The following is a 230,686-nucleotide window of genomic DNA, read 5'->3' as shown; positions in this document are numbered from 1 at the left end:
CCTTTGGGAAAACGATTGGGAATGGTGGTACTCCAGATGATGAGGAACTGGTTATTTTCATCATCATAGAAGAGTTCTGGCGCCCAGACATTTACAGCTGTGGGTTCATGTTCCATCACGGGAATATATCGTTCGTCTGACCAGTGGATCAGGTCTTTGGAGCTTGCATAACCAAAGCCTTTATCACCTTTCCAGGCACTCGTCCATACAAGGTGAAATGTGCCATCAGGGCCTTGCTGAATACTGGGGTCCCGCATGATTTTTCCACCTGTTGTGGGTGTAAGGAATGAGCCGGGAATGTCCGTCCAGTTATAGCCATTGTGGCTATATAACAAATGAAGGCCATCCTGGCCGGGCTCCCGGAAAGATGTGAAGAGGTACACATCCTTCCCGGAGCGGCAGGCCATACAGAAAATAAGTAGTAATGATATAGGTCGCATAACAAGTGGAATCAGATGTAATTTTCAGCTGGAAGCATTGAATTCTTTAAGACCTGTCTAAGATCAATACCCAGTCATTCCCTTCTTCTTCCTTGCCCGGTGGGTCAAAGACTTTCACGCCTTTGTTTGGAAATGTGCCTATCCGGGAGGTATACCCGGTGCGTGGATCATACCACGATGCTTTGATATAACCCGCTTCTATCTTTCCTAACTGTACAGGAATACTGCGACCAGTAGCAGTATAATAGAAGGCATATGTCTTTCCTCTTGTAGCCAGAATGCGCTGATGCTGCGTACCTGTATCCTTTGCCAGCAATGACTGATCAGGTACACGATCAAAGTAGGAACGGGAGAGCAATAATTGTTTCAGGTATTTCATCTGACCTGCTCCCGGTGCATTGAGTGCATCTGTATACACTTCTCTTACACCATATACGCCTTTCTCTTTTGCTTTGTGAAACTGCATCACTGAATTATGTCCATAGGTAAACCCGGCACCACCGGCAAATACTGACCAGTAGGCGTAACGACGCACATCCTTATCTGACCAGTAAGGGTCTTTTGGATCATGCAAACCCTGTGGAATACTTTCGTAAGATGGTTCTCCATCCAATACTGGTTTTACAGGTGTCAGTTTATAATCTGCCTGTACATACCTGAAATTATCTTCGCCGTATTTTCTTTTTGTCGTATCCTGGTTATAGCGCTGGTGGCCAGACTGAAACATATTGAAATTCAGCCAGGCTGCATGGTGGAACCAGTCGGAAGATTGGGCACGGCCTCTCGGATGAAAGGTCATCAGATGTACGGAGTCTTCTTTGTGCAGGGTATTGCCAATAGCATTCCATACCGCAGAAGAGTCACTTCCTTTGATATCGCCACCATTCAGCCAGATAATGTTCTTTTTATCATGAAAACGGGTAGCGAGGAAGTGCGCATAATTAGCAGCAGCGGCTGGCGACACCTTGCCTTCTTTGACAGCCCCTCCCCATACCGGCACCAATGCCATGTAGAGTCCTTTGGCCGCAGCTTTATCAACGACAGTTGCTACGAAATCGAAGTACTTTTTCTGAGGTGCAGCAATATTGCTTTTCAACAATGCGGAATCTCCTTTTTGATTCACGGCGGCCAGCTTTGGCAACAGCATTACCTGGATCACATTGAATCCTTTCTGCTGGCGATCGGCCAGATAATGATCTACCTCCGATTCATTCAGGTTGGTAAACAATAACCAACCGGTATCTCCTAACCAGAAGAAAGGCTGCCCATCAGCTGTCTGAAAAAAGTGCCCGTCCTTTGAGATCTTCAGTGGCAGGGTTTTACTTTGCCCGTAAGTGAAGAACGGGAGTAATAATAAGTATAACAGTGTATTCCATTTCATGCTTAAACTATTTGCGGCTTATCCATAACACAGCGGGAGACTGTTGTGGGTTATGAAATTTAAAGCTACTGATCTTTTTGTTACTGATCAGGTGTCCATCCTTTGCATCTATCCAGCGGGCAGTGCCCTTTACGCCTGCATCTACTGTTATTTCTGTAGTTGTATTACAGTAAATGATGTATTCGTTTGCCGTATTCTTCAGTGCCATTACACAGGGCATATCTACAGGTTGCATGTCGGCAGCGGCTATTAAGAACCCGGGCACCTCTATTACAGGAATGTCCGCCAGGGATCCTCCTGCCATCAATACCGCCCACCCAAAACGATCGTAACTGTCTGCTGAGTAGATGACTGCTTTCTCAGGATATTTCTCCCTGTATTCACGCACTGCTTTGTACACCATTTCTTCACTGGTCTTTTTAGGTTTTAGCAGCCGTGCGTGCTGCCGGGGCGCCAGGTTCTGACCTCCCTGTGGAGCATATGCTTTACTATCCTGCTGATAATACCAGTAGCGAATGTCAATCAGGTCAATGACATGTGAATAAACTGGATTTTGCAGAATAGAATCCTGTACATCCTTTGTTGTGCTGAGACCTATGATACAGGAGGATGCATGATCCTTTTTATACGCATCAATGGTATTGACCCAGAATTGCACAAAGTGCAAAGGCCCGGTGAACTCTGCACCTATCAGTTGTATCACATTGCTGTAGCTACGCAGGCTTTCCATACACTGCCGAATATATGCCTGATGCAAAGCACGACGCACCGGATGAGTCGTATCATAAAACTGCGCTGCCATGAAGATGCGCTTGCCACCTGCATATGGTGGTGGTTCCGGAAAACCTGTATTATTCACATTATTCGCAGGGCGCCATGGAAAATCTGCATAGTGCGCACCTGCTTCGATAATATTGTGCTGGAAGTAATTTTCGTGAATCAATACCTTGCCTTTGGATGCAAACTGTTGTAAACGGGTCCAGTACCAGGTATTGTATTTCGTGATATCATATTTGCTGAGTCCATCCCATGCTGTGCCTTCACCACTGCGTGCAAAAGGCTGTTCATAGAATGGAGGCCATACATCGCCATCTATGCGCAATACCCGTTCATGATCATCTCTTCTTCTCTCATACCAGAGACCGTAGTTGTGATCAAAGGCGATGATGTTCTTTTGTTGCATCCAGTTGACTACGCTATCCAGGTCATCTGTAAAACCAGTGCCGGTGCGGCCGGGTACAAAACGGGTGAGTGCAGGTACGGCTTCTTTTGCATCTTCAGGACGGATACCACCCCGCCACCAGGGTTCTTCATGACGGCCACCGGTGAGGAGCTGGTTATTTTTTAGTATTCTTCCATTTTGAATGTGGATAACATCCGCATTGGCACGCACTAATCCATTTTTTTTGACAGGCGCTATCCTGATTCCTTTTGTATTGACTTCGATCATTTTTTGTTGTGTGATCCATTCCTGCAATGTCAAGGCCGGCTCCTTTGACTGGGCAATCAATTCCGCCGCCTGCTGAGGTGACGGACTACTTGAAGCCTCCGATGTAGCAGGCATCAACCTCGCTCTATCCGATACATCCTTCCCCAACCGGTCTGCCAGCTGTGCATAATACAAACTACGTGGATTGATGTATTCATTGGAACTATTCCAATACCCATCTCCCTGAAACTGTGCCCAGGCACCAAATGACCAGTTCATGGCCCCCGGTGGCGCAGGACAAATGATCTTTGCAGCCGCACATTGCCAGAGCATACTATTCGCCGCTGACCAGCCAGCACCCTGCCCATCCTGCCCTCTATCCGGAAACCCCAATGCCTGCCCTGTCACCTGCACATTATCCAGCAATACGCCGGAGGCCCAGCTATCTAATGTACCGCTATAACTAAACGGCATCCAGGATTCACATTGTACAAATGCATTAGGCCCACCTGCACAGTAGCCTACCCCGAAATCATGATAGCCATATTGTGCATAGATGCGCTGAAAAAGCGTTTGCTGACCGGCAGTAAAAAAGGTATTCCTGCGCTGCCCCCCAATTTCACTCACAGGGGCTAATGAGATACAATCTTCTACCGTAATACGACCCGCAGTTTCCCATATGGCCACTGCTGAACCGGCAAAATGTTCAAATGAGACCTGCCTGACCCAGCTATCTGTCGCATTTCCGAAGGTAATACCCATCCAGCGATGATCTTCATCTTTGGGCCGCATTTCATCAACAGCAGATATACAACGGAGGTTTTCCACACCCACATGTGTTATCTGCCCCGGCCATTGGTAAGCCCTAATGGTAGCAATACCGTAGGTTGTATCCAGTGCCGTAGTCAAAGGTGCATCCAGTGTGACCTGATTGCCATGAACAGCCAGTACTTTTCGATCCCAGTGAATCACGCGCTCGTTTGGCTTCCAGCCCAAGGCCGTGATGCCGCCGCCAAAATGTTCCGTACCTAATTGTGCGATCCATGCTTTTGTACAGGGACGGCTGATTTCCACCCTATCTCCCGCTTTGAAAACAGATTGCGCCACATTGATCGTAGTTGCATTTACAGGTAGATAGGCATCGGTGATATTTACTGTTGTATTGTAGTGCTTATTATTCACACCCGCTATGCGAATGAGTGGTGCCCGGTCTGTACCTGCTCCAAGCAAAATGGTTTCAGGCCCACTGCCTCTCAGTACTACATTTCCAGTATTGATGCGCAAAGAGCCAAACACCTGATAAGTACCTTTTTCAAGTAACACCGCACCACCACCAGCAGCCGCTACCTGATCGATCGCTGCCTGTATATCACCACCTACAGGTACCACTATACGTGCAGACACATCCGGGATCGTACTATCCCCACCCATATATCCACAATAGGAATAGTCAGGTATACGATTGCCTAAGGCGTCTGATGTATACACCAGACGCCCTTCTTTACTCACCGATACCGATGGTTGAATTTTTTGCTGTGCCGTTGTTGTAAGTGGCATACAACATACCAGCAACCATAAGATCTTATTTTTCATTCCTACGTTTCTTCCAGTCTGCTTCCGCTTTTTTCATATCAATACCGGATGCTGATAAATAGTTATTGATCCTACCTTTGTACTTACCGAACACCGCATGTTTTTGTTCAGATGTACCTGCATCCATCGCATGTTCACGGGCTTCTATCAGCCATGTCATGATCTGTTGCTGTTGCGCAGGTGTCAGGTTAGGCAGCATATCCAGGTAAGCATTGTAAGTGACAGGTAGTATGCTGTAAGTCATGCCATCCTTTACTTTTGTGACCTGTTCAGTCGTTAATACGGAAGACAGCCTGGACAGGTAGTGCTGGTGTAGCTCACGCATGAGCACTGTATCTTTTTTTCCTTCGTTATCTTTAATATCTACATATTGCTGCGCAATAATAGATTGTACCTGATCATTCTTTGAATCGTCATCAATACCCAGTGTGGATACAATCTTTGCAACACGCTCATTGATGATCATGGTATAAGGTTTCTTATCACCTTTTATATCATTCAGGAAATCTTCTATATTGGTATAACCATCACCATTCTTATCTTTCACCGCGTCGCTGGCATCTTTTGGATTCAGCCCATGTTTAGTTTCCCACTCATCAGGCATACCATCACCGTCTGAATCTTTGTAAGGTTTGCCTTTGTATTCAGGATAACCACCTACCTGTGCAATGTCATAAATAATACCCTGCTTGTAAGAATCCGGGGGCAGTCTGCGCTTAATATATTCACTACCAATTTTAGACTCGGTATTGTCTTTGTAAATGATCTTACCGGTACGCACCTGTTCTACCACTCTTTTATCCACAGGATCACGCACTGGCAGCGTAGCGCCTGCATTATCCAATACATACTGATAAGCATCCTTCGCAGAAAGGATCGTCATCTTTGGCATCGGGGCGGGATGATCTACTTTCATATCTGCCGTGTATTGCCCCGTATTTGGCAGGTCTTCTACCTGTACACCACCATCCCAGTTGTTTTTGGTAATATTATCATAGCCTTCCATGATATTGCCGGTTACGTATGATCTGCCAAACTGCTGGTATTTCAGTTTGCTACGGCCGGATTCCGGCTTAATAATACGATGCCCTACATTCTCATCTCTTGGCGTAACAGGACCCGGTTTGAAATAGTTATTGATGATATTGAACTGTGAACGATAATCGCCACCATCAACAGTACGATGTTTCCAGTTGAATACTACGTTATTCACAAAATTGAATACGCTGAACCAACCCACTGAAGGATTACGTCCTGCATTACAAGCCCAGAGGTTGCGGATGAAAGCACAGTTTTCACCACCCAGTGTACTACCAAAAGCATGATTGTAAGTATCCAGTGCTTCGGAGGAAATACAGTTCTGAATGGTGATGTTGATGGTAGGTAATTTTTCTTCCTGATAACCTTCTCCAGGGTTGTACATATGCCGGTACAGGGAGATGTTTTCATCCAGGCCCCAGCTGGCAGAGCAATGGTCAATGATAATGTTGCCTACAGGATTTCCACCCAATGCATCATCCCGACGGCCTACGGCTGTTTCGCCTCTGCGAAAGCGCATGTAGCGGATCACTACATCATGGGTGTCGATCCAGAAGCTTTCGCCTGCTACACAAACGCCATCACCGGGGGCTGTCTGGCCGGCAATGGTGATATAGGGCGCCCGTAGGATAATGGGAGTCTTCAAATGGATGATACCAGCTACGTTGAATACCACGGTACGTGCGCCCCCCTGTTCACAGGCATCACGCAGTGTACCGGGTCCTTCGTCGGCCAGACTTGTTACTACATATACTTTACCTCCACGACCGCCAAAGGTGTATGCACCACCGCCCTCAGCTCCGGGAAAAGCGGGGATGCTTGCCTGTGGCAGGTCAGTAGGCCGGGAAGCAAATGGAATATATGGTTTGCCATTGCGCGCTTCCTGGGTCACAATGGGTAATGCTTTCTGCCACATGTCGTCTGCATGTTTCTTTGCACCATCAAGCATGGAATCACTGACCTGCTGTACAGCTTTTGGTATGGTTGGATATTGAGCAAATGCATGATGCCCGAAACAAATTGCTGCCAGTATGAAATACTTTTTCATCGGTTATTTAATTTCAGATTATTCGTAAGGATTAAAGGTGCCGCTGTTCCATCCTTGTGTCTGTTCCAGCGATGGGTTCCGTTGTATATTTGATGTAGGTATACCGTAAAAATAATAATTCGAAGGATAATTTATAGGCTGCTGTGTATCCAGGTTACCCACTGTTGCTGTGAAATAAGTGGTATAGTCAGTACCATTGATATCCAGCTTATCGCGCAGCATAATGCCTTCGCTGTCTGTTTTTTCAAGGATCGCTACGGTGTAAGGTGCTTTTACGGCAATCGTGAGTATCTTTCTTGTAGTGCCATTTAATTTGTCGAATAGTTTATTGCGGCGCATATCATCATATCGTTTCCCTTCGAAGGCCAATTCTATATGGCGCTCATTCAGGATCACCGTGCGCAGTTCATCTTGTGACAAACCTGTCTGCAAACCATACATATTATCTGACCCGGGATTGATACCCGCTCTTTTGCGAAGCGCAATCAGCATATCGTAGGCTTCCTGTGTACGGCCGGTGGCATTGGCGCATTCCGCAAGGTTCAGCATCACTTCGCCCAGTCTCAATTCTATCCAGTCCGTTTTGCCCAGTTTCGTATTATCCTTTATGGTAGCGGTATTGCAATTCTTGCGGCAATAGAAACCAGTTACACAAGGTTTACTTTTATCATCAGTCATTCCTGTGTAGTTCCATTGTCTGCGGTTGGTTTTATTACTCAGTGGCCAGGTACAGCCATTGTATGCGATGGTGGCATCAAAGCGGGGATCGCGGTTTTTCCAGAAATATACAGCGTCATAACCGGATGTTGCATCGTCGATAGACTTGCCATCTTTGGTAGGATATGCTTTTACCATGTCCCAGGTAGGCTGGTAAGCACCACCGCCCCCATTGGACTCTGAGTAAGGACGGGCTGCATCGTCAAATGTACTGGCTTTGTTGGCTCCATCAAATGAACGCAGCATGATCACTTCTTTGTTGCCAGTGCCTTCATCCAGCCAGATGTTTGCATAACTGGAATATAAAGTATAGCCATCTATGAGCAAGGTATCATACGCATGTCTGTTTGCCTGATAAGCACGCTCCCAACGGGTCTGATCACTGTTTGGATTGAACTGCGGACTGGCCCAGTACATAAGCATACGGCCTTTGATACCTAATGCTGCTCCTCTGGTAATCCGGCCTCTGTCAGCACTACCCCAGCTGGCAGGACATTTTACTGCCATATCAAAATCTCTTGCGATGGAGTCTATACACTCAGAAGTTCTATTTCTCTTTACATACAGATCTTCTGTGATCCAGTCCTGTGGATGGTTCAGATAAGGTATCCCACCATAGAGTTTCACCAGCTGAAAGTAAATCCAGCCACGGAGAAAGTATGCCTGTGACTTGATTTTGGTTCTGGTATCTATATCCAGGCTCCCCTTATCTATTTCAGTAAGCAGGATATTGATTTTGCGGATATATGCCCATGCATTGTTAGACGCATTACCACCGTAAAAGTCAGTGATATTGTCTACTGACAGCGTACCATACCACAGCTTGGAATCACCACCATTATAGTCGTCTGCCAGATCGTGAATAGCTGTAGGTAGAGTAGCGGATCCTTGCAGGTTTGGCCATGTAGGCATAGCAATGTCATAGAGCCTGTTCAGGTACAGCGTAGCTGTAGATTCATTATTCCAGGCCGTTTCATCAATACCTGAGAGGTCGGTTTTGTCCAGTATCTTGGAACAGGAGCAAAGCCCCAGCAGCAGGAAGATGTATATATAGATGATCTTACTTTGCATAGTTGTTAATTTTACAAACTCAGGTTCAGGCCAAATGTGTAAGTACGCAATGCCGGGTAGTCAATCGCCAGGTTGGTAGCCGGATCTTTGTAAGGCTGATGATTGATGAGCCCCCACAGGTTAGTACCCGTTACAAACATGCGCAATTCAGGAATTTTCCATTTTGCTGACAGTTCTTTTGGCAGACTGTAAGACAGCTGTGCATTGTTCACACGCATAGCAGTAGCGCTACGTACCCAGAAGTCAGATACTTCGCTGATGAGTGGTGAGTTCATGAGAGGATACTTTGCATTTGTATTGGTGGGTGACCATGAGTCTTTCCAGATACCGAGTGCGCGGGCATTTTCTGTGGGTGGTGTTCTCGCCGTCTTATCATATGCTTCGTAGCCACCTACCTGCAGACTGATGTTAAAACTCAGCTTCAGGTCTCTCCAACCGGCACCGAGATTAAAGCCTACTCCAAATATGCTGCTGCTTCTGGGAGCAATACGGGTTTTATCGTTTGCATCTATTTTCCCATCACCGTTGATGTCTTCGTAGTTCATATACCCTGCAATGAGCGGGTTCCCATCAATGGTCCATCCGGGATGTGCAGCCAGGAAGTTTTCTGCATCCTTGGTCGTACGTACAATTCCAGTTGACTTATATCCTTCCATCCCATTATCAGTTCTGCGGCCAATTGGGTTCTTCCATGCAGTATCGCCGGCACCATAGTATTTGCGGATAACTTTATTGTCGCTCCACCCGAAGTTCATGGAAGCAAAGTATCTGAAATCTTTATTGATGGTACCATTATAGCCGATGGAAGCTTCAGCACCCCATGATTTCAGTCTGCCATAGTTCTGGTCTGCAATGGCAGTACCAAAGGTAGTCGGCACTGTGCTAGTAGGCTGTTGCAACATATCGTAGTTGTAACGGTGCCACAGGTCTATTGCAAAGTTGAATTTAGAGTTGAAGAAGGTACCATCAAAGCCCAGGTTTTTGTAGAGGGCTTTTTCCCAGGTAATGTGTTCATTGGGCACATCGTTGTTACTTAAACCACTGGTGTAAGTGCTACCGAAGAGCATACCGGTCGTCTGGGTGTATCTTTCCTTGTACTGATAGTTCTTCACGGCATCGTTACCGGTCAACCCCACCTGGAAGCGGATCTTAAGGTCATCGATAAATTTCACGCTGCGATGGAACCATTTTTCCTGAGAAATTCTCCAACCAAGAGCTACTGACGGGAAGTAGCCCCAGCGGGAGTCTTTAGGGAAGTTAGGAGAAGCATCTGTACGGAAAGTAGCTTCCAGCAGGTATTTTTCAGAGAAGCCATAGTTCAGACGCCCCAGGTAACTCACACGGCCTGTTTCACCTGCGGATCCACCGTTGTCATACAAGGATTTGTCCTGGCTAAAGGCAAACAATTCATCGATACCAGGGATCACCACCGTTTCACGACGGGTATTGAAAGCGTCACTCTGTGATTCCGCCTGTTCAGCTACGAGTAGCAGGTTGATGTCGTGCTTACCAAAAGTGCGGGCGTAGGTGATCATTTCATCCAGCTGATAGTTGCTGGAACCACCGTAATTCTCCAGCATCACATTACCATTCTTGATAAATGTAGTCGGGTTGGTAGTGGTAGTTTGATTGGTAAAGATCACGTTCTGTGTGGTTACATGCACACCTTCCCTGATAAAATTGTAGAGGTAGTAAGGAACATAGTATTCCTTGCCGAAATCAGTACGGGAATTGCGACCATATTGTACGCGGAAAGACAATCCCTCGATGGCCGGCAGTTTATAATCCAGGGCAGCGTTGATAGTCTGGCCCTGTGATTTAGTTTTGGCATAACTACCCGATTTCACCAGTTCTGAAGGGCTCCAGCCGGGCACTGAGGAATAAACAGGTTTACCATCGATATACATAGGCACCCATCCGGGTGTGAGCAGCAGTGCACTCACGGTAGCATTCATCTGGTCTGACTGCTCGGTAAGACCTGATTGAACGGTTTTAGGTGTGGGCCTGTTCACGATGGAGTTATCTGTAGCAAAGGATACAGTAGCAGTCAGGTTATCGACGATCCTGGCATTGATACCCAGGCGCACGCCAAATTTGTTGCTATACAGGTCACCTACATTTCCATCTTCTTTATAGTAGTTAGCACCGGTGAAGAAAGTCACTCTTTCGCTACCACCGCTTACATTGATGGTATGGCGGGTAAGATGTGATTTTTTCCAGACATCATCGATCCAGTTGTAGTTATGGGATCTGAGATAAGTCAGTTCATCGTCGGTATAATATTTTGCAGTGTTGGCATCTTTGAGGCTGGTATACTTGTTATTGAGCATGGTTGCCTGATCAAAGCCGGAGAGCATTTCAGGGATGTAAGTCGCATTGGACAAGCCATAGGAACCAGCATAGCTGATACGTGGTTTGCCGGGTTTACCCATCCTCGTTTTCACCAGTACCACACCGTTTGCTCCTCTTGCGCCATAGATAGAGGCCGCAGCATCTTTGAGGAAGGAAATACTTTCTACCATGGTTGCATCCAGGTTGTCAAAGTCGGCCTTCGTCATCTGGAAACCGTCTATTACATAAAGCGGATCTGTAGAAGCGCCGGTAGCGGCCCAGGTGACAGGGTTACGGATGGTGAGGTTAGTAGTGGAACCGGGGCGGCCGGACGACTGGCTGATAGATACACCGGGCACCCTGTTTTGCAGGGCTGTAGCCAGGTTGGCTACTGGCAGATCTTCTACTTCGGCAGTATTTACTACTGCCACTGAGCCCAGTACGTTCGCACGCTTTTGCGTACCATAACCAATGATGACGGTTTCATTCAGGGACTTCACGTCTTTTTCGAGAAAAGCATCGATCGATTCCTGTTTGTTGACAGCGATTTCCTGGAGAACATACCCGATGAGGGAAATAATGATGGTAGAGTTTTCGTGGACCTTCAAAGTGTAAGATCCGTCGGGAGCAGTAGTGGTTCCTTTATTGCCTACTTTTACGCGAACCGTTACTCCCGGAAGTCCGGATCTTTCATCCGCGTCATAGATCTTCCCTTTTAAGATAATTTCTTTTGCCGGCATAGCAGGTGTGGTTGGCTGCTGTGCCAGGGCCGTGGAACATAGAAATAGCAATCCTGTTATCCTTATCAGGATACATGGTAGATTTTTAAACATTGCCCGTATTATTTAAGGCATATACAATGAGGGATAGTCAGCGCATGGAGGTATGCCTATAGCAGGCATGCGGCCCACAATTTCAATGGGTGAGTCCTAGTTTTTATCCCTGTGTGAGAACTTTAATCCAGTAAAGGTTTCGCGATACTACGATTTTGTAATAGCATTCAACAATGAGAACCTTACCCTTAGGTGGTGATATTCATACTTTTTCATACCTGATGGAATTTTATACAATTTTCAAATTGGATAGCAGGGCGCGGTCTGCTATTGGTTTATGGGCCAGTCTACAGTAAAAAAACGCCGCTCATAATCATGGAAATTACACAAACTGCAGTTGTCGTCTTCGGTGTCTTACTGACACTAATAGGTGCCAAGCTACACAAAGTTTTAAGCAAAAGAATAGATCGGGGAAATTTTATTTACGCAATCGTTGCCGGAAATGATTAGTGGAGAAATAGCTTCTCTCAGAAGCACAAAGAGGGTGTCGCATAAATAAATGAACTCCTGAGAATTGCATAAAATGGAATCCGGCACCATCAGGTATCCAAATTAAAAGAGGGTGTATCTAATTTTTATAATACACCCTCTTTGTTGCAGGCGAGACAGCCTTGATCAGGCTTATCGTCACTCTTTGAAGGCACGGGCTATGGAAGTTGTAGTAGGATTGGGAGATGAATACCCGTAGGCACACAGGGCTCCGTTTCCTTTACAACCTGTTGGCGGATTATCTTTATCGAAAGTCGCTCCCAGATATTCATACGTGTATGGGTCATACCAATAGACGAGAGACCGGAAAGATTTAGCAGCCTGTGTGGCACTAATGGTTACAATGGTTAATACTGCCGCTAGTGCAGTAAGACGGATGTGTTTCATTGCTTTGGTTTCTTAGTTAACGATGTTAAAGTTTGGCGTATGTGATTTAATTAGTTGTTGCGCTTCAGATACATTTGTTGTGCTGTTAGTATTAATGCTGATTTAATATTCGATATGTATTATGCACCAGGTAAATGCCGGCAATGCACAGTAATAAACATGCGGCATCAAACCACACATGTGCATTCCAGCTCATACTGCTGATGATTCCCCCGCAGGTACAGGGTAAGTTTGCACCACGACTCAGCAGGATGCCCAGGTAAACCAGGAATCCGGCAAAGAGGATGGCGCTTGCAATGAAAGCCGTCATGCGAAATGCAGTGATCAGTAACATTGCTGCGAGCAATACTTCTCCTATTGGCAGTGCCCAGGATACTACACCAGACCAGGCTGCGAGCAGCGACCAGGGTGAAATACTCAGCTGGTGCCTGAAAGTGGCATGCTCAATTAGTTTGGTTAATCCGGTGTACAAAAACAATATGACGAGTAATGACGCAATGATTTCAATAAGCAGCTTCTTCATTTTTCATAACATTTCATGAGTATACGGTGGACATACTTTTCTTGGGCATACCTTCTCTGGTTTCATTAAAGTAAATGACTTCTATGGCATCGTCACAGGCAATACCTTTTCAGGTATCGATAAAGACACGATTCAATACCCTTCCGGGTATCGACACAGGCACAATTTAATCAGTACATAATATTTACCTGTTCTACATGTAGAACAGCAAAGAAAAAAAGAAACAATACCAGGGGAATTAAATTGGCTATTGAGACTCTTTGGCTAATGATTAACTAAATGCTGATTTTAGATTCTGTTGTAGTCATATTACATTCTACCGGGTATTTTGAGTTCTTATGTTAAGCAGCAGGCCTACGGTTCAGATTCTCATAAAGTGGGGGCAACTAACTGTTTAACATAACATAGTAAAAGTAGGTAATTATTTGGATTTATCGATAATTTTTCTATGTAAAATAACAGTCATTTTGCGCTTGTCATTTTGGTTATGATTAAGCTGCAAATTGCAATGGATTGCGAAAAATATAATTACTAGTGGACCACCATTACATTTGTATAAAAACTATAATCTTTTGACTTTGTAAACAACATGTACATACCTGCAGGGAAATTGCTCACATCAATAGTTACAGTCAATCCATCCAGTGCCATTTCTTTTTCAAATACGGTAACTCCGTTGTAACTCATTAATGTAATCACCGCTTTTTCATTCACTGCCGGCAAATATTTTACTGTGAGATTGCTGCTTGCCGGATTGGGATAGATCTTATCAAACATACCTGTGGATACAGCAGTTCTGGTGAGTACTACTGATGCCGTATTGGGGTTTCCTGCCTGGTCTGTGGCCGTACTATCAGGAATTTGAACTGACAACTTACCATCATGTATCGGAGTTACAATTGCTGTAATGAGGTTATTACGTACACGATCAAAGTCAGACAATGTAGCATTGACAGCTATGATCTTACTCACATCAAAAGTGCTGATCGCCTCACTGAAACTTATACTTACACTAAAAGGCGCAGATACCGGATTAGCTGCTGTTGATAATAAACCGGATGTAGGCCGGGTCATATCAAAATATACCTTGCTATTGTCCGTCGTCTCGGTCACGACGTTCAATGTATCGCCGGCATCGTTGATGTAAGAAATATTGAATAATATCTCCCCTTCTGTATCTGTATCCGTCATTGTCCATGAAACGGTATATTGCAGATATGACACGGCAGTAGGCGATACCTTGTGCCCCGCAATGGTGACATGGGGCGAAGCAAGGTCACTGCTGGCAATGAAAGATAGGGTCACTACATCCCCCAGTTTTGCAAAGGATGTATTCTCATTGTTAGACACTATATTGACGTTGGTTACTTCTCCCGAGGCACTTGTTTTAGCAAAGCCTTGTGCGTTAGCATTAGCAAATACAAAGGAAAGTATACAGCATGATATAATGAGCCCCTGAGCTATGGTTTTTCGTATTAAAAAGCGGTCCATTAGGATAGGGATATCCGGTTTTTCTTTTAGTAGGTTAAAATTATAAATAATTATTTAAAGAAAATAATAATATGTCGATAATAAAAATAGTAAAACGTGATACAGGTAAGGGTTAGGGAGTGAAAAAAGTTTCTTAATATCTGGCTTTCAATTGATAACAATAAAATGAGGGCTAAAAGCTTTTTTCATAGAATATTGATGAATCTATGCGCTGGAAAGCCTAAATAACCCTGATTTACCAATGATTGTCTATTAATAAATAAATTCATGTTTCAACAGCCCTCCGACTATCCATCTTAATTGGATATTATTATTGTATAATTGGTACTTTTGCGCACATGACGAACAAGGTTATTTTACTGGTGGATGATGATAGGGATGATCAGGAACTATTTGGTGAAGCGATGTCTATCGTAGATAGCGCCGTTGTTTGTCACTTTGCATCAGATGGTGAGGAGGGACTGAAATTACTAAAAGATAATTCAAACGATGTGCAACTGATCTTCCTCGACCTGAACATGCCAAAGATGAATGGCAAACAGTTCCTGGAAATTATCAAGCGAAATGAACAACTGGAAAAAATACCTGTCGTGATATTTACTACCTCCCTGAGAGAAAAAGACGGTATTGAAACTGCTGCCCTGGGGGCTGCCCATTTTATGACCAAACCTTCCAGCTTCGGAGAACTCGTAAAGCAATTGGAAGGCGTATTGGAAAAGGCCCTCGGATAATCTCCACTTACCTGTAAGTAACTAAAATTTTCCGGGTAATTAACCTGCTTAAGTTTGCCTCACTAAACATAAGCAATAATGAAAGTATTGAATTCCATCCTTTGGATCCTCCAGATCTTAGTGAGTGCACTGTTTATTTATTCCGGCTGCATGAAATTATTTATGCCTATTGACCATCAGGCGGCTATGTACCCATGGACTGGACAGGTAGCGCCAGGTTTTGTGCGTTTTATGGGTGTCATCGACCTGCTGGGTGGTATTGGATTACTCATCCCCTTGCTGGCTATGTATGCCGCCAGTGGAATTGTATTGCTCATGGTGTGTGCCTCCGTTTTCCACATTGCCCGTGGCGAAGCCAGTGTGATCGGGTTCAATATTGCAGTTGCGATCATTGCTGCTTTCATTGCATGGGGAAGGAAGAGACTGGCATAAAGCCAATCTCTTCAGATCTTTGCTGCAACTGTAATGTGAAATGTAATTTCATAAATACCATCTGTCAGGAACTTGATAGAATGCGTAAGACGAAGCGTCTTGTTGATATCTGTCGCCTTTGGCAATATGCGGTAATAGGACAAACAGGACCCATCTGTCCAGGCCGTTCCCCCTACTGTCAGCGATGTGAACAAAGGCATGCCTATACCCAGTTTCGGAAATTCCATTTCCATCGTAGAGTCTGTCGTCACCACTGGATAATATGGATCCCAGTCATGGAATGTAGGATAAGTCAGCGCCAGTCGCTGCATATCTGTCGATGGATTGAACGGTTTCCCATTCTTATCCAGCCACTTTATAATCACCTTACTCACATCTGATGGTGTATACTTTATATCTACCGGATAGGTATCGTTTTCCTGTACAGTGGTTCGGTCTGCATCATTATCCGGAGGAGTGGTCTGTACACGACGATACACTACAGTATAAGTAGAACTCAATGGCGTTACAATAATGTCACAGGCATTCTTCAGCGTCTTCTCCCCTTTTATGTTGGATACATTGACATCTATGGTATACCGGCCTGTATCCAAATATAAAGAGGCCCTGGTGAACTGTAAGCGACCACCGATCGGGTTGATGCTGAACGGCGCCACCGTGCTATCCTGCATCTTGGCATTGAGCATAGTCAGCGTAGAATCTGACTGTGTCACAGCGTCTTTGAAAATCGTGATCGTTTGCGGACGAAGAAACATACTGTCTGCGCTTTCGCCAGTATACGCATTTCTGACTGACAGCAGCTTTACATGTATGGGATTGGTCGATCCATCTGCTACAAGTGTAGAAGAGGTGGTAGTCGTGCCCTGTTGTACTGTAAACGGATTCTCCAGGTAGTATACACTGTCACTCAGAAAGCCTTTCTCTATCTTTTCACAACTCAGCAATACGACTGATAATAATAGGATGCGTGTTATTTTCATCTTACTGAATATTATTGATGGTTGCATTATTTACCAGTACATGCAGTGTAGTACCTGTCGATGTCTTGATGCCTGTTGTCTGGCAGCTGATAGCCAGATCTGTCGGATCATCTTCCGGCGCGTTGGTTGAGCCATCCAGTACACCATTTATTTTCACATATTGCAGGTAGTAATAAGAATAGGTGGCACTGCTATTAGTCAGATATACCGTATAGGTACCCAGCAGCTTCTTCACACCACAGGGAGCAATTTCGCCCGCCCAGTTTTGTTCCTGTTGCACATTGGCCGTCGTATTGTACAAACTGATACTGTCTGTAAACAGGTATTGGGTAATGATCTTAGCGGTGGTATTGTTATACAGGTCCTCCAGGCTGGCATAGCCTTCTTTGTTCATGAGCAGGTTGATGGAGTAATCAGTAAAGGCGAAGAATGTACCTGCTTTATTCACAGAATCCCTGAGACCAAAGTGATCGATGAGTAAAATAGTGGTATCGAAATAATGAGCAGAATGCTGTGCCAGATACTCGTATGTGGATAACCCGGTGTTTGCATTGTGTACACCGCCATCTGTAAGGTAGCTATCTTTCTTGCAGGCGCTGGCCAACAATATGCAGATACAACAGGTGATATATAATGATTTCATGTGTTGCTGTTTTTGTGGTTATTGAATTTTTCCCTGCCAGTAAGGTGTTTGTGTCAACTTATTGTTCAGCAGGAACAGGGATGGTTCCAGCGGCCAGTAATACTTACCCTGCGCAAATTCTGTGGCATTGATGTAAGAGAATTTGATATGTCCTGTATTTCTGGCTAACCTTACAAAGTCATAAAAGCGGGCCCCTTCCAGGAACAGTTCACGTCCCCGTTCAGCTACGATAGAGTCCTGCAATGCAGCACCAGTGATGCTACCATAGGCAGGTATACCTGCTCTTGTTCTGATCTCGTTCACCTGTGCGAGCGCCCCTGCTTCGTCAGGTGCGACTTTGGCCGCCAACGCTTCTGCTTTGAGGAGTTTAATATCTGCCAGGCGGAAGATGAGGAGATTATTTTTAGCGATGGAATAAGATGTGTTATTATTGACATATGCTACCTGTGCATATTTGATACAACTGTAGAAATCTGCGGAGCCACTCGAAACAATGGTAAAAGCCTGCTTATACCGGGTGTCACCTTCATCATAATACAATCCTGCTATTGTCGCATTGTTAAACTGCCATTGTGGTAGTGTGATCCCTTGCAAATAAGGTGCACAGACAGTGTAACCTGTAATACTGGATGATGTCAGCAAAGATTCTGAAGTACTGTTATTGGAGATTTCAAAGATACTTTCGTCTGACTGCCCTTTGTATAAATTCATGTAAGAAGCCGCAGACAATAAAGAATAAGTACCTGAAGCAATGAGGCTATCGCAGGCAGCATTACATTTATCATAATCACCTTTCCAGGCATAGAGATGTGCTAACAGTGCGAATACGGCACCTTTGTCTCCACGCACCACTCTATCTGTACTGGAAGCATCTTTCCAATCCAGGTATTGTCTGGCCAGATCCAGATCTGCTATACATTGTGTTAATACTTCGGCCTGTGGTGTTCTGGCCAATTGTGGCGCCGCAGAATTATCGGCATAGAAAGTCGTATCCAATGGTATATCGCCCCATACACGCGCCATATAAAAGTAGGTGAATGCCCTTGTGAAATAAGCTTCTCCCAGGTATTTGTTACGACTGCTACCTGTAAATGCAGACTCCGGCATTGTCCTGATAAAGTGCAGACAACGGTTGCTCTGGGCTATAGCAGAATAAAAATTAGTATACACCCGTAACTTCAGGCGTACATCGTATGTATTGGCTACAGGCACACTCACGCCCCAGTTCACTTTGGCAGCATTCATATAAGCACTGCCATCGCCGCCATATACAAAATCAGGCGTGAATTCATCTGTAGGCAGATCGCCATATACATAAAATTGTATAGAAGCATTAAAAGCTGTGCGCAATAAGGAATAGCAGGCAGCGACGGAGGCATTTGCATCGGCCTCTGACTTCCAGGTAGTTTGGTCCGTAGCTATACTCAGTGGATCCTTGTCCAGGAATTTATTACAGGCGCTACACAGGATCAGGGCGGTTAAGATATATGTAAGTTTCATGTATTGGCTGTTTAAAGTTCAACACGTACACCCAAGGTAAATTTGAGCGCTGATGGATAAGCGATATTAGATGAGCCGGTGGTCGGATCTACCAGCTCAGGATCTGGTATGGTGGCAGCTTTCTTGAAGGTCACCAGGTTTTCACCCATACCATATACACTCAATCCTCTGACTTTAATATGCTTAATGATTGATTGGGGTAAGGTATAACTCAGCGTAGCCTGCTTTATTTTCAGGAAACTACCATCTTCCACGAAGTAAGAACTGGCAATATTATACCGGTCGTTATTCACATTGGTTACTAGTGTAGGATATTTTGTCTGATCACCTTCATGCATCCAGAACTGATTCAATAGCGATGTTAATGCTGCCGGTCCGGCATTACTGCCCCAGGAATATTGATACAGTTTACTACCATTCAATGCATCGGAGAGATAACCATTGAAGATCTTTCTGCCAGTGAGGAAGGAACAGAAAATATTTAAACTAAGACCTTTGTATGTAAATGTATTCCCAAATCCACCGGTTATCTTCGGCATCGGATTTCCTGCTATGACCTTATCATCATAATCGATGTTGTAGTCCCCATTCATGTCGATATAGCGGGGATCGCCGCCATGCAGGGTCGTACCCATATAAGTGAGTTTCCTGCCCGTAATCGGATCGGTAGGCACACTGGCATCGTTGGCGAAGGAACCGTCTATCTTATATACTTTGTAATTGAACAAAGGTTCTCCCACTGTGAATGTTTGCTGGAACCAGGTTTCGCCGAACATGAAATCACGGTTGTTGTTAGGCAGCTTTGTTACATAGTTTTTATTGAAGGAAATATTAAAACTGGTACTCCACTGGAAGGCTGACCTGGGAGAAAGATTATTCGTGTTAATGCCTATTTCCAATCCTTCATTGCGCACATCCACAAAGTTGCCGGAATAGTACTGATAACCTGTAGTGGCCTGTGCCGGGATGTTGTAGAAATATTTATCTTTCGCATCCTTGCGGTACCAGTCCATGGTCAGATTGATCCTGTTATTTAAGAGCGTGATATCTATACCCAGATCAGGCTGAATATATTTTTCCCATCTTACGCTGGTACTGGCACTTACTCCATTGTTCAGGTAATTGCCGGTATTTCCATAAGGTGATATGACCGTAGTACCATTGTAGGTAGAAGGAATGCCGCCTACTGTAGTATAAGCTCCATAGTTGTACAATACACCGGTTGTACCACCTACGTAAGAAGCATTGGTAGATAGTGCCTGGTACTTGGCATAAAAGCTACCCGGATCATTTCCCGTAATACCCCAGCTGGCTCTGAATTTGAGAAAACTCACCACTTTTTTAACAGGCTCAAAGAATGGTTCATCCGATGCGATCCAGCCTGCTGATACAGATGGGAAAGTACCCCAGCGATACTGCGGACTATAAATAGAACTGGCATCACGACGAACCGTACCAGAAATGATGTAACGATTCTTATAATCATAAGACAAACGGCCGTAGTAAGACACAGTTGTCTTTTCCTGGTTCGTAGTCGACACATAGAGGCTGGTACCTGCCGGCACCGTCTGTAGGGTAGTAATACCTGTTACATTTATACCAGCAGCCGATGCATAGCTGTAATAATTTTTGAAATCATATGCGGAAGCCCCTGCTACTACATTGAAATGATGGTCCCTGACATGCAGATCGTAATCCAGGTAATTTTCAAATGACCACGAAGGATTATTACTGTAAATGGAATAAGCAGTATTCTGTAATCCATTCAGCGTAGCAGGTGAAAAATAATCCCATTTATCCATAAAGTTATTCGCAGCATATGTGCTATGCAGTACCAGGTTGCGCACAATCGTATCCGTCAGACCAATGGATCCATTGAAACTAAAGATCCGGTTATCATCATACGGATTAACCTGTCCTGTATACAATGCATATTGTTCATCTGTAAGGTGAGCAAAAGAGGTAGGCAGGTTCCACGAGCTAAATAGCTGGCCAGCCTGTCCGCCAGTGCCATGCTTACGGCGTTCAGAGCTCAGAAGGATGTTTGCAGTGATCCCTAAATTCTTCAGGGGATTGGTGGATATATTGAAAGAAGGGGCCATCCTGTCTATTGAAAAACCTTTGAGCATGCCCTGTTCATTATAATGGTTCAGGGACAGGCGATAATTGGAAGAGCCTAAATAGCCGGCTACTGAAACATCTTCGCTATTCACAATTGCATTATCACGGATCAGTAATCCCTGCCAGTCTACATCATTATTGAAAGCCACATTCAGGCTATCTGTCAATTGAACGGGAATTGTATTCTGTTGTGTGAGCAGATAACTCAGGTTATCATTGAGCAACTGCATTTTCAATCGTCTCTCTGCGGCGCCGGTCGTTACTTCTCTAAATGAAGGGCGGGTAGTCATGCCCACATAACCGCCTATATTCACCTGTGGCTTACCCATCTTAGCGCGTTTCGTTTTCACGATAATAACGCCATTTCCCCCACGGGCGCCATAGATAGCAGAAGCAGAAGCATCTTTCAAAACGTCGATAGATTCGATGTCGTTGGGATTGATCATGCTCAGTGGGTTGGTACCTGAGTAAGAACTACCAATGGTGTTGACATCGAAGATCACACCATCTATTACATACAGCGGTCCGGTGTTGCCCCCATTCGCATTGCCGTAATCCACATTAGTGGCGCCACGTATCACGATGGCAGGTCGTTGCCCTATCTCACCTGTACTTGATAAGACGCTTACACCCGCTAGTCTGCCCTGCAGCATCTGGTCAAAACTGGCTTCAGGAATATCCTGAATTTCCTTCCCGGAAATGGAGGATACGGCAGCCGTAACGTTTCGTCTTTTCACGCTCTGGTAGCCGATGATTACCACATCATTCATTGACTGGCTTTCGCGTTTCAGTACAATGCTGAGGTCACCTTTTCCTACTTTTACTTCTTCTTTTTTGTACCCTACAAATGTAACCAGCAGGGTATTTGAATTACCTTTCAGGGTGAGCTGAAAGTGGCCATCAACATTTGTTTGCGCACCGTTTGCCGGCAGGCCTTTTTCCTGTACACTGGCTCCAATCAGTGGTGTGCCGGTATCATCTTTTATTACCCCCTTTACTAAGACAGGGTTTTGTGCATTGGACAACAGGCATAAATAGCCTAGCAGCCACAATAGTAGTGGCGCAGATTTAATGAGTCCCCTCATGGCGATTAAATTTTGGTCTTTGATAAATGGCAGTACTTCTCCTGTCCGTCAGTTACACGGAAAACACATTTATTATTTCATATGATTTTTATTGGGTTGCTTGCTACATTGTCGTCAGGAAATAAAAATATTATAAAGAGGATTATAAGGATTCAATGATAATGACTGATGATAGCCATATTTTACCCGTGCCGCTCAATTCACTTCCAGTGCATCTTTTGATGGCAATGTGGGGAAGGGTTGATGAGGCTCTGTCTGATACCAGTATACAACCGAAGATATATCAGACTGCTGTTTTAAATACCGGCCACCACTCCGCCAACCCAGATCCTGTATTGTGACACGCAGATCTTTATCAAATCTGACAGGATCTGCTATATGCCAGCGATACATCCCAAATCGCTGACGGGTATGATAATCACCGTCCGGACGGATCACCTGGTGCAGGCCACTATAAGGTGTGCAGAAAGGTACGTATTTACCATTCCTGTCAAAGTTGTAAGAACCACAGAAATAATCTTCTGTACCTGTGCCACAGATAGTCGGGAATTGTTTGTCGCCATCCATGAAAAACTTGATTTCACCTTCTCCCCACCAACCATTGTTATTCACACCAATCGCGAAGAAAGTACCTACATATTGCCCCTTACCCTGTATATTATCTACCAGTACATAATCTCCGGTAGTATCAGGATTTGCACGGCGAAATTGTGCATGGAAATACCCTTCATCTGATGGAACATCTCTCAGTTCATAATCTACCTGATAATACAGTGTCATTTGCTCTGTATTGATATTTTCCATGGTGATGCGGCATTTCTTTCTGAACGGCATCTGCCAGTAACTATTGAAAGCACTGCCAGGATTTACACAGATGGGCAATGAAGTTAATGGTGCATACTCATTCCAGGCCATACCAAAGAAATCGCCTACCGGGCATTCAACGGAAGGCGATTTTTCATCGTCCCAGTAAATGCGCAGAATACTGTAGCGCCATACACCCGTTGGTGTCATCCAGATATGTTGTATAGCACCGGAACCACTGATTTCTGCCAGTGTAAATGTCTGACCGGGTTTGATGATGATGAAGGGATTTACTTTCCAGCCCTGACCCAGATCGCGGGCAGCATCAGATGCATTGGCTGTGTTAGGGGGTGCATTTTTGGAGGGCGATGCCATACCTCCTTTACCTTTCTCGCCTGTCAGGTTTTCAGGACTGATACTACGTGTTTTGGCATTGGAAAGGCGGTATAGATTGTCAAGACCTTGTGAAGAGACCTGTAGGCTAAAAACTACTACTAAGAGCAATAATAACGGGAACTTTCTCATACATAAATATTTGTATGAGAAAGTTACTGTTTTTATTGACGGATGTCAAGCTGTGCGATTTGTATACGTAAGCTGTCTAATTCGTCTTCTTCCTCATCTTCTTCCAGGCGGCCACCTTGTAAAAAGGTCAGCTTCGTACTACCGGCCTCTCCTTTTGGATAGAAGGACAACTGGCCATAGCTTGATACAAGATAAGCAGTGGTGTTATTCTCCGCCAGTGGTACAAGAATACCATACACAAGATTGGTGAACATACCGGAAGCCCATTCGTTGGTACCGGAGAGTATCACATATTGCTGACCATTGATGGTGCAGGTCTCCATTGGTGATCCACCCCAGCTGAAATATCCGCAATCATTTACAGTGCTGCCACTTTCGTCGATGATGCGGGTGATCTGCTTTTTATTGACCATAATGGTGCTGCTACCACCTTCAAACTCTTCTTTGAATTCGAACTTGTAGGTAATATCATACCCCGGAATGTGGAAAACTGAAACACGGGTGGTCGTACTATCACCGGTGATGTCTTCATCTTTGTGTGTGAAAGGAATGCCGGGTGTATTGTAAGGATACTTAGCCCTGATAAAGGCATCCGTTTGTTTGGTAGCGATCACTGTATCGAACAGTACCTTTACCCCTTCCTGTACTTTTTCCCCTTCGAATACGGCTGGCGAAGTCGCTGAGCCGGATGTAGTTGTGCTGGTTGCTGTGGCTGTGTCTTCTCGTTGTGATGTCTTGTTTTCCTGATGACATCCTGCTATTGCAAGGGCCATTAGGATGCTGATTCTTCTCATAGATTTTATTATAATAGGGATTTATACAGGTCGTAATTTTCCCGGTCGAAACATACAAAGATTACCTTTTCGATTGTACTATTTTTTGCGGAAAATTCTCTTACTGTAGTGATAGCTATTTGTGCTGCTTTATCTTTTGGAAAGTGGTAAATACCTGTGCTGATATTAGGAAACGCGATGGTTTTCACATCGTGTGCCACAGCCTGTTCCAAACTATTGCGATAAGCATTGGCCAGTAATTCTTCTTCTTTCGGTTTGCCATTCCATACAGGCCCTACTGTGTGGATAACATATTTGGCTGGCAGATTTCCGGCTGTGGTCGTCACCGCCTGTCCGGTAGCACATTTGCCCTGGCGGGCAATGATCTTCCGGCAGTCTTCGAGTATGGCAGTGCCGCCGGCGCGATGAATAGCGCCGTCTACACCTCCACCTCCCATAAGGGAAGTATTGGCGGCATTTACGATTGCATCTGCTTCAATTTTAGTGATATCTCCCTGAATGAGTTCGAGTTTCATTGGGTCAAAAATAGGACGAAAAAAGCTTCTGCCAAAGACAGAAGCTTTTTTTAATTTCTCAGGGCCGTTTTATCAGCCGCCATTCTGCCTGTTGCCAGAGAGAACTACCATTTGTCGCAGTTACATACAGGCGGTAGAACTTGTATGCATCCTGGTTGGAGAAGGAGTATTTCACCGTCAGGAACCGGGAGCCAAAGTTCTGATTTACCCGCTTATCTACTACCACCCAGTCTGTACCATTGTTGGAACCTTCTATCGTCCAGTCTTTAGGATCACGATCAGGAGCATCGTTCGCTGAAGTCATGGTGTAAGCACCAGTGGTCTGTGGTGTATCAAATTCCAGCATCGCCCATACAGTAGAGAAACTACCTAACAGGAACTTTGTATTGATATTATTATCGATCAATTTTGGAGAATTCTCATTGGCATTGCCATTATCGTACTGTGTTGTGTATTTGATATTTTGATTGGTAATATCAGTTTCTATCAGTTTGGAAGGATCCAGTTCTAACACAATGACACTTTTGGAAGAGTCCAGCAGGTGACGGGTAGGATCACTGAGTTGAATCGCCAATACAGGTTTGTTGTTAACATTATTGGTGATGGAAGCTGTCTTCACTGTGAGATTGAATTTTGCCACATTGGTATTGGCTGGAAAATTCACCGTGGCTGGCAATGTATAATCTGTTCCTGATGCCAACAGCACAGATCCAGGCAACGTACCATTATCAATAAGCGCCTGTGCCGTATCGGGTGCAGCAGAGAGGTTGATGGAGAATGCGCCACCAGCTGTACCACCCAGCGTAACACTAACTGGCAATGTCACTTCTGTATTACCCAGTGTATGATCTGTACCATCTGGTTCTAATAATACTGATCCTGCTTTGGTGAAATAAAGATAGTGGATCTCCGATGCAGCAATCACCTTATCCGTATGAATGAGAATGATCGCCATTTGCCCTGATGCATCCAGCGTATTCCCCTTGGTAGCGTCAGACAAACGAACTGCCAGTGCCAGATCATGACCATAATACCGTTCTATCGCCTGCATACTTACCTTTACCGGAACACTGAATGTATCCAGTCCAAAGCGGATTTCAGCAGAACGTGGCAGTGTGTAATAAGATTCATCCAGTAATACAGCATCACCCAGTTGCTGGTGATTAATCAGGGTATTGACAGTATCGTTATCCACACCAATATTCACCGTAAAGATCTTTGGTGCGGCAGCAGAAAATACGAGCTTAACCGGAATGGTAATATCATCTGTCGCCTTGGTATAGTTATCCGATCCCGGTATATTCACAATCCCATTCTCACTGCTGATAGCGACATTGACAGGGCTTAACTGCTCATCCTTAAACCGGTCATTTTTTTTACAGGCAAACAAAATTAACAGTAGAAATATATAATGGCGCATAGCAGCAGGTTTATTTGTTAATATCTACATAAGAAGTGACCCATACTTTTCCATCCAGGTCCCATTTGGTATCAGCAGCTATCTGCAACCAGTTCAGTATCTGACGTACAGGATCTACCGGCTGGGGCACCAGCTGGGCAAGGTTATTGGCACTACTTGGGCACATCAGGTCACTGAAGTCATCCCACTGATAACTACCTTTGATCTGGAAGTCATGCGCCCATTCACTCTGATCCCTGAACACATTGCCATACCCATCTTTGCATGACCAGTAACCCACAAGGTAATCGTGGTAAGGATGTGAGGAAGGCAATTCTGCCGCACATACATATTCACTGATGATATTGTCAGGAATCGCCGCTTTCCAGAACTTCACCTCTGTGATATAAGCGTCCAGCCAGCGGTTATTCACAATATTGCCAGGCATATAGCCTAATGTAAGCGGTGCATCTGTATCGAAATTGCCATAGCTGGTAATGTCTGCTTCTGTGCTGAAGTTACCATCTGTTAGCAGGCGGAGGTACCGCTTATTATCCCTGTTTACAAACACAGCGGCAATGTCATGCCATTTACCATCACTGATATTGCTGGCTGTCGCCATATTAAATCCTGCACCGTTTTGACCAAAGTGTACACCCCAGGCATTTACTTCCAGCGAAATGTTCCACCCGGTATTGTTCCACCAGTCCAGCGACATATTGTTACCTATGACGGAAGGATAGGTGTAAGAATAATCACCTGCGGACGTCTTGTTCTTTTTGATTTTTAATTCTATCGTCGCTTCTGCATCTTTGCCTAAGTTATAATCTTCCTTTCCGCTGTCAACAATGGCATATACTGCACTGGCTGCAGTATTTCCATACAGACGCACCGCCTTGCCGGTATAACGGTTACCGGTATATGGGCGGTCTAAAAAACTTGGCGCATAGCGGGGAGAGTAATAGATCGTGAAGGTATTCACCTTTGTATTGCTCAGGATGGTACCATCATCATTTGAAGGATCGATGGTGTAATTCCCGCCATTACCGGCAGTAATGATCACTAGCCAGTCTTCGGAAGCATACGTCTTACGCTGCCTGAGAACCGTGATGATCTTTCCGATATTTTCATCTGCCTGTAAGATAGCCGCTTTATATTCGGGTACACTCACATCATATCCATACTGGCGTCCGGCCAGCTCCACCTGCGAGAACTGACCAAATATCATACTGGCAGTATCGATCGTTAACTCCTGCAGGATAGCCTGGGTAGCAGCTGCATCATCATCCGCAAAGGTTTGATTGACGTCAGTATCTGTGATTAAATATTGACCAAGACTATCTGAGGAGCTGTATGCTGCAATACGGAACTTAGGCTCCCTATCTTTGATATATTTGAAAAATACAGGGTATGCCTGCAGGTGGTTGTTGCTGAAATCCTCTTTTATCACACCATGCTTTTCTTTGTGTACCCCGGTGAGCAGATCTGCCCAACCGGTACTGCGCAAGGCAATGGTATCACTGATGCTGTTCCAGGAGTAGATGGCGTGCTCTGACAATGCCAGCAGGTTGGGGGCACCGGCATCTCTCACAGATTCTCCCCGCGCACCGTCGATGGTGAGGAACAATATTTTGGGGGTGCGTGCTATAACCCCGGTACTGTCATTATAATCTTTCTTATCCAGCATACGGTCGTAGCCTTTATTGCAGGCGATGAAGCCGACCAGTAGCAGGAGGAGGTATATTCTGTGCTGCATAATTGATCTTTACTTAAAGAGTAACCTTACTACATTGGTGATCTGTACCCTGTTGAACGTACTGAAAAGCCCTGTGATGAGGGTCTGCGTCTGACCGGAAGAATTGGTAGTTTCAAATACTCTGGTCAGACTGCCACTAAAATCAGCCGTATTGTTATAGCCTGCCGCAAGCGAGCCATCAGGGTTTAATACCATGAATCCACTACGATGAACATTGCCATACTTATTGAAATAACCACTCACTACAATCAATCCATTGTTCAGTTGCTGCGCCTGCCTGTAACTCACATCAGTTCCCATAGGCAACGGCGTCAGTTGCGGATCGACCGTACCATCTGTTTTCAGCATGACCAATCCATGATGATCAACTCCGTCAAATTTGCGGAACGCACCCGCCAGTACAAATCGTTGGGTAGTGGCATTGTAGCGGATACTGGCGATGGTATTGTCTGCACCGGCACCACCAAATCCCTGATCAAGACTGCCATCGGTATTGATACGGGCAATGTAGGGAGCATCCATACCATTGTAACGGGTAAAGCGCCCTACAATAATCAGTTTACCATCGTCCTGCATGAATGCATCGGCAATAGGTCCGTTTGGACCATTATTACTTTTGTGCAGGGCTGTATTGTAGTTGAAGGAAGAGTCAAGCGACCCATCCGGGAAAAAGCGTATCAGGTTCCTGACAGGAACACTGTCTACCACCAGCGAATCCCGCTCATGCAAATAGTCGGATATTCCATACACGTATTGCTCATAATAACTGAATGATCCAATTGCAGTGATCTTATTTTCATGTACAAACACCCTGGAGATATTGCCATCTGTTCCACCATTGAATGCAGGCACTGTATCTTTCCCTTCAAATGTATTTACGACTGTAGAATCTATTGAACCATTCGCATTCAATACCGTAATGTTGTGCATTTCTGCCAGGTGTATATCGTACGATGCAAAGCTGCCACCCACTACCAGCTTGCCACTGGGCAGTGCTGCGATCGTGCTGAGTGAACCATCGGACCCTCTGCCTGATTGCAGCGAGCGATCTATTTCACCATCTTTGGAGATAAGTACTATACGACCTATAGGTTTTACCACACCTTTGTGTTCATAATCCAGGAAGTCGCCAATAAGGAGTATGCGGCCGTCTGAAAAACGGTATAGATCATTCACCCAGCTGCTGCTACCTACTACCCCTTTCCACGTATTATCAATATCAAGGTTGCCCTTTACTTTGAATACCGGTCCGATAAAGACCTGATCCCCAATCGATACACTGGTCACCCCTGTACTACCAGTAGCAGGCACTTTCACCTGGATGCCGGTAGTATCTACAGCGACTATTTCACCTGCTTCGCCATTGAAGTTGAAATGAATACTATCCTTGTGTGGCAGCAATCCTTTGCCTTTGAAAGTAATAACGGTGCCAACCGTTGCTTCTGAAGGAGCAGGTGCATCTGTACTGAGTGTCACTCCCAGTGGCGCACGTCCGCCCGCATAGGGATCCGGGTAGACTTTATCCTTTTTACTACAGGCACTAAGTGCTATGCTGACAGCCAGTATATAAGCGGGTATTTTCATATCGTGTGCTATTTTTTATCATCCACCGGTTTGCATTACTGATATCATATCGTACAGGAAAGCCTCGATATCAAAACCGAAATAATTGTGATCTTTATCCAGCGTATGTACCACTCCATTGTCTGTGAGAATATTGGAGGAAGAAACCATCGCTGTGTTCCAGTTATCATATGGGTAAGTCAGATCCGGTATGTAGGAAATGGTGAGCTGCCGGTAGCCTACGTACTTCACCCCATTATCATCTGTATAAATCGCACCTATATTCATCGTGGTATTGTTCCAGGATAAATAATCCTGACCGGGGTAAATAGATTTAAGACTGAAGTCAATCTGTGGATAATCCTTTAATTGATTTGCACCATGGAACATATATCGCTGCAGATATTTTTGCCACACGACCTGTGGTACATCTGAAAGCGTCTTGATCGTATCATATCCGTACATATAGAGGTTGTCGTTCATCAACTCTACGAGGTTCATTATACTACGGTCAGTGGGTGCAAAGAAGGTGAGTGTATCTTTTGTAAATACATCTTCCATACCTGACAGCCGCACTATCTGCGCCAGTGAATCAAAGAAAAAAGGAACAGCATCCAGGTATGCCAGGGCATTGCCATTGAAATGCGGATCCTGTGTACCGGAGTCACGGTAGTATTCATCCTTTTTACAGGCGAATAAACTCATCAATATCAGGGTAGAAAATAAAATCATTCGCAGCATAAGACATATTTTATCTTAACCAGTAATTATTTAATTGCATGTAAGGGTTGTTATCCAGCGAAGCTGTGGATACAGGCCAGGTCCATCCGCCATTGTCAACCTGGGATTGTGTCAGGGCGTAATAACACCAGTTTGTATTCGTCACTCTGCCTGTTCTTACCAGATCGAAGTAATAGTGTCCTTCCATCATCAGTTCCTTGGCCCTTTCTGTGAAGATGGCTTCCTTCAGGGCGGTACCGCCGGCTCCCTGATAGAGCGTAGTTTTCGCTCTATCCCTGATCAGGTTCATCATGCGAATCGCTTCTGCATCTTCCCCCATCTCTGCCAGCGCTTCTGCCCTGAGCAGGATCGCACCTGCATAGCGGAGTACAATGAGGTTGTTATCCACATTCACATCGTCATTTCCCTGCTCGTACACACTGTTGTATTTCAGGAACAGGAAGGTGCCGTCGTTGGCAAACATCTGGGAGTCAAACCACATTTCTATGCGGGCATCCGGAACACCTGTGGGATATAACCGACGCAGGTATTCGGCCCTGAAATAGCAAAAGCTGTATTGGTGATTGGCTGCCGGGCGCTTATATGGATAGTGCACCACCAGCTCTGAGAGGTCATTCCATTTCTCTGTTAAGGTTTCCCCATAGTTGCTGCTGATCACGATATCAAACAGGCTTTCTTTACTACGACCTTTGAAGATGGTGAAGGACTGATCTATGGGCAACAATTCATACGCCGCACTCTGGATCAGGTCATTTCCCAGATCGGCCGTGGATTTATAGTATTGTTGTGCATTGGCTTTATCAAACCCTGCATTCCACATATTCATTTCCATGATAAGACCAATGGCGGCACCCTTGCTGGCACGTGCACCACGGTTGGCAGGGTCTGTAAATGTCCATGGCAGGTTATCCATTACACCACTCAGGTCAGCAATGCAATTCTTCATTACGGTGACCATTTTTTCTCTGGGTAGCGGTGCTTCATGATACGCATCAGTATAGTATGCGACATCGCCCCACAGGCGTACCATGGTCCAGTAAGTGAGGCAACGCATAAAGCTGGCTTCTGCCTGGTATTCCAGTTTCTGTTCATTAGAGAGGTCCGGTATACTACGGCGACCTATTTCGTACTGAAGGATATTACAGGCTTGTATCACCTTGTAAAACGGTTTCCAGTCCGACAGGTTTGCCAGGTCAAATATGTTCCAGAAATCCTTGCCTGAAGGGGTATAGATTAATGGAATCAAATCATTTTTTGCGGCATATTCGACAAAGCTGCGATCATTGCCATCGTTCTTCTGTGGTGAATACCCCAGCATACCGCCCCTCACCTCTCCTGCTACTGCATACAAAGGACAGGAGCCGACTACATCTCTGAAGAGGCCATAGATATCCCACATATTATCTTCTACATCGCTGGCACTCTGAAAAAAAGCATTGCCAGACAGTTTGTCCAGTGCCTTTACATCCAGGAACTTCTTACAGCTTCCCTGTGTAATCAATAGTAAACAAGCGATGAGATATATCCTGCGATACATAATCGTTCTCATTTTAGTGTGTTAGAATTCTATATTCACCCCGAAATTGTAACTGCGTGGCACGGGATAACCACTGGACTGATCACGCCCCAGCGCGGATACGTTTTCCGGGTTCGGACCGCTATAGGGCGAAAACGTGATCAGGTTATTGCAGGAGAGATATGTCCTCACTGAATTCACGCCATAGCGGTTGGTAAACTTCCTGTTGAGTAAATAAGCCAGTGTGATGGTGTTTATTTTCCAGTAAGAGCCATCCTCCTCTATCAATGTCTGATCATACCTGTACGGCTTTATGGAAGAATAACGGGTATAATCGAATGGGTTCGGGTACTTTGCATTTGTATGATCCGGTTTCCAGTAATCCACATCGCTCACATCTACTACCGCCTTTGCACTGTAAGGATCGCCCAGGTACTGCATTCTTTCTGCAAATGCGTTGTTGAGAATTTTACGGATCAGTGTATAAGATGTGCTGAGGTTCAGTGACCAGCTCTTATAGTTCACATAAGATTGCAGACCACCAGTAATGAGCGGTTGTGAATTGCCCGCAGCTACATAGTCGTTATTATCCAGTATATAGTTATGATCTACGTCTTTAAAAATAGGATCCCCCGCTTTGAAGTACGTACCATCTGCTGTGCGGTAACGTTGTCCTGTAGCGGGATCTACCGGCACGTCATTATCTGTGGCATATACTCCCTCTGTTTTGAACAGGTAGTTTGTGAGACTATTTCTACCCACACGGAATAAGGTATGCTGACTGTTGGTATAATCGTATTCTATGAGTTGTCTGGCGCCATTGGGTAAATGGGTCAGGATGTCTTTATTGAGAGCTGCATTCACAGACACGGTCCATTGTACCTTGCTGGTACGCGGTAGAGGACGGAAGGTCAGGGTCAGCTCATAACCGTAGTCAATGAGTGAAGTTTCGTTCGTGGTGATCTGATCAAAGCCGGTGATGTTAGATAGGTTCTTTGTTCTTAACAGGTTCTTCACCGTTTTGTAATAAGCGTCAAAGATCACTTCTAACCGGCTCTCAAAGAACCCCGCTTCAAAACCAAAGTTGTATTGCGTGGTTGCCGTGGGTTGTAAGGTTGTATTCGGCAGGAGTGAATAGTTAATACCCAGTCGCTGATTGGCATTGTACGTACCACGGGGATCGAATGTACCATAGATAGAAAAGATATCGCCGGATGGTACAATGTTCTGTCCCCAGCTACCTCTCAGTGAACCGTAGGTGAGCCATTTCTTTTCACTGAGGAAACCTTCTTTGTTAAAGTTCCACCTCACACCCACTGCCGGATTTTTAGAATAAGGATCTTCAAAACCGCTGCTGGATGTACCATCCATACGGTAGCTTAGATCCATCACATACTTCTGCTTGTAGTTGTAAGAGAAAGTACCTGCAAAGCTGGCAATGTGCTGCTTGCTGTAGTTGTCCAGCAAACCTCCACCCAGTGACGCATAGCCGTCATACCCCAATGGCCCCTGGTACTGATCGTTGGGTGTTTTCTCCTGCTGTATCACCTGCGCCTGAAACCCTTTGCTGTAGATTTCATTGAAAGCAGAGATGAAGAAGTTGTGGTTATTTTTGATAGTGGTGAAGTAAGACAACGTATTCCTGTTGTACAAAGTAAACTTGCGGTCATCGTATGCATACACCTGTGAAAAGTCACCATGGGCAGCGGCTGGCGTGAACCTGTCTTCTGTATTACTGGCGTAATCATAGCTCACACTTGAACCCAGGCTCAGGCCTTTTAACAACTGGTAACTGGCATCTATACTTGCTCTCACATTGGCAGTCTTGTTATCATTCTTCGTATCTAATGATGACAATACGCCGGAAGTACTTTGATAAAATGAAGGACCAGGCAGCAAAGAAGAGGCAGATGCATTGGCAGCTACGCCACTTTGTGTAAGGCCATTACCATCACCTTTGTTCCTTTTACCAACCTGTGTGGTTAAGCTGGTGAATACCCTGAACTTTGGATTAGGCTGGTACAGCATATTCGTATTCACAGAGTACCGGTCAAAGCCCGTATTGCGGATCACACCATTCTCGTGGTAATATCCCAGATCCACCTTGTAGTTGAATTTAGGATCTCCGCCACTGATGTTGATATTGTGTGTCTGGTTGTAAGTAGCAGCATAAAAAACATCCTGCCAGTTAGTAGAATTGTTATAATAAGGATTGAGACTATCTGCCAGGAAGTGGGTAGTGGTGATGTTGTAGATATCATTGATATTGCCACTATTGTATATCTGCTGCAGGCGTAATTCCCGCTCTGCGGCGCCACCAATCGTCTTGCGCAACTGTGGCGGTGTATTCACAAAGAAATTACCTGTATAGCGCACTAATGGTATAGGCGAACTACCTCTGCGGGTAGTAAGCAGAATCACACCATATGCACCACGGGAGCCATACAGCGCTGTGGCCTGTGCATCTTTCAGGATCTCCATACTTTCAATATCTTCAGGAGGAATCAAAGACATGGGACTTACACCGGGACCTGCTGACTGGTACCCATATTCAAAGTTTGCATCTGCATCAATTGGCACCCCATCGATCACATACAAAGGAGAAGTAGGCGATAGAAAGGCATCATTCCCACTACCTGTCACTGTGATATTAGACAGGCCTCTGATCTGGATCATACCACGGCCACCTGGTGCACCGGTATTATTCTGGATATTCAAACCAGCTACACGGCCCTGTAACAATTGTTCTACATTCGAAACCGGTACATCCTGCAATTCCTTTCCACTCACGATCACAGCAGAACCGGTGGTGATCTCACGCGTCTTTTTCTGGTAACCGATGATCACCGTTTCATTCAGTTTATTCTCAGTAACCACCAGGCGGATCACCAGTTCTTTCTTATCCTTCAGGGTAATGCGATAATCGGAATAACCAATATAGCGGAACACCAGTGGGGAATTAGGCAACACACTGGCAGAGAAACGCCCATTGGCATCGGTGATACCTACTGCTTTGAGCGGTGCACCCGCCATGATACTTACCCCCACCAAAGGCTCATTGGTAACTGCATCCCTGACCTGCCCCGAAATGGGAACCTTGTCCTGCGCCTGTAGGAAAGCAACGGTCAGCAGACAAAAAAGCAACAGTATAGTTTGTTTCATAATTTTCTTTGTTTATTCGTCCCTGAACCGGGGGTTGTTCCTGAAATAGAAGATAATTTCCCAATCTCCTTCCTGATAGATATTGAAGGAAAGATCCATGCTGCCTGTCTCCCTTAAATTGCCAAAGCCCACTCTTGTAAAACTGAATTTCACATATGCCTGCGAACCGTCTCCATTGGTAAAACGGGTCTTGTACCGCATCAATGGAATGGGATAAGCTACCTGATAGGTCACACCTGTCGTGGTGCGCTGTATATCAAATCCGTGCATCAGGCTATCCCAGGGTGTGAGGTTGAATTGAGCCGGATCTATAGGCAGGGAATCCTTGTCCATAAACTTAAAGGTGACGCTGTGACCATTGCCTGCTTTGTGAAACAATACACGTACACTATCTGATTTCAGGTCCAGGTTATTATCATCGTTGGTGATGTTGCTGATGCCCGGGTGATTGTATTGCAATACGAATATGGAAGAATCATTCGTGTTGGGATAGGTAGCCTTTTGTAAACCAGTGACAGGGTCGTATTCATACGGTGAATATGGCTGTTCACTTAAGGGCATCAGGCTCATATCCTTATACACATTTTTACCACCGGAGTTCGTCGCTTCCACATCAAAGAGGTAACCTGAATCAGGTTGCGCCCGCAACCCGGTCGCTGACCACAATACAAAATCACCGGATTCAGGTCTGATTTCCCATACAGTATGTTTTTCTATTGTACGCTTGGCATTGATCTCATCCAGCGAGGTCTCATAGCCTGTATAGGCTTGCTTCCATACCAGCGCATCTACCGTCTGATCCAGGTCGGTAACTGCCTCCCCGGTTTTCTTTATGCGTACGTTCAGTATTTTAAACTGGATAGGCGTACTGGAATTGTCAGTATTGAAGATCTGGGAATACAACGTGGTCCTGCCCATTATAGGTGCAAATACGGTCTGATTGTACACAGCCCTGGCACTCAGATAATCCAGGTCATCTGGTGCCCATTTGCGGCAGGAAATGAATAATAACAATATTAATATCAGTCGTTTCATGTGCATTAGTTCAAGGGTCTGAAAGTGACGGACTTTACATCGTAACCACCGGTTTCTTCATAAAAACGCATCACGTGGACGCCTTTGGTGAGATAGATGGTAGCAGTGGCATTCTGCCGCTTGTGATAATCAGTAGTATTGGGTACAGCTACGGAACCAGTGACGTTCACCCCATCGAATTCTATATGGAATTTACCGCCGTCGTTAGGACTACCCATTAACGTAGATGCCACGTAGTAGCCGGTTTGCTTTACATCTACCGTATAGTTCATCCATTCCCCTGTATCTGTCCAGCCTACCTGGTAACCACCACCTTCATTTCTGGAATAGTCGATATCCACACTTTCATTGGGTCTGTATTTACCACCTGAGTTTTCGGTAGTCACATCGTGGTAACCTACGCCCTCGCCTCCCGGATCATAGTCTTCCAGCGTAATCACACCGGGTATGGGGAGAGGACGGCCTTCGGGTATGAGTTTTATAAATCGTAAGTCGTAGATTGCAAAGTCAAAATAGAGGCGCAACAGGTGCTTACCGGCTTTCAGCTGCACACCGCTGGCATATATATCAGTATAAGTGCTATAGCCACCGGTAGATTTTGTTGTCATGGCACTACCTGTTACTGTCACCCCATCAAGCAGCAGGTGCAGTTTCCCATTGTCGGCAGAAGTACCATAACGCAGCATCATTTGATAACTACCGGTTTCTGTCACGTCTACACTGTAATCCATCCATTCATCTGTTTCTGTCCAGCCTATTTTGAAACCGCCTTCAGCAGAAGCGATGTCGACGTTTTCTGCAGGGCGGTACTGGCCTCCTTGATTGTTAATAGAGAAATCGAGGTAAGCGACTTTGTTACCCCCACGATTAAATTGCTCTAAGCCAATGACACCAGGAATAAAGAAGGGATAGTCATTCCAGGAGGTAGAGGTAGTCGGGTTCATACGACCAATGAATTCGTCGAAGCCGAACTGGTGATCTTTTTCAAGTATGTTCACAAAACCATTGTTGGTCACAATGTCAATAGCCACCGTTGTTGCATTAGACCAGCGATCTGTATAGATCACACCTTTGGTATCGCTGTAGGTAATAATGCCGGGGCCACCGTTCACATGCCCTTCCGCATCTGTACGACTAAATTTCCCATGCATAGGATAACCATAACGGATGGCAGGCAGATCCAGCCCATCCTGTAGCTGCATTCTACCTGCTGAAACAGTATCCCTAGCTATGTAGCGGCAGACCAGTGTATCCAGTTGTTCCAGGGGTAGTGTACTGATGTACATAGGGCCACGTCCCTGAATGGTACGCAGGGTATTCATGTTTTCGATAGACTGCTTAAAGCTGGCATCAGATGGTGCGAATACCGTGTAGCTACCTGACTTGAGACTATCTGTTAATCCAACGCGGTCTACTGCCAGCAGGAATGAATCGTATTGCTGCTGACTATACAGAAAGTCGTAGGTATTACCATCATATTTCTTCAGCTCGTTAGTATAGTCATAATATCCTTTATCCTTTTTACAGGCAGCGAAGGCGAGCAGCAGAAAAAACAAGGTGTATTTACTCATTGCCAGTAAGGATTTTGTGTGATCAATGGGTTTTGTGTGATGACTTCATCCGCTACCGGCCAGTAAATACCACCATTGTTGATGAGAGTCATAAACGATGGATCGTTTTGTTTGATTTTGTTGTAACGAATCAGGTCAAACCAGCGCCACCCCTCTCCCATCAGTTCTTTGCGTCTTTCTCTGAAAATAGCGTCGATCAGGTCGCCTTCGGTGGAAGCATCGTAACGTTTTATTTTTCGCAGATCGCGAATAGTGTTCAACAGGTCAATTGCCTTTTGTTGCTGACCGATCACGGCCTGCGATTCTGCCTGTAGCAACGTGATATTTTCAAGACGGGTAATGATGATGGTGCTGGAAAATATCCTGAATGAAGGATCAGATGTATTGCCATCCTGTATCACCTTCACTTTATTGAAGATGGGTACCTGGGTATTGAAGCTGGTAAAGTAACGCTCAGAGGTAGGTATACCTGTCAGGGTATCCAGACTGAAACGCTCGTCCAGTGGTTTATCAAATACAGAGAGGATAGTATCCTTGGGTACATAGATATCAGGTAATGCTTTGTCTACAACAGGTTTGGCGAGGGTAAGTTCTTCCAGGTGACCGGAGAAAGTCGCATCCACATGGCCCCAATCAAAGTTGAAACCCAGGATGTGGTTGTCCTGTTTCCAGTGGAAGAAACCGGTGCCTCTTACCAGTTCGTCAGTGCCTACATAATAACTGCCGCCTTTGGAATAGTTGTCCAGTATAAACTGACCGTACACAGTGGCATCCACATATTTTCCCTGGTAGGCGGCTACGTGTGCGAGAATAGCGTAGGCCGTGAGTTTGCGGGCCAGCACACCTGCCCAGCGGGTGCTGGTTTCATTGTAGTATTGACCCAGCTGCTGCGGATCGTCTACGCTGTATTTATAAGGCAGATCGGGAGCGGCTTCCAGCAATTCTTTTTCTACAAAAGCCAGTACAGTTGCTTTGTCATCTCTTGCTTTATTCCCGAATTCCCCATCGTGGGAGGAGGTAATTAAAGGCACATCGCCCCAGACAGATACGAGGAAGAAATAGGTATACGCCCGCATAAAGCGCATCTGAGCAATATCCACTTTCATATTCTGATCGGAATACTTAGGGTCGCGTTCCTTTACTTCTCCTACGTGTTCCATGAAAATATTGGCGGCATTGATCACGGCATAAAACCGGCGCCAGTTAGACAATGTCTGCAATAACGGATAAGAAGCCCGGAGATTGCCTTTGACAATTGCTTTCAGGTCCTGACGCTGTACAGATTGAAAGTCGCCCATGCGTAGTTCTCCATACATCCACCAGGCATCGTTATCTGCCATGGCGGCGCGTAGTAAACCATACACACCAATAAGGGCCGTACGGGTATCTTCGTGTGAATTCCAGAAGTTTTCTTCCGAAACAGCATGCGTGGAATCTATATCCAGTAGTTTCTTACAACTGGTACTGCAGAACAGGAGCAACAGTATAAATAGTCGTTTCATTACAAATCCATTTTTATGCCGATGGTGTAGGTTTTAGAGAAAGGCAGCGAGTAGCCGGTATCAAAGCCGCTGTAGTCTACGAGTTCAGGATCACCACCTGTGTAAGGGGTAAGGGTAAACAGGTTGCTGGCAGTGGCGTATACCGCCAGGTTATGAACCGGGCTCTTTTTTTTCCACCACTTAGCGGTCGTAATATCGTAGGTGAGCGACAGCGTACGTAGTTTCAGGAAAGCGCCGTTTTCAAGAAAGAGGTCCTGGTCGGTGCGATAAGGATCTACTGTACTCCATGGATTATAACGTGGGTATTTATCATAGTCACCGGCTTTGGTCCAGAAGGTGATTTCCTTTACAGCACTCATGTCTATCTTCCCCTCTCTGTTTACGAAGTCAAAGTGGTTGGCCATTTCTGCGTTCATCACTTTTCTGAAAGCGGTGAAGTAAAAGTTGACACCCAGGGTAAGCCCTTTCCACCTGATATCGTTTGTGAAACCACCGGAAATGACCGGGAGTATATGTCCTTTCAGCACCTTGTCTTTATCGTCGATCACGCCGTCTTCATTCTGATCTTTCCATTTAGGATCACCTGCCTGCAGAGGAATGCCTTTATAGTTCAATGTCTTGCCCGTAGAGTGATTGATAGGAATATCGGTATCGCGGTTGTAGATCCCGTTATTTTCCAATACCCAGAACTGGTCGATGCTACTACCTACTTTCAGCATGCGGGTACCATCTGCTACTACGAGTTGCTGCAAGCCCCCTGGCAATGCCATGAGTGTATTGCGGTTGTAATTCAGGTTGATGCCTGGTTCCCAGCTGATGTGGTTTGTAGCGATGATGGCATTGGCGCTCAGGTCTACGCCCATATTGCGGACTTTCATCCCATTCTTAAACTGGTAGGCATAGCCATATTCAGCAGAGAAAGGCACTTCCAGCAGCATGTTGTGATCCGTTTTGTGATACACATCGACAGCGAGGTTGATCCTGTCATGTAATAAAGTTGTGTTCCAGCCAATGTCCAGTTGGTCGGTAAATGGCCATCGGATACCATAGCCGATATAACCTGAAGAATAGGCACGGCTGATGCCCGGAAACCCGTTGTATGAAAAGCGAACAGGGTTATTGCTAAATGAAAGGTCGGAGGTATACTGTGGCCCTTCACCAAAGCGGTCATCCGGCATCAACCGGCCTACCCTTCCCCAGCTGGCGTGAAGCCTGGATGTGGTACTCAGTTGCCATCCGGCGGTAAAGGTGGGTGAATAGAACCACCAGTTGTCCGGTTGCGCACTGGAAGAGCCATCGGCTCTCATCATGAGGGAAAAGTCAAAAAGGTTATCGTATTGATAAGCCATGCGGCCATAGAATGACAGCAGGCGATGTTTTTCTTTGTCCAGAAAAGTGAATATCAGTGCGTGGTTGAATGACTTGGGCGACAGGTAATTGTCTTTTGTATTATCAGAATACAGGAGGTTTACCCTGATCAGGTCATTGGGCCCTTTGTAGGCGTATGAGTAGTTATAGCGGTTGAAGTCTGCCTGAAAGTTTTCGCCTGCTTCGATTTTCACACCGTGTTTACCCCACTTGTGTTGAAACTGAATGGTGTTATTCACAAACACACGTTGATTATACCCGAAGTAGTTAGAGAGATAATTTACTGTTTCCAGCAGGGTGCTGGGGTAGAATACATCGCGCAGCCCTTCATTGTAATCAAATCCTGAGAGAGAGGTAAACTGCCAGTTGTCAGCGATTTTTAAATTTATGGAGAAGTAGCCATTCACTTCATTCGTCTTATTATCATCGAACGATTTGTCCCATTCTTTCAGGTATTGTGCGTAGAATGTTTTATTGGGAGGTAGCGGATTACTCAGGTCCGGCAGGTATTGCATTTCGGCAAAGCGGTCGCGGAGCCAGCGGTTGCGTTTTCTTTCCAGCCGGGTGGCGCTGAGCATAGCACTGACCGTAAAGTTTTTCAGCGGCACCATGTTGATCTTAAACATGGCATTGTAGCGGTCTGACTTTGTCGCATCGGCAGCATTGGCGGAACGCTGGTTGCCGGCTGCAAAGAGGAAATTCGCCCTGTCAGTGCCGCTGGAAAGGCTGGCATTGATGCCATAGACAGGTGTATTTTTGAAATAGAGATCTGTCCAGTTACCTGGCCCGTAATAGGCATTATTAGTCGAATCCCGGAGGTATAATGGATAGTTCTGGCCTTCTTCCTCAGTTGCATATTTATCGTAAAATACCTGCCTGAAATCGTTTTCAAATTTAGCATTGGTGGTATAGAGGTGTGGACGCTGTACCATCCCAAACCAGGTGTTGAAACTTATTTTTCTTTTACCGATTACAGGCTTTTTTGTATTTATCAGAATAACCCCGCCGTTCGCGGCTCTTGGGCCGTAAATGGCCGCCTGTCCAAAGTCTTTAAGCACTTCAATGCTCTCTATATTATTCGGATCAATGGCTGCAAATACATTGCTGGCCGGGCCTAAATGATTGTACTGAAACTCCTGTATATCGAAAGTAAAAGGATGATCAGCGATCAATGGAATACCATCTAAAAAGATGGTAGGCTGTGCTTCATAATTATTGCGTGCACTGATATAAGGAACCGCAGTACCGCGCAATACAATGCTGCTCATGGATGCCGGTTCGGCAGATGGTTCCTGGATATAAACACCGGCAGCATTGCCTTTGAGCAATTGTTGCAGGCTATTATAAGGGTAGAGAACTTCCCTTTCTATGCGCATACTATCGGCGCTGAGAGGCAGGGAATCCTTTCGGAATGACTGTGAGTGTACGTTATGGCCATACAATACCAGGCACGTGATGATGATCCGTACAGTTAGATGCATATGAGAATATGTTTAAAGAAGATGTAATCGATTACACCTGGCGCTAAATGTTATACGTGGAGTATAATAGGGTGAACAACACGAACCTGACCCGTGAATACAAAAACGTGGAAAAGATTGTAAAACGATTTAGCGTTTTTAGTTTAAATACATTTTTTTAAAGGTTATTTAGGTTTGCTGAAATGGACTTATGATTCGGCTACAGTTTAAATGTTTTAGATTAAGGTTGAAATACAAACGCTCATAGTACTTAACGGGAACACTGAATAACAGCTCAAATATAGTTAGCTGTATGATAAAAAATATACCATTTTTCTACCTGTTCAGACATTCCCAAAATCGTTTTTGGTGGCTACTAAAGGTTCATATCTATTTGATATTCAGTATCAAATTAGGTTTTACACCTATACAATTCAGACAATGCTATGTGAAAGAAGGCTGCATTATTATTGCCTTAGGAAAATCTAACTTATTTTGTCTCCGACATCAACCTTGATCACGTTAATGATGCTGTAGAGACGAATCATCTACCCTCTTATAATCACGTTGAGCAACCGTTAAAATGCCCTGAACATTTAAAAAACACCTTGAATTATGGCTAAAGCTGATATGCTTGGCAGGCTTGTTAGTACACTTACCAAAGCGGAAAAAAGGTATTTCCGTTTATATTCATCCATGCAACAGGGGAACAAAGACTATGTCAATCTATTTGACCTGCTGGACAGACATTCTTTTTCCGGGCCTGCTGCAGCAAAAGTTGCCTTTCAGCAACAATATACTGGTAGTAGTTATGACGTATCAGGAAAGTACTTGTATAAGGTATTACTGGATTGTCTGCTTCACATGCGGCTACAGAGAGAACCACTGATAGCTGGTTTGCTGAAAGCAGAGATACTGGTAGAACGATCCTTATATGAAGATGCATTGAAGCAGTTACAAAAAACGACAGAACAGGCAGACAGGAAAGCACAATGGATATTATCACTATGGAGCCGGCAACAGGAAATGCAATTGCTGCAGTTATTGAATTTCCCTGAGATCAATGAAATTGAACTGAAAGAAAAACAGGCAGAGATTTCTACTACCATCAAACAGTTGGACAACTACCAGGAACAACAGGCGCTCTATGAACAACTACGTTATCAATGGCTCTACAGCGGACCAGCACGCACGCCTGCAGAAAGACAGGTATTAGATGAAATGGCTGCGCGGGAAGCGCTGGTGAATACAGATCAGAAATTACATCTGCTATTTCAGGCAAATTATTTTTTGATGGCGGGAGAGTTTACGACTGCGTTGCAATACTTTTATGAATCGGCGCCTTTGTATGAGGCACCGGGAGAACAGCTGATGGTGATAGAAGGAATTTTGTATAGTCTGCGGGCGGCAAGAAGATATAAAGAATTGTCACTGTTTTTGGATAAGGTATTACGATTCAAAGCTACTTCCGGTTATTTCAGTGTGATGGTTGTACGGTTGTTATTTATCTATTCACCAGCTATACACATTGATAGTGGAGAGTTTAACCACGCACTCACTTTACAACAGGAACTACTACCTTCCTTACATCTGCAATTACTCACCCTTGTACAACGTGCAGAAATTTATTTATCACGTGCACTGGTATATCTTGGTAATGGAGACATCAACAATGCGCACAATGTACTGGACCAGGTATTACAACAAAGCAGTTTGTACAGCACACTTCCCCTCTACCGCACTTTCCGGCTGGTACATCTGCTCATTCAATATGAACTGGGCAACTATGAATACATCAGGTACGAAACACGTGCCTTCAGGCGGTATCTGCGACCGGATAATAAACATGCGTTTTTGTTAGAACGGACGATGATCAAATTTCTCAGTGCAGGAGAGTTATCTCCTGTGATGGTACATAGAATTACATTATGGAAAAAGCTGCAGACAGTGTTTCAGCAGATCAGGCAGGATCCTTATGAAAAACACCAGCTACAGCTTTTTGATTTTTCGGCATGGACAGAATCGAGGATCCTGAGAAAGCCATTAAAGGAGATATTGAAAGAGAAATTTGAACGGGAGGCCGGCGGTTAACGCCAATGGCCTCTCACGCCCCCGGGCCGCAACTATTTAGCAGTAGAAAATGATAATCTGTTTCATAGTTTCAGTTTTACAGTTTTTTCATTATCTTTAGTTCAACCCCTTTTAACCACTCAGAATTTTAGTTTTCCTCAATATGCTCCATACCTGATAAACTATTCTAACAACATGACCACTATTGCGAAAAACTTGAACGCTTACGGTGCTTCCTCACCCTTCTTACAGTATGTATTCAAAAACAGTATTAACAGAAAATACATACTTGTAGCTTTTATTGCCGGGCTCATACAGCTCACCCTCTTTAAAATACTATATCCCTACCCGGATTTTATTTCAGATTCCTATAGTTATATAGATACGAATCTGTACAACATGAATGTGAATCTGTGGCCGATAGGATATTCTAAATTTATCGCTTTTATTCACCTGTTCTCATCATCGCATGTATTTCTCGTATATGTACAGTATATCATACTAATCGTTACATTTCTATACTTCTTCTTCTCAATACTGTATCTATATGGGTTACCCCGTCGATATGCACTCATATTGTATATCTTTTTGTTCTTCAACCCAATGTTTCTTGTACTGGCGAATTGCGTACTGAGCGATGCTATTTTTTGTTCCATCAGCCTTATCCTGTTTACACAGTACTTATGGATGTATTACAAGCCTACCCTCTCCAATATCGTTTTTCAGGCATTATTGATTGGGGCTGCATTTGTGATCCGATATACTGCGATATATTATCCTATAGTCAGTGTATTTGCGATTTTACTCGGAGGGTATAAATGGCCCATAAAACTGATAGGGATGGTATTGCCGTGGTTGTTGATTTTTCCATTCATCTGGTATACACAACAGGAGACAAAAAAGCTGACAGGTACAGCGGAGTTCTCCGTATTTGGAGGATGGCAGATCGCCAACAATGCATTGTACATGTACGGCAGCATTGACGTAGATAGTACCAAACTGCCTCCCGGTACGCTGGAACTGGATAGGGAAGCCCGGGCTTTCTGGAAAAAGACACCCCCTACTGCCGAAGATCTGGCAGAATTGCCCGGTACATTTTTCATCAAAGTACCTACCGCTATTTTAAAACCTTATTTAAGCAAACATGGCTGGGCTAACCTACCCGGCGCCCCGGGTGGATTCCAGGCATGGGGATCAGTTTCACCGATATATAATGCATATGGGAAATGGCTGATAAAACATTATCCGCTTGAATTTGCACGTCACTACATGTGGCTCAATGTGAAGAACTATTTCATTCCTCACCTTGAAAAATTTGGCTCTTATAATATTGGAATGCGTGAAGTATGGGATCCTGCCAAAATATGGTTTAATATGAAGAGTAACCAGATTACGCTGATCCCATCTATTCAATTCCAGGGGTATATCTTCTTCATTTTCCCGCTCTTCTTTATGGCATTAAATATCTTCTTTGCTGGCTGTGTTATCTTCTTTTTGACTAACAAAAAACTCAGACAGGCGAATAAACCCGTATTTATTGCCTTGCTGGCAGCACTAGCCTTCCTGATCATCAATTTTGGGTTCAGTGTATTTGCCACACCAGTAGTATTGCGCTATCAGATCGTACCCATGATCGTGTTGCTCACATTTGCACTGATACTAACAGAAAAGCAATTTGAACCACAGGATTAAAAATCATACGTCCCTGCTGCTACCTCCACACTTTCCTTACCGGGAATCATGATTGTGGCCCGGGTGCCGGCAGGGATTTCCACATGCATGGTGAATTTGCCATTGGTTATTTTCCAGTTGGAAACGATCCTTCCATAAGGACAGGTATAACCTGCATTTACCCATTCCAGACCTCCGCCAGGCTGAGGATGAATTGTGATCTTTTCATATCCCGGACTCGCGGCATCAATGCCTGCCACTACCCTGTATAACCACTCTCCAACCGCGCCGTATGAATAGTGATTGAAGGAGGTCGCCTGTATGGTACTATCCGGTTTGATGGCATTCCATTTTTCCCAGATAGTAGTGGCTCCCATCTTCAAAGGATACAACCAGGAAGGATAAGTCTCCTGATTCAATACCTTGTAAGCAATCGCTGTATAGCCATTTTCACTCAGGGCATGCAACAGGTAAGGTGTACCCAGAAAGCCGGTGGCTAAGTGATCATTGTTGTTCCTGACGAGTGTAGCCAGTCTATCTGCAGCATTCTTTTTCATACAATCGGGCAGCATGTCAAACTGCAATGCCAGGATGTAGGCCGTTTGCGTATTTGTAATGGCTACGCCTTCGGGAGAGATGTAGTGCTTTAAAAAAGCAGATTTGATATTTTGTAGTAAAGGAGAATACTTTTCCACATCTGCTGTTTTACCTAAAACTTTAGCAGTATTGATCAATAACTGGGTAGAATTGGCCCAGTAACACTGATCAATATAAGGTAACGAGGTAGAATCACCGGGAGCCAGCCAGTCACCATACCCATTCGCCGTCCAGAGACCGTCTTTGCTCACGCTGTTAATATAATCAACCCAGGCCTTCATACTGGTGTATTGCCTGTTTAAAACAGCTGTATCTCCATATACCCAATACAATGTCCAGGGAATGATAGCAGCTGCATCGGCCCAACCAGCAGCACCGGCACGGGGATCTTTACGAAGCTTTTCATACACATCCGGAATTATACTGGGAACAGCTCCATTCACCGCCTGATCGGCCTCCAAATCCTGCAACCATTTACTAAAAAAAGCATCGACATGAAAGAGATAACTGGCGGTTCTGCAAAAAACCTGTGCATCGCCAGTCCAGCCCAGGCGCTCACTACGCTGTGGGCAATCGGTAGGAATGTCCAGAGAGTTCCCTTTAAAACTCCAGGTAATATTGTGACATAACTGGTTCAGCATAGGGTTAGAACAGGAAAAGGTACCAGCTGGTGCAAGGTCTGAATATAATGCAACTGCCGTAAAATCGTTTGCATTCACCTTACAGCCTTCTACCTTTACATATCGGAACCCATGCCAGGTAAAGTGAGGCTGAAAGGTGCCCTTCCCTTTTCCAGGCAGAATATAGGTATCAGTTGCTTTGGCTTCTCTCAAATTACCAGTATAGAAATTTCCCTCTTTATCCAGCATTTCTGCATGATATAATCGAATCGTATCACCACCTTTACCTTCAAGTTGACAGCGAACCCAACCAGCCATATTTTGTCCAAAATCTAAGACCTGTTCTCCTTTAGGTGTAGTCCATACTTTAATGGGGTGAAAATTCTCCTTTTCTCTTACCGGAGGAGTATTGTCTGCTACCAATATATCTTTCCGGAAGTCAGCAATTGCCACAGGTCCTGGCTGACGCAGCTGAATACGGGCATCATACAATTCACCATCATATAAACTGGAATAACGAATAGGGCCCGTGGTGCACTGCCAGCTACTGTCTGACAAAACAGACCGATGGCTGCCATCATTATAGGTAAGATCCAGCTGAAAAAGCAGACCTGCATCATTGCCATAAATATCATGTGCCAGATTACCTCCAAAAACACCTCTATACCAGCCTTCACCTATGGTCACAGCGATCGCATTACGTCCTTTTTTCAAAAGCGCCTTCACATCGTATTGCTGGTATTGTAATCTTCTGTTATAACTGGTAAAACCTGGGGTGAAGTAAGCATCCCCGACTCTCTGTGTATTGATATTTGCCTCATACAGGCCATGTGCAGTTATGTACAAGGTTGCGGAGCGCAATCCTTTCTGTACATCGATCGTTTTGGTATATACCGGGCAGGGCCGGAGCAATGTATCTTCCTTAAAACCAGGGACAATCCATTTTGCAGATTGAAAAATGGATTGTCCCGATACAGCCGTTGCGGTCAGCAAAAACAGGCAGAATAAAAGTTTCTTGATCATATTGGGGATAATCGTCGACTTTGGGGGTCGGGTACTCTTTAAAAACCCGAATTTAACGAAAATGTTAATAAGCCGCCGGCGCCGGTTGGTTCCTCCTCAAATCTATCACCGTCTTATTCAAATATGGAATCCACGCTATCAACAATATCACCCCAATGATCATTATACTGATCAGATAATAATAATCCATCGAAAACCTGATCTGCGCCTGTATATCTGCAGAACGATACAACATCCCTGTTGCAGCTTTCGTGGCCCTGTCCGCAGGCAATCCCTTCGCCATTAAACCTGCTCTATACACACCCAATTTGGCATTCACCAAAGGATCCAATGTAGTCAACTTATCCAGAAAACGGTTATAATGCCTGCTCTTATCATACAACTGGAAATAATTGACCAGCGCAATACTGCTACAAAAACCAGCAAAACGGAAAAATACCCCCGTAGCCGAAGCCGTACTACCCAGATGCGCCGGTACTGAAGAAATACAAAAGATAATCAACGGCGCCATCAGCATACCCGCCCCCATCCCCTGCGTGATCAATGGCACAATGAAAGTCTCCGTATCCGCCATCGTGGCAAACAGGAAATTCATCCACAAATGAAACACCAGCAATAAACTAAACCCAATCAACCAGATCCATCTCATCTTCACATTCGTGGTAATCATACGTGAACTCACTAATACGCCCAATACAATCCCCGCTACATTCGCCATCAGGATATAAGACAGATGTGTTGGATCCATACCCAATACCCCCGTAAAGTAGTTATTCGTAATATTCAATGCCCCTCTACAGATGTACAACACGAAGATCAACACCATCCCCACCACATAGTTCCTGTTCTTAAACACATCCAGACTAAGGTAGGGCCGTTTCAAATATTTCTGCCTGATCACATGCAACACACCCAATACCACTACACCAATAGCCGCCAGCAATATCCTGCTATCACTAAACCAGTAATACTGCTGCCCATACAATAGTACATATCCTAATAAACTCAGTCCCGTAGTATATATCACAAAACTCGCCCAATCCAGCTGATACAGCGGGAACCGCTTATTCAACCGCACCGGGTTCATCATCACAAACAACAACAAGGTGCCAGGTATATAAGTAAAGATCATCCACTTGTACAGTACATTGTAATCAAACGCATCTAATAACGGCGCTGTAACCAGTGCACTGACTGCTGTAATACACAACAGGTTCATGTAAAAAAGTGAATACCCGATCTCTCTTTGGCGGTTGCTCCGCAGCCGGCTAAAGATTAATGTAATACATACAGATGATGAAATACAGTTCGCCATGCCCTGTATAAAACGCAGACTCAGTAAGATATAAAGGTTATGCGTTTTATAACATCCATAAGAAGTAAGGATCTGTATCACCGCTCCCATCAACAGGTACTCTTTCGTTGCAATGTATTGAAAGAATCGCCTTTCCAGTGCAAAGAACCCTGCCAGTGAAGCATAGAACAATACCATGGAATACTGCACATCCGGCGGCTCTATGCCATAATAACCCGCAGAACCGGGGCCACTGGATACAGAGATACCGAACATCAGCAGGTTGGGTAACAGGTTCAGAAATATCACAAACCTGATAAACCATTCCGAAGCCGTAGCCCAGGGTTTGAATATCGTCAGTTTTTTTGTCATTGTGCTTTTGCAATCTTCACAGTTGCATTCATACCTGCGCGAAGTAATAAATCAGCATCTGCTTTGTCAGTCAATTTGATGCGTACTGGTATACGTTGTACGATCTTCACAAAGTTACCCGTTGAGTTATCCGGAGGTAACAATGAAAATCTGGAACCAGTAGCAGGAGATAAAGATGCTACCTGGCCATTAAATATCTTTCCGGGGTAAGCATCTATCTCAATTTTTGCCTCCTGTCCTATGTGCATGTGGCGCACCTGTGTTTCCTTGAAGTTGGCCACTATCCATTTACCGGCAGTCTGGTTCACGATGAATGCCAGTGTTTGCCCGGCCTGTACCAGCTGGCCTTCTTCGATGGTACGGCGGCCCATTTTGCCATCATATGGGGCTTTAATGACGGTGTAGGATATATCCAGTGTATTTCTGCCCAACATGGCTTCTCTGCGCTCTATTTCGGCCAGCAACGCCTGCTTCTGTGCTTTGATATCACCTACTTTCGATTCAGACGCTGCATAGTTGTTCAGCGCTGCCTGGTAATCAGCTTTCGCTACATCCAGTGCAGTCTGTACATTCTCCAATTGTTGTTTGGTCGCTGATTCCACATCGTACAGTTTCTGATATCGGTCCATTTCCTGCTGTTGCTTCCACAATTTTGCCTTCGCTGCCGCAATTTGAGCCTGTGTTACCGTTGCTGTTTTCGCTGTTGTAGAGATACTTGATTCCATTACCTGGATCTGTGCCTTTGCATTCAGCAGTGCAGCATTCGCTTCCTGCTGCTGTAATTTATATTCACTGTCGTCAATCAGGAGCAGGGTATCCCCTTTCTTCACATCCTGGTTTTCTTCGTAGTTAATCTTTGTTACATATCCCACTACCCGGTTTGTGATAGGGTTAATGTATTCTTCCACCTGGGCATCATTCGTCTCTTCGAATTTATATAAGGTCATGAGCGTGATGATGCCCCATATCGCCAATCCCACTAATATTAAACCGGCTACCCATCCGGTGATAGTGGTTATCACCTTATCGGTCTTTGCATAATTTGCCATAATAATTATAGATTGCCTATTACTTTTTGTAATTGATAGTATTGTACGCGTGCTGCGATCTTTGCTGAAACGAGGTCAAAACGGGTCTGGAGCATTTGTGTGTTTGCATCCAGCAGGTCGGTCACGAGGGATAACTGGTTAAAATAAGTGTTGTTTACAATCCGTGCGTTCTCTGTTGCCTGTTTGATATTGGTCTCTGCCACATCTATTCTCGTCAGTGCCTCCTTATAACGGAGGTAAGCTTCCTTTACCTGTTGTCTGATTACATCTCCGGTTTCTTCGTGCGCTACTTCTTCTCTTTTTAATTCAAGAACAGCGGCCTTTTCTTTGTGCTTGTTATGATAGAAGGAGGAAATAGGAAAGCTTGCTTTTACACCATACATTCCTAATCCATAAGCCGCATCTGCGTAAGGGTAGAACATGATCTGCGGATACGAAAAATTGTATTCTGCAAACAGTCCTACCTTTGGCGAGACGTTTGCCTTTACACGCTTCAACGATAGCTTTTTCAGTTCTGATTCTCCTGCTGAAATCTTCAGTTGGAAAGCATGTGTACCTGCTATATTCAGGTATTCTTCATAAGACCCCGGTATTGCATTGCCATCAGTAAGCATACTATCTGCATCTATCCGCTCATTTTCATCATCTCCAATCAGGATAGCCAACCGCTGACGGGCAATTGCAATATCATTATCTATCTGCACCATCCCCATCTGTTGCCGGGATAATCTCAATTGTGCTCTCAGCACATCGCTCTTTAGTACAACACCATTCTTCTGTAGTTCCTGGATGTGGGCCAACTGTTTCTGCTGGTCTTCTATATCCTTTGCTATTAATTCTTTGAACCGGCAGCTGCGCACCAGATCCAGGTAACATACCGCTGCGCTGAACTTTACTTCAGACAGCGTCAGATTCTCTTGTTCTTTCGTTATAGCATGTTCCGTTTGTCCTTTCTGAATTTCAAGGTTGGTCTTATTTCCATTATATATATTGAAATAAGCATCCCCCCCAACCTTGTAGTAGTTGTGTAACACTGGATATTGCGTAGGTGTATGAAAAAATCCATCTTCATACATAGGCATATTTGTTACCCTTGCATAAGCGCCACTCACATCCATCTCCGGCAGCCTTTCTGCCTTTGCATCTTTCAGAGATTCTTCACTGGTTTGTACACGGATATGCGCCATCTGAACCTTTTTGTTGTGCTGTGCGGCTTTATCCCATACTTGTTCAAGTGTTAAATGAATTGGGGCTGTAGTATCGGAAGGTTTTTGTGCTACTGCACACATCGAAAAAATTAAAACAGGCAGTAATGCACATACCCTTTTGGTATTCGGTTGCATAATCATTATTCTGCATGCAAAGTTAGGATTATGGGGAATGAGCCATTTTATCTAAATTGCCAATTATTTATCCAAACGCGCCACATGTTCCTCGAAGAGTATTTAGCCGATATTGATACTATTCCCGATTCTGTATTTGTCATGATTGATAAGGTTGAGCGTAAATGGCCGATGCATGCTCATCATAAAGGACAGCTCACCTACGTGGAAGGCGGCATCGCCTATTGTAACCTGCCGGACAGATCATTTGTCATACCCGCCCGCCATTATATATGGATACCCAAACACCAGGAACACTATATCCAGGTCCGGCACTCCAGGTTCACGGCTACCCGTAACATCTATTTTTATAATTCAGATGACCAGCAATCCCCTTTTTATAATAAAATGGGCATTTATCCTGTAAATGAGCTGTTGTTGCAGATGATCAATTATACCACCCGCTGGAAAGGACATATCCGACCTGGCGACCCAGGCTTCCGGTTTCTGGCATCGCTGAAGGATATATTGCCGGAAGTAAGTACGACTACCCTGCCTGTGGCCCTGCCTACTACTACACATGAACGACTGGCCCCCATACTTCAATTTATCAGCCGCCATTTTGATCAGGAGATCACCCTCGAGTCTCTCAGTAATGAATTTGATATCAGCCCCCGGACCCTTTCCCGTTTATTTACGAACATACTCGATATGTCCTTTGTTCAATACCTGAAAATGCTCCGGGTTGTGAAAGGGATAGAGATGATCTTGCAGACAAACCAGACCCTGAGCGAGATCGCATATCAAACAGGATATAGTAATATCGCCGCCTTCAGCAAGGTATTCTACCAGATTACCAACAAAAGACCCAGTACCTTTCAACAGGAAGTGATGTCCGTATAAATTTCCGATTACATCTCAGAAAATCGCCAATTTGGCGTAATGTCTCAAATCGAAGCACCCCTCTCCTTACTTTTGTTTAACAATTTTGTTAAACATGGCGTCCAAAGATAAAAAAACAGAGCAGCACATCATTGATACTGCTATGCATGTCTTCTTCACAGAAGGCCGTCTGCACGCCACTACACAGGATATTGCCGATACAGCGAGGGTAAACCGGACCCTGATACATTATTATTTCAAGTCACGTGACCAGCTGTTTGACACCGTATTTGAAAGAGCCAGACTGGAATCCATCAGGGAAACCCAGTCTGTACTATGTACTGCACTGCCCTTCCGGAATAAGATAGAGCAATTCGTAGAGATATTACTGCTACGCCTGCAGACCTATCCTTTCCTGGAAATATCCATGACTGCCTCTATCCAGGAAGGTATTTATCTGAAAGATAAACCGGAAGTGTTCATGCAGCAGTTCATTACCGAAGTACAACAGGAAATGGATAAAGGCACCATTCAGCGCTCCAACCCGGTACATTTTATTATGAATCTCTTTTCGCTTGTCGTCTATCCATTTATTGTAAAACCCCTTAATCAGCATTTGTTTGGACTGAATGAACAGGAATATGAAAATATTGTTAAAGAAAGGAAGACTGTGATACTGAACACACTCTTTAACAACTAATCCGCAAGCTATATACCCCTGTGATCAGCTGAACTTTTTTTTGTCATGTACAAAATTATATATTTATATGTCGAAGATGTATTTACCGGTCGCCGGCGCAGCACTTCTACTGCTGTCCTGTGGCAATAATAAAAAAGGGACTCCGAACCCGGCCGACGCGGCAAAGGACTATGCTGTCATTTCGTTAGCCCCTATCAAGGCCACGATACACTATGACTTTCCTGCTACCATCCAGGGGCAACAGGTCATAGAAATCCGCCCCAAAGTAGATGGGTATGTGAAAGAGATCTATGTCAATGAAGGCGCCAATGTGAAGAAAGGCCAACTGTTGTTTACTATTAGCAACCCTGAGTATGAACAAGCAGTTATAACTGCAAGAGCTTCCATCAAAAGCGCTGTTGCAGATGTGAATGCAGCACAGATGGATGTAAATAAAGTACGTCCGCTGGTAGAGAAAGATATCGTGAGTAAGTACCAACTGGAATCTGCACAGTATACACTGCAATCCAAACAGGCCTCACTGGCACAGGCACAGGCCACATTGGCCAACGCTGAAACCAATGTGGGCTACACCATTATCAAAGCGCCTGCTGATGGTGTAATCGGTACCATCCCTTACAAGATCGGCGCCCTGGTAAGCAGCACCAGCACCGAAGCACTGACTACCCTTTCTAATATAAGTAATGTATACGCCTACTTTTCCCTGAACGAAAAGCAACTGCTTGATTTCTCCGAGATGGTCCCGGGTAATACGCTGGAAGAAAAAGTGAAACAGCTGCCTGCAGTAACACTGGTACTGGCCAATGGTAGTGAATATTCACTGAAAGGTAAAGTAGAAACAGCCAGTGGCCTCATTGCTACTACTACCGGTACCGTTCAGTTCAAAGCTACTTTCCCCAATCCATTGGGCATCATTAAAAGCGGTGCCAGTGCCATTCTAAGGATCCCAAGGTCTGAAGACTCTGCACTTGTGATTCCACAAGGCGCTACTTACGAACTGCAGGACAAACGCTTTACTTACATCGTGACCAAAGATAATTATGCAATAAGTAAGCCCATCACCACAACCGCCAATGACAACGGGCAGTTCTTCATTGTAAAAAGTGGCCTGAAAGCCGGTGACCAAATAGTGATCGAAGGCGCCAGCAACCTGCGCGACAGCACGCTGATCAAACCCCGCATAGTAAATGCCGACAGCCTCTACCAGAAGATTGACTAGCCTATTATTAAAAAAGGAATTATGCTAAAGACATTTATAGAACGTCCTGTACTCAGTACCGTGATCTCGGTGATCATTGTCATATTGGGTATCCTGGGACTCGTATCGCTTCCGATAGCGCAATACCCGGATATCGCTCCTCCTACAGTACAGGTGTCCGCCAGTTATACGGGAGCTAATGCCGACGTGGTATTGAATAGTGTGATCGTGCCGCTGGAAGAACAGATCAATGGTGTGGAAGGGATGACTTACATGACCTCCACTGCTACCAACGATGGTAGCGCCACCATCAACGTATATTTTAAAGTGGGAAGGGACGCCGACCAGGCAGCTGTAGACGTGCAAAACCGCGTATCTACCGCTTCCAGCCTCCTGCCAGCTGAAGTAACACAGGCAGGCGTAACAGTGAAAAAGCAACAGAGTAGTAATCTGCTCATCTCCGCTTTTTATAGCGAGAACCCTGCTTATGACCAGACTTTCCTGCAAAACTATGTAGAAATTAACCTGATCCCTGCCCTGAAAAGGGTGAACGGGGTAGGTAATGCAAGCGCCTTCGGTAGCATGAACTACTCCATGCGTATCTGGCTGAAACCTGATGTCATGTCCGTTTACGGACTTACGCCTGCTGATGTAACCGATGCGATGAGTGACCAGAACATAGAAGCCGCGCCTGGTAAATTTGGTGAACAGGGTAATCAAAGCTTTCAGTACGTAATCCGCTATTCCGGCAAACTGAAAAGCATCGATGAATTTGGGAATATTATTATCAAGTCGACCGGCAACGGACAATTTCTACGCCTCAAAGATATTGCTCGCATTGAACTGGGTGCCCAGTCTTACAGCAGTATGGCTACTGTGAACGGCTATCCTGCTACCAACGTATCTGTTAGCCAAACGGCAGGTTCCAATGCAAGCCAGGTTATTAATGATTGTAAAGCAGTGATTGCTGAAGCGGAAAAGAATTTCCCGAAAGGAATACATACTACCAACCTGGTAGATATCAATAAATTCCTGGATGCCAGTATCGAGAAGGTAATTCATACCCTGATCGAAGCATTTGTGCTGGTATTCATTGTGGTATTCATCTTCCTGCAGGACTTCAGGTCTACCCTCATTCCTGCGATTTCCGTACCAGTGGCGATTATTGGTACCTTCTTCTTCCTAAATCTGTTTGGGTTCAGTATCAATCTGCTGACCCTCTTCGCATTGGTACTGGCCATTGGTATCGTGGTGGATGATGCGATCGTCGTCGTCGAGGCCGTACACGCCAAACTGGATACGGGATATAAATCTGCCAGGAAGGCCTCTATTGATGCGATGAGTGAAATCTCCGGCGCGATCGTTTCCATTACCCTTGTAATGTCAGCGGTATTCGTACCTGTTACTTTCATCAGTGGTTCTTCGGGTGTGTTCTATAAGCAATTTGGCATTACCCTCGCTATTGCCATCATACTTTCCGCTATCAACGCATTGACGCTCAGCCCTGCACTGGCAGCCCTTTTTCTGAAACCACATTCAGAAGAACACAAGAAAAAGAATGTATTACAACGGTTTTATACTTCATTCAATACCGCTTTTGATACTGTTACTACTAAATATACGCGCTCTGTTACCTTCCTTTCAAAGAAACTGTGGCTGGTGTTATTAGGTGTTGCAGCATTTGGCGGTGGGCTTTATTACCTGATGACTTCCACTTCCAGCAGCTTTGTGCCGGATGAGGACATGGGTACCATATTCGTAAACATTAGTATGCCACCCGCTACCAGTATGGAGCGTACCACTGTTATCGCCAATGAACTGGATAGCATCTGCCATACTATTCCGGCGGTGAACAATACCCTTCGTATGGCAGGTCAGAACCTGCTGGCAGGTAGCGGTAGTTCATATGGTATGATCATCCTGGAACTAAAAAAATGGAGTGATCGTACGATGAGCAATAACGATGTAATTGGCGCCCTGATGCAAAAAACAGCTCATATCAGGGAAGCGCAGATTATGCCGATGTCACTGCCTACCATTACTGGTTTCGGTATTGCTGGTGGTTTCTCCTTCCAGCTGCAGGATAAAGGTGGACATTCGACCGCTGAGTTCTATAAAGTAGCACAGGATTTCCTGGCACAACTGAGCAAACGCCCTGAAATCCAGTATGCTTCTACCACCTTCAACCCGAACTTTCCTCAATACCTGATGGAAGTAAATGTGGCTAAAGTGAAAGAAGCAGGTCTGACTGTGAACAATGTGATGAATGCGATGCAGGTTTATTATGGTGGTTATTATGCTTCCAACTTCAACCTGTATGGTAAACAATACCGCGTAATGATACAGGCAGATACCGCCTACAGGGCGAATATTGAGGGATTGAACAAGATATATGTACGGACCTCTGATGCCAAAATGGCGCCGATCAGTGAGTTTGTTACCCTTACCAGGGCATATGGTCCGGAAAGTATAGCACGCTTCAACCTGTTCACCGCCATGGCAGTAAATGGTGCTCCAAATGCAGGTTATAGCTCCGGTCAGGCATTAAAAGCGATCCAGGAAGTGGCTGCAGAGAAACTGCCACCGGGCTATGGATATGAGTTTTCCGGTATCAGCCGTGAAGAACAATCCAGTGGTTCCCAGTCGACATATGTGTTCATCCTCTGCCTGGTATTCGTATACTTCCTGCTGAGTGCTCAGTATGAAAGTTACCTGCTGCCATTCGCAGTTCTGTTGTCACTGCCGTTTGGGCTTACAGGGACCTTCCTCTTTGCCCGCATCTTTGGTATTGACAATAATATCTATCTCCAGATTTCCCTGATCATGCTGATAGGTCTACTGTCTAAAAACGCCATCCTGATCGTAGAGTATGCGGTGGAAAGACGACGACACGGTATGACTATGCTGGATTCGGCGGTAGAAGGTGCGAAAGCCCGTTTCCGACCCATCCTCATGACATCTTTTGCCTTCATCTTTGGTCTGATGCCACTGATGTTCGCTACCGGCGCCGGTGCGAATGGTAACCGCTCTATTGGTACAGCGGCAGTAGGCGGGATGCTCTTTGGTACCGTGATAGGCGTATTCATGATCCCTGTATTATTCATCATCTTCCAGACCTTACAGGAAAAAGTAAGTACCAAAAAGCATGAAGAAGAAGATGAGGATACTACAATAAAAGCGTAACACATGAAATCCAATAATAAACAACAAGCACTGTTGGTCATATTGACTGCTGCGACCTTTGCTGTTTCGTGCAGAGTTACCAAACCTTACAAACAACCGGAGAATGTGGCAGACAGTAAGTTGTACCGCGACAGTACGACTACCGATAGTACGACCATGGCCGATCTTCCATGGACGCAATTATTCACAGATCCACATTTACAGGCCCTCATCAAAGAAGGCATAGAAAATAACCTGGACCTGAAGGTTGCCAATGCCCGTATGAATGCGGCAGCGGCCAATCTTCGCCAGAGCAAACAAGCTTTTCTGCCTACAGCGGAAGCTACTGCTTCTGTAACCCAGCAAAAGGTGGCTATCTCTCAGGGTGGTAGCTTTATCACTTACAACCGTACCTACCAGCTCTCCGCTACCGCCAGCTGGGAAGCTGATATATGGGGAAAACTGCGTAGTACAAAGCGCGCTTACATGGCCGCCTTTCTGCAAAGTGAAGCATACCGAAGGGCCGTACTGACCCAGCTAATCGCCAATATTGCCACCAATTACTATGCATTGCTGGCATATGACGAACAACTGAAGCTCACCCGCCAGACCATAGAAAATCGCAAAGCCGATGTGGAAACCATGAAGACGCTGAAAGAAAGTGATGTGGTAACCGGGGCCGACGTGGTACAGAGTGAAGCCAACCGCTACTCTGCCGAAGTGACTATTCCGGATCTGTTGCAAAACATCCGCGAAACAGAAAACACCATCAGCTTATACCTGGGCCGCCCTTCCAGCGCCATCGAAAGAGGTACCCTGGCAGATCAATCTGTGAATGCAGACCTGAAAACAGGGGTACCAGCACAGTTACTGGCCAATCGTCCGGATGTACAACAGGCTGAATACCAGCTTCGTTATTACTATGAACTGACCAATGTAGCCAGAACCTACTTCTACCCAAGCCTGTCTATTACGGCAACTGGTGGTTTGAATAGTACTACCCTGAATAGCTTTTTCGATGCCTCTCACTTTTTCGGCAGCATCGTAGGAAGTCTGACCCAGCCTATTTTCCAGCAGGGTCAGAACAAGCAACGGTTACGGGTAGCGGAAGCCAACCAGGAAGAGTATATGGCTACCTACAAATCTACCCTGCTCACCGCTGGCCAGGAAGTCACCAACGCCCTGTTTGACTACAATGCCGCCGTAGATAAGGCTGCCATCAGAAATAAGCAGATCGCTTACCTGCAAAAGTCAGTAGACTATACAAAAGAACTGCTGAAATATACATCCAATACCAACTATACGGATGTACTCACGTCAGAACAAAGCCTGCTCACCGCCCAGCTGAACAGTATCAGCGACAAACTACAACAGCTGCAAGCCGTTGTAACACTGTACCGAAGCCTTGGTGGAGGATGGAAATAATCAAAGAAAGAGGTCCGCAATAGTGGACCTCTTTCTTTTTATACTATCTTGCGGCATATTTTTTAATGTATGACAGCAAGCAGTGATCAAAGAACGGCGCTTTATTCAAGGATCTTTATTGCCATCTATACAATATTGATGACGCCCATTGGTGGCGCCATTCTTTTTTGTGTAAACCTCCGAAACACAGGCCGGTTAAAGAGCATTCCCTTTGTCATGCTGGGTGCCATGGTTTTTGAATATTTCCATTTGCAGATGATACTGCAGAACAGGACCGGCAGAACTGACGTCATTTTTGTACCCTCCCTTATTTTTGCTTTTCTATTGAGCTTCCCGGTATGGCGCCTGCTTTTGAGAGGCATACCTCCCTACAAATTATTACCCGCGTGGATACCATTGATTATCATGGCAGTAGTGTGGCTGGCAGTGATTGGGTACTTCAATTTTTAACATTTTTAAAGGTTTATATTGGCTATTTTCGGCCCTTTAAATCCCCTTTGCGCTCAGACAACTTTATCAATAAACAATAAAATCTACCCCGGGAGCACATCTCTACTATTGAACTGCTACTGTGGAGTCAATGAACAAAGCATATGAATATTTTCAAAAACGCAGCCATCGCCGCCGCACTGTTACTGTCAGCCTCCTTGGTGCATGCACAGATGCCCAACTGGCAAAATATGGACCTGCAAAAAGATTCCGTTTTCGGTATCAGTGTAGAAAAGGCGTACAACGAACTGCTGAAAGACAAGAAATCTAAACCTGTAGTAGTAGCCATTATCGATAGCGGCGTTGATACCGCTCATGAAGACCTGAAATCTGCCCTCTGGGTGAACCTCAAGGAGAAAAGAGGTAATGGTAAAGACGACGATAAGAATCACTATATTGATGATATGAATGGCTGGGACTTCATCGGTTCTGCCAAAGGCAATGTAGATTATGACAACCTGGAGCTGACCCGCCTGGTACGTGCAGGAAAGGCCCGTTTTGCCAATCCCTCTGCAGACACCAACGGTCTTTACCAATACAAAAGACTGCTCGATAAATACGAGGACGAGCTGGACGAAGCTAAAAAGTCACTCTACGGTGTGTCCCGTTTCAAAGGCATGCTGGATACAATGGTGACAAAAATGAACAAGGAAAATCCTACTGCTGCTGATTTCCAGACATTTAATGCAGACAATCCGGTAGAAGCACAGATTAAGCAGATCGTAAGTCAGCAGCTGCTGCGCTACCCTGATTATAAAACATTCAAAGAGAGTGAACTGGATAGGGCATACGATCACTTCAAGGAACAGGTAGATTACCAGCTGAACCTTGATTATGATAATCGCGCCATCGTAGGTGACAATTATGCAAATCCTGAAGAACACTATTATGGCAATAACGATGTAACTGGTCCGGATGCGGATCACGGTACCCACGTAGCAGGTATCATCGGTGCTGGCCGGAATAATAACCTCGGTATCAATGGTGTTGCTAACAATGTATTGCTTATGTCAGTGCGTGCGGTACCTAATGGAGATGAAAGAGATAAGGATGTGGCCAATGCACTGCGTTATGCAGTAGACAATGGTGCTAAAGTGATCAACATGAGCTTTGGTAAACCTTACTCTCCAAATAAGAAAGTAGTAGACGATGCGGTGAAATACGCCATGTCTAAAGATGTACTGCTGGTACACGCAGCAGGCAATGATGGTCAGAACACAGATTCTGTGGCTAACTATCCTAACCGTACTTACCTGGGTGGTGGTACTGCTGAGGCCTGGATCGAAGTAGGTGCTTCCGGTCCGGAAGATGATGAGAGCCTGCCAGCTTCTTTCTCTAACTATGGTAAGACTGCGGTAGATGTATTTGCACCTGGTGTAGCCATATATTCTTCTATTCCTGGTTCTAAATATGATTACCATGATGGTACCAGTATGGCGGCACCGGTAGTAACAGGTCTGGCTGCGCTGATCCGTTCTTATTATCCTAAACTGACTGCATTACAGGTGAAAGAGATCATCTTAAAGTCTGTAGTGAAAGTAGCGCATCCCGTAACGATTGGTGATGAAAATGGTCAGCCTAAAGAAACATATATGGAAAATCTGTGTAGAACAGGTGGTGTAGTAAATGCTTACAAAGCACTGCAACTGGCTGCGACTTATAAATAATTTCTTCTTTTTATAAGGAAAGCCCTGCTTAATAAGCGGGGCTTTTTTATTGCCTGATTTTAGTGGTAAGCGCGGGGTTATATCCCCGTCAGTGACAGTTATAGCGAGTGTTTTTGGAAAGGTTCAGAACTTTCTAAAATAAATTTTGCTTTTTATTTTAGAAAGTTATAATTTTGCCGTCCCGAACAACGAATAACTATTGCCTGATAGTATAACGGTAGTACGACAGACTCTGACTCTGTTTGTCTTGGTTCGAATCCAGGTCAGGCAACTCGAAAAAACAAACCTTTTTTTAAACCGCTGAAGAATTCATTCTCAGCGGTTTATTTTTTTTAGATTCTAACCGCTCAAAAAGTCGAATATTCATTTTTTCGATGCTTTATAATCAGTTCTTCTTTGTATCTATTTAATTATCAAACGTCCTCTCACAACCTGTTCTTTTGATGCCCTTCCTTTTTCATCTCATTAGCCTTGTATTGTTTTACACCTTTTTTTACACTTTATCGGTAATCTGTTAATAGAATCACTTAATCAAAATCTATCCTTTTTGACGAAATTTGTACTGCATTAGCGCAAGAAAGGAGGCCTTTATGGAAATACCTGATTTTCGTCCCGTACATAATTGGCGAAATCATATTAACCAAAACGGGCGCTATAAAATTCACATCCGGATACGTATTGGAAAAAGTTGTCGTTACCACGACGTAAAGCTGCCTCAAAAAGTGACGGTAGACGAATGGAGTGGGAAAGAGAATGCCTGGGTTAAACCAGGTCATCCTTACCACTTTGAAATCAATAATGCTATTGATAACACACTCACATTATTGCGTGAACTAAATAAAAGGTACTACACTGCTAAACGACAGTTGACCTTTGCGATCATCTTTAAGGAACTTCAAAAGGAAGCTTGTTCATCCATTTTAAACGTGTACCTCCGAGTAGTTAAAAATTAGGCTGTTTAAAAAAGTTTACTTTCCGGGTTTATCAAAAAAATAAACAAATGGAACAGAAACAATCAAATGGGTTATCGAAGGAGCAAAAGATGTTTGCACTGATAGGCGAACATGAAGGCAGTTCGATGACGGTGAAAGATTTTTGTGAGCTGTATGATCTTTCGCCAGGAACATATCACTACTGGCAAAAGAAGTATCACGCCCAGTTGCGAGATAAGCCGATAGAGCACCAAAGTAGTTTCACATTGCTTAAAGTAACAGAGCCCCAGGAAGAGTCCACCGCCCAGGATCTCTTTGCGGAATACCGTGGAATCCGTTTTACCGGGAGCCATCTGTAAGTTTTTTAAAAGCCTTAATCAGTTAATTTATGTTACAGATTAACAACGGCACCCATTACTGGTTGTATCACAAATGGGCAGATGTTCGCAAGAGTTTTGACGGCTTGAGCGGGCTTGTTACCAACGAACTGGGGATGGAAATTCAGACGGGGGATGTGTTTATTTTTTTGAACAAGCGGCAAACGCACCTGAAGGCATTAGAATGGGAAGGGGATGGTTTTAGCTTATACTATAAGCGATTAGAGGAAGGCACCTTTGAGTTACCGACAGGTATTATGGAAGGCACTCACAGTAGCATTACAGCTAAACAGTTAAGTATGATCTTACAGGGTATCTCTTTGAAGAAAGCGTTTCTGCGCAAGCGATACATTGGTACGATGTGATCCATCAGGATCATTGTGTGAATATATTTGACGTTGCCATCTATAAAAAATGGCAACGTTTTTTTATTTTAAGAAAAACATGTCGGGTTATTAACATTTTTCGGTGCCCTTTTTTAAAATCATTTTTCAGGGTGGGTTTATTCACTTTAGACTGTATAACTTTCGGTTGTAGGCTATATGCTAAAATACAGTACTGTATTATCTTTGCACCATGTCAGCAGCAACGGAAAATATAGATTACAAAGTGCTCTATGAGCAACTGCTGCCGCTTTTAAAATCTCAACAGGAAAGCAACCTTCAATTACAAAACCAGGTAACCCAGCTACAATACCAGTTGCACCAACTCACGAAGTTATTAGGTGGTTTTAAGTCTGAGCGTTTCATCCCTTCCGGGGCACAAGTACAGCAAGAGTTGGGACTGAATTTTGAAACAGCTTTTGCTACTACTAACCTGTCTGATGTTCAAAAAATAAGCTACGTCAAGGCCAGACAAGCCCCCGGGAAAACGGCTTACAAAACCCTTTCCCGGAACATTTACGCGTAGAAGAACAGATCATCGAACCGGATGAAGATGTAAGCCATTGTGAGAAGGACGGAGAGGACATTAAAGAGCAACTCGGCTGGAAACCGGGCGAGATATTTATCAAACGTACAGTTCGTCCCTGTTATAAATGCCCGATTCCCGGCCAACCTGGCCAGCACCGTATAGTAGCAGCCAGACAACCGGCACAGGCATTGCCAAAAAGCATAGCAACACCTGAGTTGCTGGCACAGATCATCATCGATAAGTTTATTGATCATAAGCCCCTGAATCGCCAACTGGACAGCTTCAAACGAAGTAACATCAGCATTGCATATTCTACTATTACTGATTGGGTACGCCAGGTAGCGAACGTTGTAACGCCATTAGGCCATCTTCAATTACATGAAATGTATCAGCAGCAGTATTGGCACGGAGATGAAACCGGCATAGCGGTACTGGACAGCCAGGTGAAAAAAGACACACACCAGGGCTACTATTGGACATACCTGACCGGAGATGGACGTTTAATCTACTTTGACTATCACCGCGGAAGGGATAAACCCGCAGCCGAAAATATATTGCAACACTTTAAAGGACACCTGCAGGTGGACGGCTATGAAGTCTATGACAAGCTGAACATCAAAGGAATGATTATATTCTTTTGCATGTCTCATGCGCGCCGTAAATTTTACGATAGTAAAGAAAATGATAAGGCGCGGGCTGAACATGTGCTGACTGAAATAGCCAAATTATACAAGGTGGAAGAGGAATGTAAAGAACAACGACTTGATGAGGAGCAGATCAAAATACGGCGCGCGGAGAAGTCTTTGCCCATATTGAAGTCTTTGGGTGAATGGATGAAGCAGGAATATGTAAAGCTTCGCCCCAAAAGTCCAATTGCCCAAGCTATGGCTTATAGTATCAAACGTTGGGAAGGACTAAGTCTCTATGCTACTACCGGGCATCTTCATATAGACAACAATCCGATTGAACGCTGTATGAAAAATCTGGCTGTCGGACGCAAAAATTACTTGTTCTGCGGCTCTCACGAAGCAGCCAAAAGAGCAGGCCTTTTATACTCGTTACTGGTTAGCTGCAAACTGAATAATGTTAATCCCTATGAATGGTTGAAGGATATGTTAAGTCACAACATCAATGAGCTGACTACCTCAAAACTTAAATCTTTATTGCCTCACCGCTGGGAAAAACAAGAAAGCAACACTACCGCTTAAGGCAAAGTTAGCAATAATGGGAATACCCTTATTTAAGCTACTCGGAGGTACACTTTTAAACACCTATTTCCACCAAATCGTCATCGATCCTCCAGAAGCGCTTCAACCAGCTACCATTGGTCGCTATAAATCTGCGCTTATTGCTCTAAATAAGTTCCGGCATGAGTTATTTTTTTATGACTTAGATGAAAAATTGTTTTTGGAGCTTTGTAAGTTTATGAAAAGAGAAATGAGCCTTAAAGCATCTACGATCTTTGGTTATTTTAATGCTTATAGGAAAGTAATTCATTGGGCACAGTTGGATGGATATATAAGTCCTTTACAGGAGGATGCTATCTTTTCAAATATTCATATTTCCAGGGGTAAGACTATCAAAGATCACTTGGATGTGAATGAAATAAGAGCATGGAAGGAATATAAATTTGATAACGACAAGCAGGAACTGGTTAAGGTTCAGGATATTTTCCTGTTGCAGGTTTACACCGGATTTTATTACAGTGATCTTAAAGCCCTTCAGAAATCCGAATTACATAAGGATCAGGAATACGGTTACTTTATATACCGAGGACGGTTTAAAAACGGAAACCTTGCAATTGTTCCCCTCTGGAAATTCCCTTATGCAATAGAACTTATTAAGAAATATTATAGCCTTCATCCCAGCGACCCATATTTACTGGATCGAGATGTCTTCACTGAGGACCAAGTATACAACCGACAACTCAAAGAAATAGCCAGCCTGTTACAATGGCGGCGGAATGTGCGAAATAAGCTAGCTCGCCAAACTAACAGTCAGCTTTATATCCGTTATGGTGCTAATATTCCTGTACTATCCCGTATGTTGGGGCATCAAAAGCAGGAAACTACAAGTGAATACTTTGAGGTAAGCCTTGCTGATGTGATTGAAGGGACCCGGAGCATTAATTTTGAACAATTAGGTATTTGCTAGAATGAGAACTAGGAAGAAGAAGGTTTTATATTTTTCATCTTTGAAATCCTAGTTTTTTCTGGAAAGCCAGCTGACATATTATTTTTAAAAGAGAACCTATTTTAGATATTGATTTTTCAACCATCGGCAAAAGCTATATATTTAATTAAAAATCATTTTATTATACATTATTTAACAATACACCATTGATACCTTTTCTAGTAAAAAAGGTATCAATTCAGACATGTGGCTGCCTATAATAAATATCCAAAATTACCGCTACCAATACATATTTCTATATCTGGTATGTCACCAACCAATTAGATATTTAAAAGGATACCAGAACGAGGTCTACACTAATGTCTACTTCTAATATCAATCTGGTGAATGCACCTATTCTGATTATGTAAATCCTTAACTTAGGAGAAACTACTTACAAATTAGATAATGGGATTGAATAGTAAACATAAAACCTTTTTCATAAAAGATGTCACTGAAATGGAGGTTTGCGGCCAGAAAATCTGGCATGTCTTGGGGTCCGAATTCAGTTTGCCCACCGATTTTCAGCGGTTACAGTATGACCATAATATGGAAAACTGTGAAAATTGCAAAGCGACCTATGAAAATGAATTGGCAAGGCTTACCAAAAAATTTGAAAGATTTCCTCTTTGTTGCGCAGCCCATAGTCGTTTAGCCAACGAAAAATGGTTCAACAGAAAAGATTTCGAATCTGTCCCTAGCCTAAATGCAGAGAAATTGATATATACTTACCATCATATCCTGCAATTTGTGTACAATGATAGATGGAGACAGGAAGTTTTCGACTTCTTGGAATATATGTTTAACACCTTTGGCAGTTTTCCGGTTGACTATGGTGAATCTTTATTCTTTGGTGATTTTGCCGATAATCTGGTGAGTCTCATTGATAATGGAATTACCGATCAATCTAAAAAAGAAGAGATATTAAAGTTCATCACAGGTTTTAGAAATCCAACGCCTAAGAGCAAGTCTGATTTTAATATTTTGGTGGCCATATATAATAAATGGCATAAAACATTTCCCTTTGAACTTAGTTTTTTTTCAAAATTAAAAGAGCATTTCGAAAACAATATCCCGATCGTAGATAACCTTCACACCAATAAATATTTAGGGTTAACCAAAGCCAGACTTAAAACCCAACAGGAGCTCATCAATTTGCTGATTAGTATAACCGAAACAATCTTATTAGAAGTAAATACCCAAAAGTTGTATGAACTTGGGGTAATAACTGATTTTGATAAAACGGAAATGGAATTGGTACTTCAGGAAAGAAAACAAAAACTAAAAGAAGGTTACCGGAATTCATCTAAAAGCTCTGATACACAATACCGAAAAATTTTAAAAGAGTGGTTTAAAGACGAAATCAGTTTCATTCAAAAAATCCGCCCGGTAGCTGAGCGAATAGCAAAAAAAGAAATGGCATTACTTGACGCAATATTGATGGCCTGCTGTAAAATGCAGGAAAACAAAGTATTCTGGAATGCCGATGAAAATACAAGAACCAGACAGATTTTAGATCTGTTGTCGACTAACTTTTTTACTAAAGACCAATCCATGTATGGTGTATCCGGGACCGGTAAAAAACAAGGTGAGGTCGATGGGGTGATAACAGACAGCAATCAAACAGAACATTTCGTTGAAGCTTTTAACTTAGAAGGGATGAACAGAAAAGTTATCAAAAACCATATACACAAGCTGGAAAGCAACTACGATTCAAAAGGTCTTCCCTATAAGTACGTAATAATTTATTGTAACGTTGAAGACGGAAAATTTAACCAGCTACATGTTGACTATAAAGCCTACATAACAGGAGAACTCGAATTTCAATTTATTTTAAAAGAGACCGTTGATATGGATACCCATTATACAAATATGCGCGTTTTAAAAACATGTCATAAACGGGAAAATAAAAATGTCTTTTTACACCACATACTTATAAAAATGCCCGTTGTGAGTTAACCGATAAAATCATCAAAGCAGGAAAAGTGATAAGAAAAACAGGTACTCCTAGTAGGAAACCGAAATATTTTTAAAAAATCACTCAACCATTTTATTGCAGGAATTGTCGTTTCCATCACTACCAATGAAATGCTATATCATCATATATTACACTAATATAATTTTAATATGAACACCAATAACGGAGAGTTTATAAACGCAGTAAAAGGAAATGTTGCCTTTTACTTACCACAACTATTTGAGTTTATTCCAGAAAGTGAATCTTTCTGGAATGATGCTGATAAAAGGTTTAAAAATAAAATCCAGGAAAGATTAACACTTGCCGCAGGTGAAAACATCCAAGTAGAGATTACCATATTTGATATAATATTTTTGGTTAAACAGGGAAACATTGAGGCATTCCGGTTTTTAAACTTTGTACGCAAAATGTTCTCACACCTTTTTAATAACCTACAACCAGACGAACGGACAATGGTAAAAAAGACCTTTAAAACCATTTTAAAAAAACTTGATTTATCGTATATAAACTTCGTTGGTGAACTGGCGGTGTTAAATAATATCATGTCAACAAAAAAGTACCGACTGGAGACAGTAGAGGCCTCTCTTACCGACAGCCTTAACACAATTGATTTTAAAGTCAGGGACCTAAAAACAAATGAATCTCATTTGGTAGAAGTAGTTAACATACATATTGATTCTGATAAAGTGCAGACAAATCCTGAGTTGATTAAGGCATTCTTTACTCATCGCCTGTCAAAAAAACTTAAAAGTAAGCAAACCCAGCTTCCCTTCGAACTGATCACTGTGCTTTGGGGAAAATGGCAGGATTTTAAAGTCTACACAGATTATTTTAAGCAATATCCCATGCACTTAGATAATGTACGTGAACCTATGGCCTATCTTACTTTTACAGAAACGGACAATGGCAGCAAATTTGAGAACCGGTTTATGCGTATCAGCAGGCTTTTTGATGAAAAATGGCAAACCTCTGGGGAGTCCAACGAAGATAGCAAGCAACATTAGCATTACCGGTTGCATATTTTTCAGAACCGGGTCCAAAACAATTGATCAGTTTCGCTTAATGGCAGATACGACAACAGTATTACCTGTAAAAGCAAGCACCTAAGTCAATGATACTTCCTGATAGTAGAAAGAATACAAATTAACCGTAAAATCTACCCCGAACCTTTCAGATAACGACATGCCTTATATAACAATACTAATGTAGGCATCCGGATCGGATAGTCTTTTAAGACAGGCTATGTCAAAATTGTCTTTACTCCGCGCCCCTCCCACTATGATATTAATAGGCCACGGTTCTAAACCGAGAATATATCGCAGCAACTGATCAGAGTCCCGCTTCCACATCTTCAGGTCTTACTTCTTTGGTCAGAGGAGTAATTTTGCAGGAGATTATATCCAGTGGAAAATCACCTTCTTTCAACAAAGTCTGCGTGTAGGCCAAGCGAGTCTTATACTGTAATACCACATTATCTGGAATTCTCAATACTTCTCTAGCGATCCTGCGAGCTTGCTTCATTCCAACAAAATTCTCATTAAAGGAGCCCGCATCATGCCGGGTTCCGTCAATGTTCCAGGAAACCTGCTCTTTTTTGGATTGCCTGTGCTGCGGATGGGAGATATGGATATGTATCTGCCCTGCCGGTCCTGCGGGGTCAACTCTAACTTTATAGTTTCCAAAAGGAGCATCAACCCATTGGTTATTGGGATAACCTCTGATCCAGAGCTTATTGACAGTTTCATTATTGGTAACTATTTCCATCTCCTCTAAAATCCATTCGTCCTGTTCAATGGTAAAATTATGAAGACCAAAAGATGCCCAGATGGCACCAAATGCACAGGATGGATCGAGATGGGCCTTTTTCCAAGGGGCGGTTGAACAATCAGTATCTAAAGGCATCTTCCGATGAGATTTAGCACACTGGGGCTGCAGAGCGCAACATGTATCCGCCTCCAGCAGTGTTGCGTGTAGCTGTATTGCAGCGCCTAAAATTGTAGGATCAATGCCCCCGGCTGTATTCTGTAATGAAGCCGGTACATGAAACCACCGATTTCGCAGATTGTTTATTATTTCCGGCATGCCCAGATCATCTCTGAATCCAAGCAGATATTCATTAAAAGGTTTCTCCTGCTGATAAAGCTTCAGCATCATCATTGGCTCATTTGTCTGCCTGTTGTACCCCTGTTCAATTAAGGTTGTTATCCAGTTCAGGTTATCTATAAAAGCAGCATGGCCCTGTAGCTGCCCCAAACAATGCAGTACTTTTTTCTTATAATGAGCGAAACTTTCCTGACATCTCCACATTTCTTCTAGAATGGGCAGACAGAATTCATAGATAGCCGAAGCTGACTTCGGATCCGGCATAGCCTTACCCAGCTCTGTCAACAAAAAAACAAACATCCAGCCAGGATACGGTGTTTTTAATGCGAGGTCACAAACAGAAAACACATACTCTTCATTACTACCTATACCTGGACAAATTAATGCTGCAACCCTTACAGCGATTATATAAGGCACCTCCGGTACAGCACTCTCGCCAAAAAACTTTTTTTGAATAAGATAAGTCATCGTTTCAATGACTGCCAAGGCGCCAAAACCATATTCAGATTTTTGTCCATTTGCATCCGCTATTTCCAGTTCTACAAACTTCACATTTTCGCTCTCCGAGATATCCGAGAAATCGGTTCTTGCTTCAATTTTCACCTGAACCACCTCGTAAGGAACAGCTGCCGGTTCATTGTCGAACCCGCAGTACTGACCGCCGAAAATCAGGTCGATAAACCTCTTCTGCCGTTCCAAGTACTTTAGCTCAGCCACCTCCCCCAATGGAAGCCGGATAACACTTCCATGCGTCTGGGCATATTGGATCAATTGAACAGTACTACCGTAAAGCTGCCACATGACATTAACAGTAAAGGGAGAAGTAACATCCTGAAGAAAATGAAAATATTCATGGTAAAACGCAGCCAGTACTTCAGGCGGTAAATCTTTTAGTTCAGCAAATGAGTGATCTGTATCAACGTAAATACTAAACAGAGAAAGATTGTAAGAACCTTCGGTAAAATTAAAATACATTACAAAGTAATTTAGTGTAGTCCTGCGACATAGTAATAATATTGTAACCTTGGAAAATAATTTTTTTGTGTACAAAAGCTTCACATAATGCCCCTAATACCATTAGCTTGGGGTTGGTCTAATCTTTCTTACACACAGTCCATCTGCACGATTTAGTTTGATGCTGGACTAGTCAAACATAACCAAATTGGCCAAAAAATAATAAAGGCATTCATATTATCCTCGCAGCAGATAAAAATTTATTTAAAAGACCTAATGAAACAATCGAGTATTTCCGGACTCTAATTTGTTTACTTGCGAATATAGACTTAAATGCGTAACCGATACCACTTCACAGAGTACCCCAAAGACGGTGTTTACTGGTCGCAGGAAATTATTTATCAAAAAGCATTTGCATTGGATGTGTCCCAACCGGCCAGTCAGCGCTTTTTGCTTTTGCTTGCAGCGTGAGCTGCATCCGCTTTTATATTTGCAGTCGTATCTATAACGGCAGTCACTGGTTTATTTGGTGATGGAATAATCCTTACCTGAAAAGTATCAATTACTTTATTGTGGGAGTGTTGCAGAGAATCCTCTTTCGCCTTTAGTGCAGCTGCTGCAGCCTCCCGAGCTACTGTTTCGAGTTTAACACTATAACCGATGGTAAAAAGTAAAAATAAAACAAGCAGTCCAATTAAAACACCACTGAGTAATGTTCGCAATTTCTTAATCAACAAAATTTTTCCCTTAATCTTATTAAAGTCACCTTCAAATTCGCTGTAGACTACCTGATAAGTTGTCCTGATCCGGTTAGACTCAGCCGTTACATCCTGGTCTGTTGTATCAATATTGTATTTAATAATGCCCAGAATCTTCCATGCCACATATGTATACAAGCCGTAGGATATTAATATTACAAATAGAATCCATGCACTATCTTTTACCTGAAAGCCTGCAAATACAGATGCTGCAAATGTGAGCGGAAAAGCCAGTACTTGTTTATTGAGTGATTCGATGTTTTTTTCTAGGCTTTCAAAATACTTTACCTTCTCTTCCTTAAATTTGGATTTGATCTTTTCAAACGCAAATTTCTGCAGATAGATTTGTAAGTCCCGGTTAGCTAGAGAAATCAGTGCTGCCAGTCCAGATACAAGTTTCCAAAACCGGTCACTAACCACTGCAGAATGCGTTCCTTCAATGACCACATCTTTGAAAAAAGCAGCAAACTCTATTTTATCAAACCCTTTGACGAGTTCCTCATATTCCAAAATCAGACTACCGACAGTTGCTACCCGGGCCTCGGAAAGTGAGTATCCGATATGGTAAGGCCCTTTTTCGGCAGAGAGAATAGCAAACTGATGGTCCATCACATAATGCAAGGACGTAAATTCAGGTTTGCTTAATAGAAAAGCCAGAATCTTCCGGTAGTATATATAATTAAAGATCGGTAAATTCCGGGCGGCAGGCTGCTCCTCTTTTCATTGAAAATAGTTAGTCTGTGTCATAATTTTGATATGACTCTATATGCTTAAAATTTTCATTTCGTGCTTATAGCAACAATCGTTTGTACTTAGAGTCTTAAATCAGTTTTCTTTACAGGCTTAAAAAGCACCAATAAGAGGTCGATTTTTGTAACTTAGTAATCTTATTGAGATGGGGGTAATGCCTCAAGCTCGCGCAGGCGCCTGAGATAATTATTTATCTGCGCCTGCTTTCTTTTTTTAAGCCACTCCTGATTATCCGGTTCCATATATGGCACTCTATTTTTGAGTATAAAATAAGTGGCAATGAGGATTTTGTGTGCAATGGCGATAAGAGCACGTTTTTTACCTCTTCGCACACTTAAAGAGTAATATCTTCTTTTCAGATAAGATTCCTTTGTATGTACAGCGGCCCAGGCCGCCTCCACCAGTGCTGTTTTAAGAGAACTGTTGCCATGATTGATACGTTCACTTTTTTTTTCCGGCACTTTCATTATTACCCGGACATAAGCCACACCAACTGGCTAAATGATGCTGATTTGGGAAGGCATGCATATCTGTACCTATTTCGGCTAAGATGGCTGTAGCTGTTTGTTTTTGTACTCCGGGAATAGTCTGAAGTAATTTTACTTCTTCTTCCCATTTTCTTAAGTACTGATCAATACGGTTATCTACCTGACAAAGCAGTTCATTTAGCTGTAAGATAGCAGCTTTAGACAGGTTGAGCATAAAACGGTGATGCTCATTAAGATTACCTTCTAAAGCAAGAATAAGTTCTTGCTTCTTGATTTTGAGCCTACCTTTGGCCAGATTGGCCAATATCATGGGATCCTGTTCTCCATCAATAATAGCAGAGATCATTGACCAGCCGCTTATGCCGAACACATCACTGACAACGCTGCTCAATTTGATATTGGCAGTCTCTAAAATGTTCTGTAATCGGTTATATTCACTGGAGCGTTGGCCTATTACTTTACGTTTGTATCGGTACAATTCCCGTAATTCACGAGTGTATTGGGGTGGAATAAAACTTCCTTTTAGTAGCCCGCTTAGCAATAATTTTGCAATCCAGGCACTGTCATTACGATCAGTCTTATGACCCGGCACATATTTAATATGCCGGGCATTGACCAAAATAAGTTCAAAGTGAGGTTCTAGTATATTAAAAACAGGCTTCCAGTAAACACCCGTGCTCTCCATTGCGACATGTGTAATGCCCGATTCTTCCAACCAGGCTACCAGGTCCTTAAGTGAACTTGTGAAGGTGCTAAAAGTGCGGGTTTGTTCCTGCAAATTATCACCCCTGATGGTAGCTACTACATTCTCCTGGTGAACATCGAGGCCACAGCCACGACTCACAACCTGTTCAAAACTGATATGTGATTGTTCCATGGTAGTACTTTTGTCGAAGGTACCACCATTTTCATAGTCGTTTGTGAATTCGGTTCATGAGGGTTTTCTTTGAAAATAGTTAGTCTGTGTCATAATTTTGATATGACTCTATATGCTTAAAATTTTCATTTCGTGCTTATAGCAACAATCGTTTGTACTTAGAGTCTTAAATCAGTTTTCTTTACAGGCTTAAAAAGCACCAATAAGAGGTCGATTTTTGTAACTTAGTAATCTTATTGAGATGGGGGTAATGCCTCAAGCTCGCGCAGGCGCCTGAGATAATTATTTATCTGCGCCTGCTTTCTTTTTTTAAGCCACTCCTGATTATCCGGTTCCATATATGGCACTCTATTTTTGAGTATAAAATAAGTGGCAATGAGGATTTTGTGTGCAATGGCGATAAGAGCACGTTTTTTACCTCTTCGCACACTTAAAGAGTAATATCTTCTTTTCAGATAAGATTCCTTTGTATGTACAGCGGCCCAGGCCGCCTCCACCAGTGCTGTTTTAAGAGAACTGTTGCCATGATTGATACGTTCACTTTTCTTTTTTCCGGCACTTTCATTATTACCCGGACATAAGCCACACCAACTGGCTAAATGATGCTGATTTGGGAAGGCATGCATATCTGTACCTATTTCGGCTAAGATGGCTGTAGCTGTTTGTTTTTGTACTCCGGGAATAGTCTGAAGTAATTTTACTTCTTCTTCCCATTTTCTTAAGTACTGATCAATACGGTTATCTACCTGACAAAGCAGTTCATTTAGCTGTAAGATAGCAGCTTTAGACAGGTTGAGCATAAAACGGTGATGCTCATTAAGATTACCTTCTAAAGCAAGAATAAGTTCTTGCTTCTTGATTTTGAGCCTACCTTTGGCCAGATTGGCCAATATCATGGGATCCTGTTCTCCATCAATAATAGCAGAGATCATTGACCAGCCGCTTATGCCGAACACATCACTGACAACGCTGCTCAATTTGATATTGGCAGTCTCTAAAATGTTCTGTAATCGGTTATATTCACTGGAGCGTTGGCCTATTACTTTACGTTTGTATCGGTACAATTCCCGTAATTCACGAGTGTATTGGGGTGGAATAAAACTTCCTTTTAGTAGCCCGCTTAGCAATAATTTTGCAATCCAGGCACTGTCATTACGATCAGTCTTATGACCCGGCACATATTTAATATGCCGGGCATTGACCAAAATAAGTTCAAAGTGAGGTTCTAGTATATTAAAAACAGGCTTCCAGTAAACACCCGTGCTCTCCATTGCGACATGTGTAATGCCCGATTCTTCCAACCAGGCTACCAGGTCCTTAAGTGAACTTGTGAAGGTGCTAAAAGTGCGGGTTTGTTCCTGCAAATTATCACCCCTGATGGTAGCTACTACATTCTCCTGGTGAACATCGAGGCCACAGCCACGACTCACAACCTGTTCAAAACTGATATGTGATTGTTCCATGGTAGTACTTTTGTCGAAGGTACCACCATTTTCATAGTCGTTTGTGAATTCGGTTCATGAGGGTTTTCTTTGATGACCATCTCGCCACCGGGCATCAGTAAAATAATATTAACTTCCTGCCAGCAATCCTTATAGCGCACATAACTGTTTTCTGACTGAAAATGCACCTGGTCATAAAATACCAAATTGCTTGGTCCTGCATCCTTGTTCAGGTTAAAGAATATTTCATCCTTATCTCCATCTTCCTGAATCCGTAATTCCTGCAGGAGGTTACTCAAACGATTATAAGTATCATTATCGAAATTGGTAACGCTTAAGATTTTAGAGTTCCAATCATGTGGATGCTTTATTTTATCGCCGAGAATTTTTAAAAATTCCTCAGTTTTACTCTCCATTTTGCTGTGTTGTTATTTGTTGAACAAGCTCAGGTGATCGAATCACAATCTGATCGTTTTGTATCCTTACCAATTCTCCGTTTATTTTATCAAGATCGATAGTTAAATGTACACCAGGGATAGAGGCCTTTATACTGATCACTTTTTGCCATACAGACTTATCCCGCTTGAATTCATTGTCGATAACAATACGATGCTGATCAGCTACATCAAACAATGTTCGCCGGCGTTCCTCACCGTAAAAATGGGCTCCCATATCCATCAAACTTACCCGTTTATTGGGACTCTGCTCAACAAAATTGTAACAGGCTTTGCGAAACGCATCCACAGTCGGGAACTGATCCCGCCCCTGCTCATCTACCGGCATGGGCAACTCCTTTACAAGTTTAACCAGTTCACGAGTGTTTATTGTATTGGTAATAATTTCAGCTACGGACACCCAGCGTTTAAAATAGGAAGACAATTGATCTTGTTGAGAGGTGATCAACGCAATACTGTTACGCGCATCGGTATCATCTTTATAGATTCCTACATTCAAGCGGAAGCCTGTGGCGATCTTATCAAAGTTGAGCGACTCTGTCCCGGAAGCTGTAAACGTATTGGCAACCTTTACAAAATTAAATCCGTTTTTATGCCGTAGCAGGATCACGGCAACACAACGCCTGCCGTGGTCGGTATAATCTGCAAAGCAGTAAAAACCACCGGTTGCTAAAAGCACTTCCTCAATGAGCACCTTTAACGCCTGCATCGACTCAACAGAAAATGTATAGAAGCTCTGGTCAGTACCTTCCTCCAGATAACGCTTTAAATGAGTGCTGAATACCGTATCCGCATCCCGAGCGAAATGGGTATTCTTCAGGGAGGAGGATACACTGTACACGGTGTTAATGCTTTCCACCAAGCTTTTGAAGATCTCAAGGTCCTGGATAGCTATGGTAGCCGACAGGTCAAGGGTCGTTAAGGTTTCATGTGCTATTTTTTTGACCTCATGAATGACAACGCGATGTAACTCGAACATACTGGTTTTAATTTAGTCAAAGGGTATCTTAGATTCAACATACCTTTTAAACCTCCGGGTAGCCGAATTGCGACCACGTTATCACACCCACAAAATACTAATTTTTTTAGCAACCTCAAGACATCCGGAAGATTTCCAGGCATATGAAAGCCACATGCCAGCAAAGGCCTGACCTAGAGCGAAAAGGAAATTGGTAACCAATAACCGCTAACGGTGGTCATTAAAGCTCAATTTGGACAAAATGTTAATAGATCATTTGAAGTTAGCTAATTGCGGTAAGGGAAAAGAAAAATACGGCAGGGGAAAAACACCCTTTTTTTCTTCGCCTACGAAAAAAACTGTTTAAAGTAACAGCCGAAATCTTAGGATATAGCGACAGGCAAGACTTGGCAGGTCCCTGACTATTAATTAAAATTGCAGTAGTCGGGATAGGGTAACATAAAAAGGCAAAATCTAAACAGAGAGGTATGCACCAGTCATGGCTGCTCGTGGCGACCCAGGTAGTTTAATGAAACAAGCGCCAAACTTTCTGCCGTTAACTTGATGCCGGGAACGAGCGGAACACCATTCAAGACTTGCGACCTCTATGAGTTTTTTTTTGATCTACTGGAGCGGCATTACCCATACTGAAAGGGAGCCTTCCTTCAGATCACATAACATACCCACGAGGTAGCCAGTTGCACTAAAAACGGCAGAACCACTCAGGCCCACCGAGTCCCTTCGATTAGTAATTATTTTAGGAGTATTAAAAGCCAGAAATCCTTGGCTTCGGTGACTATGCCTTTCAACGACTTACCTCTTTACTATATACATATAAAACAATTAGCCATTTGGCTAAAAAAGAACATCATTCTTGATGCTGCGACCTGTCTAAATGAAGAATTGAATAGCAGTTGTTTGTATTTTTATACCTAGTAATTGGTTATTAAACTATGGCAAAACAGAAAAAAACTAGGATACCCCGGGAACTGTGTTTCGACTATCCCTTAACTTGGTTCACTGATCCCACTCATATACCCAACCAACAGCTTGTACAGGCAACTATCCAATGGTTTGAAACCGGCGCCGGAAGCAGAGCATTTACAACATTAGAATTTTTAAACCTGCTATACAAGCAGCGTCAGTTCGTTATGGAAAACATCTATACACCGGACTCCGTGAAAAACCACTTCGATAACCTTCCACTATCAACGCTTGAAAAACACATCTTAACCGGATTTATTCTGAAATGGACTGGCGGCTATCCCGTTCACTGCCCCGATAGAGAACAGGAGAAAACCTTAAAAGTTATTGAGGCCATATTCTTACATGATGAGCCCGACTCTCCTGAGCATACATTCTGCTTAGCTAACATGAACCAGCGAAAACAGTTTATGAAACTGGGTATAGCTCTTACCACAGCTATCAATCACGGCCTAGATGCGGCAACATTGCTCACCGATATGGATCAGGCAGAACATGATAAGCAATATGAGCAATTTGAAGATTTATTCTCGGCCGCTACCATCATGGGAGCCTCCTTAGGGCCTTTCAAAAATGAAATTCAATACCAGGCTGCCAAAAGTCGGCACGAGTTCGGATTTAATAGCTGGTTATCAGACTTTAAAGGGTGGTTGCTGGGCGATGAGGAAGCTTATAAACCTCACCTCAATCGCTCGACGTTTATAGAATACTTGCGATATGACAGAGAACAGGAGCTATTGAGGACGAATCAGTTTAATGCGCAAAAGGCCCTCTGGAGCTTGGATGATCCAGAGCCATCTTGTATCGACAGTGAATCAGAGCCAATTTCCCCCTCCCCTCAACAACAAGCTGTACGAAAGCACCTGCTACCATTTCAGCCGCTGTTTCAAAGTGAGCAGGAGTTTGAGCGCGCTGTTGTCACCCTTTCTGAGTTTTTGGTTGACCGGCAATACAAGAACGTGCAAGAAGTGTTCATGCGGAAAAAATCCGTCAAAACATTATCATTTGCCTTGGGAGAAATCTGGAGAAACAGCTACAATGAAGTAATTCCATTCTCTTATTTGAATTTGTGTAAACGGCTGTTCTCAGTTCTTTCAAAATATGACATCCAGGAAACAGGATATAAAGGCTCTAACCTATATAAATATTTCATTTCCCCTGTATAAAACCACAATTTTCATCTCCCCGAAATCATTTTTTTTATCCCTTTTTTCACTGTGTCTCTTTGATGAAATTTCATTCATATGAACAAAAACATCAAACGGACAAAAAAAATGGGCGACCATGTAACAGAGAGACAACGGTTTTATTCATTTCTTACAAACCGCATATGTACATGCTCGGAGGCTGCTCAGGCACTTGGAATAATGCAAAAAAATCTGTGCCGATACAAGCGATATTTTGAACGCAAAGGTTTACTATGGGAAGTATTTCGGTCCAACTGCCCCATTACCGGCTATCAAGCCTGGCACATCACGACCAATATAAATTTTTGTCAAAAACAATGTGCTTAAAAACATGAGCTGACCGAAAAGGTCAGCCCATGTTTTGCCTAATATATAGTTATGCTATAAAAGTTATCCACTGAAATAGCCTCCTTTCCCTTTCTTTCTAAAAAACTGGCATGATATTAATTAATAGCTTAAAATCCGTATATGCTATTAATTCTTGTTTTTCACTCTAAAAACGGATTAAAACACTGTTATCCCTCTTTTACACCTTGTTTTACACCTTTTCTACAACAAATTGATTATCAATTCCGATTCAAATCTCATTCGGGCAACAAAACACCCACTCAATGAGTGGGTGTTTTTATTTTACTCAGTTCCTTCTAATGCTAACTTTATAGGAACCAGCCGGAAGGTGCTTATATTTATCAGTATACTAATTAATTGGATGCAGAAATCCGTCGGCTCAAACCAGGCCAATATTTCACATACTCAATATCTATGGAATCTCCTACCTGTAATTTAGGATCTTTTGAATCATTTTTATATGCTTCCCCATTAACATAAAAAAGGTATGAATAAGAGCTTTCACGACTTACTGGGCTATTACCCATATAATTTTTCTCATCAATAATTACAGCCCTCGCCCGCTGTGCATCATGCTTTAATAAATATCCAGTTAGCTGCCCTTTACCAACCTTATAGACGATATAACCAAACATTATTAAAAAAACAATAATTGTCAATATACTCTTTAATTTATTCATGGCGTTTTATGAGATGCACCAGTAAAACCGGACAGTCAATTTGCTTAACTTTACGAAGCAATGACAACGAAAAAGACAAAAAAGACGCGTAGGAAGTATGATGCCACCTTCAAGGCAGAAGTGATCAAAATGGTATCCTCAGGACGTTCAGTTTCTGATGTAGCCCAAGCCATGGGTATTGGGGAGAACCTGGTCTATCAATGGAAGAATGCAGAGAAGGCCACCCGTCAAACGCCCAGAGAGGGCGGCAACGAGGTATCAGGCCAACCAGACTTATTATCGGAAAATGAGCGATTGAAAGCAGAGCTACGTCGCGCTGAACAGGAGCGCGATATTCTAAAAAAAGCCTTGGGAATTTTCAGCCGGGGGAATCAGTAAAGATCTATGCGTTTATTGATACTTTAAAAGGCCAATATCCACTTCAATTGCTCTGCGATGTGTTGTCAATAAGCCGAAGTTGTTATTACGAATGGAAGAAAGAGAAGACCTATCAACCAAACCCTGACAGCAAGAGGTTAGAGGAGCAGATAGTAAGTGTTTTTAAAGAAAACAGGCGTCGATACGGCACTCGAAGAATCCTCAAAGCTCTTAACCAGGAAGGCGTTAAAACGAGCGTTTTTAAGATCAGAAAGACAATGTTGAAGAACGGATTAAAAGCAATTCAACCGCGATCTTTTGTGCCTAAAACCACCGATAGTCGTCATCCTTACTTAATAAGTCCGAACGTATATAAACAACGAGGCTTCCCAGGTAAGATAAATGAAACCTGGGTTGGTGACATTACCTACATTCCGATGGCAGATGGAAGCTTCCGTTACTTGTCTGTATGGATGGACTTATACTCACGTAAAATAGTGGGCTGGGAAGAGCAGGACCACATGAAAGAGTCTCTGGTAATCACATCGCTAAAAAAGGCCCTTAAAGGACGACCGATTCCCGAAGGAATGATCATACACTCTGATCGGGGTGGTCAATATGCCGGGACTAAATTTCGTCAGCTTATCAATAAACATAAACTCATCCAAAGTATGAGTGATGCTGATAACCCGTATGATAATGCCCACATGGAATCCTATTTTGGCCGATTTAAGGCAGAACTAATGGAAGGTGGTGCATTTGAATCTGCTGAAGATTCCCGTACCGAAATTTTCGAGTATATCGAAATGTATTACAATCCCAAACGATTGCACTCGTCACTTGGATATTTATCACCAAATGTATTTGAACAAAAACTAGCAACATGAAATTAATGACGATAAAGCTAATATATCGGCGATATGCACTTAATAACGATAATTATACAGATAGTTAACGTAATGCTCTTTTTGCTGGCGGCTATGTCTGTTATTCAAAGAACTATAATGCTCCGATGTCCGGAAATATTCCTGGCAGGTTGCACCTCTGCAGCGCCTGATTCCGCTTCTTTCCGGCAAAACAAAGATAATGATTTATCCTACAAAAGCATCTATGTAATAATGGCTAAAAGCCAATGTGGATAAGTGTTTCTAAGGCGTTGTGGTTTTAAGAAAAAAAAGAAGCAAAAAAAAGAAAAATAGGTATGCGCTGCGCGCATGAATCTTTTTTATTAGGTTTGTGTAGGCATAGCATCAAAACATGTTTCTCTATTCTATAGAATTAATCTAATACTTTAACCTAAACAAATACACTGTCCGGATAATTCAATACACCTCATTACCCCCGTTTTCTCTTTTACTTTATCCTTGGTCGCATTAGTAGTCATTTTAACGGTACTTTCAAGGGTACTCTTACTTCCTCTGCTACTTTCTTAATGGCTTGATTAGTGCTTCTTGTAACCCTTCCTCCAGCAGCCCTAACTACACTTTTAGCGGTTTTATCAATTTCGCCTTTATTAACACCAACTTTAGACAAAATCTTACCGCCCTTATATGCCAAACTCACAGCTGCTGCGTCAACAGCTAAATCCACTACTGTATTCTTAACAAGATTAACCGCATTTTTCTCCACCTTAACCTGCAATCCATCTTCAGACGTCTTTACTTCTAAAGCATTGTTAATTGCCGCTGCGCCTACCTTTAAAGCCGTTTTTGCTGCAATCCTAGATACAACACTTCCGCCACTTGTAACGGCACCTCTTATTGCAGCTATGCCAATTGATAGCAAATTAATATTATTGGTCCAGGGATTATCGTTTCCTTGAATGTAGTTTGAATCAACTTGCTCTCCATAATCAACAGCTGCTCCCACTATAGCACCTATAATATTACCCCATCTCTTCCCGTCTATATCACTATTCTTAATTGGGTTATTAACCGTATAATGATATAGAGTCCAGCTTTCTTGTTCTCCTTCATCGGGTAGGGGGATAACTGTAAAAAAGCGTATGCCTCATAAAAATTAAAGCCCCTCACGGGGCTTTAATTTTTAGTTATTTTACTTCGATGTTGTCTTTGTATTTTACCTTTCTAATTGTATCTCCTGTTTTAGATAAATAAACCCATGTGCTATCCTTTATCCATATATCTTCTTTAGTACCTTTTCTATCAATACTCCTATAATATTCAATTCGTTTGCCGCCTGTACTTTTATCTTTATCAAATGTTAGCACTTTATACCGTTTTCCATTTTTATTAAAAATCCATTCAGAACTTACATTTTCTTTAAATGACATAATAATCATAAAAACCATTATGCTTATTAAAGGCGTTGCAGTGAAAACCCCAATCTTTTCAAATATTGTTTTAGGGTAAATAATTCTCTTAATCAAGAAAAAAACTAATAGGAATGCTGCTATACCCCAAAACATAATTATAAAGTAGTCATAACCCAAAGAACTGCTGGGATCGTCTTGACCTAATTTTATTAAGCCAATAATAATAGCATAATAAATAACATTAAATAGAATAATTGTTTTGCTCATAGCAGACGATTATAATACTCCCCACTTTCATTACTTGTATAAATATAAACAAATCCTGTTTTTTTAATAACAAACTTCTCTACCGTCAATGTTTGCAATTCATCAGGATTTCCCTGTACCTGTTTCACACCACTATTATCATCTACCATGTTGAACAGGTCGTCAAAAAGTACATAGGTGAGATACGCCTTTGGTTTAGTAGCAAGGTTCTCATCCGCATCCTTGCTGATCAACTCTTCGTACTCACTGGATGTATATGCTGACGAAATAGCGGAATTTGTACCTGCAGCCGCATGTGTACCATCAGAGATAGTGGAAGAACTGAATGCCTGTACAAGTGCGGCTAGCATACTGCTTGTGGTCGTACTGGAGGTGCTGGCTGCCGTGCTTTTATAAATACACATTCTCCCCACTTTCATTGCTGGTATAAATATAAACAAATCCTGTTTTTTTAATAACGAACTTCTCTACCGTCAATGTTTGCAATTCATCAGGATTTCCCTGTACCTGTTTCACACCACTTTTATCATCTACCATGTTGAACAGGTCGTCAAAAAGCACATAGGTGAGATACGCCCTGGGTTTAGTAGAAAGATTCTCATCTGCATCCTTGCTGATCAACTCTTCGTACTCACTGGATGTATATGCTGACGAAATAGCAGAATTTGTACCCGCAGCCGCATGTGTACCATCAAAGATAGTGGAAGAACTGAATGCCTGTACAAGTGCGGCTAGCATACTGCTTGTGGTAGTACTGGAGGTGCTGGCTGCCGTGCTTTTGTAAAATGCTTTGACCCCCAGCTGCAGGGTATCCCCCGCCATGACCCGTAATACAATGGATGGACCTATTTTTTCACCACTTTCTGCATTCAGCCTGGCTACATATGCATTTGGATTGGTAGTTTCATCCGTAGGATAGCCAGCAGGAAGCGCCGTGCGGGTATTGTCTATGTTACTGAATAAAGCATTTTCAGTCGCACTGCTGGCTGTCTCCATGGTAGCGGCGTATACGCTGGTGTCTGCATTATCTCCCAATACTACCCTGACATTGCCCAGGTGATCTTTTTCAAAATAATCCCAATGATAAACGAGGGCTTTGCCGGAATCGTATTCCGGACGAATACGGCCTTCTTCGTCAATAATATATCGTAAGGTGTCCCGTTCATACACTAATCCTTCTATGTAGAAGCAAATTTTTGTAATATCCAGCTCCTTCAGCGCATTACTACTAATCCCCGCCATCGTCAACCCAAACGGGTAATAATTACCGTCTTCCTCTCACCATCTTCAAAGAACTACTAATACCCTAAAAATAACGGTTCCTTTTTTCAATTGAATATATTAAAACTGCAGATGTGCTGGCCATTTCGATTGATTTCTTCGTAGGTAAAACTAACCTCATCTTGGATAAGGCTACATGAAAACAGTTGGAAGATATTAACACCCTCCCGAAAGAGGCAAGAGGATATATCCTCAAACTGATATGATGATTCGGGACTTTAAAAATAAAACTGCTTATAATGACATGATATAAGCCTCACCATTTCTGGCAAAGCTTATATCATGTCATTATGCAAAATAATCAGATTAAATCAAGAAATGAAAAGCCGCAGGCGTTTGCCTGCAGCCAATATACTTCAATCAATCCACGCTTTAAACAATCAGTGAAGTAACCCTGTCAAATGAAGTTTTACCTCTTTCAACATATTCATGTTTTTTCACAATCACAAATGCGTAATTATAGGGAGACCGTTTTCTATTATTCTCGCATTTTACATGTCAATGTTTTATAAAGTCTCATTTCTATCTAAAACTTCCGCTACCCATGAGTCTGCGTTTAATGATAATCCAGTGAGATATTTAGACTGTTTAACCTTCTCTTTTTCAAATTGCGAGACAATTAAGTAGCCCATATTGACGCCTCGTTTATTTTTCGAATATATATCATTGTTTAATCGCAGTTTCATGTCCTTTAAAACTTCGGTTAGTTTCCAGTCGTATGATAATCGTTGGTAAGTATACAATACTAAATGGCTACTATCACTTACATCTACAACCAAAGCAAGACTTCTGGTAGGATCTGTTTTTGTATTAGTCTCAATGATAAAATATTTGTTAAAAAATAAAGGATTAGATTCCTTTATTTTATTCAGGAGATCACATCTCAATTCTATTCTGGATCGCTCTATTTCTGAATCTCCTAAAACTGCTAATAATTCCTTATAAGCATTTCCTGAAAGTAAATGGTTTTGTTCTAATTGACATTTTACATCATTTATCGTTGCGTTTTCCCAGTCCAGACATACTGAATCTTTCAGTATAGTTATATTTTGATGGAAAAAGATTGTTATTAATAGACAAACACTCGTCATACTCATGGGTGTAATGTTGGTTTTTTGGGTTCTTTTAATAGCTTAGTGTTATAATGGAACTCAAATGATTTAGGTATCGGGATTGCCCTTGGGGTTACTCCCAGTTCACTCCTAATAATTCTTTCCCTTTTACTAACATTTAATTCATCCTGACTAATAGTTATCCCTTTCAGTTCCTCGCGTTCCGACTGGCTAAGGGTTACTTTATACCTTACCAGAACTTTTTGGAACAAAAGTTAGGGTTTTTATACGACGTTATTAATTTGGCTTGACACTAGTCTATTTTTTTCAACATATTTTCTTACCTCAGAAATACGAAATAACGCACCTGAATTTATATTAAATTCAATCATTTGGGGATTGGGAATCCCCTCTATATCGAGGTAACCAATATCTTCGGCACAAGATCTTTCACCTAACATACTGTCCATAATATTCCAGGCTGCCTCCAAATAGTCTTCTTTTCGCTCCATCTTATAATTTTCGAGAAACAATCTAAGGCTAATTTTAGAAGAGGGATCCTTCATTTTCAAAGGAGCGAAAAACAAATTTTCTGTATTAATAACTATCCCTTCATAATTCATTTCAAAATTTTCTAAAACTGGCGGTTTTAATGAAATAATATTCCATTTTTCAAATTCAGGTGCTGCCCGGACCAAACTATCGACAACATTAAAGAGAGATGGATCGCCTCCAGCCGAAATGATCAATTCCTGTTTTCCATATAAGTTTTTTGAAATTTCAAAATACAAATTAGCACAATATGCTTGTAGTTGAATCAACATTTGATTTATTAAATTTTCCTGCTGAGATTCATCCAGGCTTTCAATGACATAATATTCGAATTGCCTTCCTGAAAACCAATCCCAGAAAAATTTAGCACTTTTTGTATAATCGATCATAAATAATAATTGACTTTGCCATACTAACATTAGTATTTCAAATTTCAATCAAACAGCTTTCAACCATTTCTTTTCTCATTCAATAACTTAATCTCTTCAAAGGTATGAGAAAAATGACGTTTGTTTGAAAACCCAGCATAATCTAATCTCAACAAAGGCATCAAATCCCCATCAAGAACATTCGTACCAACGAATCGAATGCTCTTCAATGCCAACATCTTACTCACAAATTGAAAAGAAGGAATCGAACCACAATCATTTAAAGCCAATACTTTTAGATTTTTAAGATTTTTGATATAGTCATGATTAAGAATTTTCTTGCAGTTATCAAATTCCAAAAATGTGAGTGTATTAGAAGCATTATCTAGGCAACATAACTCCTCCAATTTAGTACAATAATGAAAAGACGCCTTTTCAAGAGCATTAAATTTTTCCAGTCCATTAAGATTAATAACAGAAGAATTAGAGATATGAATCTCCTTAATCCAAATAACAGAAGGAATTTCAGAGAAATCTTTGCTTTTAGAATTATAGTAATAAATAGCTAGTGACTCCAATTTTTCACAAAGCTCTAAATTTTTAATCTTACCACCTCCTGCCGTAATTAAATTTTCAAGCATTGGAAAATGAGAAAAATCTACTTTAGGGTTCTTTTGTGCAATAGATATATATTTTAATTCAGTTAGGAGCATCATTGCAGTGATATCCACTATCTCTTCAGCAATTGATATGTATTTAATTTCTTTCCATAACTCCGAATAATCCTTCAAAAAATTCAGACTTGTAAAATTAAACCCAAAAAACGGGTCAACTCTAATTCCATCATATTTTCTTTTAAAAAAAAATCCATACACTCCTTGATCCTCTCCGATTGAATGGTCAGAATTTCTCTACCATTTTCTGTGGAAATACGGAATCCCCCTTCAACTATTTTTAACATATTAATAATTTAATATTACAAAGCGAAGACTGCCCAGATCGTCATACACATAGTAGGTGCATAACCATCCATCATAGGCTTTACCAGGACTATCGGCCAATTGGACTTTTTTGAGAATGAGTTGGCCGTCTTTGTCCTTGTATTCTATCACCTGGTGCCCTGCTTTATCGATTGAAATGCTTTTATTGAGCTGCCCGGTACTGTAAATGCCGGCAGTATCAGGAAGAGTCGCGGAACTGGAACCATAAGTAGTAGTGGTGGAAATACTTATATTTTCAAAAATTAGCGCCATCTAATTTGGTTTTTCCACTAACGTCATTTCTATTTTTTAATATATGAAGATATATACCGCGACAACACATCTGTTACAAAGCTTTTTTCAGCTAATGTGAAATGTGCAAGATATTTTGAAGATTCCACTTTACCCTTCATAAATCTTGTTACAATAACATCCTCAAAATTAAATCCCTTTTGAGGTGCCGTTTGTATCTGTTCTAAATGCTTGTTTACTGTCAACTTCGTATCCTTTATAATGCCTATCGATTCCCATTCTCCTTTATACTGATATCCATATATTACAGGATGAGCGCAATCACTGATATCAAGTACAAATTTGAATATCTTTTGTATTTCTCCTGATGTTGTAATCTCGATAACAAGGAAATTGTCAAAAAGCTTTGGAAAACGGGATGTTAAATGACTTAGAAACGTGTGACGCAGTGATTCCTTATCAATACTATCAGTATTAAGATTGCCCGTACTATGGAGCGCGTCAATGTTATTTTGGTACCATTCTTTTTGTTCAGCCGGTACACTTTGCAATTGATGCTTCATATCAGCTAGAGTAGCTCTATTCCAACTAAGATATAAAGCATCAACGTCTAGTTGAGTTTCTTGTAATAACATTATTATACTTAAACAGATACTTAGAATTTTCATAATGACAGTTTATTACTTGGTTGTTTTTTAGGAAACAGAGTCGGCTTCAAATTTGTTTTAATAGAAGGAATAGCTCTTGGAACCACGCCATGCTCTTCTCTTAATTCAGATTCCTTACTCCTTACATTCAATTCCTCGTTTGGAAGATTGCTGCCTGGATGGTCCGGATCGCTGGAATACGTAGCTGTTCTATAGTCCATCTTACCTTCGAAAATATTTTCCGTATGTATGAGTTCATGCAACAGACCAATAAATGAAGGCCTACCTGATGTTCCATCTTCATTTTGGATCCTGCTACCCGGATCAGTTGGATTGTATTCTACTAAGGCATCCGTCCCCTTACCTGTTCCTGCTGATTCTTTTGATAATGCATCAAAACGATTATTCTGATCTGAGGGTGCAGCACTATTAGACTCAGGAAGTTCTACTTCAGTAATGGTTACAGTATGTTCAGAATTAATTAGACTAGAGATTACTTCTGCTGTTTTTGAAAACTCTTTTGCAGACGTTCTACCCGGGGTCTCTACCACTTTCCCATTATCTAGCAGTTTTAAGCTGGATCCTGTTGCCCTCAACAGATCTTTGAACACCTGTTGCTGGAATTCCCGGCTTCCACTGATAATTATATCGCTAGGTCCCATACCATCCGGGTCTATAAATCGAATTGGGTTGTCAAATACATAGTTATACGGCGAGTGCCTTCTCATTTTTTCCGACAAGGGGTCCAACACATGCCACCTACCAATCTGCTGATCATACATCCTAGCCCCATAATCATACCATTCCAAACCACTCGCATCTCCAAATTCCTTATTTTGCAACTCCTTCCCATTATACTTATATCTATTCATCAGTTTTTCCGGTAATGCACTTGAACTTATCCCCGCCATCGTCAACCCATACGGATAATAATGCGTCTCCTCCAATAACGGCCCTCTGTTATGCACTACCACCAAATTATCAAAATACACATTCTCCCCACTTTCATTACTTGTATAAATATAAACAAATCCTGTTTTCCCCGCCATGACCCATAATACAATGGATGGTCCTATTTTTTCACCACTTTCCGCATTCAGCCTGGCTACATATGCATTTGGATTGGTCGTCTTTGTTCCTGGGGTGAGAGTGGCGACACGCGTACTGGAAGAACAAAAGCTTTCGGATAATGAACAGGAACGCATCTTTATTACTCTCGTTGCTCTCATAAGAGATTTTAAAAATAAAAAAGCGTATGCTTCATAAAATAGCAAAGCCACTCAATTGAGTGGCTTTGTTGCTTACCATTTTATCACTATTTCTTAAATGATAAAAGATATTTCTTATCGCCATTGTAAAAGAACAATAGCCGTCCTTTTGTAAGGACAATTTTATCGCCCTGCTTTAATGATATAAGATGTGGGTTTGATTGGCTAACATTTCTAATTATCAAATAGTCATCCTTTATTTTTGAAAAAACAAAGTCCTGATTAAAAACCTTCGTGCTTTCATAATTATTCACAAACAAACCTGTTGTGTCATTTGCAAGCTCAATACTTAGTTTTTCTTTAGGATAGTTTATGGTTTTATCCCTTTGGTACAACTTGTACTCTTTTGCTAATTTACTTGTGTTACAACTGTAAAATACAGCCATAAAAAGCAATAATATATACGCAACCTTTTTCATAAGATTTAGTTTCTGTTCCAAACGTCTAATAGGATAATCAAAACACCTGCTGCATTTCTTGGGGGATAAATAGGGATAAACCCTGGGTCAACCATTGAGTTTACAACCGCACCTGTTATTTGATTAATGTTATTGATAAATCAATTGCCTTTTGATACCACCCAGAATTTTGTTAGGTTAAAATCCATAGCCTTATTTAAACTGGATACTGATCCAGAGCTTTTCTGATAATTTAATACTATTTGCTCCACGGCTCTTGGAAGTTTTACATCCTGAACGCCCGGAAATTATAATCGTATTTGCATCAATTGCTTTTCAGCTGCACTATACCATGTTAGTGGCAGCATAGCCCTCCTTGAGATCAACACAAAACGCCTTTCTGTTCTTCCCTATTGAGGATTTGATGGACTAAATCAGCGGCTTTTTATATAAGGAAAAATTATTTATAATGGGTAAGTTTTAAAACTTTATTATCTCTCTTTCTTATTTCAATATATACTGTTCCTCCAACTGCATTTTTTGGTAAGGTACCATTTACTATCCATAAAGAATCTCCAATTAATTGGGCTACCAGTGGTAACTCATATTCTATCATAGTTCCATATACTTGCAAAGCTGTATCTTTTGCAAATTTTAATACTTCCACTTTTTCTAAGTCTTCAGTTTTACTGGGTTTTTCTTTAAATAATTCATTTTTAGATTGATTTTCACAACTCAGATTTGATAAGAAAAAAGCAAATAATATAATTACGGAAGAAATAATTTTACTTTTCATGTCTAATTTTTAATCGCTGATGAACCAATTAAAACTGGTGCTATAATAAATCTTTTTACAAAATCCCATGCTGAAAACATCGGCTCATTTTTAGGAAGTGAGGTAGCGTCTATTTTAATAAGTCTGTCCGGATCATTAGAATCACTCGGTATTTCTATCTTCGTATTATGGCTATCAATAAATTGAACTCGCGTTGCCATAAAAACAAACCCATCTCCTCATCCCTGCGCCACGTCTATGCTTGCGCCAACTAGGGGAAGCCAATACACAAATCAACGCCTATGCTTAGACAATGTAGGGCTTTGTTTTATTGCATAATACTTCTTATGCTCTTATTCATTCGATATGTAACCCCTTTAAATTTCATTGAACTACCACTGCAAAATATTATATCCTCCTCTCCGTTATTGTAAATTAGCTTTATTCTGTGAGTTGGATAAAATTTTATAGGCTCTTTATTACAATCATTTAATTCTCTCAATATAAAAGTCAGACTATCGCTTTGAGTGACTTTTACTTCTTTAGAGATAGGATTTTCTGAAGTACTATCTATTCTAATAGTCACTTCCTTTACATTATTACTATTGATAACTTCAGTTTTATTAGAACACTTTTGCATAGTCAACAATAATAGTAAGACTAAGTACTTTTGCATACAAATTAATGATTTAATCGGCTTTTACTTTTGCTGCTGCCCCTTTTACACCTCCACCTGTTACGCCATCAAGAAATTTCTTTTCAACTTTAGTCCCAGCATCTTTAACGACGGTTGCATTAGGTAGTGTAGTTGTAAACTTATAAAGCTGATTGGGTGTTACTGCCCATTGCGAACCGATTTGCTCAGAAATATAATAGACACCGACACTTGGTGGAGCTGCTCCTATTATGCCCTCCGCAGCATAATTAGAACAGTTACATTTTAATCCATTATAAGATGGATTATTGTCTTTAAATGTTTTTAATTTATCTTCTACTTGCTTGTCCTGACCAATTCCATCTGTTTTTAATTGAACAACGCCATCTGGTGCTCTTCCCTCTGAACCAGTAATGTCGGTATTCTTAAGTGCATCAAGCGTAGTAACCTTTGTATTATATTGACCTACCACATCCTTATCAAAATTGCTTTTTCCAACTCCTCCTTCATTTCCTGGCCATAAATCATGGTATGTTACAGTACCGTCTTTAACTTGCCTTTCCTTCTCTACCGTTCTTGTTCTCGTTTTACCATTGGTATCTTTGTATTTTTCTTTGACTTTATACTTTTCAGTCTTATAATTATCAACTGCTATTCCTGCATGCCCTATTTCTCCATCGGCGGTACCCCAAATAATTAGATAGACATCCTCACCATTCGGGTCTATATATTTAATTGGATTATTTAAACAGTAATTATAAGGGCTCCAGCCAGTGTAGGCTTCCGACTTAGGGTCTTGCACATGCCACCTCCCAATCTGTGCATCGTACATCCTTGCCCCATAATCATACCACTCCAACCCGCTGCCATCGGAAAATTCCTTCTCCTGCTTCTCCTTCTCATTGTATTCATACTTATTATCTAAGCTGGAAGCTGCCTTGCTGGATATCCCCGCCATTGTTAGTCCATACGGATAATAATGCGTCTCCTCCAATAATGGCCCTCTGTTATGGACTACCACCAAATTATCAAAATACACATTCTCCCCACTTTCATTACTTGTATAAATATAAACAAATCCTGTTTTTTTAATAACGAACTTCTCTACCGTCAATGTTTGCAATTCATCAGGATTTCCCTGTACCTGTTTCACACCACTATTATCATCTACCATGTTGAACAGGTCGTCAAAAAGTACATAGGTGAGATACGCCCTGGGTTTAGTAGCAAGGTTCTCATCCGCATCCTTGCTGATCAACTCTTCGTACTCACTGGATGTATATGCTGACGAAATAGCAGAGTTTGTACCCGCAGCCGCATGTGTACCATCAGAGATAGTGGAAGAACTGAATGCCTGTACAAGTGCGGCTAGCATACTGCTTGTGGTAGTACTGGAGGTGCTGGCTGCCGTGCTCTTATAAAATGCTTTGGCCCCCAGCTGCAGGGTATCCCCCGCCATGACCCGTAATACAATGGAGGGTCCAATTTTTTCACCACTTTCCGCATTCAGCCTGGCTACATATGCATTTGGATTGGTAGTTTCATCCGTTGGATAGCCAGCAGGAAGAGCCGTACGGGTATTGTCTATGTTACTGAATAAAGCGTTTTCAGTCGCACTGCTGGCTGTCTCCATCGTAGCAGCGTATACGCTAGTATCTGCATTATCTCCCAATACCACCCGGACATTGCCCAGGTGATCTTTTTCAAAATAATCCCAATGATAAACGAGGGCTTTGCCGGAATCGTATTCCGGACGAATACGGCCTTCTTCGTCAATAATATATCGTAAGGTGTCCCGTTCATACACTAATCCTTCTATGTAATCAGTCACTGTAGTTTTGACAGGAGACAAGGTACTGTCCACCACGGTTTTTTTCAGTTTCCTGCCATCTGCTGTATATAAATAATTAACGGTACCCTTGCCGCTGACCAGAATTTTTTCGGGAAGATTCAGCAGGTTATAACTGATAGAAGTGATATGCTTATTCTGATCGGATATTAAATTCCCATTACCGTTGTATGTATAGTCATCGCCTGTGTTTGTACCATCATTAAAATCACCTAGTTTGGCGGTACTTGTATTACTCGCATCCGTCACTGTCAATAGCTTATTACTGTTTGCCTGGTAGGTATATGTCAGGTTATCCACATTGCTGTTGGTCGTACCTATTAACCCCTGTTGTTTCATTGAGCTAATGTTACCATTGGCATCATAAACGAGGTTGCTTACTGTAAAGTCAGCTTTGTCTGATGTCCATGCTGCTCCTGTTGTGTTTTGCTGGTTAAAGACAGCCTTTTTGAGGCGGTTGGCACCATCATAACCAAAACCATATGCCCTTGGTATGCCGTTGGACCTGGTTTTCCATTTGATGCCTGCAATATTGCCATTGTATTGACTGCTATCAAAGCCATCATCATAACTGATTGCTTCACCGAACCAGTTCTCTGTGCCGGTGGAATTGACAAATGCTTTGTTGATACCCGCTAACCAGCCTTTGATATTATAAGTATAGGTGAGGGTATCTAACTGCCCACTGGCAGTTACGCCTATTTTCTTTTGCTGCAATTGTCCAAGCTCATTATAGGTGTTCTCTGCGATCTTTTCCTCAAGGTTGGTGCTGTCATTCAGCCGCTTGACGAGTGAAACCAGGTGACCGGCTGCATCATAATCCAGTTTGGTCAATAAGGTTGTCTGAGGCGTAACAGTGCTGGAAGGGTTGGTATGCATAAGGTAGGTGCTTAACACCTTGCTATTGTAGTCATATAGAAGGCTGGTCACATCTTTTCCACCTGTATGGTTATCTGCAATTGTCTGGATAGTCAGGGCATCATCGTCGAAGTAGTTCGTGGTGGTGAGCCATTGGTCTGTACCTAATATGCGAACCTTTGTTCCTGTGGTGAGAGTGGCAACACGCGTACTGGATGAAGTAACGGCCTGACTATAAGGATTATCACCAGGTTGTAATTTTGATAAATAGCTGCTAACGAAGCTCAATACACCACTATAATTGTAATTATCATAGTATGTGTATGTCAATGGCGTAAGTGCAGATGAAGAGATAACCGGAACGGGATTGGATGCTACAACACTTGTAATGCCATCATTAACGATGGAGGCTTCTACTTCAGCATTATCAGCAGTAGTGAATCCTGGATCAAAGGTAATGGAGTTGGTTGCCTGGTATGCACTGTCTGCACTGTTATAAGTAGTCACTACCAGGTCCGCAGTCAATGAAGATAGATTGATGACCGAAGTGTCATCTAAATTGGTGGTGATACTACATTGTAATTTTTCTCTAGTCAAAGCCGTTGTATAGATGGCTGTTTCGTAAGGACGATTCAGTCCATCGTAGAATGTTGTATGCCATTCAGGAGTGGATTTTTGCCTTTGTATGGAATCTTGGGTGAAGACAAGTCTGTTTCGGCTATCATACGCCATATATACGGAACCAGCGCCGGGTATTTTCTTTGAGATCATACGACCACGGCCATCAAATTGATATTGATAGCAGAGCTCATCAGCTATGGTCTGAGAAATAGTCCAAGTTGACATAATATTTTGCACTGCGAGTGGAGGAATGACGAAACGTAGATTATTCTTGTCGTCATAAACATAATATGTGCATAACCAGCCAACATGTGCGTTGTCAGGAGCATCTGCCAACTGTATTTTTTTCAGAATAACATGATCTTCTTTGTCTTTATATTCAATAGTTTGGTGACCGGCTTCATCGATGATGCTACTTTTTATTAACTGACCGGCAGCATAAATATCTGAAGTAACAGGTATCACTGCTGACCCTGTACCATAAGTGGTATTGCCAGAGCAGGTGGTGCTACTAATTGCAATTTTCCAGATGCGGACAGAATCTGCAAGGGTATTATAATAGTATTGCATCTCTATGGGATGATTCCCTCCGGTTTTGGCCCAACTATCACCAGGCGCCCATGTTTTGAGTACTCGGCTTAAAGGCGAGGCTTCATACTCAGTTTGGCTATAGTAAACATGTTCATCTGCAATACCAGGGTTTAGACTCACATCCTGGTAGAAGGATGCCTGTGCTGCAAATGGATCTGATTTGATCTTTCCATTTTGTTCCTGTACAAATGGTAGATATTGATATTGTTGTCTGCCAAGTGAATCATATACAAAAGCAGTGACCATATCATTCCCATTCGGGCTGATCCTTCTTTCTACTGTTTGTAAAGGACGCCCTAATCCATCCAGGTATTGAGTAGTTAATTTTACATCGGCCGTAGATCTGCTGGAATCAAATACGAGATTCTCGTCTGAGGTAATCATAGCAGGTATCCAGGTTCGAATAGAACTGTAAGCAGTTTTCGTGTATGCCGCAGGCAGGGTAACAGGTGTTGCTGCTGTACGCTGGACAGTGACCGGCACCTGTGCACTGCCGGGAAGAATTAATCCCAGCAGGCAAAAGGAAGTGATATATATAAATAACAGTCTGTTCATAGGTTTAATTTTTCCAGATGAGGATCAGGATAGGTGCAGAATTACCGGTAAAAGTGATGGTAGAACCAGATGATACCGTTTTCTGTGTACCATTTACATCAGCAGTCATAGAAATACCAGAGCCAATCGGCGCAATAGAGATGGTAAAGGTTTTACCACTGGTGATGGCAGCATAGTATGGCCATTCTGTAATAGCGGTGGTCTTTACTTCTGCTGTACTGGTACTGGTATTTGTGGCTGTAATGCTAAGCGTACCCGGGTTTGTGCCACCTTTTTTTACCACGATGGCGAAATTCTTACCTGAAGGGAAACAATAACCATTGGTATTCGCATATGTTTGTCCATTGTTTGTAGCATCCACATTGGCCAGTGAATCCACATATTCCTGTGATACGGTAGAGGTATATTTACCGGCAGCCACTGTATAAGTCACATAAGATCCCGTGGAGTCATTGGTACAGCTGTTTTTCTGAACTGATTTACTGATGGCTGTATTACTATAAGTAATAGTACCGGATGATGAAAGGACAATATTTAATGTAGGTCCTAACAACCATGATTGACTACCGCCCGGACTAATAGCTTTTTCTGTACCATTCACGGTAGCATAAAGGTAATTCTGGGCAGTAATAGTAATGGTATAAGTGGCATCACTGGCTATTCTGTAGCACGTTGCCAGCTGAGCATCTGTTGGATCGGTAAACGACTGGTTGTAAACGCTTGCACCTGTGCTGGAATTGACAATGGACACATTAAAGGTGCCTAAATTGCTACTACCTGATTTCTTACTCAGGATCAGGTTACAAGTTAAACACTGGCCATTTGTATTAGCATTGCTTTGTGCATTTGCATTGGCATATCGCAGTGCTGCAGCATTTGCTGAATCTTTGCTAATGAGTGAAGAATCATGACGGGCGGCTACGGTGAGTGTGACATCTGTACCTACATATCCTGTGGAACAGGCGGTTGTTGCTGTGGCTGATTGTGCATCACTATAATAATAGCAAAGGCCATTCGTATTAGCATAAGTTTGGCCGCTATCAGACACCTGTTGTTTTGCCAGTGCATTTGCAGCGGCAAGGCTTACTGTAGATGAATAAGTTCCTGCTGCGACTGTATAGGTCACCGCTGTACCTTCTGCTGAGGAGGAAGTACATACTTTCGTATAGGTACCACTTTGTGCTTCATTGGTCCAGGTACAGCCATTGGCGTTGGCATACAGTTGCCCCAGTGAATCGAGACGTGCTCTGGCTTTGGTATTGGCATCATCCTGGCTTACGGAGGATGTGTCTGTACCTTCTGTTAAAGTGTACACTACTGCTGAACTAACCCCATTGTCCGCACATACTGCGGTGAAGGTATCTGTCATTTGATGACTCAGGTAATAACTACAATCACCCATTAGATTGGCATATGCCTGACCATTGGCAGCGATGTCTGCAAGCGCTTGACTATTAGCATCCGCTACACTGGTACGGGAACTGTATTTTCCGGCATCAACGGCATAGGTGACGGTCGTGTTGGCACCGCTCACCGCACAGGTTTTAGAGAATTTCTGACTCTGGTAATCGTTGTAATAGGTGGTACCCTCACATCTGTCTACATCACCTGCATAGTTGTAGCAGTACATCTTCAATATATTCTTATCCTTGTCCCTGATCAGTTTGAGGCGGTTTAAGCCATCGAACTCATAATAGATGGTATGATTACCTTCATCCGTCTTACTGCTCATACCTACAAGTGGCAGGAATGAATAATGACTCATCTGTGAAGCGGCAGGACGCAGACTGACTTCATCAAACCACACAGATCCACTGCTACTATTGTCCAGGCGAAGGGTTACATAGGCCACGCCGGAAGGAATGCTGTATTCTTTTTCAAGATATACCCACTTTCCAGTCTGGGAAGTAGATACATTATCTATATAAGTATAGCTGCCGGTTTCGGAGCTGGTTTTCATCAGTAGATTGATTGTAGCAGCTGGACCATTGCTATACACCCAGCCGGAATAGCGGAAGGAGGTCGCTGTGGAAAGAGAAATGGTATTCCAGGTGGGATTTACATAAGTGCCACTGCCACTGATCAAACCTGCATATCTACCTGTGTGGGAGATGGATGCATCGCGGGTAATACCCGTCCAGCTATCAGCATCTTCAAACCCATCGTACATCACTTGATTCACGGAGGCGCCTGCTGTCTGCGCTACTGGGTAAGTGCCGTCTGCCGACCATATATAAGCAGTAGTAATACCCTGATTATCTCTAATCTGACGTACATTACCATATTGACCATAGCTTTGGTAAGCGATGGTCATAGCCGGTAAACTATTATCATTACCTAATTGCCAGTTGCTGTCGATTTTTGGTGCGATCTGGCTATCGTTACTTTCCCAGGTATCACTAAACAGCGTGTGTTTGTAACTCAATAAGGTACCGTTGGTATAGTTCCCCTGCCAGTAAGATTGGCGAAGCATATTTTTTGTGACCATGTGGTCCAGCACACCAGCATTTACATCTGTACTGTTATGTTCTCCAGGATAGTGGATTTCTGTGACCAGGGTATCGTTTTTACTATTGAGTTTTGTGATTTTTTGAGGGTAGTTTTTATCATTATAGGTGTAGTTGACCGTATTAGTGAATACAGTACCATTATCATCGTAGTTATTATCTGTAACAACAGCCAGATGTCGCCCACCGCTTTTTACCATGTAGATAAATGAACTGTAGTCGGTATAAGCGTCTACACAATGCTCAGTGGTGGCATATTCTGTGGTAGGGAACACCATGAGGGCAGAGTCCTGAGTAAAGTTGAATAGCTCCCAGGTATTGACTGTTTCTTTTATAAGTGAAAAGGAGCTGTCAGTGCTGTTGAATTTATAATACGAAGTCTTTATTGGCAATTCATCTGAAAGCCCGTTATCAATTCTTTCCTTTCCTCCAAGGGCAGATTGGTTACCAATGGTCACAAAGTCATTGGGGATATTGTACGTAAACATTGTTTTACCATTGGGACGGGTATTGCTGTATTCATACTTTGTAACATAAGGGTATAATACATTCGCTCCCTGGAAAGTGACAGTAGGATAGGTAGATTGGGCGATATAAGTATATTTGTTACCATCTTCCGTTTTACAACCAGTAGAAGATACTGCGACATTTCTCCTGGTACTGGTAGTGTAAAAGATATTAGTCATCATATCATCCGCTGAAGTAGGCATATAACCTATACCAGATTCATTTTCCCCATACTTATACACATCTTTCTTCTGCAGGGTATTGTCAAGATTATAACTACTGATTGTTTCTACACGGATGCCACCACCATATTTGTATTTTGTACTATTGTCCGGAACGGCGATGGAAATGCTTGCAGTTACGGTAGTAGTAGGCAGATCATTGATCCCCACGTATAACTGGTATGTATGACTGGTATCGCAGGTGTAAGTGGCCGTGAGCGTATGAGCTGTCCCGTTTGTACCTGCATTGAGATAGGCATCAGAATTCCAGCTGGCGACTATTTTAGCAGTGGTAAGGTCTCTCAGCTGTACCTCCTGTGCATAACTCAGCGTTGGATTGGCAGAAGATGCTGAAAAATCTATCGAGATATCCAGTTCATAATAATACTGGTTATTGTTAGGAGGTCTGACCTGGAATGTCGTTGTGGCACTATCCCAGCCATAAGTGACGCCTACCTTTGCAGGACCGGCCAGTGTAATGGAAGCTATTGTAGAGTCTTTATTATCAGGCGTTCTCTCATATTTATTAATGGCATAATCGTAAGTGGTATACCCTCCGGTTGGATAGGTTACCTTATTCAGGATGCCTGCCATAATATATGTTTCAGAAGCAGACCTGTCTGCAGTGCCTAACTTCCCAAACTTTTGAATTTCTGTCTGAGACGGGAGTTGTTTGGGCATGAGGGTGTATTGTGTTACACCATTGTAGAATCCCCACCAATCCTGTGAGCAGGATAATGTATTGGGTAAGGTTGTACTGTTGTAATCGAAGGTATACTTTTCCGGTTGTTCTCCATTCAGGTCCTCGTTGGAAAATGAAAGGAGTTTGAGCCGGTAATCTGTAAAGCTGGGATATGAATTACCCGTGTAAAAGTAACTATAGTTAAATGAAACCTTTTTAACACGGTTGTAAGTGCCATTATCATTGCTATATACGACAATGCTATCCAGCGCATTGCCTGCATAGTCGGTCCTGACAGTATTGGCATAGAACTTCACTTTACCCTGCCGAAAAATGATTTCACTGATCTTAGGTACATTATTATAAGAGTAAGAGATGGTTTTGACCACTTCATCAGCTACATAGGAGGCCGCATCATCTGTACCTGATACGTTCTTGCGGTATACCTTATTAAAAGTTAGTACGTTGTCGGCGGCTTTATCCCCGTTACCTGTGACGGTTTCATAGTTAAATAGTACACTGTCTGCACCGTCATTGGATATGATTTTAGTCAGGTTCCAACCGATGACGTGTGTTTGAAGCCCTGAATTATCAGTAGTCGTGTTGAATTTTTGTGTAAAGAAATAGCGGCTGCCATCATCATCTGTGACTATATAGTTATTATCACTGGTATGGGCAATTCTGACAGGTTGATAGGGAGCAGTGACAAAATTCTTCTGGTCCCTGGAATATAGAAACCGCCCTGATTTACCAGTGAAATTATAATTGAAAAAATCTGGTTGCAGGTCAGGCCTGCTTTCGTAGTAGTTTTTTCGTCCATCATAAGTCACCACACTACCAAAGCTGTTAATAGGTGTACTTTGATTAAACCAGCCATAAGTTTCTGTCTCATCCTCATCTCCCCTGATCTGGCGAGCGATAGAGCCGCCTGCCATAAGTGACCATCCAAGGCCTACCCAGGTGGCTTTCTGGGTAACCTTTATTCCAGAGGCGTGATAACTGAGGGTGATAGGTACCTTTATTTTGCCGGTATTGATTTCGTAAATCGGGTAAGAGATTTGCGGGATGCCCGTCATCATACTTACAGGGGTACTGTTGTATTGAAAGAGGGCTGCTGCTTCTGCAGGTAAGGGTACTATGGATGGGGACTGGCCTTTTGTCGCATTTAGGTATATTAGCAACATCCACAGAATAAAACATGTTTTAATACGGGTATACATCATTAAATAAATAGCGGCTAGGGAATTAAACCAGGTTTACGTACGATGCTACAATGCCAGGAGAGGTTAAATGGAATAGGAAATCTTAAAGATAACCAGGGAAGTTAACTAATGATTTAATAAAAATATGGATAGGCTAATTTTATAGATAAACAAGGGGAATTTGCAGGGTGAAAGATGAATATTACCGAGACTATTCATTAAGTGTACGGTTCTTAGAATTTACTTCTTTAAAATTTCATTAGCTTGAAACAGTTTTATCATTTATTTATGGCTACTTCAGTAAGACAAACAGTTTTAATTTTCTTGTATATCATAGGAATAATCATGGTTTATCCCATATTATTATATTTTTTACAAGACTATAAAGGTATTTATAACTACTTCCCATTATTACCACTTCATTCATATATCCAGGTTTTTCTCAGTGGCCCTGTCTTAATTGTGATAGGATCGATCATCCTTTTGGGATATAAGCAGAGAATATTGGGATTGGGATTTTCTATAACGGGCATATTCTGGATAGGAGCAATTATTCATGAATTAATAACGAAGAATTGAATGTTTAATAAGCGCTACATCATACTAAGAATTTGTTATTCCTCTTTTTCGATTATAACAATACTTTTACCAGGCGAGTTTGTAAACCTTTTACTTATACCATGAATATATTTCTACTTGCCGCATTTACTGGGTTGTCCAATTCAATCCAATTTGTTCCTGCCGATTCTACAATTAAAATGGATAGCGTCATCTCCCTGCCTGACAGGTACCTGTCACAGGTAAAGCGTAAATCAGATAAAGTGCAGGCGCAAGTTGATAAACGTACGGTGCAGGCATTGAACCGTTTTGCCCGACAGGAAAAGAAAATGCAGGCGAAGTTGATGAAAGTGGATTCTACAGCAGCGAAACGAATATTTACTAAATCGATTGATAGCCTGAATAATCTGAAAGAGGGCATGGGCAGAAAGGTAACCGGGATCAATTCCAATGCCGGCGGCGCCTATTTGGATACTTTGCAAAACTCTATGAAATTCCTGCAGGAGTCTAAAAGCATCATAGGTTCCGAAAGCAGTAAACTGGCAAATGCAACAAAAAGCGTAGATGATCTCCAGAATAGCCTGCAACAGGCAGAGCAGGTCAAAGCATACCTGCGGGAACAAAGGCAGCAATTAAAGGAGCAATTATCGAATTATAATGGTTTTGGAAAGGAACTGACGAACCTGAATAAAGAAGCGTACTATTACGGCCAGCAACTCAATGAATATAAAACGACACTCTCTGACAGAAAGAAGGCAGAGGAAAAGGCGGTCAAACTGTTAAAAACCTTACCTGCATATAACAATTTCATTTCTCAACATTCCCAATATGCCAGTTTGTTCAACCTGGTTGGTGCCAGCAGTACCAGCACGGCTAGTCTGGCAGGGTTGCAAACCCGTAGCCAGGTTGAGTCTATTATTTCCCAGCGATTGGGGAATGATCCCGGTGCACAGCAGGCAGTGAGTCAACAGTTGGCACAAGCAAAGTCACAGCTGAATGAGTTGAAGGATAAATATTCCAATTTAGATAATGTAGGGGATATGCCAGATTTTAAACCGAATCCGATGAAGACAAAACGCTTTTTGCAACGGTTGGAGTTTGGTGGAAACCTGCAATTTCAAAAAAACACGTCTTATTACCCTACTACAACAGATATTGCCGGACAGGTGGGATATAAGTTTCATAAGAACGGTTCCGCTGGTGTTGGAATCTCTTATAAGTTAGGAATGGGAAGTGGTTGGAATCATATTGCTTTTACCCACCAGGGTATTGGATTGAGATCTTACGCAGATTGGAAACTGAAGGGAACATTTTTTGTAAATGGGGGATTTGAGGAGAATTATGTGTCTTCTTTTACGAATGTATCTCAGTTGGGAAATATAAGTAGCTGGCAAGGGAGTGCATTGTTGGGGATTTCAAAAAAATATAAAATAAATGCGAAGCTAAAGGGGAATTTGATGGTCTTATATGATTTTTTGGCAAACAGGAATTTTCCTGCGACGAGTAGTATTAAGGTGAGAATAGGATATACGATGTGATAATTAAGGAGTAAGCATCTAACGAGGGGAGTAGCTGCCATGAAATAGCACATAATTATCTTGCTTTCAAAAATTTGCTGATATATTTGATGCTATTCCTGTCTCCGTAGTTTGTAAAGACACTGGTATCAATTACTCTACCTTACATCGAAAGGTACATAGCACTAATCAGGTTAATCTTAGTAACTTTGAGATACTGGCAGTGCAACTTGATGTAGATATGATTGATCTAATAAAGTTGGCTATCAAATCAATGAATAAATAATAAACCAATCTTAAAAAGCAATAGGCAAACCGCATTGATTTGCCTATTATATAATGTGACTTGGTTAAACAGCTTGGTCAATGCCAAAAATTAAATGAAGCGATATGAGTACAATACTTACATGGATATCAGGTTGGGTGCGCTCTCAATGCAATGGCGACTGGGAGCATATGTATGGAATTAATATCGGTATATCCGACAATCCTGGCTGGCACGTTACTATTGACCTGGCTGAGACTAATTTGGAAAATATAGAAATGGTAATTCAGGAAGACAAAACAGAGTATGATTGGTATTTTGTGAAGGTTAAAAACAAAGAGTATTTTGCTGCAGGAGATCTAACCAAACTAGAATTGTTGCTGGAAAAATTTAAAGAATTAGTAGAAATGCATCCTGCTAACAGTTGATAGCTACCAACTTAAGAAAAAGAAGGCACCTCATCTCCTTATTTAAGGAATAAACGGATATCAAACAGATTGCTGTTAAAGCCAAGATAGAAAGCCGCATGAATGATTTTGATCATGCAAATAATATAACTGATGAATTGTACCAATCAGTTGCGAAAAATTATCCTCATTTTTTTTATTAGAGACAGTCAGGCCAATCATTGATGGCTTGCTTTTCATCTTTGCCAAAAGTATCAACTAAAGAAATTTTTTCCCTTTGGCATATTAGGAGCTGTTTCAAAGGTCCAGTTCTTCTTAATGCCACACGATAGACCGGAAACGATTATTCAAGAGCTAAATTTTAAACAAACGTCATCCTTAGCTAATAGTTTGTTTTAAAACCTACCCAAAACCCAACCTTCAATTTTCGGCAACTCCATAAACTAACTATTTTGCAAAGACACCTGTATATTTTAGGCTGTACGTTTGGGAAAATAAGGCTGGTGTCTAATACGGGGATATTGGAGCGCAATAGCAGGTACTGCAATATATTTGTCTTTATTTTGAAGATATCACCCTTTGATTTTTCAATGATGTAGTAAACTTTTAAACGAACGATATCGTTATAGTGCTGAGTATTTCCGCTTAGTATTATGAAAAAGGGAATTCTTATGAAGAAGAGGAGCTATTTCATTATTTTAACTGTTAAATAAGCACAAATTAAAACTGAGGGCGAGGTCCCCAACCAACAATAGCAATTAAAATCATAGGTAGTACAAAGAACACCAGGCTCATGACAGCCCAAAATTGGCGTGTCCCTTTAGGTAATTCATTAAAGCTTTTCATAAGAAGGCTAATCCTTTCCTCAGAAAAGTACTTATAGATGGTTAATACCCAAACAAAAAGAATCGGAAGGACTACAAATTTGCTTGGAATATATTTAGCTGCATCCCATATTAATGCTCTTTGCAGGATTATAAGTATCAACATAAGCGTACAAAATTGACTTAATGTAAGTACCATAGCAGCACTAAATCGTGGGCTTTGATTTTTAAATTTTGAGTAATACTTGTACGTACTTATAAAAATTCGACTATACATCATTCCCTTTTTTGTTACTGATCTTTTTCATCAATCATTTTTTGAATATTATCTGATATACTTCGGTCTGTAACAGCTGTGGAAATCAGGGCACAGGGAACACTTGCTTAATATTTAAAAAGCAGGAATAGTTGACTGATTCTATTAATCATTTGCATTCATTACAGGTTAAATCGTTATTAATACGCATATTTTTCTTCCAGGCATCACTTCAATCCTTTTGCACATTAAACTTATCAATTATCATATCTCTCGTAAGACGAAAGATACATGGATAGAACCTTAGGAATAAGGTTACCACCTGGTAATGCAAAAACACCAAAATACTTCGATAAGAGCACATTATCCCCCTTAAATTGAGTAACAATAATCCTTTCCATATTAAGGCCCTTAGTATCAACAAGTATTTCATTTAACCCCCTTATTTCTAATTTAATTCCTTTTCTTATACCTACAGATTCCCAACCACCAGCAACCCTCCAAAATCCATAAACATTCACTGTATTATTCCCATTTATTTCTACGATAAACTTAAATGTTCGTAGCAATTCTCCTAATTTCGTTAATTCAATAACATAATAATCATTAAAAAAACCAGGATAGAATAATGATACATGCTTCAAAAATGTGAAACGATCTGAAATTTCATCAATACTATCGACTGATAACATTTCCAAATAGGTTGAATAATTTATTGAATCCCGATAATATAATTTAGGATCATTAAGTTCAGATTTTAATTGGGCAGCCATATCAGACAACGTTCTTTTGTTCCATTTAATGTTTATCTCATCTAAGGAGGATGATTGTCCATAAAGCGTGGTGCTAATTAATAAGGCGAATATCCATCTCATAAGGATTGCAGTTTAGGCATTTTTTTCATTTCCTCCTATCTCACTTGTCTCCGTAATGGTAGTTGAATGTTCAGAACCAATAAGATACCAAATTTGAAGATTCCGATTTGATATAATGTGTTTCATATCCAATAGTCATACTTATATGACCATTGATATCCATTGAGAGATTGGCTCCTGTTGCTTTCCGTAAATCATTAAGCACTCTTTGCTGAAACGCTTGGATACCTTGAACCACAATATCATTAGGACTCATGCCATCAGGATTTTTCATCTTTACGTGAAATCCAAGAAAAAAAAGAGGGAGCAGCGCAAACTGATATCAGGAAAGTAGCAAGAGGCACTAATAATATTCAATAACCCGTTCAGTATCGTTTTCCTGAAATTTTGTTTTGTAACCCTGCGTAAGGCGGTAGTCGCTTTTTGTGCGGGTGATCCAATTACCTGCGTGATCATAGGTATAAGAAAAGGTGGTTTCAAAGTACTTCTGACCTAATACATTATCCTGGCTGTGATAAACGGGATTGCCCTGTTCATCATATTGCCAGCATTGTTTGGAGCCTCCCTTCGTGCAACTGATTAATAATCCCCGGTTGTCATATTCAAATGATAGATCAGTTGAAAAGGCATGGTTAGGAGGATAACGATTGTATGTTATTTTTTCAAGTGCCTGGTTGTTATCATAGCAGAACACAGCTTCATACAGTAATTGCGTTTTGTTTTTCTGACTAAAAGCCTGGTAGCTTGTAATCTGATAAGCTTCATTATAAGCAATGGTTGTTTTTGTTTGTTCGTTCTTGTTGTTCCGGTTGTGTATTTTCTGAGGTGGCCGGCCGTTACGTATACCATACCGGCTTGTGGATGGCCCCTGTCGCGCCCACTGTTCTGTCTCATTAGTAGCCATAAACCGGGTAATGCCTCCTATATACTCCAACGTATTACTTAAAAATACCTCCTGGGTTTTACTTACAATACCATTAAAAGAGTTTATTCTTTTAATAGTGTGCGGTTGCTTAAGACTTTCGACAAAAAACTGCTCCTCTTTTGACATATTTTTATCACTGCCTTCCTGAATGCTCCGTTGCAGCAATTCTTTATTGCTGTTAAAAGTATAAATAGTATCAGTGGTTTCGTACGGACCAGAACGCACTACCTGATCAAAATAATATCTTGTATTATGCTCATTCAATGAACGGATGTTGCCTTGCAGATCGTTAAAGAACAGGTAGTCCGCCCATACCATGTTATCGTATAAATGGATATGTTTGGCGAGGTGATTGGCAATAACATATTCGTTGGTCAGGAATTTTTTTGTGTAGTAAAGCTTGTCATGGATGTTGATGCCGTGAATGTCGCAAATAGGATAGTTCATGTGATTAAGCTATGTGACTAAGATAACCATTTCTTTAATCTGGAACTAAACAGCTCCACGGTAACCGGTTATTTTAATGCCTATAGAAAAGTAGTGTTCCGGGCCAGGAAGACCAATTACATTACAAGAGCCCACAAAGAAACGTTCTTTGAGAAAACAAAGATCAAAAAGGGTAAAAGCAGAAAGGGTGACCACTTTCTAATTTCCAATACCCCATTTATTCTACCCTTATTTCCCTGACCGTTCCATTCCCGGGCAGATCTACCGCCACCACCACGACCTGGCCACCAGCCGGTAAAGCCGCAGCCTTATAATACCAATCCACGCCATTCCTGCCTAAAACCGCCTTCCCTCTTTCCAGCATTACACCCGCCGCAGCATATACCCGTACTTCCACCTCCGCTACCCTGAATTCATCCTTTGCCGTTACCACTACGGTCTCGTCTTCGAACTGAATATTCTGAATCTCAGGAGACCTGTAAGCATCCTTCACGGCCATATTATAGGCATTCTGGCCAGGTCCGGCCAGTGATTTATAATATGCCTTTATAGCAGGATCCTGTATGATCACCTTTGCATAAGCTGCCGCAACGCGCATCTTATACCTCGCTTCCAGCTGCTTTTTAGTCGGCTTGTTCTTTGACGGACCACGCTTCTTCGCTATAATAATCTGCCCGTTCCGTCTATAAATTGTGAATTGATTGCCGAGAGTACCCTCCACGGACTGAAGTAGTAAGTTGTCTTTGACAATAGCCATAACAAACAATTTTGGGGTTGTAAAATCAATTTAAAACAATTCTTTGAAATAATAGTGCGACAATAACGCCAAATGAGTACTAATACATCACTTAATGGGCACCTCAATATCGAATCGATATAGAGATATCCTTTTCATGTACTTATGGTAATAGGATGATATTATAGCTTAGCTATTGATCTTACCCCTCTGAAAAATTGTTCTCTTTGATTATTTTTAGCAAATGAATATCATCCCTCAGCTGAAAGAACTGGCCGAAAGATATGACGTCGAAGAAATGGATGCCCTGGTAGAAAGCCTTTCACCGACCCAACTGGAAGAATATAAGGAAGAAATTATTGGTGCCTATGATATGGTTTACTCCTATGGTGTGTATGACCTGGACTGCGGTAAAGTAAGCAACCCGGAAGACTTTATCTTTTACCTGCTTGGTATTATCGACTCCATTCAGCATTTCTTTCCCGATCAGCTATACTCACAGGAACGAGGCTATTGTTACCAAAACCTGGCAGATCGTGCAGAAGCATTTGAAGATAAGTTACGATACATCCAGGAAGCTATCCGCATATACAACATCGCCCCGCAAACCACCGACATACAAATGTCGATGGTGAGGGCGCTGACGGATAAAATGGAAATCACAAAGCAATTCACGACTGAAGCCTTCACCGAATTACTATATTTTTTCAGACCTGTGCTCAGGGATATCACTGCTATCAGCGCGTTGGTTCATCTATGCTTCAGGGTACGCAGTCTCCCTTTTGAGCAGAATCATTACTGGCACCAGCGGCTGTTACGTGAGTTCGAAAGCGCTATGCATGAACTGGCAGAAAAACAACCGCTCGTTTACCTCGACTGGGCTGAAACCTACCATTACATCCTCTTTCACGACTCGCCGGAAATTGATGCAGCATACAAGGCTATAATGGTCGCGCAAACCGCCTTGCTGTTACAGCCACTTGAAGGCCATTATACAGAAGATCCTGAACTGCTGAACCGTTTGGGCAAAGGATTTGCCGATACTGCCAAAAGATTGAAAGAGAACGATTTGCAACTGGCCTATTACTGGATTTCGGTAGAGTTTTTCACCAAAGGTCATGTACAACAGCCTGCTGCCTGGACCTTTCCCGTATATGCCACTAACGCATTGCTTGCCATCGCACGGATCTATCATGAGCAGGGGGCTTACGAAAAACTGATCAATACCTTTGAACACGGGCTGCAGCTTTTTTCACAGGTATATCAGCATGAAGAGGATTTTCAGCTGAATCTTTACTGGGGCGATTTCCTGCTTGCCTATACCGGAATGGCCTACGATTACAAGTCTCCCTCCATCAACCACCAGGCAGAAGAAAAGCTGCAACTGGCGGCCGTACTGGGCAGAAATTACTATTCACATCCTTACATTTCCATGGCAAGGCTTGCCATTAAATCAGGTAATAAAGAAAAATGTGTGCAACTATTGCTACAATGCAGAGATGCGATACGTTCTACCGGGTATGATGCTTACGACCTGGGCGAAGTATTGCGCGACAAGGATTTCAGGGAGGTATGGGATCAGCTCTCCTGACCCTTACAGCTTTCTACCTGCAGGTCTGAAATACCAGGATACCACGGTTAGTATTGCAAATACCAGTGGTGCAATGAAATGTGCAAATTGATCTCCTGCAGCAATGTGAGAAATGACGGCGCCTGTCATGGCAAAGAAAAATCCTGCATACGCCCATTCTTTTACCAGCGGAAACCGGGGTGTGAGGATCGCGATGACACCCAATATTTTCCACACCCCAAGGATAGTCATGAAATAAAGCGGGTATCCCAAATGGATGATTCCATCCACATTGTCCTTTTGCCTGAAAATCTGCGCTATTCCCCCTACTAACATGAATAAGGAAAGGACGATAGTCGCTGTCCAATAGATGATATTGTTTCGCTTTGTCATTATGTAGCTATTTGGCTACAAATATATGAGTAGCTATTTAACTACACAAATTTTCTCTAATAAATTTTCAGATCGTCTTTGTACGCTTTTTTGTAGAGTGTCATGATTTTATCAAGGATAGCCGCACGTTCATCTGAGTGAATATCAGTATTATCATCCCATTGAACAATTGTTTCAGGGTTAATAACTGCAAACCTGGCAGCGATCTCACACAGCAGGGCACGGTCATTTTCCTGGTAAAACAGGGTTTCTCCACGGTAGAGGATCAGTAACCCATATTTATTACCGTCTTCTTCGTACCGGTAGGCCCGTTGATCGGTTTTTAATTCATTTATAATGGCTATTGTCGCTTTTGAGTATTTCCTTTTGCTCATTATCAGGTTGTCTTATAAATGTACCAGCCATCTCCTATTTCTTTCAACATGATCAATCAGCCGGGATTCATTTCAGGTAAATCTTTTTTGTGTGCGACGTAAAGATAACCAACTGTTTTGTCAACCTTTCCACCAATTGAAAAGTTGATCCTTTCGTAGGTATTACTTGTCAATAATCGCTGTTAACAGTTCACTCTCAAATATTGCTTTTGGGGAAATCACCACTTCATCTTTCGGAATATTATTCCCATATCGTTCTTTCATCTTAGCTTTCACCACATCACTCGTCAGATCAAATTCACTTAATGTCTCCAATTTTCCAATCTCAATACCTGTAGCCCGTTGATAAACTTTCCAGATAAGTTCTGAACAATACATCCGGTCATCACTCCATTCAAAAGTAAGATCATAATTCTTCCCGGTAAACGTCTTTCCTACCTGCTGCATTTTCTTCAACGCTTCTGGCGTCAACACTTTATCCGCATTCTTCAGTCGTTTAATCACATAATGGCCACCCTTCCCTCTCGCAATCCATTGATCCAGCGGTGTCCGCTTTACCGGCTGCACAGCTTCAAACACATAAAACTTATCTCCTTCTTTATACACGATTCCACAATGAGAGTACCTGGATTTTGTGGCCAACTGGATCGCCTTGCTTTGTGCAGACTGAGAGGTTTGGAAAATCAGATCTCCACTGTGCATGACAGGGGGAGTTACAGGTCTTTTTCTGGCGTTCACACCAATGAACAGGGTCAAACCTAAAAGGGCAATAATGAGTATTCCTTTCTTCATATGTATTGTAAACAAAAGGTAATAGATTTTAGACAACCAGTTTATGCATAATATTCTTCTTTTTGCCCCTTTCCTTTCTTATATTCGGTTATGAAACGTTGAAATGTTGACCTTATGAAAAGCGTAGCAGGCCTTCTTATAGCTGTACTAATATGCATCTCCTCTTTTACATCGGCTCCTCCGGGAAACGAGGTATATAAGAAGTATTGCGCAGGCTGCCATGGTGGCCAACTACAGGGCGGTGCAGCTACCGCACTGATCAAAACTACATGGAAATTCGGAAATGACAGGGCATCTATTCTGCATACCATCCGAACCGGCATTCCTAAAACTGAAATGATCAAATGGCAGGGAGTGATCCCAGACGCTGATATTCAGGCGGTAACGGACTATATCCTCAAGGCACAACATTCTCCACAGATCGTCAAAAAAGAGAAAAAGCCCTTACTGGTCAAAACAAAGTTGTATTCGCTACGCATCCAGGAGTTGATCACAAAAGGAATCACCGATCCCTATGGTATTGAATTTGTCAATGATCACCAATAGTCCGGATGCACTGTTACGAATTACGCCACGTTAATAAATAACATAATTATGAAAACAACCTTTATTGCAATCGCGATCATCTTTACGCATGTATCATTATTCGCCCAGCACTCACTGGAAAAGTTATGGCAGACGGATACCCTGCTTACTACCCCGGAGTCTGCCCTGCTGGCACCCAATGGACAGTTCTTATACGTTTCCAGCATGGGTACTAAACAGGAAGGCAGCGGCTATATCAGTAAGGTAGGACCGGATGGTAAGATCATTACCAAAGAATGGGTCAGGGGCTTGAATGCCAACAAAGGCATGGGATTGTATAAAGGTCATCTGTATGTGGCGGAGCTGACAGCTGTAGCCGAAATTGATGTCAAAACCGGTACCATCGTACGCAGGATACCTATCGAAGGCGCAAAGATGCTGAACGACATTACCATAGATGCCAAAGGTGTGGTGTATGTAAGTGATTCCAGAGCCAACAAAATTCACAGAATTGAAGATGGACAACCATCTGTGTACCTCGAAAACATGGATAATGCAAATGGGTTATTGGCAGTTGGGTCCATGCTCTATGCATTAACTAATGGTAAGCTGGTGCAAATAGATGCGCAGAAAAACCCGACCATCATTGCAGAAGGACTGGAAGGCAGTACAGATGGAATTGTACAGGTAAAAGAAAATGAATTTGTAATAAGTGGCTGGCAGGGTATTATCTATTATGTAAAGACAGACGGTTCCAAACAGGTATTGCTGGATACGCGGGAGCAAAAAAGTAATACTGCTGATATATGGTATAATGCAGCGACACAAACATTATATGTACCTACCTTTTTTAAAAATACGATTGTAGCCTATAAATTAAAATAAAACTTTTTTTGAGTGCGCAAAAAAACTGCGCACTTACGTCCAACCTTTGTATTGTTATCACAAACGAAAATAAAACCGTCATGAGATTCAATACATCAAAGAAGGACGTATCCTCCACTGTTAACTACGAAGGTGCAAAGGCTTACACCCTTACACCAGAGCTGGAACTGTATAGTGCTGTTGTTACAGCTTCTTTCCATGACCAGTTTTATGAAGGAAGTGAAAACCGGCTGGTGCGCATACGTAAGCTGATCAAACAAAATGATCCTCAGTTCGTAGCCCGCCTGGCTATATATGCCCGTGAAAAAATGTACCTGCGTAGTATTCCGCTGGCACTGGCTGTAGAGCTGGCAAAGGTGCACACTGGAAATGCACTGGTGAGTAATATGGTGAACAGAGTAGTACAGCGCGCAGATGAAATTACTGAGCTGCTGGCATGCTATGCCCTGTCAAATAAACGACAGGAGACTAAAAAGTTACATCGCCTGAGCAAACAGATACAAAAGGGGCTCTCGATGGCATTCAACAAATTTGATGAATATCAATTTGCAAAATATAACCGCGCAGCGACAGTGACATTAAAAGATGCCCTGTTTATTGTTCATCCAAAACCAAAGGATGATGATCAGCAGTTACTGTTCGATAAAATTGCGCAGGATGAACTGCAGGTACCCTATACCTGGGAGACGACCCTGACTGCTACCGGTCAGGTAAAGTATTCCGACGCTGGCGATAGGCAAAAGGCCTTTCGCTATGCGTGGGAACAATTGATCGACGCTAACATGATGGGGTATATGGCAATGATGCGTAACCTGCGTAATCTATTGCAGGCAGATGTGGATGACAGGATTATTAAAAAGGTCTGTGCACATCTGACTGATGAAAAAGCAGTGTTGCATTCAAAGCAATTGCCTTTTAGATTTTTGTCGGCCTACCGTGAATTGAAACAGGTAAAACATAAAAGAACAAAGGATGTGCTGGAAGCGCTGGAAACAGCGATACAGATTTCGGTACAGCACCTGAAAGGATTTGATGATGATACGCGTATCGTGATTGCCTGTGATGTATCTGGTTCTATGCAGACAGCCTTATCAGCGCGTAGTGTGGTGAAATACTATGATATTGGATTATTGTTAGGTATGTTGCTACAGTATAAATGCGAAAATGTGATGACGGGTATGTTTGGAGATAAGTGGAAGGTGGTTGACCTTCCTAAGAAGAATGTACTGGCAAATGTGGATGCGTTTTACAGGAGAGAAGGTGAGGTGGGTTATAGCACGAATGGTTATAAAGTATTGGCTGATCTGATAAAGAGTAAACATGTAGCGGATAAGGTAATGATGTTTACAGATTGCCAGATGTGGGATAGTACGACGAATAATAAGCATGATCAGAATACACTGGCAGCACAGTGGCAGCTGTATAAAAACATGGTTCCACATGCGAAGTTGTATTTGTTTGATTTGGCTGGATTAGGTAAGACACCGGTGAGTGTGGGAGAGAATGATGTGTTTTTGATAAGTGGGTGGAGTGATAAGGTGTTTGAGATAATAGCGGCGATAGAGAGAGGACAGGATGCGGTGGAGCATATAAAAGCGTTGGCATTCTAGTTTGTTTATACCCTGAGATTCATTCATAGTTAAACCTCAAAAAATAGTAAAGCGAAGGTGTCGTTATAACGGGTTACTTCATTCTCTAAAATTGAAACAAAAAGCCCTTATTCTTTTTACCCTTTTGGCTTTCTAAAAGCTCGTCTTTGGACGGGCTTTTTTATTTTGAAAATGGGGCGATCGAAACGATAAAAACCAATACAGTGGCTGTTTTTATTTGGTTTTTAGGGTTTAAATTATTTATCTTTGAAGGGTTAATCATTCAATTTTTCACGTTTAAAAACTAAAAATTATGTACGGTGGATACGCAGAATACCAAAGGCATATGGAAATGCTGAGAAAAGCACGGGAACGGGTAAAGAACGATCCGGAATATCGGAAAGAATTAATTGAAGAATTAGGATTGGAAGAACTTTTTAGCCAAATGACCGAGGAACACTGGGAAATAGCAGATAGAAGATATGGTGTATCAGACAAAAAATCTTAAACTAGACATATGAATAATTCAAGTATCATTTATTCATCTGACCAGGGGCTTTTATTGGGTTTCCATGGAGGTGATCAATCCATTGAAGGATCAAATCATTTATTTTTTCACGTTTAAAAATGTAAAATTATGTATGGTGGTTATGCAGAACACGAAAGATATATGGAAATAATGAGAAAGGCACGGGAACGGGTAAAGAACGATCCGGAATACAGGCAGCAAGTTATTGACAAATTAGGGTTGGAAAAACTTTTTAGCCAAATGACTGAGGAACACTGGGAAATAGCAGATAGAAGATATGGTGTATCAGACAAAAAATCTTAAACTAGACATATGAATAATTCAAGTATTATTTATTCATCTGACCAGGGTCTTTTATTGGGTTTCCATGGATGTGATCAGTCCATCAGGGACCAAATCATTTTGGGTCAGATTAGGATGAAAGCCAGCCATAATGGCTATGACTGGCTTGGATCAGGAATGTATTTTTGGCAAAATAATTATGCAAGAGCGATAGACTTTGCTAAAAATCCACCTGGTAAGAGTAAAATAGAAAATCCAGCTGTACTGGGAGCGGCTTTAAGCCTTGGGAATTGTCTTGATCTCACTGACAAATTGCATATCGATAAAATCAGGGAATCATATCACTTTTTAAAAGACACATTCAGTAAGACAAATACTCCATTGCCTAAAAACAGGCCTGCCCCTGGGTCTCATAATCCCAAGGACAAAGTTTTACGGGAATTAGATTATAGTGTCATTGAGGCCTTACATAAGGAAACGATGGAAATGGGAGAAATCCCCTTCGACACAGTCCGCTGCGTCTTCATAGAAGGCAATCCCATCTACGAAGACTCCGGCTTCTACGACCAAACCCATATCCAGGTCTGCGTCCGAAATCCAAACTGTATCAAAGGCTTCTTCCTCCCAAGACTCGAAGACCCGGAATGGTATAAAGCGGCATAAATTAACCACCACTTATGCGTGAAAAATTTAACCCCTAATGAATTTTAATCCATCCCCCCACTATTCCTCAACAAATACAACCCAATCAGAAACGAATCCATCCCCTCGCCGATCCCGAAATGAGCCCTACTTCATTTTTCACCCCGTCACTTTAACTACGCCATCCCTCCATTTGCTCCTATGTTCTGCCCACTGATCCACTTCGCATCATCACTCACCAAAAAAGCCACCACCTTCGCAATATCCTCCGGCTCACCAATCCTGTTAAACGCTGACAATGCCGCCAACCTCTCCAACGCCTCAGGCGTCTTCCCATTCAGAAACAACTCTGTATTAGTAGGACCAGGAGATACCACATTCACATTAATCCCCCTTGCCCCTACCTCTTTCGCAAATACACGTGTCATCTGCTCCACCGCTCCTTTGGTAGCTACATAAGGCCCATAAGTAGGCAATAATAAACGGGTAGTAGTAGAAGAGAAGTTGATAATAGTCCCATTATCAGCGAGCCTTGTAGCAGCTTCGCGCATGGTATTGAAAGTACCTTTTACATTGATAGCAAATTGCCTGTCAAATTCTTCGTCAGTCGTATCTTTGATTAATTTATACAACAGGATCCCTGCATTATTCACCAGCACATCCATTCTTCCATATTGTGCTATTACGGTGTCGAACATTCTTTTTACTTCGTCAGATTTACTTACATCCGCCTGTATGGCCATTGAAGTTCCGCCCTGCTCCTGTATAGCCGCCACGGTCTTGTCTGCCGCCTCTTTATTGCCAGCGTAGTTGATCACGACTGTCGCGCCTTCTGCCGCCAGTTTCAGCGCTATGGCCGCGCCAATACCTCTTGATGCACCTGTTACTAAAATAATTTTCCCTGTGAGCGTTTTCATATATCCTTTGTTTTGTGTTTGATAAAACAAAGGTCATACTTTATGCGCACAGAAAAATTACACATATCAAAGGAAGAGATGTAAAATTCTAAGAAGGGTTATCGCAGCACCCCCTGTTCGGTCACCATTTCAAATACTTCGTCCAACTTACCATTGAACCATTCCTGCTCTTCTTCTGTAAATGCACGACAATATTGCATTTCACCCTGCAGAGAACGGAGCTTCTCATCTATAGGGCGGTGACTGTAAAAAGCAGATTTACCGGCCTTCAGTTTATCCAGCCACTGTTTAACAGTGGCTGTTTTACTGACCGTTTTCATAACCGATTCCTCAAAATCGAAGCGAAGCACTTCACAAATGCCAGGCTGCAACAAGAGAGCATACTCGTCAGTATTTAATTGTAATATATCATACCCGTCTGGTTGTAACACCATGGGTTTCTGACCTTTAATAAGAAGCTCCATCTGTCCGCTTACTACCTGCTGAACAACAGTTCGGGGCGATTCTTCTGCTACCACTACCAATACGGGTTGCTTAATAAAGTATACCAGGTGTACCATGGCGAATCCATCTATGTTCCGCTCCTGTAAGAGTACATTTACATAGTTGGATTTGTACAAATAGGGTTTGGCAAACCGGTTAACATGCTTGAAATAAGGTAGAGAGAGAACGTCTTTAACTCTGAAATTTTCTACGGGGTTTACAGCTAATCTAAAATACATGGGTTAAGGTTTAACTGATCTATAGTAAAGTTCTTCCAATCTGCTGAATTGATACAACAGTATGATAAAATCGCATTTTTCCGATACCTTTGTAGTATGGAACACGTGGAAGTATTCAAAGCATTATCCAACAAGGCAAGGCTTCAGATATTACAATGGCTGAAGGACCCGGCAAATAATTTTCCGGCAGAAGGATGCTGCGAAAATGGCGTATGTGTAGGACAAATCCAGCTTAAAATGGGGGTTACACAATCCACTGCCTCTGAGTATTTATCGCTCTTACAGCGAACAGGACTGCTGACCGTGACCAGGCAGGGGCAGTGGACATATTACAAAAGAAATGAAGATGCTATTAAAGAATTGGGAAAACTGATTCTGGAAGATCTATAAACAATATAGCCATCCTTTCAGGATGGCTATATTGTCACCTATTCTCCTGATTTATAATCAATTGAAGAAGGAGGCAATGCCTGTTCCTCACTTCCCCACTGCTTATTTGGCGCAGCACCCATATCCAGCTCCAATACCCCGCCTTTTAACACCTCCTGGTGCGTAAACCAGGGCTTATTCAGCGCTTTGCCATCCAGTTTTGCACTTTGAATGTACTTGTTCTCTCCTGAACCCTTAGGTGCATTGATCGTGAATACCTTACCATTTTCCAACTGTATCGTTACCTGCGTAAATACCGGACTACCAATATTATACTGAGGAATACCCGGGGTTACAGGACAGAATCCCATCATGGAAAACACCACAAAGGCTGTCATACCACCGCCATCTTCATCTCCCGGAATACCAAACAGGTTGTCTGTATACCAGGTATCCATTAGCATGCGGATGCGTTTCTGTGTCTTCCAGGGCGCTCCCAGGTAATTGTACAGGTAAGGGATGTGGAAACTAGGCTCATTGCCCATCACAAACTGTCCAACCAGCCCAGTTGCATCCGGGAAGGTATACCACAACTGGTACTTGCTTCTGCCCAGTCCTTCACGGAATAGCTGGTCCAGGTTAGCTTCGGCTGCCTTACGGCCGCCCATCAGACCAAATAATCCTGCCAGGTCATGCTTTACATCCCAATTGTAGGTATACGCATTGTTTTCTGTGAAATAATCACGACCACCCTGACCACCTGAGAATTTAGGGTCAAATGGTTCGATCCAGCTGCCGGCGGAATCTTTGGGCCACATAAAGCCTTTATCTGCCCGGAATACGTTTTTATAGTTAGCTGCCCGCTTTAAAAACAACGGTACATCTTCTTTTTTACCTGCCGGTATAGCCAGTTGAGCGATACACCAGTCATCAAAGCTATTCTCCAATGTCACGGCCACAGATTGTCTGCGCTCAAAACCATGTACTTCACTCACCCACTCTTTCTCTCCCGGTCTGAGGGCAGGCATATAGCCATGTGTATTGTAAAATGCATCCAGCTCTGTACCCGGGCCATTTCTCCACGGCAGCAGGGTTGCCTCCAAAGCATTCTTTTTTAGTCCTTCATATGCCTTGGCTACATCAAAATTATGTACGCCTTTGAACCAGGCATCCGCCATCCACGCGGCGGCATGATTGCCCGTCATACAAGGCATATCGCCGGTTACGACTGCGAACGAAGGCATCCAGCCACTCTGCTCATACATCTGGATATAAGAACTGATCTTATCTGCTTCTGTAGAAGGGTGTAAAAGGGTCTGTAATGGTTCTAATGCGATATAGGTATCCCATAGCCAGTTATCCGCGTAAAAGGGCTTATCTGAGGTATGTACCTGGTGATCGTATGCACTGTAATACTTACCGTACTCGTTGATATTGATCATTCGCTCGTAAGTACGGTACAGAGAGGTATAGAATACCCGTTTTTGTGCAGGCGTACCACCTTTTACATTGATCTGGCCTAATACTTTATCCCAGGCTTTAAATGCCTTATCTTTTACTGCATCAAAGTTCCAGTCAGGGATCTCCTTTTGCAGGTTAATTTTTGCCTGTTCGATGCTCACAAAAGAAACACCATATTTTACTGCTGTTGCTGCCGGCACTTCTGCCAGCAATATCTTTTGACCTTCTTTATCTAAAGTTTGTACACCTGCGATCGGTGTGCTCAGCTCTGCATAAAAGTAAGCTGCCATGCCGTGGAATTGTTCTGTACCGGTGATCACCTGTTTGCCGGTTGCTTCGATTGTGCCTTTACCATTCAAAGGCTGAAAACGGAGATAGTGCTTCTCCTTTCCCTGAAAGTGAAAACGGAAATATCCGCTACGTGCTGCAGGCGTAAATTCTACCTGGTCCGCATCGTCGAGGAAAGTACTGTAATAGTAAGGCGTAGTACGCTCCCTGTCCCATACCCTGGGTGCAAAATAATCGTCGCCTGATATAGGCATCATACCAAAAAGGCTTTCCTGCCTGTGCGACGCAATGGTGAGTGGGAAATCATGAATGCGGTCATCCAGCTGATCTTTGCGGATGGGAAATACCCTCACCATACTATTAGGCAGGTGAACGGTAGGGCGGGTGGGTTCCAGTATGATGCCCACACCGCCGATTGTGGGATCTACATAGTTGACATTGCTGGTTGTACTCTGTCCCCTTGCGAATGGGGAGGCAAATAATGCCATACCCAGTAGCAGCCTGTTTAGTTGCATATCTTACTTTTTTTTGAGAGGACTAAAAATATAAAAAAAATCCTGTCACCCTCATTAAATGAGGACAACCGGAAAAAGGAAACCGGCAAGCTATATTCTTAGTCTTTCAGGTGCAGGTATGCCTTCACCTTGTTATAATTTTTCCAGTCCATAGCTGAACGTGCTACTGTACCACGCGGGAGCAATAAATACCACCGGATTGGTAAAAGTAGCCTTGCAAACTGGGCTGGTTTGATCCTCAGAAAATATTCGTAGTATCGTAGCATGAGAATGCTAGGGATATTACTGCTTATTAATCTGCCTGTTATGGCACAAACACCCCAGGTGTTAGGAAAAGTAAAATCGGATAAATTAGACGAGGCCTCAGGTCTGGCAGCCAGTGCTACCCTACCGGGATACTTCTGGACACACAATGACAGTGGCGGGAAGAATGAAGTATACCTGCTCAATAGCAAGGGGAAGCTGGTCAGCAGCGTGAAACTGAAAGGGGCCGTGAACAGGGATTGGGAAGATATTGCAGACAATATAGGTCCCGGCGGCAAACACTATGTATATGTTGGAGATATCGGCAATAACCACGCGGTGAACATAGATATGCAGATCTACAGGTTTCCGGATTTTTTGACCGTACCGGGTGATAAAACATCTGTGCATGCAGATGTGCTCTTTATCAGGTACCCTGATGGTGCCAGAGATGCAGAGTCACTGATGATTGATCCGATTGGAAAATGTATGTATGTTGTAAGCAAAAGAGAGAAACAGGTGAGCCTCTATAAGGTACCAGCACAATACTTCAATTTTAAAGATCAGCAACAGGTGACGCTGGAAAAGGTACTGACCTTACCCTACACCTGGATTACAGCCGGCGATATCTCGCAGAATGGAGAACACATCGTTATCAAAGATGAATCACATATTTATTACTGGCGGCGTAAAGGGAATGAGGCTATCGAAATGACGATGGCCCGGCCGGCGACCTTATTGCCATACGTGCGTGAAAAACAAGGAGAAGCGGTAACGATTAGCGTGGATAATAAGGGGTATGTGACGATCAGTGAGGGTAAGAAACCGGATCTGTTTTTCTATTCACATATATTTAAATGAGAGCGTATCAAAAATAAATAAACCTCTTCAGAAGTGCTTAAAGGACTACCTATCTCCATTAGGTAGCCGAATTAAACGAGGCCGACTAAAAAGGGTCCCCCCCCTCGGGTAGGTGATGGAGACGAAATGGCTTTTACGCAATTCTCAGCGCCTTCATTTTACTTTTTAGTCAGCCCTGTTTTTTTTATATAGTTAGCTTATGTTTCCCCGGTTGTAAAAGTTGATCTTTCTTACCTTGTAATTTTAATGTCGCGGTTGTATTTGCGGGTACTTCCACTTCCAATATTACCTGTTTTCCCTCCCGCTTCCAGGAAGAGACAATCTTACCATAGCGGCATTGATAATCAGCCTTTGCAAAAGTGAGCTGAGACACAAATGAAGGTTGAATAAAGAAATGCTTAAACCCGGGCGCTGTTTCATCCGGACGGATACCCGCCAATGTTTTGTAGAACCATGCACAATAGTCTCCAAAAAAGATATGATTATGTGATAATTCCCCCGGCCAGTCTTCAAACAGGGAAGTGGCACCGTTTGCAATCCAGTGTGCCCAACCTGCATAACCTGTATCTGTCAGCATTTTCATAGCCAGTTCTACATGTCCGTTATCACTGAGTGAAGGCAGCACATATTTGGTACCTAATACGCCGAAATCAGCATGATAATGGTTGTCTGTGATCTTCTTTGCCAGTTGATCGACTGTTTTAGTCAACGCAGGTTTGGGCACCAGTTCGTGGTATACAGTGGTACTGAGAGCTGTAGCGGTGGTCACATTGTACTGCATGGTCTGCGCATTATAATACTCTTTGTTGAAAGCAGCACTGATCTTTTCTGCCAGTGCAGTATATGCAGTCACATCCTCGTCTTTACCTAATATACGTGCCATTTTAGACACTAACACCGCGTCGGTGTAATAACAGGCTGTAGATGTAAATGGCACGGGTGTTTCTACCAATGACATCCAGTCGCCCAGGCCCATTTTGAAGATATGGTTCTGCGCTTCGCTGGTGAGCAGGTCGGTGTATTTTTTGATCGCATCGTAGTTCTCTCGTACCGCAGCGGTGTCACCTTCATAGAGGTATAAATACCAGGTGATGATGGGCAGTGCACTACCCCATGCAGGACCAAAGGTAAAGTCCTTGCGGTCATAGCCCCAGCCATTGGAAGGAACAATACCCGGAATAGACCCATCCGGTGTCTGCGCATCCCGGATGTCATTCAGCCACTTGCGGTAACCCGGTGCGGATTTGTAATTCCACAGACCGATTTCTGCGGAGATATGCGCATCTGCTGTCCAGCCGTTTTTTTCCCGCTGTGGACAGTCGGTAGGAATACTGAGGAAATTGCTTCTGTAAGATTGACGGGCTGCTTCGTACAGCTTATTGATCATAGGATCAGAGCTGGTGAAATGACCGGCTTCTTCAAAATCTGTGCTGTAGAATAAGCCTTCGATAGAGTTCTTATCAAGTTTCGCATCAGTTTTTACTGATACATACTGAAAGCCATGATAGGTGAATTGCGGTGTGAAAGTTTCGATACCTCCGTTCCCTTTTAAGATATACACATCCGTCTGGAAAGGCAGTTCACCCGGCCAGCTACGCATGTGTTCTGTGTTATGAGCAAGGTCTATTTTCCCATCTTTCAATACTTCTCTGTAAGATAGGGTCACTTTTGTACCTGCTGTACCTTTTACTTTTAAGGTCACAACGCCAGCAAAATTCTGGCCCATATCAAAAAGATATTCATCCTTATCTACCTGCTTTACACTTACAGGTTTGATACGCCTGATGATCTTAATAGAAGGCATTTCCTGTGGTACCAGTACACCACCGGGAGAATGGGTTTCAAGGGCGGTCTGCCAGCTGGCATCATTGTATCCCAGCTTGTTCCAGCCAGGTAGTTCTGCACGGGCATCGTAGATTTCGCCGGTGTACAGGTTGTTGTACTGGCTAGGTCCGGTGGTGCACTTCCAGCTGCGATCCGTAACGATGGTTTCTTTACTACCATCTTTGTAGGTGAACAGGATGTTGATGAGCATGCGGGGTGTATTGCGCCACGGTGCTTTGTGAAATTCCCATACTGCATGGGATTGTACATTGTACCAGCCATTTCCCAGTTCTGCTGCTACGACGTTGTCGCCATTAGCCAACAGGGAGGTAATGTCGTAGGTGTTGTACAGCAATCTTTTGTCATAGCGGGTATAGCCCTGTTCCAGCACTGCATCGGTGACAGGTTTTCCGTTTACATACAACACATGATACCCTACACCGGATACATAAGCTACTGCACTTTGCAATGGCTTACCCGTGTGAAAGACTTTCCTGAAAAAAGGTGCTTTCGTGATAGTGGTATCTGTGGTATTCGTGATCCAGCTACCTGACCAGTTGACCTGTGCATACAGGAAACCGGGCAGGCAACATAGCAGGCAAAATAAAAGACGTTGCAAGGTTTCTGTTTTTTTTGTGATTTATGGTACTACAGGGAAAGCTACGATGCGCACTTTGGTACAACCATAAGGCACAAGCGTGATATCCTGTACTGTATTATCTACTTTTCCTTTGTAAATACCTTCCCTGTCGGTAGGTGGCTGAAAGGCCACGCCATTCAGTTCTTTCCAGGAAGGGATGGATTTGGCAGGTACGGTGATGGTGACAGGGGCATGTGCCAGGTTCCATACGAACTGGTCGTCTACCTGTTTTACCACAGCTGCTTTAAAATGAGCAGCAGGTTTATCCACATTGTCCCTGATCAGCGCATAGTTCCATTTGTCCGTAGCATATACACTGAAGTATTCGCCTTCTACTTCGTCCGTCGCTTTCTCCCATCTTTCATTCAGTTTCAGGGCGTATACCAGCGGACCTCTTTCTATGGCGCGGGAATGACGGCCCCATACTGTAGTTGTAATATCCATTGGTAATTGCAATACCAGTTTGTCGTTGTTTTTCCAGCTACGGTTGATGGTGATTACCTGGTTGCCGGTGTCCTTGCGGAGTGGCTGTCCATTCAGGAGAATGTTAGCTTCTTTACACCATGCAGGTATGCGTAACTGTAATGGGAAGCTGGCTGCTTTTTTCAATGAGAGCGTGAAGCTGATTTCATCATTGAAAGGATAGGTAGTGGCTTCGTGAATGGTCACTTCTGTTTGCGCTGTGCCAACTTTGGTGGTCAGGTCATTTGGTGCATAAGACAGGGCGGCAATGCCTTTGTCTGGTGTGCTGTACCAGAGTTGAGCAGTGAACTTTGTCCAGCCCTGATGCATATTTGCCAGGCAACAGGTATAGCCGCTTCTGGGACCGAGTACGTTACACATTTCTCTGCTGAAAGGCAGGGAGAAATCGAATACGCCTTTGCTGATCTGTACCTGATTGGCTACCTGAAAATATTGTTTGTTGTTATAGTCATCCGTTGTCTGCGTAGGCAGGGCGTTGAAGGCCATTTTTTCCAATGCATCCATGTAGTGGACGTCGCCGGTGATGGAGATGATGTTTTCCATTGAGTACATGGCTTCTACGATAGCACAGAGCTCAATACCCTGGGTAGGTTCATTACCATTCAGATCTTCATCGCCGCTGAAGATGCCCATGGGCAGACCATGAACGGTCATGAGGTCATGCCAGCCGGTGCGTAGTGCCTGTAAATCCTGCGGATCACCGGTACGCTGATAGCTGATAGCGGGCGATTTCAGGGCCATGGCTACGTTCACACCGTGACGGTTCATCCAGTTGCCCATGTGGGCATAAGTGGTGGTGCTGATCACCCATTCATGGCCACCCATCCAGCGGGTCCAGGGAAAAGATTGCTGTTCGATCTTGTCTGCCAGTAGTAAGAGGGAGGGATCTTTGGTAATGCTGTAGAGCCATTGGGCCATCATTACATTATCCGCACCTCTGGAAGCTGCCCAGTCGGTCCATTTGCCGATGGGGGCAATGTCGAGGGCTTTCTGCTGGTACCGAAAGTATTTAGTCATGAAGGTGATGAAACGCTGATCGCCGGTGGCGGAGTAGTATTGTTGCAATACTTTAAGCATGACCATTTTGGGCCACCAGTCATCGCCGTCGGTTGCGTTGGCAACTTCTACGCTGGTGTGTTTTTCTCTTTCAACACCTGTGAGGGGGCCGAAGTAGCCACTGGGGCGCTGGTGGTCGAGGGTCCAGTTGACGTAGCGGAGCACTTTTTCTTTTAATGCTTTATCATCGAGGAGGTAAGCGAGAGGGAGGGCGCCGTCAAGCCAGTAGGGAGTTTCTTCCCAGCCGTCGCCTTTGCCGCCGAGCCAGCCGTTGTCGTTTTTTAGTTTAGCATAGTATTCGTCCAGGTGGCCAGTGGAGCCGTCCCGCATGATGAGGAGCTGGTGGCGGAGCCAACCGGCAGGCTTGATGCTACCAAGAGGTAGGGTGCTGTACACGGGGGGCTGATAGGAGGCCGCGTGTGGAGAGATGTGGGCCCTTGCCGGGAGTATGGATAATACAGCAAGGGTACAACCCGCGAGGAAATTGATTTTCATTCGTTGAGACTTGAGTATGATAATAACGTGAGAGGGTAAGGTAGAAAAATAAGCGGTAAAAATATAATGTTTACCGAAGTTATACCCATTTTCACCGGCAATATTAGCAGTATTACCCTCTCTTCTATTGTGCTTTTACCGGAAGAATAGCAAATTTGTTTAATAATTCACTCTCATGGAAAACAGTATCCTCACCGTATCCGGGCTTAATGTCAGGTATGGTTCCCTGCACGCCGTACAGGATGTTTCGTTCGATGTAAAGGCAGGAGAAATCTTTGGGCTGCTCGGCCCGAATGGGGCCGGGAAAACCAGTACACTCAGCGCTATTGAAGGTTTACTTCGCCCACAATCCGGGCAGGTCCATATAGCCGGTTACGATATACGACAGCAGCCGCTGCTTGCAAAAGCTAATATGGGAGTACAACTGCAAAGCACCAGTTTTCAACCGGAGCTGACGGTGGCGGAGATAGTTAATTTGTATGCAGGATTATATGGGGTGGAACCACAGTTGGAAAAGCTGGGAGAAATACCTCCCCATAAGAAAATGTCTGAATTGTCAGGTGGACAGCAACAAAGGGTCAGCTTGCTTATTACTACTATTCACAATCCTAAACTGGTGTTGCTGGATGAACCTACTACGGGGTTGGATCCACAATCGAGGAGAAACCTGTGGGAGAAGATTGAGGCTATCAGGGAAAACGGGAATGGGGTGGTGTTGACTACGCATAGTATGGAGGAGGCGGAAGCGGTGTGTGATAGGTTGGCGATTATTGATCATGGAAGGGTGTTGACGATTGATACGCCAGAGGGGTTGATTGAGAAATATAGGGATGATCCGGAAGTGGTGAGTGTGTCAAGGAAAGGGAAGATTACACTCGAAGATGTATTTATTACCCTGACCGGACGGGCGGTTAGATTTTAGAAATATTCCAAAAGGGTTTGACTATAACTCTGCTTCAGCAACACCTTTTAGGGGCATGGCCTGCGGCCGGCTTTTAATTGAAATAAAATATTCTTTTATATGCTACCTTCTTCTACTAATGCTTTCAAAGCTTTATTCAAAGCAGACCTCCTTATTCAATGGCGTAACCGCAGGGCAGTTTTCATGGTCCTGCTGATCCCTGTATTTATCCTTTTCAGCTGGAAAAATGCAATTGCCAAAATCGGCCCTTACTTTGTATTAAGTACCTGCCTCACTTTAGGTTTGATCTCCATTGGCCTCATGGGCTACTCAGCCACCATAACCCGCGACAGGGACAAAGGCGTGTTCCAGCGACTACGGGTTGCCCCTTTTAACCCAGCATTGATTATGGCCAGCAAGTTGATGGTGCAGCTCATGATGATCTTTGTGTTAACGATCCTCATTTTCGTGAGTGGATATTATCTTGATGGCATCACGATTTCTACTCAGGGTTATGTGATCACCTTCTTTACCGTTTTGATAGGTGGGGCCGTTTACCTGAGTCTCGGCCAACTGATCACGGGGCTTATCACCAATCCTGAGACAGTGAATGGCGCCACCAGGATGATCTACTTTGTGTTTATCATGGTAGGTATGCTGGGAGAACTGGGTACCCTGGGCGATAAATTTAAAACGGTGTCCATCTGGTCGCCTTATGGAACAGTGAAGTCAATCATCAGTACAGGCATGCAACCAGGACACTGGGATACGACTAGTACCCAGGCGCTGGCCTTCTGCCTGATCTATGTGGCAATATTTGCCGGAATCGGTATCAGGAAATTTCGCTGGGCGGTGAAATAAACATTGGCAATATATCCAGTATCTGTTCCACCTGCCTGAAGTTAGGGCTGTCTATATGCACATCTATATGTTCATGCGCCCAGGTAGTGTGAAAAGGAATATGGATAGCATGACCACCTAAATCCAGTACCGGCAGTACATCCGACTTCAGACTATTGCCTATCATCAGGAATTGTTCCGGCTGGATGTCCAGGTGTTTCAATAACTTCTTATAGTCCTTCGGTTGCTTTTCGGACATTACTTCTACATGGTGGAAGTAATGATCCAGGCCGGAGTTTTTCAGTTTCCGTTCCTGGTCCAGCAGGTCTCCCTTGGTAGCTACTACCAGCCGATAATCAACCTTTAGTGATTGCAATACTTCTTCCACACCATCCAGTACTACGATAGGGCGTGCCAATAATGCCTTGCCATAGGTGATGATCTTGTCAACAGCAGTGATGTCGATGGTATTATTGCTTACAGTAAGAGCTGTCTCAATCATGGAAAGCATGAATCCTTTGATACCATACCCATAAAGGGTGAGATTTTTGATTTCTGTGTGCAACAGCTCCCTGGCTACAGTGTGCTGGGGCAGGTAGGCTTCCATTAGTTGGCAGAACTCGTTCTCTGTTTCACGGAAATAGGGTTCATTGACCCAGAGAGTATCGTCTGCATCGAATGCGATTACTTTTATACTCATAAGTTAACAACGGGTTACAATACTAAAATAATTCTTTTTGATGGAGAATCGGGTGCAGTGAAGAGATTGCCAAAAAAATCCATAAGCCTTCTGCAAACTGATTTTTTTCTGACCTATCTTGCCCCTGCGAACTAAATTAAACCTATTGTCATGGAAAGTCTATTTACAGTTGATTCTCTTATCAGCCTGTTAACCCTGAGCGTACTTGAAATTGTTTTGGGTATTGACAACATTGTATTTATTTCTATCCTTGCCGGCAAGCTGCCGGAAGTACAACAAAAAAAGGCCCGGAGGCTGGGTTTGACCCTGGCCATGTTTATCCGGATTGGCCTATTGATGTCTATCAGCTGGATCATGTCACTGACTAACCCGCTCTTCAACCCGGGTAACTGGATCGGCATTCAGAATCCTAAATGGCTGGAAATGGCGGAGATCTCTGGTAGGGATCTCATCCTGCTCATTGGTGGTCTCTTTTTGATTTACAAAAGCACCTCCGAAATTCATGAAAAACTCGAAGGCAATGAGCATGCCACTGCCACACCTAAAGTAGCCAGCTTTTCACAGACGATCATCCAGATCTTACTACTGGATATTGTCTTCTCCCTGGATTCTGTGATCACCGCTGTGGGCATGGCCGATCATATTGAAATTATGATCGCGGCCGTGATCATTGCAGTCGGTATTATGCTGCTGGCATCAGAAGGGATCAGTAAATTTGTGAACAAACATCCCACTGTGAAAATGCTGGCGCTGTCCTTCCTGTTGCTAATCGGAGTGTCATTACTGGCAGAAGCATTTGATCAGCACATTCCAAAGGGGTATATTTACTTTGCGATGGCGTTCTCCGTATTTATCGAGTTATTAAATCTGAAAATGCGTGCAAAGAGCGCTCATCCTGTAAAGCTCAAACAGACGAAATTATAATAGAACAGTGCATCGGAAATCATTTATCAAAATGGCAGCATTGCTGCCATTTTTGCCTTACTCTTCACAAATAGAAAAGGCGCTGAACCTGCCAGGTATGTTCCAGCCAACGGAGAAAATGCCTGTATTTTTTGTAGGACATGGCGATCCGGAAAATGCTTTCCGGGATAATCCTTTTACGCAGGCCCTCGCAAAAATGGGGAAAGAATTACCCCGCAAACCCACTGCCATCATGGTCATTTCGGCACATTATCTCACCGCCGAAGAATCTTACCTGAAAGTACCCGGACATTTCAATTGCCCTTATTACAGCGTATACGGCGCCACCGCCTTTAAAGATAAGGTGCCACAGGTAACCGTAGACGAAAGTACGGATATGGACCACGGTGCATTTTCAGTATTGCGACACATGGCACCAGAGATGGATGTACCGGTGATGGAGCTAAGTATTCCCATGGCTCAGCGACTGGATTACCACTGGAAACTGGCGCAGTACCTGAAACCGCTGCGGGAAAAAGGGGTACTGATCATTGGGAGTGGCAACATTGTGCATAACCTTGAAAAGGGGTTTTTCAAAGCAAAACCTTATTCATGGGCGATTGAGTTCGATGAATGGGTGAAAAAGCGAATTGACGAGCGGGATTTCGGTAGTTTGTTTTACTATAATAACCTGGGGAAGATCGCCCTGAAAGCAGTACCTACCACAGATCATTATATTCCCATGCTGTATGCCATTGCAATGGCAGATAAGCATGAGAAGATTCAATACACTTATGAAGAAGTATTTTCAGCATTTAGTATGCGATGCTTCAGGGTGGGATGATTCACCTTCTTTTCTGTCTGAAGAGTAAAGTCAGCAGACTTTTCATCCTGTAAAAGGATGATCTTCTACAAGTTAGTAACGATTATGAAATTGTAAAGTACGCGGGTATTATTCGCGCAGGCGCTCGTCGGTATAGGTAATCTCTGTCTTGCCGTGTGCCAGTGGTTTACCATTTTCATCTACACTCACAAATACCATCTTATCGATGGTCAGTATGCTCTTCTTGGTAATTTTGTTGCGGGCTTCGCAGGTAAGGGTCAGAGAGGTGTGACCAAAGTGAACAGCCTTGATACCTAATTCCAGTATATCCCCCTGCTTGGCGGAGCTGATGAAATTGATCTCAGACATGTACTTAGTCACACAACGGTTAGTACCTAACTGGATGATGGCGTATATGGCGGCCTCTTCATCGATCCAGGATAATAAACTACCGCCGAACAAAGAACCGTGAGCATTTAAATCCTCCGGTTTTACCCATTTTCTAGTATAAAAATTCATTGCACATTCTATTGCAACGCAAAATTAAAACTTTCCAAGATAAAACCCTGTATGGGGCGGCTGGTTATAGCCTACATTCTGCCATATGATGCTCATTCTATACTGGTGATCCTGCATTAAAGTGATGATCCTGTGGGTGGTAGGGATGGTTGTAGTATAAATTCTCAGAGATTGATTATCTGACGTTCTCATGACTAATTCCTCTCTCCAATCGCCAAAAAGGTCCGCCGTTAAGGCAGGTGTGGCCTTAGTGCCGTTATTTGCTACACAACCTTCAGCCGTGAAAATGGTTCCACTGCCATACTTGTCGATATGGTTGCCATCGAGAAGCTCGCGGCTCAGGTCTCCATCCCACCAGATGAGAAAGTTCACAGAGCGCGGCGCATCGCCAATACGGTTGCCTTTCGTGTCGTACAGCCCCCTGGAGCCTGACCACCAGAGTTGGGCGCCTTTGCGGCTGCTATCGATATTTTCAGCGACCCCACGACCTACATCCTGGTCGATGGAACCCCTGAACAGGATTTCGCCGGTGCGGGCATCGTACAATGCAGCGCCAGTGCCTTTGGCGCCATTTTCCAGTTCATGAATACCAAACCCTTCCAAACCCGGGTGATCGGGATCCAGGTCACCTACATGCAGGGCATCGCCATGACGTAGGCCGGTGGTGTAAAGTCCTTTGCCATCATCGTCTACGCACATGGAGCCATAGATGATCTCGTCTTTGCCATCGTTATCCACATCGGCTACACTCAGGTTGTGGTTGCCCATACCAGAATAAGGACTGCGACTGTCTTTGGTATCGAATACCCAGCGGGAAGTGAGTTGACCGTTTTGGAAATCCCAGGCAGCAAGTACGATGCGGCCATAGTACCCCCTGCACATGACTACGCTGGAGTGCTTGCCATCGAGGTAGGCTACGCAGGCAAGAAAGCGGTCTACCCGGTTACCATAATGGTCTGTACCACCATTGCCACCATAACCGCCCCAGCCACCGATATCGCCACGACCAGGGATGTAATCGGTAGTAGCCAATGCTTCGCCGGTCTTACCACTGAAGATGGTAAAGTATTCAGGACCTGTCAGGATCCTGCCAAATGATTTGGAGGTTGGGTCCAGATCCCGGTAGTCTTTGGTGCTGTCGCCAATTACCTTCCCTTTACCATCGATAGTGCCATCGGCAGTTTTGCAGGCAAATTCGGCAATGCCATCGCCATCTAAGTCATAGACCATGAACTGGGTATAGTGGGCGCCTTCCCGGATGTTGCGACCCAGGTTGATTTCCCATAGGAAGGTGCCATCCAGTTTGTACGCTTGAAAGATGGGCGGATCGGTAATGCCGGATTGGGAATTGTCTTTGCCCCGCCCGGTTTGATGGAGGATGATCTCATATTGACCATCCCCATCCAGGTCCGCGGCCGAGGCATCGTTGGGTGTGTAACCCGGTGGTGTTTTGAGGGGAATAGTGAGGTATTGCTGAATGGGTGCATCTGCCGGGATGGTGTAAGTAGCCGTGTTGGTTTCTTTTCCACCAATGACAGATTTGACCAGGTATGTCTGGGCATGGTGAATATCAGCATGATTATCCACATAGTTGGTGACAGACTGGGAAGATAGTTTTTGCAATTTACCATCTGTTTGCCTGTAGATGTTAAAGGTAATAGCAGATGGATCTGTATCAAGCAGGCGCCAGCTGAGGAAAGTCCGGGTAGGCGATTGCGGAATAGCAATGAGGCCACGATCCAGTTTTTCACCGGGTACAAATAATAATAGAAATAAGAGGTGCATCATCATCTACCATTTAAAAGGTAAGTACCAGTTTGCTTTGTTCATTAATCTTGATCTCACAGCTTCGGCCCTGCTATCGTTGGCAGCTACAAATTTAGCTGCGATCTTATTAGCCAGCCAGGCAGGATCAGTGGCTTGCCTGCGGAGTGCAACACGCAACAGGTCCGGCCAGCGATAACCTTCGAAGGCAAGTTCCAATCCATCTTCATCTATTAACAGGTCTTCCATCCTGTTTGTGAGTGTTGGTCTGTCTATGACAGGTTTATCGGTAAGCAATGGGTCACTCATGTCAAATACACCGGTGGAGTCTACTTTTACTGACTTTAGCCCTACCCTACCGCGTACGCCTATATTTCGGTACCAGACATTGCGAAACTGTGGGTAGTTCCCATCGCGGGCATCAAAGTCATAAGGAGGCACATCCTTTGTTTGCTCTATATCGGTAACATTGCGGCCCTCGCCTCCTGTTACACCAGTAGCCATATACACAGGGTCGTAAGTATTTTTGATTCCGGTATTCAGGAGTGCATAAGCGATCTTATCCCGATTGTCGCGGTTGGCAGCTTCTGCATAGTGCAGGTGCAGGGCGGCTGCACGGAACAGTATCCACTTGCCGGAGGTTTCGAAAGGTAGTAAAGAAGTATAGTTGTACGTGTATTTTTTGATGACCGGTTGTGTACCTGAATACTTGAAAGAGACATTCGGGCCCCGCAGGTCTACAGGGGTATTATCACTTCTGAATTGCTTATTCCAGTTAGCGATCGCCAGGTCGGAAGGGCGTACCTGGTAGCTACCACTGACATTGTCACAGAGTTCTATAAAAGGGTTAGTTGGTGTGAAGTTCTTGTCGAATGGCAGGTTCCAGATGATTTCGTAATTGGAATAACGCTCCCCGTATGGCTGGCTGAAAATGTTGCTCCATAAGGCGCCGGATAAGTTAGCAGTATAGCCCACTCTGTATACTTCGTACCATTGTTCACTGTTCATGGCAGGGTACAACACATCTGCATAGTTCATCATGACACGGTAGTTAGTTGCTGCCTGTGTATAATTGCCATTCCAGAGATACAACTCGCCCAGCAAGCATTTTATATTGATAAAGAACTTTTCTGTAGAATAACCATCTGTTGTAATAAGCAATGAGGTGCCTGCCGGAAAGGGATATTTGTAAGGTAAGCCTTCTGTAAAGGTGATGAGTTTACCCAGCAATTCATTGAAGGTGATACGGGGAAATTTGGATACATCCTTAATGGCATCGATCGTTTCTAACGGATCGGTGATGTAAGGTATTTCTCCATAGTGAATACCCAATTGTAAATATAACCAGCTACGCACCGCACCTACAGCCGAGTAGCGTAGTATATAATCGTCATTACTGATCCGCTTATCCTGTAGCATGGCATCGAAGTTCTTCAGTGCATCGTTGCAGTTCATGATTACTTCATAGAATGGGCGAGGATCAGCGTAGGTATTATCTGCACTGACTTCGTGGATATTGAGTTCCTGCAGATACTTATCTGTTGTGGATGTAGTGACACCTACCAGGTCGCCTCTCAGTTCATTGAGGATCATGTACCTATCTGCCAATCCCATGACTTTTCCATAAATACCGATCACGGCGGCATCTGCATCATTCACATTTTCGTAGACCTGTGAATGGTCCAATGCTTCTTCAGGTTTGATGTCGAATAGTTTTTTGCAGCTGCACAATATGCTACAGCAAAGCAGTCCAGTATATAGTAATCGTTTCATGTTCTTGTTAGTTTTATAAGCCCATTCTGATACCTAGTTGTACCGTTCTGTATTGAGGAAATAAGCCGTCGTCGATGCCACGTGTGAACACACTGTTGCCGTTGCTGAATTCAGGATCAAAGCCCAGGTAATTAGTCAGGGTAAATAAGTTATTGGCGGTGGCAGAGATGCGTACATATTTCATGGCGCCATGCTTCAGTGTCAGTTCATAACAGAGGCTCAGTTGTTGCAGGCGGATGTAATCACCTTTTTCTATCCAGCGATCGGAGAAACGTGCGTTCCCATTAGGATCACCCCATGCAGCACGGGGGATATCAGTCTCCTGGCCATCTTGTTTCCAGCGGTTGCGTACTGCTAAGGTTTGGTTGTTGTAATTGCTCATAGATTCCAGGTTTGCACGGGTGTGGTTGTAGATATCATTCCCATGACTGAAGGTGAAGATGGCATCCAGCGTCCAGCGCCGCCAGCTTACATGGTTCGTGACAGCACCGGTAAAATCGGGATTGGAATCCCCAATAATCTCTCTGTCATTCTCATCGATCTTGTGATCGCCATTCGTATCTACAAAGCGAATATCTCCTCCCTGAGCACCCATACCTGCTTTATTGGCTTCTTCATTAGTTTTGTAGATGCCGTTGGTTTTATAGCCGTAAAACAGATTGGCGGCATGGCCTACAGCTGTGAGGATGGTGGCATCTCCATAGGTTGTGAGCAATTGGTTGCCGGGTATGCTGGTAATTTTATTCTTATAAGTAGATAGTGTGAGGCCTACATCCCACTTCAGGATACGATCTACTACACGACCAAATAGTGATAATTCTACACCATGTGTTTCCATCGTGCTGTTGTTGGTGATCACATGATCGAATCCGGTGGCAGCAGCTACAGGTTCTATGGTCAGCATATCTGTAGTACGATGCTGAAAGATATCAAGGCTGAAACTTAGTCTTTCGTTATAGAAGGCACCATCCAGTGCGGCATTGTATTTTGTAACCGTTTCCCATTTCAGGTAAGGGTTAGCGATATTAGCACGTACTAATCCCAGTAAGCCTAAGAGGTTTTGAGAAATGTAATATTGCCGGGAGGTATAATTACCGATATCATCATTGCCCGTCCTGCTGATACCGGCTCTGAGTTTGAGCGCATCGATACTATGCTGATCTGAAACAATGAGCCAGGCCGCGGATAAACCGGGCATCACGGCGTATTGATTACGGGTATAGGTATATCTTGAAGAACCATCTACGGCCAGGTTGAAGCGCAGAAAGTATTTATCTCTAAAGGAGTAATCAGCATTGAAGTAAGTGTTCAGCCAGTTCCATTTGCCAATTGTACCACTTACTTTTCTCAGTTGGTTTTGTCCCATACCTACGCTGACAAATTCATCTGTGGCAGAGTTGTAACCTAAACCATAATCTGATTCACTGTTATTATTGCTATAGCGTACGCCCAAACCTGTATTGAGATGATGGTCTCTGGCAAATTGCTTATCGTAGGTAATACGGGTATCGTTGTACAGGCTGTAATACCTTTCTACATTGCTACCTGAGCGATTGTATGCAACAGCGTTTGACAGTGTATCAGGTTTAACACCAGCTTCAGGAATAAAGAAGGTCTCTCTTACTTTATCAAAAGTGACACCTGTGATGGTATTGATGCTGATACTTTTTGTAACAAGATAGTTGAACCGGATGCTACCAAAAAAGCGGTAGTTTTTGTTAATATCCTGCATCTTGTCGATGATGGAAGCAGGATTGGAAACGCCAAAGATGTCATAATCAGCGAGACTGGGCGAAGCAATCCCTTCATCACTGATGGCCTGACGGTGGAGGAAAGGCGCTTTGATGAGCGCGAGGTATAATGGGTTCGTCTTAGGCGAAATACCCTGATCTTTGTCTTTCTGCGTATTGCTGGTAAATGCCAGGTTGATAGCCGCCTTGAGTTTTGCAGACAGGTTCAGGTCCGCATTAAAACGGGTTTGGTAGCGGCCCAGATCTGTACGACGGATGGTACCGCTTTGTTTGAGGTATCCCAGTGATAAACCATAAGTGGCAATATCATCGCCACCGGCTACCTTCAGAAAATACTGTTGATTGAAACTTTGATTCGTGACTTCTTTCTGCCAGTTTGTATTATTGTGATAGCGATAATAGTCCGGATTAGGATTGTCATTCATGTAAGGTAATGCAGCTATTTCCGCAGGGGTCTTTCCACTGCTTTGTAACAGGTCTGAGAGATATAAACGGTAATCACCGGATTCCATTACAGGCAGCTGCGCCGGTGGTGTATTAAATCCGCCCATCACACCGAAATCGATGCGGGTAGCCAGTTCCTTTGCATGTGAGGTAGTGATGAGGATCACACCGTTAGCGCCTTTGGTACCATATGTACAGGTACCGTCTCTCATGACGGTGATGTTGTCTATATCCTTGATATCGATATCTGCCAGTGGGTTATTCACATAGCCGTTTATTAAGGAGCCTCCGTATTCATTGGTATCGTAGATCATGCCATCCACGACAACCAGTGGTCTGTTAGTCGCATAGATTGAGGTATATCCTCTCATAAATAAATCAGCGCCCATACCCGGTGTACCGCTACGCCTGATGACCTGTAACCCTGGCACCTTGCCCTGTAAATAGTTTTCAGGGGAGGTGGTGATCTGCTGCCAGTTGTCCGTTGTATTGAGGGTGGTAGTAGGATCTGTGGTCTGTTTACGGTCGTAGATGGAATTGAATGTTTCTTCATGCAGGCTTGCGGTGACGGCATGTCTCCCATTCAGGGTGATGATCTTCGTTTGATAACCGGGGCCGGATACAGTAAGGGCGGTGCGGTAATCAGGTGCTTTGATGCGGAATTCGCCTTTTTCATTAGTGATGGCAGCAGAGAATCCGGGTATACTAATATTGATGCCGGGTATTGTCGTACCAGTAGCTGCTTCTTTGATCAGTCCTGTTACCACTACTGTATCCTGCGCCTTAGCATGAAACCCCAATAAAACAGCCAGCGTTATGTAAATAAATGCCTTCATAAAAGATTGAGATAATCAGTTCAGAATAGGTACCAGTTTGATATAATCCAGCAGGATCGTGTTGCTACCATTGGTCGTGACCGAATTGCCCACGAGATATACATTGTGCAGACCATATCGGACATTGGTATAATCCCCTACGTATTGTTCATTGTAATTAAGAACCGGAACCATGGTATATGGTATAGTAGTAACACCCGGATCGTCGAAAGCCACCCGCATAGGATACGTGCCGGTCTGTACATCATTGACAGATATCCAATACACCTGATATGCCACTGAATTTAATCGTGCTTTGTAATTCAGCCAGTAGGAAGCCACACCATAATTGTACATGTACACATCCCTGAATGTATTGCCGGTGTTAGGATTGACACGTGTACGAATAGCGATGGTCTTTGTTGCATCTTTTACCCCACTGTAGTATTCTCCTTCAATGATGACAGGTTTGATCTTAGTAGACAGCTCATAGTCGATATGATTAACTATATACACGATGCCATTGCTTACCTTTTGCGAGCTGATGATGTCACTGGCATTGATGTGAAACTGTACACTATCGCGAATACTATAGAGGGTTGCAGGTAAATGATCTTTATCGTACACACCATTGAATACAAGATCTTTGATCACATTCCACTGGGTTGTAGTATCCGTAACTGCTTCTGTACTGTCTGTAAAGTATTTGGTTAATCTTTGCTGCTCGTGTTTATAAACATCATCTGCTAAGATGACATAAGTGAGCAGAGAATCTTCACTATTGATATTTACTCTTTCAAGGAAATGATTTAGCGCTACTTCGCCGGTGCCGGGCTTATAGATAGGTGCCCCGGTAGAAGGATTTACACCGATCTGTTCGGCAGTCGCTGTGTCTATACCAATGTATGCCAGTGACTGCAAGAATGTCTTTTGCTGATAGCTGGTGCTATTCAGGTATTCCCAGGCATTCTGCTTTGGGATGATAACGGCATCAATTACCTGCAATACACCATTGGCTGTATATTGATCGGCTTCGCTCACTTTAATACCTTCTACACTACCGGCTGTAAATGCGATCTTCTTACCATTCAGGGTAGCGATCCTTTGTTCATCGGCGCTACCGGTATAGGATAGTGTGCTGATATGATTAGCGATGAGTAAACGTAGGCGCGCCGTATCATTCAACAGGGCAGCATCTACTGCTGTCCATGCACTATTGACCGGGGCCCACACCGTGAAGGTTTTGGAAGAAGCCAGTACCTGATCATAGCCCGTGTTGACAAGGTAGGTATAGAATTGACTCAGGTTCGTATTGGCCTGTATGGTTTGCAACAGGTTTTGGGTGGTAGCAGGCTTGTTCCGGTCATTCCATTTCTCCTTCCGGCAGGATATGCCCAGCAATAAACCTATTATGATCAGGTATCGTATCATCATTCAAAATTTGAAAGTCATGGCCTTGGTACCTGTGTACCATCAGCTTTGAAACGTGGATAGAGCTGATCCATATCCTGTGGGATAAAGTGGATCATGTCCAGATTGTTATTGTTCTGTGTTCCCTGTAGCGTTGTAAACCGGAGGGTATGGCGTTCAGTAGTTTTGATTTCAATGGTACCCACCAGTCGTGCACCCCAGTTGTTGGAGGTAGGATCAGTATACCATTTCCAGCCCTGTGCTTCCATTTCACCTTCGGTACTGGCCGGCATGGCAGTAGTGAAGTTCATGGTACGCTGCATCACTTCGCCATCTATAGAGATCTGGTTCAGGTTGTTGGAACTATTGGACTGTTTCTGTACCCGATAGCAGATCCATACTTTATATTTTCCTTTTACCAGCAGCGGTGTCTTCATATCGATGTAAGTACTGCGACCAGGACCACCTAAGGGTATCATCAGAAAATCGCCGTTTACATACGTGCTGCCTACTGAATAAGTCATTGAAGAAGGTCCGGGCACAACGAAGTCCGCCGGCATATTCGTGAGAGAATACGCATAGGCCTGTTTACGGAAATAAGCTGGCAGGTTGCGGATCTCAGGGAAGTCGGCTACATCCCAGTAGACTGGTACCGGGTTCCTGATCTTGACAGCGAAATGGCCAAGGGAATTGTGCAATACACCATTGGTAGCAGAGTTATCAGAAGTACTTCTTTCAAGCTCTACCCCTGTTTCATGCACACCATTGAAGTCATCATCATTGATCAGTACCTGCTGTCCGGAGAGCTTAGCGGTGACTACTTCCAGGGGCGCCAGGGTAGTATGCGAAGAGGAAGTGACAATGTCAGCGAGGTATTTTACGCCATATAGAATGTGATAGTCTACATATAAATGCAAACTGTCTTCCAATTGGGTTGGATCACCGGTATGTGAATAACGTGCTTTGAGCGCTGCATAAGTACTAAAGCCCGCAGCATTGATGGCAGAGTCGGATTCTGCCAACACCGTCAACCATCGTCGACTGCTATCTGTATTACTGCCGGCGGGTACATTCAGGGTATCATACAAACCCGTTTCCCGAAGTGCCTGTGTGAATATGCTATACTTTGGATTATTGGCCAGCATGCCTGCCAATGTTTCTGTGGCAGGAGTTAATACATTATCTACTACGTGAATGATGCCATTGCTTACACGGATATTTGCTTTTAAAATATTCGCCTGTCTGTTCACCGTGATCCTGGTTTCACCACTCACATTTGCCGCACCTGTGATGAGGTATTGTCCAAACATGGTGAGCTTTGACAACTTACCATCAGAGAAAGAAGTGGTATTGATGGTATCCTGTATGATACAAAACTTCACAATGTCCTTTAGCTTTTGCACATCCATTGATTCCAGGGTGGAATGTCCTGTACTTTTCAGGAACGATGCCACCGCATCGTTGTTAGGAACAAAGACCGTGTACGTACCGTATACCCCCAGAAATCCTTCATTGCCGGTGATGTTGAGGATCTTCTGAAATTCGGAGAACTGGTCAGGATAGTTTTCCAGGTAACCGATGATGGTCACTTCATCTGAGGTTTGCGAAATGATGGGCGCCTTTTTACAACCAGCAATAACAAGAATTAAGATAATATAGAACGCTTTCATTGATAGTACGGGTTTTGTACCAGTTTTTTGTCAGCTTGTAACTCATACTGGTTGATGGGTAAATAGTGGCTTCGTACATCTTTGTATTTATTGATAATGGACTGTTGCATACTGCCTGGAGCCGTCATGGCAACCATATCGAGCATGATTTCCAGATGCGCGTAGTTATTGCGCTTTGCATGGCGCAGTATGTCATACCAGCGCTTGCCTTCGAAGGCAAACTCACGGGCTCTTTCATTCAGTATATAATTGGATACGTCTATTGCAGAACCGGGATCAGGTGATTCTGAGGTACCATCTATAGCACCTGCCCGGGTACGGATGGTGGTCACCAGGTCCAGTGCCTCCTGCCCTCTTTCTATCCAAGCCAGTGCTTCTGCTTTGAGCAGCAGGATGTCGGAATAGCGGTATACAAACCAGTGTGCCCAGGAGTCTGCAGCGGTTCTGGCAACTGAAGTCGTACCACCTGTGGCGCCGGCAAACTTCCAGATCATCTGGTCAGTTGCCCGGATGCTACCACCATCTCCCCGAATGTCTTTTTTAGTCGCATCGGTAAGGTCTACGCCATAGACTTCATCCATTACTCTTGCGGAGCCGACGAAACGATTGGTAGCCACTATAAACATGGAATAGAAAGGATTCAGCTGCTGCTGGTCAAACTGGAATTCAAAAATGCTCTCGGCAGAGTTACCTATATAAAATACATTGTTGAACCATTGAGATTGTACACTGCCATCCATCAATCCATAGCGGCCGGAGTTGATCACTTTGTCACAGGCAGCAATACAGTCATCGTACTTTTCATTCCACAGGTATACATCGGCTTCCAGTGCGTAGATACCATATTTTGTAAGACGGCCTTTATCCTGTGCGGTACTGCCGTAGGTTTCCAGTGCGTGGGTTTCTGCAAAGGTGAGGTCTGCAACGATCTGTGCATACACCTTGTCCTGTGTGCTTTTTTCCAATTGATCCAGGCTATTGTCACTATCGGTAGCTTTGAGTTGTAAAGGGACCTCGCCAAAGGTGCGCAGGAGGTAGAAGTACATGAGAGCCCGCAAACCATGTGCTTCGGCAAGATAACCATCCAGCGCTTCCTGTGTGAGTGTCTTGTCTGTCTCCATTACTTTGGCTGCATAGTCGATCACGGTATTGCAGTAATTGATAGTGCTGTATACATATGCCCAGCTGGTGTAGCTGTTTGTAGCCAGGATATTAGCCTGCATAATATTTATTTCATCTACAGCAGTATTGAGTGTACTGCTGACCATATCGGCACGTAGTTCTCCCCATACAAAGAGTTCTGACACCAGTCCATTGTTGAGCAAAGAGGAATAACAACCTATGACAGCGGCTTTTAGCTGCTCCTTATTTTGCCAGTAGTTGTCGCGGATGATGCCGTCCTGTGGTTTTACATCCAGCCATTTACCGCAGGATGAGGTGAGCAACAGGGCGACTATCAGAATATATTTTTTCATAGTTATATTTTTAAAAACTGGCACTAATACCCATCAGGAAATTCCTGGCAGGTGGCGTGAGTGCATTGTCCACCGGGTAAGCGAATGGATCGTTGTCTCCCTTCATGGCTACATCCGGGTTCTGGCCTTTGTACTTTGTCCAGGTAGCGAGGTTTTCCACCGTGATGTAGAAACTCGCGTTGCGTATATTCAGTTTGTCCAGTACTTTTTTGGTAAAATTGTAGCGAAGGGTCAGTGATTGCAACCTGATGAAAGATGCATCCTGCACATACCTGTCAGAACCTAACCAGTTGTAACCTGACCTGTAGAGTGCCCTGGGTACGTTGGTTTCATCTCCCGGGTTGCGCCAGCGCTTGAGGACAACGGTACTTTGGTTGTCATAACCATACATGTTGCTGGTGATCATATCCGCCCTGTTCACCAGTTGGTAGCCTACCCGGTAAACGAAGTAGGCGGTGAGTTTCAGGTTGCCTTTGAAGGTGATATTCGGACCAAAACCTCCGGTTACTTTTGGGATGCCATTACCAAGGTATACAATGTCTTTGTTGTCGATATTACCATCGTGGTTGATGTCTTCATACATCGCATCGCCGGGTTGGAATACGTAATCAGTACCGGGGTAGTTGAAACGCATGTAGAGTGTTTGCCCATTGACGCCGTCGATCTTTTTTCCATTCGCGTCTCTCACGATGGTCGCATCTTTGTCTTTGTACACGCCTTTGTAGCGGAATCCATAGTAGGAACCAAATGGATTCCCTATTTGCAGATATGTTTTATACACACCATTCTGATTGATAGCCACACTGTTTTCTCTTGGGAAGAACTCAGATATTTTTCGCACAACATTCACATTGCGGGCAATGTTCAGATCGAATCCGATCGTCCAGTTCTTACTTCGGTAAGGAATGGTATTTAACAGTACTTCCCAACCCTGGTTATCCATAGTACCCACATTCATTGCTACTGTTGAAAAACCAGAATAGGTAGGTATCTGCAGATTTTCGTAGAACATATCTTTGGTGCGGTTACGGTAAGCTTCCACATCAATACGGATCCTGTTTTTCAGTACCCACAGGTTAAAGCCCAGGTTTGTACCAACGACTGTCTGCCATTTCAGGCTGGTGAGTTCCATATTGGAGGGGTATACTCCCGACATGCCTAAATAAGTATATGAATAAGGCTGGTAGGTATTGAAGTAATTCCACACGGCTTTGTCAGGAGGGGCGGCGCCACTCTGTCCGTAGGATGCCCTGAAACTGAGGTCGTCTATGAACTTATACTTCCGCATAAATTTCTCACCGGAGGTACGCCAGCGCACAGATACAGAAGGGAATAAACCATAACGGTAATCAGGACCAAAACGGGAGTTACCATCGCCTCTTACACCTGCATTGATGATATACCTGTCCAGTAAGCCGTACTGCCCTTGTAATAGCAATCCTACGCTTCTTGTTCTGCCTGAAGTAGATTCCAGGTCCAGATCAGAATTTGCCGTACGGCTGGGATTGGATGGATCCTGAAAATTGGAAGAAGCGGTATTGGAGGTAAGCACATTGTGCGTAACATAACTTCTGTCTTCTGTTTGCAGCGATAACAGTGCCTGCAGCTGGTGTTTCTGCGTATTCGTTTTTGGAGTATAAATAAGGTTCGTTTTTGTATAGACATCGAAGATATCCCCATCACTATCCCCTGCCCTGTTTACCACAGTTTCAGTAACCGGGCGGCCGGTAGCTACCTGTGGCAGGAAGGTCTGTGCTTTGGTATTGTTAATATCGAACTGAACATCGAAAGTAGATGTGAGCACAGATGGGACGATATCATACTGGATGTTGAACTTCGGTGTGATACGTTCGCCCTGTTGTCGGTAAAGGCTTTCCATAACCATCGCTACCGGGTTGTAGGTAGTGTAATAGTAGCCTTGTATGTTGGAAGCAGGTGACAGGTAATTGGGTGTTACATTGCCATATTCATCATATTCATAGATGGCCATATTCGGCATCCTGGTATAAGCGATACCGCGTACCTGGTAATCTTTGTCAGGAACATAATTCAGGTGATTATCCACATGTGTGTAGGTAATGTCTGAACGGAAACGAATACGATTGGATACGTTGTAGTCCAGGTTAATTTTAGATGTGATCCTTGTCAACGCTGTACCTTTCGTGGTTCCTTTCTGGTCGAAGTAGCCGATGGATGCGTAGTAACGGGCCTTTTCACCACCGCCGGTCATAGAAATATTATGATCCTGTGAATAGCCGATACGGGTGATGGCCTTTACCCAATCCGTATTGTTGCTATAATTGTAATACCAGTATGGATCGGATGGATCGTAGAGAAATTCTTTATTCACATTGATGTTCAGTGGCAGCCCATTGGTGTTAGCAATTTCTTCAGGTATGAGGGTAGAATACTGATCGCCATTCAGGAGCGGAATATTGCGGGGTTGCTTACCAAAGGTACCTTTAAAATTATACGTGATGGCAGGTCTGCCTACCATACCTCTTTTAGTCGTGATGATCAGTACACCATTCGCCGCGCGGGAGCCCCATACAGCCGTTGCAGCAGCATCTTTCAATACAGTGATCTCTTTTATATCAGAGGGGGCAATGTTGAGCAATTGTGCATACCCCTGTTCATCAGCACTACCAAAGTTAAAATCAGAAGGTACTTCTGTATCATAAGGCATTCCATCCAATACGATCAGTGGATTCGCAGAACCATTGATAGAAGCTGTACCACGAATACGGATAGACATACCAGCACCGGGGTCGCCGGAGGTGGTACCGATATCCACACCGGGCAGTCTTCCCTGCAATGCCTGATCGATAGAGGCAGCGGAGAGTTCTTCCAGTTCCTTTGCCTGAATGGTGGCAGTGGCCAGCGTAGAGTTGCGCGCTTCGATATTCATACCAGTACCATTGTTCACCGTTTGCCGGGCTACGACATTGAATTCGTTCAGATCACGGGTATTGGGTTGTAGCTGTACGTTGATAGTATTACGCCCATTAATGCCCTGTATGATGGTTTTATAGCTGATAAAAGATACGGAGAGCTGGTGTTGCAGATCGGCGACACGAATAGCGAAATTGCCATCTATATCGGTGGCTACGCCTGTTACCGTACGCTTATCCTTGTCCAGCTCTACCACTGAGGCGCCAATCACAGGCAGGTGGGTAGTGGCATCTGTTACCTTGCCACGGATCGTTTTCTTTTGTGGTAACTGTTCCTGGCGGGCGAACAGTGCAACGCTGTATGAAAGACAGATGATAAACAGCAGTTTGTTCATAACAGTTTTTATTTTCCTCTGAGGTAGTGGGTAATGGCGTGGATGACAGTACGGGCAGATAGGTTGTTGCTACGTGTGTAATCCAGGTAGGCAATATCATTGTATGAATCTCTGAGCTCCATACTATTGGGATGCTGACTGTTGATAAATATGAAAGAGAGGTCGCCGTCGCTGGTCTTCATCAATGTTTCAAAAGCGCCTTCCTTTTTACCATCAGGTACTACTGTGTTGCGGTTCAGGATGTGGAAGTTGATAAACCGGACCACCTTGTCTTTATCCGCATCGGTAGTGGGGGTATAATTAGGTGTGCCGGTGGTTTTATCACCTGGTAATACCCCATCCTGCACCGCCTGAGTAATAGCACTGTTCACAGGTACAAAAATGGTGTAGCTGGTACCGGGTACTGTGCCAACGATATCCCTGGTGGCGGCGGTCCACAGCGTAGAATTCTTCAGGTACTGGAAGAAACTGTTGAAGCCAGCAGGATCGTTGGTAGCGAGTTTTTCCAGGTGGTAACCGATGGTGTTCTCAGTGAAAGTAAGCAGCCCATCTGTGTAAAAGACTTGTCCGTTGGCGGCTTTGCCGATGCTGTTGATATGCAATACGGTGCCGGCATCTGCATTACCGCTGGCCCATACGGTGTTGTTTTTATATTTGATGTATTCACCATTCCATGCTTCCATGATACCTTCACCGGATAGGTCGTCCATTTCACCATTATTGGTGGTGAGAAGGGAGGTTTGTAGTATGCGGTAGACCCTGTCCATGGCACCGGAACCATATTGGATACTACTACCGGGTGCGAGGTAAGACCAGTCATTTCTTTCAGAGCTCCAATCGTATCCGGCGGCGCGCAACAGATTGTCCGGCATCATGAACATAGTATAACTGATGCTGGGGTTGATGATGGAATATTTCAGGTCAGCATCCAGTGCGCGGGTCATGAGTGAATAGTTCGGATCGAGGAAGGCCTTGCTATAAATCGTTCTGAATACATTGGCATCCTGCACGGTATTAATACCATAAAAGAACCCATTACTTAATACCTTTTTGTCCACTATATTCGATTGTGTGAAGGTGGGAACCTCCTGCTGACTATTCGTGGTATGACTCATTTTATTTGGCCATACGGCTGTCTGCCACATGTGTGCATTCAGCAGGTTCGTGAGTACGGAAGGGGGTGCTGCTTCAAAAGTCTGGTAGTATTCCAGGATCTTTTTTTCGTAAGGAATGAGCACATCATTGGTTGGTACAACGAGCGTCCAGCCTGACTTCTGGGCATCGGTGCCGGAAGCCAGGTAGTTCTCATTGTTGGGTGAGAATGCCAGGGCCGCACTATATACTTTTACAAATACAGAATCTGCATCGCCGGTCAGCACCATATTACGATGTGTGATATCGGCATTGGACTGATAGGTAACGAGCTTTTCCAACAGATTGCGAAACTCACTGTAGTTGGGATTTGAAGCGAGGTACCTTTCCAGGTTGTCCAGCGGGGTGATGACTTTATCAATGGTGTGGATAATGCCGTTTTCAGCGGGGATATCGGCTTCCAATACTTTTGCATCTGTTACATTGAAGCCACTATAAGCAGCACCGGGATAGAAGTAATTATAGTCAGCAGCACTAAGTCCATTTTGCGACAGGAATCCATCTATGAAGTAAGGAATGTTCTTGTTATTATTATCATTGGTAGCGTAAGTACCATTTCTATTGGCAGCGATGAGTAGCCGGCCATTTTCAGCATATACCCAGTCGTAATAAGCGGTTTTGCGCTTAAAGGCCTGGTTGGTATCCGGCCCTGCGCTTGTCTGTTGGTCTACCAGCTGTTCTTTTCTATACGCATTATATACCAGCTCGTAGGCCACGATCCTTCTGGCGTGTGCAGAGTCGATAGCGTCGTCGCCACTAAGGCCATTGGCTTTGAAGTAATTTTCAAAAGCGGAATCAGTAGGTGCAAAAAAGGTCCAGTAACCGGCTTTGCCTAGAATGTCTTTGTAGCCTGCTTTGTCGATGGTAGCAAGTAAATGGGTGAAGTTTTTGCGGGCTTCAAGTTGCTGGTATATTGGCTGTGCCAACCAATCGGGACGTCCATAGTAGGCATCGAACTCCTTTTTTCTGCAGGCGGTGATGGCGAGCAAAAGGAATCCCATACCAAAGACAAGGGATCTTCGGAAGAGTATTTTCATAACAACGATATTTCAGGGCATTTTGTGGAATGCTACATTTTGGTCGATATTGGAATTTAGATGATCTGGAATTTTTATCCCCCGGCGCTTGATTACAGTCAGAAAATGTGCTATTGTATCAGTAAGGCTAAGTTAGAGGGGCACTAGATAATAAAAAATGTAGAATAGTACTTTTGCATGGAATAATTGACATTTTGGGGGATGGAATAATTGGTGGGGGGATGGAAAATTATACAAAAAATCAGGGTGACGCCTACGGCATCACCCTGATTTTTTGATTTAATAGTTGATAGCAGTACAACTCTTGCCCTGGGAGGTGAAAAGGTCCTTAACATAAGTTTCCTTTCAGCGAGACAGATTTACGGCCGATTGGCCTGTTCCATTACACATCGGATGTCGTGCCTTACATTAATATACGTGACGTTTCTCATCCAGCCGCTTCGCCAGGTCTTCTTTGGTAATATCTACCTGTGCGCCTACCGGCTTGCCGTTGCGATAGGTGATCACTTTCAGGATATTGGCACCTACAGGCCACCTGAGGGGCTGACCCGTATATTTTGGATAATGAGCATCAGGGTTGGTATTATCAAAGCTGTAATACAGATCCAGTCCTTTGATTTCAGTAGCCAGGTTGATTTCATAATCGTAACGATTAATTCTCACCGGCCTGAAGATCACATTGTATACGCTGCGGGCATACTTGATATCCGCGGCATCCAGTCTTTTGAAGTTATCTTCCAGTCTTGGGATGAAGTCATCCCAGTTCCTTTTTGCCTTAGGGCTCCAGTATACTTCGGAGAGCGCTATGGAACGCGGCCATGTCATGTATTCTACATGGCGGAACACAGGTACTGATTCTGTCCAGAGGTTGCCCTGGCCACCCAGTATGTATTTTTCATCTACGCTGTCAGGTACGGGATCATAGTTGTAAGAATCAGACAGGCGGCACATACCATAGGTTGGTGGCTCTGCTGACTGCTCACCCTGATACAGATCCAGGTATACAAAGTCCCATGGCGTCATTACTACATGGTGATTCATTTTGGCAGCGGTGATCCCACCACTCATGCCTCTCCAGCTCATCACGGTTGCTTCAGGCGCCAGACCACCTTCCAGGATCTCGTCCCAGCCGATCATCTTTTTACCCTTTGCTTTGAGCATGGTCTCCATTCTCTTAACGAAATAGCTCTGCAGTTCGTCTACATCTTTCAGGTGCTCATGTTCCATCCTGGCCTTACATTTAGGGCAGGTTTTCCAGAAACCTTTATATGCTTCGTCTCCGCCTACGTGAATGTATTTGGATGGGAATAATGCAGCGAGTTCAGTGAATACCTTGTCTAATACAGTGAAGATGCTGTCGTTGCCTACGCAAAGTACATTGTCTTCGCGGGTATAGAACTCACGGCCTGCATTTACTTTGTAAGGCAGTTGTGTGCAGGAGAGATTAGGATAAGATGCGATCATAGCCAGGCTATGTGCCGGTACATCTATTTCAGGTAAGATAGTGATACCTCTGGCAGCTGCATATTTCAGCAGTTCCCTGATGTCTTCCTGTGTATAGAAACCGCCATCAGTCGCTTTCTCATTGGCCAGGTCTGCTGGCAGTTTACCCCAGCGACCCGTGCGCGGTACTCTCCACGCGCCGACCCTGGTCAGTTCGGGCAGACTCTTGATCTCTATACGCCATCCCTCATCATCCGCAAGGTGCAGGTGCAGGGTATTGTATTTATAGCGGATCATCTCGTCCATGAACTGCTTTACTTCTTCCTTGGTAAAGAAGTGACGGGATACGTCCAGCATCAATCCTCTCCATCCAAAACGGGGATAGTCGAGAATATCGGCACATGGCATTGTCCAGGCTACATTCTTTACTGACTGGCTTTCGATATCGGGAGGCAACAGTTGCAGGATAGTCTGTAAACCGTAGAAGATGCCGGAGGTGGTATTAGCTTTCAGCACTACTTCGGAAGGTGTTACCTTCAGGGTATAGCCTTCTTCGCCAATCGCATCGTCCGCTTTTGCATTCAGCTCAAGACGAATACGTTTCTTTCCGCTATTACTGTGTTTCAGTTCATAACCTGTACTGGCTTTCAGTTTGGTAGTGAACCAATCTGCTGTTTCCTTTAATTTGCTATCAGAGAGGGATAATACAGTTCCATTATCCAGTGTAAATTCTCCACTTTGTTCCGTCACTTTTACTGGCTCGGGGATGATTTTGATTCTTCCATCACTAGCATAGGTACGAACCATTATCAGGACAAAGAAAAGAATTAGTCCACTCCTTGATAAGAGCAACCTTAACCTAAAATCTAACAATCGTGCTGTAGTCATAATTTAAATTGAATTGCTTAACAAATTAACGATAGGCTATAAGTATAATACTTTTTATTTACTATTCGTAATCTGTGTGATGTGTGGCAGAACGGGTTACTGTGCCGCATCCCACCATATTCTGGACGCCATTTTATTCCCATCAGTATAGCGGCGACAGGTGATAGTTTGTACCTGCCGGTGAAGAGCGCGATAAAGAAGTTTAGTTTAGTTTGAGTTGGGGGAATAATGATACGAAGTTAAGGTTGTCTCAGTTAGGGGATAAAGCAGGGGTGATGGGGCGTGTATGTTGATGCGAAAATGAATTTTCAATTAAATAGACAAAATGGCCGGCCTTTCGGCCGGCCATTTTGTCTATTTAATATATGGACTCTCGAAACCAAGTTTCTTCAACCCACCCTGCACTTCAGGGCAGCTCATAAACAACTTCCACAACAACGCACTCCTGTAATTCTCCATCATCACCACTTCCGGACCCTGGTCTATAGCAAGATACTTCTGCGGATACCAGTTATCAGTCTCGCTGAATGCATCATAAAAACCATACTTCCCAAACAGCTTACCTTCATAATTCTTATACCAATGTACCATTGCCTGTTTGGAATACTCTGGTGTATACGGCATAGAAGACAATGCTGCTGTAGGAGAAATCACACCTAAGTCAGTCTCCTTACCGGGTGCATGTGCCGCGTAGCCACTCACAGAATAACTAGCAGTCAATCCCCAGCTATCAGGACCATACCCCTTGAAATGTTTTGGATTTTCAATACACCATGCTCTGTCGATCAATACCTGATTTACATTATGCTCCCAGTAATCAGCATATTTATCTTTCAGTCCATGTGGATCCAGGCCTAAATAAGAATAATGCGCCCAGAACAACGGACCACCTAATTCACGTGCATAGTTATGATGCAGCTTCAGTGTATATCCATATGCATTTACACTATCCCTGATCTTACCACCTTTTGCCCATCCTTCATGATACACCTCTGCAGGAATTCCATAGGTAGGGGAAGATGCTGCCAGCACATACATGATCAGACATTCATTATACCCAGTCACAGCAAAATTCATCTGCCATTCATAGGTGGGTGACCAATGCCAGTAGAGTATATTTTTACCATTACGATACCAGCTCCACTCTACCTCCTCCCACATTTTATTGATCTTTGCAGACAGTGCTTTTTCCTGCTCATTACCATTGGCAAAATACTGTCTTACGCAGAGCAGCCCCTGCATCATAAAAGCTGTTTCCACCAGGTCTCCTCCATTATCTTTCTGCCCGAAAGGCTTTACCTTACCAGTCTCGCCATACATCCAGTGAGGCCATGCACCATGAAAACGGTCTGCCTTTTCCAGGAAATCAGCAATATGCGATAAACGTTCAAACCCTTGCTGACGGGTAATGTATCCTCTTTCAATACCCACCAGTATCGACATGATACCGAATCCGGAACCACCTGTGGTCACCACATTCTGATCATGCTCAGGATAGTCGCCATCCACATGATAGCGTTCTCTGGCCAGTCCGCTATGCGGTTCTGCCCCATCCCAGAAGTACTCGAAAGTTTGCTTCTCTACTAAGTTGAAAATAGAATCGGTAGTCAATGTTGTATCTACCAATGTGTCTTTTGAAGCGGATTTGTTTGCCTGATGACAACCTGTATTTGCCACCAGCGCGATCAACCCTGCAAATAGTAATGTTCTCATGTTAGTGAAGTTGAACTACCTGTGTAATATTATCTGAACTACCTTTTAATCGTGCTGTATATTTTCCTACCGGGATATTGAATGTAACGGATGTACTACCCGCATTGAGCGAAGTAGTGCTCACTACGGTACCATCTGTTTTTTCAAGTGTAAAGGTACCTGCAGTGGTCATGTATACATCCAACTGGTAAGTATCTGTATCCGGATGTTTTACCAAATCTACCACTTTGTTTTCTACTTCGGGAACAGACAGGTAAAACCCTGTACTGCGCACGGGTGCATGAAATCCTAGTTGTGTCAGTGAAGTCTTTACCTCAGCGATATTCATAAACAGGTTCCACAACAGACCGCTGCGATAGTTTTCTATCATGGCGACGATGGGTCCCTGATCGATGGCCAGGTATTCATTGTCCATCCAGCTCCTGCTTACATTCAATGCATCGTAAAAACCATGCTTGCCATACAGGGCTTTCTTGTTTTCATACAGATTCCGCATCACCTGCAGTGAATAGTAAGGAGTGTACGCAATGGAAGATAAGGCTGCTGTAGGTGCTATCGTACCATTGTCGCTGGTGGGCTGAAAAGCATTGTAGCCATCAGGTCCGTCACTCGCAGTCAATCCCCATAAGGTAGCACTATAACCGTAGGTAGAAGGGGCGTTATAGATGCAATAAGATCGGTTGATCATCACATGCTTTACCACCTGCTGCCAGTAATTCGTATAGATATCTTCCAGCTGACGGGGATCTAATCCAATGAAGGAATAATGAGAGAAAAACAATGGGCCGATGTAGTTATTACTTGAAATTGAGACGGTGTAACCCTGATAAGAATTTTGTACGCCAAAGCCGGAAGTGATCCAGGTGTTATTATAAACGCTAACGTCAATTGGATGTGTAGGTGAAGCAACTGCGAGCACATAGGTGATGAGCGCCTCATCCCAACCTGCGATAGGCATGTTGATGGTCCAGTCATAATCCGGACTCCAGTGCCAGTAGAGTTTATTATCTCCCCTGCTGGCGTACCAGTTCCACTCCACACCTTCCCAGAGGGTGGTGATGGTGTTCCGGAGATTGGTCTCTGCCGTATCTGAACCTGTAAAGTAAGCGCGGGCAATGAGGAGCCCGTTTACTAAAAATGCCGTTTCTACCAGGTCTCCACCGTTATCATAAGTACTGAAAGGCTGCACCCTGCCCGTAGCACCATTCAGCCAATGTGGCCAGGCACCATGGAAACGATCCGCAGCTCCCAGAAAAGTGCAGATGGTACGTAATCGGTTGACTGCATCAGTACGGGAGATCCATCCCCTGGAAGTAGCTGTTACGATACCTGCGATACCGAAACCGGTACCACCGGTAGTCACTACATCTCCGCTACTGCTGCGCTCTAAAGCCATTCCGGAGCTGGCATGCGCTCCATCCCAAAAGTACCCAAAGCTGGCTTTCTGCACCTCATTTATGATGGTGAGGTCTGGTATAGAAGTAGTTACGGAGTCCGTGGGGGACTCCGTAACGTTTTGCTCTTTTTTACAACTGACAGCCGTCCAGAGCAGGAGTAAGCTGTAGGTAGCCACTAATAATTTTTTCATTAGTATCCGCTGTTCTGTTTCAATGCACCACCGCTGGCGCTGATTTCAGATTGAGGAATCGGGAATACTTCGTTCTTACCATCTACGAAGCTCTTACCCAATGCCCGCAGCACGGTACCTGCACGACCTTGTCTGATCAGATCGAAGAAACGGTCATGTTCCATGGCCAGTTCCCATCTTCTTTCATTCCAGATAGCTGTACGCAGATCGCTCTGAGTAGCAGCAGTAGTACCTGCCAGACCAGCACGGGTACGGATCTTATCAATATCAGTGATGGCTGTAGCAGTATTACCCAGTTCATTTGCAGCTTCTGCATGGATCAGGTAGATCTCACCCATACGCAGAATACGCACGTTCTTGTTAGTCAGATCCGCATCGCCACTATATGTTTCCTGTGTAGCGCTTACATATGCTTTATAGTTATAACGCTCGTTTACTGCGCTTGTCAGAATTACACCATCGAACAGGGTATCACCCACGTGGATGATGGTTGCTTTCTTACGCAGGTCACCTGTTTCATATGAATTGTCCAGGTCTTCACTAGGTGTATTGAAACCCCAACCGGTTACAACTGTAGTTACACCAGCAAAGGTACCACCGCGGATAGACTGTGTCACAGTATATTGTTGTACACCAGCGGTAGGACTACCGGATTTAGCCTGTACTTCGAACAGTGACTCAGAGCTATTTTCACCTACTTCGCGCCAGATTTTGCTATAGTCGCTTACCAGTGCATATGTACCTACGGCGCCATTGATGATCTGGGTAGTCAGGTCATATGCCTGTTGGTATTTCTTTTCATACAGACTTACTTTAGCCAGCAATGCGGTAGCAGCACCTTTGTTTGCACGGCCGATATCTTTTGAAGCCTGGTTGTCAACAGTAGGCAGTACGCTGACAGCGTAGTTCAGGTCAGCTTCGATGAATGCATAGATTTCACTGGAAGCTACCTGTGTATTACCTTTTGCCAGAGAAGCTGCATCATCTGCATTTAATACTGTATCAACCAATGGAATGTTACCAAACATTCTCACCAGGTTGAAATAATAGTAAGCTCTCAGGAAGCGGGCTTCCCCTTTCAGCTGAGTAGCAGTGCTTGCATCGAGTGTAGTGAACAGTGGAATTTGTTGCAGTGCCACGTTACAGTTGGATACACCCTGATAATTACCTTTCCATCCATCGCTCACACTACCTGAAGTAGCAGTGTAAGTAATAGCGTCCATCTGGTCCTTGTCAGAACCGTTATCACCTGAGGAGCTACCTTTATCAGCATCGTCCGAAGTAATGCTGCTGGTACCTAACCATGCAAAGCTGGTTTCGGCCCAGGTAAGCAGGTTAGTATAGCATGCGTTTGTAAACTTGGTAGCGTTGCTGTTATCGTTATAAATAGAATCACTGGTAGATAACTGGTCTTCTGCGTCCACATTTAACCAGTCCTTTTTACAGGCAGTCAGTGAGATCGCCACAGCCCCTACTGTTATGATGAATAAACTAAACTTTTTCATATATCACACATTTAGACGATTAGAAAGTAAGATTAAAACCTGCCATGTAAGTAGAGCTTACCGGATAGATGTCCAGTTCTATACCGGAAGCGATGGCTGAACCAGGCAATTCAGGCGTATAACCGCTATACTTCTTGAAGATGATAGGGTTCTGTGCAGTAGCAAATACGCGCAGTTTGCTGATACCAGCCCAGCTGTTTACAGGCACACTATAACCAAGGGTGATATTGTTAATACGGAAGAATGAACCTGATTCTACGAAATAATCAGATGGAGTTGGGATAGCGTTGGAAGCTCTTGGCACATTTGTGTTTGTGTTAGTAGATGTCCAACGGTTTGCAGCCACACTCGCTTCTACGTTATCGTTACCCAGGCGAACGGCTTTCTTACCATTGAATACTTTGTTACCAGCATTGCCGTACATATCTACAGAGAAATCAAATGCCTTGTAGTTGAAACCGGCGTTGATACCATAGAATACTTTTGGCTGATAAGAACCTTTGAAAACGCGGTCGTTATCATCGATAGTACCGTCATTATTATTGTCTTTGTATTTGAAGTCACCCACAGTAGCGCCGGTGATGTGTGCAGAGTTGTCAATATCAGTCTGAGACTGGTAGATACCATCTGTTTCATATACCCAGAAGCTACCAATTTCTTTACCTTCTACAGTATAAGTTACGATATTACCGTTGCCAAGGCTACCACCTTTCAGCTGCAGGTTACCATTTACTTTTTCAACATTGTTTTTGTTGAAAGTAATGTTACCACCGATGAAGTAAGAGAAGTCTTTGTTGACTGACTTGTTCCAGTTCAGGGTAACTTCCACACCTTTGTTTCTAACGTCAGCAGCTCTGGAATAAACTGTCTGGTCAGCATCACCCAGGGTAGCAGGAACGGTTACATTGATATAAGCATTCGTCAGCTTGTTATAATAGCTCACACTACCACTCAGTTGTTTTTTCAGCACGGTGAATTCAAGACCTGCATCCACACCAGTGGTTGGTTCCCAGCTAGCACGCGCATCTCTGATCTGGTTGATAGTGATAGCCTGTTGTGGGGAATAAGCATTACCACCGAAGTTGTAGTAATAACCATCTACGGTCACACTATTCAGGGTGCTCAGACCGCTCACATTATCATTACCTACACGACCATAACCAACACGCAGTTTCAGGTCATCAAAGAAGTTCTGATCCTTCATGAAGTTTTCTTCTGTCACGATCCAGGAAGCACCTGCTGAGTAGAAAGTACCCCATTTCTGATCTGTAGGGAAGTTGCTGGAACCATCTCTTCTGAGGCTACCACTCAAGTTATACCTACGTTTGTAAGTGTAAGTCAGACGACCATAAGCAGAAGCTCTTTGAATCAGTATACCGGAGTTATAGATGGTTACGTTTGTCAGGTCACCCTGGCCCAGGTACCACAGGTTTTTCTTGTTAGGCACTCCTTTTACAGAACCATTCAGGGTATCACCTTTGGTACGTTCTGCAGAGTAACCTACAGTTGCAGAGATCTCATGACCACCTTCGAAAGTAGTGTTGTAGGTCAGGTTATTATCTACGATATAATAGAAATTCTTTGCACGACCTATTTTCAGGATAGAGGTATCATTTTTCTGACCACTCCATACCAGGTAAGCGGGTGTATATTCAGTTGCATTCAGGTTACGGTTATCAAAGTTGAAGCTGCTGTGCAGGTTCAGACCTCTGATTGGAGAGATATCCAGGTATGCATTACCCTGCATTCTCAATCCGTTCAGGTAGTTATTGGTGTAAGCTATATCAGCCACAGGGTTAGCCACGCTCAGGTTCTTTTCATACCCCCATGACCCATCAGCATATTTAACTGGGGTAGATGGCGCCATACGATAAGCATTGGTGAACTCGTTGTTTTTGTTATCAGTATGAGCAATACTCAGGTTCAGGTTATGCCCGAATTTCAACCAGGTAGCTGGTCTGTATTCGTTGTTAATCCTGATTACACCACGTTTGAAGCCAGTACCTTTCTGGATACCGTTATCATTGAAATAACCGGCGCTAAAGAAGTAAGTAGTTTTCTCAGTACCGCCGCTCAGGTTGATATTATAATTCTGAACAATACCGTTACGGGTGATCTGATCAAACCAGTCAGTGCTGGTGTTGATAGTATCCACGTCGAAAATAGCGCTGGAGCCACCACGAATATTCGCTTCGTTGGAATATTGTGCATATGCTTTACCACTTGCCATTTTCACTTTGGAAGTGGGTGTTCTGAACCCTGAATATGCATCCAGGCTCACTTTCATTCCACCTAATTTACCTTTCTTAGTAGTTACCAGTACCACACCATTACCAGCGCGGCTACCGTAGATGGCTTGTGAAGATGCATCTTTCAATACTGAAATAGATTCGATATCGGAGTTGTTGATGTTCGTAATATCTGTAGTGATCACACCATCTACTACATAGATAGGGTTAGCATCACCTGATACGGAGCTCACACCACGAATACGCAGCTGAGGCTGTGCACCTGGCGTACCGGAAGCAGTTACCTGCACACCCGGCGTTTTAGCCTGTAAGCCTTGTGCAGCGGTCAATACCGGTTGCTTGGTCACTTCAGCACCTTTTACAGAACTCACGGAACCAACTACCTGGCTTTTACGCTGGGTACCATAACCTACTATGACTACCTGGTCGAGCTGGCTGGCGTTTTTCTTTAAAGTAACATTCAGGGTAGCCTGTCCGTTTACAGGTACTTCCTGGTTGGCATAACCAATGAAGGAAAAAACAAGTGTCGCATTTTCATTTGCTGAGATGGAGAATGTACCATCCTGTGCTGTAGTTGTTCCTCTTGATGTCCCTTTGATAGCGACAGAAACAGCCTGCATAGGTTCTCCGCTTTCGTCGATTACCTTTCCTTTAATAACGATATCAGCATAGGAGGCAGCAAACATAGTTGCTGGGAATGAGAGAGTTAGGAAAAGTACTACAAACAACCATCCAGCCGTCCACTTTTTGTGAACAGCTATAACTGTAGAATTCATAATTTTATGTATTGAGATGATGAATCCAGCCCGCCAAGACTGGGTTTATTTCGATTGTAAACAGGGGGGAATGCGCCAACATTCTCCCTATTTATTTACCAGAAATTAAGGTGATTGTTCATGATTGTTCTTACTCATTGAAGTGGAATTTAACAGTCAATAAATCTAACTGCCTATCTGTAGATCACGCCCGCAGCTTAGGTCAAAATCAATGGAGCACGTGTCCCCTTTTCTTTTTCATTACGTCATGGATTTTCACTGTTGTTAAATAAAAAGTATCAGTTCAATTAGTTTAACTCAATGTATGTGATTTCCGAATTTTAACATTTACATAACAATACGGCCGTAAGATAGGAAGATTATTGTATTTAGCAAAAGTATTAGTGGAGGGAAGGCATGGGAAAATGCATTTTGATGATAATGAATGTTTATTTATCGATATATAGGGGAAATACATAGATAATTGTTGTGACATATAATTTAGCAGCAACAAATTTTAGGTGGAAAGGTTGTGGTTTTGATGTTAATTTTCCTGTTTTTTTAACTGGACGTTTATTTTAAAGGTGATCTTTTATATCTCATTTATTTTAGCCATTTTACCTTTACACATACAACCAATTCTTAAACCGCTTTGCCAGAAATCCCGTAGCCAGCAAAATATCTATATCTGCTACCACCACACCCGGTTTTCCATACTCCCCATGCACCAAACATTTACCATCCGGCGCAATCAACGATGATGCCGCTTCCGGATATTTAGAGGCATAATTAGAACTCCCTACAAAAATAGTATTCTCCATCGCTCTCAGCATTACAGCCTTTTCATAATAAGGACTCTCAACACTCCCCCACTCTGTCGGTACCACACCTGCTGTATTGCTGCCTACAAAATGCGGGAAGAACACAATTTTCGCATCCTGCTGCGCCGCCCATCTCACCGACTCTGGATACCTGAATCCTTCATGACAGATCGTAATCCCTATCTTCACCCCATCTATCTCAAATATACTTCTTGTTGTACCCGGCACCCACATCACATCTTCTGTAGGGTCTAATTGGTTTTTAGTCTGATAACCCAATACCTGCCCATTTGCATCTATCACAAATGCTACATTTAGTAAACATTCAGCAGCATACCAGTCCATGGGCATTATAATTGCGATTTTATTTTCTGCTGCAATAGCACAGACGCTGTTCAACGCGCTTTGTAATTTTCCAGGCGTACGTTCTTCAGGAGAATATCCCATACCAGGATAACCGGGAATATAAGACTCAGGAAAACAAATGATTGCTGCTTGTTGGCTGGCAGCTTCTTTGGTTAATTTTTCAGTCCAGGTTAATCCATCTTGTATAGAGGATGGGAAGGGAGGAGAGGCTAAGGCTACTTTCATGGAAATAAAAATACAAAAAAAAGGCCCGCTATCGAAGCGAGCCTTTAAGTAAGTTGTCCTACCAGGATTCGAACCTAGACAGTCTGAACCAAAATCAGATGTACTACCATTATACTATAGGACAGTACCTCCCGTATCTTCCAACAACATGTTGTCGTGATTTGGGATGGCGAAATTAGTAAAATTTTCTAACCCACCAAAAAAACCTTTAAATCTTTTCCAGAATTCCTGATACCCGCAACTGCTCCATACACGCATGATCCCCTCTAAAACACGGTTTATTACCAAAAATACTACACGGCCTACAGTACAAATCCACCTGCACTGCTTTCTCAATCTTCTGGCCATACCCCATAAATCCTGCAAAAGGATGCGTCGCACCCCACACTGATACCACCGGCACACCAAATAATGAAGCCAGATGCATATTGGCCGAATCCATACTGATCATGGTATCCATCTGGCTAATAATAGCCAGCTCTTCCGGCAATTTAAACCTTCCTGCCACCACTATCGCCTGTGGATACCGTTCCGCCAGCTCCTGTAGCTTTGCTACCTCAACAGCACCACCGCCCATCAGCAATACCTTCGTATCCTTACGCTCCACCAACTGTCCTAACAACGCCGCTGTTTTATCAAAAGGATACGTTTTCTCTTTATAAGTAGCAAAAGGCGCCAGTCCTATCCATTTCAAATCCCCCTTCGCCTCCATACCCACCGGCAAGGCTCGTTTCCCGAACACCGGAGGTGTCATATTCATATCCACAGCATATCCCAGCTTACGAAACACATCCGCATAACGCTCTATCGTGCTCCTCAATGGCTGTAGTACCTTATTCTCCTGCCGTGCCAAAGCCTTTTTCCCGGATCGTCCTTTATCAATCACCGCCACTTTACGGCCGGTCAACCTAAAAAACGTCCTCACGATCTGTGATCTCAGCACCTGGTGCAGATCCGCCACCGCAGCAATACGATATTGCGCACACACAGCCTTAAATAGCCGGTACAACCCTTTCACCCCCTTATGGGCTCCTTTCAGATCAGCAGGGAAAAAGTGCAACCTTGGAATGCCTTCACACAAAGCACCCCAGTGCTTGTTTGACACAAATACGATTTCCACATCCGGATAAGCCTGTAATACCCGCTGCATAATAGGTATCGTCATTGCCACATCGCCCATGGCCGAAAAACGGATGGCCAATAATGTCCTCATAAGTTAATTGGAAGCGCTCTTGTAGAGAACAGGATTCAATGAAGGATCATTGTACATCTTCATCTGCTTGTACACCTTCATATACTTTTTACCGGCATCAATATCTTCCAGCAGCAGGTTGATCGCCGTACCCAGGTCCCTCCTTTGCTCGAGCAACACATCCAGCTTACGCTGACATGCTTCACGATGCGCAGGAGTCGCATCTGTACGGGTAGCTTCTTCCCGCATGTGGTAAATCTTAAGCGCCAGGATAGACAAACGGTCTACTGCCCAGGCCGGACTCTCGGTATTGATAGATGCACCCACAACAGGCGTTACATCTTTATATTTTTCAAGGAAATAACTATCAATATATTCTACGACATCTGTACGCTCCTGGTTAGATTTATCAATCCAACGCTTGATTTCCAATGCCTTCACCGGATCAATCAATGGATCACGGATAATATCCTCCAGGTGCCATTGTACGGTGTCAATCCAGTTCTTCAGATATAAAAGGTGCTCTATCGTAGTTTTTTCATAGGGATTCAGGATAGGTTGGTACACGCTGTTATGCACATGATAATCAGCTATGCTCTGATCAAATATTTGATTGCAAAGTTCTGTAAACATGGAGCAAATGTATACAAAATGGTTAAATAGGTAAATAGAGATTTTAATCATCCGAACTTTAACATTCAAGTAACAATTGCTGCTTACATTTAATTCGCATTTTAGCAACCTTATATCAACACACTATATGTCTGATAACCCATCCAGGATTCTCTTCGGTCAGCTGTTTGAAGCGAACAGGGAAAAAGTGTACAGGTTCGCATACAAGCTTACTGACGACCGGTTACGAGCACAGGAGGTGACACAACAATGTTTTATTAAGTTATGGGAAAACATACATAAAGTACAGGTCAATCAGGATATATTTCCTCTGCTGTTCGTCTATGTTAAGCATATTGTCATCGATGAAACCCGGAAGCTTTACCGGGAACGGAAATCCCTTGCCCATATCTCCTCCGGTCATCCCCCTGTAAGCGACCACCGGGAGGACCAGACTTTACTGCACAAAGAATTCCGCGAACAGATCCAGAAACTGATTGAAAAAATGCCGGAACAGCGCCGGAATATCTACCTGCTAAGCCGTGATAAAGGAAAAAGTTATAAGGAAATAGCCGATCAGCTTAGCTTATCACCAGCCACTGTAAGAAACCATCTGAATCTCGCCCTGCAATACATCAGGCGCGAAATGATGGCCCATTACGACATGTGATATTACCCACTTAATATAACACTATGCTTCGCCCTTCCCTTATTGGACTGACAGTACTATTATGCGTTGTTGCCTGCCGAAAGGAGGACACACCTGACGTCACACCCACCGGCCCCGTCACCCAGGCTGAAACAAATAAATGGATACTGGATAGTATGCGCTATTTCTATCTCTGGAACAGTTATCTGCCATCCAGTGTAGATACCACACTTAGCACCACCGACTATTTCGCCAGCCTGAAATACACTGATGACCGGTTTTCTTTCCTGTATAATCCAAATGACAATTCAACCTATCCCAAATACATGCTGTATCAATATGGGATAGAATTTGCCATTATATCAGGCTCCAATGGCCCTGTGGGCGTCATTGAACTGGTCATACCCAGTTCTGTAGCAGCATTAAACGGCATCAAAAGAGGAGATTATTTTACTGCCATCAACGGTACAACAATCACCAGCAGCAATGCTACTGAATTGACCACCGCTATGCTCAAAGGCTCCTCCTCTACCCTCACCATGGAATCAACCGGCGAAGATATTACACTACCTGCCCAAAGCCTGGGTGAAAACCCGATCTATCAACAGGATATATTCCTGGTAAACAATAAAGTCGTCGCTTACCTTTTTTATAACTACTTCAATGATACTTACAATACTGCTTTACAACAGGTCTTTCAATCCTTCAAAACTGCAGGTGCATCAGAACTAATACTTGATCTCAGGTATAACCCCGGCGGCAGCGTAGCGGCGGCAGCCCTGCTGAATGCCATGATCGCCCCTGACATTACCGAACAAAGCATCTTTGCAAAATATACCGGCAACAGTCAACTGGGTAGCAGAAACATTTCCTACAAATCAGCCTTCTCTGTACCTGAAAGTGGCAGCGCTATTTCCTTTTCCAAATTATCAGATAAACGCCTTTCCCTTTCCCGGGTATTCATCCTTTCTGGTGCAGCTACTGCATCTGCCGCTGAGTTAACCATCAATTCCCTGAAACCGTATACACAAGTCATACAAATCGGGGAAACCACTTACGGAAAAGATAAAGGCGCTGTTATCATCAGCGATACCCGCTCTCCACAAAGAATTTCCTGGACGCTCATGCCTATTACCTATAACCTGTTCAATGCAGCAGGTACAGGTGGATATACCAGTGGTATCACCCCAAATTATTCCATCGATGAAATGTCTTCTTTACCACTGACAGCTATCGGAGACACCAACGATCCGCTGATAGCAAGAGCCATCGCAATCATAAATGGTAATGGAAGAATAAGTACGACTAATAACTGCGTTAAACATTACTATAATTCCCCTTCACTGGCTGCACAAAAAGAAATAGTAAAGATTGTAAGAAGTCCACTGTAGATACAGCCGACTTTTTTGCTAATGGGGATTGTTTTAATGCTAACTTCAATGTTTTATTGAGAGACATATATTTATACTGTAGACACAGTATACCAACATCAAACATTTATCAAAGATCATTATAACCTTCAGTGTATTTGGTAATTCTCACATCATGTCCACGCATGTGTAACATAACATGATCTACGCGGGTTTTATTTCCAACTCCTAAGAGTAGTATTCCTGCAGGTAATGCTTGTTGAAATTGCTGCGGAAAGTCCATATTGACATGTTCAATAATACCAGAACTATCTTCCGGCTCTTTTCCACCATAGGATAATTCCTTCCCTTCCGGCAATATCTTACTTTCCCAACCGGGCATTACTTTCCGCTGAGGAGCATTCCCCATCAGGATCACACCGTTCCAGTGTGTGCGTACGGTATCTGTAAACTGAAATTGAATTGGTAAACCTGTGGTGCCCTGAGCGATCAATCTGGAGTCACGAACAATGATGATGCCACCACCACTTCTGAAAGAAGGATCAGGTAATATATTGATAGTGGTACCGGGTTCAATACGTAAAGAAGATTTGTTGATAACATATACCCAGCCTTCTACATACCACTTTCTATCATTTGTCAATAACGTGTTCGCACTATACACACCCCTTAGCGTATCCTGCAGGGGGATGATCTCTTCCTTCGTATTCTGCAAAGGATCATCATCCTTATTGCAGGCAATCAACAGGAACAAAATTACGATATGTAAAAAAAGGGTTTTCATTGATAGCTAAATAATATAAGCTGTAGAAACAGCTTACCTGGAAAATGATTTAATAGGTTGCATATGAAGTGGTAAACTTCAACTTATTTCTTGTTGTATATGCTGTCAGTGTAATAATTTGTCGGCTTCCTCCCTGCAAAGACAAACTGATCGTCTCCAGATTAAAAGCATCTTTTATAAATTCTCCTGTTGCTACATTTTTTAGTTTAATAGCGTATGTAATAGGTGTACCTGTTTCGTCGGTCACCAATATTGTAGTCTGATTTGTATGAAGTTTGTTCTTTTCCAGATTAGGCCAGGTGATGCCTGTTTCTTCAAATTGACCAGTTTCATTATTAGATTTGAAAAGGTATGCATCTACAGTTACAGAGTCAGGCACAAGTTCTTCCGGCATCGCATTAAATAAAAAGAACAAAGTAGAATCCGCTCCAACATTGGCATCACTTCCCTGCATAAAACTCTGGATGCCAAGGGTAGGACTATATGCTAATCTCAAAGCCACGTTTTCTCCTGCGCTTACAGACACTGTTGTATCAAGCAATACAGTATCAGTACCTGCTTTTTTAAAATAAATAGTACTGGGTTTCCCAGCTGACAATAACAATTTTGAAAATACGCCTACGGATTCTCCCGCAGCTAAAGTATCAATCTTTGTATCCCCTACGTAAACATCTAGCGTGATTGTACCTGGTAATGCCAGTAATTCAGCTGAAAAAGAAGCAAAATAATATTCATTAACAGGATCCCCTTTCTTACAAGCTGTCATCATAGTAAAAACAACAGCCAATGATAATAATGTAAATTTGGAAAATTTGAACATGTGTTTATTTTTTAAAAGCAAGTGTGGAGAAATATTCTCCACACTTGTATCATAAAAACTGAAAGTAATTAGTACTTAGACCAACCTGAAGTCCAGTCAACTCCACCAAATGTAAATGCACCTGCTCCGAAAGAAGCTGCATCTCCACCATTTGCAGGGAAGAAGTTAGCAGCGCTTGCAGTAGTAGGTCTTACGAATGGATTAACCAGCTTAATATTAGCATTTACGCCATTAGCAGCTGGATAAGCAGTATTATCACCACCGATAGTTACAATTGAAGAACAAGGGCTTGTACCTTCAATACCAAATGGAGTTACATAACCCTGAACCAATACATTGTACAGAGTAGAAAGTCCTCTTGCATAAGCACAAGGAGTGTTACCCAATGCTCCATCCAGAGAAATACCTTTGTTGAAGCCCATGAAAACAGAGTTCTGGATTGTGAAACGAGAGCTTCTTCTCAGGTGAGCTGCACGACCATATGTACCAGTACCAGAAGGTGCACCATTGGTAATAGAAGAACGTGTAGCAGGAACACCAATAACAGTCATGTAGTTAATAACTGGTTTAGTAACCGGAGTTGCAGTAGAATCACCAGTAGAGTTATTATCGCTTTCGATACCGTTTGAAGCACTCTTATCAGCACGTGAAGTATCAGATAAACCTAACGCATAAGTGATAGAACCAGAATAACCGTTATCAAAGTCAAACATATCATCCAATGCATCTACAGAAATCAGATAAGATACGTTTACAGTACCACCGAAGAATTCGATAGCGTCATCTTTAGATTTGTAAATTTCAATGTGGTCGATAGTAGTACCGGAACCAACACCGGCCAATGTCAGACCGTTAATTTCATTATCAGTTGATAATTCATAACCACCATACTCAATACGAACATAACGTAAAGTACCTGAGTTATCAGTAGATACAGTACCTGAAGTACCACCGAAAGTTGCGTTAGCAGGAGGATTTGTTGGGATACCTTCTACCTGTACACGGCCACTGTGGTTAGTTGGCGCATTACCTAAGATAACAACACCAGACCAGTCACCTGAAACAGGAGTAGTAGCTGCTGATGTAAATACGATTGGGCTTGCAGCGGTACCCTGAGCAAGCAATTTCGCACCACGGGTGATAACCAGACCACCACCAGGTACTGAAGAACTTGTGCTCAGATCACCTCTGATAGTAGTACCAGCATCAATGATCAGCACGTCTGCTGAATCTACGTATACCAGACCACTCAGGTGCCATGCTACGCTGCTGGTGAGGTGAATACTATCTACTACAGTATGGCCGGTACCTAAAACACCAGACAGTGTGGAACTGGTAGGAACTACCTGGGTTGCGGACAATGCACGATCACCTGCTACACTTGCATCCTTCTTACAAGAGCTTACCAGAGCTGCGCTGATTACTGCAACTGTGGCTAGAGCGGCGAAAATTAAGGGTTTTCTTTTCATCTTGTTGATGTTTTCTTAAAGGTTAAAAATTGCATACCTGATCAGGTTATATATGAGAAACGCGTTTACTAAAACTTGTAACTGATTGTAATGCTATAAGTACGGCCTGGCTTCGCTTCATAATTGATCAGATCTTTCCCATTCTGATACAGCAATTCTTTCGTGGAAGGTGTCTTTTTTCCATTAGTGATATCTCCATCACTATAACTATTTCGATATACAAGAGATGAACTGTTCAATAGGTTTGCAATATTCAGTTTCACCTCACCTTTTTGTTTCAAAAATCTTACTGCCAGTTGTGCATCCAGCGATTCCAATGGACGCTCATACAGCGAATAGATATATGCTTCATCCGGACGGAACATTCTGTTTGAAATATAATTGTACACAAGGCTTACAGAAGCAGGCTTCACATCATAGAAGATACCCGCATTCATCATGTAGTTGCTGGCACCAGTCTGTGGTCTTCTTTCTTCCTTACCCACCGTTTCAATCGGCGTTACCTTCAATGGATTATTGGGATCAATCGCATTGTAATTCACATCCATCGGAGTTACATAAGCTCTCAGTGTAGTAAAGTTGCCATACAGCACGATGTTGCGTAATACAGGCACTTTTGTAAAAGCAAGGGACTTACGCACCTCTACTTCCAGACCATAGTTCTTTGCATCTTTATTATTCTTCAGGTTATAGATACCTCCACTCTGCTCATCATTGTATATCTCCATGGAGTATCCAAACTTCTTATAGAACAGGGACATTGAAATCACTTCTCCCGCACCCGGATACCATTCGTAACGGAAATCATAGTGGTGCGCAATCGTGGACCTCACCAGCTCACTCTGGTAAATACCACCTAATTCAAAATCGTATTCTCTAAAGAATGACATCTCACGCAGGTCAGGACGAATGATACTCTTCGAATACGCCAAACGCAGGTTCATAGTAGGTGTCATACTATAAGTCAGATTCACAGATGGGAAGAAATTCCAGTTTGGCTCTCTGTTCGTTAATTCACTATAGTCAAATTTCTCGTCAGTACCACGTGTGCTGTTGATATAATGGAACAAAGAATCCAGTGCGTCATTCGCTTTATTCAGGTTGTAATACTCTGCTCTCAGTCCCCATACCAGTCGCCATCTATCTCCGATCTTATCATCCAGCATCAGGTACATTCCATGCAATGCCGCTTTTTTGTGAAAATCATCAGAGTAATCACTGATGTAAATGCTACCACCTCTTTCGGGAACAAATGTCTTTGCCAGTGGCGGATAATCCGTTGTATTATAATTTTGAGAACCGGTGTTCAACACATAAAACAGCCTGTCTTTGCTCCAACCGGCATATCCCACTTTGAAAATATTCTGTGAAACAAAATTGCCGGGACTGAAATTGAACGGTACTGACAAAGCAGCATCCCAGTTGTAATTCTTCTCATACGCTCTGCTCCACCAGCGTAAAGCACCTGAACTGATACCACTACTAAATGGAGAACTGATGTTGAATTCATTGGATTCCAGTTTATCATCCTCAACCACATTAGCCAACAGCTGATGATTATCAGGCTTCTGTTTGTCCATCACTAAATAACTACCCATCCATTTGAACCTAATACCTTTATTGCCAATAGAATGCTCACCTTTCAACTGATGCTGCCACATGTCTGTCTGTGTAGTCAGGTCGTAGTACCCCAGCAGCAATCCACTTGGATCAGAGTGTTGTCCCTTCCCTATAATCAATTGCTGATCATACGTGCGCAGGAATAATGTCTGAAACCCCAGACGTGTGCGTGGTGATCTGAATCCAATACCTGCCAGTCCGCCCAGGTTAGTGGTTAAGCCATAACGCTTGCCGCTGAAACCCGCACGATCCGGATCATCCGCATTTACTTTACCATCGAAATTATCACGGCTCATTCTGATATCCTGTGTCTGAAAAGTATTGCGATAACTTGCAGATACCACCAAGCCAAACTGATTCTTTGAGCCCGCATTGAATACTCTGCCGGCAGAGAGCTGATAGTTCTGAGAAACCGGAGCTTTCATTTCATACACACCCCAGTTATTATTGAATGCGGTAGCTTCATTTCCTTTTGTACTATAAGCAGCTTTAATTTCCGCAGTACTGTTCCAATCCAGCTTACCCAGCAGATCGCGATGTGGTGCTGCTTTTCCCCAATACTCACTACCATCTAACTGCAGGGATTGAAAATTCTTTCCGGTAGTCAGGCTATTGGTACTTCCACCCACTGCTATGTTTAAGAAATTCTGTGTCGGAATATCTAATGTATTCACCTCTACAAGACCGCCTCCAAATTCAGCACTACGATCAGGAGTAAGTGTCTTTACCACAGTAACATTCTCTACGATGTTAGCAGGAATAATGTCGAAGCTGAAATTCTTTCTATTCAACTCCGTACTTGGCATTACCTGATTGTTCAGTACTGCCTGGTTGTATCTTTCACTCAGACCACGAACTACTACGTATTTATTTTCCATAGTCGACAAGCCACTCACACGTTTCAACACTTCCCCGATATTCTTGTCAGGCGTACGGCTAATCTGTTCAGCACTGATACCATCCGTAATACCTGCATTATTTTTCTGGATAGCATACAACCCTTCTACAGATGCTCTTTTGTAATTACCAGTTACAGTAACTTCTTTCAAACGGGAACCAGTACTTTTCATCACTACATTCAGCGGTGTCACACCTTTTGCAGCCACGTTCACCTCAGTGATCTGCCGGGTATCAAAAGATACATAGCTAAATGTAAGGGTATACACACCCGGATTCAGACTCAGATCATAAGTACCATCTACACTGGTCACAGCGCCCTGACCATTGTTAGCCAGGATAGTTACACCTGGTAAAGGTTCGTTTTTACTATCTACGATCTTACCTGTTACACGGCCTTTTTCAAGGGCGGCATTGCGAAGCTGTCTGCCTTGTTTCAGTGCCACAGTATTGTTCGCGTAAGTGATGTCAATTGGTGCATAGTCATCCAGGTAATGTAATACTGCAGATAAGGACTGCGAATTGAATTTCACTTCTTCCAATGCACAATGTTGCAGGTACTCAGGATCGTAAGCGAAAGTGTACTTTGTTTGTTGTTCAAGCGATTTTACAACAGCTGCTGCATTCGTGTTTGCAAGGTTTACAGATACCTTGTCATTCAGAGATTGGTAGGATTGCGCAGACAGCGCCACAGTACTCCCTGTGAGTAAAAAACACAACAGGAAAGCCTTCCAGGAATGCATAACTTCCCCATTACAAAATCTGTTTGTAGATTTTTGCATACTTTAGAATTGCGTTTATGTTAAAAATGATAGGTGCGGGTTGTCCCCTTCATGGCGCATTCAGGCGCCAGTACAGTTATTAAGTTGTGTCTTTTAAATATTATTTTAAGGTGTTACGATCGCATACGTGTTTGTTCCTCTTTTCTCAATTTTAAAACCATGCACATATTGCATTGCTTCCAGTATACTTTCAACCGGCGTGGAGGCCGGGAATATGCCTGAGACTTTTTTCTTTCCTTTAAATGCAGGATCTACAATAATCTTACAACCTTTACGTGCCTGTATCCGGGCAAATGCATCTTCCAAAAGCGTCTGATCAAATACTATTTTTCCCTGTCTCCAATCTGTTACTTCCTGTCTGTTAAAAGTAACTGGTAATAATTGCGTTGTGTTATTATTGAAGGCAATCATCTGACCCGGATGAAGGATACATGAAAACGTGGATGTTGCTACAGATACCTTTCCTTCCAGCAAACTTACTTCTATCGTGCCATCAGCTTTGTTGTTCGTAGCAATATTAAAAGCAGTACCAAGGGCAGTGGTCTTCAAATGACCGGTCTGGACACTGAACGGACGACTGGGGTCATGCTTCACATTAAAATATCCCTCACCTTCCAGCCATAGCTCACGACTTGTATCGTTATATTGTTGATTATAAATAACGGATGAATGTGGTGCCAGCCATACTTCAGAACCGTCTGTCATAGTCATGAGCTTTATATCATTACCGGCATTTGCCAATGTATCCCATTTCATGGCCATCATATGTTTATCCATGCCCTTTTGCTGCCACTGCCACATCCATATACCGAAACTGATCAATACCGCTATTGCAGCTGCCACGCCATACCACCTGCGGTAGGTTGCCCGCTTCATACTTACAACCGGGGTAGCAGCACTCTCTTCATACACCTGTTCAAACCACGCATCTGCTTCTGGTATTGCAGGCTGACTGAGATAAGCTTCTACCAACTTCACCTCTACGTCCGTGCAGTTACCCTTAAAGTATTTTTCTAGTAGTGAATTGTCAATGTTCATTTTTATGGCGATAAACGAATACTGTTTTTGTGGTCAGCATAGAGAGTACGTTGCAAATATGAGGGAGTACTAATCAAAAAATGGAGTTAATAATTGCTTAACATAGGAGCAAAAAAAAAGCGTAGGGTAGATACCTTACGCTTGTTGTTAAGATTGTCATGTGAATGTTCGAGAATGCAAATCGTGTAGGCTTTTAATGGTTTACCATGGGGCTCCAGATCTTAACATATCTAAAAGCCCCCACCTAATGAGAAAAATATCTTAAATGATTTATAAAATCAGAAAATGTCTTTTTGAATTTAAATTTAGTCTTCCGGAAATTTCGCTACACCCAGCCGGGCAACAATGACAAGGTTCTATACTACATTATCTTATGCAACAATACTTGTTTACACACAATCCTAAAGTCGTTGGCACTCACTCCATCCTTATCGATCTATATTGCCGCGGGCTCGCGTTTGTTGTTGTGATGACTATGATAAGATTCCACACCAGGTACACACAGTGTTGACAAAGGGTTTTCTATTCATACGTGTTTGTCATGGGTTACACACAAACCAATTCGTCGGGTCCTCTCGGAAGTCTTTATGCAAATTACATCAATTCACTGAAATTTCCACAACAGTCGCATAAATTTCCAACCATTTTACATACAACTTTTGTGTCACATTAGTTTTTTCTTGTCTTCTCTAGCTATTTTGACCGCGCCATCGCCACATAGTATACCGGGATACCTAACAGTATAATACCCAGTCCTGATATAGCATAGTTGAACTCAAATTTCAGTAATAACAACGCTAATGATGCCGCAACTATTATATACAACAAAGGTAATACAGGATAACCAAATGCTTTATAAGGTCGTGGCAAATCCGGTTGCTTACGGCGAAGGATAAAAATACCCAGGATAGTGATCACATAAAATATCAATACCCCGAATATTACCATGGTCAACAAATCTCCGTATTTCCCAGTCAAACATAACAAAGAAGCCCACAGGCATTGAATCCATAATCCGTTGGCGGGAACATTAAACTTGTTCAGTTCTCCTGCCTTTTTGAAGAATAATTTGTCCTGCGCCATGGTGTAGTAGATTCGGGCGCCGGCCAGGGTTAATCCATTATTACAACCAAAGGTCGAAACCATGATCATGATAGCAATCACTATCGCACCTTCGTTTCCAAAGATATGTGTAGCTGCTGCAACCGCGACGCGGTCCTTGGGTACAAATGCAATTTCCTGTAAAGGTAACACAGCTATATACATCAGGTTCGCACTCACATACACAATTGTTACCAGGAATGTACCCAGGAACAATGCCCTGCCTATATTCCGCTGTGGATTTTTGATCTCTGCCGCAATGAAAGTAATATTGTTCCAGGCGTCACTGCTGAACAGTGATCCTTTCATCGAAATCGCCACTGCACCAAATAGTGCCAGACCAGACAACGCCGTGGTCACGATTGTGCCGTCGGCTGCTTTTGTCACGCTCATCGCATCCCAGGCATGTGCCCAGTTAGCCGACCACACTTCTGCCTTTGCCCCCAGGAAAAACCCGAATACGATCAGACCAAACAGCGATATCAGTTTTGCCAGTGTAAATACTGTCTGAATAATCTTGCCATTCCTGATCCCCCTGGTATTAATCCAGGTTAGTACCACTATTGAGATAATAGCCAGTACCTGGGCCGCCGAAACGGTAAAGAGTTTCAGATCCAGCAAGATGTTATCCTCACTGAAGAATGGAATGATAAACGCTGAATACTTTGCAAATGCTACAGCTACTGCCGCTATCGTACCGGCCTGTATGACACCGAACTGCGTCCAGCCAAATAAAAATGCAATAAAGGGATTATAAGCCTCTCTGAGGTACACATACTGACCGCCAGCACGTGGGTACATACCAGATAGTTCGCCGTAACTAACGGCTGCTATAATAGTCACAATACCTCCTAATACCCACATCAGGGTAAGCCATCCGGCACTTCCAATGGACCTGGTGATCTCCGCTGATACGAGAAATACACCTGACCCGATCATCGATCCGGCTACTATCATAGTTGCATCCAGCAAACTAAGGCTGGGACGGAAAGCCGTCTGATGGTTATTTGTGTCCAGGTTACTCATAATTAGATTTTGTTGATTGTAGCACTACATCCAGATACACAGTGGAATTACTCAAAAAAGCAACTGGCCTGTAACTACCAAAAATCCCGTTCCGTAAATGCTTCAGTTTATCTAAAGCTCCACGGAACGGGATTCCAAGTTAAAAACTTTTTTATATGTTTTTGCTATAGCAACTATTTATTTTTTCTCCTTAGCTGCATCTGCCTCATTCAGGCCTTTAATAACTTCCGGAGTAATGTCATACTTTTTGTCTTTGAACAGGATGTTACTCGCCCCTGTACGGTAAGACAAGATGTATGCATAACGCTTGTCGCTGTTGAAATTCTCCAGGAAATCGTTCAGTCTCTTCTGCAGTTCCTCGTTGAATTTACTTTCCTGTTCAGCATACTGTGCACGCATGTTCTGTGCTTTGCCTTCCAGTTGTTGCTGTTTCTGGTACAGGGTACGCTGAGCAGCTTCACCTTCTGACTGGGTCATACCGTTAGCTTTACGTTGGAAATCAGCTGCTTCGTTCTGCAATGCACGTACATTTGCCTGCAGTTCGTTTTCAATAGCCTGCTGTTTGGTTTCCAGCTCAGTTTTCTTTTGCTTGAAGTAGTTATAATAAGCTTCTACAGTATCAATATCCACGTAAGCAATAACGAGACCGTTCGAAGCGGTCGAAGCGCTTGTACCTGCGGCAGGTGCTGATGATTCGGTATCCTTCTTGACAGGTTGTTTACAAGCCATAAATGTCGCGGCTGCAAATGCTGCCAATAATCCGCTTTTCACAATTTGTTTAGTGCGCATGTTGTTAGGTGGATTTTTTAATCTCCTTAAATACATTTTAAAAATTAAACGGCTAAAATAAGGTTTTTACGTTATAATACTAATGTCCACAGTTTCTTAACAACTCTTTCACATTTTAATTATGCTGAAAAGTTACTACCTTAAAACTGTCAGCCACCAAAGCATTTCCATATACAATCCAGCTATAACTCTTCCCTGCCTCAATGTTGAAATCACCTGTATTCAGACTTGTTGAATCAGCATCCCGTATATCACGTGAATGGGCACCCGGTGTGATCTCCTTGAAAACAGAGTATCCCAGGTAACCAATGTTGGAAAAAAACTCCGTACCATCGATACCAAAATCCATGATGGTTGCCGTAGTTCCAGTAGCGTCATAACTATCACTCAGGTTCACTACACGCAGGTAACCTACTGTCTTGCTGCTTGTTGCACCCATTTTATCTTCAGTGGTCAGCAACTGCAATATATTGTTGTGGTTCTTCTCGAAGTATATTGTGTAATAATGGTTATTACGCAAACTGATCTGCCCCTGTATCAATGTATCTTCCCTGTCGCCGGTGGCAAAAATGCACAAAGTATAACGCTTTGCAGTAAATGATTTATAACCGGTATACTCTCCCAGAGACAAGTCAGTGCCCATAGAGGTAGTATCCAATACAATATCATAGCTGGCATCCGGGTTGGCCACAAACACATTCAAATAAGATGTAGTGTCAGGTATAGAGCTATCACTATCCTTGTTGCAAGCATAGATCCCTGCTATGATGACCAGTATTACAATGAATTTTTTCACAATCAAACCTATTTATAGAAATTGCCCGAAAGTTACACGTAAAAAAAATGTCCCGGCACTACGCACGGGACATTTTTTTATGGTTTGAGCGTTTCGCTTATTCTTCTTCGTCGAACTGGAACACTTCTTTGGAAGATGCCAGGATATCGTATTCTTCTTTGGAACCTACGATCATGTTTTCGAACTCGCGTAAACCTGTACCTGCAGGGATCAGGTGACCTGTGATCACATTCTCCTTCAGACCCAGCATGTCATCTATCTTACCGTTGATGGCAGCAGAAGACAATACCTTCGTGGTTTCCTGGAAGGACGCAGCAGAGATCCAGCTATGTGTACCCAGAGACGCCTTGGTAATACCTTGCAGCAGCGGGCTGGAAGTAGCTGGTTTCGCATCGCGGAACTCAACCAGTTTCCTGTCCGAACGGCGCAGCAGAGAGTTTTCTTCTCTTACCTGGCGCAGGGTAACGATCTGACCAGCTCTCAACAAAGTTGATTCACCAGCATCTGTTACTACCTTCTTATCGAATATATGGTCGTTTTCTTCAAAGAATTCAAACTTGTCTGTGGTATCTCCTTCGAGGAAACGGGTATCGCCCGGATCTTCGATGTTCACCTTACGCATCATCTGGCGTACGATCACCTCAATGTGCTTGTCGTTGATCTTCACACCCTGTAAGCGGTAAACCTCCTGAATCTCATTTACCAGGTATTCCTGTACGGCAAATGGACCCTTGATAGAGAGGATATCTGCAGGCGTGATAGAACCATCAGACAGCGCAGTACCTGCTTTCACGAAGTCACCATCCTGTACCAGGATATGACGTGTCAATGGCACCAGGTATTTCTTGATCTGACCTTCACGGCTTTCGATGATGATCTCACGGTTACCACGTTTGATGTTACCGAAGGCTACCACACCATCAATCTCAGATACGATAGCAGGGTTGCTTGGGTTACGTGCTTCAAACAGTTCAGTTACACGTGGCAGACCACCCGTGATATCTCTCAGTTTACCGAGGATACGTGGGATCTTCACGATTACCTGACCCGCTTTTACAGCTTCACCTTCTTCGATTACGATATGTGAACCTACTGGTAAGTTATAAGATTTCACTTCCTTGTTACCATCTACGAACAGGGATGGGATCTTATTCTTATCCTTGGTTTCGATAACCACTTTCTCACGGTGACCTGTCTGCTCGTCAGCTTCTTCACGGAAGGTGATACCTTCAATGATGCTATCGAAACGGATGTTACCAGCGATTTCAGATACGATAACGGCGTTGTATGGATCCCATGTACAGATCATATCACCTTTCGCTACCTTCTGGCCATCTTTCACCAGCAGTGTAGAACCGTAAGGGATGTTGTTGGTGATCAGCAGACGATCGTTCTTCACGTCTACGATACGTAATTCACCAGTACGGCCAATTACCACCTGTACTTTATCACCATCGTTGTTTTCGTATGTAGTGGTACGCAGACCATCAAACTGTACGGTACCTTCGAATTTAGCAGCCAGACCAGTATCTACTGATGTAGAACCAGCCACACCACCCACGTGGAAGGTACGCAGTGTCAGCTGGGTACCAGGCTCACCGATGGACTGTGCTGCAATGATACCTACGGCATCACCACGCTGAGTCGTATAACCGGTTGCCAGGTTCTTACCATAACACTTCACACATACACCTCTGCGGCTTTCGCAAGTCAGTACGGAACGGATCTCAACAGTATCAATCGCACTGTTTTCGATACGGTGAGCGATATCCTCATCGATTATACCACCTGCTTCAACGATCACCTCCTCAGTATGAGGATCGAATACGTCCTGCAGGGATGTACGACCCAGGATACGATCGTATAATGGTTCTACGATTTCTTCATTGTCTTTCAGCGCTGAAGTAGCAATACCACGCAGGGTACCACAATCTTCTTCGTTGATAACTACGTCCTGTGCAACGTCTACGAGACGACGGGTCAGATAACCAGCATCCGCTGTTTTCAACGCCGTATCCGCAAGACCTTTACGCGCACCGTGCGTAGAGATGAAGTATTCCAATACGTTCAGACCATCCTTGAAGTTAGACAGGATCGGGTTTTCGATGATCTCTGAACCAGTAGAACCACTCTTACGTGGCTTGGCCATCAATCCTCTCAAACCTGCCAGCTGCTTGATCTGCTGTTTGGAACCACGCGCACCGGAGTCAAGCATCATGTATACAGAGTTGAAGCCCTGTTTGTCATTCGCCAGCTCACGGATCAGCGTTTCAGTTACTTTGGTATCTGCACGGGACCAGATATCGATAATCTGGTTATAACGTTCGTTATTCGTGATCAGACCCATATTATAGTTATCCCATACTTCGTCCACTTCGTTAGATGCGCTGTCGATCATTACCTGTTTCACCTCAGGGATGATCAGGTCATTGATGTTGAAGGACAGACCACCACGGAACGCCGTACGGAAACCTAATTGCTTGATATCATCCAGGAACTTCGCAGTTTTCGGGATATCGGTAAATTTAATGATGTCACCGATGATCTCACGCAATGATTTCTTAGTCAGCAGTGCGTTTACATAACCAGCTTCTTTTGGAACGTGCTGGTTAAAGATCACACGACCTACTGTCGTTTCGATCAGCTTGTTCACCAACTCACCCTTCTCGTTACGGATGTTTGCCTTTACGCGGATATTTGCGTGCAGGTTCACTTTCTGTTCGTTGTAAGCGATGATTACCTCTTCAGCAGAATAGAAAGCCATTCCTTCACCTTCTACTTTTTCAGTAGGGGTAGATTTCTTTCCTTTACTGATGTAGTACAGACCAAGGACCATGTCCTGTGAAGGCAGGGTGATTGGCGTACCATTCTGTGGGTTGAGGATGTTGTGTGAAGACAGCATCAACAGTTGTGCTTCCAGGATCGCAGCATTGCTCAACGGTACGTGTACCGCCATCTGGTCACCATCGAAATCCGCGTTGAACGCAGAACACACGAGCGGGTGCAACTGGATCGCTTTACCTTCTACCAGTTTAGGCTGGAATGCCTGGATGGAGAGACGGTGCAGCGTAGGAGCACGGTTCAGCATTACCGGGTGTCCTTTCAGTACGTTTTCAAGGATATCCCAAACTACTGCTTCCTTCCTGTCTACCAGCTTCTTCGCAGATTTTACCGTTTTAACGATCCCTCTTTCGATCAGTTTACGGATGATGAATGGTTTGAACAGCTCTGCTGCCATATCTTTTGGCAGACCACATTCGTGCAGCTTCAGTTCAGGACCAACCACGATTACGGAACGACCGGAATAGTCAACACGTTTACCGAGCAGGTTCTGACGGAAACGACCTTGTTTACCTTTCAGTACATCAGAGAGTGATTTCAGGGCACGACCACCTTCCGCTTTCACCGCATTTGATTTACGGCTGTTATCGAAGAGGGAGTCAACCGCTTCCTGCAGCATACGTTTTTCGTTACGCAGGATCACCTCTGGTGCCTTGATTTCGATCAGGCGTTTCAGACGATTGTTACGGATAATTACCCTGCGGTACAGATCGTTCAGGTCAGAAGACGCGAAACGACCACCATCCAATGGAACTAACGGACGCAGTTCTGGTGGAACAACAGGGATATATTGCATTACCATCCATTCAGGACGGTTTTCAACACGACCATTTGCTTCACGGAAAGCTTCTACTACGCTCAGGCGTTTCAGGGCTTCCGCTTTACGTTGCTGGCTGGTTTCAGTAGCAGCCTGGTTACGCAGCTGGTAAGAAAGGCTATCCAGATCAATTCTGGCCAGCATCATTTCTACAGCTTCCGCACCCATCTTAGCGATGAACTTATTAGGATCATCATCACTCAGCAGCTGGTTATCCTTTGGCAGGGTATCCAGGATGTCGAGATATTCTTCTTCAGTTAACAGGTCGCCATAATTCAGGCCTTTCTCCTGTTTAGCACCAGCCTGGATAATCACGTATCTTTCATAATACACGATAGTCTCCAGTTTCTTGGAGCTCATACCCAGCAGGTAACCGATCTTATTTGGAAGGGATTTGAAATACCAGATATGAACAACAGGTACAACCAGACGGATGTGGCCCATTCTTTCGCGACGTACTTTCTTTTCAGTCACTTCCACACCACAGCGGTCGCACACGATACCCTTATAACGGATACGTTTGTATTTGCCGCAATAGCACTCATAGTCCTTTACAGGGCCGAATATCCTTTCGCAGAACAAACCATCACGCTCCGGCTTATAAGTACGGTAGTTGATGGTTTCCGGCTTCAGCACTTCGCCATAAGAACGCTCCAGGATACTATCCGGAGACGCCAGACTAATGGTAATGCTATTAAAGTTTGATTTAGGACGATTTTCTTTCTTGATGGCCATTGTATGTTGTTTAAAGAAAATTCACATGGGAAAAAGAGTTCCGGCTTTACAAGCTGCAAGCCACAGGCCGCCAGCCCCTTTTTTCGGGACTGCTTCCTGCAGCTTGTAGCTATTTATAGCTTAAACTACTATTCAAATTTCAGATCCAGACCCAGACCACGTAACTCGTGAATCAATACGTTGAATGATTCAGGTACGCCTGCTTTCGGGATGTTATCGCCTTTCACGATTGACTCATAAGCTTTGGCACGGCCCACAATGTCATCTGATTTAATGGTTAACAGCTCCTGCAGAATGTTGGACGCACCGTATGCTTCAAGTGCCCACACCTCCATTTCACCAAAACGCTGACCACCGAACTGCGCCTTACCACCCAACGGTTGCTGGGTAATAAGAGAGTATGGTCCGATAGAACGGGCGTGCATCTTGTCATCCACCATGTGGCTCAGCTTAAGCATGTAGATAACACCCACGGTAGCTTTCTGGTGGAAACGCTCACCGGTTTCGCCATCATACAGGTAAGTATGGCCAAAGCTTGGCAGACCTGCAGTATCGATATAATCTGCGATTTCTTCTGTAGTAGCACCATCAAAGATTGGCGTAGCGAACCTGATACCCAGTTTCAGACCTGCCCAACCCAGTACAGTTTCGTAAATCTGTCCAAGGTTCATACGGGAAGGTACCCCGAGTGGGTTCAGTACGATATCTACTGGTGTACCGTCTTCCAGGAATGGCATGTCTTCATCACGTACAATCTTGGCAACGATACCCTTGTTACCGTGACGACCCGCCATCTTATCACCCACTTTCAGCTTACGTTTGCTAGCCAGGTAAACCTTAGCCAGTTTCAGTACGCCGGCTGGCAACTCATCACCAATGCTGATGTTGAACTTCTCACGTTTGTAACGTCCCAGTTCTTCATTGTACTTGATGTTAAAGTTGTGCAGCAGTGTGTTGATCTGATCGTTGGTTACTTCATCTGTTGTCCAGCCCAGTGGGTTCACGTTCTGGAAGTCGATGTTCGCCAGATTCTTGGAAGAGAACTTAGAGCCTTTAGAGATCAGTACTTCACCGTAAGTGTTGGTGATACCCTGAGAGGTTTTATCCTTCAGCAGTGTCAACAGCTTACTCATCAGCACTTCCAACAGGTCTTCTTCGTTCTTCTGGTGTACTTTTTCTAATTTCTCCAGGGCCGCTTTTTCACGGGTCTTAGAGTTCTTATCTTTCTTAGCGCGGCTAAACAATTTCTTGTCGATCACCACACCTTCTGTGCTTGGAGGTGCCTTCAGGGAAGCATCTTTCGCATCGGAAGCCTTGTCACCGAAGATCGCACGAAGCAGTTTTTCTTCAGGAGAAGGATCAGATTCACCACGGGGAGTGATCTTACCGATCAGGATGTCGCCTTCCTTGATGTGTGCACCTACACGGATGATACCGTTCTGATCCAGGTCTTTGGTTGCTTCCTCACTTACGTTTGGAATATCTGGTGTCAGTTCTTCTTCACCCAGCTTAGTGTCACGTACTTCCAGCTCGTATTCATCGATGTGTATAGAAGTGAAGAGGTCTTCACGGCCTACACGCTCAGAGATTACGATCGCATCCTCAAAGTTGTAACCTTTCCATGGCATGAACGCCACTTTCATGTTACGACCCAGGGCCAGTTCACCGCCGCGGGTTGCATAACCCTCAGTCAGGAAGTCACCGAATTCCAGCTGCTGTCCTTTCTTAACGGCAGGACGCAGGTTGATACAGGTGCTCTGGTTGGTTTTAACGAATTTAGTCAGGTGGTAAATCTTCAGATCATCTTCGAATGATACCAGTTTCTGCATTTCGTCACGCTCGTAACGAACATGGATTTCATTGGCATCAACGAATTCAATCACACCACGACCTTCAGCAGTGATCTGCAGACGGGAATCGCGGGCTGCTTTTCCTTCCAGACCAGTACCTACGATAGGCACCTGTGGATTGATCAGCGGTACTGCCTGACGTTGCATGTTTGATCCCATCAACGCACGGTTGGCATCATCATGCTCGAGGAACGGAATCAGGGAAGCGCTCAGACCCACGATCTGGTTCGGAGCTACGTCCATATATTCTACTTCTCCTCTGTCCAGAATAGGGAAGTCACCGGTTTCACGGGATTTCACCTTTTCATTGATAAAGTTACCTGCTTCATCCAGTGGAGCATTTGCCTGAGCGATCTTCACACTATCCTCTTCTTCAGCACTCAGGAATTTCACTTTATCCATATCAACTTTACCATCCTGTACCTTACGGTATGGAGTTTCGATAAAGCCCATATCATTCACCTTAGCGTGTACGCAAAGGGTAGAGATCAGACCGATGTTTGGACCTTCCGGTGTTTCGATAGTACAAAGACGGCCGTAGTGGCTATAGTGTACGTCACGTACCTCGAAACCTGCTCTTTCACGACTCAGACCACCGGGGCCCAGTGCGGAGATACGACGCTTGTGCGTGATCTCAGACAGCGGGTTGGTTTGATCCAGGAACTGGCTCAACTGGCTGGTACCGAAGAAAGAGTTGATTACGGAAGACAATGTCCTCGCGTTGATCAGGTCTACCGGGGTGAATACTTCATTATCACGAACGTTCATTCTTTCGCGGATGGTACGGGCCATACGAGCCAGACCAACACCGAATTGAGCATATAACTGCTCACCTACAGTACGAACACGACGGTTAGACAGGTGATCGATATCATCGATTTCCGCCTTACTGTTAGTGAGCTGTACCAGGTACTTGATGATCGCGATAATATCTTCTTTGGTCAGCACCTTCATGTCCAGTGGAGTAGGCAGACCCAGTTTCCTGTTGATCTTATAACGGCCTACATCACCGAGGTCATAACGCTTGTCAGAGAAGAATAATTTATCAATGATACCCCTTGCTGTTTCATCATCCGGCGCATCGGCACCGCGCAATTGGCGGTAGATGTGCTGAACGGCTTCCAGCTCGGAGTTAGATGTATCTTTATTTAAAGTATTGTAGATGATAGAGAAGTCGCCGCTCACCTCTTCTTTCTGCACAAATACGCTCTTCACACCCATATCAACGATCGTCTCAATGTTCGCTTCGTCGAGGATGCTATCACGTTCCAGCACGATTTCGTTACGTTCGATGCTCACTACCTCACCGGTATCTTCATCAACGAAATCTTCTACCCAGCTTCTTAGTACACGGGCACCCAGTTTCTTGCCAGCGTATTTATCAAGGCTCTTCTTGTCTGCTTTTACTTCATCAGCCATCCCGAACAGCTGCAGGATGTCCTTATCCGTTTCGTACCCGATAGCACGTAACAGCGTAGTTACGGGGAATTTCTTCTTACGGTCGATGTATGCATACATCACATTGTTGATGTCAGTTGCAAACTCCATCCACGCGCCCTTGAACGGAATCACCCTTGCAGAGTAGATCTTGGTACCGTTCGGGTGGATAGATTGACCGAAGAATACACCAGGAGAACGATGCAGCTGAGATACAACTACACGTTCGGCTCCGTTGATCACGAAAGTACCTCTCGGAGTCATGTAGGGTATGTTCCCAAGGAACACGTCCTGCACAATCGTCTGGAAGTCTACGTGCTCCTCATCGTTACAGCTCAGGCGCAATTTTGCCTTCAGCGGTACAGAATAGGTAAGCCCACGCTCAATACATTCCTCTATGGTATAACGCGGAGGGTCTACAAAGTAGTCCAGAAACTCCAGATTGAAGATATTGCGGGTATCTGTGATCGGGAAGTTCTCCTTGAATACTTTAAAAAGGCCTTCATTGTTACGCTTGTCTGGTGTGGTTTCTAACTGGAAGAAATCCTTGAAAGATTGAATTTGGATAGCCAACAGATCCGGTGTCTCAGTTACTTGTTTGATCTTTCCAAAGTTTATTCTTTCACTTGTTTGGGCTTTTTTTAGAGACATATTCGAAGTTAGCAGTTATATTAACTTATATAATATTGTGAGGTGTAGATCACAACATGAATCGGGGAAATTAAGGATTCTTTGCCAATTACCCTCAAAAATTTCTGTCTTCTCCTGATTGTCAAATCCACCGACCCGGTGATTTCCCCTTTTTTGACGCTTCGAAAAAGACACTTTCCCAAAGGGAAGAAGGCCAAAAGTGCCAAAAAGCACTTTTGACCTTTATAAAGAGGTATCCTTAAGCAAAGAATTACTGAATTTCAACTTCAGCGCCAGCTTCAGTCAGCTTAGCTTTCAGGTCTTCTGCTTCAGCCTTGCTAACGCCTGCTTTCAGTTCCTTAGGAGCACCGTCTACCAGTTCCTTAGCTTCTTTCAGACCAAGACCTGTCAGATCCTTAACGATCTTAACTACGTTCAGTTTGCTAGCACCCGCAGATTTCAGGATAACGTTGAAGGCTGTTTTTTCTTCTGCAGCAGCAGCTTCGCCACCACCTGCAGCTACTACAACTGCAGCAGCAGCTGGTTCGATACCGTATTCGCTCTTCAGAACGTCTGCCAGTTCTTGTACTTCCTTAACAGTTAAACCTACTAATTGTTCGGCTAATGCTTTAACGTCTGCCATTGTATAATGTTTTTAAGAATTTGAATGTTAGATTGATGATTTATATTGTGACTTGGAAGCCATAATTTATTGGTCGTGAGTTTATTAAACTCACTTTCAGCTTATTCAGCCGCTGGAGCAACAGTTTCACCTGCTTCTTCCTTCTTGCCTTTTTCCAGCAAAGCAGCGATAACACGCTTAGCAGGAGATTGCAACAGACCGATAACGTCTCCAATGAGTTCGTTCTTAGTCTTGATCTTAATCAGGTTAGCCAGTTGAGCATCGCCAGTGTAGATTTCATCACCTACAAATGCAGCTTTCAACTCAGGCTTTTCTGTTTTCTTGTTTTCCTTACGGAAAGTAGAGATGATCAGCGCTGGTTCTTTTGGAGAATCAGAGAACATCAGGGCAGTTACACCATTCAGTGCATCAAATACACCTGAATATTTCTCAGCATCCAGAGATTCCAATGCTTTCTTGATGAGGGTGTTCTTAGCCACCTTCATTTCCACGTTCTTATCAAAACAAACCCTGCGCAAATTGTTTACCTGCGCTACAGTCAGAGACTCAGTGTTTGTGATGTAGAAGTTGTTATATTGAGCGAACTTACTTTTCAGCAGTTCAATCACTTCATTTTTTTGATCTTTGTTCATAGCTTTTCTCAGTTTGTCGATCTGCCAGCCGGCGAATCAGTTAGTTTTGAACAGATTTAGTGTCAACCGTGATGGCTGGGCTCATTGTGCTCGCCATAGCCAGACCTTTCAGGTAAGTACCCTTAGCAGTAGCAGGTTTCAGCTTGATGATAGCGTTGATCAGTTCCTGAGAGTTCTGTTCGATCTTTTCAGGAGCAAATGATACACGACCAATAGAAGCATGGATGATACCAGCCTTGTCTACCTTGAAGGTAATCTTACCACCTTTCACCTCGTTCACCGCAGCCGCTACATCATTAGTAACAGTACCAGTCTTAGGGTTAGGCATCAGGTTACGGGGACCCAGGATCTTACCCAGCTTACCAATCTTTGGCATCACAGCTGGTGTAGCTACGATTACATCGATATCAGTCCAGCCAGCTTCGATTTTCTGGATATACTCATCCAAACCAACGTGATCAGCTCCAGCTTCTTTTGCAGCAGCCTCTTTGTCAGGCGTGCAAAGTACCAGAACACGTTTAGTCTTACCAGTACCGTGGGGAAGCGTTACGGAACCACGGATAGCCTGGTCTGCTTTCTTGGGATCAACGCCCAGACGGATATGTAAATCGACAGAGCTGTCGAACTTAGTGCAGTTAATGTCTTTTACAATTGTGGACGCCTCCTTCAGGGAGTAGATCTTGTTCTTGTCCACTTTTGTATCAGCTACTTTTCTTTTCTTAGTTGCCATTGCAAAATGTTTTAAAAAGTTAACCCGTTATACACAGGTGAAACAATTAGTTGCTCCATGGAGCGTTACCATCCACAGTAATACCCATAGAACGGGCAGTACCAGCTACCATCTTCATGGCGCTCTCTTTGGTGAAACAGTTCAGGTCAGCCATCTTATCAGTTGCGATAGCTTCTACCTGAGCCCAGGTAACTTTACCAACCTTGTTACGGTTTGGCTCTTTGGAACCACTCTGCAATTTGGCTGCTTCCAGCAACTGTACAGCTGCAGGAGGAGTCTTAATTACGAAATCAAAAGACTTATCTGTGTAAACAGTCAGTAACACAGGCAATACCTTACCAGCTTTATCCTGGGTACGGGCATTGAACTGCTTACAGAACTCCATAATGTTCACACCCTTGGAACCCAAGGCTGGACCAATTGGAGGTGCAGGGTTGGCAGCGCCGCCTTTAACCTGCAATTTCACGTACGTAGCGATCTCTTTTGCCATGTTGAAAATTTAATTTGGTTAAAACGTCTCGTCTCTTCCGAGACTCCCAAAACTAAAAGGAAGAAAAAAAATACCTTTTGAAGGGGATGCAAAGGTATATAATAATATAATAAATCACAAAAAGAATTTGCTTTCGGGCATCCTTTTTGCTATTATCATCTATTTGGGGTTAAAATTTTACAATTCTATTGCAAAACTTTTGCTGGTATTTAAGTAATAGGGAAGGCTAACAAATGAGTTCCAGCACCCTCTCTCGCAAATCTAATGGAATTTACCGGAATTCCTAATCCTCTTCATATAAATTTATTGTTGCCCCCGCCTTCAACCTTCTCCTCATCTTCCTTGTTCTTTTAATACTTAAAATCCACCAAATCATGAAACGTCTGTTGCTATTATGCTTCCCCATCCTCGCCGCCACCCACATCCTCGCTCAGGATCAGTCCGGCGCCCAAAAAGCCTGGATGGATTACATGACCCCGGGAAAAATTCACCAGATGCTCGCACATTCCGATGGTACCTGGGATTATGAAATGACCTTCTGGATGGCCCCCGACGCACCGCCATCCAAATCTACCGGCACCACCGAAAATAAAATGATCCTCGGTGGCCGATACCAGGAATCTGTTCACAAAGGCAACATCGATGGCATGGAATTCGAAGGCCATGGCCTCCTCGCCTATGACAATGCTAAAAAGATCTTCCAGAATTCATGGGTCGACAACATGGGTACCGGTATCATGTTCCTCCAGGGCACATGGAACGATGCCACCCACAAACTTACCCTCGCCGGCAAAGGCTATGACCCTATGCAGGGAAAAGACATCGACATGAAAGAGATTTTCACCATCCAGGACGATGACCACCACATGGTGGAAATGTACTACACCAAAGATGGAAAAGATATCAAAAGCATGGAAATTCACCTGACCAGAAAGAAATAATCTCATTGCCGGCCGCAGGCCCAACCCCAACCGGCATTACGCTTTTGCCAAAGGTAAAAGCATAATGCCGGTCTTTATTTTTTCCTGTAGGCCCAGTAAAAAAACTGTGGTAATACCATCAGACTCAATAGCATACACACAACCAATCCCCCCACTATCATAATCGCCAACGGCTTCTGGATCTCCGATCCCATGCCATGACTCAATGCCGCCGGCAATAATCCCAACGATCCCATCACCGCTATCATAAATACGGGTCTGATCCTATCCTTCACACCATTTTCTATCGCCTCTTTCAACGGCATCCCCTTCTCCCAGTAACTCTTCATCACTGATATCAATATGATCCCATCTATCGTTCCTACGCCAAATAATATAATAAATCCAATACCCGCCGAAATCCCGAATATGGTATGCGTGATCCACAACGAAAAGAACCCACCCATAAAAGCAAACGGCACCGTTATCAACGACAACAAAGTATCCTTCAGGTTATTGAAATTGATATACAACAGGAACCCGATCAATAACAACGATATCGGTACTATATACACCAGCCGGCCCGTAGCCCGCTGCTGACTCTCAAACTCTCCTGCCCATTCCAGCTTATACGCCTCCGGTAGTTTCACCCGCTTCTTTACCTTCTCCTGCGCTTCGGCTATGGTACCTCCCAGATCTCTCCCCCTCACTGAAAAACCTACCGCTATATACCGGCTGCTCCCCTGCCTGTAAATAAATGCAGGACCCGTAAAGAACCCAATATCCGCGATCTCCGACAATGGCACTTTTGCATCTCCCGCCGCCGGTACCAATATATTCCTGATCTCCTGCTCCGATTGTCTGAAATGCTCATCGTAACGCACCCTGATCTCAAACATCCGCTCTCCCTCATAGAATGTAGATGCCGACTTCCCCCCTATCGCCATCTCTACCACCGCCTGCGCATCTTCCATACTGATACCATACCTTGCCATCCTCGCCTCACTCAACTTAATCCTCAATTCCGGTGCACCAATATTCCTGAACACATTCACATCCTCAATCCCCCTGATTCCTTTGATCACCGCAGCAATACTATCCGCCGTCCGTTCCAGTGAAGGCAGATCATTACCATATACCTTCGCGACTAATGCACTCTTTACCCCCGCTACATACTCTTCCACATTATCCATGATCGGCTGACTAAACCCAAACACAATCCCCGGATACACCCGCAACTTCGCCTCCATCTGTTCCAATAACTGCTCCTTCGTTATATGGTGCTGCCATTGCCCCTCATCTTTCAACTGCACATGGAATTCAATATTGAAAAAACCAGTGGGATCTGTACCATCATTGGGCCTGCCCGTCTGTGTCAGCACAAATTGTACTTCATCAAAACTCCGCAGCTGTGCTTTCATCTCTTTCGTCAATCGCACCGATTCATCCAGGTTCACACTACTTGGCAGGGTGGCTCTTATATAGATCGCACCCTCATTCAGCTTTGGTATAAACTCCGTTCCCATACTGCCAAATCCCAGTATACAACCACCCAGTAATACAAAGAAACCAATGATCGTTCCCCTCCTGTACTTAGTCGCAAACTGAAACAACCTGAATATGATCTTCCTGAAAAACTCCGTCACCGCACTGTGCCTGTCTACCACATTCTTGTTCAGCAACAGTTTACACATCACTAGTACATAGGTCAAACTCAATAACAGTGACCCTAACAATGCATATCCCAAAGTAAAGGCCAGTGGTGAAAACATCTTTCCTTCCACTTTCTGAAATGTAAAAATAGGCATCAACGCTACGATCAGGATCACTTGTGCAAACAGGATCGACTTTGCCACACTTCTCGCTTTATCCTGTATGAAACCATCCTTTGGCATAGCGTTGAATGCCTCCATGCCCATATCACGGGCACGCTTGTCCATACTGGCAAATACATGCTCGACTATCACCATCGTTCCCTCCAGCAATAACCCAAAATCTACTGCTCCTATGGAGATCAGATTGGCCGACAGCCCCTGTATCCGCAACATAAGCAAGGCAAACAAAAATGCCAGCGGTATTACGGACGCCACTATCACTGTAGTACGCCAGTTATATAGAAACACAAACACAACAATGGATACCAGCAAAATCCCCTCTATAAGGTTATGTGTAACAGTTGTAATGGTCTTATCTACCAGCTCCGTCCTGTCCAGGAACGGTTCTATCTTTACATCTTTGGGCAGAATACGATTGTTCAGATCTGCAATCCGCTCCCGCAATTTCTCAATTACCTTACTGGGATTCTCCCCTCTCAGCATGATCACAATCCCTTCTACCAGGTCGTCATCACTGTTCAACCCTACTCTACCCAATCTTGGTTTTCCGGTCACAACTACATTCGCCACATTCTTCACCAGCACCGGGGTGCCTTTTACATTTGTAATAAGGATGTTCTCAATATCTGCTGTCTTTTCCAGCAATCCCACACCACGTACCACATATGCCTGACTCCCCTTCTGAATCACATCGCCACCTACGTTGATATTACTTTTACCAATCGCCTGAAATACATCCAATGCCGTCAACCCGTAGTTCGATAGTTCTGTTGGATTCACCCTGATCTCATAACTCTTTTCTTCCCCTCCAAAACTATTCACATCTGCTACACCTGGTACTGATAACAATTCCCTGCTGATCACCCATTCCTGCAGGGCAGACAAATCACGGATCGGTCTGTCTTTACTCCTGATCACATACCGGAATATCTCTCCCGTTGCACCATACGGTGGTTCTATTTCTGCATCTGCACCAGCAGGCAGATCCACATTCCGCATGCGGTTACCCGCATATTGCTGTGCATAAAAATCTTCTACATTATCTTCGAAATTCACCGTCACGACAGACAAGCCAAAGAGTGAAACAGAACGCACATCCGTCTTACCCGGAATAGTGCTCATCTCTTTCGTAATAGGCAATGTCACAAACTTCTCTATCTCTTCCGCACTCCGGCCCGACCATTGTGTAATAATACGGGCACGGGTATTGGTCACATCCGGATAGGCTTCTATCAATGTATTCTTAATGGCGACTACACCAGCTACAATCAGCAGGAAAGTAAAGAACAATACCAGCGTATGGTTCTTTAGTGCAAAGCCAACTATCTTTTCTACTAGTTTGTTCATACTATCTTCCTTTCAGCTGATTATAGATCAATAACTGGTTGCGACTGATGATGGTATCACCTTTGTGCAGTACATCCTCTTTCACATAATAATACTGCTTATCGTGCGACAGCGGATTAATGGTCAGTTCACGTACATCGCAGTCACTGTGATAAGCTATTACATGGTAGTTATCATCATCAAAGATTACGGCATCCAGTGGCACTGCCAGCGCCTGTTCATTTGTGCTCATATGTACATTCACACTCACCATCATATCCGGCTTTAATTCCAGATTGGCATTGTCAATTTCCACCACTGCTTTCATTACTTTTTCTTCCGGATCAAAGATGTTGGAAAGACGGGCGATCCTGCCTGTAAATACTTTTCCCGGATAAGCAGTGGTACTGATCGCTACTTCCTGCCCCGCTTTCACCATACCTAACTGTGCCGCATATACATTTGCCATGACCCACACCCGCTTCAGGTCAGAAATGATAAACAGATCATCATCACCCGCATTCACCTGATAGCCGGTAGTCATTTTCTTCGCCACTATATCACCACTCATAGGCGCATGTATCAGTAATACCCCTTTATCCACACTGCCCCCCTGTATAGTGAGGGTTTCCTTGATCCTGTTAATTTCCAGATTATCTGCGGCCACTTCATTCTGTGCTTCCAGCAATTCCTTGTCAGATGCAATGCCATCGTCGTGCAGACTGGTCGTCGCTCTCAATTGTCTTTCTGCCAGTGCAAGCGCAGCTTCTGCTTTGTGAAGCCCCGCAGATTGATCACTTAATTCTGTCGTTTTTATTTCGGCCAATACCTGTCCTTTGGTGACATAATCACCGAGGTTAAAACGCACGTCTCTTACTACACCACTGGCCAGTGATTGATAATGGTACAGGTGATCCTGATCATAACTCACACTCCCGGTCAGTTCCAGCTCTCCGTGTACCGGAGCCTCTGACAGCGGTGTTAACTGAATCAGCTTTTTCAGGCTGGGAGAAATAATGCAGGTATTTTCCTCCTGCGTAGTGGTGATAGCGGTAGAGGTAGAATTGTGACAGGCTGATATTAATACCATGGCCAGTCCTATGTAAAATATACGGTACATAATGCGTTGTTTATAGCTCCGTTCCGGTTAAGTAATTAAGCGTCGCCTTTTTCATACTGATGTTCCTGATTGCAGCATAGTATTGCTGCCTGCTGTCGCGGAATGAGCTGAAGAAATCAAGAAATTCCAGCAGACTTATATTCCGGCTCACGAAGTTGCGGCTGATGCCTTCTACCATAGTATCGAGTTTATCCAGGTAGTCGGTGTCAATACTTTCATACAAACCAATCGCTTTGTGCAGGTCTGTCCATTCTTTTACCACCGCATTATTCACTTCTGTGATCTTATTTTTCTCTAACAGATCACTTTGTTGTACCGCCAGTTGTGCCGCTTTGATATTGCCTTTATTCCTGTTGAAAAATGGCAGATCCATAGAGACACCGGCACCCATAAAGTTGAGCTGATCATTACCTGCTCTGTCATAATTTACATTGAGGCTCAGGTCAGGCACCCTGTTTGCTTTTTCTACAGTCAATGCAGCTACACTCACCTGTTTTTGTTGCTGTGCGGCCATGATACCAGCATTGTGTTGTGTAGCCTGTGTGAGTAATTCCTGCAAAGGATGTTGCTCCAATTCAGTGACCATATCTGAAGTAGGTATTGGATCGTTCAATACCAGGTACACATTTGAGTTCAGCGCCAGTAAGTTTTTCAGGTGTTCCTGCTGTGCCGTCAGGTCTTCGTGTGTTTCATTGATATCCGAGTGCAGGGAGATCTGTAAAGCTTTGATACGGTACATTTCAGTTTGTGAAATATTTCCCTGCTTCAGCATGGCCTCTTGTGCCCTTAATAAAGTATTCACAACGCCTAACTGAAATAACTGATCGCCCTGTATCTGTTGCAGATATAGTAAAGAGGCTTCTGTTTGCCTGAAGTCAGCTTTCAATGATTGTAGCAAGTCCATGAAATTGCTTGCCGCGAGGTCTTTGTTGCGGGATTCCAGGTCAATATTTTTCTTTCGCTTGCGTGCGGTATAAATCAGTTGTTCCAGTTGTGCGCTGAATGTTCTGTCTCTCCAGAAATTACCAAATAGCGGAGGCGCAGATGCGGTCGTACCATTGGTATAAAACTGGATGTCGCCGATAGACAGGTTGGGATTGGGCCATGCTCTTGCCTGCAGGATCTTTGCTTCTACTATAGGGATTTCCAGTTTCCCTGCCAGCAGTGACAGATTATTTTCAAGAAAAACCTTTTCAGCATCCGGCAGCGCATACCGTACAGTATCTGTCTGCGCTTCAGCTACAGGCAGCATGGCTGCGAGATATAGGAAGAGGAATAATACCCGTTTCAAATACATGATCGTTTCAGAGATTTTTAACGCATGTAAAGTTGCAACGCTGTTATTAGGGGGCCGTTAGAGGTAAATTAAAAACCCATTAGATTTAATGGTGAATCGTGAAGGAAACGTTAAATGTGCTGCCGTCGCCGGGTTCACTGCTCACACTGATGTGTCCATTGTGTGCCTGGATGATCTTTTGTGCCATCGATAAGCCGATGCCAAAACCGGGATAGATACGTGCATTATTTGCCCTGAAGAGTGGCATAAAAATACGTTCTGCATCTTCGGGTGATATACCGATTCCACTATCCGTGATTGTTATTAACAATTGCTCTTCCTGACAATCCAGGGTGCAATCCACAGGTTGATTGCCGGAGAACTTAAAGGCATTCTTGATGATATTTTTGATAGCCAGTACCAGCAACTCTCTGTTCCCTGTTATTTCCAGTCTGGTAGCATCTTCAGGCAATTGCAACATCTGCATATTGAGTAACTGTTCCGGATGTTTTCCGGCCCATTCTTCCCGCAGGTCCCACAGCAGTTCGTCCAGTCTGATATGTTCTTTGCCTGCATGGGCATCTTTATCGGCCTGGGTGAGCTCCAGCAGTCCATTGGTGATGGTTTTCAGTTTGGCTGATTCATCCAGTACAGAGCGCAATGTTTTCATATAGTCTTCCTGATTTCTTTGTTTTTGGAGAATGACTTCCAGCTCTGTAATAATAGCTGTCAATGGTGTACGTAACTCATGCGATGCATTGGAGACAAAGGATTGCTGCATGTGAAATGCTTTTTCCAGGTGTTCCAGCAGGTCATTAAAATTACTGGCCAGTTCATCGATTTCATCTTCATTACGGCTCTTTTTCACACGGGCATGCAGGTTAGAGGCCCGGATATTTTTTACCTGTCTGTTAATGAAATTGATGGGGCGCAATGCACGATAGGAGAACCACTGCCCGATTACAAATACCATGAGCATGCCGAGTGCAAATGTGCCCCCTAATATCCAGAGGTTATGCATCAATTGTGCCTGCCCCGCTTCGTTGCCGGCGGTGACGAAAATGACAAAGTTCCCCTGGTTGTCTGAATAATAAAGCCCTACAGCGGGTTTACCTTTATAATGGAAACGGTACTTTTTATGGTAGCGAACTGCCTGGATAACGGCAGGTGGTATGTGGAGGGCACCGGGTTCAATAAATACAGGTTGGTTTTCTTCATCGTAGATCATACCATCTTCGCCGGGGATGGTCTGTATGTATTTCTTTTCGATGTCTTTCCACTTCTTTTTGGCCAGTTCATCTTTTTCCAGGAATACCTGTGCAGTGATGAGGGCACGGTCTTCCAGCTGGCTAAAAAAGGTGTTATTCACATAGTTTTGCAACAGGAGGTATACGAGCACGAAAATGACCAGCAGGATGCAACCTGATAGAACGGTAAACTGCAATGCCAGTCGGTGACGTATCTTCATAATCACGTTTATTTCATCTTCATCACGTATCCCATGCCGACTACGGTGTGTATTAAGCGGTCGCCTGAGAATCCTTTTTCAATTATATTTTAATCTCACTTATTTCATCTTCATCACGTACCCCATGCCGACTACGGTGTGAATTAAGCGATCGCCAGAAAATCCTTTTTCAATTTTATTGCGGAGGTAGTTGATATATACATCAATAGTGTTGGTACCGCTGTCGAAGTCCAGTCCCCATACAGTTTGGGCGATGTATGCGCGGGAGAGGACTTTATTGCAGTTATTCATGAAGAGTTCTAACAAAGCGTATTCCTTGGCGGTGAGGATGATTTCTTTGTTTTCCCGGGTGGCTGTTTTGGTGTCCAGGTCCAGGATGAGGTCCATGAAGGTGAGTTTGGTGGTAGCGGCTTTGAAGTCGGCGGTACGGCGGTGCAGGGCGTTTGTTCTGGCCAGGAGTTCACTGAAGTGAAATGGTTTGGCGAGGTAGTCGTCTGCGCCGGAGTTGAGGCCATCTACGATGTCGGGGGTAGTATTGAGGGCAGTGAGCATGAGCACGGGGGTACGGATGCCTTGTTCACGGATGCTTTTGCTCAATTGCAGGCCGTTCATGTAGGGGAGCATCACATCCATGATGATCACATCGTAATCGTGCTGCATGATTGCTTTATGCCCGATTTCGCCATCGTAAGCTACTTCCACCTGGTGTTGGTCTTCTTCCAGTCCTTTTTTGATGAAAGCGGCGACTTTGGGCTCATCTTCTATCAGTAGTATCTTCACATGGCAAAGGTACCGATAAGTACCGGGGTGGGGAGGGAATTGGCATTATAATAGGATTAAAAGATGGTGGCGCCATAGGTGCCAAAACCTCTTAAAATCACTTTAAATTCTTATAAACAAAAAAAAGCCGCCCCTTTCGGAACGGCTCCTATTAAAAAACCTAAAATCTTTAGCTTATTTTTTCTACCTGCATAAAGTTCAACTCCACTGGTGTAGCGCGACCAAAGATCTTTACTGTCACCTTCAACTTCTTCTTATCTTCGATCACCTCTTCAATAATACCATTAAAGTCATTGAATGGTCCGTCGATAATCTTGATAGTTTCACCAACGATGAAAGGTTCGCTCATGGTCAGTCCGTTATCAGACAGTTCATCGACCTTACCTAACATTTTATTTACTTCAGCTTTACGCAGAGCGATCGGCTTTTCTTTACCAAGGAAGTGAATCACACCGGACACGTTGCGGATGGATTGGATGACTTCGTCACTCATTTTACCATCTATAGCTTCAATCATCACATATCCGGGATAAAAGTTCTTTTCGCGCATCACTTTCTTACCGGCCTGTACTTTATACACTTTCTCAACAGGTAAGAAGATCTGAGTGATCACATTTCCCCAATCGGAACGGCGCACCTCAATATCCAGGTATTCTTTCACCTTCTTTTCTTTTCCACTCACCACTCTCAGTACATACCATTTGGTATCCTGGGTCGGAACATTTGTTTCTTCTGCAGGGTTATTGGATGCTTCTATCATCATTAGAACATTTTATAATACTGTGTTAACACCAGGTTAGAAAGGGCATCCATTCCCCATACAACAAGGGTAATTACCACGGTAGCGATTAGAACAACCATTGTAGAGGACTGTAGTTCCTGCCAGCTAGGCCAGGATACTTTATGCACCAGTTCATGATAGGATTCCCGGAAATAGTTTCTGAGCTTGTTCATTGGTTTAAAATTAACCGTTTGAAAACATGAAAGGTGAAAAGCGAATGGCGAATGAAATTCACAATTCACCTTTCACTTTTCACCAATTTTACACTGCACGGGCACAAGGATTCGAACCCTGATCAAAGGTTTTGGAGACCTCTATTCTACCATTGAACTATGCCCGTGTATAAAGCCATTAGCAGTTTGCTTATGTCACACCGAAATCGAATTTACTAAAAAATCTGATTACCGGCTAGCAATTTGCGAATTGCTAATGGCTTTTATGCTGAAAAAAGTGATTACTTGATGATTTCAGTAACCTGACCAGCACCTACGGTACGTCCACCTTCGCGGATAGCGAATTTCAGACCTTTTTCCATAGCGATTGGAGCGATCAGCTTAACCACGAGACCGATGTTATCACCTGGCATAACCATTTCAACACCAGCTGGCAGTTCAACCTCACCAGTTACATCCGTAGTACGGAAGTAGAACTGAGGACGGTATTTCTGGAAGAATGGAGTGTGACGGCCACCTTCTTCTTTGCTCAGTACGTATACTTCACATTTGAAATCGGTGTGCGGAGTGATAGTACCTGGTTTAGTGATAACCATACCACGACGGATATCTTTCTTTTCAATACCACGGAGCAGCAGACCAGCGTTGTCACCAGCTTCACCTTCGTCGAGTAATTTCTTAAACATTTCAACACCTGTACAGGTAGAAGTAAGAGGTTTTTCGATCAGACCAACGATTTCAACTGGTTCACCCACCTTGATACGACCACGTTCGATACGACCGGTTGCAACGGTACCACGACCTGTGATAGAGAAAACGTCTTCTACAGACATCAGGAAAGGCATATCAACTGGGCGAGGAGGCAGCGGAATGTACTCATCTACAGAGTTCATCAGCTCTTCTACAGCAGCAACCCATTTCTCTTCACCAGCCAGAGCACCTGTAGCGGAACCCTTGATGATTGGAGTGTTGTCACCATCGTAGTTATATTTGCTCAGCAGCTCGCGGATTTCCAGTTCTACCAGTTCCAGCAGTTCAGGATCGTCTACCAGGTCAACTTTGTTCATGAAAACAACGATACGAGGTACACCTACCTGACGAGCGAGCAGGATGTGTTCTTTAGTTTGTGGCATTGGACCATCTGTAGCAGCAACCACCAGGATAGCACCGTCCATCTGCGCAGCACCAGTGATCATGTTCTTCACATAGTCAGCGTGACCTGGACAGTCAACGTGCGCATAGTGACGACTTGCAGTCTGGTATTCTACGTGTGCAGTGTTGATGGTAATACCTCTTTCCTTTTCTTCAGGTGCGGCATCAATTTCATCATATCCTTTCTTCTCAGCCAGACCCTTGCTTGCCAAAATATTTGTAATGGCAGCAGTTAAGGTAGTTTTACCGTGGTCAACGTGGCCGATGGTACCAATGTTTACGTGGGGTTTATCCCGCTTAAAGGTTTCTTTTGCCATTGTATTTTTTTTAGATGGTTTGTAAAGATTGTATTGATTGTGTTTTGTTAAAACGGTTTTACAAACTTGTACCGTTGATGAGAATTGAACTCATGACCATTACCGGCACATTTACCGGAAACCGCTCTTCCACTGAGCTACAACGAAATGTTGGATTCCGGACTATTGAATGAATCCGTTTGAGCTGTTGATGAGAATTGAACTCACGACCTCTTCCTTACCAAGGAAGTGCTCTACCCCTGAGCTACAACAGCATACTAATTACTTTTAAAGAACTTTTATTGCCCATCAAACCTGCTGGTTCTGAAAAAACCAGTTTGAACGACGAACAATATTCATAAAGCTTTGGAGATTTTTTACCTGAACGGATACAGTGTAATATTTCTGCAAAACTTACCGCTCAAGGCCATCACGAAGCAAATTCGCAATTAACTATGAGCGGGAGACGAGGTTCGAACCCGCGACCTACAGCTTGGAAGGCTGTCGCTCTACCAACTGAGCTACTCCCGCATTTGTTAAAATAATATCAGAAAGAACTCTTTAATTGCTATGGCGCTCTCACACTTCAGCTTCTCCTCTTAACAAAATTGTTCCGCCATTGCTATTAGGCAAAGGCGGAACATTTGCACTTTGTGGGCAGGACAGGATTCGAACCTGTGAAGACGTAGTCAGCGGATTTACAGTCCGCCCCATTTGGCCGCTCTGGAACCTGCCCATTCTTTACTCCTGAAAAACTTCCACAAACCTCTTCATCCGTTGCGGGACTTACTTTATTTTGTTTGCTTCGGATTTCCTCCGGAGCCAGCAGAGGGATTCGAACCCCCGACCCACTGATTACAAATCAGTAGCTCTGGCCAACTGAGCTATGCTGGCATACCAAGTATTTATATCTTGAGTACTTTTCTTAAGCGCTTTTTAGTTGCTTTATCTGCTTCTTAGTTGCTGTCTTAAGAGGGTGCAAAAATAATAGTATTTTGTTATTCTCAAAATCTTTTTTTTCAGCACTTAGTACTTTTTTTTCGTACCTGATCGTATTGGCTAAAATGCCCTACAGTAAAGAACTTTACTACCTTTGCCCGATCCCTTTTTTCGATCGGGATGGCAAAGGTAGTAAACAGATTATTAATTCCAAAATATTTTTAAGATTTTACTGAAGTTTTTTCTCCTTAGTACGCTTAATCTGGTTAACAACGGAGTCAAATGCGAGGTCAAAAGATTCTTCGAAGGATTTGCTTTCGTGCTTTACAAATAAGTCCTGGCGCGGAATGTGCACTTTTATCTCGGCTACTTTATCCTTGATTTGATGGGCTATTCCATCCAACTTTAGAAAAACTTCCACACTGATGATCCTGTCATAATAAGTATTGAGCTTTGCGACTTTTTTGCTCACATGATCAATCAATTTGGAATCCGCATCAAAATGCACAGTTTGAATTTGAACGTTCATAGCACTAAATTTTTTTTAGTTTTAACAATCTTGTACATGCTCGTAACATTACGTCATAGGCTTTCAATCAATTATTTTTAATGGCATGAGAGTGTAACGACTAATGAAAACAACATACAAAGAACTCATTACTAATTTAGCGAATTAAGTGGTTATTATCATAACCATTTAGTAATATTTTGTTAATATATAAGTAACGAATTTTCCCATATTGGGGAATTGCATTTGCCTTTGGCAAAAGATAAGGGGTTCCCTATTTAATTTAGGAGAAATGTACGCTTTTGGGAAAATGCAATGCCTTTCGCCGCCATACTATCCCTTTGGATGCGCCTTTTTATACGCCTCCTTCAACTTCTCAATAGTATTATGCGTATACACCTGCGTCGAAGCCAGGCTTGCATGACCCAACAACTCTTTCACTGCGTTCAGATCCGCCCCATTGTTCATTAAATGTGTTGCAAACGTGTGCCGCAGCGTATGCGGACTTTTCTGACTGATCGTGGTGATCTGGTGGGCAGTGAGATAATGCCGCACCACATTATAGACATACTTTGGATATAATTTACGACCCGATTCCGGATTTACGAGTAACACTTCCATATCAAATTCCGCCAGCTCCTTCCTCTTTATATCCTTATACTCCCCTATTTGCTGCCCCAATAACGGGCTAATCGGTATAATCCGCTCCTTATTCCCCTTTCCAAGCACTTTAATCGTCAACCGGGATATATCAACATGCCTGACCTGCAACCCTATCAACTCCGACAACCGTATCCCTGTATGATACAACAACTCAAATATCATCCTATGGGTCTTTCCCTTCAGATCATCCGAAAATATAGGTTTATCTTCCGTCCCCTTCCTCATACTTCGATTGTCTTCAATAGCCTGCATCCCCTTTTCTTCAATAAAATGTGGTACCCTGCTACCTAATTTAGGCACCGATACCTTCGTCATAGGGGTTTGGGTAATTTCCCCCTGCTGCAATGCATATTTGAAAAATGACTTAAGTGAAGAAACTTTGCGGGTTACAGTCTTCGCAATCATACCCTGGTCGATTAAAGTGACCAGCCAGGTACGGACATAGGAATGCGATATGTCAGAAAGTGACACATCGCCATATTGGGATTGTAAAAATGTAAAAAACTGGATAAGATCCTGCTGGTAAGCAGCATAGGTATGCGCGGAATAGCGCTTTTCAAGCTGAATATAAGCCAGGAAACGGTCTACTACTGCGGGTAATACGTCGCTCAACACAAAAAAATTGATGATTGTAAAGTTATTAAAAACCTTACAATCATCACATATTTTGCGTTGGAATTATCCGTAATTAGATATTAAACGTCAAATTTACCAGTAGCCAACTGCTGTTTGTAAACAGCTTTCAACACCTGGGTACGACGCTTAACAGAAGGTTTTGTGAAAGATTGACGAGTTCTCAGTTGTAACAGTATACGCGCTTTCTCAAATTTCTTTTTGTACTTCTTGAGCGCCTTGTCAATATTTTCGCAATCTTTAGAATCGATAATTAACATAATAAATACCTCTTTTTTTCAGGAAGGCAAAGATAAACCATTTAATTCTAAAAAAACAAACTATTGTTTGAATTTTATGGGTGCCTTTCGTCAGCTTTCACCTCCGCTTTTTTCCATAATTTCGTTCCATGTTTACAGGAATAATAGAATCACTAGGCGAAGTTATAGCTACAAAAAAGGAAGGCAGCAATATGGTCATCTCCATCAGCTCCTCCCTCACTCCCGAATTGAAAGTAGACCAAAGCATCGCCCACAATGGAGTTTGCCTCACAGTTACCCACATTGACAAAGATATCTACCAGATCGTAGCCGTTGCCGAAACCCTCCAGAAAAGCAATATCGGCCTGCTTACTCCAGGTCAGAAAGTAAATCTGGAAAGAGCCATGCTCTTCAATGGCCGCATAGACGGGCACATTGTGCAGGGCCATGTAGACGCCACCGGCGAATGCCTCTCCTGCACCCCGCAAAATGGTAGCTGGGAATACCGCTTCCGCTTCCCGGCCCAGTTCGCTGGTCTTATCGTGGAAAAAGGCTCCATCTGCCTCAATGGTATCAGCCTGACTGTTTTCAATGTTACCAACACTGAATTCACCATCGCTGTCATTCCATATACCTACGAACATACTAATATATCAGCTGTTCATGCCGGCAGTATCATCAACCTGGAATTCGATATCCTGGGTAAGTACGTCGCACGGCAGAAAACAGCCAGCTAGCATATAAATACACACGCATGAAATTAACCTCAACGCTGGCCATCCGGTACCCGGTGATCATGGCTCCCATGTTTCTGGTAAGTAATGAAGCTATGGTCAGATCTGCTATGGACAATGGTATTGCCGGTACCTTCCCCTCCCTCAATTACCGCCGCGAAGGTGAACTCAAGGATGTCCTCGACAGACTGAACGCTCACCGCACCCAGGCCCCACAAGGTACCTATGGCGTGAACCTCATCGTCCAAAAGACCAACCCGCTCTATTCCAAACACCTCCAGGTCTGTGCCGAATCCAAAGTCCCACTCTATATCACCTCCCTCGGTAGTCCCAAAGAAGTCATTGCCGCCGCTCATAGCTATGGCGCCACAGTGCTCTGTGATGTGACGAACCTGGCCCATGCGGAAAAAGCAGCACAGGCAGGCTGCGATGGCTTTATCGCCGTTACCGCAGGCGCCGGTGGCCATGCAGGCCCCTACCCTATGCATGTACTGGTGCCCTCCCTGAAGGAACACTTTCCAGGCAAAATACTCGTTGCCGCTGGTGGCATTGCCCATGGCACCCAGATAGCCAGCGCCCTCCTGCTCGGTGCCGACGGCGTATCTATCGGTACCCGGTTTATTGCCAGCCACGAAGCCTCCGTGAGCGACGAATACAAAAACGCCATTCTCCAATACGGCATGGACGACATCGTACTTACTGAACGCCTCTCCGGTACCCCCTGCAATATCATTAATACCCCCACCGCCCAGAAAATCGGTTATACACAAAACTGGTTCGAAAAACTCCTCAATAACAACGCCCGTACCCGCAAATACTTCAAAATGCTCGTACAACTCAGGGGGATGAAAAAACTGGAACAGGCCGTAAAACCCGGGAATTATCAACAATTATGGTCCGCCGGCCAGAGCGTAGAACTCGTAAAAGAAATCAGCTCTATTGAAGAAATTGTTCACAACCTGATGCAGGAAACAAAGCTTGCCCTGGACGCTGGAAAGAATATCAGCGCAACTATCTAAAAATCAATCCAATACCATATATAAGTCCACCTCAGGTCCACCTTGAGTAGGTCGCTTCTTCGACGATGCTTCTTCGATGCCTCTTCGTCATAACTACGTCACCAATTCGTCACCAAAAGGGCACCTCAATATCCCCGGGATAATGAAGTGCCCTTTTAGTGCCCTTTTAGTACCCTTATAGCACTATAGCTACATCGAAGCTACACCCTATTTGGAACGATTTTTTATACCTTTCCCCTATGAAATCATTCCTCACCATTTTATCCACCCTTATTACCCTGTTGGCCGCCGGCCAGCAAAAGGAAGTTACATCCATCAAAGCCGTCTACGACTCCTCCTCCCTCCCCGAACTCTATAACAAAATCCCCATCGGCCTCTATATCGCATTCGCCAACGGCGAAATAAGAACCACCCCCGGTTTCCTCCGCGGAAATTACAACTGGAACCGCATCAAGGTAGTCCCCAACAGCGGTACCTTTCAGAATGGCTACTTATTATTGGACAGAAAATCCCTCATCAGCCAGGATTACACCATCCAGCTGACCATTACCAGCGCCGACGTTCCCCAGTCTATGACAGCGGACATCGTACTCCCCAAGCTGGACAGCATCCGGTTTCACCATTATGCCGACAGCCTGAAAAGGGGTTTCCATTATTATCTGAATGTAGAAGGGATCTATAGCTCTGGTAGAATATTCCCTTTGGATACCAGCGCCGTCTTTTTCGAAGTAAGTAATGGGAAATTATTGGGGCAGGATCTGCTGATTAACAACAATGAAATGGATATACAATCTGTAAATGCGACAGCCACATACAAAAATGATGAGCGCCTCAAGGCACTCACCACTATTCCTGTAAAAAAATTAAATGAGTGAGCGTGATTTCAGCTCCAGGTATTTGTTGATCAGGTGCAAACTCAACTGCTGCGGCGTAGTCAACAGGGAAAGGATCCCGAACTGCGCCAGCTCACGCACCATTTGCTTCTTCTCATAAGCAAACTTCTGCGCAATCACCTGTCTGTAAATGTCTTCTACTGCTGTAGGCGTTTCCTGGGTGATTTTCTTTAATTCTGTATTCTCAAAAAATACCACCAGCAACAAATGATATTTTGACAACCGGCGCAGGTAAGGCATCTGTCTCTGCAAGGCGGACAATGACTCAAAGTTTGTAAACAATATCAGCAGGGAGCGTTGGTTGAAATGACTACGCAGTGTTACCACCAGCTTTTCATAGTCACTCTCCTGCCACTGCGTTTCCTGTGCATACAGGGTATCCAGAATTTTATTCAGCTGTACTTTCTTACTGCTCGCCGGCAATACATCTACATCCTGCTCCATCAGCGTGACCAGTCCCGCCTTATCCCCTTTCTGCAAAGCGATATTGCTGAACACCAGCGAAGAATTGATGGCATAATCCAGCAATGTCATACCTTCAAAGGGCATCTTCATCGCCCTCCCTTTATCAATCACACAATAGATCTGCTGCGACTTCTCTTCCACATAGTTATTTATCATCAATCCACCTCTGCGCGCTGTGGCTTTCCAGTTCACTCTTCTCACATCATCGCCACGCACATATTCTTTAATATGATCAAATTCCATACTCTGGCCAATCATCTTCTTTTTATGTACCCCCATCTCTCCCACACGATCATCGAATGTATACAACTCAAAATTGCGCAACTGCAAAAATGAAGGATATACTTTCACCGTTTCCGCACCGGCTTTTATAATACGTCTTTGCACCAGCCCGATCGGACTTTTTACAAATGAATTCGTATCGCCAAACTGGTATTCTCCTCTCTCCACCGGACGCAGCAAGTATTCCACCACTTTCGATTCTCCGGGTTTCAACATTGTTTTCTGCCTGAAATCTCTCAGCTGGAATTGAAAAGGTAATTCATCCAGTATAGTGACAAACACAGGAAAACGAAAGTTATTTTTTACATGCAGACGAATGGTATTGTCATCTCCATTACTAAAGCGCTGCCCCATAACCCTGGATACAGGAAACGGATCAGGACCTGCGGTAAACAGGAAGAACAAATCGACCAGCCACAATAACCCCAGCCCCGCTACCAGGAACAAAGCCACCGGGTATAACACCGGGAAAAAATAAGCCAGTATAAAGAACAGTGCCAGTGCACCTATAATCGTATACAGGCGGGTGGTAAAGAATAATGCCAGAAATGTTTTCTTCATATTACCTCGGTACTTCTACAGCTTTGATGATCTGGGCGATCACTTCATCGGTTGTGATGCCTTCCATTTCACGCTCAGGTGTCAGCATAATGCGGTGACGCAATACATGTGGCAGCATGTTCACAATATCATCCGGCGTTACGAAATCACGGTTGTTAATGGCCGCAGTTGCTTTTGCACAATTCATCACCGCGATAGAAGCACGTGGAGATGCACCCAGGTACAGGGAAGCATTCACACGGGTTTCCTGGATCAGTGCTGCAATGTAGTGCAGCAGTTTATCTTCAATATGTACTTTCCTCACAAGTGCCTGGAATTCGATGATCTGGCTGGCTGTCACCACTTTATCCACCATTTTAGTCAGGTCTGTCAGCCCATTGAACTGGTGCATAGCCTGCAGCATAGTGATCTCTTCGTTCAATGAAGGATATTTCACTTCGATCTTAAAAAGAAAACGGTCCAGCTGTGCTTCAGGCAGGCGATAAGTTCCTTCCTGTTCAATGGGGTTCTGGGTAGCGACAACCATGAATGGCGCAGGCAATGGATGCGTGATACCATCGTTGGTGATCTGTTTTTCTTCCATCACCTCGAACAGGGCCGCCTGTGTCTTGGCAGGGGCACGGTTGATCTCATCAATCAGTACCAGGTTGCTGAAAACCGGTCCTCGTTTATATTCGAAGTTCCTCGATTCAGGATTGAATACTGAGGTACCTAACACATCGGCAGGCATAATATCAGGTGTGAACTGTAACCTGGAAAAATCTGCATCGATACTTCTGGCCAGCAGTTTTGCGGTCAGCGTCTTTGCTACTCCGGGTACTCCTTCGATCAGTACATGTCCCTGTGTCAGCAAACCGGTGATGAGCAGTTCCACCATTTCGTGCTGACCGACAATTACTTTTCCTATCTGTTCCCGTATAGCAGCTACACCCTGGTGCAATGCATAAAAATCTGTACGGGGATGAAATGTAGTTTCCTCCATTATTTAGTATTTAAATAAAACGCCTGTATTTTACTGTAAAACTCCTTCAGGTATGTATCTGTGATTTTATCCGCCAGCTGTATAAAGTGAATACTGTCAATGATCGCTTCTACTTCTGCCAGCGGCATACCTGCTTTATGTGATAAACGACGTATAAAGTCGTCGTCGATCGTATTTGTATTCAGATAATATTTTGTGCGGATAAATTCCAGCCATTGCATGATGATCTTTCTCGCCAGGTTCACGTTGTCATGCTGTTGATAGTATAACTGCCCCAGCGCTTCTACGAATTCCAGCGAGTTATTTGTCAACACTACTTTGTCAGGAATAATCCGTTGTCTTCTTTTACTTTCAAAAAGGGCATACAGCAGCAAGAGCAATACCAGCAGCCACAATGCCCAGCGCAGGGAAGGATAGCGCATCAGCACACTCCACTGACTAAATTCTCCTTCCTGTGGATACTGGTGATATTTATAAAATTCATCCCAGTACACGGTGGAATAACCATAGGTGTAAGCCGCCAGTTTTTCAAGTGAACCAAGATTGTGTTTATACATCAGGAAGTAGTTGGTCAGAATAGAAGGTTGCAGCAGCAAAAAGACCTGTCCCTTTCCGACATTGATCTTTACAAAATTGGCCCTGAAATGACTGTCTGTACCCAATATCGTAGTCCTTGCCGTATCCAGCAGGGTAAAGTAACGGCCCCCTGCAATTGAATCCCGGGCATATACAGTATCAGGCGGCAGTGCATGGTTCACATAGTGCTCTTCGGCACCTGGTTTTGCAAAAAAATTAGTGTTGTTCGACACCCTGGTATATAACCTGCTTATAAAGGTACTGTCCAGATCAGTGGCTGCTACAAAAAGCTGGTTGCCCCTGTTCACAAACTCAATCATGGAATCCACATCTTCTGCTGTGGTAAACAGCCTGTTTGCCACCAGGTAGTAAAGAATACCTTCCCCGGTTCTGAGATTAATGTCTTTCTTAGCAGTGGCAGCAAATGGTTTGGAAACTACATTGGGATGTTCGCCATCGTAAAAGGATGGCAGAGATTCGAACATCACATAGCAGCCCCCCGGATTTTTATCCTTATAAGAAAATGTCTGCTTTTCCAGGTGCAGGTCCTCATCCCGTGATAACGACTGCATATTGGAAGCTATTATTGCTACCACGAACAATAGCAAGAATACAGAAGCGATGATTATTCCTATTGTTCTTTTCACCGGATATAGCCTAATTCGTTCATAAATTGTTTGAACTGCCCCTGAATAGTGCTGAATTGTTCACCATTCACAGGCACTTCACCGTACCATATATATTCATAATCCACAGTCAGTCGTGCAAAAGATTTATGCCACTGGGTTTGCGACAAGCTACGCAGGTAAGCAGCATTTGTTTTCTCCTTACTATACACAATAATTTCTTTATCGGCCAGTACCCGTATTGTCTGCAGGTACATAAGGCGCACTGCCAGCCTGAGCTTCCCTTCTGCAATTGCCTGCTGAATATGACTTTCGTATCCACTCGCGTCATGCTCTTCTTCTACCAGCTGTATATCCTCCTTATTATCATTCTCCGTTTTACTCCACTTAAACACATAACCGTTTCTGCGGAGGTATACGAAAATAGCCACCCCCATTGCAGCCAGAATGGCGATGACGATGAGCCACCAGAAAGCTTTGAAGAGGTATGCAATCCCAATAAAAATAGCCTCCAGCCATTTGAAATTAAAGTTGGATGGTTTTTTAGGAGGTTTCTGGTGATATACCAGTTCTTTGTCTTTGTTGAATTTATCCTTTACCTCGGTTGGCAATTTTCGGATCAGCAGGGCAGATGCTTCGTCATAGTCATCTATGGTATCTGCATCCATAGGTATTGCTTCGTCATACAGGTATGGAGCTGTATTCAGGGCCACCACGGTATCAATATCTGCAGTTACCTGTGGAACAGGAGCTTCCATAATACTTACCCCTGTATCCTGTGCAAACAGGCTACAGGGCAATAGTAATAATGCGATTAATAATGCTTTCAATCCTTCCCTCATTTCACAGGTTTTATAACTTTGCCGGCTTCATCCAGTCTGAATCCCCTGCGGTATACATATATCGGGTATACCACAAAATAACCTACTATAAATATCAGGGACAGGGACAAGATACTTACACTTGCAAACATGGGCATTTTGGTATGCCGGGTCACAAAACCTTCCAGGAATGCAGCGGTGAGGAATACCGGGATCAGGCTGATCATCATCTTGACCGCATCCCTGGCTGTTTTTTTCAAGGCATCCAGCCGCTTGCGCGTACCCGGAAAGATCAGGCCACTTACCATCACGAGACCTGCGGCACCTGTGATAACGATGGAAGAAATTTCCAGCGTACCGTGAATCCAGATCACCAGCACCGACTTCAACCCCAGCCCTTTGGCAAAAAATAAATATTGAAAAGCTCCCAGCATCACCCCATTGGACATGAGGATGTATAAGGTGCCAATACCCATAAATATCCCTCCCATAAAACACATGATCGCCACCCTGATATTGTTGTAGGCAATCGTCATGAACATAACCAGCTCATTTCCATTACCATACACACCAAATGGGTCCCCGTTACTGATATTTCTTTCCGTCATGCTCACATACTCATCGCCCAGCACTCCTCTTACAAAAGTTTCGTCGCGGGCGGCAGAAAATGCGCTCATTACACAGAATAACAGAAAAAATATAGCGGTGAATAATAATAATCGATGATATTTACGGAAGATCAGGGGTAACTCATACAAAAAGAATCGCTGAAAACGGCCGTCCTTTTCCTGGCGGTTTCCATAGATCCGCTGGTAGATGTCTGCCGCCAAACTGTTAATGTAACCTGTGACCTTGCTGAAACTATAAAATGTTTTGGCGTACGCAAGGTCATCCAGCAAACTGGTGAACCGTGCAGCCATCTCATCCGGATCCTCGGTTGGTTCCTCCTGGTACTTTTTCCAGCGGGGTAAATTTTTCTTTATAAAAGTAGTCTCACGCATGGGTTATCCATTATAACAAACATATACATTAATTAGTAAATTTGTACATGGCTAATGTAAAAATACCTACATCCTTCAATATAGAGCTGGAATTTGAAACTGCCAACATTATGATGCGGTTTCTGGCATGGTTTATTGACGTTCTCATCCGGTTGGCATTTATCATTGCTATCTATGTAACGTTTAACAGGATGCACCTGTCCGGCAATACTGAAACAGTGATGTACATTCTCTTTTGTTTGCTCCCGGTGTCGCTCTATTATCTTTTGTTTGAGATTACGATGAACGGACAATCTCCCGGAAAAATGATGTTAGGCCTGAAGGTCAGGAGTCTGAATGGAGGTAAGCCAAGTATCAGCCAGCACCTGATCCGCTGGATGTTCCGTATGATCGAAACACCCTGGGGATTCCTGTTCCTGAATGGTGCTATTCCTATTATCTCCATGGTTCGTTCCCGTTATGACCAGCGACTGGGCGATGTGGTAGCCGGTACAATAGTAGTGAATACAAAGAACAAAACCAGTATACAGGATACCATTTACCGGGATATGTCTTCGCTCAACTACGAGCCTCACTTTCCACAGATCCTTCGCTTGTCTGACAGAGATATGAATAAGATCAAGGTATTGATGGACCAGGCTATCAAGTCTGGTAATCAGGACCTGATAGCCAGGGTATCAGCGAGAGTAAAAGAAGTGTTGGTGATCGAAACAGAGATGGATCATTACCAGTTCCTGGAGACCGTGCTGAATGATTACAACTACTATACAACCCGGTAAAAATTACATTGTCACTAAGTCAGCTTTTTTAACAACGGTCGTTGCAGTCCAGCTGTCATGCCATGGAGTGCCGAAGCCTGAAAACATCTCAAACGGAACGATGCGGGCATAAGCTCTGCCGAATACGTTTCCCCATGAAAGTGGCTGACCGTCCAGGCGGATAGCAACAGTACCTGTAATCAATTTCCCAATTGTTCGTCCCTTTAAAAGCCCTTCCTGCAAAACAAAGTAAAGCGGCCAGACCGTATAAGCGAATACATAACTCAGAAATTTGAACAACCCTCTATTTTCAATAATCCAATAACTAAAGTTGGGAACTGTCAGCCCCAGTACAATGCCCAAACAAAATGCAGTGGCTAACAGGAAAACCATCGACAACAACCAGTCAATTATCAGATTAACAAATCTGATGCCCATGTCTACTGAGTCGGGGATCGTCACTTCATTATCGAATTCCTTTAAAATGTCCTCTCCTTGATATGTGTTCATAAGTCATAGCAATTAAAAAAACTGCCGGTCCTGTGAGCAACCGGCAGCAGATCAATATGGCAGAAAAACAACAAAAAACTGTTACAGTGCTGGCTTTCCAATGCTGCCGATCTGGCTGTCCAGATCTTCTGTAGGAATACCATTGGGCCCTACATATTGGATGGTCTTGTCGAATGCAATGATCGCGTAGAAGACAGGTGCCAGGAACATGAGGCCAAGACCAAACATAGTGTCTTTGCCAAAACTTCTGGCCATGGCCATAGAACCATTAATCCATACGATGAAAGCACCTACGATAACAGCAGGCGTGAAAATCAGGAAAACCCATGTCCATGGTTTACCGATGATACGGAGATATACAATAAAACTATAAATAGGAACAAATATCGCCCAACCAGGCTGACCTGCTTTTTCAAATACTTTCCAATAAACAATGATTGAAAAAACAGAAAGCGCCAACATAAAAATGAAGTATCCTATTCCAAATATGGCAAAGATGCTGCTAATGCCGCCGCCGTCGTAAGTTGTTTCCATGAGGTTAGTTAATTTTTAGGTGAAAGGTTAATTTTAAACAAAATAAATATTCTTTTTTAAATCTATATAATGTGGTGTGTATTTTTTTAAAAAAATACCTGATAGGGATACTCATTAAAAAAATTAAAGAAATAAAATGCTGATTAGTTGGCCTCAAACATATAACTACGTCGACAATTATCGTCCCGAACCCCGATTTTATATTCTTCAAAATACTGCATTTTTTAAGATTTTCATAGAATCTTTTAAAATATGTTTGGAAGTTAATGCAATTGTTCTACATTTGCAGCCGGCAAGGCTTATACGACCAGCTCCTGCTGAACTCCCCCAGGACAGGAATGTAGCAAGGGTAGGCGGTTGTAGCGGTGCGATGTAAGTACCTTGCCTTTTTTTATCTTTTTTATTCCAGGTCATCAGGCGCTCGTCAATAGCTGATTGTCACTATTCTCTTCATACGAATGGCCTGTGTGGTATGACCCAGTAATCTTCAGCTTTTTATTTATTGATTTCAAATTTAAGATTCATCTTAACAGTATGGGTCTATATTTGCAATACGTTATGCTTGACAATATGTGAATTGTTGCATAACTTACTTCGTTGAATTCATTACAAAATCATACTAAATACATTTCACCATGAAATTCTTCATAGATACAGCAAATCTGGCACAGATTAAAGAAGCACACGACCTGGGCGTGCTCGACGGCGTAACCACCAACCCTTCCCTGATGGCGAAAGAAGGTATCAAAGGTGAAGCAAATATCCTGAAACATTACGCTGACATCTGCGAACTCGTAGACGGTCCTATCAGCGCAGAAGTACTTTCTACCGATTTCAAATCAATGGTCGAAGAAGGTAAGAAACTGGCGGCTATTCACCCCAACATCGTGGTGAAAGTTCCAATGATCAAGGATGGTGTAAAAGCACTGAAATACTTCACTGACAATGGTATAAGAACAAACTGTACATTGGTATTCTCTGCAGGTCAGGCTATCCTGGCTGCTAAAGCCGGTGCTACTTTCGTATCTCCATTCATCGGTCGTATCGATGATTCCGCATGGGACGGCGTAGAACTGATCGCTCAGATCGCTCAGATTTACAGCATCCAGGGGTTCAAAACTGAAATCCTTGCAGCTAGTATCCGCAACGCACTCCACATTGTAAAATGTGCTGAAGCTGGTGCTGATATCTGTACCTGCCCACTCGATTCAATCCTGGGTCTGCTGAAACACCCGCTGACTGACATCGGCCTGGCTAAGTTCCTGGAAGACGCCAAGAAAATGTAGCAGATACTTTTTTAGATGGTATATACTCCCCGGTGTAGCAATGCATCGGGGATTTTTTTGCATATAACTTTCATTTTTTTCTGAAAGTTTTATAACTTTGATATGCATTTATAAACTCCGGCGTTTAAAAACATAGTGCCATATCTAATTGGCACAGATTTCTTCTACTATATTTCATTGATCGCTAAATGATGTTTTTATGATTCAGCCGAATGTTCCAGATTTAGGTTTACCCCGTGTTGTTATTGTTGGAGGAGGTTTTGGAGGTATTAATCTGGCTAAACAATTGAAAGAAGCTCCAGTTCAGGTGGTCCTGCTTGACAGGAACAACTATCACCTATTCCAGCCTTTACTATACCAGGTATCAACTGCCGGCCTCGAAACGGATAGCATTGCTTTCCCCCTTCGCGGCATCTTCAAAAACCAGAAAAACTTCTACTTCCGTATGGCGGAAGTAACAGGTGTACGCCCTGCCGACAATATACTGGAAACCGGTATCGGCGAACTGCACTACGATTACCTGATCTTCGCCACCGGTAGCACCACCAATTTCTTTGGCAACAAAGCGATTGAACAACATGCTATTGGTATGAAATCTCTCATCGAAGCCGTACAGATCCGTAACTACGTGATCAAACAATTCGAAGAAAGCCTGCTGCTTTCCGACCCTGCAGAAATTCAGTCGAAACTGAACTTCGTTATGGTGGGTGGAGGCCCTACTGGCGTGGAACTGGCTGGTGCATTTGCAGAATTACGCAAGTACATTATGCCAAAGGATTACCCAGAACTGCCGGTATCCCTCATGAAGATCTACCTGGTGGAAGGTAGCCCACGGGTATTGAATGGCTTTAGTGAGCAATCTTCCCAGAAAGCGTTGGACGGCTTACACAAACTGGGTGTGAATGTCATCCTCAATACATTTGTAAAAGAGTATGATGGGGAAACCCTTACCCTTAGCAATGGAGAAAAACTGCAAAGTAAATCTCTGCTGTGGGCGGCAGGTGTAAAAGGCGTACCTGTAACCGGTATTCCTACAGATATTATCGCTCCCGCCGGACGCATCATTGTGGATGAATTCAACGTGGTAAAAGGATATGAAAATATCTATGCCGTAGGCGATATCGCACAGATGGTGAATGATCCGGAACGCTTTCCTAAAGGCTATCCAATGGTAGCACAGGTAGCGATTCAGCAAGGAGTGAATGTGGCGCACAATATCAGGTATATTGCCAAGGGACAAAAATCTGCTATCAAGCCATTTAAGTATAAAGACCTCGGCAGCATGGCGACCATTGGTCGTAATAAAGCGATTGCTGAGTTTTTTGGTATGAAGATCAGTGGGTACTTTGCATGGATCGTGTGGATGCTGGTGCACCTGATGAGCTTATTGGGATTCAGGAACAAGCTGGTGGTGTTTACAAACTGGTTTTATAGATATTTTACTTATGACAGAGGTACGAGAATTATTATAAAGAGGGGTGCGGCGAATATTGTGAAATTAAGACAAACCGTGCAGTAAATTTAATAAGCTGGCCGCCGGCCATGGCTCAAACAAAAAACGCTTTCGTCTATGGCGAAAGCGTTTTTGCTTTATCTATTCAATCTCGAATTCAACGTCACCGTACTCACCAACTCATCATACCTCCCTCCCAGGTCTCTATAATACAACAGAATAGTATAATTATTCTCCGTCTCCCACCAATCTCCTTCTGTCTCTGTCGTACTCGGCCTCGCATCCGGATCCCTCGTATCCAGCAACGCATATTCATAATTATAAAATCCCTGCTTCAAAAACATCGTTCCCTCATAAGCCCTCGTCTGCGGGTTATATACCATCTTACTCGCATCATTGTACTCATAATTTGTCAACTCACCTATCAGGTACAGATCAAACCCCGCATACGGCTCCGGCGCAGCATAAGTAAAATGTACCGTTCCATAATCCGCTTCATAAAACGGATCATAATTATCAATCGTCGCTAAAAAGTACATACCGTTATAATCCTTCACGTAAGAATACATCGTATTCCCCCTTGGATAATCCGGCATCACATACACATCCGTACCATCGGGGTGATAATCTGACTTCTTCACACGTTCCGTCTGCAACCGGAAACTCCTCAGATCAATCCATCTCCACTCCTTCCCTGCCGGAAACTGACAATCCATCTCCGCATTATACTCAATCGTATTTCCCTTTATAAACATCGGCTTGGGATTCAGTATTGGAATATCCCACCTGTAGTTCTGCAAGATCACCACCTTTAGCTGATCAAAAGGATTCACCACATTCAACCCACCTGTACTCACCGTAAAATTCACCTTCTGATTCGTCTTGAACACCTTTGGCGATACCGGTTGCTGTATTACACCACTCAATCCTCCTTTATTACTCACCACCAGCAATCGCTTTGTAAATGCCAGCTGCGACGTATCGCTATCCAGGTATACCTTCAGCAGGTAATTGCCCGCCTTTGTAGGCGTGCAATTCGCATTCGGCAACGACAGTTCATAATGTGTATATCGGACCAGCGCTATACTGGAAAATTTATAATTCGTAATCCTGTTCTCAGAAAATCCTCTCAGGTATTCCAGCTGATTTATATTGGCAGGGGTCCAGTCTGCATTACACAACTGTAATGTATAATAGTAGTTCTTGACATCCGCATCCAGATCATCAAATGTAAGATCCACGGCATCCCCACTCAGTGAAATAAGGGGGAAAGCTGTCTGATCGCCGGACTGATTCAGTTTTACAGACCTGATATTATTATAGTAAATGTGACCAGGTCCATAGATGTTATCCTGCGCTACTGCCGGGAAAAAGTAAAACAGCAGCCCAATTACAGGTATACAGAAGTAGGGCTTTATCATCATAACTTATCTATATAGGAATGTTAAGGTACGACCTTTTCCCCGGCTAGCGGCAAAACCCTCTTTTACCCATCAGAAAATTTGATACATTTGTCTCATGCGTTTATCGTTCTTCGTTGCCAGAAGGATCGCCTTCAACCGGTCCGGCTCTTTTTCCAGGTTCATCATCAACATTGCCGTGGTAGCCACCGCTATCAGCGTAGCTGTTATGATTCTGGCAATCGCGTTGGTAAACGGTTTTCAGCAGGTCATTCAGCAAAAGATCTTCAGCTTTTGGGGGCATATGCATATTAACAATTACCAGGCTAACGCTGGTCCCCTCACAGAACAGATCCCCTTCGAAGCAGATACTAACATTGTCAGCTACCTGAAAAAAATAAATGGTATCAACACCGTGAATCTTTACGCCACTAAATCTGCCATCATCAAGGCGGAGAAAGATCTTTCCGGTGTAATTTTCAAAGGCGTAGACCGTAATTATAACTGGTCGCACATTCAGCATTTTATGCAGTCTGGCAATGTCATTCACTTCAATGACACCAGCTATGCACCGGAAATTATCATTTCCAGCACTATGGCCAAAGAGTTGCAACTGAAAGTCAACGACCCCCTGATCATTTATTTTATACAAGGCGCAGGTCTTACCCCAAGGGCCAGAAAGCTCAAGGTAACGGGCATCTATAAAACAGCTGTGGAAGAATATGACAAAACTTACGTAATTGGTGACCTGGAGCTGATCCGCAAACTGAATAACTGGCCGGTGGGCAGCATTGGCGGGTATGAAATATTCATTGATGATTACCGTAAAATGACGGAAATAGGGGAAGAATCGTTAAATGGTATTCCGGATAAACTGGCTCTCCGCACTATCAAAGACATCTATCCAAATATCTTTGACTGGCTGGAACTGCAGGATAAAAATGAGATCATCATCCTCGTCATTATGGCCATCGTGGCAGTTATCAACATGATCACCGCCATCCTGATCCTCATTCTCGAACGTACGAATATGATAGGCATACTAAAAGCACTCGGTATGCGTAACGGCAACATTCAGCGTATTTTCATCTACCAGGCGGGTTATATAGTGCTGGCCGGATTGATCATAGGTGATATACTGGGTGTAGGTCTCGCGATGTTACAAAAGACGATCGGCTTTTTGAAGCTGGACGAAGAAAGTTATTACATGTCTGCAGCCGCGATAGACCTGCATTGGTATCATGTAGTCCTCATCAACCTGGGTACTTTCCTGATTTGCCTGCTCATCCTCACTATACCGTCTTTGGTTACACGAAAGATCACACCAGTAAAAGCATTACAGTTTAAATAAGCAATCGCCCACAGATAATTCCCGCTGCCACACCGGCATTCAGGGATTCAGCGCCACCCAGTCTGGGAATGGTGAGCTTGTATGTAGCAGCTTCGATCACGGCATCACTCAATCCTTTTGACTCATTGCCGATAAGGATGATGCCTTCCGCGATTTTGGAGAAAGAAGTAATATCCGTTCCGTGCAGGGTGGCGGCATAAGAAGGCACTTCTGCTTTTTCCAGTAAGGGTAAGAGATCCGTTTCAGTGATGTTCACCCTGGCAATACTACCCATGGTAGCCTGGATCGTCTTGGGGTTATATACATCTACACAATCCGGTGTGCAGATCAGTTGTTTGATGCCGAACCAGTCAGCTATACGTATCAGGGTACCCATATTCCCGGGGTCCTGGATCGTGTCTAATGCGAGTGACACCTGGCCTTTCAGCATCAAAGGCGCTGCTTTCGGAATATCTATCAGTGCCAGGGCCTGATTGGGAGTAGTCAGGGCAGATAATTGTTTTAATACATGTGCTTCTACTTCGATGAAAGGTACGCGTCCTTTCAATAGCTGTTCATGCCCACTGAGCCACTCTTTGGTAGCATACACTTCTCTCACCGTCATTCCTCCGGATACCAGCTCGGGAACAATCTTATCACCTTCAGCAATGAACTGGCCAGATTTTTGACGGTATTTTTTATGCTGTAATGATTGAATATACTTAATTTGCGCCTTTGACAACATAGGGCCAAACCTACATGAATTCTTTTAATCGGCAAAGCCACACAGGTAATGGTTCTATGTACGTCATGGAATTCTTGCTATAAACAATAAACATTGTATTGACTTGATGCAGCGGCCACCCTTTCAGAATCTTCTTGTTTCAACGATAACCATACTGGTGCTGGCCGCCTGTTCCAATACTAAATACCTGCAAAGCAACCAGCAACTATACATTCAGAGCAATGTGAACGTAAAAGGAGATGCCACATCCGCCGAAAAACAGGATATCCGCGCCTCCCTCACTTCCAAACAGCTCATGATGCAGCAGTCCAATACCTCATTCATCGGCACCCGCATGAAAGTGTGGCTCTACAACCAGAAAAATAAAGAGAAAAAATCTAACTGGTTCTGGAACCTGATGCTCTCAAAGCGTAACCTGGAAGAACCTGTAGTCTACGATTCCATGAAAACCAAAGAATCGGTAAAAAGAATGGTGAGCTACCTGAATAACCAGGGCTACTTCTATGCTACCGTAGACTATAAGGAAACTACCAGGCGCCAGAAGACAAGCGTAACTTATCTGGTAAATACCGGCAAGAACTTCGTGATCAACAGTATCCGCTACGAAGTACCCGATACCAACATCCTGAAAGTGGTACAGCAAACCGAAAAACTCTCCCTTATCAAAACCGGCATGTCGTACAAACAGGAACTACTGGGCAGTGAAAGGGAAAGATTGATGCGGGTAGTGCGCAATGCCGGTTACTATAAATTTGACAGGGATGCTATCGAATTTGAAATCGATACGCTGCACAAAACCCTCTTCCGCAACCTCATGAACCCTTTTGAAGGGATCATCAACGTATACAACGAAAAGAAAGGACAGGATAACCCAAAAATGGATATCACTGTCAAAATCAGGCACCCGGACGACACCAGTACCCGCTACCAGCAATATCACCTGGATAGTGTATACGTTTATCCTGATTATCCCAGCTATGGCAATACCAACGATACATTATTCAAGCGCCTGGAACTGAATGACCTCGTCATCCGCTACCGTCAGAAGATGTTCAAACCCACTGTGATTCAGCGCTCCATCAGCCTGCACACTGGCGAGCTATATTCCCAGCAAAAGACCAACGACGCCATCAGCCACCTCTATGACCTGGGTGCATGGCAGTTCGTGACCCTTCAGTTCAGGGAGAGCAAAACGCAACCAAATACACTGGAGACCTACCTCTTCCTGGCGCCTAAGCGTAAACAGGAGCTGGGGGCCAACTTTGAGGTCAGTACATCGTCCGACTACCTGCTGGGTAGCGGTGTCAGCCTGAACTACAAACACCTGAACGTAGGTCGCTCAGCCACCCAGCTCAATGTTAGTCTGAATGGCGGTATTGAACTGATCCGTAACCAGGGTAATTGGGTATTGCAGTCACAGGAGATTGGTGGACAGGTGAGTCTGATCTTTCCACGCTTTATCACGCCTTTCCATATCGCCTCTGCCCGTACAGGTGTAAAAACCCGCCTCACAACGGGTATAGACTACCTGACCCGTACCGATAAGTTTTATATTTCCAATATCAACGCATCCTTTGGTTATGAGTGGAAAGAGTCTGCTTATAAAACATGGAATGTAAAACCGATCTCATTAAACTATGTAGGCGTAAACCTGAACCCAACGTTCAAGGCAACGACCGTGGCGAATAACCCTTATCTGAAACGCAGTTTTGAACCGGCTTTTATAGGTGGGGAAAACCTTACTTACATCTATAGCAACAATGACCTGATGCATAAACTGCATAATTCCTACTTCAGGGCCAATATCGAAGAATCCGGTGCATGGCTGAATGGAATCAATAGCCTGATGAGCGCTGCATTTGGTACTACCAATGACCTGGAATCGCTCACCAACATGGATATTGCGAACTTCATAAAGATGGAAGCCGATTACCGTCATTACTGGAACCTGACACCGCATACTACACTGGCAACACGTATTTACGGTGGTGTAGGTATTCCTTATGGTAAGTCGACTGTAATGCCTTATATCCGCCAGTTTACAGCGGGTGGCCCGAATAGTTTACGTGCCTGGAGGCTGCGTACCTTAGGTCCTGGTACATTTAAAGATACATCAGCCACAGCGGCTACCTTCCCTGATCAGACAGGTGATATGAAGCTGGAAGGGAATATTGAATATCGTTTTGACTTATTGCGTCTTTTCAATGGAAGTGTGAACCTGAAGGGTGCGACTTTCGTGGATATGGGTAATATCTGGATGCTGAAGAAAGATACTTCCCGCGCAGGCTCAGAATTCAGACTGAACAAACTCTACCACGACCTCGCAATTGGTACCGGTGCTGGTTTAAGACTTGACTTTTCATTCTTCCTGATCCGTCTGGATTGGGGTATACCTCTAAAGGCGCCTTATTTTACAGGGAACAAGGATGGCTGGTTCCTGAGCGAATGGGATCTGGGTAGTGGAAGCTGGCGTAGAAATAATATTATATGGAACGTGGCGATTGGCTATCCGTTCTAAAACGAATATTAAAAGCTGGCCGCAGGCCCGCTCAAACAAAAACGCTTTCGCCATGGGCGAAAGCGTTTTTGTTTTATAAATTTTCGCTTTTAACTTTCTCAATAAAATCTTCCATTCCATACGCATCTTCCAGCTTAAACTCCCCTATCCTCGTTCTGCACAAACTACTCATATATCCACCTACACCCAGTGCCGCACCAAAGTCATTTGCCAATGAACGGATATAAGTACCCGTACTACATTCCACCCTGAAATGCACTACTGGCAATTCTATTGAAGTAATTTCAAATGTCTTGATAAACACCTTTCTCGGCTCCACTTTTACTTCCACACCTTTACGTGCCAGCTCATAGATAGGCTTACCATTCTGCTTGATAGCAGAGTGAATAGGTGGCAGCTGCTGCAATTCGCCAATGAATTGTGTTGTTGCAGCCTGAATTATTTCCGGTGTCAAACCATCCAGCGGTTTAAAATCTGTCGGCTCCGATTCCAGGTCATAAGTAGGCGTTACAGCTCCGAGCGTAAACGTACCCGTATATTCTTTTTCCTGTGCCTGCACCTCATTGATCTTCTTTGTCATTTTTCCTGTACAGCAAATCAGCAACCCGGTAGCAAGCGGATCCAGCGTACCGGCATGACCAGTTTTTGCCTTCGTCGTGTTCCTGATTTTCCTCACCACATCAAAAGAAGTCCAGGTCAATGGCTTGTTGATCAGTATCACCTGTCCTTCTTCGTATTTATTTTTTGCTTGTTGGTTCATGCCGCAAAGATATTTTACTATTTTCACACAATTTTCAAAACATATGTCGTTAATACAACACGGTAATGCAGACGTTAGGTATCAGCAGCAAGTTGATAACTCCGTACACTACGTCCTGCCATTCATAGAAACTGCGATGGCCATCACGCCGGATATCCGGATCATGGAGATCGGCTGTGGAGAAGGCGGCGTATTAATTCCTTTCCTGGAAAGAGGATGTCATTGTGTGGGTGTAGACCTCTCAGACGACAAGATTGCCCTGGGTCATCAATACCTGAAGCAATATGTAGATGCAGGTCAAATGCAACTGATCAACAAGAATATTTATGACGTTGATTTTTTGGGAGAGTTCAAAAACTCATTCGACCTCATCATTCTCAAAGATGCCATTGAGCACATTCCGGATCAGTCAAAGATCATCGGGTATCTGAAAAACCTGCTCACCCCACAGGGACAGGTATATTTTGGCTTTCCACCCTGGTACATGCCACATGGCGGTCACCAGCAGACCTGCCAGAACAAGGTGCTGAATATGATGCCTTATATTCACCTGCTGCCCAACTTCCTGTACAAAGGATTGCTACGTGCATTTGGTGAGCCACAGGGTATCATCGACGAACTGATGGAAATTAAGGATACAGGGATCTCTATCGAAAGATTTGAGAAGATTGTGAAGCAACAGGGATACCAGATCACTAAGAAGCAGTTTTACCTGATCAACCCGATTTACAAATACAAGTTCGGGCTCAAGCCCAGGAAACAATTTGGGCCTGTTGCGGCAGTACCTTTTGTGCGCAATTTCTTCACGACCTGCGTATACTACAACATTAAGGTTGCATAAATAGCGCCAATCAGGCGCTATTATGTTATCCAAATGAAAAGAGGATGTATCAAAGCAGATACATCCTCTTTTTCTGAAAATGGTTTTCATCCCCGTTGGTGAATAACCTCTTTCATGAATGTTTTTATACTATTTCATTCCAGATTTCCCAACTCGCCTCTGCCTGTAAGATCAGCATCTCATGTCCATTCTTGATTGTCGCTCCCCGATCGGCGCCTTTTTGTAAGAAGGCGGTGATAGCAGGATTGTAAATCAGATCGTACAACAGATGTTGCTCGTTCATCAGCTCATAAGGCAATGCCGGCGCTGCATCTACATGTGGGTACATGCCCAGCGGCGTTGTATTGATGATCAGGGTATGTGTCGCGATCACATCGGCAGTAATATCACTATAAGTGATATTTTGAGGACCTGCCTGTCTGCTTACTAACTGATAAGGGATGTTCAGCGCTTCCAGTACGTACTGTACGGCTTTGGCAGCGCCACCGGTACCCAATACCAGTGCTTTGTTGTGATGTGGTTGCAGCAACGGTTCCAGGGAACGCCTGAAGCCGATGGCATCGGTATTATGCCCGATCCTGCGGCCATTCATAAAACGGATACAATTCACCGCTTTCATTTTGGCTGCAGCAGGACTCAGTTCATCCAGGTAAGGGATTACTGCTTCCTTGTAAGGAATGGTGACATTTAACCCCTGTAGTTCCTCACCGAATTGTGCCATTAATGGCGTCAGGTCAGTAATAGCCGGCAGTGAAAAGCTGTCATACACGCATCCCTGGATGCCTTCTCTGGCAAACTTCTCCGCAAAGAAACCTTTGGAAAAAGAATGGCTTAGTGGGTATCCTATCAGACCATATACCTTCATCACTAATTATGCTTTATCTAAATACAGGTGGAAAGTATCACCTCTCAGACCTACTCTCATTGCTTCCAGCGCTATCACTTCTGACGGAGCCAGGTTACCCAGGTTCACGTTGCAACCGATCAGTTCCAGGAAGTACAGCTGTTGTGCTTTCTGAGGAGCTTCCCATATGATCTTTTCAGATGGTACCTGGGTCAGGATTTCCTGTACCAGACCTTCTCTTACTTCACCGGATCCGCGATAGATACCTACGTTACCGCTTTCTCTTGCTTCAGCGATTACGTAGCTGGCACCAGCGCTCAGCTCAGCATTCATCAGCTCAATCCATTTATAGGGAGGAATAATGTGCTCAGCGTCTTTCGAACCAACTTCGCTCAGTACAGTTGAGATTTTGGACAGTTTCTCGATATAACCACACTTTTCAGCATGAGGAATCGTGATAGAACCATCGGATACTTCAACATGCTTAATACCATAATCCTTGATCACACTGATAAAATCGTCGATCTGGTTACGGATAAGGAATGCTTCAAATAAGGTACCCCCGAAATACACAGGGATATTAGCTGCCTGATACACCTCAATCTTTTCACGCAGGTTCGGTGTCACGAATGATGTACCAAATCCCAGCTTTAAGATATCGACGTGTGGGGCCGAAATCGATAAGAAATTCTTAGCTTCCTGCAGACTCAGACCTTTGTCCATTACCATGGTTAGGCCATAATTACGCGGTTTCGCCGTACGATCTGGAATTTGTGTCAGATTAAAATTCATTTGAAACATTTTTATCGTCTTCTTGGTTGGCATTCCAGGCATACAGTTTTGGCCGACAGCCGGAACGCACGTTGGTCAGTTTTTGTGTTGCGGTATGGAATAGTAACTTACCCAAGATAAATAATAGCTATATATAAAACCGGCGCGAAATTAACACATTCCCGGCAAACAGGCCCCAAATAAGTGATTTCTATTTAAAAACACAAGCCCTAATATGCTAAGTGATTAATTATTAACACTGTTTATGTACAAAAAAAGCGCTTATACCTATGGGCATAAGCGCTTTTTATCCTATTTCAGGGAAGATCATTTCTTTCTTTTCCTCACCGGTTTGTATTTGCTCACCAGTTCCAGCACTCCTGGGTATTGCAACAGGGTCGGATCGATCACCAGCATCTTTTTCAGGTACTTAGGTGATTCCTGCAGGGCATTTTCCAGCAGCAACAGGCCTTCTTTGTGCTGGCCGGTAGCGATGCTGATGGCTGCCTTGCAATACAAGAACACCGGCTTCTGGCCTACCTTGCGGATAGCCGCTTCCAGCTGGGTCATGGCTTCTTCGTAGAAACCTGAGCGGTATAGCCCGGCTATAAATTCCAGCCAGGTATTGGCACTGGATGGACGGAGGCGTACAGCTGCCAGCAGGTGGATCAGGGCTTCTTTGTTTCGGTCCAGTTCCATGTAGCAGTTGCCCAGTGCCATCAGGTACTCAGCATTGTTCTTATTGATCTTGATGGCGCTCAGAATGGATTTAATGGCATTTTCCCAGTTATTTTCCATAATGTAGGCAGCGCCGATCTTGTAATACAATTTATCGTTGCTGGGGCTCAGGTGCGATGCCTTGCGGTAGTAGTACCTGGCCTGTGTATATTTCTTCTGGCGATCGTAGCAGTGACCGATGGCTTCATAAATCACATCTTCAGGCTTAGCGATTTCCAGGTGCTTTTTCAGCACATCGATGGCGTCGGCATACTTGCGGAGGCGGATGTAGGCATCGCCCATATTCCGGTAAGCATAGTCGAATTTTTCATCAATCACGATGGCGTACTGGTAGGCGTCTATTGCCTTTTCATACAGTTTGAGCCCCTGGTACGCCGTACCCAGGTTAAACCAGGCCAGCTGGTTATAAGGATGCTCATTGATAATGCTGGTATGGAGGCGGATACTTTCTTCGTTACGACCGGTAAATTCGGTCCAGAAGCAGATCTTGTGCAACGCTTCTTCATTATTTGGCGCATGCTCAAGGGTCAGTTTCAGGCATTCGAACACTTTGTCGAACTCCTCACAATCGTCATACACATCAGCCAGCTCGAGTAATAGTTCCGTTTTATCTTCTCCGTCAAACACGCTGATCTGTTCTTCCAGCAGGGCAGCAGCCTTCTGGTGCTGGTTCATGGCCAGGTAAACGTCGGTTTGCAGGATGTAAAGATTGATATCAGTGCTGTCGAGGATGGCTGCTTTTTCCAGCAGTTCCATGGCCTCCTGGTATTTTTTGGACTCTATTAAAAGGTTGGCTTTTTTGAGTAGAAGTGTCGAAGAGTAGGGGAACTGTTCAATAGCCAGTTCGGCCGCTTGCATTGCATTGGGGAGTTCATCATGCTCATCATAGTAGTCTATGATCAGTTCGAAGGAATCCTCATCAAGGAAACTGTGAGACTGTCCGGATTTCAGGTTTTCAAACTGCTGTAACAAGTCTCTTATCTCCTCAAAATCATCGTTTAAAAATGGGAAGTCTTGATTCATTAATGTAAATATAAGTATTTTTTGATTCCTCAGCTTAGCGCCAGGCAGGCAGTCGCTATCTCTGAATTTTTTCTTTTGTCAGCATTAATCTTTTAACAAAATTATGAGTCAAAAGAATGTTAAAACTTTCCCTACCGATGTCAGCTATTCATATCTTAGGTGGCAAAAATCCTGCCGCAGGATCAAGCTACAGGAATAAAAGAAAGTCTTATCTGATTATCAGCATATTTAACATAGTTTAACATAACTTTAAGAAATTTTTACTAACTTCGTTAAGGAAGTGTTATAAAATATATAAAAAAGTTTGTACATTTGTGTTACAATGAAACAGATTACTAACATATTTAAGACCTTTTCATTGTCTTTTTTGTTGGCCGGTGTTATGGCTCTGGTAGCCACCAGCGCGTTCGCCAGTGATAATATTACAAACGATAATAAAGACAAAGGAAAGAAGGCTGAAGAAAAGCTCTCCCTTAGCGCAATGCCTAAGGCCAACCTGAGCCTGGATGCAGGTTATCGCTTCAATGCGATCAATGCAGGCTTTAAGTTGTCTGACGATAATGCCTCATGGAACTTTAAGTCTACCATGACAATTAAGCAGGGGAATGTGACTTATGTCCTGCCTTATGCTGCACAGATCCAACAGCCATCCAATATGGGCTACCATCATCTGCAGATTATTCTGCCTCTCAGAAAGAACTAATTTCATTTGAATATAGCGCATTAGGAAAATGCCCCGGTATACCGGGGCATTTTCGTTTATAGCCCTAAGGGATATGGCTTTGCATTTCGGCCGTCCGCAGGACCAGCCATCCCAGGTGCGGGTTCACCCCCAAGGCGTGAACCCGCACCTGGGATCTACATAAAAAGGCGAAGGCTCAGGATATACCTGAGCCTTCGCCTTTTTATGTTATTCTATACAATTAACTATTTTATCAACTACCCATCCTTGCCAGTTCCTCCCTGCTTATCTCCTTATACCCTGCCTTCGGCACATCAAAATAAGACCCCGGCACCGCATTCAACTCTACCGTCACGGCTACCATCGTCATCTTCCCCCCATTCTTGTTCAATATCTCAAACTGCAACGGTATCCCCTTCAGATTCACAAACCGCCTGTTATATTGCCTGTTTTCCGGCTGTAGATCAGTAGTATAATACACTTCGAAAGTCGTTCCATCCGGTAATTTTGCAGTCGCCCTCCGGCAATTATATCCTGCTATCTTCTTTGTTTCGGTCCCATCTTTGAACTGTGCCCCGGCATACAATTTCAATTCTTTCTCATATTCCTCCTTTCCGGCCCGGGTCAGGTACTTATCCCCATGGTTGTTGATCAACGTAACCACTGATTCTTCCTTGCTGTTTATCAGGTAGCTGATATGGACTTCGCTGAAATCTATATCCACCCGGCTCTGAGTACCTTTCATGTACTGGGTGAGCGTACCTCCTGTAAAACTGGAGTCTGTGGCAGACTGGCCGGAGGATTGCATATTGTATACAATTTTTGCATCGGACACCAGTCGTTGAGCATACGACTGGCTGGTGGAGACCACCACCAATAACAAAAATGTGAAAAGAGCTTTTTGCATGACAGTTAAGTATTTCGTATAAAATGTGTTTCGGTTAAATACCGGATGCCTGGCACGCGTTTGACCTATTGGTTTAGGGATCATTATCATGCTTCGGTTTCATAGGTAATATTGAAAAAATCGTACCGGATTACCATGTCATTTTCTGCCTGTCCAGGAAAGCCTGTATACCCCGCTGACAATCAGCATGTTCACGGGTAACGGCATTTTCAGCAGCAGCGTGTTCCAATGCTTCGTCAAGTGGCAGATCATATACCCGGGTGATTAACCGCTTCGTTACTTTTAACGAATTGCCCGAAGCATTGTTACAGAGATCTTCTGCTACTTTCGAGACATGAGCAGCTATCTCTCCGGCTGGTACCACCTGGGTGATCAAACCATAGCCCGCAGCTTCTGCTGCGGTGATCAATCTGCCCGTTAAAAGTAATTCCCGGGCCCTTCCCTCCCCTATTTTCCGTACAAGGAATACTGATACCAGGGCAGGGATAAAACCGATCTTTACCTCTGTATAGCCCAGTTTTGCTTCAGGTACGACATAACTCAGGTCGCATAGCGTCACTAACCCACAGCCGCCTGCAATGGCATGACCTTCTACCAGGGCAATGATCACCTTGTCATGGTAATAGATCTTTTTCATCAGTGCCATCAAAGCACGGGAATCAGCCAGATTTTCCTCTCTTGTATTTTTTTGTAATTGTTGCAGGGATTCCAGGTCCGCACCGGCGCAAAACGCCTCTCCGGAACCTTTTAATACGATCACTTTTACAGCGGCATCTTTGCCCGCTGCATCCAACGCGGCCTGCAATTCTACTACCATTGCGGCATTCAACGCATTGCGTTTTTCAGGGCGGTGGAGTGTAAGGGTGGCCACACGACCCGATACATTATACAGGATATGTTCGTATATCATTTCGCGGTTATAGCGAAGCTGGTTTCGCTGAATGAATATACTAATTTCTGCAAACTTAGTTCAATCTGTAACCTACGCTGGCATAGACACCAAGGGACCGAAGTTTATCCTGCACATAATCCGTGTGGATCATAGCCGAAACAGGCAGTAACAAAGTGCAGTTCACCCCTGCCTGCAATCTGTCGGAAAAAGGATGGTTAAACCCGGCTTCCGTTTTTATGCCCCAGTTCATCTTATCCACTTCATACCCCGCATATTGATCATTCTTAAACTTTCCATTATCAGCAAGGATGTTTGCATAAGGCCCGACACCAATATATAAGGAGGTTTTCTCCCTGGATTGAAGTCGTATAGTGGTATTCAAATGCACATAGCCGAAGTCTTCCACCTTCCTGTCAGTTTCCGGGGTTCTGGCAGATTCCTTTCCTCCCTCCCGTATGTAACCGACCTGGGAAGAAAATACCAGCAGATGACGGAAAAGAGGGGGGTATTCCACACCCAGCAAGCCGCTATAGGAATAGGCTCTTCCTTCCCACTACTGAAGGACCTGCCCTTTTACGCTATGGGTATTAAATCCGTTGTCAATTTTTAAAATTACCTGTGAAAAACCAGTGTGGGCTAACAGGCACAGAATCAGGCTAACAATTAACGTTCTCATATGTAGAATTGGTATGTAATTATTATAAATATAAATGAAAAAACGCCTCTGCATTTTGAGCAGAAGCGTTTTTAACATTTCTTATATTTAATGTGCTATTGCATCTATCACTAACCCCACATTTCCACTCGGCATCTGTATTCTCAACAAAGCTGCAATAGTTGGAGCAATATCCGTCATGCCCGTGAGCTTATTGCTCTTTCCGGGATGTATACCCCATCCCATCCAGACCAATGGAATATGTGCATCGTAAGGATACCATAAACCATGAGTTGTACCGGTTTTTCCTCCTTCTATATAACCCGGACGAACAATGTATTGAATATCACCACTCCTCTTGGCATAGTACCCGTTAATGAGCATATTTCTCAGAGGATTCGGGATAATCATATTCATCAGTTCAGACAAAGGAAACGCATTTGCAATCGCGGTATCTTTCAGTAATTCTTTGGCTGCTACTGCTGCAATATCCTTCACAGATTTACCAGCTTTCTCAATGCCATCATGATCGAGGTACAATTGATAATTGCTTGCACCAATAACCGCTTTTTCCACACCAAAACGCTCTTTTACAATGGCATTTATCTGCTTAATATCCGGAGCCACGCTCCAGCTACCACCCGGTAATTTATTTTCTCCTGAAAAACCTGGTACATGTGCTACCCCATGATCGGCAGTCAGGAATACAAGGTATTGGCCTTTGCCCACAGTGGCGTCCAGGTATTTGAAGAAGGCAGCGAGGTCTTTATCTAACCTCAGGTAGGTATCTTCCGCTTCGATAGAGTTAGGTCCATACTGGTGCCCTACATAATCAGTAGAAGAAAGGCTCACCGTGAGCATATCCGTTACGCCATTATTCCCTAATCGATAAGCATTTACCGCTTTCTGGGCAAAAGCCAGGGTCATGGTATTACCGTAAGGTGTACCAGCAATTCCTTTATTGGCATTAGCACTTATGTCATGTGGAAAAACTGGGGTAGCTCCTTCATAAGCTTTGTTATCTTCAGCACTCTGTGTATAACTTTCAATTGGGTACAGGGTATTCCATGGCTGATTCAGGTATTGTGCCGGCCACTTTTCCCTGTTATAATTTTCTACCCAGTCAGGCAGGCGGTTCATATAGTAAGAACTGGTGATCCAGTTGCCGGTAGTACCGTCATACCAATAAGCCGCTGTAGCGCTATGACCTGCGGGCAATATAGATCCTCTGTCCTTAATCGCCACACCTACCACTTTACTTTTGAAATTGGTAGCCAGCCTCAGTTCATCGCCGATGGTGGTCACCTGCATATTTTCAGGACTCATTTTTCCGGCATTGGAAGTGCTACCCACGGTATTCACCGTACTATCTTCCGCACAATAGATCTCTCTGTTCAAGGCCGGGCTAAACCATTCATTCCCCACAATTCCGTGTACGGCAGGTACTGAACCGGTATAAACACAGGTATGACCAGCAGCCGTAACTGTTGGAGTATAATTAATTAGTGTATTTTCGCAGGAGAATCCTTCCCGCAACATCCGTTTGAAGCCACCATTAGTATAACGGTTGTTAAAGCGATACAGGTAGTCCCAACGCATTTGATCCACCACAATGCCAACCACCAGCCTGGGGCGGCCTGATAGCGGCGTGGCTGGTTTATCCCAGGCAGTAGCCTGGCCAGGTTTAGGAGAAGTAGCTTTTTGGCCACTTACCTGATTGAAAAAGACACAATTAACCGTAACTAATGCTAACGTTAAAATCTTCGGGCAAAGAATTCTTTTATACATTATTATTTTTTAACATTTTGAATTGTAACCCAAGTTTACAAAAACTAATATTTTAATACCTTTGTGGCAAAATTAAAACAACCACTATTAATCATTATTTAACATATGGATATATTCGAGAAACTGCTGAAACACTTGGGCCCTATCGGGGAGCACTCAGACAGAGCCCACGGTTATTTCGCATTCCCTAAGCTGGAAGGTGAAATTGGTCCCCGTATGAAGTTCCGGGGCAATGAGAAAATCGTTTGGAGTCTGAACAACTACCTGGGTCTGGCTAACCACCCTGAGGTACGTGCTACAGATGCTAAAGCAGCAGCGGATTTCGGTCTCGCCATGCCAATGGGAGCCCGTATGATGAGTGGTAACACGAACTACCACGAAAAGCTGGAAAAAGAATTATCCGATTACATGGGCAAGGAAGATACAACGCTCCTTAACTATGGTTACCAGGGTATCATGAGTGCCATTGATGCAGTGTGCGGCCGTCGTGACGTGATCGTATACGATGCAGAGTGCCACGCCAGTATTATCGACGGTCTTCGTTTACACCAGGGTCACCGTTATGTGTTCAAGCACAATGACATCGAAGACCTGGAAAAACAATTGAAACGTGCTGAAGACCTGATCAAAGGTACCTCTGGTGGTATCCTGGTGATCACTGAAGGCGTATTCGGTATGGCGGGTGATCAGGGTAAACTGAAGGAAATCGCTGCCCTGAAAGACAAGTACGAGTTCCGCTTCCTGGTGGATGATGCACATGGTTTCGGTACAATGGGTAAAACCGGTGCCGGTACAGGTGAAGAACAGGGTGTACAGGACAAAATTGACCTGCTGTTCAATACCTTCGCTAAATCCGGTGCTTCTATCGGTGCTTTCATCAGCGGCGAAAAGAAGATCATTAATTACCTGCGTTACAACATGCGCTCCCAGATCTTCGCAAAATCAGTTCCATTACCACTGGTAATTGGTCACCTGAAACGCGTAGAACTGATGCGTAATAACCTTGAGCTGAAAGCTAAGCTTTGGGCTAATGTTAACAAATTACAGTCTGGCCTGAAAGAGCGTGGTTTCAACATCGGTAGCACTAACTCTCCGGTAACGCCGATCTACCTGCAGGGTGATATTCCTGAAGCAACTGCTATGTGTCTGGACCTGCGTGAGAACTATAATGTATTCTGCTCTATCGTAGTATACCCTGTAATTCCTAAAGGACAGATCATTTACCGCCTTATTCCAACAGCAGCGCATAACGATGAGGACATCGAGCTGACGTTGAAGGCATTCAGCGAAACGAAAGAGAAGCTGGATAAGAAGGTATATAATGTAGCTGAAATACCAATGGTATAAGGTTATAGTTAATAAAGAAAAAGCCCTGATCACTATCGTGATCAGGGCTTTTTTAATTGCTTAAAAACAAGGGAGCCCTTCGTTGTAACACGAAGAGCTCCTCTACAAATCTTTCTTTCTCACTAGGTGTAAATCACTTAGCTTTCATTAGGACATGGTAAGTAGAACAATTGGTTTTCATAGAATGGGAATCAATAAGACTCCTGGATATTTTTATACTAAAAAGCCCCTGACAACCGGACTTGTATTTTGCATCTCTCTGCATCAAAAATAGTTCACATATAGTAATATAAATTCACACGAAGATGCTATTTTGTTAATGAGTTGTTAAAGTAAATACAACATACAATAAAACCTTCTTTTCAGGCAAACGAGCCATGAGTAACGATTTAGTAAATCGACCACTTTTTATAAGTGTATGATGAACAGCTGAAAAATGAGAAAAGGTGCAACATAACACCCATGTGGGATTATGTTACACCTCTTAATCTTTAAAAGCTTGTTTCTTATGCTAAATTGCGTTCGATAGCAGTATCATACTGTTGTTTCCATTGGCTCACTTTACCCCAGTCCTCTCCATCTACAACAACATGTTCACCTTTCACGGAACCAATCTTCTCATATCGGACAGAGTATTCGGTTGCATCTACCAGTCCATGGAGCAGTGCTTCGAATTTCTCTTTATCCTCAGGTCTTACAGTGACTACCGCACGGCTCTGGCTTTCACCAAACAGGTAAGCATCCTTACGGAAGTTAGCATTGGTATGTACGTCAAACCCTAATCCGGAAGACATTGCGCTTTCCAGCAGGGTAATGAACAGACCACCTTCGCTCACATCGTGTGCAGACTGGATCAGACCTGCTTTATTCAGCCTGGTGATGGCATTTTGCAGCTGTGCTTCTTCTTCCAGGTGGAAGTGAGGAGCAGGGCTGAATTCAATACCGATCAGTTTGTGCAGGTATTCAGAACTGTTGATATCATTGCGGCTACGGCCCAGCAGGTACACCAGGTGACCAGCTTCCTTGAAGTTCAGGGTCATACGGTCTTCGATGCTATCCAGGATACCCAGCATACCGATAGTAGGCGTAGGATATACAGCGCCTTCAGGAGATTGGTTGTAGAAGCTCACGTTACCACCTGTAACAGGTGTATTGAATTTACGGCAGGCTTCACCCATACCTTTAATAGCGTGTACGAACTGGTAGTATACTTCAGGATCGTAAGGGTTACCGAAGTTCAGACAGTTTGTAATCGCAACAGGTTCGCCTCCGCTACATACGATGTTGCGGGCTGCTTCGGCTACAGCGATCTGACCACCAATGTGAGGATCAGCATATACAAAACGGCTGTTACAGTCAGTAGTTACGGCCAGTACTTTCTTCGTGCCTTTTACGGTTACGATAGCAGCATCACTTGGCGCGTTTGTAGTGGCATTCGCTGTACCTACCATGCTATCGTACTGGGTATAGATCCAGCGTTTGGAAGCGATGTTAGGCAGCTTGACCAGCCTTTCTGCTGCAAACTGTGCATGCAGGGTATCCGGAATGTTCTGGATACTGAAAGCTTTGATTTTTTCGAAGTAAACAGGCTCGGTATAAGCGCGGTGATATTGAGGAGCACCACCACCCAGCACCAGGCTTTCTGCAGGTACATCTGCTTCCAGCACATCGTTCATATAGAACTTCAGTGACTTGTCGGTAGTTACTTCACCAATCTGCACGCAATGCAGGTCCCATTTCTCAAATATTTTCAGCACTTCGGCCTCCTGGCCTTTGTGCAATACGATCAGCATTCTCTCCTGGCTTTCGCTCAGCAACATTTCCCATGCTTTCATGTTCTGCTGGCGGGTAGGTACCTTATCCAGGTGGATAATCATACCATGTTCTCCTTTCGCACTCATTTCTGCGGTAGAACAGGTGATACCAGCTGCGCCCATGTCCTGCATACCTACCAGCGCACCGGTTGGAATGATTTCAAGACATGCTTCCAGCAGTTTCTTTTCCTGGAATGGATCTCCTACCTGTACGGAAGGCAGATCTTCCACACTGTCTTCGGTGATGTTCGCACTTGCAAAAGAAGCACCGCCTATACCATCTTTACCGGTTGCAGAACCTACGATGAATACAGGGTTGCCAGCACCATAAGAAGTAGCAGATACTGTCTGGCCTACTTTTACCACCCCAACGCTCATCGCGTTTACAAGCGGGTTAGTACCATAGCAATCTTCGAAGTAAGTCTCGCCAGCCACAGTAGGTACACCAAAGCAGTTGCCATAATGACCGATACCATGCACAATACCTTTCAGCAGGTGCTGTGTTTTCTTGTCATTCAAATTACCAAAACGCAGAGAGTTCAATGCAGCAATCGGACGGGCACCCATTGTGAAGATATCACGGTGAATACCACCTACACCGGTAGCCGCACCCTGGAATGGCTCGATAGCAGAAGGGTGGTTATGTGATTCGATTTTGAATACACAGGCATAACCATCGCCTATATCCACCAGACCGGCATTCTCTTCACCTGCCTTTACCAGCAGGCGCTCCCCATCGCGGGGCAGTGTTTTTAACCACACGATTGAGTTTTTGTAACTGCAATGCTCACTCCACATTACAGAATACATACTCAGTTCAGTGAAGTTTGGCGTACGGCCAAGGATGTTCTTTATGCGCTCAAATTCGTCTGCAGTAAGCCCAAGCTGTTCAGCTGTTTCAACGCTAGTCTGGGAGAACTTATCTGGAGTTTCTACGGAAGTTTGCATGTAACTAGATGTATGAGTACGATATTTAAAAGAAGATGCAAACCTACAGGTTTTTCCTGCAATTGACAAGGAAATCACCTGTTGGCGGCTACCATTTTAACTGGAAATCATATCCTGCCACAAAAATATTACTTAAGTAATTTTCATCAAAACAAGTCTTTTTCCCACTCACTACTGAAGTAAAAAAGCCCTTTTAACACATTACTATTTTTTAAATACATCAGTTTAAGTATTACTCGCCCCCATTTTTTTGACCAAAAATCAAAATAATTAACCTTTATAACCTAAAAATGTAATTTTTTAGTTAAAATCAATTTAATTCTTGCTTATGTAAGCACAACAGCGTTCTTTTGTGTAAAATTATTTACAGCATGCAATCGTTACGCTTCACCGCGCTGGAAAACCTTTCTGGCGTTGATTCCAAAATCACATCCGAAGCACTCACCGGTACTAAGATCACCGAAGTGTTCGGCAGCAATGTATTCGCAGGAAAAGCAATGCGGGAAAGCCTGAGTGATGAGGCTTACAAGAGCCTGATGAACTCAATTAAGGCTGGCACCAAAATCGAACGTAAAATGGCTGAGCAGATCGCATCTGGTCTGAAAGCCTGGGCAATGAAAAAAGGTGTTACCCACTACACACACTGGTTCCA

Annotated in this window: 180 protein-coding genes, 8 tRNA genes and 1 other RNA gene (2 of these 189 only partly in view); 54 read left to right on the top strand and 135 right to left on the bottom strand. The window is 43.6% G+C overall.

All coding sequences use genetic code 11. From position 1 onward, the window contains the following. The 9 genes from SIO70_RS10410 to SIO70_RS10370 all read right to left on the bottom strand — a co-directional run. Positions 1-407: the beginning of a glycoside hydrolase family 43 protein gene (locus tag SIO70_RS10410; protein WP_320580804.1), read on the bottom strand. 466 nt of this gene lie to the left of the window's left edge; only the first 407 of its 873 coding nucleotides appear in the window; the start codon lies at positions 405-407; its stop codon lies beyond the left edge, outside the window. A gap of 79 nt (positions 408-486) precedes the next feature. Further along, positions 487-1,821, bottom strand: coding sequence for a glycoside hydrolase family 140 protein (locus SIO70_RS10405; RefSeq protein WP_320580803.1), 1,335 nt, complete (start codon positions 1,819-1,821; stop codon positions 487-489). 7 nt (positions 1,822-1,828) lie between these two features. Continuing rightward, positions 1,829-4,843: a DUF6298 domain-containing protein gene (locus SIO70_RS10400; RefSeq protein ID WP_320580802.1), complete on the bottom strand. Its 3,015-nt coding sequence runs from the start codon at positions 4,841-4,843 to the stop codon at positions 1,829-1,831. Then, positions 4,833-6,929 carry a DUF3826 domain-containing protein gene (locus tag SIO70_RS10395; protein ID WP_320580801.1) on the bottom strand — a complete coding sequence of 699 codons (2,097 nt, stop codon included), beginning with the start codon at positions 6,927-6,929 and terminating at the stop codon, positions 4,833-4,835. The genes SIO70_RS10400 and SIO70_RS10395 overlap by 11 nt, the downstream gene beginning before the upstream one ends. Before the next feature lie 18 nt (positions 6,930-6,947). Next, positions 6,948-8,717 (bottom strand): RagB/SusD family nutrient uptake outer membrane protein, encoded by a 1,770-nt coding sequence (locus SIO70_RS10390; protein ID WP_320580800.1) that lies wholly within the window; start codon positions 8,715-8,717, stop codon positions 6,948-6,950. An 11-nt stretch (positions 8,718-8,728) separates the two neighbouring features. Continuing rightward, positions 8,729-11,881 carry a TonB-dependent receptor gene (locus SIO70_RS10385; protein WP_320580799.1) on the bottom strand — a complete coding sequence of 1,051 codons (3,153 nt, stop codon included), beginning with the start codon at positions 11,879-11,881 and terminating at the stop codon, positions 8,729-8,731. Between the two features lie 627 nt (positions 11,882-12,508). Further along, positions 12,509-12,757: a hypothetical protein gene (locus SIO70_RS10380; protein ID WP_320580798.1), complete on the bottom strand. Its 249-nt coding sequence runs from the start codon at positions 12,755-12,757 to the stop codon at positions 12,509-12,511. A 91-nt stretch (positions 12,758-12,848) separates the two neighbouring features. Beyond that, positions 12,849-13,280 carry a MauE/DoxX family redox-associated membrane protein gene (locus SIO70_RS10375; RefSeq protein ID WP_320580797.1) on the bottom strand — a complete coding sequence of 144 codons (432 nt, stop codon included), beginning with the start codon at positions 13,278-13,280 and terminating at the stop codon, positions 12,849-12,851. Between the two features lie 531 nt (positions 13,281-13,811). Further along, the gene (locus tag SIO70_RS10370) at positions 13,812-14,771 is read right to left on the bottom strand and encodes an Ig-like domain-containing protein (protein ID WP_320580796.1); all 960 of its coding nucleotides are present in this window, start codon (positions 14,769-14,771) and stop codon (positions 13,812-13,814) included. Positions 14,772-15,109: 338 nt separating this feature from the next. On the opposite strand from SIO70_RS10370, the gene SIO70_RS10365 reads away from it, so the two are divergent. Then, entirely contained in the window at positions 15,110-15,502 is a 393-nt protein-coding gene (locus tag SIO70_RS10365) for a response regulator (RefSeq protein WP_320580795.1), read from the top strand. A gap of 78 nt (positions 15,503-15,580) precedes the next feature. After that, a complete protein-coding gene (locus tag SIO70_RS10360) occupies positions 15,581-15,934 on the top strand; it encodes a DoxX family protein (RefSeq protein WP_320580794.1) in 354 nt (117 codons plus the stop codon). A gap of 11 nt (positions 15,935-15,945) precedes the next feature. Here the strand turns inward: SIO70_RS10360 and SIO70_RS10355 are convergent, their stop codons facing one another. The 17 genes from SIO70_RS10355 to SIO70_RS10275 all read right to left on the bottom strand — a co-directional run bounded on the left by SIO70_RS10355 (position 15,946) and on the right by SIO70_RS10275 (position 41,995). Then, complete coding sequence (locus SIO70_RS10355; protein WP_320580793.1) at positions 15,946-16,914, bottom strand: hypothetical protein; 969 nt, start codon at positions 16,912-16,914, stop codon at positions 15,946-15,948. A gap of 1 nt (position 16,915) precedes the next feature. Then, positions 16,916-17,557, bottom strand: a complete 642-nt coding sequence (locus SIO70_RS10350) for a hypothetical protein (protein ID WP_320580792.1) — start codon at positions 17,555-17,557, stop codon at positions 16,916-16,918. Between the two features lie 18 nt (positions 17,558-17,575). Beyond that, positions 17,576-19,057: a RagB/SusD family nutrient uptake outer membrane protein gene (locus SIO70_RS10345; protein WP_320580791.1), complete on the bottom strand. Its 1,482-nt coding sequence runs from the start codon at positions 19,055-19,057 to the stop codon at positions 17,576-17,578. A gap of 11 nt (positions 19,058-19,068) precedes the next feature. Next, complete coding sequence (locus SIO70_RS10340; RefSeq protein ID WP_320580790.1) at positions 19,069-22,263, bottom strand: SusC/RagA family TonB-linked outer membrane protein; 3,195 nt, start codon at positions 22,261-22,263, stop codon at positions 19,069-19,071. A 195-nt stretch (positions 22,264-22,458) separates the two neighbouring features. Next, positions 22,459-23,592, bottom strand: coding sequence for a glycoside hydrolase family 172 protein (locus tag SIO70_RS10335; protein ID WP_320580789.1), 1,134 nt, complete (start codon positions 23,590-23,592; stop codon positions 22,459-22,461). A gap of 32 nt (positions 23,593-23,624) precedes the next feature. Beyond that, on the bottom strand, positions 23,625-24,386 hold the full coding sequence (locus SIO70_RS10330; protein ID WP_320580788.1) for a hypothetical protein: 762 nt from the start codon (positions 24,384-24,386) through the stop codon (positions 23,625-23,627). 8 nt (positions 24,387-24,394) lie between these two features. After that, on the bottom strand, positions 24,395-24,901 hold the full coding sequence (locus SIO70_RS10325) for an O-acetyl-ADP-ribose deacetylase (RefSeq protein ID WP_320580787.1): 507 nt from the start codon (positions 24,899-24,901) through the stop codon (positions 24,395-24,397). 58 nt (positions 24,902-24,959) lie between these two features. Next, positions 24,960-26,321 carry a BT_3987 domain-containing protein gene (locus SIO70_RS10320; RefSeq protein WP_320580786.1) on the bottom strand — a complete coding sequence of 454 codons (1,362 nt, stop codon included), beginning with the start codon at positions 26,319-26,321 and terminating at the stop codon, positions 24,960-24,962. Positions 26,322-26,331: 10 nt separating this feature from the next. Further along, the gene (locus SIO70_RS10315; RefSeq protein ID WP_320580785.1) at positions 26,332-28,056 is read right to left on the bottom strand and encodes an alkaline phosphatase family protein; all 1,725 of its coding nucleotides are present in this window, start codon (positions 28,054-28,056) and stop codon (positions 26,332-26,334) included. 9 nt (positions 28,057-28,065) lie between these two features. Continuing rightward, positions 28,066-29,640, bottom strand: coding sequence for a DUF5008 domain-containing protein (locus tag SIO70_RS10310; protein WP_320580784.1), 1,575 nt, complete (start codon positions 29,638-29,640; stop codon positions 28,066-28,068). Between the two features lie 18 nt (positions 29,641-29,658). Continuing rightward, complete coding sequence (locus SIO70_RS10305) at positions 29,659-30,360, bottom strand: fasciclin domain-containing protein (RefSeq protein WP_320580783.1); 702 nt, start codon at positions 30,358-30,360, stop codon at positions 29,659-29,661. 10 nt (positions 30,361-30,370) lie between these two features. Beyond that, positions 30,371-31,909, bottom strand: coding sequence for a RagB/SusD family nutrient uptake outer membrane protein (locus tag SIO70_RS10300; RefSeq protein WP_320580782.1), 1,539 nt, complete (start codon positions 31,907-31,909; stop codon positions 30,371-30,373). A 9-nt stretch (positions 31,910-31,918) separates the two neighbouring features. Next, positions 31,919-35,038: a SusC/RagA family TonB-linked outer membrane protein gene (locus SIO70_RS10295; RefSeq protein ID WP_320580781.1), complete on the bottom strand. Its 3,120-nt coding sequence runs from the start codon at positions 35,036-35,038 to the stop codon at positions 31,919-31,921. 12 nt (positions 35,039-35,050) lie between these two features. Further along, complete coding sequence (locus SIO70_RS10290; protein ID WP_320580780.1) at positions 35,051-36,073, bottom strand: DUF5007 domain-containing protein; 1,023 nt, start codon at positions 36,071-36,073, stop codon at positions 35,051-35,053. Positions 36,074-36,078: 5 nt separating this feature from the next. Next, positions 36,079-37,644: a carbohydrate-binding protein gene (locus SIO70_RS10285; RefSeq protein WP_320580779.1), complete on the bottom strand. Its 1,566-nt coding sequence runs from the start codon at positions 37,642-37,644 to the stop codon at positions 36,079-36,081. Next, positions 37,641-39,146: a RagB/SusD family nutrient uptake outer membrane protein gene (locus SIO70_RS10280; protein WP_320580778.1), complete on the bottom strand. Its 1,506-nt coding sequence runs from the start codon at positions 39,144-39,146 to the stop codon at positions 37,641-37,643. Before SIO70_RS10280 ends, SIO70_RS10285 begins: the two co-directional genes overlap by 4 nt. After that, positions 39,146-41,995, bottom strand: a complete 2,850-nt coding sequence (locus tag SIO70_RS10275) for a SusC/RagA family TonB-linked outer membrane protein (RefSeq protein WP_320580777.1) — start codon at positions 41,993-41,995, stop codon at positions 39,146-39,148. The genes SIO70_RS10280 and SIO70_RS10275 overlap by 1 nt, the downstream gene beginning before the upstream one ends. 594 nt (positions 41,996-42,589) lie before the next feature. On the opposite strand from SIO70_RS10275, the gene SIO70_RS10270 reads away from it, so the two are divergent. Next, the gene (locus tag SIO70_RS10270; RefSeq protein WP_320580776.1) at positions 42,590-44,065 is read left to right on the top strand and encodes a hypothetical protein; all 1,476 of its coding nucleotides are present in this window, start codon (positions 42,590-42,592) and stop codon (positions 44,063-44,065) included. A gap of 174 nt (positions 44,066-44,239) precedes the next feature. Beyond that, positions 44,240-45,736 carry a hypothetical protein gene (locus SIO70_RS10265; RefSeq protein WP_320580775.1) on the top strand — a complete coding sequence of 499 codons (1,497 nt, stop codon included), beginning with the start codon at positions 44,240-44,242 and terminating at the stop codon, positions 45,734-45,736. On the opposite strand, the gene SIO70_RS10260 is transcribed toward SIO70_RS10265, so the two are convergent. From SIO70_RS10260 to SIO70_RS10245, 4 genes are all read right to left on the bottom strand, one after another. Continuing rightward, positions 45,733-47,955 carry a family 78 glycoside hydrolase catalytic domain gene (locus tag SIO70_RS10260; protein WP_320580774.1) on the bottom strand — a complete coding sequence of 741 codons (2,223 nt, stop codon included), beginning with the start codon at positions 47,953-47,955 and terminating at the stop codon, positions 45,733-45,735. The two genes, SIO70_RS10265 and SIO70_RS10260, sit on opposite strands and share 4 nt — an antisense overlap. Before the next feature lie 64 nt (positions 47,956-48,019). Next, positions 48,020-49,621, bottom strand: a complete 1,602-nt coding sequence (locus SIO70_RS10255) for an MFS transporter (protein ID WP_320580773.1) — start codon at positions 49,619-49,621, stop codon at positions 48,020-48,022. Beyond that, a complete protein-coding gene (locus SIO70_RS10250; RefSeq protein WP_320580772.1) occupies positions 49,618-50,670 on the bottom strand; it encodes an HlyD family secretion protein in 1,053 nt (350 codons plus the stop codon). The genes SIO70_RS10255 and SIO70_RS10250 overlap by 4 nt, the downstream gene beginning before the upstream one ends. A 5-nt stretch (positions 50,671-50,675) precedes the next feature. Continuing rightward, positions 50,676-52,013, bottom strand: a complete 1,338-nt coding sequence (locus tag SIO70_RS10245) for a TolC family protein (protein ID WP_320580771.1) — start codon at positions 52,011-52,013, stop codon at positions 50,676-50,678. 84 nt (positions 52,014-52,097) lie between these two features. Between SIO70_RS10245 and SIO70_RS10240 the strand changes: the two genes are divergently transcribed. The 16 genes from SIO70_RS10240 to SIO70_RS10170 all read left to right on the top strand — a co-directional run bounded on the left by SIO70_RS10240 (position 52,098) and on the right by SIO70_RS10170 (position 68,890). Further along, positions 52,098-52,895 carry an AraC family transcriptional regulator gene (locus tag SIO70_RS10240; RefSeq protein WP_320580770.1) on the top strand — a complete coding sequence of 266 codons (798 nt, stop codon included), beginning with the start codon at positions 52,098-52,100 and terminating at the stop codon, positions 52,893-52,895. Between the two features lie 94 nt (positions 52,896-52,989). Beyond that, positions 52,990-53,574 (top strand): TetR/AcrR family transcriptional regulator, encoded by a 585-nt coding sequence (locus tag SIO70_RS10235; RefSeq protein ID WP_320580769.1) that lies wholly within the window; start codon positions 52,990-52,992, stop codon positions 53,572-53,574. Between the two features lie 67 nt (positions 53,575-53,641). Continuing rightward, positions 53,642-54,793: an efflux RND transporter periplasmic adaptor subunit gene (locus SIO70_RS10230; RefSeq protein WP_320580768.1), complete on the top strand. Its 1,152-nt coding sequence runs from the start codon at positions 53,642-53,644 to the stop codon at positions 54,791-54,793. Between the two features lie 21 nt (positions 54,794-54,814). Then, on the top strand, positions 54,815-57,955 hold the full coding sequence (locus SIO70_RS10225) for an efflux RND transporter permease subunit (RefSeq protein WP_320580767.1): 3,141 nt from the start codon (positions 54,815-54,817) through the stop codon (positions 57,953-57,955). Between the two features lie 3 nt (positions 57,956-57,958). After that, positions 57,959-59,359, top strand: coding sequence for an efflux transporter outer membrane subunit (locus tag SIO70_RS10220; RefSeq protein ID WP_320580766.1), 1,401 nt, complete (start codon positions 57,959-57,961; stop codon positions 59,357-59,359). A 69-nt stretch (positions 59,360-59,428) separates the two neighbouring features. Beyond that, positions 59,429-59,809 carry a hypothetical protein gene (locus SIO70_RS10215; protein WP_320580765.1) on the top strand — a complete coding sequence of 127 codons (381 nt, stop codon included), beginning with the start codon at positions 59,429-59,431 and terminating at the stop codon, positions 59,807-59,809. Positions 59,810-59,952: 143 nt separating this feature from the next. After that, positions 59,953-61,515, top strand: coding sequence for a S8 family peptidase (locus tag SIO70_RS10210; protein ID WP_320580764.1), 1,563 nt, complete (start codon positions 59,953-59,955; stop codon positions 61,513-61,515). Positions 61,516-61,715: 200 nt separating this feature from the next. Continuing rightward, positions 61,716-61,786, top strand: a tRNA-Gln gene (locus tag SIO70_RS10205). 319 nt (positions 61,787-62,105) lie between these two features. Next, a complete protein-coding gene (locus SIO70_RS33395) occupies positions 62,106-62,468 on the top strand; it encodes a hypothetical protein (protein ID WP_414017918.1) in 363 nt (120 codons plus the stop codon). 47 nt (positions 62,469-62,515) lie between these two features. Further along, positions 62,516-62,806, top strand: coding sequence for an IS66 family insertion sequence element accessory protein TnpA (tnpA, locus tag SIO70_RS10200; RefSeq protein ID WP_320580763.1), 291 nt, complete (start codon positions 62,516-62,518; stop codon positions 62,804-62,806). Positions 62,807-62,835: 29 nt separating this feature from the next. Further along, entirely contained in the window at positions 62,836-63,189 is a 354-nt protein-coding gene (gene tnpB / locus SIO70_RS10195) for an IS66 family insertion sequence element accessory protein TnpB (RefSeq protein WP_320578429.1), read from the top strand. 211 nt (positions 63,190-63,400) lie between these two features. Continuing rightward, positions 63,401-63,733, top strand: coding sequence for a hypothetical protein (locus tag SIO70_RS10190; RefSeq protein WP_320580762.1), 333 nt, complete (start codon positions 63,401-63,403; stop codon positions 63,731-63,733). A gap of 8 nt (positions 63,734-63,741) precedes the next feature. Beyond that, a complete protein-coding gene (tnpC, locus tag SIO70_RS10185) occupies positions 63,742-64,944 on the top strand; it encodes an IS66 family transposase (RefSeq protein ID WP_320582064.1) in 1,203 nt (400 codons plus the stop codon). Positions 64,945-64,960: 16 nt separating this feature from the next. Continuing rightward, on the top strand, positions 64,961-65,890 hold the full coding sequence (locus tag SIO70_RS10180; protein WP_320580761.1) for a phage integrase SAM-like domain-containing protein: 930 nt from the start codon (positions 64,961-64,963) through the stop codon (positions 65,888-65,890). Positions 65,891-66,457: 567 nt separating this feature from the next. Next, positions 66,458-67,867 (top strand): hypothetical protein, encoded by a 1,410-nt coding sequence (locus SIO70_RS10175; RefSeq protein ID WP_320580760.1) that lies wholly within the window; start codon positions 66,458-66,460, stop codon positions 67,865-67,867. 168 nt (positions 67,868-68,035) lie between these two features. Next, complete coding sequence (locus tag SIO70_RS10170) at positions 68,036-68,890, top strand: hypothetical protein (RefSeq protein WP_320580759.1); 855 nt, start codon at positions 68,036-68,038, stop codon at positions 68,888-68,890. Between the two features lie 325 nt (positions 68,891-69,215). On the opposite strand, the gene SIO70_RS10165 is transcribed toward SIO70_RS10170, so the two are convergent. The 7 genes from SIO70_RS10165 to SIO70_RS10135 all read right to left on the bottom strand — a co-directional run bounded on the left by SIO70_RS10165 (position 69,216) and on the right by SIO70_RS10135 (position 76,692). Continuing rightward, the gene (locus SIO70_RS10165) at positions 69,216-70,964 is read right to left on the bottom strand and encodes a DUF6367 family protein (protein ID WP_320580758.1); all 1,749 of its coding nucleotides are present in this window, start codon (positions 70,962-70,964) and stop codon (positions 69,216-69,218) included. 419 nt (positions 70,965-71,383) lie between these two features. Then, positions 71,384-72,322 (bottom strand): hypothetical protein, encoded by a 939-nt coding sequence (locus SIO70_RS10160; protein WP_320580757.1) that lies wholly within the window; start codon positions 72,320-72,322, stop codon positions 71,384-71,386. A gap of 266 nt (positions 72,323-72,588) precedes the next feature. Further along, positions 72,589-72,918: a hypothetical protein gene (locus SIO70_RS10155; protein WP_320580756.1), complete on the bottom strand. Its 330-nt coding sequence runs from the start codon at positions 72,916-72,918 to the stop codon at positions 72,589-72,591. After that, positions 72,893-73,816, bottom strand: coding sequence for an IS110 family transposase (locus tag SIO70_RS10150; protein ID WP_320580755.1), 924 nt, complete (start codon positions 73,814-73,816; stop codon positions 72,893-72,895). The genes SIO70_RS10155 and SIO70_RS10150 overlap by 26 nt, the downstream gene beginning before the upstream one ends. A gap of 233 nt (positions 73,817-74,049) precedes the next feature. Continuing rightward, positions 74,050-75,279: an IS110 family transposase gene (locus tag SIO70_RS10145; RefSeq protein ID WP_320577102.1), complete on the bottom strand. Its 1,230-nt coding sequence runs from the start codon at positions 75,277-75,279 to the stop codon at positions 74,050-74,052. Continuing rightward, positions 75,243-75,674 carry a hypothetical protein gene (locus SIO70_RS10140; RefSeq protein ID WP_320580754.1) on the bottom strand — a complete coding sequence of 144 codons (432 nt, stop codon included), beginning with the start codon at positions 75,672-75,674 and terminating at the stop codon, positions 75,243-75,245. The genes SIO70_RS10145 and SIO70_RS10140 overlap by 37 nt, the downstream gene beginning before the upstream one ends. Next, positions 75,664-76,692: a nucleoid-associated protein gene (locus SIO70_RS10135; RefSeq protein ID WP_320580753.1), complete on the bottom strand. Its 1,029-nt coding sequence runs from the start codon at positions 76,690-76,692 to the stop codon at positions 75,664-75,666. The genes SIO70_RS10140 and SIO70_RS10135 overlap by 11 nt, the downstream gene beginning before the upstream one ends. Positions 76,693-77,624: 932 nt before the next feature. Here SIO70_RS10135 and SIO70_RS10130 point away from each other — a divergent pair. Then, complete coding sequence (locus SIO70_RS10130; protein ID WP_320580752.1) at positions 77,625-78,821, top strand: hypothetical protein; 1,197 nt, start codon at positions 77,625-77,627, stop codon at positions 78,819-78,821. Between the two features lie 722 nt (positions 78,822-79,543). On the opposite strand, the gene SIO70_RS10125 is transcribed toward SIO70_RS10130, so the two are convergent. After that, on the bottom strand, positions 79,544-79,870 hold the full coding sequence (locus SIO70_RS10125) for a hypothetical protein (RefSeq protein WP_320580751.1): 327 nt from the start codon (positions 79,868-79,870) through the stop codon (positions 79,544-79,546). A 60-nt stretch (positions 79,871-79,930) separates the two neighbouring features. Between SIO70_RS10125 and SIO70_RS10120 the strand changes: the two genes are divergently transcribed. Together SIO70_RS10120 and SIO70_RS10115 are read left to right on the top strand one after the other, a co-directional pair. Next, positions 79,931-80,248 carry a transposase gene (locus tag SIO70_RS10120; protein WP_083730656.1) on the top strand — a complete coding sequence of 106 codons (318 nt, stop codon included), beginning with the start codon at positions 79,931-79,933 and terminating at the stop codon, positions 80,246-80,248. A 2-nt stretch (positions 80,249-80,250) separates the two neighbouring features. Then, a complete protein-coding gene (locus SIO70_RS10115) occupies positions 80,251-81,114 on the top strand; it encodes an IS3 family transposase (protein ID WP_320582063.1) in 864 nt (287 codons plus the stop codon). 493 nt (positions 81,115-81,607) lie between these two features. Here SIO70_RS10115 and SIO70_RS10110 read toward each other — a convergent pair whose 3' ends face one another. The 16 genes from SIO70_RS10110 to SIO70_RS10035 form a co-directional block, all read right to left on the bottom strand. Beyond that, positions 81,608-82,096, bottom strand: coding sequence for a hypothetical protein (locus tag SIO70_RS10110; RefSeq protein WP_320580750.1), 489 nt, complete (start codon positions 82,094-82,096; stop codon positions 81,608-81,610). 181 nt (positions 82,097-82,277) lie between these two features. Then, complete coding sequence (locus SIO70_RS10105) at positions 82,278-82,769, bottom strand: hypothetical protein (protein ID WP_320580749.1); 492 nt, start codon at positions 82,767-82,769, stop codon at positions 82,278-82,280. Beyond that, entirely contained in the window at positions 82,766-83,173 is a 408-nt protein-coding gene (locus tag SIO70_RS10100) for a hypothetical protein (protein WP_320580748.1), read from the bottom strand. Before SIO70_RS10100 ends, SIO70_RS10105 begins: the two co-directional genes overlap by 4 nt. Next, complete coding sequence (locus tag SIO70_RS10095) at positions 83,160-84,011, bottom strand: hypothetical protein (RefSeq protein WP_320580747.1); 852 nt, start codon at positions 84,009-84,011, stop codon at positions 83,160-83,162. The genes SIO70_RS10100 and SIO70_RS10095 overlap by 14 nt, the downstream gene beginning before the upstream one ends. Before the next feature lie 545 nt (positions 84,012-84,556). After that, positions 84,557-85,147: a hypothetical protein gene (locus SIO70_RS10090; RefSeq protein ID WP_320580746.1), complete on the bottom strand. Its 591-nt coding sequence runs from the start codon at positions 85,145-85,147 to the stop codon at positions 84,557-84,559. Between the two features lie 239 nt (positions 85,148-85,386). Next, entirely contained in the window at positions 85,387-86,043 is a 657-nt protein-coding gene (locus SIO70_RS10085) for a hypothetical protein (RefSeq protein ID WP_320580745.1), read from the bottom strand. Positions 86,044-86,102: 59 nt separating this feature from the next. Further along, complete coding sequence (locus tag SIO70_RS10080) at positions 86,103-86,813, bottom strand: hypothetical protein (RefSeq protein ID WP_320580744.1); 711 nt, start codon at positions 86,811-86,813, stop codon at positions 86,103-86,105. A gap of 5 nt (positions 86,814-86,818) precedes the next feature. Beyond that, positions 86,819-86,983: a hypothetical protein gene (locus SIO70_RS10075; protein ID WP_320580743.1), complete on the bottom strand. Its 165-nt coding sequence runs from the start codon at positions 86,981-86,983 to the stop codon at positions 86,819-86,821. Between the two features lies 1 nt (position 86,984). After that, complete coding sequence (locus SIO70_RS10070; RefSeq protein WP_320580742.1) at positions 86,985-87,275, bottom strand: hypothetical protein; 291 nt, start codon at positions 87,273-87,275, stop codon at positions 86,985-86,987. Positions 87,276-87,304: 29 nt separating this feature from the next. Next, positions 87,305-87,922, bottom strand: coding sequence for a hypothetical protein (locus SIO70_RS10065; protein ID WP_320580741.1), 618 nt, complete (start codon positions 87,920-87,922; stop codon positions 87,305-87,307). Continuing rightward, positions 87,919-89,130 carry an RHS repeat-associated core domain-containing protein gene (locus tag SIO70_RS10060; RefSeq protein ID WP_320580740.1) on the bottom strand — a complete coding sequence of 404 codons (1,212 nt, stop codon included), beginning with the start codon at positions 89,128-89,130 and terminating at the stop codon, positions 87,919-87,921. The genes SIO70_RS10065 and SIO70_RS10060 overlap by 4 nt, the downstream gene beginning before the upstream one ends. 86 nt (positions 89,131-89,216) lie before the next feature. Beyond that, positions 89,217-89,588, bottom strand: coding sequence for a hypothetical protein (locus tag SIO70_RS10055; protein ID WP_320580739.1), 372 nt, complete (start codon positions 89,586-89,588; stop codon positions 89,217-89,219). A 439-nt stretch (positions 89,589-90,027) separates the two neighbouring features. Next, positions 90,028-90,363 carry an NTF2 fold immunity protein gene (locus tag SIO70_RS10050; RefSeq protein WP_320580738.1) on the bottom strand — a complete coding sequence of 112 codons (336 nt, stop codon included), beginning with the start codon at positions 90,361-90,363 and terminating at the stop codon, positions 90,028-90,030. A 307-nt stretch (positions 90,364-90,670) separates the two neighbouring features. Continuing rightward, positions 90,671-91,018, bottom strand: coding sequence for a hypothetical protein (locus SIO70_RS10045; protein WP_320580737.1), 348 nt, complete (start codon positions 91,016-91,018; stop codon positions 90,671-90,673). Between the two features lie 13 nt (positions 91,019-91,031). Beyond that, the gene (locus SIO70_RS10040; RefSeq protein ID WP_320580736.1) at positions 91,032-95,471 is read right to left on the bottom strand and encodes a DUF6443 domain-containing protein; all 4,440 of its coding nucleotides are present in this window, start codon (positions 95,469-95,471) and stop codon (positions 91,032-91,034) included. Positions 95,472-95,475: 4 nt separating this feature from the next. Beyond that, entirely contained in the window at positions 95,476-100,572 is a 5,097-nt protein-coding gene (locus SIO70_RS10035) for a DUF5977 domain-containing protein (protein WP_320580735.1), read from the bottom strand. A gap of 698 nt (positions 100,573-101,270) precedes the next feature. Here SIO70_RS10035 and SIO70_RS10030 point away from each other — a divergent pair. Together SIO70_RS10030 and SIO70_RS10025 are read left to right on the top strand one after the other, a co-directional pair. Next, positions 101,271-102,686 carry a hypothetical protein gene (locus SIO70_RS10030; protein ID WP_320580734.1) on the top strand — a complete coding sequence of 472 codons (1,416 nt, stop codon included), beginning with the start codon at positions 101,271-101,273 and terminating at the stop codon, positions 102,684-102,686. A 369-nt stretch (positions 102,687-103,055) separates the two neighbouring features. Next, entirely contained in the window at positions 103,056-103,358 is a 303-nt protein-coding gene (locus SIO70_RS10025; RefSeq protein ID WP_320580733.1) for an Imm53 family immunity protein, read from the top strand. 699 nt (positions 103,359-104,057) lie between these two features. Here SIO70_RS10025 and SIO70_RS10020 read toward each other — a convergent pair. The 4 genes from SIO70_RS10020 to SIO70_RS10005 all read right to left on the bottom strand — a co-directional run bounded on the left by SIO70_RS10020 (position 104,058) and on the right by SIO70_RS10005 (position 107,421). After that, positions 104,058-104,327: a hypothetical protein gene (locus SIO70_RS10020; protein WP_320580732.1), complete on the bottom strand. Its 270-nt coding sequence runs from the start codon at positions 104,325-104,327 to the stop codon at positions 104,058-104,060. Positions 104,328-104,674: 347 nt separating this feature from the next. Then, positions 104,675-105,292, bottom strand: a complete 618-nt coding sequence (locus tag SIO70_RS10015; protein WP_320580731.1) for a hypothetical protein — start codon at positions 105,290-105,292, stop codon at positions 104,675-104,677. Between the two features lie 343 nt (positions 105,293-105,635). Beyond that, complete coding sequence (locus tag SIO70_RS10010; protein WP_320580730.1) at positions 105,636-106,664, bottom strand: hypothetical protein; 1,029 nt, start codon at positions 106,662-106,664, stop codon at positions 105,636-105,638. A 217-nt stretch (positions 106,665-106,881) separates the two neighbouring features. Then, positions 106,882-107,421, bottom strand: a complete 540-nt coding sequence (locus SIO70_RS10005; RefSeq protein WP_320580729.1) for a hypothetical protein — start codon at positions 107,419-107,421, stop codon at positions 106,882-106,884. Positions 107,422-107,644: 223 nt separating this feature from the next. Between SIO70_RS10005 and SIO70_RS10000 the strand changes: the two genes are divergently transcribed. Then, positions 107,645-108,991, top strand: coding sequence for a hypothetical protein (locus tag SIO70_RS10000; RefSeq protein ID WP_320580728.1), 1,347 nt, complete (start codon positions 107,645-107,647; stop codon positions 108,989-108,991). 3 nt (positions 108,992-108,994) lie between these two features. Here SIO70_RS10000 and SIO70_RS09995 read toward each other — a convergent pair whose 3' ends face one another. From SIO70_RS09995 to SIO70_RS09985, 3 genes are all read right to left on the bottom strand, one after another. After that, positions 108,995-109,363 (bottom strand): DoxX family protein, encoded by a 369-nt coding sequence (locus SIO70_RS09995; protein WP_320580727.1) that lies wholly within the window; start codon positions 109,361-109,363, stop codon positions 108,995-108,997. Between the two features lie 56 nt (positions 109,364-109,419). After that, positions 109,420-109,737 (bottom strand): hypothetical protein, encoded by a 318-nt coding sequence (locus tag SIO70_RS09990; RefSeq protein ID WP_320580726.1) that lies wholly within the window; start codon positions 109,735-109,737, stop codon positions 109,420-109,422. Positions 109,738-109,899: 162 nt separating this feature from the next. Beyond that, entirely contained in the window at positions 109,900-110,529 is a 630-nt protein-coding gene (locus tag SIO70_RS09985; RefSeq protein WP_320580725.1) for a YiiX family permuted papain-like enzyme, read from the bottom strand. Between the two features lie 114 nt (positions 110,530-110,643). Here SIO70_RS09985 and SIO70_RS09980 point away from each other — a divergent pair, with 114 nt between their 5' ends. The 6 genes from SIO70_RS09980 to SIO70_RS09955 all read left to right on the top strand — a co-directional run bounded on the left by SIO70_RS09980 (position 110,644) and on the right by SIO70_RS09955 (position 115,002). Further along, entirely contained in the window at positions 110,644-111,075 is a 432-nt protein-coding gene (locus SIO70_RS09980; protein ID WP_320580724.1) for a cytochrome c, read from the top strand. Between the two features lie 48 nt (positions 111,076-111,123). Continuing rightward, positions 111,124-111,939: an ATP/GTP-binding protein gene (locus tag SIO70_RS09975; protein ID WP_320580723.1), complete on the top strand. Its 816-nt coding sequence runs from the start codon at positions 111,124-111,126 to the stop codon at positions 111,937-111,939. An 80-nt stretch (positions 111,940-112,019) separates the two neighbouring features. Further along, complete coding sequence (locus SIO70_RS09970; RefSeq protein WP_320580722.1) at positions 112,020-113,549, top strand: TROVE domain-containing protein; 1,530 nt, start codon at positions 112,020-112,022, stop codon at positions 113,547-113,549. 292 nt (positions 113,550-113,841) lie between these two features. Beyond that, the gene (locus SIO70_RS09965) at positions 113,842-114,036 is read left to right on the top strand and encodes a hypothetical protein (RefSeq protein WP_320580721.1); all 195 of its coding nucleotides are present in this window, start codon (positions 113,842-113,844) and stop codon (positions 114,034-114,036) included. 129 nt (positions 114,037-114,165) lie between these two features. Continuing rightward, positions 114,166-114,360 carry a hypothetical protein gene (locus tag SIO70_RS09960; RefSeq protein WP_083730230.1) on the top strand — a complete coding sequence of 65 codons (195 nt, stop codon included), beginning with the start codon at positions 114,166-114,168 and terminating at the stop codon, positions 114,358-114,360. 9 nt (positions 114,361-114,369) lie between these two features. Beyond that, positions 114,370-115,002: a hypothetical protein gene (locus SIO70_RS09955; protein WP_320580720.1), complete on the top strand. Its 633-nt coding sequence runs from the start codon at positions 114,370-114,372 to the stop codon at positions 115,000-115,002. A 155-nt stretch (positions 115,003-115,157) separates the two neighbouring features. Here SIO70_RS09955 and SIO70_RS09950 read toward each other — a convergent pair whose 3' ends face one another. Beyond that, on the bottom strand, positions 115,158-115,898 hold the full coding sequence (locus SIO70_RS09950; protein WP_320580719.1) for an SDR family oxidoreductase: 741 nt from the start codon (positions 115,896-115,898) through the stop codon (positions 115,158-115,160). A gap of 98 nt (positions 115,899-115,996) precedes the next feature. Continuing rightward, positions 115,997-116,620, bottom strand: a complete 624-nt coding sequence (locus SIO70_RS09945) for a hypothetical protein (protein ID WP_320580718.1) — start codon at positions 116,618-116,620, stop codon at positions 115,997-115,999. Between the two features lie 96 nt (positions 116,621-116,716). Here SIO70_RS09945 and SIO70_RS09940 point away from each other — a divergent pair, with 96 nt between their 5' ends. Further along, on the top strand, positions 116,717-117,010 hold the full coding sequence (locus SIO70_RS09940) for a helix-turn-helix transcriptional regulator (protein ID WP_320580717.1): 294 nt from the start codon (positions 116,717-116,719) through the stop codon (positions 117,008-117,010). Positions 117,011-117,048: 38 nt separating this feature from the next. Here SIO70_RS09940 and SIO70_RS09935 read toward each other — a convergent pair whose 3' ends face one another. Beyond that, positions 117,049-119,253 carry a GH92 family glycosyl hydrolase gene (locus tag SIO70_RS09935; protein WP_320580716.1) on the bottom strand — a complete coding sequence of 735 codons (2,205 nt, stop codon included), beginning with the start codon at positions 119,251-119,253 and terminating at the stop codon, positions 117,049-117,051. A 98-nt stretch (positions 119,254-119,351) separates the two neighbouring features. Continuing rightward, positions 119,352-119,519 (bottom strand): hypothetical protein, encoded by a 168-nt coding sequence (locus SIO70_RS09930; RefSeq protein WP_320580715.1) that lies wholly within the window; start codon positions 119,517-119,519, stop codon positions 119,352-119,354. A 40-nt stretch (positions 119,520-119,559) separates the two neighbouring features. On the opposite strand from SIO70_RS09930, the gene SIO70_RS09925 reads away from it, so the two are divergent. Beyond that, entirely contained in the window at positions 119,560-120,357 is a 798-nt protein-coding gene (locus SIO70_RS09925; protein WP_320580714.1) for a hypothetical protein, read from the top strand. 184 nt (positions 120,358-120,541) lie between these two features. On the opposite strand, the gene SIO70_RS09920 is transcribed toward SIO70_RS09925, so the two are convergent. Both SIO70_RS09920 and SIO70_RS09915 read right to left on the bottom strand, forming a co-directional pair. Beyond that, positions 120,542-122,800 carry a glycoside hydrolase family 78 protein gene (locus SIO70_RS09920; RefSeq protein WP_320580713.1) on the bottom strand — a complete coding sequence of 753 codons (2,259 nt, stop codon included), beginning with the start codon at positions 122,798-122,800 and terminating at the stop codon, positions 120,542-120,544. Positions 122,801-122,821: 21 nt separating this feature from the next. After that, positions 122,822-124,855: a beta-L-arabinofuranosidase domain-containing protein gene (locus SIO70_RS09915; protein ID WP_320580712.1), complete on the bottom strand. Its 2,034-nt coding sequence runs from the start codon at positions 124,853-124,855 to the stop codon at positions 122,822-122,824. A 175-nt stretch (positions 124,856-125,030) separates the two neighbouring features. Here SIO70_RS09915 and SIO70_RS09910 point away from each other — a divergent pair, with 175 nt between their 5' ends. Then, the gene (locus SIO70_RS09910; RefSeq protein WP_320580711.1) at positions 125,031-125,777 is read left to right on the top strand and encodes an ABC transporter ATP-binding protein; all 747 of its coding nucleotides are present in this window, start codon (positions 125,031-125,033) and stop codon (positions 125,775-125,777) included. A gap of 99 nt (positions 125,778-125,876) precedes the next feature. Then, positions 125,877-126,617 carry an ABC transporter permease gene (locus SIO70_RS09905; RefSeq protein WP_320580710.1) on the top strand — a complete coding sequence of 247 codons (741 nt, stop codon included), beginning with the start codon at positions 125,877-125,879 and terminating at the stop codon, positions 126,615-126,617. Here the strand turns inward: SIO70_RS09905 and SIO70_RS09900 are convergent. Beyond that, complete coding sequence (locus SIO70_RS09900) at positions 126,589-127,296, bottom strand: HAD family hydrolase (RefSeq protein ID WP_320580709.1); 708 nt, start codon at positions 127,294-127,296, stop codon at positions 126,589-126,591. The two genes, SIO70_RS09905 and SIO70_RS09900, sit on opposite strands and share 29 nt — an antisense overlap. 150 nt (positions 127,297-127,446) lie before the next feature. Here SIO70_RS09900 and SIO70_RS09895 point away from each other — a divergent pair, with 150 nt between their 5' ends. Next, on the top strand, positions 127,447-128,220 hold the full coding sequence (locus tag SIO70_RS09895) for a TerC family protein (protein WP_320580708.1): 774 nt from the start codon (positions 127,447-127,449) through the stop codon (positions 128,218-128,220). 31 nt (positions 128,221-128,251) lie between these two features. Continuing rightward, the gene (locus SIO70_RS09890; protein ID WP_320580707.1) at positions 128,252-129,043 is read left to right on the top strand and encodes a class III extradiol ring-cleavage dioxygenase; all 792 of its coding nucleotides are present in this window, start codon (positions 128,252-128,254) and stop codon (positions 129,041-129,043) included. Between the two features lie 108 nt (positions 129,044-129,151). Here SIO70_RS09890 and SIO70_RS09885 read toward each other — a convergent pair whose 3' ends face one another. The 18 genes from SIO70_RS09885 to SIO70_RS09800 form a co-directional block, all read right to left on the bottom strand. Further along, positions 129,152-129,541, bottom strand: coding sequence for an acyl-CoA thioesterase (locus SIO70_RS09885; protein ID WP_320580706.1), 390 nt, complete (start codon positions 129,539-129,541; stop codon positions 129,152-129,154). A 24-nt stretch (positions 129,542-129,565) separates the two neighbouring features. Continuing rightward, positions 129,566-131,332 (bottom strand): rhamnogalacturonan lyase, encoded by a 1,767-nt coding sequence (locus tag SIO70_RS09880; RefSeq protein WP_320580705.1) that lies wholly within the window; start codon positions 131,330-131,332, stop codon positions 129,566-129,568. After that, positions 131,333-133,078 carry a RagB/SusD family nutrient uptake outer membrane protein gene (locus tag SIO70_RS09875; RefSeq protein WP_320580704.1) on the bottom strand — a complete coding sequence of 582 codons (1,746 nt, stop codon included), beginning with the start codon at positions 133,076-133,078 and terminating at the stop codon, positions 131,333-131,335. It abuts the gene before it with no gap. Between the two features lie 13 nt (positions 133,079-133,091). Then, a complete protein-coding gene (locus SIO70_RS09870) occupies positions 133,092-136,109 on the bottom strand; it encodes a SusC/RagA family TonB-linked outer membrane protein (protein ID WP_320580703.1) in 3,018 nt (1,005 codons plus the stop codon). Between the two features lie 15 nt (positions 136,110-136,124). Continuing rightward, entirely contained in the window at positions 136,125-137,522 is a 1,398-nt protein-coding gene (locus SIO70_RS09865; RefSeq protein WP_320580702.1) for a fasciclin domain-containing protein, read from the bottom strand. A gap of 14 nt (positions 137,523-137,536) precedes the next feature. Then, positions 137,537-139,168, bottom strand: a complete 1,632-nt coding sequence (locus tag SIO70_RS09860) for a fasciclin domain-containing protein (protein ID WP_320580701.1) — start codon at positions 139,166-139,168, stop codon at positions 137,537-137,539. Beyond that, positions 139,165-140,643 (bottom strand): RagB/SusD family nutrient uptake outer membrane protein, encoded by a 1,479-nt coding sequence (locus SIO70_RS09855; protein ID WP_320580700.1) that lies wholly within the window; start codon positions 140,641-140,643, stop codon positions 139,165-139,167. The genes SIO70_RS09860 and SIO70_RS09855 overlap by 4 nt, the downstream gene beginning before the upstream one ends. 10 nt (positions 140,644-140,653) lie before the next feature. Then, positions 140,654-143,929: a SusC/RagA family TonB-linked outer membrane protein gene (locus SIO70_RS09850; RefSeq protein ID WP_320580699.1), complete on the bottom strand. Its 3,276-nt coding sequence runs from the start codon at positions 143,927-143,929 to the stop codon at positions 140,654-140,656. A gap of 8 nt (positions 143,930-143,937) precedes the next feature. Further along, positions 143,938-146,118, bottom strand: coding sequence for a fasciclin domain-containing protein (locus SIO70_RS09845; RefSeq protein WP_320580698.1), 2,181 nt, complete (start codon positions 146,116-146,118; stop codon positions 143,938-143,940). Positions 146,119-146,526: 408 nt separating this feature from the next. Further along, positions 146,527-148,368, bottom strand: a complete 1,842-nt coding sequence (locus SIO70_RS09840; RefSeq protein WP_320580697.1) for a beta-N-acetylhexosaminidase — start codon at positions 148,366-148,368, stop codon at positions 146,527-146,529. Between the two features lie 435 nt (positions 148,369-148,803). Next, a complete protein-coding gene (locus tag SIO70_RS09835) occupies positions 148,804-150,162 on the bottom strand; it encodes a glucoamylase family protein (RefSeq protein ID WP_320580696.1) in 1,359 nt (452 codons plus the stop codon). Between the two features lies 1 nt (position 150,163). Next, entirely contained in the window at positions 150,164-151,750 is a 1,587-nt protein-coding gene (locus SIO70_RS09830; RefSeq protein WP_320580695.1) for a glucoamylase family protein, read from the bottom strand. Beyond that, complete coding sequence (locus tag SIO70_RS09825; RefSeq protein ID WP_320580694.1) at positions 151,750-153,255, bottom strand: RagB/SusD family nutrient uptake outer membrane protein; 1,506 nt, start codon at positions 153,253-153,255, stop codon at positions 151,750-151,752. Before SIO70_RS09825 ends, SIO70_RS09830 begins: the two co-directional genes overlap by 1 nt. Before the next feature lie 19 nt (positions 153,256-153,274). Further along, positions 153,275-156,280 carry a TonB-dependent receptor gene (locus tag SIO70_RS09820; protein WP_320580693.1) on the bottom strand — a complete coding sequence of 1,002 codons (3,006 nt, stop codon included), beginning with the start codon at positions 156,278-156,280 and terminating at the stop codon, positions 153,275-153,277. Positions 156,281-156,882: 602 nt separating this feature from the next. After that, positions 156,883-157,671, bottom strand: coding sequence for a carbon-nitrogen hydrolase family protein (locus tag SIO70_RS09815; protein ID WP_320580692.1), 789 nt, complete (start codon positions 157,669-157,671; stop codon positions 156,883-156,885). 53 nt (positions 157,672-157,724) lie between these two features. Next, positions 157,725-157,795, bottom strand: a tRNA-Gln gene (locus SIO70_RS09810). Positions 157,796-157,879: 84 nt separating this feature from the next. Further along, positions 157,880-158,884, bottom strand: coding sequence for a glycosyltransferase family 9 protein (locus SIO70_RS09805; protein WP_320580691.1), 1,005 nt, complete (start codon positions 158,882-158,884; stop codon positions 157,880-157,882). A 3-nt stretch (positions 158,885-158,887) separates the two neighbouring features. Then, the gene (locus SIO70_RS09800; protein ID WP_320580690.1) at positions 158,888-159,496 is read right to left on the bottom strand and encodes a DUF4254 domain-containing protein; all 609 of its coding nucleotides are present in this window, start codon (positions 159,494-159,496) and stop codon (positions 158,888-158,890) included. Between the two features lie 127 nt (positions 159,497-159,623). On the opposite strand from SIO70_RS09800, the gene SIO70_RS09795 reads away from it, so the two are divergent. Then, positions 159,624-160,145: an RNA polymerase sigma-70 factor gene (locus SIO70_RS09795; protein WP_320580689.1), complete on the top strand. Its 522-nt coding sequence runs from the start codon at positions 159,624-159,626 to the stop codon at positions 160,143-160,145. Between the two features lie 23 nt (positions 160,146-160,168). Next, complete coding sequence (locus SIO70_RS09790; protein ID WP_320580688.1) at positions 160,169-161,515, top strand: S41 family peptidase; 1,347 nt, start codon at positions 160,169-160,171, stop codon at positions 161,513-161,515. A gap of 109 nt (positions 161,516-161,624) precedes the next feature. Here SIO70_RS09790 and SIO70_RS09785 read toward each other — a convergent pair whose 3' ends face one another. From SIO70_RS09785 to rplK, 14 genes are all read right to left on the bottom strand, one after another. Next, positions 161,625-162,278 carry a hypothetical protein gene (locus SIO70_RS09785; protein ID WP_320580687.1) on the bottom strand — a complete coding sequence of 218 codons (654 nt, stop codon included), beginning with the start codon at positions 162,276-162,278 and terminating at the stop codon, positions 161,625-161,627. Between the two features lie 49 nt (positions 162,279-162,327). Further along, the gene (locus tag SIO70_RS09780) at positions 162,328-163,140 is read right to left on the bottom strand and encodes a hypothetical protein (RefSeq protein WP_320580686.1); all 813 of its coding nucleotides are present in this window, start codon (positions 163,138-163,140) and stop codon (positions 162,328-162,330) included. Between the two features lie 26 nt (positions 163,141-163,166). Then, entirely contained in the window at positions 163,167-164,567 is a 1,401-nt protein-coding gene (locus SIO70_RS09775) for a hypothetical protein (protein WP_320580685.1), read from the bottom strand. Between the two features lie 68 nt (positions 164,568-164,635). Beyond that, complete coding sequence (locus SIO70_RS09770; RefSeq protein ID WP_320580684.1) at positions 164,636-167,827, bottom strand: TonB-dependent receptor domain-containing protein; 3,192 nt, start codon at positions 167,825-167,827, stop codon at positions 164,636-164,638. A gap of 144 nt (positions 167,828-167,971) precedes the next feature. Further along, positions 167,972-168,904, bottom strand: a complete 933-nt coding sequence (locus SIO70_RS09765; RefSeq protein ID WP_320580683.1) for a FecR family protein — start codon at positions 168,902-168,904, stop codon at positions 167,972-167,974. A gap of 693 nt (positions 168,905-169,597) precedes the next feature. Further along, positions 169,598-171,031 (bottom strand): APC family permease, encoded by a 1,434-nt coding sequence (locus SIO70_RS09760; RefSeq protein ID WP_320580682.1) that lies wholly within the window; start codon positions 171,029-171,031, stop codon positions 169,598-169,600. 177 nt (positions 171,032-171,208) lie between these two features. Beyond that, entirely contained in the window at positions 171,209-171,820 is a 612-nt protein-coding gene (locus tag SIO70_RS09755) for an OmpH family outer membrane protein (RefSeq protein WP_320580680.1), read from the bottom strand. Positions 171,821-171,935: 115 nt separating this feature from the next. Then, a complete protein-coding gene (locus SIO70_RS09750) occupies positions 171,936-172,616 on the bottom strand; it encodes a DUF4397 domain-containing protein (RefSeq protein WP_320580679.1) in 681 nt (226 codons plus the stop codon). A gap of 97 nt (positions 172,617-172,713) precedes the next feature. After that, on the bottom strand, positions 172,714-177,009 hold the full coding sequence (gene rpoC, locus SIO70_RS09745; protein WP_320580678.1) for a DNA-directed RNA polymerase subunit beta': 4,296 nt from the start codon (positions 177,007-177,009) through the stop codon (positions 172,714-172,716). Positions 177,010-177,137: 128 nt separating this feature from the next. After that, complete coding sequence (gene rpoB, locus SIO70_RS09740; protein ID WP_320580677.1) at positions 177,138-180,947, bottom strand: DNA-directed RNA polymerase subunit beta; 3,810 nt, start codon at positions 180,945-180,947, stop codon at positions 177,138-177,140. 250 nt (positions 180,948-181,197) lie between these two features. Next, positions 181,198-181,569, bottom strand: coding sequence for a 50S ribosomal protein L7/L12 (rplL, locus tag SIO70_RS09735; RefSeq protein ID WP_083720868.1), 372 nt, complete (start codon positions 181,567-181,569; stop codon positions 181,198-181,200). Positions 181,570-181,670: 101 nt separating this feature from the next. After that, positions 181,671-182,201, bottom strand: a complete 531-nt coding sequence (gene rplJ, locus SIO70_RS09730) for a 50S ribosomal protein L10 (protein WP_320580676.1) — start codon at positions 182,199-182,201, stop codon at positions 181,671-181,673. 40 nt (positions 182,202-182,241) lie between these two features. Beyond that, entirely contained in the window at positions 182,242-182,931 is a 690-nt protein-coding gene (rplA, locus tag SIO70_RS09725) for a 50S ribosomal protein L1 (RefSeq protein WP_072360742.1), read from the bottom strand. A gap of 46 nt (positions 182,932-182,977) precedes the next feature. Next, complete coding sequence (rplK, locus tag SIO70_RS09720) at positions 182,978-183,421, bottom strand: 50S ribosomal protein L11 (RefSeq protein WP_072360740.1); 444 nt, start codon at positions 183,419-183,421, stop codon at positions 182,978-182,980. Between the two features lie 374 nt (positions 183,422-183,795). Here rplK and SIO70_RS09715 point away from each other — a divergent pair, with 374 nt between their 5' ends. Next, positions 183,796-184,362, top strand: coding sequence for a DUF1579 domain-containing protein (locus SIO70_RS09715; RefSeq protein WP_320580675.1), 567 nt, complete (start codon positions 183,796-183,798; stop codon positions 184,360-184,362). A gap of 74 nt (positions 184,363-184,436) precedes the next feature. On the opposite strand, the gene SIO70_RS09710 is transcribed toward SIO70_RS09715, so the two are convergent. The 17 genes from SIO70_RS09710 to rpsU form a co-directional block, all read right to left on the bottom strand. After that, the gene (locus SIO70_RS09710; protein ID WP_320580674.1) at positions 184,437-187,523 is read right to left on the bottom strand and encodes a CusA/CzcA family heavy metal efflux RND transporter; all 3,087 of its coding nucleotides are present in this window, start codon (positions 187,521-187,523) and stop codon (positions 184,437-184,439) included. A gap of 1 nt (position 187,524) precedes the next feature. Next, on the bottom strand, positions 187,525-188,622 hold the full coding sequence (locus SIO70_RS09705) for an efflux RND transporter periplasmic adaptor subunit (protein ID WP_320580672.1): 1,098 nt from the start codon (positions 188,620-188,622) through the stop codon (positions 187,525-187,527). Between the two features lie 10 nt (positions 188,623-188,632). Continuing rightward, positions 188,633-189,913, bottom strand: coding sequence for a TolC family protein (locus SIO70_RS09700; protein WP_320580671.1), 1,281 nt, complete (start codon positions 189,911-189,913; stop codon positions 188,633-188,635). Positions 189,914-190,004: 91 nt separating this feature from the next. Beyond that, on the bottom strand, positions 190,005-191,366 hold the full coding sequence (locus SIO70_RS09695; protein WP_320580670.1) for a HAMP domain-containing sensor histidine kinase: 1,362 nt from the start codon (positions 191,364-191,366) through the stop codon (positions 190,005-190,007). 99 nt (positions 191,367-191,465) lie between these two features. After that, positions 191,466-192,146: a response regulator transcription factor gene (locus tag SIO70_RS09690; RefSeq protein ID WP_320580669.1), complete on the bottom strand. Its 681-nt coding sequence runs from the start codon at positions 192,144-192,146 to the stop codon at positions 191,466-191,468. Positions 192,147-192,315: 169 nt separating this feature from the next. Then, positions 192,316-192,909, bottom strand: coding sequence for a transcription termination/antitermination protein NusG (gene nusG / locus SIO70_RS09685; RefSeq protein ID WP_414017917.1), 594 nt, complete (start codon positions 192,907-192,909; stop codon positions 192,316-192,318). Then, positions 192,909-193,100 carry a preprotein translocase subunit SecE gene (gene secE / locus SIO70_RS09680; RefSeq protein WP_083720891.1) on the bottom strand — a complete coding sequence of 64 codons (192 nt, stop codon included), beginning with the start codon at positions 193,098-193,100 and terminating at the stop codon, positions 192,909-192,911. The genes nusG and secE overlap by 1 nt, the downstream gene beginning before the upstream one ends. Before the next feature lie 96 nt (positions 193,101-193,196). Further along, a tRNA-Trp gene (locus SIO70_RS09675) sits at positions 193,197-193,267 on the bottom strand. A gap of 114 nt (positions 193,268-193,381) precedes the next feature. Continuing rightward, positions 193,382-194,569, bottom strand: a complete 1,188-nt coding sequence (gene tuf, locus SIO70_RS09670; RefSeq protein ID WP_320580668.1) for an elongation factor Tu — start codon at positions 194,567-194,569, stop codon at positions 193,382-193,384. A 69-nt stretch (positions 194,570-194,638) separates the two neighbouring features. Further along, a tRNA-Tyr gene (locus SIO70_RS09665) sits at positions 194,639-194,714 on the bottom strand. Between the two features lie 37 nt (positions 194,715-194,751). Beyond that, a tRNA-Thr gene (locus SIO70_RS09660) sits at positions 194,752-194,823 on the bottom strand. A 183-nt stretch (positions 194,824-195,006) separates the two neighbouring features. After that, positions 195,007-195,079 (bottom strand) — tRNA-Gly (locus SIO70_RS09655). Positions 195,080-195,202: 123 nt separating this feature from the next. After that, positions 195,203-195,284, bottom strand: a tRNA-Tyr gene (locus tag SIO70_RS09650). Between the two features lie 84 nt (positions 195,285-195,368). Then, positions 195,369-195,442 (bottom strand) — tRNA-Thr (locus SIO70_RS09645). 274 nt (positions 195,443-195,716) lie between these two features. Continuing rightward, on the bottom strand, positions 195,717-196,016 hold the full coding sequence (gene hpf, locus SIO70_RS09640) for a ribosome hibernation-promoting factor, HPF/YfiA family (protein ID WP_320580667.1): 300 nt from the start codon (positions 196,014-196,016) through the stop codon (positions 195,717-195,719). A 312-nt stretch (positions 196,017-196,328) separates the two neighbouring features. Next, a complete protein-coding gene (locus tag SIO70_RS09635; protein WP_414017916.1) occupies positions 196,329-197,273 on the bottom strand; it encodes a tyrosine-type recombinase/integrase in 945 nt (314 codons plus the stop codon). Between the two features lie 80 nt (positions 197,274-197,353). Beyond that, entirely contained in the window at positions 197,354-197,551 is a 198-nt protein-coding gene (gene rpsU, locus SIO70_RS09630; protein ID WP_083720899.1) for a 30S ribosomal protein S21, read from the bottom strand. A gap of 128 nt (positions 197,552-197,679) precedes the next feature. Between rpsU and SIO70_RS09625 the strand changes: the two genes are divergently transcribed. From SIO70_RS09625 to SIO70_RS09615, 3 genes are all read left to right on the top strand, one after another. Beyond that, positions 197,680-198,267, top strand: a complete 588-nt coding sequence (locus SIO70_RS09625; RefSeq protein ID WP_320580665.1) for a riboflavin synthase — start codon at positions 197,680-197,682, stop codon at positions 198,265-198,267. Between the two features lie 17 nt (positions 198,268-198,284). Further along, complete coding sequence (locus tag SIO70_RS09620; protein WP_320580664.1) at positions 198,285-199,283, top strand: nitronate monooxygenase; 999 nt, start codon at positions 198,285-198,287, stop codon at positions 199,281-199,283. Between the two features lie 239 nt (positions 199,284-199,522). Then, a complete protein-coding gene (locus tag SIO70_RS09615) occupies positions 199,523-200,158 on the top strand; it encodes a hypothetical protein (RefSeq protein WP_320580663.1) in 636 nt (211 codons plus the stop codon). Here SIO70_RS09615 and SIO70_RS09610 read toward each other — a convergent pair. From SIO70_RS09610 to SIO70_RS09590, 5 genes are all read right to left on the bottom strand, one after another. Continuing rightward, complete coding sequence (locus SIO70_RS09610) at positions 200,147-201,484, bottom strand: DUF58 domain-containing protein (RefSeq protein WP_320580662.1); 1,338 nt, start codon at positions 201,482-201,484, stop codon at positions 200,147-200,149. The genes SIO70_RS09615 and SIO70_RS09610 overlap by 12 nt on opposite strands. A 1-nt stretch (position 201,485) precedes the next feature. Continuing rightward, the gene (locus tag SIO70_RS09605) at positions 201,486-202,466 is read right to left on the bottom strand and encodes a MoxR family ATPase (RefSeq protein ID WP_320580661.1); all 981 of its coding nucleotides are present in this window, start codon (positions 202,464-202,466) and stop codon (positions 201,486-201,488) included. Beyond that, positions 202,466-203,614 (bottom strand): DUF4350 domain-containing protein, encoded by a 1,149-nt coding sequence (locus SIO70_RS09600; RefSeq protein WP_320580660.1) that lies wholly within the window; start codon positions 203,612-203,614, stop codon positions 202,466-202,468. The genes SIO70_RS09605 and SIO70_RS09600 overlap by 1 nt, the downstream gene beginning before the upstream one ends. 71 nt (positions 203,615-203,685) lie before the next feature. Beyond that, the gene (locus tag SIO70_RS09595; protein ID WP_320580659.1) at positions 203,686-204,510 is read right to left on the bottom strand and encodes a DUF4129 domain-containing protein; all 825 of its coding nucleotides are present in this window, start codon (positions 204,508-204,510) and stop codon (positions 203,686-203,688) included. After that, a complete protein-coding gene (locus tag SIO70_RS09590) occupies positions 204,507-205,490 on the bottom strand; it encodes a stage II sporulation protein M (protein WP_083720916.1) in 984 nt (327 codons plus the stop codon). The genes SIO70_RS09595 and SIO70_RS09590 overlap by 4 nt, the downstream gene beginning before the upstream one ends. A 47-nt stretch (positions 205,491-205,537) precedes the next feature. Here SIO70_RS09590 and SIO70_RS09585 point away from each other — a divergent pair, with 47 nt between their 5' ends. Continuing rightward, positions 205,538-206,269 carry an RDD family protein gene (locus SIO70_RS09585; RefSeq protein ID WP_320580658.1) on the top strand — a complete coding sequence of 244 codons (732 nt, stop codon included), beginning with the start codon at positions 205,538-205,540 and terminating at the stop codon, positions 206,267-206,269. A gap of 3 nt (positions 206,270-206,272) precedes the next feature. Here SIO70_RS09585 and SIO70_RS09580 read toward each other — a convergent pair whose 3' ends face one another. Together SIO70_RS09580 and SIO70_RS09575 are read right to left on the bottom strand one after the other, a co-directional pair. Continuing rightward, on the bottom strand, positions 206,273-206,758 hold the full coding sequence (locus SIO70_RS09580) for an RDD family protein (RefSeq protein ID WP_320580657.1): 486 nt from the start codon (positions 206,756-206,758) through the stop codon (positions 206,273-206,275). 81 nt (positions 206,759-206,839) lie between these two features. After that, positions 206,840-207,292 (bottom strand): DUF5684 domain-containing protein, encoded by a 453-nt coding sequence (locus SIO70_RS09575; protein WP_320580656.1) that lies wholly within the window; start codon positions 207,290-207,292, stop codon positions 206,840-206,842. Positions 207,293-207,582: 290 nt separating this feature from the next. Here SIO70_RS09575 and ffs point away from each other — a divergent pair. From ffs to SIO70_RS09560, 3 genes are all read left to right on the top strand, one after another. Next, an RNA gene (gene ffs, locus SIO70_RS09570) (signal recognition particle sRNA small type) lies at positions 207,583-207,682 on the top strand. A gap of 245 nt (positions 207,683-207,927) precedes the next feature. Next, a complete protein-coding gene (gene fsa / locus SIO70_RS09565) occupies positions 207,928-208,578 on the top strand; it encodes a fructose-6-phosphate aldolase (RefSeq protein WP_183285389.1) in 651 nt (216 codons plus the stop codon). 199 nt (positions 208,579-208,777) lie between these two features. Next, positions 208,778-210,097: an NAD(P)/FAD-dependent oxidoreductase gene (locus SIO70_RS09560; RefSeq protein ID WP_320580655.1), complete on the top strand. Its 1,320-nt coding sequence runs from the start codon at positions 208,778-208,780 to the stop codon at positions 210,095-210,097. Positions 210,098-210,168: 71 nt separating this feature from the next. On the opposite strand, the gene SIO70_RS09555 is transcribed toward SIO70_RS09560, so the two are convergent. Further along, positions 210,169-211,455 (bottom strand): DUF5103 domain-containing protein, encoded by a 1,287-nt coding sequence (locus tag SIO70_RS09555; RefSeq protein WP_320580653.1) that lies wholly within the window; start codon positions 211,453-211,455, stop codon positions 210,169-210,171. A gap of 94 nt (positions 211,456-211,549) precedes the next feature. On the opposite strand from SIO70_RS09555, the gene SIO70_RS09550 reads away from it, so the two are divergent. Then, a complete protein-coding gene (locus SIO70_RS09550) occupies positions 211,550-212,782 on the top strand; it encodes an ABC transporter permease (RefSeq protein ID WP_320580652.1) in 1,233 nt (410 codons plus the stop codon). On the opposite strand, the gene SIO70_RS09545 is transcribed toward SIO70_RS09550, so the two are convergent. Then, positions 212,775-213,506: an RNA methyltransferase gene (locus SIO70_RS09545; RefSeq protein WP_320580651.1), complete on the bottom strand. Its 732-nt coding sequence runs from the start codon at positions 213,504-213,506 to the stop codon at positions 212,775-212,777. The genes SIO70_RS09550 and SIO70_RS09545 overlap by 8 nt on opposite strands. Before the next feature lie 106 nt (positions 213,507-213,612). On the opposite strand from SIO70_RS09545, the gene SIO70_RS09540 reads away from it, so the two are divergent. Then, entirely contained in the window at positions 213,613-216,024 is a 2,412-nt protein-coding gene (locus tag SIO70_RS09540; RefSeq protein WP_320582061.1) for a BamA/TamA family outer membrane protein, read from the top strand. A 73-nt stretch (positions 216,025-216,097) separates the two neighbouring features. Here SIO70_RS09540 and truB read toward each other — a convergent pair whose 3' ends face one another. Then, positions 216,098-216,784, bottom strand: coding sequence for a tRNA pseudouridine(55) synthase TruB (gene truB, locus SIO70_RS09535; protein WP_320580650.1), 687 nt, complete (start codon positions 216,782-216,784; stop codon positions 216,098-216,100). Between the two features lie 43 nt (positions 216,785-216,827). On the opposite strand from truB, the gene SIO70_RS09530 reads away from it, so the two are divergent. Further along, positions 216,828-217,625: a class I SAM-dependent methyltransferase gene (locus SIO70_RS09530; protein WP_320580649.1), complete on the top strand. Its 798-nt coding sequence runs from the start codon at positions 216,828-216,830 to the stop codon at positions 217,623-217,625. A gap of 124 nt (positions 217,626-217,749) precedes the next feature. Here the strand turns inward: SIO70_RS09530 and SIO70_RS09525 are convergent, their stop codons facing one another. From SIO70_RS09525 to SIO70_RS09515, 3 genes are all read right to left on the bottom strand, one after another. After that, complete coding sequence (locus tag SIO70_RS09525) at positions 217,750-218,490, bottom strand: shikimate dehydrogenase (RefSeq protein WP_320582060.1); 741 nt, start codon at positions 218,488-218,490, stop codon at positions 217,750-217,752. A gap of 6 nt (positions 218,491-218,496) precedes the next feature. Then, entirely contained in the window at positions 218,497-219,261 is a 765-nt protein-coding gene (locus SIO70_RS09520) for a phosphosulfolactate synthase (RefSeq protein ID WP_320580648.1), read from the bottom strand. 306 nt (positions 219,262-219,567) lie between these two features. After that, positions 219,568-221,001, bottom strand: a complete 1,434-nt coding sequence (locus tag SIO70_RS09515) for a tetratricopeptide repeat protein (RefSeq protein ID WP_320580647.1) — start codon at positions 220,999-221,001, stop codon at positions 219,568-219,570. Between the two features lie 322 nt (positions 221,002-221,323). Between SIO70_RS09515 and SIO70_RS09510 the strand changes: the two genes are divergently transcribed. Continuing rightward, entirely contained in the window at positions 221,324-221,704 is a 381-nt protein-coding gene (locus SIO70_RS09510; protein WP_083720944.1) for a hypothetical protein, read from the top strand. A 232-nt stretch (positions 221,705-221,936) separates the two neighbouring features. On the opposite strand, the gene SIO70_RS09505 is transcribed toward SIO70_RS09510, so the two are convergent. The 4 genes from SIO70_RS09505 to pafA form a co-directional block, all read right to left on the bottom strand. After that, a complete protein-coding gene (locus SIO70_RS09505) occupies positions 221,937-222,590 on the bottom strand; it encodes a hypothetical protein (RefSeq protein WP_320580646.1) in 654 nt (217 codons plus the stop codon). Positions 222,591-222,720: 130 nt separating this feature from the next. Then, positions 222,721-223,500: an enoyl-CoA hydratase/isomerase family protein gene (locus SIO70_RS09500; RefSeq protein ID WP_320580645.1), complete on the bottom strand. Its 780-nt coding sequence runs from the start codon at positions 223,498-223,500 to the stop codon at positions 222,721-222,723. Between the two features lie 55 nt (positions 223,501-223,555). Then, positions 223,556-223,996: a hypothetical protein gene (locus SIO70_RS09495; RefSeq protein WP_320580644.1), complete on the bottom strand. Its 441-nt coding sequence runs from the start codon at positions 223,994-223,996 to the stop codon at positions 223,556-223,558. A gap of 249 nt (positions 223,997-224,245) precedes the next feature. Continuing rightward, the gene (gene pafA / locus SIO70_RS09490) at positions 224,246-225,925 is read right to left on the bottom strand and encodes an alkaline phosphatase PafA (protein WP_320580643.1); all 1,680 of its coding nucleotides are present in this window, start codon (positions 225,923-225,925) and stop codon (positions 224,246-224,248) included. Positions 225,926-226,030: 105 nt separating this feature from the next. Here pafA and SIO70_RS09485 point away from each other — a divergent pair, with 105 nt between their 5' ends. Beyond that, positions 226,031-227,272 (top strand): pyridoxal phosphate-dependent aminotransferase family protein, encoded by a 1,242-nt coding sequence (locus tag SIO70_RS09485; protein WP_320580642.1) that lies wholly within the window; start codon positions 226,031-226,033, stop codon positions 227,270-227,272. Positions 227,273-227,778: 506 nt separating this feature from the next. Here SIO70_RS09485 and purL read toward each other — a convergent pair. After that, complete coding sequence (gene purL / locus SIO70_RS09480) at positions 227,779-230,034, bottom strand: phosphoribosylformylglycinamidine synthase subunit PurL (protein ID WP_320580641.1); 2,256 nt, start codon at positions 230,032-230,034, stop codon at positions 227,779-227,781. A gap of 371 nt (positions 230,035-230,405) precedes the next feature. On the opposite strand from purL, the gene SIO70_RS09475 reads away from it, so the two are divergent. Next, positions 230,406-230,686: the 5' portion of a glutamine synthetase III gene (locus SIO70_RS09475; RefSeq protein WP_320580640.1), read on the top strand. Its footprint extends 1,918 nt past the window's final position; only the first 281 of its 2,199 coding nucleotides appear in the window; it begins with the start codon at positions 230,406-230,408; its stop codon lies off the right edge, out of view.

This window comes from Chitinophaga sancti (assembly GCF_034087045.1).
GTDB lineage: Bacteria > Bacteroidota > Bacteroidia > Chitinophagales > Chitinophagaceae > Chitinophaga > Chitinophaga sancti_B.
Note: the sequence above shows the minus strand (reverse complement) of the source record. Positions and strands in the feature narration are given on the sequence as shown.

What these genes read in the sequence shown, in the direction of transcription:
- SIO70_RS10405 (WP_320580803.1), bottom strand. Translation starts at nt 1,821, where the DNA reads ATGAAATGGAATACACTGTTATACTTATTATTACTCCCGTTCTTCACT.
- SIO70_RS10400 (WP_320580802.1), bottom strand. Translation starts at nt 4,843, where the DNA reads ATGAAAAATAAGATCTTATGGTTGCTGGTATGTTGTATGCCACTTACA.
- SIO70_RS10395 (WP_320580801.1), bottom strand. Translation starts at nt 6,929, where the DNA reads ATGAAAAAGTATTTCATACTGGCAGCAATTTGTTTCGGGCATCATGCA.
- SIO70_RS10390 (WP_320580800.1), bottom strand. Translation starts at nt 8,717, where the DNA reads ATGCAAAGTAAGATCATCTATATATACATCTTCCTGCTGCTGGGGCTT.
- SIO70_RS10385 (WP_320580799.1), bottom strand. Translation starts at nt 11,881, where the DNA reads ATGTTTAAAAATCTACCATGTATCCTGATAAGGATAACAGGATTGCTA.
- SIO70_RS10380 (WP_320580798.1), bottom strand. Translation starts at nt 12,757, where the DNA reads ATGAAACACATCCGTCTTACTGCACTAGCGGCAGTATTAACCATTGTA.
- SIO70_RS10375 (WP_320580797.1), bottom strand. Translation starts at nt 13,280, where the DNA reads ATGAAGAAGCTGCTTATTGAAATCATTGCGTCATTACTCGTCATATTG.
- SIO70_RS10370 (WP_320580796.1), bottom strand. Translation starts at nt 14,771, where the DNA reads ATGGACCGCTTTTTAATACGAAAAACCATAGCTCAGGGGCTCATTATA.
- SIO70_RS10365 (WP_320580795.1), top strand. Translation starts at nt 15,110, where the DNA reads ATGACGAACAAGGTTATTTTACTGGTGGATGATGATAGGGATGATCAG.
- SIO70_RS10360 (WP_320580794.1), top strand. Translation starts at nt 15,581, where the DNA reads ATGAAAGTATTGAATTCCATCCTTTGGATCCTCCAGATCTTAGTGAGT.
- SIO70_RS10355 (WP_320580793.1), bottom strand. Translation starts at nt 16,914, where the DNA reads ATGAAAATAACACGCATCCTATTATTATCAGTCGTATTGCTGAGTTGT.
- SIO70_RS10350 (WP_320580792.1), bottom strand. Translation starts at nt 17,557, where the DNA reads ATGAAATCATTATATATCACCTGTTGTATCTGCATATTGTTGGCCAGC.
- SIO70_RS10345 (WP_320580791.1), bottom strand. Translation starts at nt 19,057, where the DNA reads ATGAAACTTACATATATCTTAACCGCCCTGATCCTGTGTAGCGCCTGT.
- SIO70_RS10340 (WP_320580790.1), bottom strand. Translation starts at nt 22,263, where the DNA reads ATGAGGGGACTCATTAAATCTGCGCCACTACTATTGTGGCTGCTAGGC.
- SIO70_RS10335 (WP_320580789.1), bottom strand. Translation starts at nt 23,592, where the DNA reads ATGAGAAAGTTCCCGTTATTATTGCTCTTAGTAGTAGTTTTTAGCCTA.
- SIO70_RS10330 (WP_320580788.1), bottom strand. Translation starts at nt 24,386, where the DNA reads ATGAGAAGAATCAGCATCCTAATGGCCCTTGCAATAGCAGGATGTCAT.
- SIO70_RS10325 (WP_320580787.1), bottom strand. Translation starts at nt 24,901, where the DNA reads ATGAAACTCGAACTCATTCAGGGAGATATCACTAAAATTGAAGCAGAT.
- SIO70_RS10320 (WP_320580786.1), bottom strand. Translation starts at nt 26,321, where the DNA reads ATGCGCCATTATATATTTCTACTGTTAATTTTGTTTGCCTGTAAAAAA.
- SIO70_RS10315 (WP_320580785.1), bottom strand. Translation starts at nt 28,056, where the DNA reads ATGCAGCACAGAATATACCTCCTCCTGCTACTGGTCGGCTTCATCGCC.
- SIO70_RS10310 (WP_320580784.1), bottom strand. Translation starts at nt 29,640, where the DNA reads ATGAAAATACCCGCTTATATACTGGCTGTCAGCATAGCACTTAGTGCC.
- SIO70_RS10305 (WP_320580783.1), bottom strand. Translation starts at nt 30,360, where the DNA reads ATGCTGCGAATGATTTTATTTTCTACCCTGATATTGATGAGTTTATTC.
- SIO70_RS10300 (WP_320580782.1), bottom strand. Translation starts at nt 31,909, where the DNA reads ATGAGAACGATTATGTATCGCAGGATATATCTCATCGCTTGTTTACTA.
- SIO70_RS10295 (WP_320580781.1), bottom strand. Translation starts at nt 35,038, where the DNA reads ATGAAACAAACTATACTGTTGCTTTTTTGTCTGCTGACCGTTGCTTTC.
- SIO70_RS10290 (WP_320580780.1), bottom strand. Translation starts at nt 36,073, where the DNA reads ATGAAACGACTGATATTAATATTGTTATTATTCATTTCCTGCCGCAAA.
- SIO70_RS10285 (WP_320580779.1), bottom strand. Translation starts at nt 37,644, where the DNA reads ATGAGTAAATACACCTTGTTTTTTCTGCTGCTCGCCTTCGCTGCCTGT.
- SIO70_RS10280 (WP_320580778.1), bottom strand. Translation starts at nt 39,146, where the DNA reads ATGAAACGACTATTTATACTGTTGCTCCTGTTCTGCAGTACCAGTTGT.
- SIO70_RS10275 (WP_320580777.1), bottom strand. Translation starts at nt 41,995, where the DNA reads ATGCATCTAACTGTACGGATCATCATCACGTGCCTGGTATTGTATGGC.
- SIO70_RS10270 (WP_320580776.1), top strand. Translation starts at nt 42,590, where the DNA reads ATGGCTAAAGCTGATATGCTTGGCAGGCTTGTTAGTACACTTACCAAA.
- SIO70_RS10265 (WP_320580775.1), top strand. Translation starts at nt 44,240, where the DNA reads ATGACCACTATTGCGAAAAACTTGAACGCTTACGGTGCTTCCTCACCC.
- SIO70_RS10260 (WP_320580774.1), bottom strand. Translation starts at nt 47,955, where the DNA reads ATGATCAAGAAACTTTTATTCTGCCTGTTTTTGCTGACCGCAACGGCT.
- SIO70_RS10255 (WP_320580773.1), bottom strand. Translation starts at nt 49,621, where the DNA reads ATGACAAAAAAACTGACGATATTCAAACCCTGGGCTACGGCTTCGGAA.
- SIO70_RS10250 (WP_320580772.1), bottom strand. Translation starts at nt 50,670, where the DNA reads ATGGCAAATTATGCAAAGACCGATAAGGTGATAACCACTATCACCGGA.
- SIO70_RS10245 (WP_320580771.1), bottom strand. Translation starts at nt 52,013, where the DNA reads ATGCAACCGAATACCAAAAGGGTATGTGCATTACTGCCTGTTTTAATT.
- SIO70_RS10240 (WP_320580770.1), top strand. Translation starts at nt 52,098, where the DNA reads ATGTTCCTCGAAGAGTATTTAGCCGATATTGATACTATTCCCGATTCT.
- SIO70_RS10235 (WP_320580769.1), top strand. Translation starts at nt 52,990, where the DNA reads ATGGCGTCCAAAGATAAAAAAACAGAGCAGCACATCATTGATACTGCT.
- SIO70_RS10230 (WP_320580768.1), top strand. Translation starts at nt 53,642, where the DNA reads ATGTCGAAGATGTATTTACCGGTCGCCGGCGCAGCACTTCTACTGCTG.
- SIO70_RS10225 (WP_320580767.1), top strand. Translation starts at nt 54,815, where the DNA reads ATGCTAAAGACATTTATAGAACGTCCTGTACTCAGTACCGTGATCTCG.
- SIO70_RS10220 (WP_320580766.1), top strand. Translation starts at nt 57,959, where the DNA reads ATGAAATCCAATAATAAACAACAAGCACTGTTGGTCATATTGACTGCT.
- SIO70_RS10215 (WP_320580765.1), top strand. Translation starts at nt 59,429, where the DNA reads ATGACAGCAAGCAGTGATCAAAGAACGGCGCTTTATTCAAGGATCTTT.
- SIO70_RS10210 (WP_320580764.1), top strand. Translation starts at nt 59,953, where the DNA reads ATGAATATTTTCAAAAACGCAGCCATCGCCGCCGCACTGTTACTGTCA.
- SIO70_RS33395 (WP_414017918.1), top strand. Translation starts at nt 62,106, where the DNA reads ATGGAAATACCTGATTTTCGTCCCGTACATAATTGGCGAAATCATATT.
- tnpA (WP_320580763.1), top strand. Translation starts at nt 62,516, where the DNA reads ATGGAACAGAAACAATCAAATGGGTTATCGAAGGAGCAAAAGATGTTT.
- tnpB (WP_320578429.1), top strand. Translation starts at nt 62,836, where the DNA reads ATGTTACAGATTAACAACGGCACCCATTACTGGTTGTATCACAAATGG.
- SIO70_RS10190 (WP_320580762.1), top strand. Translation starts at nt 63,401, where the DNA reads ATGTCAGCAGCAACGGAAAATATAGATTACAAAGTGCTCTATGAGCAA.
- SIO70_RS10180 (WP_320580761.1), top strand. Translation starts at nt 64,961, where the DNA reads ATGGGAATACCCTTATTTAAGCTACTCGGAGGTACACTTTTAAACACC.
- SIO70_RS10175 (WP_320580760.1), top strand. Translation starts at nt 66,458, where the DNA reads ATGGAAAACTGTGAAAATTGCAAAGCGACCTATGAAAATGAATTGGCA.
- SIO70_RS10170 (WP_320580759.1), top strand. Translation starts at nt 68,036, where the DNA reads ATGAACACCAATAACGGAGAGTTTATAAACGCAGTAAAAGGAAATGTT.
- SIO70_RS10165 (WP_320580758.1), bottom strand. Translation starts at nt 70,964, where the DNA reads ATGTATTTTAATTTTACCGAAGGTTCTTACAATCTTTCTCTGTTTAGT.
- SIO70_RS10155 (WP_320580756.1), bottom strand. Translation starts at nt 72,918, where the DNA reads ATGAAAGTGCCGGAAAAAAAAAGTGAACGTATCAATCATGGCAACAGT.
- SIO70_RS10150 (WP_320580755.1), bottom strand. Translation starts at nt 73,816, where the DNA reads ATGGAACAATCACATATCAGTTTTGAACAGGTTGTGAGTCGTGGCTGT.
- SIO70_RS10145 (WP_320577102.1), bottom strand. Translation starts at nt 75,279, where the DNA reads ATGGAACAATCACATATCAGTTTTGAACAGGTTGTGAGTCGTGGCTGT.
- SIO70_RS10140 (WP_320580754.1), bottom strand. Translation starts at nt 75,674, where the DNA reads ATGGAGAGTAAAACTGAGGAATTTTTAAAAATTCTCGGCGATAAAATA.
- SIO70_RS10135 (WP_320580753.1), bottom strand. Translation starts at nt 76,692, where the DNA reads ATGTTCGAGTTACATCGCGTTGTCATTCATGAGGTCAAAAAAATAGCA.
- SIO70_RS10130 (WP_320580752.1), top strand. Translation starts at nt 77,625, where the DNA reads ATGGCAAAACAGAAAAAAACTAGGATACCCCGGGAACTGTGTTTCGAC.
- SIO70_RS10125 (WP_320580751.1), bottom strand. Translation starts at nt 79,870, where the DNA reads ATGAATAAATTAAAGAGTATATTGACAATTATTGTTTTTTTAATAATG.
- SIO70_RS10120 (WP_083730656.1), top strand. Translation starts at nt 79,931, where the DNA reads ATGACAACGAAAAAGACAAAAAAGACGCGTAGGAAGTATGATGCCACC.
- SIO70_RS10105 (WP_320580749.1), bottom strand. Translation starts at nt 82,769, where the DNA reads ATGAGCAAAACAATTATTCTATTTAATGTTATTTATTATGCTATTATT.
- SIO70_RS10100 (WP_320580748.1), bottom strand. Translation starts at nt 83,173, where the DNA reads ATGTGTATTTATAAAAGCACGGCAGCCAGCACCTCCAGTACGACCACA.
- SIO70_RS10095 (WP_320580747.1), bottom strand. Translation starts at nt 84,011, where the DNA reads ATGGCGGGGATTAGTAGTAATGCGCTGAAGGAGCTGGATATTACAAAA.
- SIO70_RS10090 (WP_320580746.1), bottom strand. Translation starts at nt 85,147, where the DNA reads ATGAGTATGACGAGTGTTTGTCTATTAATAACAATCTTTTTCCATCAA.
- SIO70_RS10085 (WP_320580745.1), bottom strand. Translation starts at nt 86,043, where the DNA reads ATGATCGATTATACAAAAAGTGCTAAATTTTTCTGGGATTGGTTTTCA.
- SIO70_RS10075 (WP_320580743.1), bottom strand. Translation starts at nt 86,983, where the DNA reads ATGTTAAAAATAGTTGAAGGGGGATTCCGTATTTCCACAGAAAATGGT.
- SIO70_RS10070 (WP_320580742.1), bottom strand. Translation starts at nt 87,275, where the DNA reads ATGGCGCTAATTTTTGAAAATATAAGTATTTCCACCACTACTACTTAT.
- SIO70_RS10065 (WP_320580741.1), bottom strand. Translation starts at nt 87,922, where the DNA reads ATGAAAATTCTAAGTATCTGTTTAAGTATAATAATGTTATTACAAGAA.
- SIO70_RS10060 (WP_320580740.1), bottom strand. Translation starts at nt 89,130, where the DNA reads ATGAGAGCAACGAGAGTAATAAAGATGCGTTCCTGTTCATTATCCGAA.
- SIO70_RS10055 (WP_320580739.1), bottom strand. Translation starts at nt 89,588, where the DNA reads ATGAAAAAGGTTGCGTATATATTATTGCTTTTTATGGCTGTATTTTAC.
- SIO70_RS10050 (WP_320580738.1), bottom strand. Translation starts at nt 90,363, where the DNA reads ATGAAAAGTAAAATTATTTCTTCCGTAATTATATTATTTGCTTTTTTC.
- SIO70_RS10045 (WP_320580737.1), bottom strand. Translation starts at nt 91,018, where the DNA reads ATGCAAAAGTACTTAGTCTTACTATTATTGTTGACTATGCAAAAGTGT.
- SIO70_RS10040 (WP_320580736.1), bottom strand. Translation starts at nt 95,471, where the DNA reads ATGAACAGACTGTTATTTATATATATCACTTCCTTTTGCCTGCTGGGA.
- SIO70_RS10035 (WP_320580735.1), bottom strand. Translation starts at nt 100,572, where the DNA reads ATGTTGCTAATATACCTAAATGCGACAAAAGGCCAGTCCCCATCCATA.
- SIO70_RS10030 (WP_320580734.1), top strand. Translation starts at nt 101,271, where the DNA reads ATGAATATATTTCTACTTGCCGCATTTACTGGGTTGTCCAATTCAATC.
- SIO70_RS10025 (WP_320580733.1), top strand. Translation starts at nt 103,056, where the DNA reads ATGAGTACAATACTTACATGGATATCAGGTTGGGTGCGCTCTCAATGC.
- SIO70_RS10020 (WP_320580732.1), bottom strand. Translation starts at nt 104,327, where the DNA reads ATGTTGATACTTATAATCCTGCAAAGAGCATTAATATGGGATGCAGCT.
- SIO70_RS10015 (WP_320580731.1), bottom strand. Translation starts at nt 105,292, where the DNA reads ATGAGATGGATATTCGCCTTATTAATTAGCACCACGCTTTATGGACAA.
- SIO70_RS10010 (WP_320580730.1), bottom strand. Translation starts at nt 106,664, where the DNA reads ATGAACTATCCTATTTGCGACATTCACGGCATCAACATCCATGACAAG.
- SIO70_RS10005 (WP_320580729.1), bottom strand. Translation starts at nt 107,421, where the DNA reads ATGGCTATTGTCAAAGACAACTTACTACTTCAGTCCGTGGAGGGTACT.
- SIO70_RS10000 (WP_320580728.1), top strand. Translation starts at nt 107,645, where the DNA reads ATGAATATCATCCCTCAGCTGAAAGAACTGGCCGAAAGATATGACGTC.
- SIO70_RS09995 (WP_320580727.1), bottom strand. Translation starts at nt 109,363, where the DNA reads ATGACAAAGCGAAACAATATCATCTATTGGACAGCGACTATCGTCCTT.
- SIO70_RS09990 (WP_320580726.1), bottom strand. Translation starts at nt 109,737, where the DNA reads ATGAGCAAAAGGAAATACTCAAAAGCGACAATAGCCATTATAAATGAA.
- SIO70_RS09985 (WP_320580725.1), bottom strand. Translation starts at nt 110,529, where the DNA reads ATGAAGAAAGGAATACTCATTATTGCCCTTTTAGGTTTGACCCTGTTC.
- SIO70_RS09980 (WP_320580724.1), top strand. Translation starts at nt 110,644, where the DNA reads ATGAAAAGCGTAGCAGGCCTTCTTATAGCTGTACTAATATGCATCTCC.
- SIO70_RS09975 (WP_320580723.1), top strand. Translation starts at nt 111,124, where the DNA reads ATGAAAACAACCTTTATTGCAATCGCGATCATCTTTACGCATGTATCA.
- SIO70_RS09970 (WP_320580722.1), top strand. Translation starts at nt 112,020, where the DNA reads ATGAGATTCAATACATCAAAGAAGGACGTATCCTCCACTGTTAACTAC.
- SIO70_RS09965 (WP_320580721.1), top strand. Translation starts at nt 113,842, where the DNA reads ATGTACGGTGGATACGCAGAATACCAAAGGCATATGGAAATGCTGAGA.
- SIO70_RS09960 (WP_083730230.1), top strand. Translation starts at nt 114,166, where the DNA reads ATGTATGGTGGTTATGCAGAACACGAAAGATATATGGAAATAATGAGA.
- SIO70_RS09955 (WP_320580720.1), top strand. Translation starts at nt 114,370, where the DNA reads ATGAATAATTCAAGTATTATTTATTCATCTGACCAGGGTCTTTTATTG.
- SIO70_RS09950 (WP_320580719.1), bottom strand. Translation starts at nt 115,898, where the DNA reads ATGAAAACGCTCACAGGGAAAATTATTTTAGTAACAGGTGCATCAAGA.
- SIO70_RS09945 (WP_320580718.1), bottom strand. Translation starts at nt 116,620, where the DNA reads ATGTATTTTAGATTAGCTGTAAACCCCGTAGAAAATTTCAGAGTTAAA.
- SIO70_RS09940 (WP_320580717.1), top strand. Translation starts at nt 116,717, where the DNA reads ATGGAACACGTGGAAGTATTCAAAGCATTATCCAACAAGGCAAGGCTT.
- SIO70_RS09935 (WP_320580716.1), bottom strand. Translation starts at nt 119,253, where the DNA reads ATGCAACTAAACAGGCTGCTACTGGGTATGGCATTATTTGCCTCCCCA.
- SIO70_RS09930 (WP_320580715.1), bottom strand. Translation starts at nt 119,519, where the DNA reads ATGCTACGATACTACGAATATTTTCTGAGGATCAAACCAGCCCAGTTT.
- SIO70_RS09925 (WP_320580714.1), top strand. Translation starts at nt 119,560, where the DNA reads ATGGCACAAACACCCCAGGTGTTAGGAAAAGTAAAATCGGATAAATTA.
- SIO70_RS09915 (WP_320580712.1), bottom strand. Translation starts at nt 124,855, where the DNA reads ATGAAAATCAATTTCCTCGCGGGTTGTACCCTTGCTGTATTATCCATA.
- SIO70_RS09910 (WP_320580711.1), top strand. Translation starts at nt 125,031, where the DNA reads ATGGAAAACAGTATCCTCACCGTATCCGGGCTTAATGTCAGGTATGGT.
- SIO70_RS09905 (WP_320580710.1), top strand. Translation starts at nt 125,877, where the DNA reads ATGCTACCTTCTTCTACTAATGCTTTCAAAGCTTTATTCAAAGCAGAC.
- SIO70_RS09900 (WP_320580709.1), bottom strand. Translation starts at nt 127,296, where the DNA reads ATGAGTATAAAAGTAATCGCATTCGATGCAGACGATACTCTCTGGGTC.
- SIO70_RS09895 (WP_320580708.1), top strand. Translation starts at nt 127,447, where the DNA reads ATGGAAAGTCTATTTACAGTTGATTCTCTTATCAGCCTGTTAACCCTG.
- SIO70_RS09890 (WP_320580707.1), top strand. Translation starts at nt 128,252, where the DNA reads ATGGCAGCATTGCTGCCATTTTTGCCTTACTCTTCACAAATAGAAAAG.
- SIO70_RS09885 (WP_320580706.1), bottom strand. Translation starts at nt 129,541, where the DNA reads ATGAATTTTTATACTAGAAAATGGGTAAAACCGGAGGATTTAAATGCT.
- SIO70_RS09880 (WP_320580705.1), bottom strand. Translation starts at nt 131,332, where the DNA reads ATGATGATGCACCTCTTATTTCTATTATTATTTGTACCCGGTGAAAAA.
- SIO70_RS09875 (WP_320580704.1), bottom strand. Translation starts at nt 133,078, where the DNA reads ATGAAACGATTACTATATACTGGACTGCTTTGCTGTAGCATATTGTGC.
- SIO70_RS09870 (WP_320580703.1), bottom strand. Translation starts at nt 136,109, where the DNA reads ATGAAGGCATTTATTTACATAACGCTGGCTGTTTTATTGGGGTTTCAT.
- SIO70_RS09865 (WP_320580702.1), bottom strand. Translation starts at nt 137,522, where the DNA reads ATGATGATACGATACCTGATCATAATAGGTTTATTGCTGGGCATATCC.
- SIO70_RS09860 (WP_320580701.1), bottom strand. Translation starts at nt 139,168, where the DNA reads ATGAAAGCGTTCTATATTATCTTAATTCTTGTTATTGCTGGTTGTAAA.
- SIO70_RS09855 (WP_320580700.1), bottom strand. Translation starts at nt 140,643, where the DNA reads ATGAAAAAATATATTCTGATAGTCGCCCTGTTGCTCACCTCATCCTGC.
- SIO70_RS09850 (WP_320580699.1), bottom strand. Translation starts at nt 143,929, where the DNA reads ATGAACAAACTGCTGTTTATCATCTGTCTTTCATACAGCGTTGCACTG.
- SIO70_RS09845 (WP_320580698.1), bottom strand. Translation starts at nt 146,118, where the DNA reads ATGAAAATACTCTTCCGAAGATCCCTTGTCTTTGGTATGGGATTCCTT.
- SIO70_RS09840 (WP_320580697.1), bottom strand. Translation starts at nt 148,368, where the DNA reads ATGGTTCGTACCTATGCTAGTGATGGAAGAATCAAAATCATCCCCGAG.
- SIO70_RS09835 (WP_320580696.1), bottom strand. Translation starts at nt 150,162, where the DNA reads ATGAGAACATTACTATTTGCAGGGTTGATCGCGCTGGTGGCAAATACA.
- SIO70_RS09830 (WP_320580695.1), bottom strand. Translation starts at nt 151,750, where the DNA reads ATGAAAAAATTATTAGTGGCTACCTACAGCTTACTCCTGCTCTGGACG.
- SIO70_RS09825 (WP_320580694.1), bottom strand. Translation starts at nt 153,255, where the DNA reads ATGAAAAAGTTTAGTTTATTCATCATAACAGTAGGGGCTGTGGCGATC.
- SIO70_RS09820 (WP_320580693.1), bottom strand. Translation starts at nt 156,280, where the DNA reads ATGAATTCTACAGTTATAGCTGTTCACAAAAAGTGGACGGCTGGATGG.
- SIO70_RS09815 (WP_320580692.1), bottom strand. Translation starts at nt 157,671, where the DNA reads ATGAAAGTAGCCTTAGCCTCTCCTCCCTTCCCATCCTCTATACAAGAT.
- SIO70_RS09805 (WP_320580691.1), bottom strand. Translation starts at nt 158,884, where the DNA reads ATGAGGACATTATTGGCCATCCGTTTTTCGGCCATGGGCGATGTGGCA.
- SIO70_RS09800 (WP_320580690.1), bottom strand. Translation starts at nt 159,496, where the DNA reads ATGTTTACAGAACTTTGCAATCAAATATTTGATCAGAGCATAGCTGAT.
- SIO70_RS09795 (WP_320580689.1), top strand. Translation starts at nt 159,624, where the DNA reads ATGTCTGATAACCCATCCAGGATTCTCTTCGGTCAGCTGTTTGAAGCG.
- SIO70_RS09790 (WP_320580688.1), top strand. Translation starts at nt 160,169, where the DNA reads ATGCTTCGCCCTTCCCTTATTGGACTGACAGTACTATTATGCGTTGTT.
- SIO70_RS09785 (WP_320580687.1), bottom strand. Translation starts at nt 162,278, where the DNA reads ATGAAAACCCTTTTTTTACATATCGTAATTTTGTTCCTGTTGATTGCC.
- SIO70_RS09775 (WP_320580685.1), bottom strand. Translation starts at nt 164,567, where the DNA reads ATGAAAAGAAAACCCTTAATTTTCGCCGCTCTAGCCACAGTTGCAGTA.
- SIO70_RS09770 (WP_320580684.1), bottom strand. Translation starts at nt 167,827, where the DNA reads ATGCATTCCTGGAAGGCTTTCCTGTTGTGTTTTTTACTCACAGGGAGT.
- SIO70_RS09765 (WP_320580683.1), bottom strand. Translation starts at nt 168,904, where the DNA reads ATGAACATTGACAATTCACTACTAGAAAAATACTTTAAGGGTAACTGC.
- SIO70_RS09760 (WP_320580682.1), bottom strand. Translation starts at nt 171,031, where the DNA reads ATGAGTAACCTGGACACAAATAACCATCAGACGGCTTTCCGTCCCAGC.
- SIO70_RS09755 (WP_320580680.1), bottom strand. Translation starts at nt 171,820, where the DNA reads ATGCGCACTAAACAAATTGTGAAAAGCGGATTATTGGCAGCATTTGCA.
- rpoC (WP_320580678.1), bottom strand. Translation starts at nt 177,009, where the DNA reads ATGGCCATCAAGAAAGAAAATCGTCCTAAATCAAACTTTAATAGCATT.
- rpoB (WP_320580677.1), bottom strand. Translation starts at nt 180,947, where the DNA reads ATGTCTCTAAAAAAAGCCCAAACAAGTGAAAGAATAAACTTTGGAAAG.
- rplL (WP_083720868.1), bottom strand. Translation starts at nt 181,569, where the DNA reads ATGGCAGACGTTAAAGCATTAGCCGAACAATTAGTAGGTTTAACTGTT.
- rplJ (WP_320580676.1), bottom strand. Translation starts at nt 182,201, where the DNA reads ATGAACAAAGATCAAAAAAATGAAGTGATTGAACTGCTGAAAAGTAAG.
- rplA (WP_072360742.1), bottom strand. Translation starts at nt 182,931, where the DNA reads ATGGCAACTAAGAAAAGAAAAGTAGCTGATACAAAAGTGGACAAGAAC.
- rplK (WP_072360740.1), bottom strand. Translation starts at nt 183,421, where the DNA reads ATGGCAAAAGAGATCGCTACGTACGTGAAATTGCAGGTTAAAGGCGGC.
- SIO70_RS09715 (WP_320580675.1), top strand. Translation starts at nt 183,796, where the DNA reads ATGAAACGTCTGTTGCTATTATGCTTCCCCATCCTCGCCGCCACCCAC.
- SIO70_RS09710 (WP_320580674.1), bottom strand. Translation starts at nt 187,523, where the DNA reads ATGAACAAACTAGTAGAAAAGATAGTTGGCTTTGCACTAAAGAACCAT.
- SIO70_RS09705 (WP_320580672.1), bottom strand. Translation starts at nt 188,622, where the DNA reads ATGTACCGTATATTTTACATAGGACTGGCCATGGTATTAATATCAGCC.
- SIO70_RS09695 (WP_320580670.1), bottom strand. Translation starts at nt 191,366, where the DNA reads ATGAAGATACGTCACCGACTGGCATTGCAGTTTACCGTTCTATCAGGT.
- nusG (WP_414017917.1), bottom strand. Translation starts at nt 192,909, where the DNA reads ATGATGATAGAAGCATCCAATAACCCTGCAGAAGAAACAAATGTTCCG.
- secE (WP_083720891.1), bottom strand. Translation starts at nt 193,100, where the DNA reads ATGAACAAGCTCAGAAACTATTTCCGGGAATCCTATCATGAACTGGTG.
- tuf (WP_320580668.1), bottom strand. Translation starts at nt 194,569, where the DNA reads ATGGCAAAAGAAACCTTTAAGCGGGATAAACCCCACGTAAACATTGGT.
- hpf (WP_320580667.1), bottom strand. Translation starts at nt 196,016, where the DNA reads ATGAACGTTCAAATTCAAACTGTGCATTTTGATGCGGATTCCAAATTG.
- rpsU (WP_083720899.1), bottom strand. Translation starts at nt 197,551, where the DNA reads ATGTTAATTATCGATTCTAAAGATTGCGAAAATATTGACAAGGCGCTC.
- SIO70_RS09625 (WP_320580665.1), top strand. Translation starts at nt 197,680, where the DNA reads ATGTTTACAGGAATAATAGAATCACTAGGCGAAGTTATAGCTACAAAA.
- SIO70_RS09620 (WP_320580664.1), top strand. Translation starts at nt 198,285, where the DNA reads ATGAAATTAACCTCAACGCTGGCCATCCGGTACCCGGTGATCATGGCT.
- SIO70_RS09615 (WP_320580663.1), top strand. Translation starts at nt 199,523, where the DNA reads ATGAAATCATTCCTCACCATTTTATCCACCCTTATTACCCTGTTGGCC.
- SIO70_RS09610 (WP_320580662.1), bottom strand. Translation starts at nt 201,484, where the DNA reads ATGAAGAAAACATTTCTGGCATTATTCTTTACCACCCGCCTGTATACG.
- SIO70_RS09605 (WP_320580661.1), bottom strand. Translation starts at nt 202,466, where the DNA reads ATGGAGGAAACTACATTTCATCCCCGTACAGATTTTTATGCATTGCAC.
- SIO70_RS09600 (WP_320580660.1), bottom strand. Translation starts at nt 203,614, where the DNA reads ATGCAGTCGTTATCACGGGATGAGGACCTGCACCTGGAAAAGCAGACA.
- SIO70_RS09595 (WP_320580659.1), bottom strand. Translation starts at nt 204,510, where the DNA reads ATGAGGGAAGGATTGAAAGCATTATTAATCGCATTATTACTATTGCCC.
- SIO70_RS09590 (WP_083720916.1), bottom strand. Translation starts at nt 205,490, where the DNA reads ATGCGTGAGACTACTTTTATAAAGAAAAATTTACCCCGCTGGAAAAAG.
- SIO70_RS09585 (WP_320580658.1), top strand. Translation starts at nt 205,538, where the DNA reads ATGGCTAATGTAAAAATACCTACATCCTTCAATATAGAGCTGGAATTT.
- SIO70_RS09580 (WP_320580657.1), bottom strand. Translation starts at nt 206,758, where the DNA reads ATGAACACATATCAAGGAGAGGACATTTTAAAGGAATTCGATAATGAA.
- SIO70_RS09575 (WP_320580656.1), bottom strand. Translation starts at nt 207,292, where the DNA reads ATGGAAACAACTTACGACGGCGGCGGCATTAGCAGCATCTTTGCCATA.
- fsa (WP_183285389.1), top strand. Translation starts at nt 207,928, where the DNA reads ATGAAATTCTTCATAGATACAGCAAATCTGGCACAGATTAAAGAAGCA.
- SIO70_RS09560 (WP_320580655.1), top strand. Translation starts at nt 208,778, where the DNA reads ATGATTCAGCCGAATGTTCCAGATTTAGGTTTACCCCGTGTTGTTATT.
- SIO70_RS09555 (WP_320580653.1), bottom strand. Translation starts at nt 211,455, where the DNA reads ATGATGATAAAGCCCTACTTCTGTATACCTGTAATTGGGCTGCTGTTT.
- SIO70_RS09550 (WP_320580652.1), top strand. Translation starts at nt 211,550, where the DNA reads ATGCGTTTATCGTTCTTCGTTGCCAGAAGGATCGCCTTCAACCGGTCC.
- SIO70_RS09545 (WP_320580651.1), bottom strand. Translation starts at nt 213,506, where the DNA reads ATGTTGTCAAAGGCGCAAATTAAGTATATTCAATCATTACAGCATAAA.
- SIO70_RS09540 (WP_320582061.1), top strand. Translation starts at nt 213,613, where the DNA reads ATGCAGCGGCCACCCTTTCAGAATCTTCTTGTTTCAACGATAACCATA.
- truB (WP_320580650.1), bottom strand. Translation starts at nt 216,784, where the DNA reads ATGAACCAACAAGCAAAAAATAAATACGAAGAAGGACAGGTGATACTG.
- SIO70_RS09530 (WP_320580649.1), top strand. Translation starts at nt 216,828, where the DNA reads ATGTCGTTAATACAACACGGTAATGCAGACGTTAGGTATCAGCAGCAA.
- SIO70_RS09525 (WP_320582060.1), bottom strand. Translation starts at nt 218,490, where the DNA reads ATGAAGGTATATGGTCTGATAGGATACCCACTAAGCCATTCTTTTTCC.
- SIO70_RS09520 (WP_320580648.1), bottom strand. Translation starts at nt 219,261, where the DNA reads ATGAATTTTAATCTGACACAAATTCCAGATCGTACGGCGAAACCGCGT.
- SIO70_RS09515 (WP_320580647.1), bottom strand. Translation starts at nt 221,001, where the DNA reads ATGAATCAAGACTTCCCATTTTTAAACGATGATTTTGAGGAGATAAGA.
- SIO70_RS09510 (WP_083720944.1), top strand. Translation starts at nt 221,324, where the DNA reads ATGAAACAGATTACTAACATATTTAAGACCTTTTCATTGTCTTTTTTG.
- SIO70_RS09505 (WP_320580646.1), bottom strand. Translation starts at nt 222,590, where the DNA reads ATGCAAAAAGCTCTTTTCACATTTTTGTTATTGGTGGTGGTCTCCACC.
- SIO70_RS09500 (WP_320580645.1), bottom strand. Translation starts at nt 223,500, where the DNA reads ATGATATACGAACATATCCTGTATAATGTATCGGGTCGTGTGGCCACC.
- pafA (WP_320580643.1), bottom strand. Translation starts at nt 225,925, where the DNA reads ATGTATAAAAGAATTCTTTGCCCGAAGATTTTAACGTTAGCATTAGTT.
- SIO70_RS09485 (WP_320580642.1), top strand. Translation starts at nt 226,031, where the DNA reads ATGGATATATTCGAGAAACTGCTGAAACACTTGGGCCCTATCGGGGAG.
- purL (WP_320580641.1), bottom strand. Translation starts at nt 230,034, where the DNA reads ATGCAAACTTCCGTAGAAACTCCAGATAAGTTCTCCCAGACTAGCGTT.